General features: G+C 59.2%; 193 protein-coding genes, 2 tRNA genes and 16 pseudogenes (2 of these 211 cut by a window edge). 82 read left to right on the forward strand and 129 right to left on the reverse strand.

Translation table 11 applies throughout. The features are described from left to right. The 3 genes in view from AC3IX4_RS15825 to AC3IX4_RS15835 are tightly spaced (at most 52 nt apart) and all read right to left on the reverse strand, a layout consistent with a single transcriptional unit that may run on beyond the window. Positions 1 to 582, reverse strand: the 5' portion of a protein-coding gene (locus AC3IX4_RS15825; protein ID WP_489256384.1) for a 2-hydroxyacid dehydrogenase. The gene continues 438 nt to the left of window position 1, outside the view; only the first 582 of its 1,020 coding nucleotides appear in the window; its start codon is at positions 580 to 582; its stop codon lies off the left edge, out of view. After that, a complete protein-coding gene (locus AC3IX4_RS15830; RefSeq protein ID WP_489256385.1) occupies positions 575 to 1,345 on the reverse strand; it encodes a class II aldolase/adducin family protein in 771 nt (256 codons plus the stop codon). The genes AC3IX4_RS15825 and AC3IX4_RS15830 overlap by 8 nt, the downstream gene beginning before the upstream one ends. A gap of 52 nt (positions 1,346 to 1,397) precedes the next feature. Then, complete coding sequence (locus AC3IX4_RS15835; RefSeq protein WP_489256386.1) at positions 1,398 to 2,237, reverse strand: TauD/TfdA dioxygenase family protein; 840 nt, start codon at positions 2,235 to 2,237, stop codon at positions 1,398 to 1,400. 213 nt (positions 2,238 to 2,450) lie between these two features. On the opposite strand from AC3IX4_RS15835, the gene AC3IX4_RS15840 reads away from it, so the two are divergent. Then, on the forward strand, positions 2,451 to 3,131 hold the full coding sequence (locus AC3IX4_RS15840; protein WP_489256387.1) for a TetR/AcrR family transcriptional regulator: 681 nt from the start codon (positions 2,451 to 2,453) through the stop codon (positions 3,129 to 3,131). 622 nt (positions 3,132 to 3,753) lie between these two features. On the opposite strand, the gene AC3IX4_RS15845 is transcribed toward AC3IX4_RS15840, so the two are convergent. Next, positions 3,754 to 5,118, reverse strand: a complete 1,365-nt coding sequence (locus AC3IX4_RS15845) for a sensor histidine kinase (RefSeq protein ID WP_489256388.1) — start codon at positions 5,116 to 5,118, stop codon at positions 3,754 to 3,756. Positions 5,119 to 5,681: 563 nt separating this feature from the next. Here AC3IX4_RS15845 and AC3IX4_RS15850 point away from each other — a divergent pair. Both AC3IX4_RS15850 and AC3IX4_RS15855 read left to right on the forward strand, forming a co-directional pair. Further along, positions 5,682 to 6,956 (forward strand): tyrosine/phenylalanine carboxypeptidase domain-containing protein, encoded by a 1,275-nt coding sequence (locus tag AC3IX4_RS15850; protein ID WP_489256389.1) that lies wholly within the window; start codon positions 5,682 to 5,684, stop codon positions 6,954 to 6,956. Between the two features lie 17 nt (positions 6,957 to 6,973). Further along, the gene (locus AC3IX4_RS15855; protein WP_489261394.1) at positions 6,974 to 7,888 is read left to right on the forward strand and encodes a hypothetical protein; all 915 of its coding nucleotides are present in this window, start codon (positions 6,974 to 6,976) and stop codon (positions 7,886 to 7,888) included. Between the two features lie 120 nt (positions 7,889 to 8,008). On the opposite strand, the pseudogene AC3IX4_RS15860 reads toward AC3IX4_RS15855, so the two are convergent. Together AC3IX4_RS15860 and AC3IX4_RS15865 are read right to left on the reverse strand one after the other, a co-directional pair. Next, positions 8,009 to 8,185 (reverse strand): annotated as a pseudogene (locus tag AC3IX4_RS15860) (3-hydroxyacyl-CoA dehydrogenase family protein); the annotation flags it as partial. Then, on the reverse strand, positions 8,127 to 8,267 hold the full coding sequence (locus tag AC3IX4_RS15865) for a hypothetical protein (protein WP_489256390.1): 141 nt from the start codon (positions 8,265 to 8,267) through the stop codon (positions 8,127 to 8,129). The gene AC3IX4_RS15865 and the pseudogene AC3IX4_RS15860, both read right to left, overlap by 59 nt. A 672-nt stretch (positions 8,268 to 8,939) precedes the next feature. Between AC3IX4_RS15865 and AC3IX4_RS15870 the strand changes: the two genes are divergently transcribed. After that, positions 8,940 to 11,105, forward strand: coding sequence for an eCIS core domain-containing protein (locus tag AC3IX4_RS15870; protein WP_489256391.1), 2,166 nt, complete (start codon positions 8,940 to 8,942; stop codon positions 11,103 to 11,105). On the opposite strand, the gene AC3IX4_RS15875 is transcribed toward AC3IX4_RS15870, so the two are convergent. The 4 genes and pseudogenes from AC3IX4_RS15875 to AC3IX4_RS15890 all read right to left on the reverse strand — a co-directional run. Beyond that, complete coding sequence (locus AC3IX4_RS15875) at positions 11,054 to 12,358, reverse strand: IS4 family transposase (RefSeq protein WP_489261189.1); 1,305 nt, start codon at positions 12,356 to 12,358, stop codon at positions 11,054 to 11,056. The two genes, AC3IX4_RS15870 and AC3IX4_RS15875, sit on opposite strands and share 52 nt — an antisense overlap. Before the next feature lie 989 nt (positions 12,359 to 13,347). Continuing rightward, positions 13,348 to 14,142, reverse strand: a complete 795-nt coding sequence (locus AC3IX4_RS15880) for an IucA/IucC family C-terminal-domain containing protein (RefSeq protein WP_489256392.1) — start codon at positions 14,140 to 14,142, stop codon at positions 13,348 to 13,350. Beyond that, positions 14,139 to 14,555 (reverse strand): annotated as a pseudogene (locus AC3IX4_RS15885) (ABC transporter ATP-binding protein); the annotation flags it as partial. The pseudogene AC3IX4_RS15885 and the gene AC3IX4_RS15880, both read right to left, overlap by 4 nt. Further along, positions 14,545 to 14,754: pseudogene (locus AC3IX4_RS15890) on the reverse strand (sigma factor); the annotation flags it as partial. The pseudogenes AC3IX4_RS15885 and AC3IX4_RS15890, both read right to left, overlap by 11 nt. A gap of 548 nt (positions 14,755 to 15,302) precedes the next feature. Here AC3IX4_RS15890 and AC3IX4_RS15895 point away from each other — a divergent pair. After that, complete coding sequence (locus tag AC3IX4_RS15895) at positions 15,303 to 15,788, forward strand: adenosine-specific kinase (protein WP_489256393.1); 486 nt, start codon at positions 15,303 to 15,305, stop codon at positions 15,786 to 15,788. An 86-nt stretch (positions 15,789 to 15,874) separates the two neighbouring features. Here the strand turns inward: AC3IX4_RS15895 and merR are convergent, their stop codons facing one another. Further along, the gene (gene merR, locus AC3IX4_RS15900) at positions 15,875 to 16,273 is read right to left on the reverse strand and encodes a mercury resistance transcriptional regulator MerR (protein ID WP_489256394.1); all 399 of its coding nucleotides are present in this window, start codon (positions 16,271 to 16,273) and stop codon (positions 15,875 to 15,877) included. A gap of 76 nt (positions 16,274 to 16,349) precedes the next feature. On the opposite strand from merR, the gene AC3IX4_RS15905 reads away from it, so the two are divergent. From AC3IX4_RS15905 to AC3IX4_RS15940, 8 genes and pseudogenes are all read left to right on the forward strand, one after another. Next, positions 16,350 to 16,694 carry a mercuric transporter MerT family protein gene (locus AC3IX4_RS15905; RefSeq protein WP_489256395.1) on the forward strand — a complete coding sequence of 115 codons (345 nt, stop codon included), beginning with the start codon at positions 16,350 to 16,352 and terminating at the stop codon, positions 16,692 to 16,694. 12 nt (positions 16,695 to 16,706) lie between these two features. Then, positions 16,707 to 16,982, forward strand: coding sequence for a mercury resistance system periplasmic binding protein MerP (gene merP, locus AC3IX4_RS15910; protein WP_489256396.1), 276 nt, complete (start codon positions 16,707 to 16,709; stop codon positions 16,980 to 16,982). A 7-nt stretch (positions 16,983 to 16,989) separates the two neighbouring features. Beyond that, positions 16,990 to 17,256 (forward strand): GDCCVxC domain-containing (seleno)protein, encoded by a 267-nt coding sequence (locus AC3IX4_RS15915; RefSeq protein WP_489256397.1) that lies wholly within the window; start codon positions 16,990 to 16,992, stop codon positions 17,254 to 17,256. Positions 17,257 to 17,755: 499 nt separating this feature from the next. Further along, positions 17,756 to 18,097, forward strand: a complete 342-nt coding sequence (locus tag AC3IX4_RS15920) for a hypothetical protein (RefSeq protein ID WP_489256398.1) — start codon at positions 17,756 to 17,758, stop codon at positions 18,095 to 18,097. Between the two features lie 99 nt (positions 18,098 to 18,196). Then, positions 18,197 to 19,453 carry a TolC family protein gene (locus AC3IX4_RS15925; protein WP_489256399.1) on the forward strand — a complete coding sequence of 419 codons (1,257 nt, stop codon included), beginning with the start codon at positions 18,197 to 18,199 and terminating at the stop codon, positions 19,451 to 19,453. Next, a complete protein-coding gene (locus AC3IX4_RS15930) occupies positions 19,450 to 20,934 on the forward strand; it encodes an efflux RND transporter periplasmic adaptor subunit (RefSeq protein WP_489256400.1) in 1,485 nt (494 codons plus the stop codon). Before AC3IX4_RS15925 ends, AC3IX4_RS15930 begins: the two co-directional genes overlap by 4 nt. Further along, positions 20,931 to 24,089, forward strand: coding sequence for an efflux RND transporter permease subunit (locus AC3IX4_RS15935; RefSeq protein WP_489256401.1), 3,159 nt, complete (start codon positions 20,931 to 20,933; stop codon positions 24,087 to 24,089). The genes AC3IX4_RS15930 and AC3IX4_RS15935 overlap by 4 nt, the downstream gene beginning before the upstream one ends. Beyond that, a pseudogene (locus AC3IX4_RS15940) lies at positions 24,088 to 24,858 on the forward strand (AMP-binding protein); the annotation flags it as partial. The gene AC3IX4_RS15935 and the pseudogene AC3IX4_RS15940, both read left to right, overlap by 2 nt. A 142-nt stretch (positions 24,859 to 25,000) precedes the next feature. Here AC3IX4_RS15940 and AC3IX4_RS15945 read toward each other — a convergent pair. Then, positions 25,001 to 25,969: a PDR/VanB family oxidoreductase gene (locus AC3IX4_RS15945; protein ID WP_489256402.1), complete on the reverse strand. Its 969-nt coding sequence runs from the start codon at positions 25,967 to 25,969 to the stop codon at positions 25,001 to 25,003. 3 nt (positions 25,970 to 25,972) lie between these two features. Continuing rightward, positions 25,973 to 27,088 (reverse strand): aromatic ring-hydroxylating oxygenase subunit alpha, encoded by a 1,116-nt coding sequence (locus AC3IX4_RS15950; protein ID WP_489256403.1) that lies wholly within the window; start codon positions 27,086 to 27,088, stop codon positions 25,973 to 25,975. A gap of 198 nt (positions 27,089 to 27,286) precedes the next feature. Between AC3IX4_RS15950 and AC3IX4_RS15955 the strand changes: the two genes are divergently transcribed. After that, positions 27,287 to 28,840 (forward strand): FAD-dependent oxidoreductase, encoded by a 1,554-nt coding sequence (locus AC3IX4_RS15955; protein ID WP_489256404.1) that lies wholly within the window; start codon positions 27,287 to 27,289, stop codon positions 28,838 to 28,840. Between the two features lie 11 nt (positions 28,841 to 28,851). Here the strand turns inward: AC3IX4_RS15955 and AC3IX4_RS15960 are convergent, their stop codons facing one another. Beyond that, a complete protein-coding gene (locus AC3IX4_RS15960; RefSeq protein WP_489256405.1) occupies positions 28,852 to 29,877 on the reverse strand; it encodes an Ldh family oxidoreductase in 1,026 nt (341 codons plus the stop codon). Between the two features lie 128 nt (positions 29,878 to 30,005). On the opposite strand from AC3IX4_RS15960, the gene AC3IX4_RS15965 reads away from it, so the two are divergent. The 6 genes from AC3IX4_RS15965 (at position 30,006) to AC3IX4_RS15990 (ending at position 36,934) form a co-directional block, all read left to right on the forward strand. Next, positions 30,006 to 31,247 carry an NAD(P)/FAD-dependent oxidoreductase gene (locus AC3IX4_RS15965; protein WP_489256406.1) on the forward strand — a complete coding sequence of 414 codons (1,242 nt, stop codon included), beginning with the start codon at positions 30,006 to 30,008 and terminating at the stop codon, positions 31,245 to 31,247. Between the two features lie 14 nt (positions 31,248 to 31,261). Then, positions 31,262 to 31,747, forward strand: a complete 486-nt coding sequence (locus AC3IX4_RS15970) for a GNAT family N-acetyltransferase (RefSeq protein WP_489256407.1) — start codon at positions 31,262 to 31,264, stop codon at positions 31,745 to 31,747. A 534-nt stretch (positions 31,748 to 32,281) separates the two neighbouring features. Beyond that, on the forward strand, positions 32,282 to 32,908 hold the full coding sequence (locus AC3IX4_RS15975; RefSeq protein ID WP_489256408.1) for a response regulator: 627 nt from the start codon (positions 32,282 to 32,284) through the stop codon (positions 32,906 to 32,908). Positions 32,909 to 32,914: 6 nt separating this feature from the next. Continuing rightward, positions 32,915 to 36,175, forward strand: coding sequence for a transporter substrate-binding domain-containing protein (locus tag AC3IX4_RS15980; RefSeq protein WP_489256409.1), 3,261 nt, complete (start codon positions 32,915 to 32,917; stop codon positions 36,173 to 36,175). A gap of 45 nt (positions 36,176 to 36,220) precedes the next feature. Then, positions 36,221 to 36,562: a hypothetical protein gene (locus AC3IX4_RS15985; RefSeq protein WP_489256410.1), complete on the forward strand. Its 342-nt coding sequence runs from the start codon at positions 36,221 to 36,223 to the stop codon at positions 36,560 to 36,562. A gap of 123 nt (positions 36,563 to 36,685) precedes the next feature. Next, positions 36,686 to 36,934, forward strand: coding sequence for a hypothetical protein (locus AC3IX4_RS15990; protein WP_489256411.1), 249 nt, complete (start codon positions 36,686 to 36,688; stop codon positions 36,932 to 36,934). 20 nt (positions 36,935 to 36,954) lie between these two features. On the opposite strand, the gene AC3IX4_RS15995 is transcribed toward AC3IX4_RS15990, so the two are convergent. The 3 genes and pseudogenes from AC3IX4_RS15995 to gntR all read right to left on the reverse strand — a co-directional run bounded on the left by AC3IX4_RS15995 (position 36,955) and on the right by gntR (position 39,483). Next, positions 36,955 to 37,398: a methyl-accepting chemotaxis protein gene (locus tag AC3IX4_RS15995; RefSeq protein ID WP_489261297.1), complete on the reverse strand. Its 444-nt coding sequence runs from the start codon at positions 37,396 to 37,398 to the stop codon at positions 36,955 to 36,957. Positions 37,399 to 37,491: 93 nt separating this feature from the next. After that, positions 37,492 to 38,274 (reverse strand): annotated as a pseudogene (locus AC3IX4_RS16000) (PAS domain-containing protein); the annotation flags it as partial. Positions 38,275 to 38,463: 189 nt separating this feature from the next. Further along, complete coding sequence (gene gntR, locus AC3IX4_RS16005; protein ID WP_489256412.1) at positions 38,464 to 39,483, reverse strand: HTH-type transcriptional regulator GntR; 1,020 nt, start codon at positions 39,481 to 39,483, stop codon at positions 38,464 to 38,466. A gap of 205 nt (positions 39,484 to 39,688) precedes the next feature. On the opposite strand from gntR, the gene AC3IX4_RS16010 reads away from it, so the two are divergent. Both AC3IX4_RS16010 and AC3IX4_RS16015 read left to right on the forward strand, forming a co-directional pair. After that, positions 39,689 to 40,225, forward strand: a complete 537-nt coding sequence (locus tag AC3IX4_RS16010) for a gluconokinase (RefSeq protein WP_489256413.1) — start codon at positions 39,689 to 39,691, stop codon at positions 40,223 to 40,225. An 81-nt stretch (positions 40,226 to 40,306) separates the two neighbouring features. Next, the gene (locus AC3IX4_RS16015) at positions 40,307 to 41,659 is read left to right on the forward strand and encodes a GntP family permease (RefSeq protein WP_489256414.1); all 1,353 of its coding nucleotides are present in this window, start codon (positions 40,307 to 40,309) and stop codon (positions 41,657 to 41,659) included. Positions 41,660 to 41,761: 102 nt separating this feature from the next. Here AC3IX4_RS16015 and AC3IX4_RS16020 read toward each other — a convergent pair whose 3' ends face one another. Next, positions 41,762 to 43,276, reverse strand: a complete 1,515-nt coding sequence (locus AC3IX4_RS16020) for an MFS transporter (RefSeq protein ID WP_489256415.1) — start codon at positions 43,274 to 43,276, stop codon at positions 41,762 to 41,764. A gap of 220 nt (positions 43,277 to 43,496) precedes the next feature. Continuing rightward, complete coding sequence (ilvA, locus tag AC3IX4_RS16025) at positions 43,497 to 45,056, reverse strand: threonine ammonia-lyase, biosynthetic (protein ID WP_489256416.1); 1,560 nt, start codon at positions 45,054 to 45,056, stop codon at positions 43,497 to 43,499. Between the two features lie 293 nt (positions 45,057 to 45,349). On the opposite strand from ilvA, the gene AC3IX4_RS16030 reads away from it, so the two are divergent. Beyond that, on the forward strand, positions 45,350 to 45,823 hold the full coding sequence (locus AC3IX4_RS16030; RefSeq protein WP_489256417.1) for a hypothetical protein: 474 nt from the start codon (positions 45,350 to 45,352) through the stop codon (positions 45,821 to 45,823). 891 nt (positions 45,824 to 46,714) lie between these two features. Here AC3IX4_RS16030 and AC3IX4_RS16035 read toward each other — a convergent pair. After that, positions 46,715 to 46,822, reverse strand: a pseudogene (locus AC3IX4_RS16035) (AraC family transcriptional regulator); the annotation flags it as partial. A gap of 65 nt (positions 46,823 to 46,887) precedes the next feature. Between AC3IX4_RS16035 and mobA the strand changes: the two are divergent. Further along, on the forward strand, positions 46,888 to 47,481 hold the full coding sequence (gene mobA, locus AC3IX4_RS16040) for a molybdenum cofactor guanylyltransferase MobA (protein ID WP_489256418.1): 594 nt from the start codon (positions 46,888 to 46,890) through the stop codon (positions 47,479 to 47,481). A 119-nt stretch (positions 47,482 to 47,600) separates the two neighbouring features. Here the strand turns inward: mobA and AC3IX4_RS16045 are convergent, their stop codons facing one another. The 3 genes from AC3IX4_RS16045 to AC3IX4_RS16055 form a co-directional block, all read right to left on the reverse strand. After that, positions 47,601 to 48,809 carry a TIGR00366 family protein gene (locus AC3IX4_RS16045; RefSeq protein WP_489256419.1) on the reverse strand — a complete coding sequence of 403 codons (1,209 nt, stop codon included), beginning with the start codon at positions 48,807 to 48,809 and terminating at the stop codon, positions 47,601 to 47,603. 153 nt (positions 48,810 to 48,962) lie between these two features. Then, on the reverse strand, positions 48,963 to 49,619 hold the full coding sequence (locus AC3IX4_RS16050) for a CoA transferase subunit B (protein WP_489256420.1): 657 nt from the start codon (positions 49,617 to 49,619) through the stop codon (positions 48,963 to 48,965). A 33-nt stretch (positions 49,620 to 49,652) separates the two neighbouring features. Beyond that, the gene (locus tag AC3IX4_RS16055; protein ID WP_489256421.1) at positions 49,653 to 50,351 is read right to left on the reverse strand and encodes a CoA transferase subunit A; all 699 of its coding nucleotides are present in this window, start codon (positions 50,349 to 50,351) and stop codon (positions 49,653 to 49,655) included. A gap of 122 nt (positions 50,352 to 50,473) precedes the next feature. On the opposite strand from AC3IX4_RS16055, the gene AC3IX4_RS16060 reads away from it, so the two are divergent. The 6 genes from AC3IX4_RS16060 to ltrA all read left to right on the forward strand — a co-directional run bounded on the left by AC3IX4_RS16060 (position 50,474) and on the right by ltrA (position 61,987). Continuing rightward, complete coding sequence (locus tag AC3IX4_RS16060) at positions 50,474 to 51,370, forward strand: LysR family transcriptional regulator (protein ID WP_489256422.1); 897 nt, start codon at positions 50,474 to 50,476, stop codon at positions 51,368 to 51,370. Positions 51,371 to 51,620: 250 nt separating this feature from the next. Further along, positions 51,621 to 52,862 (forward strand): multidrug efflux RND transporter periplasmic adaptor subunit MexE, encoded by a 1,242-nt coding sequence (mexE, locus tag AC3IX4_RS16065; protein ID WP_489256423.1) that lies wholly within the window; start codon positions 51,621 to 51,623, stop codon positions 52,860 to 52,862. Between the two features lie 12 nt (positions 52,863 to 52,874). Further along, positions 52,875 to 56,054: an efflux RND transporter permease subunit gene (locus AC3IX4_RS16070; RefSeq protein ID WP_489256424.1), complete on the forward strand. Its 3,180-nt coding sequence runs from the start codon at positions 52,875 to 52,877 to the stop codon at positions 56,052 to 56,054. Next, the gene (locus tag AC3IX4_RS16075; RefSeq protein ID WP_489256425.1) at positions 56,051 to 57,472 is read left to right on the forward strand and encodes an efflux transporter outer membrane subunit; all 1,422 of its coding nucleotides are present in this window, start codon (positions 56,051 to 56,053) and stop codon (positions 57,470 to 57,472) included. Before AC3IX4_RS16070 ends, AC3IX4_RS16075 begins: the two co-directional genes overlap by 4 nt. 701 nt (positions 57,473 to 58,173) lie before the next feature. Further along, positions 58,174 to 59,726, forward strand: a protein-coding gene (locus AC3IX4_RS16080) for an IS3 family transposase (RefSeq protein ID WP_489256426.1) whose coding sequence is annotated in 2 segments (ribosomal slippage) — positions 58,174 to 58,636 and positions 58,636 to 59,726 — 1,554 coding nt in all. Because the reading frame shifts where the segments join, the coding sequence is not laid out codon by codon here. Positions 59,727 to 60,340: 614 nt separating this feature from the next. After that, the gene (gene ltrA / locus AC3IX4_RS16085; protein ID WP_489256427.1) at positions 60,341 to 61,987 is read left to right on the forward strand and encodes a group II intron reverse transcriptase/maturase; all 1,647 of its coding nucleotides are present in this window, start codon (positions 60,341 to 60,343) and stop codon (positions 61,985 to 61,987) included. Between the two features lie 672 nt (positions 61,988 to 62,659). Here the strand turns inward: ltrA and AC3IX4_RS16090 are convergent. The 5 genes from AC3IX4_RS16090 to AC3IX4_RS16110 are packed head-to-tail and all read right to left on the reverse strand — an operon-like array spanning position 62,660 to position 68,458. Continuing rightward, on the reverse strand, positions 62,660 to 63,358 hold the full coding sequence (locus AC3IX4_RS16090; protein ID WP_489256428.1) for an NAD(P)H-dependent oxidoreductase: 699 nt from the start codon (positions 63,356 to 63,358) through the stop codon (positions 62,660 to 62,662). After that, positions 63,355 to 65,019 (reverse strand): ABC transporter ATP-binding protein, encoded by a 1,665-nt coding sequence (locus AC3IX4_RS16095; RefSeq protein WP_489256429.1) that lies wholly within the window; start codon positions 65,017 to 65,019, stop codon positions 63,355 to 63,357. The genes AC3IX4_RS16090 and AC3IX4_RS16095 overlap by 4 nt, the downstream gene beginning before the upstream one ends. Positions 65,020 to 65,021: 2 nt before the next feature. Beyond that, a complete protein-coding gene (locus tag AC3IX4_RS16100; RefSeq protein ID WP_489256430.1) occupies positions 65,022 to 65,852 on the reverse strand; it encodes an ABC transporter permease in 831 nt (276 codons plus the stop codon). 3 nt (positions 65,853 to 65,855) lie between these two features. Further along, positions 65,856 to 66,815 (reverse strand): ABC transporter permease, encoded by a 960-nt coding sequence (locus tag AC3IX4_RS16105; protein WP_489256431.1) that lies wholly within the window; start codon positions 66,813 to 66,815, stop codon positions 65,856 to 65,858. Positions 66,816 to 66,862: 47 nt separating this feature from the next. Next, positions 66,863 to 68,458, reverse strand: coding sequence for an ABC transporter substrate-binding protein (locus AC3IX4_RS16110; RefSeq protein ID WP_489256432.1), 1,596 nt, complete (start codon positions 68,456 to 68,458; stop codon positions 66,863 to 66,865). A 174-nt stretch (positions 68,459 to 68,632) separates the two neighbouring features. Here AC3IX4_RS16110 and AC3IX4_RS16115 point away from each other — a divergent pair, with 174 nt between their 5' ends. Continuing rightward, positions 68,633 to 69,076: an RrF2 family transcriptional regulator gene (locus tag AC3IX4_RS16115; RefSeq protein WP_489256433.1), complete on the forward strand. Its 444-nt coding sequence runs from the start codon at positions 68,633 to 68,635 to the stop codon at positions 69,074 to 69,076. Between the two features lie 4 nt (positions 69,077 to 69,080). Here the strand turns inward: AC3IX4_RS16115 and AC3IX4_RS16120 are convergent, their stop codons facing one another. The 13 genes from AC3IX4_RS16120 to AC3IX4_RS16180 form a co-directional block, all read right to left on the reverse strand. Then, positions 69,081 to 70,499, reverse strand: a complete 1,419-nt coding sequence (locus AC3IX4_RS16120) for an aldehyde dehydrogenase family protein (protein WP_489256434.1) — start codon at positions 70,497 to 70,499, stop codon at positions 69,081 to 69,083. Beyond that, positions 70,492 to 71,682 carry a pyridoxal phosphate-dependent aminotransferase gene (locus tag AC3IX4_RS16125; protein ID WP_489256435.1) on the reverse strand — a complete coding sequence of 397 codons (1,191 nt, stop codon included), beginning with the start codon at positions 71,680 to 71,682 and terminating at the stop codon, positions 70,492 to 70,494. The genes AC3IX4_RS16120 and AC3IX4_RS16125 overlap by 8 nt, the downstream gene beginning before the upstream one ends. A 112-nt stretch (positions 71,683 to 71,794) precedes the next feature. Next, positions 71,795 to 73,024 (reverse strand): alanine racemase, encoded by a 1,230-nt coding sequence (alr, locus tag AC3IX4_RS16130; protein ID WP_489256436.1) that lies wholly within the window; start codon positions 73,022 to 73,024, stop codon positions 71,795 to 71,797. A 162-nt stretch (positions 73,025 to 73,186) separates the two neighbouring features. Then, positions 73,187 to 74,815, reverse strand: coding sequence for a 5-guanidino-2-oxopentanoate decarboxylase (locus AC3IX4_RS16135; protein WP_489256437.1), 1,629 nt, complete (start codon positions 74,813 to 74,815; stop codon positions 73,187 to 73,189). Beyond that, positions 74,815 to 76,908 (reverse strand): acetate--CoA ligase family protein, encoded by a 2,094-nt coding sequence (locus AC3IX4_RS16140; protein ID WP_489256438.1) that lies wholly within the window; start codon positions 76,906 to 76,908, stop codon positions 74,815 to 74,817. The genes AC3IX4_RS16135 and AC3IX4_RS16140 overlap by 1 nt, the downstream gene beginning before the upstream one ends. A 15-nt stretch (positions 76,909 to 76,923) precedes the next feature. Then, a complete protein-coding gene (locus tag AC3IX4_RS16145) occupies positions 76,924 to 78,084 on the reverse strand; it encodes an acyl-CoA dehydrogenase family protein (RefSeq protein WP_489256439.1) in 1,161 nt (386 codons plus the stop codon). Positions 78,085 to 78,103: 19 nt separating this feature from the next. Then, a complete protein-coding gene (locus AC3IX4_RS16150; protein ID WP_489256440.1) occupies positions 78,104 to 78,895 on the reverse strand; it encodes an enoyl-CoA hydratase/isomerase family protein in 792 nt (263 codons plus the stop codon). Positions 78,896 to 79,650: 755 nt separating this feature from the next. Continuing rightward, the gene (locus tag AC3IX4_RS16155; protein WP_489256441.1) at positions 79,651 to 81,063 is read right to left on the reverse strand and encodes an amino acid permease; all 1,413 of its coding nucleotides are present in this window, start codon (positions 81,061 to 81,063) and stop codon (positions 79,651 to 79,653) included. Between the two features lie 223 nt (positions 81,064 to 81,286). Then, positions 81,287 to 83,539, reverse strand: a complete 2,253-nt coding sequence (locus AC3IX4_RS16160; RefSeq protein ID WP_489256442.1) for an ATP-binding protein — start codon at positions 83,537 to 83,539, stop codon at positions 81,287 to 81,289. Next, on the reverse strand, positions 83,536 to 84,285 hold the full coding sequence (locus AC3IX4_RS16165) for a substrate-binding periplasmic protein (RefSeq protein ID WP_489261298.1): 750 nt from the start codon (positions 84,283 to 84,285) through the stop codon (positions 83,536 to 83,538). Before AC3IX4_RS16165 ends, AC3IX4_RS16160 begins: the two co-directional genes overlap by 4 nt. Before the next feature lie 26 nt (positions 84,286 to 84,311). Next, the gene (locus AC3IX4_RS16170; protein WP_489256443.1) at positions 84,312 to 85,034 is read right to left on the reverse strand and encodes a response regulator; all 723 of its coding nucleotides are present in this window, start codon (positions 85,032 to 85,034) and stop codon (positions 84,312 to 84,314) included. Between the two features lie 114 nt (positions 85,035 to 85,148). Then, complete coding sequence (locus AC3IX4_RS16175) at positions 85,149 to 85,796, reverse strand: TetR family transcriptional regulator C-terminal domain-containing protein (protein WP_489256444.1); 648 nt, start codon at positions 85,794 to 85,796, stop codon at positions 85,149 to 85,151. Between the two features lie 92 nt (positions 85,797 to 85,888). Then, positions 85,889 to 86,665: a class II aldolase/adducin family protein gene (locus AC3IX4_RS16180; RefSeq protein ID WP_489256445.1), complete on the reverse strand. Its 777-nt coding sequence runs from the start codon at positions 86,663 to 86,665 to the stop codon at positions 85,889 to 85,891. A 139-nt stretch (positions 86,666 to 86,804) separates the two neighbouring features. Between AC3IX4_RS16180 and AC3IX4_RS16185 the strand changes: the two genes are divergently transcribed. From AC3IX4_RS16185 to AC3IX4_RS16195, 3 genes are read left to right on the forward strand one after another with little or no spacing between them, the layout of a single operon-like run. Continuing rightward, on the forward strand, positions 86,805 to 88,763 hold the full coding sequence (locus tag AC3IX4_RS16185; protein WP_489256446.1) for an oxidoreductase: 1,959 nt from the start codon (positions 86,805 to 86,807) through the stop codon (positions 88,761 to 88,763). 43 nt (positions 88,764 to 88,806) lie between these two features. After that, on the forward strand, positions 88,807 to 89,406 hold the full coding sequence (locus AC3IX4_RS16190; RefSeq protein WP_489256447.1) for a helix-turn-helix domain-containing protein: 600 nt from the start codon (positions 88,807 to 88,809) through the stop codon (positions 89,404 to 89,406). 20 nt (positions 89,407 to 89,426) lie between these two features. Continuing rightward, positions 89,427 to 90,176, forward strand: coding sequence for an enoyl-CoA hydratase-related protein (locus tag AC3IX4_RS16195; protein WP_489256448.1), 750 nt, complete (start codon positions 89,427 to 89,429; stop codon positions 90,174 to 90,176). Positions 90,177 to 90,340: 164 nt separating this feature from the next. On the opposite strand, the gene AC3IX4_RS16200 is transcribed toward AC3IX4_RS16195, so the two are convergent. From AC3IX4_RS16200 to ligD, 4 genes are all read right to left on the reverse strand, one after another. Continuing rightward, positions 90,341 to 90,487, reverse strand: a complete 147-nt coding sequence (locus AC3IX4_RS16200) for a hypothetical protein (RefSeq protein ID WP_489256449.1) — start codon at positions 90,485 to 90,487, stop codon at positions 90,341 to 90,343. A 102-nt stretch (positions 90,488 to 90,589) separates the two neighbouring features. Then, positions 90,590 to 91,528 (reverse strand): DUF6708 domain-containing protein, encoded by a 939-nt coding sequence (locus AC3IX4_RS16205; protein WP_489256450.1) that lies wholly within the window; start codon positions 91,526 to 91,528, stop codon positions 90,590 to 90,592. Continuing rightward, entirely contained in the window at positions 91,525 to 94,350 is a 2,826-nt protein-coding gene (locus AC3IX4_RS16210) for a toxin VasX (protein WP_489256451.1), read from the reverse strand. The genes AC3IX4_RS16205 and AC3IX4_RS16210 overlap by 4 nt, the downstream gene beginning before the upstream one ends. A gap of 324 nt (positions 94,351 to 94,674) precedes the next feature. Beyond that, positions 94,675 to 97,107 carry a DNA ligase D gene (gene ligD / locus AC3IX4_RS16215; RefSeq protein WP_489256452.1) on the reverse strand — a complete coding sequence of 811 codons (2,433 nt, stop codon included), beginning with the start codon at positions 97,105 to 97,107 and terminating at the stop codon, positions 94,675 to 94,677. Between the two features lie 157 nt (positions 97,108 to 97,264). Between ligD and AC3IX4_RS16220 the strand changes: the two genes are divergently transcribed. Both AC3IX4_RS16220 and AC3IX4_RS16225 read left to right on the forward strand, forming a co-directional pair. After that, a complete protein-coding gene (locus AC3IX4_RS16220; protein WP_489261299.1) occupies positions 97,265 to 97,693 on the forward strand; it encodes a YciI family protein in 429 nt (142 codons plus the stop codon). Between the two features lie 18 nt (positions 97,694 to 97,711). Then, positions 97,712 to 98,128 carry a VOC family protein gene (locus AC3IX4_RS16225; RefSeq protein WP_489256453.1) on the forward strand — a complete coding sequence of 139 codons (417 nt, stop codon included), beginning with the start codon at positions 97,712 to 97,714 and terminating at the stop codon, positions 98,126 to 98,128. 93 nt (positions 98,129 to 98,221) lie between these two features. Here AC3IX4_RS16225 and AC3IX4_RS16230 read toward each other — a convergent pair whose 3' ends face one another. Beyond that, a complete protein-coding gene (locus AC3IX4_RS16230) occupies positions 98,222 to 99,388 on the reverse strand; it encodes an AAA family ATPase (RefSeq protein WP_489256454.1) in 1,167 nt (388 codons plus the stop codon). Between the two features lie 196 nt (positions 99,389 to 99,584). Between AC3IX4_RS16230 and AC3IX4_RS16235 the strand changes: the two genes are divergently transcribed. From AC3IX4_RS16235 to AC3IX4_RS16245, 3 genes are all read left to right on the forward strand, one after another. Next, entirely contained in the window at positions 99,585 to 100,733 is a 1,149-nt protein-coding gene (locus tag AC3IX4_RS16235; RefSeq protein WP_489256455.1) for a hypothetical protein, read from the forward strand. Between the two features lie 53 nt (positions 100,734 to 100,786). Continuing rightward, entirely contained in the window at positions 100,787 to 101,113 is a 327-nt protein-coding gene (locus AC3IX4_RS16240) for a hypothetical protein (protein WP_489256456.1), read from the forward strand. A gap of 416 nt (positions 101,114 to 101,529) precedes the next feature. Continuing rightward, on the forward strand, positions 101,530 to 101,850 hold the full coding sequence (locus tag AC3IX4_RS16245) for a DUF6124 family protein (protein WP_489256457.1): 321 nt from the start codon (positions 101,530 to 101,532) through the stop codon (positions 101,848 to 101,850). A 265-nt stretch (positions 101,851 to 102,115) separates the two neighbouring features. Here the strand turns inward: AC3IX4_RS16245 and AC3IX4_RS16250 are convergent. Beyond that, a protein-coding gene (locus AC3IX4_RS16250; protein ID WP_489256458.1) for an IS3 family transposase occupies positions 102,116 to 103,668 on the reverse strand; the annotation gives its coding sequence in 2 pieces (ribosomal slippage) (positions 102,116 to 103,206 and positions 103,206 to 103,668; 1,554 coding nt in all). Between the two features lie 22 nt (positions 103,669 to 103,690). Between AC3IX4_RS16250 and AC3IX4_RS16255 the strand changes: the two genes are divergently transcribed. From AC3IX4_RS16255 to pcsA, 3 genes are all read left to right on the forward strand, one after another. After that, positions 103,691 to 104,380 carry a glutathione S-transferase family protein gene (locus AC3IX4_RS16255; protein WP_489261300.1) on the forward strand — a complete coding sequence of 230 codons (690 nt, stop codon included), beginning with the start codon at positions 103,691 to 103,693 and terminating at the stop codon, positions 104,378 to 104,380. A 361-nt stretch (positions 104,381 to 104,741) separates the two neighbouring features. After that, a complete protein-coding gene (locus tag AC3IX4_RS16260; RefSeq protein WP_489256459.1) occupies positions 104,742 to 105,755 on the forward strand; it encodes an MsnO8 family LLM class oxidoreductase in 1,014 nt (337 codons plus the stop codon). 92 nt (positions 105,756 to 105,847) lie between these two features. Continuing rightward, positions 105,848 to 106,570, forward strand: coding sequence for a phosphatidylcholine synthase (pcsA, locus tag AC3IX4_RS16265; protein WP_489256460.1), 723 nt, complete (start codon positions 105,848 to 105,850; stop codon positions 106,568 to 106,570). A gap of 131 nt (positions 106,571 to 106,701) precedes the next feature. Here the strand turns inward: pcsA and AC3IX4_RS16270 are convergent, their stop codons facing one another. From AC3IX4_RS16270 to AC3IX4_RS16290, 5 genes are all read right to left on the reverse strand, one after another. After that, positions 106,702 to 107,802, reverse strand: coding sequence for a polyamine ABC transporter substrate-binding protein (locus AC3IX4_RS16270; RefSeq protein ID WP_489256461.1), 1,101 nt, complete (start codon positions 107,800 to 107,802; stop codon positions 106,702 to 106,704). Continuing rightward, on the reverse strand, positions 107,799 to 108,698 hold the full coding sequence (locus AC3IX4_RS16275) for an ABC transporter permease subunit (protein WP_489256462.1): 900 nt from the start codon (positions 108,696 to 108,698) through the stop codon (positions 107,799 to 107,801). Before AC3IX4_RS16275 ends, AC3IX4_RS16270 begins: the two co-directional genes overlap by 4 nt. Next, entirely contained in the window at positions 108,695 to 109,576 is an 882-nt protein-coding gene (locus AC3IX4_RS16280; protein ID WP_489261301.1) for an ABC transporter permease subunit, read from the reverse strand. Before AC3IX4_RS16280 ends, AC3IX4_RS16275 begins: the two co-directional genes overlap by 4 nt. Positions 109,577 to 109,605: 29 nt before the next feature. Next, positions 109,606 to 110,748 (reverse strand): polyamine ABC transporter ATP-binding protein, encoded by a 1,143-nt coding sequence (gene potA, locus AC3IX4_RS16285; RefSeq protein WP_489256463.1) that lies wholly within the window; start codon positions 110,746 to 110,748, stop codon positions 109,606 to 109,608. Positions 110,749 to 110,883: 135 nt separating this feature from the next. After that, a complete protein-coding gene (locus AC3IX4_RS16290; protein WP_489256464.1) occupies positions 110,884 to 111,642 on the reverse strand; it encodes a gamma-glutamyl-gamma-aminobutyrate hydrolase family protein in 759 nt (252 codons plus the stop codon). A gap of 270 nt (positions 111,643 to 111,912) precedes the next feature. On the opposite strand from AC3IX4_RS16290, the gene AC3IX4_RS16295 reads away from it, so the two are divergent. From AC3IX4_RS16295 to AC3IX4_RS16315, 5 genes are all read left to right on the forward strand, one after another. Continuing rightward, on the forward strand, positions 111,913 to 113,289 hold the full coding sequence (locus AC3IX4_RS16295) for a glutamine synthetase family protein (protein ID WP_489256465.1): 1,377 nt from the start codon (positions 111,913 to 111,915) through the stop codon (positions 113,287 to 113,289). Between the two features lie 38 nt (positions 113,290 to 113,327). Further along, positions 113,328 to 114,818 carry an aldehyde dehydrogenase gene (locus tag AC3IX4_RS16300; protein ID WP_489256466.1) on the forward strand — a complete coding sequence of 497 codons (1,491 nt, stop codon included), beginning with the start codon at positions 113,328 to 113,330 and terminating at the stop codon, positions 114,816 to 114,818. Between the two features lie 21 nt (positions 114,819 to 114,839). Further along, a complete protein-coding gene (locus tag AC3IX4_RS16305; protein ID WP_489256467.1) occupies positions 114,840 to 116,120 on the forward strand; it encodes an NAD(P)/FAD-dependent oxidoreductase in 1,281 nt (426 codons plus the stop codon). 65 nt (positions 116,121 to 116,185) lie between these two features. Beyond that, complete coding sequence (locus tag AC3IX4_RS16310; protein WP_489256468.1) at positions 116,186 to 116,734, forward strand: cupin domain-containing protein; 549 nt, start codon at positions 116,186 to 116,188, stop codon at positions 116,732 to 116,734. 290 nt (positions 116,735 to 117,024) lie between these two features. Beyond that, a complete protein-coding gene (locus AC3IX4_RS16315) occupies positions 117,025 to 117,720 on the forward strand; it encodes an N-acetyltransferase (RefSeq protein ID WP_489256469.1) in 696 nt (231 codons plus the stop codon). Between the two features lie 130 nt (positions 117,721 to 117,850). Here the strand turns inward: AC3IX4_RS16315 and hpaR are convergent, their stop codons facing one another. Then, positions 117,851 to 118,273: a homoprotocatechuate degradation operon regulator HpaR gene (hpaR, locus tag AC3IX4_RS16320; protein WP_489256470.1), complete on the reverse strand. Its 423-nt coding sequence runs from the start codon at positions 118,271 to 118,273 to the stop codon at positions 117,851 to 117,853. 183 nt (positions 118,274 to 118,456) lie between these two features. Here hpaR and AC3IX4_RS16325 point away from each other — a divergent pair. Further along, positions 118,457 to 118,693 (forward strand): annotated as a pseudogene (locus AC3IX4_RS16325) (FAD-dependent oxidoreductase); the annotation flags it as partial. A 463-nt stretch (positions 118,694 to 119,156) separates the two neighbouring features. On the opposite strand, the pseudogene AC3IX4_RS16330 reads toward AC3IX4_RS16325, so the two are convergent. Next, positions 119,157 to 119,586, reverse strand: a pseudogene (locus AC3IX4_RS16330) (APC family amino acid permease); the annotation flags it as partial. A 323-nt stretch (positions 119,587 to 119,909) separates the two neighbouring features. Here AC3IX4_RS16330 and AC3IX4_RS16335 point away from each other — a divergent pair. Beyond that, positions 119,910 to 121,640, forward strand: a complete 1,731-nt coding sequence (locus tag AC3IX4_RS16335) for a hypothetical protein (protein WP_489256471.1) — start codon at positions 119,910 to 119,912, stop codon at positions 121,638 to 121,640. 21 nt (positions 121,641 to 121,661) lie between these two features. Here the strand turns inward: AC3IX4_RS16335 and AC3IX4_RS16340 are convergent. Beyond that, positions 121,662 to 121,778: pseudogene (locus tag AC3IX4_RS16340) on the reverse strand (methyl-accepting chemotaxis protein); the annotation flags it as partial. 99 nt (positions 121,779 to 121,877) lie between these two features. On the opposite strand from AC3IX4_RS16340, the gene AC3IX4_RS16345 reads away from it, so the two are divergent. Further along, positions 121,878 to 122,321, forward strand: a complete 444-nt coding sequence (locus AC3IX4_RS16345; RefSeq protein WP_489256472.1) for a GlcG/HbpS family heme-binding protein — start codon at positions 121,878 to 121,880, stop codon at positions 122,319 to 122,321. Here AC3IX4_RS16345 and pssA read toward each other — a convergent pair whose 3' ends face one another. Further along, positions 122,322 to 123,659 carry a CDP-diacylglycerol--serine O-phosphatidyltransferase gene (gene pssA / locus AC3IX4_RS16350; RefSeq protein WP_489256473.1) on the reverse strand — a complete coding sequence of 446 codons (1,338 nt, stop codon included), beginning with the start codon at positions 123,657 to 123,659 and terminating at the stop codon, positions 122,322 to 122,324. A gap of 160 nt (positions 123,660 to 123,819) precedes the next feature. Here pssA and AC3IX4_RS16355 point away from each other — a divergent pair, with 160 nt between their 5' ends. Continuing rightward, positions 123,820 to 124,836, forward strand: a complete 1,017-nt coding sequence (locus AC3IX4_RS16355; protein WP_489256474.1) for a GlxA family transcriptional regulator — start codon at positions 123,820 to 123,822, stop codon at positions 124,834 to 124,836. A 562-nt stretch (positions 124,837 to 125,398) separates the two neighbouring features. Here AC3IX4_RS16355 and AC3IX4_RS16360 read toward each other — a convergent pair. Together AC3IX4_RS16360 and AC3IX4_RS16365 are read right to left on the reverse strand one after the other, a co-directional pair. Beyond that, a complete protein-coding gene (locus AC3IX4_RS16360) occupies positions 125,399 to 126,736 on the reverse strand; it encodes an MFS transporter (RefSeq protein ID WP_489256475.1) in 1,338 nt (445 codons plus the stop codon). Between the two features lie 209 nt (positions 126,737 to 126,945). Further along, a complete protein-coding gene (locus AC3IX4_RS16365; RefSeq protein ID WP_489256476.1) occupies positions 126,946 to 128,157 on the reverse strand; it encodes a M24 family metallopeptidase in 1,212 nt (403 codons plus the stop codon). Positions 128,158 to 128,435: 278 nt separating this feature from the next. Here AC3IX4_RS16365 and AC3IX4_RS16370 point away from each other — a divergent pair, with 278 nt between their 5' ends. After that, positions 128,436 to 130,160: an amidohydrolase gene (locus AC3IX4_RS16370; RefSeq protein ID WP_489256477.1), complete on the forward strand. Its 1,725-nt coding sequence runs from the start codon at positions 128,436 to 128,438 to the stop codon at positions 130,158 to 130,160. Positions 130,161 to 130,163: 3 nt separating this feature from the next. Here AC3IX4_RS16370 and AC3IX4_RS16375 read toward each other — a convergent pair whose 3' ends face one another. From AC3IX4_RS16375 to lhpI, 4 genes are all read right to left on the reverse strand, one after another. After that, complete coding sequence (locus tag AC3IX4_RS16375) at positions 130,164 to 130,478, reverse strand: AzlD domain-containing protein (RefSeq protein ID WP_489256478.1); 315 nt, start codon at positions 130,476 to 130,478, stop codon at positions 130,164 to 130,166. Then, positions 130,475 to 131,173, reverse strand: coding sequence for an AzlC family ABC transporter permease (locus tag AC3IX4_RS16380; protein ID WP_489256479.1), 699 nt, complete (start codon positions 131,171 to 131,173; stop codon positions 130,475 to 130,477). Before AC3IX4_RS16380 ends, AC3IX4_RS16375 begins: the two co-directional genes overlap by 4 nt. A 695-nt stretch (positions 131,174 to 131,868) precedes the next feature. Further along, positions 131,869 to 133,290: an IS1182 family transposase gene (locus AC3IX4_RS16385; protein WP_489261247.1), complete on the reverse strand. Its 1,422-nt coding sequence runs from the start codon at positions 133,288 to 133,290 to the stop codon at positions 131,869 to 131,871. Positions 133,291 to 133,402: 112 nt separating this feature from the next. After that, positions 133,403 to 135,157 (reverse strand): cis-3-hydroxy-L-proline dehydratase, encoded by a 1,755-nt coding sequence (lhpI, locus tag AC3IX4_RS16390; RefSeq protein WP_489256480.1) that lies wholly within the window; start codon positions 135,155 to 135,157, stop codon positions 133,403 to 133,405. Positions 135,158 to 135,300: 143 nt separating this feature from the next. Here lhpI and AC3IX4_RS16395 point away from each other — a divergent pair, with 143 nt between their 5' ends. After that, positions 135,301 to 136,170 (forward strand): isocitrate lyase/PEP mutase family protein, encoded by an 870-nt coding sequence (locus tag AC3IX4_RS16395; RefSeq protein WP_489256481.1) that lies wholly within the window; start codon positions 135,301 to 135,303, stop codon positions 136,168 to 136,170. A 121-nt stretch (positions 136,171 to 136,291) separates the two neighbouring features. Here AC3IX4_RS16395 and AC3IX4_RS16400 read toward each other — a convergent pair whose 3' ends face one another. From AC3IX4_RS16400 to lexA, 9 genes are all read right to left on the reverse strand, one after another. Beyond that, a complete protein-coding gene (locus AC3IX4_RS16400) occupies positions 136,292 to 136,645 on the reverse strand; it encodes a DUF1428 domain-containing protein (RefSeq protein ID WP_489261302.1) in 354 nt (117 codons plus the stop codon). A gap of 214 nt (positions 136,646 to 136,859) precedes the next feature. Continuing rightward, positions 136,860 to 137,489: a DUF2931 family protein gene (locus AC3IX4_RS16405; protein ID WP_489256482.1), complete on the reverse strand. Its 630-nt coding sequence runs from the start codon at positions 137,487 to 137,489 to the stop codon at positions 136,860 to 136,862. Beyond that, complete coding sequence (locus AC3IX4_RS16410) at positions 137,486 to 137,965, reverse strand: hypothetical protein (RefSeq protein ID WP_489256483.1); 480 nt, start codon at positions 137,963 to 137,965, stop codon at positions 137,486 to 137,488. The genes AC3IX4_RS16405 and AC3IX4_RS16410 overlap by 4 nt, the downstream gene beginning before the upstream one ends. After that, positions 137,952 to 138,581 (reverse strand): DUF2931 family protein, encoded by a 630-nt coding sequence (locus AC3IX4_RS16415; protein WP_489256484.1) that lies wholly within the window; start codon positions 138,579 to 138,581, stop codon positions 137,952 to 137,954. The genes AC3IX4_RS16410 and AC3IX4_RS16415 overlap by 14 nt, the downstream gene beginning before the upstream one ends. Next, positions 138,578 to 142,579 (reverse strand): type VI secretion system tip protein VgrG, encoded by a 4,002-nt coding sequence (vgrG, locus tag AC3IX4_RS16420; RefSeq protein ID WP_489256485.1) that lies wholly within the window; start codon positions 142,577 to 142,579, stop codon positions 138,578 to 138,580. The genes AC3IX4_RS16415 and vgrG overlap by 4 nt, the downstream gene beginning before the upstream one ends. A gap of 112 nt (positions 142,580 to 142,691) precedes the next feature. Continuing rightward, a complete protein-coding gene (locus AC3IX4_RS16425; protein WP_489256486.1) occupies positions 142,692 to 145,781 on the reverse strand; it encodes an error-prone DNA polymerase in 3,090 nt (1,029 codons plus the stop codon). Continuing rightward, positions 145,778 to 147,193 (reverse strand): Y-family DNA polymerase, encoded by a 1,416-nt coding sequence (locus tag AC3IX4_RS16430; RefSeq protein ID WP_489256487.1) that lies wholly within the window; start codon positions 147,191 to 147,193, stop codon positions 145,778 to 145,780. The genes AC3IX4_RS16425 and AC3IX4_RS16430 overlap by 4 nt, the downstream gene beginning before the upstream one ends. Before the next feature lie 7 nt (positions 147,194 to 147,200). After that, positions 147,201 to 147,818 (reverse strand): translesion DNA synthesis-associated protein ImuA, encoded by a 618-nt coding sequence (gene imuA, locus AC3IX4_RS16435; RefSeq protein WP_489256488.1) that lies wholly within the window; start codon positions 147,816 to 147,818, stop codon positions 147,201 to 147,203. Next, the gene (gene lexA, locus AC3IX4_RS16440; RefSeq protein ID WP_489256489.1) at positions 147,818 to 148,435 is read right to left on the reverse strand and encodes a transcriptional repressor LexA; all 618 of its coding nucleotides are present in this window, start codon (positions 148,433 to 148,435) and stop codon (positions 147,818 to 147,820) included. The genes imuA and lexA overlap by 1 nt, the downstream gene beginning before the upstream one ends. A 255-nt stretch (positions 148,436 to 148,690) precedes the next feature. Here lexA and csrA point away from each other — a divergent pair, with 255 nt between their 5' ends. After that, positions 148,691 to 148,888, forward strand: coding sequence for a carbon storage regulator CsrA (csrA, locus tag AC3IX4_RS16445; protein ID WP_166570056.1), 198 nt, complete (start codon positions 148,691 to 148,693; stop codon positions 148,886 to 148,888). 37 nt (positions 148,889 to 148,925) lie between these two features. Here csrA and AC3IX4_RS16450 read toward each other — a convergent pair whose 3' ends face one another. From AC3IX4_RS16450 to AC3IX4_RS16465, 4 genes and pseudogenes are all read right to left on the reverse strand, one after another. Next, positions 148,926 to 149,282, reverse strand: coding sequence for a response regulator (locus AC3IX4_RS16450; protein WP_489256490.1), 357 nt, complete (start codon positions 149,280 to 149,282; stop codon positions 148,926 to 148,928). Between the two features lie 23 nt (positions 149,283 to 149,305). Further along, complete coding sequence (locus AC3IX4_RS16455; protein ID WP_489256491.1) at positions 149,306 to 150,748, reverse strand: ATPase domain-containing protein; 1,443 nt, start codon at positions 150,746 to 150,748, stop codon at positions 149,306 to 149,308. Positions 150,749 to 150,830: 82 nt separating this feature from the next. Continuing rightward, a pseudogene (locus AC3IX4_RS16460) lies at positions 150,831 to 151,679 on the reverse strand (two-component system sensor histidine kinase NtrB); the annotation flags it as partial. A gap of 360 nt (positions 151,680 to 152,039) precedes the next feature. After that, positions 152,040 to 152,192, reverse strand: a complete 153-nt coding sequence (locus AC3IX4_RS16465) for a hypothetical protein (RefSeq protein ID WP_489256492.1) — start codon at positions 152,190 to 152,192, stop codon at positions 152,040 to 152,042. A 131-nt stretch (positions 152,193 to 152,323) separates the two neighbouring features. Here AC3IX4_RS16465 and AC3IX4_RS16470 point away from each other — a divergent pair, with 131 nt between their 5' ends. The 6 genes from AC3IX4_RS16470 (at position 152,324) to AC3IX4_RS16495 (ending at position 155,090) form a co-directional block, all read left to right on the forward strand. Next, positions 152,324 to 152,605 carry a DUF6555 family protein gene (locus tag AC3IX4_RS16470; RefSeq protein WP_489256493.1) on the forward strand — a complete coding sequence of 94 codons (282 nt, stop codon included), beginning with the start codon at positions 152,324 to 152,326 and terminating at the stop codon, positions 152,603 to 152,605. Between the two features lie 181 nt (positions 152,606 to 152,786). Next, positions 152,787 to 153,806 carry a branched-chain amino acid aminotransferase gene (locus AC3IX4_RS16475; RefSeq protein ID WP_489256494.1) on the forward strand — a complete coding sequence of 340 codons (1,020 nt, stop codon included), beginning with the start codon at positions 152,787 to 152,789 and terminating at the stop codon, positions 153,804 to 153,806. A gap of 119 nt (positions 153,807 to 153,925) precedes the next feature. Then, on the forward strand, positions 153,926 to 154,135 hold the full coding sequence (locus tag AC3IX4_RS16480; protein WP_489256495.1) for a hypothetical protein: 210 nt from the start codon (positions 153,926 to 153,928) through the stop codon (positions 154,133 to 154,135). Positions 154,136 to 154,280: 145 nt separating this feature from the next. Then, positions 154,281 to 154,505, forward strand: coding sequence for a hypothetical protein (locus tag AC3IX4_RS16485; RefSeq protein ID WP_489256496.1), 225 nt, complete (start codon positions 154,281 to 154,283; stop codon positions 154,503 to 154,505). Between the two features lie 33 nt (positions 154,506 to 154,538). Continuing rightward, a complete protein-coding gene (locus AC3IX4_RS16490; RefSeq protein WP_489256497.1) occupies positions 154,539 to 154,745 on the forward strand; it encodes a hypothetical protein in 207 nt (68 codons plus the stop codon). 60 nt (positions 154,746 to 154,805) lie between these two features. Next, positions 154,806 to 155,090 carry a hypothetical protein gene (locus AC3IX4_RS16495; protein WP_489256498.1) on the forward strand — a complete coding sequence of 95 codons (285 nt, stop codon included), beginning with the start codon at positions 154,806 to 154,808 and terminating at the stop codon, positions 155,088 to 155,090. A 296-nt stretch (positions 155,091 to 155,386) separates the two neighbouring features. Here the strand turns inward: AC3IX4_RS16495 and AC3IX4_RS16500 are convergent, their stop codons facing one another. The 5 genes from AC3IX4_RS16500 to AC3IX4_RS16520 all read right to left on the reverse strand — a co-directional run bounded on the left by AC3IX4_RS16500 (position 155,387) and on the right by AC3IX4_RS16520 (position 157,470). Continuing rightward, positions 155,387 to 155,965 (reverse strand): UPF0149 family protein, encoded by a 579-nt coding sequence (locus tag AC3IX4_RS16500; RefSeq protein ID WP_489256499.1) that lies wholly within the window; start codon positions 155,963 to 155,965, stop codon positions 155,387 to 155,389. 113 nt (positions 155,966 to 156,078) lie between these two features. Beyond that, on the reverse strand, positions 156,079 to 156,225 hold the full coding sequence (locus tag AC3IX4_RS16505) for a hypothetical protein (RefSeq protein WP_489256500.1): 147 nt from the start codon (positions 156,223 to 156,225) through the stop codon (positions 156,079 to 156,081). Between the two features lie 254 nt (positions 156,226 to 156,479). After that, on the reverse strand, positions 156,480 to 156,947 hold the full coding sequence (locus AC3IX4_RS16510) for an anti-virulence regulator CigR family protein (protein ID WP_489256501.1): 468 nt from the start codon (positions 156,945 to 156,947) through the stop codon (positions 156,480 to 156,482). Between the two features lie 129 nt (positions 156,948 to 157,076). Further along, a complete protein-coding gene (locus AC3IX4_RS16515) occupies positions 157,077 to 157,238 on the reverse strand; it encodes an IS1096 element passenger TnpR family protein (protein WP_489261303.1) in 162 nt (53 codons plus the stop codon). Beyond that, entirely contained in the window at positions 157,177 to 157,470 is a 294-nt protein-coding gene (locus AC3IX4_RS16520; RefSeq protein ID WP_489261304.1) for an IS1096 element passenger TnpR family protein, read from the reverse strand. Before AC3IX4_RS16520 ends, AC3IX4_RS16515 begins: the two co-directional genes overlap by 62 nt. A 160-nt stretch (positions 157,471 to 157,630) precedes the next feature. Here AC3IX4_RS16520 and AC3IX4_RS16525 point away from each other — a divergent pair, with 160 nt between their 5' ends. Continuing rightward, a complete protein-coding gene (locus AC3IX4_RS16525; protein WP_489256502.1) occupies positions 157,631 to 158,524 on the forward strand; it encodes a LysR family transcriptional regulator in 894 nt (297 codons plus the stop codon). Here AC3IX4_RS16525 and AC3IX4_RS16530 read toward each other — a convergent pair. The 3 genes from AC3IX4_RS16530 to AC3IX4_RS16540 are packed head-to-tail and all read right to left on the reverse strand — an operon-like array spanning position 158,512 to position 161,914. Next, positions 158,512 to 159,684 carry a (R)-mandelonitrile lyase gene (locus AC3IX4_RS16530; protein WP_489256503.1) on the reverse strand — a complete coding sequence of 391 codons (1,173 nt, stop codon included), beginning with the start codon at positions 159,682 to 159,684 and terminating at the stop codon, positions 158,512 to 158,514. The two genes, AC3IX4_RS16525 and AC3IX4_RS16530, sit on opposite strands and share 13 nt — an antisense overlap. Positions 159,685 to 159,703: 19 nt before the next feature. Further along, entirely contained in the window at positions 159,704 to 160,759 is a 1,056-nt protein-coding gene (locus tag AC3IX4_RS16535; protein ID WP_489256504.1) for an alpha/beta hydrolase, read from the reverse strand. A gap of 60 nt (positions 160,760 to 160,819) precedes the next feature. Further along, positions 160,820 to 161,914 carry an alpha/beta hydrolase gene (locus tag AC3IX4_RS16540; RefSeq protein ID WP_489256505.1) on the reverse strand — a complete coding sequence of 365 codons (1,095 nt, stop codon included), beginning with the start codon at positions 161,912 to 161,914 and terminating at the stop codon, positions 160,820 to 160,822. Positions 161,915 to 162,231: 317 nt separating this feature from the next. On the opposite strand from AC3IX4_RS16540, the pseudogene AC3IX4_RS16545 reads away from it, so the two are divergent. Together AC3IX4_RS16545 and AC3IX4_RS16550 are read left to right on the forward strand one after the other, a co-directional pair. After that, positions 162,232 to 162,453, forward strand: a pseudogene (locus AC3IX4_RS16545) (SDR family oxidoreductase); the annotation flags it as partial. Between the two features lie 235 nt (positions 162,454 to 162,688). After that, a complete protein-coding gene (locus AC3IX4_RS16550; protein WP_489256506.1) occupies positions 162,689 to 163,699 on the forward strand; it encodes an NAD(P)H-dependent flavin oxidoreductase in 1,011 nt (336 codons plus the stop codon). 48 nt (positions 163,700 to 163,747) lie between these two features. Here AC3IX4_RS16550 and AC3IX4_RS16555 read toward each other — a convergent pair whose 3' ends face one another. The 9 genes from AC3IX4_RS16555 to AC3IX4_RS16595 all read right to left on the reverse strand — a co-directional run bounded on the left by AC3IX4_RS16555 (position 163,748) and on the right by AC3IX4_RS16595 (position 175,753). After that, a complete protein-coding gene (locus tag AC3IX4_RS16555; RefSeq protein ID WP_489256507.1) occupies positions 163,748 to 164,287 on the reverse strand; it encodes a PadR family transcriptional regulator in 540 nt (179 codons plus the stop codon). Between the two features lie 260 nt (positions 164,288 to 164,547). Next, a complete protein-coding gene (locus AC3IX4_RS16560) occupies positions 164,548 to 165,690 on the reverse strand; it encodes an acyl-CoA dehydrogenase family protein (protein ID WP_489256508.1) in 1,143 nt (380 codons plus the stop codon). A 13-nt stretch (positions 165,691 to 165,703) separates the two neighbouring features. After that, positions 165,704 to 166,900 (reverse strand): acyl-CoA dehydrogenase family protein, encoded by a 1,197-nt coding sequence (locus AC3IX4_RS16565; RefSeq protein ID WP_489256509.1) that lies wholly within the window; start codon positions 166,898 to 166,900, stop codon positions 165,704 to 165,706. A 41-nt stretch (positions 166,901 to 166,941) separates the two neighbouring features. Next, positions 166,942 to 169,047 (reverse strand): 3-hydroxyacyl-CoA dehydrogenase NAD-binding domain-containing protein, encoded by a 2,106-nt coding sequence (locus tag AC3IX4_RS16570; protein ID WP_489256510.1) that lies wholly within the window; start codon positions 169,045 to 169,047, stop codon positions 166,942 to 166,944. A 71-nt stretch (positions 169,048 to 169,118) separates the two neighbouring features. After that, complete coding sequence (locus AC3IX4_RS16575; protein ID WP_489256511.1) at positions 169,119 to 170,486, reverse strand: spinster family MFS transporter; 1,368 nt, start codon at positions 170,484 to 170,486, stop codon at positions 169,119 to 169,121. 74 nt (positions 170,487 to 170,560) lie between these two features. Further along, a complete protein-coding gene (locus AC3IX4_RS16580) occupies positions 170,561 to 171,811 on the reverse strand; it encodes an OprD family porin (RefSeq protein WP_489256512.1) in 1,251 nt (416 codons plus the stop codon). A 102-nt stretch (positions 171,812 to 171,913) separates the two neighbouring features. After that, complete coding sequence (locus tag AC3IX4_RS16585; RefSeq protein ID WP_489256513.1) at positions 171,914 to 173,098, reverse strand: acetyl-CoA C-acyltransferase; 1,185 nt, start codon at positions 173,096 to 173,098, stop codon at positions 171,914 to 171,916. 51 nt (positions 173,099 to 173,149) lie between these two features. Next, positions 173,150 to 174,835, reverse strand: coding sequence for a long-chain-fatty-acid--CoA ligase (locus tag AC3IX4_RS16590; protein ID WP_489256514.1), 1,686 nt, complete (start codon positions 174,833 to 174,835; stop codon positions 173,150 to 173,152). A gap of 102 nt (positions 174,836 to 174,937) precedes the next feature. Then, complete coding sequence (locus AC3IX4_RS16595) at positions 174,938 to 175,753, reverse strand: oxepin-CoA hydrolase, alternative type (protein WP_489256515.1); 816 nt, start codon at positions 175,751 to 175,753, stop codon at positions 174,938 to 174,940. Between the two features lie 174 nt (positions 175,754 to 175,927). Between AC3IX4_RS16595 and AC3IX4_RS16600 the strand changes: the two genes are divergently transcribed. Next, on the forward strand, positions 175,928 to 176,866 hold the full coding sequence (locus AC3IX4_RS16600) for a LysR family transcriptional regulator (RefSeq protein ID WP_489256516.1): 939 nt from the start codon (positions 175,928 to 175,930) through the stop codon (positions 176,864 to 176,866). 317 nt (positions 176,867 to 177,183) lie between these two features. Here AC3IX4_RS16600 and AC3IX4_RS16605 read toward each other — a convergent pair. Then, positions 177,184 to 177,270 (reverse strand) — tRNA-Leu (locus AC3IX4_RS16605). Positions 177,271 to 177,596: 326 nt separating this feature from the next. Between AC3IX4_RS16605 and AC3IX4_RS16610 the strand changes: the two are divergent. Then, positions 177,597 to 177,698, forward strand: a pseudogene (locus tag AC3IX4_RS16610) (NAD(P)-dependent oxidoreductase); the annotation flags it as partial. A gap of 60 nt (positions 177,699 to 177,758) precedes the next feature. Here AC3IX4_RS16610 and AC3IX4_RS16615 read toward each other — a convergent pair. Continuing rightward, positions 177,759 to 177,965: a hypothetical protein gene (locus tag AC3IX4_RS16615; RefSeq protein ID WP_489256517.1), complete on the reverse strand. Its 207-nt coding sequence runs from the start codon at positions 177,963 to 177,965 to the stop codon at positions 177,759 to 177,761. A 19-nt stretch (positions 177,966 to 177,984) separates the two neighbouring features. Further along, on the reverse strand, positions 177,985 to 178,191 hold the full coding sequence (locus AC3IX4_RS16620; protein ID WP_489256518.1) for a DUF6021 family protein: 207 nt from the start codon (positions 178,189 to 178,191) through the stop codon (positions 177,985 to 177,987). Positions 178,192 to 178,463: 272 nt separating this feature from the next. Here AC3IX4_RS16620 and AC3IX4_RS16625 point away from each other — a divergent pair, with 272 nt between their 5' ends. Further along, complete coding sequence (locus AC3IX4_RS16625) at positions 178,464 to 180,083, forward strand: methyl-accepting chemotaxis protein (RefSeq protein ID WP_489256519.1); 1,620 nt, start codon at positions 178,464 to 178,466, stop codon at positions 180,081 to 180,083. A 16-nt stretch (positions 180,084 to 180,099) separates the two neighbouring features. Here AC3IX4_RS16625 and AC3IX4_RS16630 read toward each other — a convergent pair whose 3' ends face one another. After that, the gene (locus AC3IX4_RS16630; protein WP_489256520.1) at positions 180,100 to 180,888 is read right to left on the reverse strand and encodes an AraC family transcriptional regulator; all 789 of its coding nucleotides are present in this window, start codon (positions 180,886 to 180,888) and stop codon (positions 180,100 to 180,102) included. A gap of 86 nt (positions 180,889 to 180,974) precedes the next feature. Between AC3IX4_RS16630 and AC3IX4_RS16635 the strand changes: the two genes are divergently transcribed. Continuing rightward, a complete protein-coding gene (locus AC3IX4_RS16635; protein ID WP_489256521.1) occupies positions 180,975 to 181,973 on the forward strand; it encodes a bile acid:sodium symporter family protein in 999 nt (332 codons plus the stop codon). 1 nt (position 181,974) lies between these two features. Here the strand turns inward: AC3IX4_RS16635 and AC3IX4_RS16640 are convergent, their stop codons facing one another. The 4 genes from AC3IX4_RS16640 to AC3IX4_RS16655 all read right to left on the reverse strand — a co-directional run bounded on the left by AC3IX4_RS16640 (position 181,975) and on the right by AC3IX4_RS16655 (position 185,260). Continuing rightward, the gene (locus tag AC3IX4_RS16640; protein ID WP_489256522.1) at positions 181,975 to 183,861 is read right to left on the reverse strand and encodes an acyltransferase family protein; all 1,887 of its coding nucleotides are present in this window, start codon (positions 183,859 to 183,861) and stop codon (positions 181,975 to 181,977) included. A gap of 330 nt (positions 183,862 to 184,191) precedes the next feature. Then, positions 184,192 to 184,536 carry a DUF6998 domain-containing protein gene (locus tag AC3IX4_RS16645; RefSeq protein WP_489256523.1) on the reverse strand — a complete coding sequence of 115 codons (345 nt, stop codon included), beginning with the start codon at positions 184,534 to 184,536 and terminating at the stop codon, positions 184,192 to 184,194. A 134-nt stretch (positions 184,537 to 184,670) separates the two neighbouring features. Beyond that, the gene (locus tag AC3IX4_RS16650; protein ID WP_489256524.1) at positions 184,671 to 185,012 is read right to left on the reverse strand and encodes a type II toxin-antitoxin system HicB family antitoxin; all 342 of its coding nucleotides are present in this window, start codon (positions 185,010 to 185,012) and stop codon (positions 184,671 to 184,673) included. Beyond that, positions 185,012 to 185,260 (reverse strand): type II toxin-antitoxin system HicA family toxin, encoded by a 249-nt coding sequence (locus AC3IX4_RS16655; RefSeq protein WP_489256525.1) that lies wholly within the window; start codon positions 185,258 to 185,260, stop codon positions 185,012 to 185,014. Before AC3IX4_RS16655 ends, AC3IX4_RS16650 begins: the two co-directional genes overlap by 1 nt. Before the next feature lie 110 nt (positions 185,261 to 185,370). Between AC3IX4_RS16655 and AC3IX4_RS16660 the strand changes: the two are divergent. From AC3IX4_RS16660 to AC3IX4_RS16670, 3 genes and pseudogenes are all read left to right on the forward strand, one after another. Beyond that, positions 185,371 to 185,605 (forward strand): annotated as a pseudogene (locus AC3IX4_RS16660) (type II toxin-antitoxin system RelE/ParE family toxin). An 8-nt stretch (positions 185,606 to 185,613) separates the two neighbouring features. Continuing rightward, complete coding sequence (locus AC3IX4_RS16665) at positions 185,614 to 185,913, forward strand: HigA family addiction module antitoxin (RefSeq protein WP_489256526.1); 300 nt, start codon at positions 185,614 to 185,616, stop codon at positions 185,911 to 185,913. A 1,792-nt stretch (positions 185,914 to 187,705) separates the two neighbouring features. Continuing rightward, the gene (locus AC3IX4_RS16670) at positions 187,706 to 188,008 is read left to right on the forward strand and encodes a BrnA antitoxin family protein (protein ID WP_489256527.1); all 303 of its coding nucleotides are present in this window, start codon (positions 187,706 to 187,708) and stop codon (positions 188,006 to 188,008) included. 58 nt (positions 188,009 to 188,066) lie between these two features. On the opposite strand, the gene AC3IX4_RS16675 is transcribed toward AC3IX4_RS16670, so the two are convergent. Beyond that, positions 188,067 to 188,465, reverse strand: a complete 399-nt coding sequence (locus tag AC3IX4_RS16675) for a hypothetical protein (protein WP_489256528.1) — start codon at positions 188,463 to 188,465, stop codon at positions 188,067 to 188,069. 235 nt (positions 188,466 to 188,700) lie between these two features. Continuing rightward, a tRNA-Cys gene (locus tag AC3IX4_RS16680) sits at positions 188,701 to 188,774 on the reverse strand. Between the two features lie 339 nt (positions 188,775 to 189,113). Between AC3IX4_RS16680 and AC3IX4_RS16685 the strand changes: the two genes are divergently transcribed. Both AC3IX4_RS16685 and AC3IX4_RS16690 read left to right on the forward strand, forming a co-directional pair. Next, on the forward strand, positions 189,114 to 189,539 hold the full coding sequence (locus tag AC3IX4_RS16685; protein WP_489256529.1) for a hypothetical protein: 426 nt from the start codon (positions 189,114 to 189,116) through the stop codon (positions 189,537 to 189,539). Between the two features lie 251 nt (positions 189,540 to 189,790). Continuing rightward, positions 189,791 to 190,036, forward strand: coding sequence for a hypothetical protein (locus AC3IX4_RS16690; RefSeq protein ID WP_489256530.1), 246 nt, complete (start codon positions 189,791 to 189,793; stop codon positions 190,034 to 190,036). A 9-nt stretch (positions 190,037 to 190,045) separates the two neighbouring features. On the opposite strand, the pseudogene AC3IX4_RS16695 reads toward AC3IX4_RS16690, so the two are convergent. The 4 genes and pseudogenes from AC3IX4_RS16695 to csiR form a co-directional block, all read right to left on the reverse strand. Beyond that, a pseudogene (locus tag AC3IX4_RS16695) lies at positions 190,046 to 190,261 on the reverse strand (c-type cytochrome); the annotation flags it as partial. Positions 190,262 to 190,319: 58 nt separating this feature from the next. Beyond that, entirely contained in the window at positions 190,320 to 191,291 is a 972-nt protein-coding gene (locus AC3IX4_RS16700) for a c-type cytochrome (protein ID WP_489256531.1), read from the reverse strand. After that, a complete protein-coding gene (locus tag AC3IX4_RS16705; protein ID WP_489261305.1) occupies positions 191,288 to 191,953 on the reverse strand; it encodes a c-type cytochrome in 666 nt (221 codons plus the stop codon). Before AC3IX4_RS16705 ends, AC3IX4_RS16700 begins: the two co-directional genes overlap by 4 nt. A 179-nt stretch (positions 191,954 to 192,132) precedes the next feature. Beyond that, positions 192,133 to 192,816, reverse strand: coding sequence for a DNA-binding transcriptional regulator CsiR (csiR, locus tag AC3IX4_RS16710; RefSeq protein WP_489256532.1), 684 nt, complete (start codon positions 192,814 to 192,816; stop codon positions 192,133 to 192,135). A 197-nt stretch (positions 192,817 to 193,013) separates the two neighbouring features. Here csiR and glaH point away from each other — a divergent pair, with 197 nt between their 5' ends. The 3 genes from glaH (at position 193,014) to gabD (ending at position 196,805) form a co-directional block, all read left to right on the forward strand. Next, a complete protein-coding gene (glaH, locus tag AC3IX4_RS16715; protein WP_489256533.1) occupies positions 193,014 to 193,991 on the forward strand; it encodes a glutarate dioxygenase GlaH in 978 nt (325 codons plus the stop codon). Between the two features lie 95 nt (positions 193,992 to 194,086). Then, positions 194,087 to 195,343 (forward strand): L-2-hydroxyglutarate oxidase, encoded by a 1,257-nt coding sequence (gene lhgO / locus AC3IX4_RS16720; RefSeq protein WP_489261306.1) that lies wholly within the window; start codon positions 194,087 to 194,089, stop codon positions 195,341 to 195,343. A gap of 13 nt (positions 195,344 to 195,356) precedes the next feature. After that, positions 195,357 to 196,805, forward strand: coding sequence for an NADP-dependent succinate-semialdehyde dehydrogenase (gene gabD / locus AC3IX4_RS16725; RefSeq protein ID WP_489256534.1), 1,449 nt, complete (start codon positions 195,357 to 195,359; stop codon positions 196,803 to 196,805). Between the two features lie 153 nt (positions 196,806 to 196,958). On the opposite strand, the gene AC3IX4_RS16730 is transcribed toward gabD, so the two are convergent. Further along, on the reverse strand, positions 196,959 to 197,624 hold the full coding sequence (locus AC3IX4_RS16730) for a TetR/AcrR family transcriptional regulator (protein ID WP_489256535.1): 666 nt from the start codon (positions 197,622 to 197,624) through the stop codon (positions 196,959 to 196,961). Positions 197,625 to 197,965: 341 nt separating this feature from the next. Here AC3IX4_RS16730 and AC3IX4_RS16735 point away from each other — a divergent pair, with 341 nt between their 5' ends. The 4 genes from AC3IX4_RS16735 to AC3IX4_RS16750 all read left to right on the forward strand — a co-directional run bounded on the left by AC3IX4_RS16735 (position 197,966) and on the right by AC3IX4_RS16750 (position 203,151). Continuing rightward, complete coding sequence (locus AC3IX4_RS16735; RefSeq protein ID WP_489256536.1) at positions 197,966 to 199,405, forward strand: phenylacetate--CoA ligase family protein; 1,440 nt, start codon at positions 197,966 to 197,968, stop codon at positions 199,403 to 199,405. Positions 199,406 to 199,409: 4 nt separating this feature from the next. Next, positions 199,410 to 200,867, forward strand: a complete 1,458-nt coding sequence (locus AC3IX4_RS16740; protein ID WP_489256537.1) for an acyl-CoA reductase — start codon at positions 199,410 to 199,412, stop codon at positions 200,865 to 200,867. 65 nt (positions 200,868 to 200,932) lie between these two features. Beyond that, positions 200,933 to 201,994, forward strand: a complete 1,062-nt coding sequence (locus tag AC3IX4_RS16745; RefSeq protein WP_489256538.1) for an NAD(P)-dependent alcohol dehydrogenase — start codon at positions 200,933 to 200,935, stop codon at positions 201,992 to 201,994. Between the two features lie 149 nt (positions 201,995 to 202,143). Beyond that, on the forward strand, positions 202,144 to 203,151 hold the full coding sequence (locus AC3IX4_RS16750) for a zinc-dependent alcohol dehydrogenase family protein (protein ID WP_489256539.1): 1,008 nt from the start codon (positions 202,144 to 202,146) through the stop codon (positions 203,149 to 203,151). Between the two features lie 276 nt (positions 203,152 to 203,427). Here the strand turns inward: AC3IX4_RS16750 and AC3IX4_RS16755 are convergent, their stop codons facing one another. From AC3IX4_RS16755 to AC3IX4_RS16770, 4 genes are all read right to left on the reverse strand, one after another. Further along, a complete protein-coding gene (locus AC3IX4_RS16755) occupies positions 203,428 to 205,950 on the reverse strand; it encodes an efflux RND transporter permease subunit (RefSeq protein ID WP_489256540.1) in 2,523 nt (840 codons plus the stop codon). A 23-nt stretch (positions 205,951 to 205,973) separates the two neighbouring features. Continuing rightward, positions 205,974 to 207,047 (reverse strand): WD40/YVTN/BNR-like repeat-containing protein, encoded by a 1,074-nt coding sequence (locus tag AC3IX4_RS16760; RefSeq protein ID WP_489256541.1) that lies wholly within the window; start codon positions 207,045 to 207,047, stop codon positions 205,974 to 205,976. 101 nt (positions 207,048 to 207,148) lie between these two features. Then, positions 207,149 to 208,507 carry a DUF1329 domain-containing protein gene (locus AC3IX4_RS16765; RefSeq protein ID WP_489256542.1) on the reverse strand — a complete coding sequence of 453 codons (1,359 nt, stop codon included), beginning with the start codon at positions 208,505 to 208,507 and terminating at the stop codon, positions 207,149 to 207,151. 35 nt (positions 208,508 to 208,542) lie between these two features. After that, on the reverse strand, positions 208,543 to 210,405 hold the full coding sequence (locus AC3IX4_RS16770) for a DUF1302 domain-containing protein (RefSeq protein WP_489261307.1): 1,863 nt from the start codon (positions 210,403 to 210,405) through the stop codon (positions 208,543 to 208,545). A gap of 353 nt (positions 210,406 to 210,758) precedes the next feature. On the opposite strand from AC3IX4_RS16770, the gene AC3IX4_RS16775 reads away from it, so the two are divergent. Then, positions 210,759 to 211,775 (forward strand): AraC family transcriptional regulator, encoded by a 1,017-nt coding sequence (locus AC3IX4_RS16775; RefSeq protein ID WP_489256543.1) that lies wholly within the window; start codon positions 210,759 to 210,761, stop codon positions 211,773 to 211,775. Between the two features lie 172 nt (positions 211,776 to 211,947). Here the strand turns inward: AC3IX4_RS16775 and AC3IX4_RS16780 are convergent, their stop codons facing one another. The 8 genes from AC3IX4_RS16780 to AC3IX4_RS16815 all read right to left on the reverse strand — a co-directional run bounded on the left by AC3IX4_RS16780 (position 211,948) and on the right by AC3IX4_RS16815 (position 219,598). Next, entirely contained in the window at positions 211,948 to 212,580 is a 633-nt protein-coding gene (locus AC3IX4_RS16780) for a DsbA family oxidoreductase (protein WP_489256544.1), read from the reverse strand. Continuing rightward, positions 212,577 to 213,917, reverse strand: coding sequence for an MFS transporter (locus tag AC3IX4_RS16785; RefSeq protein ID WP_489256545.1), 1,341 nt, complete (start codon positions 213,915 to 213,917; stop codon positions 212,577 to 212,579). The genes AC3IX4_RS16780 and AC3IX4_RS16785 overlap by 4 nt, the downstream gene beginning before the upstream one ends. A 113-nt stretch (positions 213,918 to 214,030) precedes the next feature. Then, positions 214,031 to 215,083, reverse strand: coding sequence for a beta-keto acid cleavage family enzyme (locus AC3IX4_RS16790; protein WP_489256546.1), 1,053 nt, complete (start codon positions 215,081 to 215,083; stop codon positions 214,031 to 214,033). A gap of 75 nt (positions 215,084 to 215,158) precedes the next feature. Continuing rightward, entirely contained in the window at positions 215,159 to 216,007 is an 849-nt protein-coding gene (locus AC3IX4_RS16795; RefSeq protein ID WP_489256547.1) for a TauD/TfdA dioxygenase family protein, read from the reverse strand. A 14-nt stretch (positions 216,008 to 216,021) separates the two neighbouring features. After that, positions 216,022 to 217,002, reverse strand: a complete 981-nt coding sequence (locus tag AC3IX4_RS16800) for a quinone oxidoreductase family protein (RefSeq protein WP_489256548.1) — start codon at positions 217,000 to 217,002, stop codon at positions 216,022 to 216,024. Positions 217,003 to 217,306: 304 nt separating this feature from the next. Beyond that, complete coding sequence (gene ycaC, locus AC3IX4_RS16805) at positions 217,307 to 217,930, reverse strand: isochorismate family cysteine hydrolase YcaC (protein WP_489256549.1); 624 nt, start codon at positions 217,928 to 217,930, stop codon at positions 217,307 to 217,309. Positions 217,931 to 217,977: 47 nt separating this feature from the next. Further along, a complete protein-coding gene (locus tag AC3IX4_RS16810; RefSeq protein WP_489256550.1) occupies positions 217,978 to 218,658 on the reverse strand; it encodes an isochorismatase family protein in 681 nt (226 codons plus the stop codon). 76 nt (positions 218,659 to 218,734) lie between these two features. After that, the gene (locus tag AC3IX4_RS16815) at positions 218,735 to 219,598 is read right to left on the reverse strand and encodes a pirin family protein (protein ID WP_489256551.1); all 864 of its coding nucleotides are present in this window, start codon (positions 219,596 to 219,598) and stop codon (positions 218,735 to 218,737) included. A 136-nt stretch (positions 219,599 to 219,734) separates the two neighbouring features. On the opposite strand from AC3IX4_RS16815, the pseudogene AC3IX4_RS16820 reads away from it, so the two are divergent. Then, positions 219,735 to 219,923 (forward strand): annotated as a pseudogene (locus tag AC3IX4_RS16820) (IS3 family transposase); the annotation flags it as partial. Next, positions 219,911 to 220,071 (forward strand): annotated as a pseudogene (locus AC3IX4_RS16825) (hypothetical protein); the annotation flags it as partial. The pseudogenes AC3IX4_RS16820 and AC3IX4_RS16825, both read left to right, overlap by 13 nt. A gap of 108 nt (positions 220,072 to 220,179) precedes the next feature. Here the strand turns inward: AC3IX4_RS16825 and AC3IX4_RS16830 are convergent. From AC3IX4_RS16830 to AC3IX4_RS16875, 10 genes are all read right to left on the reverse strand, one after another. Then, on the reverse strand, positions 220,180 to 220,521 hold the full coding sequence (locus AC3IX4_RS16830; RefSeq protein ID WP_489256552.1) for a (2Fe-2S) ferredoxin domain-containing protein: 342 nt from the start codon (positions 220,519 to 220,521) through the stop codon (positions 220,180 to 220,182). A gap of 50 nt (positions 220,522 to 220,571) precedes the next feature. After that, entirely contained in the window at positions 220,572 to 221,594 is a 1,023-nt protein-coding gene (locus AC3IX4_RS16835; protein WP_489256553.1) for a C45 family autoproteolytic acyltransferase/hydrolase, read from the reverse strand. A 56-nt stretch (positions 221,595 to 221,650) separates the two neighbouring features. Continuing rightward, positions 221,651 to 222,592: an ATP-grasp domain-containing protein gene (locus AC3IX4_RS16840; RefSeq protein WP_489256554.1), complete on the reverse strand. Its 942-nt coding sequence runs from the start codon at positions 222,590 to 222,592 to the stop codon at positions 221,651 to 221,653. A gap of 14 nt (positions 222,593 to 222,606) precedes the next feature. Continuing rightward, positions 222,607 to 223,449, reverse strand: coding sequence for a PhzF family phenazine biosynthesis protein (locus tag AC3IX4_RS16845; RefSeq protein WP_489256555.1), 843 nt, complete (start codon positions 223,447 to 223,449; stop codon positions 222,607 to 222,609). A 2-nt stretch (positions 223,450 to 223,451) separates the two neighbouring features. Next, the gene (locus AC3IX4_RS16850) at positions 223,452 to 224,171 is read right to left on the reverse strand and encodes a PIG-L deacetylase family protein (protein WP_489256556.1); all 720 of its coding nucleotides are present in this window, start codon (positions 224,169 to 224,171) and stop codon (positions 223,452 to 223,454) included. A 29-nt stretch (positions 224,172 to 224,200) separates the two neighbouring features. Beyond that, entirely contained in the window at positions 224,201 to 225,490 is a 1,290-nt protein-coding gene (locus AC3IX4_RS16855) for an MFS transporter (protein ID WP_489256557.1), read from the reverse strand. A gap of 14 nt (positions 225,491 to 225,504) precedes the next feature. Further along, positions 225,505 to 226,857: a hypothetical protein gene (locus tag AC3IX4_RS16860; protein WP_489256558.1), complete on the reverse strand. Its 1,353-nt coding sequence runs from the start codon at positions 226,855 to 226,857 to the stop codon at positions 225,505 to 225,507. After that, complete coding sequence (locus AC3IX4_RS16865) at positions 226,847 to 227,761, reverse strand: aminotransferase class IV (protein ID WP_489256559.1); 915 nt, start codon at positions 227,759 to 227,761, stop codon at positions 226,847 to 226,849. The genes AC3IX4_RS16860 and AC3IX4_RS16865 overlap by 11 nt, the downstream gene beginning before the upstream one ends. A gap of 31 nt (positions 227,762 to 227,792) precedes the next feature. Beyond that, positions 227,793 to 228,542, reverse strand: coding sequence for an iron-containing redox enzyme family protein (locus AC3IX4_RS16870; protein WP_489256560.1), 750 nt, complete (start codon positions 228,540 to 228,542; stop codon positions 227,793 to 227,795). Between the two features lie 64 nt (positions 228,543 to 228,606). Further along, a protein-coding gene (locus AC3IX4_RS16875; protein WP_489256561.1) for a beta/alpha barrel domain-containing protein crosses the window boundary here: on the reverse strand, positions 228,607 to 228,794 show its end. It continues 775 nt past the right edge of the window; the window shows 188 of its 963 coding nt (coding positions 776-963); the start codon falls outside the window, past its right edge; it ends in the stop codon at positions 228,607 to 228,609.

Consider the following 228,794-nt stretch of genomic DNA (forward strand, 5'->3'; position numbering starts at 1 on the left):
CATACCGAACGCCTGGGCTCGTAAAGCCACTGCTCTGCCAATACGGCCCAAACCGACGATGCCCATTCGTCCGCCAAACACCCGCGAAGTCATCGGATGGCGGCCGGCTGTCCATTCACCTCGTCGCACAAATCGGTCGGCGGTTAGCACTTGGCGTGCGGTACACAGCAACAGCGCGATAGCGAAATCTGCAATGTCTTCAGTGGACAGTTCAGGGGTATGGGTGACCCAAACGTTGTGTTCGCGCGCGGCTTCAAGATCGATTCCGTCGTAACCGACACCCAGCACCGAGATGATTTCGAGCGCTGGCAGTCGAGCGATCAATACACGGGGCACGCTGGATTCGGCAGTTGCAACAATGCCTCGCACAGTGGGAGCCAGTTCCATGAGCCGCTTTTCGTCAAGAAGCGAATACGAGTGACAGTCGAAATGCTCGCGCAGGCGGATGATGAAACTATCGGGCATGCGGGAAAGCAGTAACAAAGTGGGTTTCATCGCGTTGTCATGTCTCGGTAAAGTACGAAGTATCAGCGGCGTGGACGTCTGCCATGCCGCCGCGACAAGTGGGAGGGGCTTACTCAAGAACGGTTGGATCGCGCCGGATTTCCTCGCGAGCCATGGCTTCCCACAGGAATGGGAACCCATTGGCATCGGTGCGCTCTCCGGTTGCGAGCGCGACACTGGCGGGCAACGGTGAGCCGCCGCCGAGTGTTTCGACATGCCAGGCCAGACGGCTGCGCCACTCCAGTGTGATAGCGCGCAAGTGTGCTTGGCGGATGCCGTTGGCCACCACCAGCACGCCGTGGTTGGCGAGCAACGCCCATTTTTGCGTACCGAGAGCGTCCACGACGGCGCGGCCTCGTTCGGTGTCTTCTACCGTGCCCTGATACTCGTCATAGAGCACCGGGTCAGTGTCAACCAAGGCGGACGTTTGGTCATAGATCGGCGGAATACGCCCAGCCGCCGACCACACTGATCCCCACTGCGGATGGTTGTGGATCACTACCCCGACATCATGCCGGGCGGTGTGTACATCTATGTGCAGGTTGATGGCCGGGGTGATGTTCCACTCACCCTCGATCACCTTGCCGTGCGTATCGAGGCGCACGATATCCGAGGCGGTCACTTCACCCCAGGTGAGTTCCCATGGGTTGGCCAGGTAAGTGCCATCGTCCTGGCGAACGGTGATGTGGCCGGCAATGTGGTCGTTATAACCCTCGCGATACAAAACCCGACACAGCAATGCCACGGTCTGGTGTGGTGTCAATTCGGGCAGCAGCGCATATCGACCTGGCTTGGGAGCGTAGCGGGCCAGCAAATCCATGTTAAGCGAGTCCTTCAACATAGTTGTTTCCTCTTGAACGACTGTCTCAAGCTGTGATTGACCAATCAATGAATTACCCATGGAAAGACCCGCGAGCGAAAACCGAGGTGCGCTGCATGCGCCGTTGGTGCGGTTGATAGTCCAGGATGGCGTTGTGGAGCACGCTACGGTTGTCCCAGAGCACCATGTCACCGACGCGCCAGCGATGGCGGAAACCGAATTGAACGTGTTGGCAATGCGCATGCAGGTAGGCAAGGATGGCATCGCCCTCGGGGATGGCCAGGCCGTCGATATGGGTGGTGTAGGTCGGGCTCAGATACAGCGCCTTGCGACCTGTCACCGGGTGCTGAATGACCAGCGGATGCAGGTGCCGTCGGTTCGCTTTGATGACCTCGACATAGCGCTCGTGCGTGACGACGTTTTGGCGCAGCGCTGCCGTCATTGGCCCGTTCATGTCGTGCCAGGCGCTGAGGCCTTCGAGGTAGTGTTTCATGCGCTCGGACAGCGCGTCGTAGGCCGTGGTCATGCTGATCCAGCAGGTGTCGCCGCCACACGGCGGCAGGATCTGGGCGTGAGTCATTGTGACAATCGGTGGGCTGGGCAGAAAGCTCTCGTCGTGGTGCCACATATCAGCTCGATCGCCCAGCTTGGAGTCGATCACGGTGATCTGTTCAAAGCCCTCGCCCAGGTTGGGATAGAAGGTGTGGACTTCTGGCTCACCGAAATACCGTGCAATCGCCAAATGTTGCTCGGGTGTTAGTCCCGGGACGTGCAATACGATGGCTTCATGTTTGAAAAGAGCCGCCTCAAGCGCCGCCAGTGTTTCTGGCAAAACTAATGAAGCCGGATCTAGATCAAGCACTTCGGCACCCAGGCTTGGGCCAAGGGGCCGGACAATGAAAGATGAAGGCATGGACAATCTCCCTGAAGGGTTGGAACATCCGATCTTATGGGGCGCATTACTACGCGTTTAGACGTTGTCTGATTGACGAAAACGATCATACTCACGTCGCGACGGCTGAGATATTCGCATTCAATAATGCGACAAAATTTGTTATTAACTAATTGATTTAATTGATAAATATTAAAGTTTTAGTACGGCGATAAATTCAGCACTCGGATTCCCATGAATAAGAAAGGTGATGAAACCACTATGGGCCCAAAGTCTTCGCCGGAGCGGCTTCCCGCGTTACGCAAGCGTCCGACCCAGTCACGCTCTCGCGCACTGGTCGATGCCGTGGAGCAGGCGTGCCTGCTGATTCTGGATGAGACAGGCGAGGAAGCGCTGACCGTCGCGCGCATCGCGGAAATATCAGGGGTCGCAGTCGGCTCGATCTACCAATATTTCCCCAACAAGGACGCGATCGTTGCCTTACTTTACGAGCGTGTTCTCGACGAGGAGTCCGAGGAACTACTGAGGGTGCGCGAAAGGCTGGTTGGTGTGCCATTAAAATCGGCACTGCACGATATTCTGGCCAACATCATTCGTGTCGAAACACGCCTGTTCAAATTGAACAAAGCCTTTCATTTGCGTTACCACTCCGCGCTGCACCTGGGAATGTGGCGCGGTCCTTACCACACGACAGGTGAATTCATCGAAGCGACCTGGCTGCCGCTCCTGCATCTGTACGAGCATGAGATCACCACGGAGCACCCCGCCTCGGCGGCTTATTTGCTCGGACAGGGGTTGCGCAGTGTAATCCGGTCGGTGTTGGAGGATATTCCGGCGCAGCTGGAGCATCCGGCCTTGCTCGACAGCCTGGTCGCCATGGCTATCGGTTGCCTGCGTCCATCCGCATTCGACTGACAGGCGGCCCATACAGCAACGAGATTTTGTCAACATTCCTCACGCCGTATTTACCCTATGTTCCGTTATCAGCAGCCTCGTTCGCTTATCTGACTCGGCTTGGCCGTCAGACAGCATCGGCTGCGGGATCGAATCAATGGAAAATAAATCCCTCAACGGTTCGCTGGGTAAATGTCTGCCGGCTACGACCGACCGCTTGGGGTCGTTCTCTGCCGGTCGCGATGGGCCGCACACGACCCAAGCTGACGGTGGCGACAGGCAGAAATCGGCCGATTCTGTTGAAAAAGTCGGTTTTTTCAGAATGCCGTAGGATGGATCGGTGAAAGCGCCTCTTCAGCACGCTTCTACGTGAAATATCAGCCTGAAAGGCTCTGCGGACATTCAGGATTTCAATCTCCGACGCGTACTTTTCTGCTTTAGAAAACACGGTCGACTTTTTCAACAGAATCGGCCAATAACGGACATCGGAGTCGATCGACAGGTGACAGTTGCTGCTCTCTCACTTTCAATCGACAAAAAAGCTGATAAGCGTCAAGGCTGCCTCAATGGCAAAAATGAAGAGAATAAGTATCAAAGTAAGGACTATCGGCTCATATAGCGCATAGGGGGCGATTCACTTGAGTTAGTTACCGCAATAAGCTAGCTCTTCTATTCCTACTCTGAAACTTAATCGTACTGATGTTCCCCGTTGTTCGTGGCTGGTCAGGCTCGCTTCTCCACCAAAGCTTTCCATGATCTGCTTCACCATGGTCAATCCTAGGCCTACACTGCCGTGCCTAGTGGTGTAGATGGATTTAAAATCCATCATTCCTAGCTGTCGCGACGCGCCACCCCCGGTGTCGCCAAAGGTTAGATGTAACCACTGATGGGCTTCATCCACACAGGCCTGGATGGTTAGTTTACCTCCTGTCGGCATCGCCTCTATGGCATTGGCAATGACGCTACTTAAGATCTGAGAAAGCACAACAGGATTGGCGATGATTTTAGGGGCGGGCTCATTTTTGAACTCGACCTGAATGCTTGATTGAGTCAGCTGCAAGCTGAAGCTGTTAAGTGTGGCTTGTACCATCGGCATCAGTTTCACCAATTCTGCCTCACTGCGGATCGGGCTTAAACACAGTAGCAATTCATTCGCCCATCGCGACATCCGATCCACCTGACTGACGATATCGTCGATGTTTTTCTTCGCAGGTTGGCCATCCATGCTGTTCGCCAATTCTGCGCTTGAGCGGATGCAGGCAAGGGGGTTGCGAAGGCAATGGGCAACCGAAGTAGACATTTCGCTTAAGCCAACGTAGGTCTTGTTGGCAACAACTTGGTCCTCTTGTGATGCCAACAGCATTGATGCTCGTCGGGCAATCCAATAAAGTCCGAAGCACAGAAGCAGGCCTCCCATGGTGAACAGCCCTATTATCCAGTGCCCTCGATTAAGGCGTTCAATCAGATCGAACGGCTCCCTGTAAATTTCAATTACTGCCAGAATGTTCCCCTGGTCGTCTACAAGGGGAATGTAGCTCTCAATGAAAAGCATTCTGGGGGCGCGCAAAAATTGCTGCTCCCTACGGCCTTCATCTACTTCATTGTATTCAGTGGATACCCGATCTTTTGAGCTAAATGCTTCTTCAAGCTCTTCGTTCAAAATTTTTTTCCCAACTAACTCCGGATTGGTTGACCAAACCACAGTTCGATGTGGGGAGTAAATGGAGATCAAGAGCGAGTCTGGGTAGCGCGAAAGGTAGTCTAGAAACTTGGTGCGCACGCGTTGCCCGTTCTGCACTCCTTCCGACAGCGTTTCATATTCAGAAGATGGGAGAGCTTTCCCGATCTGTATACCAGTCAGCCCGTGATTATGTATCTCATCTTTTGCGATGGTCTGAATGAACTGCGCTGACAACAGGGCATCACGTTCAAGACTCTCTGCTACTAGAAAGCGTGTTGACACAGAGCCCAGCCCAAAAGCTATCACGCTAATGAGAAGGAAGCTCACGATCGAAAACCACCGCAGGAGATTGAGTTGTTTTGTGGGCGCACTCGAGTCAGCCGTTCTCCGGCGCAAGCGTTTAAACAATGCAGCGGTTGCGTTCATATGGAGTGGCCCTAGGTGTGCTGCTTATCCAGTTGTAGCAGCTTCAACCGCTTAGTGACGCGCTAGATAGATGCACAGCATTCTCTATGCCAATAGATTCAACGCCTCCTAATTCCTGGCTGCAGCGCCCAATATTCATGCAGCGACGCGCTATTGGGGGCGCAGACTGTTCATGTGCCCACTGCAGCGGCAGAAATGGCCGGACGTAGGAAGCGGGTGCTAGACCCCGTTAACGGGGTAGTTTCCCTTGATAGCGGGTATAGAGATTCCACAGGTAACTTTGAAGCTGCTTTTTGGATGCGAATCCCAAGGGCTGAGTCCGCTTTTGGCCGACAGCAGCCCTGTGCGAAGGGTAGCTATGGGCTGTTCTCTGCCGATCATAACCACGAAATGCGCCGGTTAACGCACTCTCCTGCCGACGTCTAAGCTTTCACGATCAAACCTTGTCAACCAAGGACCCTTCCATGACTCTCTCCTTATCCGACCTCGACGCCACCCTACCCAGCCTGACCCGCAAAATTCGCGTACTGGATGCCTTGAGCTGGCCCGACGGCATCGAGGAAGTCTTCCTGACAAATTGGCGCACCGGACGTGCACAGTTACCCAAAGTCGAACTCCACCGCCCCGATCACACTGCCGATATCGCCGCACTTGAAGACTTTATTGGCCATTGCGATCCAGGCCATCCGGCCGGCAATTTTCTCGCCATGACCGCTCGCAGCTATGCCACCGCCGGACGCATGCTCGGTGCCATTGGTACGCCGGCCTTTACTCAATATTCGTCAGCGCTATACCGCCGCCCGGACTTCTACTACACGCACCTGAAGCTGAGCATGCTGGACGCGGCCCGTTTCTTTCTCAAGACCACCGACGCCCTGCTGGGCGGTGCCCGGATTCCGCCGACCCAGGCCGATATACCGGCCGAAGCCTTCGCCGCCTGGATTCAACCGGAGCTGGACTGTTTCTTCGGTGAGGGGCGGATCAAGGTCGTACTCGATGCAACCCTCGCCGCCAAGGCCATCGCCGGGGCGAGCCGTATTCGCCTGCGGGCCAGCGCGCTGTTTTCGGAACTGGACAAGAATCAGTTGTTGCAGCACGAGGCGTTCGTGCACGTGGCCACGGCACAAAACGGTGCACTGCAACCCAACCTCAAAAGCCTGGGCCTGGGGGCGCCGCGCACCACCCAGACTCAGGAGGGTATAGCCACCCTGGCCGAGCTGTTCACGGGCAGCATGGACATCAACCGTCTGCGGCGCCTGGCGCTGCGCGTGCTCGCGGTGCAGCAGGCGCAGGATGGCGCCGACTTCATTCAAGTATTTGAAGGCTTTTTGGCGGGCGGGCAGTCACAGGAGGAGTCCTTCCGCTCGACTCAACGGGTTTTCCGTGGCACCGACCTGCGTGGCGGTTCCGCTTTTACCAAAGACGCCGCCTACCTGACCGGAATGCTCGGCGTCCACACCCTGCTGCGCATTGCGATCCGTGATAACCGGCCGGACCTGGTGGGCCATTTGTTTGCCGGGCGCCTCAGCCTGGGTGACACCGTGCGCCTGGCCCCCCTTTTCGAATGCGGCTGGCTCAAGGCCCCCACCTACGTTCCCGCCTGGGCCTGCGACCTACGCCTGCTCGCCGCCAACCTGGCCTTCTCCGCCTTTATCGCCCACATCAATCTGGATGTGCTCGATCTGGACGTGTTCATGGGCTTTGCGGACGAGCATGAAAGCGATGCCAGTGCCCCATGATGACAACCGGAGGCAACATGCCCGAACCCCAGCCGCACGTTGCTCCGCCGATCAATTCAACAGCGCCGGTCGCACCAAGGATGGACCCTTGGGAAAAACTCAAGTCGATTTCATCAGTCATCGCCGCGATTGTCATTCCGCTCGCGGTCGCCTGGGTCGGCGATGGCTTCTCGAAGGCGCTCAAGGAACGTGAGATTCAGGGCAGGTTCGTCGAGTTGGCCGTTCAGATCCTGCGCGAGGAGCCGAGCAAGCAGGAGGCCGGGTTGCGCGACTGGGCAACGGAAGTCCTCAACAAGTACTCCGGCGTGCCGTTCTCGGCCGAGACGAAAAAGGCGTTGATCGAATTCACGCCATTGCCATCGGGCTTCGAACGTTACGAGGGAAGATTAGGTCTGGGTAACATCGAACCGGGCGACGGGGCGAAGTTTCGCGGTCGCGGTTATCTCATGATCACCGGGCGCACGAATTATCAGCGCTATGGGTCGGAGTTAGGCATCGACCTGATCGCTGATCCCGACAAGGCGGCGCAACCGACAGTGGCCGCTGCGATCCTGGTGCGCGTTGTCAAGGAGCGCGAAGGCCAATTGACGCAGGCGCTTGCACAGAATGACCTGAGTCGTGCCCGGCGGTTGGTGAGCGGGGGCACGTCACAACTGCAACAGATCAACACGCGCTATGCCGTCTATCTCGGGCTGCTCCAGAGCCCGAATCCCGATCTGCAAAAGGTGCCTGGCGTGACCGGCCCGGCGTGGGCATCCGAACACTTGCCCACGTTGATCGCCGCGCTGGATGAGCAGCAAATCGTCGATCCGAAGCTGCGCGCCTATCTGCTCGCCACGGCCGATTTCGAGACGATGCAAGGGCGGGTCATGGAGGAGAAGCCCTCGCGCTTCAGGGCGAATCCGGCATCGGGCGCAAGTGCAGAGCAGTAAGTCCAGACCCGCAACGCTTGAATCCATGCGCCAGCAACCACGTGCCTGTGGCGATTCGAAGCGCGGTGACAGCGCTCCACTCAGGTAGCGCGAGGCGTAGTACAAAATGTCGCCGCCGCCCCAATCGATGAATTCAAGCAGGCCCAGCACCGAGAAGCGCAACCCAAAGCCGACACACACCGCGGTATCGATATCTTCTGCGCAGGCCACGCCCTCTTCCACCCTCCGCGCGGCTTCGTTAATGACCAATGCCTGGACGCGCGGCACGATGTAGCCAGCCACCGGATTGCACACCACCCACCGGCACCTTGCCGATCCGCTGGAGCAGTTGCAGCAGTCGTTCGACCACCTGCGGGCAGGTGGCTTCGCTGCGGCTCACTGACCATTTCGCTCAACTCGGTGACCAGGAAAGTCGAGGTGGTCGACGCGATGATGGTCGATACCGGGACATGCTGGCCGACCTAGGCGCCTGTCGCCACCGGCAGCGTTGGGTCGACTGTCGTCAGTGACGACAGGCCGAAACCGGCCAATTTCCGTCATAGACCAAGCCAGATTCCTTGCCCGACAGCGGCCATTCGTCTTACCCCGCTTCGTCTTTGTTGAAAAACTGGCTTAGCCGACGCGATGCCTAGCGTGGCTAACTGGGCCGCCAACGTCGCCTGAGGATAACTAAGCCTGCGATGCCTGCAGCCACCAACGTTGTTGGCGGGGGCTCTGGCACCACCGCAACGGTCCGCATCCTTGCATTCTCGAGTTTGAAATCAAACAGTTCACCTGCCAGGCAATCTCCGCGGATGCAGTACCAGCCTCCCGAGAACTCCGCCACCAATCTCACCGAGTCAATTCCGCCCGAGAGAACCACCCCCAACTTGGACTGTCGGGCAACAGAAACCGTCTTATGCGACTCCGCAAACGCCGCTCCCCTCTCGCACTCTGCTTATTTCGCTTATCCTTTGGATTTTCGTGGGTCCCTCCAGGGGGCTATAATGCGCAAAGACAGATGCTGGTTAGCCATCTGTGTGGCGAATGTTGCTGACGAGGAGATGCAGCCATGTTTGCTCGTCCGATCAAGGCACCAAAGGCGAAGACGGCTTCGCAGGCTCCCCTGGCACATGCTTCTAAACCGCACCTTACCGCGGGCACCCCTGCCGATTGTCAGTCGCAAGCGGCTGACCCGGATCGGGTAGGCAGTCGAGCGAGCGTCCAAAGCCCGTCATGGGATTTCAGTAAGATCCCGCTGTTTGCGCCGGATCGGCCAAGCGGACCTGAAGCGCGACCAACGCTCCTCCAGCGAAAGCTCGCAGTCGGACAGGTCAACGATCCGCTGGAGCATCAGGCGGACCGCGTCGCCGAACAGGTGATGCGGATGCCCGAACCCGCATTGCAGCGCAACTGCGCCTGCGGCGGAGCGTGTCCCCGGTGTAAGTCCGACCAGCACAGAACCCCGCAGATGAAGCGCATGGGTGGCAGTCATTTGGAACCCGCTGCCGCGCCGCCCATCGTTCACGAGGCATTGCGCTCGTCCGGTCAGCCGCTCGACTCGGCGACGCGCGCCTACTTCGAGCCGCGCTTTGGGCACGACTTCGGCGACGTGCGCGTGCATTCGGATGCCCTCGCCGCGCAGTCGGCCGATGCCGTTCATGCCCTTGCCTACACGGTCGGACGCGATGTCGTGTTCGCGCGCAGTCGCTATGCGCCCCACACGGCCCCCGGCCAGCGATTGCTGGCGCACGAGCTCGTGCACACGGTGCAGCAGGAGGGCGCCGGAAGCCTGACGGGCTCTTTGCTGCTGCGGGCACCGCTCAAACTCAATCGCCTCTCCGTCGAACAGCTGGTGGCGCGTGCCAAAGAGATCTTCAGAAGGGCCGGCACCGCATATCTCAAGGCGACCGGGAGCCGAATGACGCTGGAACAGCTCAACGGCCAGTTCACGGTCGGCGTGCTCCAGGGCGTGAAGGACGGCAAGATCGTCACGTTGGTCGGCGGAAACGATCCGAAGTTCGAGCCCTATCTCGAACGCGCGGTAACACCGGGAGAACGAATCGTTCCTTCCGTTGAGCTCACCGCTCACAATCTACGGACGGACTTGCCAAAGAAGACAGGACACGCCCACGCCCACGCGGAGCCGCCGCTCAGCCAAACAGCGAAAGCGGGAGGACTTACGGATTCGCTGCTGGCCAGTTCCAATCTGGGATGCGTGGACTGCGTCGCCCAGATGGCAGAGCACAGTCCGGGTGTCACCCATGGCAATCCAAGTGTGCCGTCCCGCGGATCGATAACTCCGTCTGGGAGTATCGCAAGGCCGGTCACCACCACCGCGGTCGATATCAATCCGGCGAAACCCTACCGCCAGAAACCGAAGAAGGGTTGGGGGAGTGTGGGGAGATCAACCGTCACCGTCGGCGAGATCACCGCCGTGGACAAGAGCGTGGCGACGGTCGCGGGCGATGTCGCCGAGAGCGTGATCGTCGATGAAACCGCGAAACGCGGAATGCCTGCTCCGAAATCTCCGATGGAGGCTCCCCGGGGCGGGATCCCTACGTCGACGCCGGTGCTAGAACCCGAACCTGGCTTTTGGGCGGCGACCAAGGCAGGCGCCAAAGCGGGTTTAAAGGAGGCTTTCAGTGCTGGGAATATTGCCGCGACCGTGATTCCCGACGCCTTACTTCGCGTCGCAGACGTAGCTGCAGCTCGGGAGGCAATCAGGAAGATTCAGATCAAATTCACCAAAGAGGGTTTTGCGAAAGGGGTGGCGGCTGGTGTGGCAGGGTGGTCTTATATGGACGCGAACTTGAATCTTAAGAATCGTGTCACTCCATTTCGGCTGCGAGGCATGGAAGATCCAGGGGGTCTGCTAGGATACAGTCGTATTCTCCAAATTGCCGAAGCGTATGAAAACCTGGCCGTAGACTTCGGATATGAGTTCAGTTCATCAAAGACGCTAGAATGGAGGGAGAAGAAGCGAGCGGATGGTCTTGCTGAGCTCGCAAAGCGTGGATATCGTTATCCGGTTCAAGCCCCCCCCACCGTCAAGCGGGTGCACTTGGGTAATGTGATTGTCGAAGAAGAGCTCGACCCTGCCGAATCCGGTCCACCGCAGTACTTATTTGGAAACGAGTTTATCGATAAGCTCGCGTGGGTAATCCGTCCTTATACCCAGCCCTTTCAAGGTCTTTCATCTTTTTTGGCCTTGAGCACCCGGTCCGTCGATACATGAGCACGCGCAGCTTTGCCCTCGAGCCATTCCTTGGGTTTATCTACTTTGGGGCCGCGTTTGCTTTTAGCGACCTGTCGGGGCTGGATATTCCTGGCCAGCGCCAACAGACGCTCCGCCAGAGTTTCTGAGGTCGTTTGGAGTGATAGGTAATCCGAGGGCAACGCGATCTGCATCCCCTCATAACTGCTGCGCACCTGCACCGCCAGGTGGAAGATCGAAGCTTCCCAGCCCTCGGGCTGCGTCTGGCGATGGGCCTGTTCAACACTGCGCTTAAGGACCGACAAAACGTTGTAGGCCAAGATCGCCGAGGCAAAACCGAGCAAGGCCGCTCGGGGGTTGCCCAGGCTTGCGATTTCACTGTCCAGCACCGATTCCAGGCGTTGGAACATCCCTTCGATACTCCAGCGACGACGGTACAAATCAGCGATCTGCTGAGCACTGATGCTGTCGGGCAAATTGCTCCAGAATAAGAGCGTGGAGTCACCCGACTCAGTGGGCGTTCGCAAGCTCAGTTCAATTCGCCGCCAGCAGCGTCCGCCTTTCAATTCGATGGTTTGTTCACGCACCGTTCCAGCCTCGACAGACACGGGTTCTTGCCAGTCGTTTTCCTGGATCAGGCGTGGATGGTGACTCTGCTGACGAATAATGAACGAGGCGCCCGACTCCTCGCAGGCTTCCATGACGGGGAGCGTGCAATAGAGCCGATCGGCCATCCACAGCTGTCCCGCCCTCGCACTCGCCAGCAACGGCAGTACGCTGACGCGTTCACTGGCGTAGGCATCTTCGCAGGGCTGAAGGTCAACGACCTGATCCAGGTCGGGGTCATAGACCACGACCGAAAAACCAGGCCGCGCGGCGCCTCGTTCACGCCGCAAAGCCCCCAGACGTTTTTCGGTAGAAGGCAGGTGGTTGCCGTCGACGATACGCAGTTGCCAGCCGGGCAAAATGGCTGAACAGCCCAACGCTTCTATGGTCGGGGTCAACCGCTCTGCGCTGCCGGTGACCAGGGCCCGCAGCAACGCGGGTTCTGTGCGGCTGACCTTGTCATAGAGCGCTGCCAAGGTAACCGGAAGGTCCTCCATCTGACGTGCAGCGGCATGCAGTGAAGGTCGTAAACCCAATGAAACAAGGGACATCAGCTCAACGATGGTCGAAAACAAAAGCTCACGCGGGTACTGGCGTTGGCGATGGTTTTCGAACACCTGATCGACCCACTCGGCCGGGATGGCCTGCTCCAACGCCAACTTGGCCATGACGCTGGCCGGTGCTTTTTTTTCAAACCGCGCTAAGACTTCTTCCCACATCGTTTCGTCATCCTGGACCGTAGATGGGAGAGAGTTTAAACGAAGACCTTGAAAGGGCTGGTCCTTATACCGATTCGATAGTTGAAAAAGCTATCCGATAAGAAGTCGCTGACAAACCGTGAATGACGGGGATTCCGATGCCCACAGCTGCGGGACGTCGAGTCAACGCTGTCCGCAGGAGAGTTCGCGTGGCCCTCGTGCGGCCTGGGGGCTCCGTTTCCGAGGCTGCTGCCGAAGGCGGCCTGATGAGGGCAACGTGTCGCGGGAGGGCTCAAGCCTGGGTGTCGGGTTGGCCTGCGGGGGCTGGCGAAGCGCTCGAGAGAGGTGCCTGGGGCCAGTCAACTGTGGGGCACCGCGATGACAGGCGGGTGAGCGTCGCGGTGTTGGGCGAGCCAGGCAAAGTTTGGCCGACGAGCCGGTCGGAACGGCTCGGCAAACAGCGCGCATGAAAGTGTGCGCTGGGTTACCAGCCCAGGCGCTGATCGAAGACGAACTCTGGCGCGGGTGCCGGGATGTCCTCCCAGAGGGACTGAGCAGCCTATTGCCACAGTGGCAGCGTGTCGCACCGATCAACAGGTTTGGATGCCCCAATGCGGACGATCCTGACCGGCAGCATCGGGTCGTTCTCTGCCGGTCATGGTCACGAAGCAACCCAAAACGGACGGTCAATTAACCGCGCTGCATGGCACGGGCTTCGCCCGTGTTCGCGAGTGAACTCGCTCCCACCGTTACCGCGCTAGGCTAGAGGCCTGCTCAGTCCCTGTGAGAGCAGGCTTGACGGCAATGAGGCCAGCCTAGGTATCACAAGCTCCAGGACATGGATGGGTAGGGGCTCCTTGAACGGACCTCGGAGTGGAAAAATACCTATTCTCCAGTAATGCCGTACAGGGTGCGATCCAGCGTCGTCGCGCCTGTATCGTGCTAATTAACGAACTGGATCATGAGCATCTCTTCGGCCGTGCAGGCTTCGGCCGGATTAGCGGACAAGCGGAGCAATACTCCACCGGGTCACAGGCCTGATAGTAGAAGCAGCAAGTGCGGCGAAAGCGGATGCTGCCGCCCGCCTCCAACGGCGTCGACGGGCGACGGAAGTGTTTGAGCGGGTTGTAATCGAGGCCGAACAGTACTGGGTCGGCTTCATTGAGCAGCCAGTGGAAATCCGCTTCGTGACGTTGCCGAATCAGCGGGTCAGCCACTTCGCTCATGCGCTTCTCATACAACGAATAGACCCGTACCGCCGTGTTTTCCCAGAGAATGCGCCGAGAAATGCCGCTGACCCGATTGAGCGTTTGCCACAGCGGCGCAAGCAGCCCGGCAAACAGAGCGCTGACAATCGACTCGCGCCAAGCATCGCGTTCACCCGTCTCAACCCCTTGCGGCATCCGATCCGGCAACGGCATCGACGACGTCCAGAGCTCCCCATCGTGGCCGTACTCGATCACGCAATCATCCAGCGACAACAGCAGCCCCCGATCGCAAACCGACATCGCATACAGGCACGCGCCGGTCGCCAGGAAAGAAAACCGTTTGGCCAGCAACGAAGCGGTAATAGCCCGCGTCGGCGAGCCGATGACCGGCCCCAGGTTGTCGAGCAATCGCACACAGCTTTCGTCATCAAGCAATTGACGGGCGCTGATGGATGGCTGCGTATCGCACAGCATCATGGGTTTCAAGCGCAACGGCCCAGTCAGCACAGCCCAATCAGCGGCACTGAAGGCATCACTCAACTTCATTGCGCAAGCTCCCGGCCGAATGGAATACACAGCGGCGTACCAAAAAACGGATCGTCAATGATCCGGCAATTGAGGTTGAAGACCTGCTTCACCAGTTCTTCCGTGAGAATGTCCGCCGGCCGGCCCTGAGCGAACGCGGTGCGTTGATGCACGGCAACCATGTGATCGGCATAACGACAGGCCAGGTTGAGGTCGTGCAGCACCATGACAATGGTTTTGTTTTCCTGGCGATTGAGATCACGCAGCAAGTCCAGCACTTCGATCTGATGAGCCAGATCGAGAAACGTGGTGGGCTCGTCGAGCAATACGATGTCCGTGCCCTGAGCCAGTGTCATGGCGATCCACACCCGCTGACGCTGACCGCCGGACAACGCGTCCACCGGGCGCTCCGCCAGGTCCTGTACGCCCGACCGTTAGCAAATACGCGCGGGGTTCACGCATTTCCACGATTGACTGCGAACTGCCGAGCACCCGCAAAAAGGTGTTCTGACTGAGATCGGCCGCATCCCACGCATTGCCCATGCGCCGGCGCAACCAACTCTCCAGCCAGCTCCGGTGGTCACGGTACAGGGCGTGTAGGCTGTGCTCCGATGGCGTCGCTGCTTCAATCATGTCAAGGAATCTGCCCAAGCTAGAGCGCGAATGAGATTAATTCTAATTCATGTTTTTCGCAACACAAAGGCGGTTTCTAGCAGAGGGGTCTCACGCAATGTCAAAGAAAAATGATCTGGCGCGGACCTTCACTCACGACGAAGTCGGTGGTGGGCGCTTCAGTGCAGGATGATCCAGGTACGGTCAGTCATTCTGATCGGCCGCACATCTCACACGGTGGGTTGTGGGTGGCCTATCGTTGCAATCCTTTTTTTGCAAACGCTGCCCCTGTTGGTACCCGCGAATGACGGCCTGGATGCCGCTAAACCTTTACTCGGCCATCTATCCGTCCTCACTGGCGAAAAGGTAAGCGTCAGCCGTGAAGCCCGCGGACTCGGATTAGCACCCCATGACTTGATCCTGACTGACGGCAATAGCTTGGATGCAGACCTGTGTGATGGGCAGAAATCGGCCAGAAGCCGTCAGTGGACGGAGCAATAACAAATGAGTAGCTATGCTTGTTTTGTTGCCAGACTCTGGTAGCAACATCGTGAAAGGAGGCGTTTGAGATGCAACTCATCACGTTGAAAATCGAAAAGCCGGATGTGACGAACTTCATTTTGGGTCAGACGCACTTCATCAAGTCCGTCGAGGACATCCACGAAGCGCTGGTGAATGCCGTGCCAGGTATCCAGTTTGGCGTGGCCTTTTGTGAAGCCTCTGGCAAATGCCTGGTGCGATGGTCTGGCACCGATACCTCAATGATTGAACTGGCACAGAAGAATGCGAAAGCCATCGCCGCAGGCCATAGCTTCATCATTTTCCTGGGCGACGGTTTCTATCCACTGAACGTTTTGAACACCATCAAAATGGTTCCAGAGGTCTGCCGTATTTTTTGTGCAACAGCCAATCCAACCGAAGTGATTCTCGCCGAGACGCAACAAGGGCGAGCAATCCTGGGGGTAGTGGATGGCTTCTGTGCCAAGAACATTGAAGGCGATGAAGACATCCTGTGGCGCAAGAACCTGTTGCGGCAGATTGGCTACAAGCTGTGAATGGCAGAGCGAGCACGCTCGGCCCTGCGTACACTGCACGGGGGTGCTGGCCTGAAGGCCTATGCAGGGTGCCCTGCAACCAGGCATCACTCTCTGTCGAGCGCATCGATGATAGGGCATACGGCCCCGCCGCCGCTTACATCGCATTGCCGCACCAGTCCGCCCAGCACCTGCTGCATTGCCGCAAGGTCGGCCATCTTTTGTTCGATCAGCGCCAGTTTGCGCACGGCCAGTGCCCGAGTCTCGCTACAACTGCAGGCCGCATCCAGTGTCAGCAGTGCACCCACCTCATCCAGCGTGAATCCCAGCGCCTGTGCCCGTTTGATAAAGCGCAGCCGTTTGACCTGCTCCGGTAGATAACACCGATAACCGCCGAGCGGCTTTGGCGGCTCATCCAGCAAGCCGCGTCGCTGGTAATAGCGAATAGTCTCGATGTTCACGCCGGCAGCTTCCGCCAACTTGCCGATACTCATTCCTGTCGCCATCACACGCCCCTTGATTCTGTACTTGGGTACGGAGTGTAGAGTGACTCTAGGTTAGATCGACTCAATGGAGAAGACGATGGCGCAACAAATCGGCAAAGGTTCACTGGTCGCGGGCGCTTTGTCCGCTATCAGTGCGTCGGTGTGTTGCGTCGGACCACTGGTACTGTTGGCGCTCGGCGTCAGCGGCACATGGATCGGCAACCTGACGGCGATGGAAGCATACCGGCCCCTCTTCATTGGCTTGACGCTAGTGTTTCTCGGGCTGGCTTTTCGCAAGCTCTACCTGATGCCACAGGTCTGCGCAGCGGGCACGACCTGCAGTCCGCGCACTATTACACGTCAGCGGACCGTGTTCTGGATCGTTACTGGGCTACTACTTGGCCTGCTGGCCGTTCCGTGGTTTGCCCCACTGTTTTATTGAAGGAACCTCGCCATGCGCAAACTGCTGATCGCCGCACTCACCGCCGTGTCCCTATCCGTGATGGCCGCTCCAGTAGAAACCATCAGGCTCGACGTGCAGAACATGACCTGTGCGGTATGTCCGATCACGGTCAAGAGATCGCTGGAGCAGCTGCCCGGCGTGAGTACCGTCAAGGTCGATTTGGCCGAGAAGATGGCCATCGTCACCTATGACCCCGATAAAGCCGATCCCGAGGCGCTGACCAAAGCGACGACGAATGCAGGCTATCCCTCCACCGTGCACAAATGAGGCAGCCATGAGTCCCGTCATCCTCGAATCCGTGCTGACCTGCCCGCATTGCAGCTTCGCCAAGCAGGAAGCCATGCCCACGGATGCCTGTCAGTTTTTCTACGAATGTGACAATTGCAGGACTCTGCTACGCCCAAATCCCGGTGACTGCTGTGTGTTCTGCTCGTTTGGCTCGATGAAGTGCCCTCCGATCCAGGAGCAGCGCGGATGCTGTGGCATTCGGACGAATGTTCCTCCACATGTGGGGAATCCCGTTTTCGGGGGGGAGATTTAGGGTCAGCTTTCGTCTGAAGGAAGTAGCCTGGCCGTTATTACCGTTCATAACGTGCATCCTCGAAGCCGTATTTTTCACTTACTTCACCGCGCTTTTGTGGAATCCCTGCCCCGCTACTTCTTTATCTGGGAATATTATCGATTCGGGATCTAAAGGAAATTCGCAATCGCCGTGAGACCTCAGCAAAAAAAATAGCCAGACCGGCTCTCAAAGGAAAGCGCATGTGAGCGGTGAGACGCCAACAAGAAACGGCCACATTGCGGGTTGAATGGCCGGTTGCTGACTCGAGCCGACGCTTGAATGCCTTTGCGTCGATCAGTTGAATCCACAGCCAATACCGGCCAGTCACCTTCACGCTCACTGCTGCGTAAATCATATGTTAGCGATAATGCTGGCTTAATTCAGATACGGTGATATCGCCTGAATCAGGGCCGTCGGCAGGCCGTTGAGAACATGCATTCAATTGTAAGAGCCATTTTCAGCGACTAAACTCCAGCCCATGAAACGCTATCTGCGGTTTTGCATCATCTTCATGATTAGCTTGGCGCTTCCACTCAGCGGGATGGCGGGCGTTCAGGCACTGACAGAACCTTGCCCAATGAAGACGATGGGCATGGCGATGATGGACGACATGGGGATGGACTGCTGCAACGATATGAACAGCCCTTCCGAGCACGGCAAACCTTGTAAGCCGGGCGAGGAATGCAAGACGGGCGGCATGCTGCAAGTCTCGATCTTCAAGCCTCCTGTAACCGTATTCAGCCCCGTCGTACTTTCCTTCTTCAGCGATTCCCTACCCGTACACACCCCGTCCGGGGTATGGCGACCGCCTCGCGTTTGATTCCTTTCACACATTCAGACTCATTCCGCATGGGCGGGATGGACTAGCTGCGCGCATGCCTTTTGACGCGTGCAGTGGATGATCACAGGAATCGTATACATGAACTCCAAGTGCTATTGCACAGGTTGGTCCCTCGTGGCCGGTCTGGCGGCAAGCGTACTGGCATTGCCGAGCTTCGCTGCCGCATTGACACTCGATGAAGCGTTGCGGCTGGCCGAAAACAATGCACCGTCGCTGACCGCACAAGATGCCAAAATTCAGGCTGCCAGCAGTGCAGCTATTCCAGCCGGTGAGTTACCTGACCCCAAACTACTGCTGGGCGTGCAGAACTATCCCATTGGCGGTCCGGATCGCTGGAGCCTCGACCAGGACTTCATGACCATGCAAATGATCGGGGTCCGACAGGAAATGCCCAACAGCGACAAACGCAAAGCGCGCATTGAGGTCGCCTATGCCGCCGTTGATCGAGCTGCGGCAGAGCGTCGAGTCGAACGCCTGAACGTACGCCAATCCACGGCGTTGGCTTGGATCAGCAGCTACTCGGTTGAGCGAAAAGATGCGCTGTTCCAGGACTTGTACAAAGAAAACCGCCTGCTGACCGATACCGTCCGGGCACAGATTGCCGGTGGCCGCGCTCAACCCGCCGATGCAGTGACACCCAAGCAAGAAGCGGCTCAACTGGCAGAGCAGCAGGATGATCTGATTCGCCAGCGCACACAGGCCCGAGCGGCTCTCAAACGCTGGATTGGCTCCGCAGCCAATGATAAACCTGTGGGCAGCTTGCCTGAATGGCCCGTCGATACATCGAGCTACTCACATAAGCTGCAACACCACCCCGAGTTGGCAGCGTTTGCGCCGATGACCCGCGAAGCGCAAGCCAAGGTTCGTGAAGCCGTGTCGCAGAAGCAGTCGGACTGGAGCTGGGAACTGGATTACCAGCACCGTGGCCGTAAGTTTGGCGATATGCTCAGCGTGCAATTTTCCTGGGACCTACCGCTGTTTCCTGACTCTCGCCAAAATCCCAAAATCGCAGCCAAACAAGCTGAACTCAGCCAGCTTGAGGCCGAGCGCGAAGCCCTGTCACGCGAGCACACGCAGCAACTGGAGAACGAACTGGCTGACTATGAGCGCCTGAATCGTGCGGTACGCCGGAACCAGGAAAGCCTGTTGCCGCTGGCCAAGGAAAAGGTCGAACTCAGCATGGCTAGCTACCGGTCCGGAAAAGGCGATTTAAACGCCGTTGTTGCCGCCCGACGTGAACTCATCGAGGCCCGCCTCAAACAGATCGACGTGGAAGAGCAGCGAGCGCTGACCAGTGCGCGTCTGTATTTTGCTTATGGGGAGTCCAGCCAATGATCCTTAAAAAATGGAACGGGACATTGCTGGTAGGCATCGCACTGGCATTGGGTGTTGCCGGTGGTTATTGGTTCGCTCACCAACGTATGAGCGGAGTACCAAGTAACGCCCCGGAGCAGAACCTCAAGTCGCCGGACGAACGCAAAGCACTGTATTGGTACGACCCCATGTACCCGCAGCAAAAGTTCGATAAGCCAGGTAAGTCCCCTTTCATGGACATGCAACTGGTCCCCCAGTACACCAGCGGTGCCGGGGACCGTGCGACCGTCAGTATCGATCCAAGTCTGACCCAGAATCTCGGTCTGCGTTTTGCAACGGTCACCCGTGGGATCTTTGATTCGAGCCTCGATGTGACAGGTGTCTTGGAATTCAACGAACGTGATGTCGCTGTCATTCAGGCACGCACCCCTGGCTTTGTGGAGCGGGTTTATGCCCATGCTCCCGGTGATGTGCTTACAGCCAACGCGGCGTTGGCGGATATCCTGGTGCCGGAGTGGGCCGCCGCCCAGACAGAGTTTCTTGCCCTGAAGCGCAACGGTGATGCTGACCTGTTGGCTGCGGCCCGCCAGCGACTGCGGCTCACAGGGATGCCGGCAACACTGATTACTCAGGTAGAGCGTGGCGCAAAGGTTCAGCCCTACCTGACGCTCACCAGCCCTATTGGTGGTGTGCTGCAAGAATTGAATATACGTGCGGGTATGACCGTGGCGACTGGCGACACTCTGGCGCGCGTCAATGGCTTGAGTAGTGTCTGGCTAGCCGTGGCCGTTCCAGAATCGGATACCGGATCTATCACCGTGGGGCAGGCAGTCGAAGCGCGCTTGCCAGCCTTTCCAGGGGCAATGCTCAGTGGCAAGGTCAGTGCGATTTTGCCTGAAACCAATCCAGACAGTCGCACGCTTCGGGTGCGGGTGGAACTACCCAATCCGGACGGGCGCCTGAGACCAGGTTTGACGGCGCAGGTCCGCCTGAATCGTGCAACTGAGCAAAGTGTGTTGTGGGTGCCGAGCGAAGCGGTGATTCGCACTGGCCGACGTGCCCTGGTGATGCTCGCCGAAGACGCGGGCCGCTACCGCCCAGTGGAGGTGCAACTCGGGCAGGAGAGCGACGGCAAGACGGCGATTTTGAAAGGTCTGGACGAAGGCCAGAAGGTGGTTACGTCTGGTCAGTTTCTACTCGATTCGGAGGCCAGTCTTAAGGGCATCGTTGCACGCCCAGAGGAAGAGTCACCCCCCAGCGCGGTAGCTTCCAGTTTTCATGAGGCGGATGGGCAGATCGTTGAGATCAACGACAAAGAAGTCACGCTCGCCCATGGTCCTTTCAAGACGCTGGGCATGCCTGGCATGACGATGACTTTCCCACTCGCCAGCCCGGCGCTGATGCAGGGCCTCAAGGCTGGTGACAAGGTTCGGGTCGCGGTGAGCCAGACGGACGATGGCTTGCGTGTCGAGCACCTGGATAAATCGGGGGGCCAGCCATGATCGCTGCCCTGATTCGTTGGTCGGTGGCCAATCGCGTTCTCGTATTGTTGGCGACCCTGTTCGTCACCGCTTGGGGCATCTGGTCGGTGCAGAGCACACCTATCGATGCGCTGCCTGATCTCTCCGATGTGCAGGTGATCATCCGCACCCCTTATCCGGGACAAGCGCCGCAGATTGTCGAGAATCAGGTGACCTATCCGTTGGCCACCACCATGCTCTCGGTGCCAGGAGCCAAGACCGTGCGTGGTTACTCCTTCTTTGGCGATAGCTTTGTTTATGTGCTGTTTGAAGATGGCACTGACTTGTACTGGGCCCGCTCGCGGGTGTTGGAATACCTGAGCCAAATACAAAGTCGGTTGCCGGCTAGCGCCAAGCCTGCGTTGGGGCCGGATGCTACGGGAGTAGGTTGGATCTATCAGTACGCACTGGTGGATCGCAGTGGCGGACACGATTTGGCACAGCTGCGCGCACTTCAGGACTGGTTCCTCAAGTTCGAACTCAAGACCCTGCCCAATGTTGCGGAGGTGGCCACCGTGGGGGGCATGGTCAAGCAATACCAGGTGCAGCTTGATCCGCTCAAGCTGGCCAGCCTCGGCATCACTCAGGCTGAGGTAACCGAAGCTATCGGCAAGGCCAATCAGGAAACGGGTGGCGCGGTGCTGGAGATGGCAGAGACCGAGTTCATCGTGCGGGCTTCCGGCTACTTGAAGACGCTCAATGACTTTCGGGCGATCCCGCTCAAGCTGGGCTCGGGCGGTGTGCCGGTGACTCTTGGCGATGTCGCTACGATTCAGTTGGGACCGGAAATGCGGCGTGGCATCACCGAACTCGACGGCGAAGGCGAGACCGTCGGCGGCGTGGTGATTTTGCGCAGCGGCAAGAATGCTCGCGAGACCATTGAAGCGGTCAAGACCAAACTCGACGAACTGAACAGCAGTCTGCCGGCCGGGGTGGAAATCGTCACCACCTACGACCGCAGCAAGCTGATCGACCGCGCGGTGGAGAATCTCAGCCACAAGCTTCTCGAAGAGTTCATCGTTGTCGCGTTGGTCTGCGGGATCTTTCTCTGGCACTTGCGCTCATCGCTGGTGGCGATCATCTCTCTGCCGGTGGGGGTGCTGATTGCCTTCATCGTCATGCGCTACCAGGGCATCAACGCCAACATCATGTCCTTGGGTGGCATCGCCATCGCCATTGGCGCCATGGTCGATGCCGCCGTGGTGATGATCGAGAATGCCCACAAGAAGATTGAAGTGTGGCACGTGACCAATCCAGGGGAGGAACTGAAGGGTGAGCGTCATTGGCATGTAATGACCGAAGCCGCGGCTGAAGTGGGGCCAGCGCTGTTTTTCTGTCTGTTGATCATCACCCTGTCGTTCATACCGGTGTTCACCCTGGAAGCACAAGAGGGGCGACTGTTCGGCCCATTGGCTTTCACCAAAACCTACGCTATGGCCGCAGCGGCGGGATTGTCAGTGACCTTGGTTCCAGTGTTGATGGGCTACTGGATTCGTGGGCGAATCCCGAGTGAACAACAGAATCCGTTGAATCGGTGGTTGATTCGGATCTACCAACCCGCCTTGGACGCGGTGCTGCGTCGCCCCAAAGTCACTCTTCTGGTGGCGCTATTGGTGTTTGTCAGTGCGCTATGGCCAATGTCTCGCTTGGGTGGGGAGTTTCTTCCGCCACTAGACGAGGGTGATCTGCTCTATATGCCTTCGGCCCTGCCGGGGCTGTCGGCGCAGAAGGCCGCGCAACTGCTGCAACAGACTGATCGCTTGATCAAGACCGTGCCAGAGGTTGAACACGTCTTCGGTAAGGCTGGTCGCGCTGAAACTGCGACAGATCCGGCGCCACTGGAGATGTTCGAAACCACCATTCAATTCAAACCACATGAACAATGGCGCCCAGGCATGACCCAGGAAAAATTGGTGGAGGAACTGGACCGCGTGGTACGTGTGCCCGGCCTGACTAACATCTGGATACCGCCGATTCGTAACCGCATCGATATGCTGGCTACGGGTATCAAAAGTCCCATCGGCGTGAAGGTTGCAGGCACCAACCTGACGGATATTGATGCGGTCACCCAGGCGGTTGAGCGAGTGGCCAAAGGCGTACCTGGTGTCAGTTCTGCTCTGGCAGAGCGCCTGACCGGTGGCCGCTATATCGACGTGGATATCGACCGTAAGGCTGCTGCCCGCTATGGAATGAATATCGTCGATGTGCAGTCCATCGTGGCCGGTGCCATAGGTGGTGAAAATGTAGGTGAAACCATTGAAGGGCTCGCACGCTTCCCAATCAACGTACGTTATCCACGTGAGTGGCGTGACTCTCCGGGTGCCTTGGAGCAATTGCCAATCTACACCTCGTCAGGCAGCCAGATCACCCTTGGCACAGTGGCGAAGATCAAGATCACGGACGGTCCGCCGATGCTCAAGAGTGAGAACGCACGGCCTTCAGGCTGGGTGTACATCGATGTGCGAGGTAGGGACATTGCTTCGGTGGTTGCCGATCTACGTCGGGTCATCAACGAGCAGGTCAAGTTACAGCCCGGCATGAGCCTGAGTTACTCAGGGCAGTTCGAATTTCTCGAAAGGGCCAACGCACGACTCAAACTGGTGGTGCCTGCCACTCTGTTGATCATCTTCGTGTTGCTCTATCTGACTTTCGCCCGCTTCGATGAGGCCCTACTGATCATGGCCACTCTGCCATTCGCACTAACCGGCGGAGCATGGTTCCTCTATCTGTTGGGATTCAACCTGTCGGTCGCCACCGGGGTCGGCTTTATCGCGTTGGCTGGGGTTTCTGCCGAATTTGGTGTGATTATGTTGCTCTACCTGAAGAGCGCCTGGGCGGAACGTGTAGACCTCGGCGACAACACTGAACGCGGGCTGGTTGCGGCGATTCGTGAAGGCGCTGTGCAGCGCGTTCGACCCAAGGCAATGACCGTGGCCGTCATCATTGCCGGCCTGCTGCCCATTCTATTGGGCAGCGGAACCGGCAGTGAGGTGATGAGCCGCATCGCCGCACCCATGGTGGGCGGCATGGTCACGGCCCCTTTGCTTTCCCTGTTTGTCATTCCGGCAGCCTATCGCCTGATGCGTCGCCGTCACCTCCAACTTGAACCCAACCCCCCTCAAGGAAAAGTCGTATGAAGCCGACCCTGAGGACGCGGGCAAGTTGAGTCGCCTGGTGATCGGTGGCTCGGCGGTACCGAAGGCGATGGCTGAGAAGTTCCAGAATCAATATGGTGTATCCGTACTGCAGTTGTGGGGCATGACCGAGACCAGCCCGCTTGGGGTGGTGGCGACATCAACACCTAAACTGGAAGCGATGGGCACAGCCTTTACCAACGATAGAATCTGGAGCCGCCAGGGTCGCCTGCAGTTCGGGATCGAGATCAAGATCATCGATGAACAAGGCCAACCGTTACCCTCGGACGGACAAAGCTCGGGGACGCTGATGGTTCGCGGCCCCTGGACGATTGAGCGCTACTATCGCAGCGAGGTCAGCGCCCTGGACGCCGAAGGCTGGTTCAATACGGGTGACATCGCCACGCTCGATACCTTTGGTTTCCTTCGTATCACCGACCGCAGCAAGGACGTGATCAAGTCGGGGGGTGAATGGATCAGCTCGATCGATATTGAGAACGTCGCGGCGGCCTGTAGCGGCGTCAAAGTGGCCGCTGTGATCGGCGTCCATCATCCCAAATGGGATGAACGCCCCCTCTTGGTGGTTGAGCTGCATTCAGACGCCGAATTGAGCGAGACGCAGATGATTGCGCACTTGGAGCCTAACATCGTCAAGTGGTGGATGCCCGATGCGATCATCTTTGCCAGCGTTCCATTGACAGCCACTGGCAAGATCGACAAGAAACTGCTGCGCGAGCGCTATGGCAACCATCTTTGCGGCCTGACCGCTTAAACAAATTGGCGGAGGTTTGCCTGGTGAATTGCGTAACGGCCATCGCAGGCAAGCCTGGCTCCTACAGGGTCGGTAGGAGCCGGCTTTAGCCGCGATGAAGATGACGCGGTTTACCTGATGGGTTGCCCAGAGCCGTGAGGGGTTACAAATCCAGAATGAGCGAGCCGCCCCTGGCTCGCGACACGCAGATCAACAGGCTCTTTTGCGCAGCCTTTTCTTCATCACTGAAGTACTGGTCACGATGCTCGGCCTCGCCCTCAACAATGGCGGTCTCGCAGGTACCGCAGACGCCTTCCCGACACAGGCATTCGACGGTGGCGGCCTGGGCATTCTCGATCGCCTGCAGAATGCTCATGCCCTCTTCGACCCGAAGCTCACGCCCGGACCTGGCCAGTGTCACAGTGAACGCTCCACCTTCGGCCGGTGCCGCCGCGAACTGCTCCCAGTGCACCCGCTCCTGGATACCCAATTGCCGGGCGATGTCGATCACAGCATCGATCAACGGCTTGGGACCGCAGACATACACATGCGCCGCATCCGGCACATCACCCAGCAAAGCCTTCAGATCCAGCCCTGCCCCAAGACTGTCAATATAAAACCGGGTATGCGGCGCATGACAGCCTTCGCTCAGCGCCTGATGGAACGCCCCCTGCTCCGGGCTGCGGAACGCGTAATGCAGTTCATACTGCGCTGCTTGCGCCTTGAGCTCATACAGCTGCGACAGGAAAGGTGTGATGCCGATGCCACCGGCGATCAAGACATGACGCTCTGCACCAGCGTCCAGCGCAAAGAGATTATTGGGGCTGGAGATCATCAGCCGTGTCCCCACCTGCACCTGCTGATGCATGAACGCCGAGCCACCCTTGGACTTTTCCTCAAGGCGCACACCAATCTGGTAGTGGCGGGTATCGAAGGGGTCGCTCATCAACGAATAGGCATTACTGTGCTGGCGCCCGTCCGCTGCCTGCATCTGCACCAGAATATGGCTACCTCCCGTGAAGCCGGGCAGCAACTGCCCGTCTTCGCGGGCCAGGGTAAAGCGCTTGATCTGCGGTGTGACTTGATCAATCGAAATCACGGTGACCGCAAACAGTTCATATTTGTTGGCCATCACTCACCCCAGGCTACGCGCAAAAATATTGTGGAAATGGGCAATGCCATGCTCGCTCAAGCCGGTGCGTCCGCGGTCAGTCATGATCCGCCCCTGGCCTCGGTAGCCACGGGACTTCAGGCCCTTTTGCACACTTTCGACCAAGCGAAGGTCTTCAGGCCGGAACACGTCCCGGTACCACTCGATCAAAGCTTGCTGTTCAGCGGTGATGTCTTTGTTGAGGAAGTACACATCGTAGTGCTGCAAGGTGGTGTTGGCATCCACCGGGAACTCATAGATCACCGTCATGAAGTTCCCGCCCGGCGGCATGTTGAACATGCTGCACGGCCACACCCAGTAGCCAGCGTATTCGGCACCGCCGTTGGCTTCGTCGAACTTGAAAGAACGCTCGGAGGACTTGGCCTTGCCGGACTGCATCGACCAGTTCTGATGCAGCGTGTGGCCGTACTGGCTCACGTCCACCGAGTCGGAAAAGCCCGGGTGCGCAGGCGCGCAGTGGTAGCACTCCTGATAATTGTCGACGATGGATTTCCAGTTGGCCGCGGTATGGCTGACAAAACGCGCGGCCAGATGCAAGTCGTCGATCACCGGGCACGCTTTGCGCATGCTGGCTTCGAGGCCAGGCAGTTGCGCTTCGACGCTGTCAGCCTGGCTATCCATATTAATGAAGATGAAGCCTGCGTATTCCTCGACCCGCAGTTGCACCAGGCTTGAGTTTTCCTTGTCGAAATTCACCACGTTTTCACAGTTGCGAGCGTGTGCCAGCTCACCGTCCAGCTTGAAGGCCCAGGCATGGTAGGGGCAGGTAATCACGTTCTTGGCCTTACCGCTGCCGGCCAGCAATTGGTGACCACGGTGCGGGCAGACGTTGTAGAACGCCCGCAATACGCCATCGCGCCCCCTGACCACAATGATGCTTTCACCCATGATTTCGCGGGTGATGTAGGCATTGCTGTCAGCGACTTCGCTGCGATGCGCCACGCACATCCAGCTCTTGGCAAAGATGGCCTCCTTTTCTGCTTCGAACACAGCCGCTTGCGTGTAGTACGGCGCAGGAATGGTGTAGGCCTCGTCCAGGTTCTGACAGAAATCGGCTGGCAGCTTCACGGTGGTATTCACGATCGATCCTCTTTTTGGTTTTATCTGTTAACCACTGGTTAACATTAAACCATTGGTTAACAGAATCATCGCGAACTTTTCCCTCAAATGCAATTGCTTGTTGCGTGCTGACGGATGAAAAGCCGTCGGGCACCTCAGCGGAACTCAACCGAGAATCGGTGTTTTCATAGGTCATGAACATCCACCGCAGGTGCCCCCATGACACTGCAAGCCGTTGCCCGTCTGGATGAACTGAGCGATCAGCATCCAAGCCGAATCGAATTGAATGGCATCGCTTTGATACTGGTGCGACAAGGCGATCAGGTGCAGGCCTTTCAAGCCGACTGTCCGCATGCCGGGGCGCCACTGGAAGAAGGCGTGCTGTGTGAAGGTCGGCTGATCTGCCCGTGGCACAAGGCGATGTTTGATCTCAAGGATGGCCACGTCTGCGAGCCCCCCGCCTTGGCGGACCTCAAGCGCTATCCCGTACGCGTGATCGAAAATGCTGTGTGGGTCGACGATCAGCCGCTGCCCCACCCTCAACGCCCGGTGAAGGACGCTCAGCGCTGCATGGCCGTCATCGGCGCTGGAGCCGCTGGGAGTGCAGCCATAGCCACCTTGTATCAACAAGGCTTTGCCGGTCGGCTGCTGTGGATCGATCAGGAACCGCGCCCGTCCTACGACCGCACCGCGCTAAGCAAATTTGTCATCGCCGGGGAAATGCCCGACACCGAAATTCCTGCTTTGCTGGGTGACAGCCTTTACCAGCACCCGGGCCTTGAACGGATCCACGCCAAGGTAGAGCGCATCGACCCTCAGGCACACCAGATCCACCTCCACGGCGGCGAGGTAATGGCCTATGACTGCGCATTGCTGGCGACCGGTGCAGTGGCGCAACGGCCGCCTATCGAAGGTGCCGACCTGCCAGGCGCCTTTGTCTTGCGCAACCGCGACGACGCCCAACAGGTGCTGGACGCCGCTCAACCGGGCCAGCAGGCCGTGATCATCGGGGACAGCTTTATCGGCCTGGAAGCTGCTTCGGCCTTACGGGAGCGCGGCCTTGAAGTGCAGGTGGTCTCCCGGCATAGGGTGCCCTTGAGCCGTCAATTGGGCGAGCGTATCGGTGAAACGCTGCAAGCCCTGCACAAACAACAGGGTGTGATATTCCAGACGCAAACCGAACCGCACAGCCTGATCGGCAACGGTCGGGTCGAAGCGGTGCAATTGGAAAATGGCTTGCGCTTGAGCGCCGATCTGGTGCTGTTCGGCACCGGCGTGAAACCCGCTACCGAAATGCTGACAGGCCTGGACCTGGCCGATGACCAGTCTGTGAAGGTCGATGAATATCTACAGGCTGTGCCGGGGTTGTGGGCCGCGGGTGATCTGGCGAACGTGCCCATCGCAGGCCAAAGGCTGCGCATCGAGCACTGGCGGGTGGCCCAGCATCAGGGGCGCGTGGCGGCACTGAACATGCTCGGCCAGCAGCAGACATTCGATGGCGTTCCGTTCTTCTGGACCTACCACTTCGGCAAGACGCTGGAAGTGTTGGGCCACGCCCAACATTGGGACCGCATCGTCTATGAGGGCAACCCGGAAAGTTGGACGTTTATCGCGCTGCTGTGCATCGATGAGCAGGTCGAATCGGTGGTGGCCTGCGAATATCCCGCGGCCATGGCCCTGTTGGCGCAGCGGATGAAACAGCCTTTGACGCGACAGGACGCGCTAACCCTAATTCGCAACGCCACCGCCAGCGCGGCACAGGAAAATCACTAACGAAATAGAGCTTAAATGTCCGCCAGGGCGCGAAGCCGCGCCATTTCTTCAGCCTCGACCGTGACGCCTTCCCGGGCCGAGACCTCGCGCTCGCGAAAGCGTCGCTCACCCGGCAACCGTTGCAAACCGGCTTCTTGCATCTGACGGACCAACTCATGGCTGCGCTCAGCAAATCCGCCACCGGATTTTTGCGGATCGATGACGATGATCAATTGCCCCGTCCACGGCGTTTTCGCCCCCGGATGTTGCGACCAGTCGAACTCAAAGGAGAAGTTCCCACCCGTCAGTGCTGCAGCCAGCAACTCGACCATCATCGACAGCGCCGAACCCTTGTGCCCGCCGAAGGGTAGCAGCGCGCCGCCATCCAGTATGGCGTTCGGATCGCAGCTAGGCTGGCCGTTACAGTCCACGCCGATGCCTGGGGGTAGTAGCTCGCCCTTACGCGCCGCGATCTGTACGTCACCGTGAGCCATGGCGCTGGTGGCCATGTCGAAGACGATCGGGTCACTGCCCGCACACGGCGCGGCGAAGGCGATGGGGTTGGTGCCAAACAACGGTTTTTTCGCCCCATGCGGCACCACGCAGGTCATGCTGTTGACCACGCTCAGTGCCACCAACCCTTCCTCGGCAAAGGGCTCGACATCCGGCCACAAGGCGGCGAAATGATGAGAGTTATGAATGGCCAGGACGGCGATGCCCGCCTCACGCACTTTCTTGACCAACAATGCTCGCGCAGCAGCCAGCGCCGGCTGGGCAAAACCGCCGCCGGCATCGACGCGCACGAACCCTGAGGCCACATCGGTCACCACTGGCACGGCCTTGCCATTGACCCAGCCGCTGGCCAGCGTCGACACGTAGCCTGGGATACGGAACACACCATGACTGTGGGCGCCGTCACGCTGCGCACTGGCGCAGTTAAAAGCCAATACCCGGGCCACTTCAGCTGAAGTGCCATGTCGCTCGAAAATCGTCTGCAGCATTGCCTGCAGGTCATTGAAAGCAATGTGTTCGCCAACGTGATCGGTATGCGCGGACATCTGGAGCTCCATTGTTAATAGTGGGAGTGTAAACAGCAGATGGCTGATAAACCAACAGCGGATTGCAATCTGTCGCCGCTGCCGCCAGGCTGTGATCAACCCACGTTTAATCAGGAGGATTATTTTCCATGGATTGCCAAACCATCGTTCTGGGCGCTGGTATCGTCGGCGTCTGCACGGCCCTGCACTTGCAAGCACGGGGGCGCAAAGTGGTGCTGATCGACCGCAACCCGCCGGGCAGCGGCACCAGCTACGGCAACGCCGGCCTGATCGAACGATCAAGCGTGATTCCCTATGCCTTCCCTCGAGAGCTGTCGAGCTTGCTGCGCTATGGCTTGAACCAGCAGTCCGACGTGCGCTACAGCTGGCGCTACCTGCCCAAGGTCGTCCCCTGGCTATTTAAGTACTGGCAAAACTCCGCGCCCGGTCCTCTGGCCGTTGCCACCCAGGCCATGCTGCCGTTGGTGGAGCGCTGCATCGAGGAACATGATGCACTGGTCGAAGCCGCCGAACTGGGCTCGCTGATCAAGGCCCACGGCTGGATCGAGGTGTACCGCAATCACGACGCCTTCCAGAAGGCCAAGGCCGATGCCAACGCCCTGGTCAGTTACGGCTTGCGCTTCGAGATACTCGACCGCCAGCAACTGCATGAGCGCGAGCACGACCTGAGCGCCAATGCCATCGGCGGCATTCACTGGTTGGACCCCAAGACTGTCACCGACCCTGGCGCACTGGTGCGTGGCTACAATGCACTGTTCGTCAAACGCGGCGGGCTGTTCATCCACGGCGATGCGCGCAGCCTGCGCCAGCTCGACAGTGAATGGCAGGTGGATTCGCGCCAAGGCCCGATCACCGCCCCCGAGGTGGTCATCGCCCTCGGCCCGCAGTCTGGGGACTTGTTCAAGCGCCTGGGCTACGCCATTCCGATGGAGATCAAGCGCGGCTACCACCGCCACTATCGCCCGCGCGACGGTGCGGTGCTTGCGCATTCGATCTGCGATGCCCAGGCCGGTTACGTGCTGGCGCCCATGGCGCAGGGCATCCGCCTGACCACCGGCATCGAGTTTGCGGCGAGCGAAGATCCGGCCAACGAGATCCAGCTCAAGCGTTGCGAAACCCTGGCACGCTCGCTGTTTCCCTTGGGCGAACCTGTGGAGACCACGCCCTGGCTGGGTCGCCGCCCTTGTCTACCGGACATGCGCCCGGTCATCGGCCCCGCTTCGCGTCACAAAGGCCTGTGGTTTAACTTCGGCCACGCTCATCACGGCCTCACGCTGGGCCCGGTCAGTGGCCGCCTGTTGGCGGAAATGATGACCGGCGCAGCCACTTTTACCGACCCCACACCCTACAGCGCAGCGCGTTTCAACTGACCCAAGGAGCTACCATGTCCCTGACCATTCGCCCGGCCACCCGCGAAGACGTTGAACAGATCCTGGGTTTTATCACGGAGCTGGCTGTCTTTGAGAAAGCCGCCGAGCAAGTCGTCGCCAGCGTCGCCGACATCGAGCAAAGCCTGTTTGGCGAGCAGGCCAGCGCCCACGCGCTGATGTGCTACCAGGGCGATCAGCCCGTCGGGTTTGCGGTGTACTTTTTCAACTACTCCACTTGGCAAGGCCGAAACGGGCTGTACCTGGAAGACCTGTACGTGGCCACCGAGTACCGTGGCTGCGGGGCGGGCAAGGCGTTGCTGCGGTATCTGGCCCAGCTGGCCTGCGACAAAGGCTGCGGACGGTTTGAATGGAGTGTGCTGGACTGGAACCAGCCGGCCATCGACTTCTACCAATCCATCGGTGCCGAGCCGCAGGATGAATGGGTGCGCTACCGGTTGGATGGCGAGCGACTGAAGCAATTTGCACTATCTGGACTCTAAGCGAGCCCTAATACCAGGGTAGGAGCCAGCCTTGGCTGCGATGAGGACACCGCGATGTGTCAGGCACGATACCTCGCGGGGAAACCCGGATTGGCAAAAATAGCCGACCATGTCACACCCGAACTGTGGTCAGTTTCCGTAAAGCGTGTCGGATAAGTGTCGTTAGTAATCATTGTTATTTTACTCCCGCCAGTGGCCAATGGCCTTTGAGGGAGTGGCCGCATAGTCTGTGCCATTCCACAGCAAAGCAAACTCACCGTTATTTCAATGACTTGGAAAACAAGCCAGCGCAGAGTCGTGCAGTTCGCCTGATCACGAGATAAATAACGGGTTTTCTGCACTCTCGGCCCGTTGAAAGTCGTAAAGTTTCAAGTTCGACAGATATCGATGTAGGAATTTTCCTATTTATTATGTGGAGTTTTCCTTCAGCCTATACTTCGAATATCCAAAATGGAGAAATCGTCTTAAGGTGTGCGGCCTACCCCACCACCCCGGTGCCCGCATTGCTTTCAGGCACTGTCAAGGAGCCATTCGATGCACAAGGCACTCATCGTCGACGACCACCCCGTGATCCGCCTTGCCGTTCGCCTGCTGCTGGAGCGCAAGGGTTATAAAGTGGTCGGTGAAACCGGCGACGCCGCAGGGGCAATCCAACTGGCTCGCGAGACCCATCCCGATGTGGTCATTCTTGATATCGGGCTTCCGGGAGCCGATGGCCTGGAAGTCATAGAACGGCTCAAGCGCCTCGACTCTCCGACACGTGTGCTGGTGTTGACCGCTCAGGAACCGGCCCTTTACTCCAAGCGCTGCCAGCAAGCCGGCGCCGCCGCTTTTGTCCGCAAAGGCGAAGATCTTGAAGAACTGCTCGGCGCACTTCGCGCCGTGATGTCCGGCTACAGCTGTTTCCCTGACTTGATGAACTCCCCGCGCACACGCAGTCGCAAACTGCACAGTGAGGAGCATTTATTCTCGACCTTGTCCAACCGAGAGCTGGCGGTACTGGAACACTTGGCCAAAGGCTTGAGCAACAACGCCATCAGTGAAGTCATGAACCTGAGCCCGAAAACCATTAGCACTTACAAGACCCGTATCATGGAGAAACTGCAGGTCAGCTCGCTGGTTGAAATGGTCGATATGGCCAAGCGCTTGACACCGATCTGAACCTGCATGCCCAACCTTGGCGCTGCGCTACTGACGTTCTGGCTGCTGCTCGGGCTCCCGGAGGCAGCCATGGCTCAGCCTGGGCAAGCGCGCCAGCTATTGGCGCGGCCTGGAATCGGCAACGAACAGCCCATCTTGAGCGCGACGCAGCTGCAATGGCTCAAGCACAAGCAGGTATTGGTGTTTGGAACATCAGCACCGGACTATCCCCCCTTCGACATTAACGTCAGCCAGTCCGAATACGAGGGTTTGACTGCGGACTACATCGGCTTGCTCGCTGAGCGCCTGGATGTAGCCGTGCAGGTGCGGCGCTTTGACAGCCGGCGCGAAGCCATTGATGCCCTGCATGCCGGCAGCATTGATTTACTGGGCAGCTCCAACAGCTTCGAGGCGGCTGATGCGAACCTTGTGCTCAGCCAACCCTATGCCGAAGACCAATCGGTGATCGTGACGCCGGCCGGCAAGCCGCGTCTTCCTGATGACAGCCTGGCAGACGCAACCTTGGCCATGGTGGACCATTACTTACCCACCACAGACGTAGAAAAGCTCTATCCGCAGGCCCGACTCACGCTATACCCCTCCATTCAAGCCGCCTTGGCCGCCCTTGCCTTTGGCGCCGCGGACGCTTATCTGGGCGACGCCATCAGCTCTGATTACCTGGTCAGCAAAAACTATCTGGACAGCGTTCGTTTGTCCCACTTCGTTCGCCAGCCACCCAAGGCCTTCGGCTTTGCCCTCAATCGCGATACACCCGAGTTGCTAGCGCTGATCAACAGCGCCTTGCTCAGCATTGGTGAAAGCGATCGGTTGAATATTCTCAAGCGCTGGAGTGGCGGTAGCACCAGCATGCTGATGAGTAACGCCGCGTTATACCTAAGCCCGCAAGAACGCCAATGGATCGAGCAGCATCCGGTCATCCGAGTGGTGATCAACGAAAGCTTCGCCCCCTTGACCTTTTTCGACGCCGACCAGCGATTTCGCGGTATTACCGCCGATGTCCTGCAACAGATCAGCTTGCGCACCGGTTTGCGCTTCGAGATCAGTGCGGTCGATTCGGTCCAGGCCATGATCGACGCGCTGAGCCAAGGCCAGGCAGACATGATCGGTGCGATCAATCGCAGTGACAGGCGCGAGCAGGCGCTGCACTTTACCCGCCCTTATCTTGCCAACTCGTTTGTGCTGATCACCCGCCAGGATGGACCAGGCTCCATGACGCTGGAACAACTTCAGGGCAAGCGCCTGGCACTGGTGAAGGGCACATTGTTGGAAGCGCATTTGCAACAGCAATTTCCGACCATCACCCTGGTGCCGGCTCGCAACGCTCTGGATGCCATGGAAAGGGTCGCCCAAGGGCGAGCGGACGCGGCGCTGAACGCGCAGATCAGCGCCAGCTATTTCGTCAATCGTCTGTTCAAGGACCGCTTGCGGATTGTCGCCACCGTTGGCGATATACCGGCCACAACGGCCTTTGCCACCCGGCCGGATGACTCAGTCCTGCTGGCCATCCTGGACAAGTCCCTGCTGGCGATTGCACCCGATGAAATGGTCCAACTGGCCAATCGCTGGCGCACCAACGCGGTGATCAATGACAGTTCATGGCGAAACTACCGGTCGTTGATCATTCAGATTCTGTTGGGTGCTGGCGCCTTGCTCCTGGGTTTTCTGGCCTGGAACACCCACTTGCGCAAGCTCAACCAAGAGCGCGCCGTGCTGCTTGAGCAACTGCGTCAGGCCAAGGAGCGGGCGATTGACGCCAGCCGAGCCAAAACCACCTTTCTGGCGACCATGAGCCACGAAATCCGTACGCCCATGAACGCTGTCATCGGCTTGTTGGAAATGGCCTTGAAAAAAGCCGACCAGGGCCAGTTGGATCGCTTCGCGCTGCAAGTGGCTTTCGATTCGGCCAACGGCCTGTTGGCCCTGATCGGCGATATTCTCGATATCGTTCGAATCGAATCTGGCCACATGAGCCTGAACCCCGAGCCCTCCGATCTGCGTGCGCTCTTTCTGGCTGCGGGGAGAATGTTCGAGGGGAATGCCCGGCTCAAGGGGTTGCGGCTGATCGTCGAGCTGCAGCCGGACTTGCCTGAGACGGTGCTGATCGACCCTTTGCGCTTCAAGCAGATCCTGTCGAACTTGCTGAGCAATGCGTTGAAATTCACCGAGCAGGGCCAGGTGCGGCTGGTGGTGCGCGGTAAACGCCTGGACGATGCCGACAGCCTGGAACTGATGGTGCTGGTCGAAGATACCGGCATCGGTATCAGTGCTGAGGATCAGGCGCGCCTGTTCAGCCCTTTCGCCCAGGCTGATGGCCCCGCAACCCGCCAGGGTACCGGCCTGGGCCTGGTCATCAGTCGCACCTTGTGTGAAATGATGGGCGGCCGTTTGACCCTGCAAAGCACGCCTGGCCAAGGCACCCGAGTGCGCTTGCACCTGAACGTACCGCTGAGCCGTGCACCGGTTACCCAGGAGGCACCGGCAGTGCAGGCGGCGAAGGTCAGCTTGAGCGTCCTGGTGGTGGATGACTACCCGGCCAACCTGATGCTGTTGAACAAGCAATTGACCTTTCTGGGTCATCGGGTCAGCGAGGCCGCCGATGGGGTGGCGGGACTTGAGGCCTGGCGTCGTGGGCATTTCGACGTTGTCATCAGCGATTGCAACATGCCTGTGATGAACGGCTATGAGCTGAGCCAGGCCATTCGTGCTCAAGAGCAGGCCCAGGGTCGACAGGCCTGCCTGATTCTGGGCTTCACCGCCAACGCCCAGGCCGAAGAACGGGAGCGATGCCTGGCAGCTGGCATGAACGACTGCCTGTTCAAGCCGATTGGCTTGAACGAGCTCAACCTGCACCTCAATGCCCTGACACCCCTGACACCCCTGGCGCCAGCGGGGCCAGTCAATGAAGGCCTGGACCTGGACCAGGTACGTCAGTTGAGCCTGGGCGATCCTTTATTGGTCGAGCGCTTGCTCAAGGAAATTGCTCGCAGCAATCAAGAGGAATATCAGGCACTTCTGGCATTGACCCAAGCCTGCGACCTGACGGCGCTTGCCGACCTGGCCCACCGCATTCTTGGCGGCGCGCAATTGCTCAAGGCCAAGACGATCGTTGCCCGTTGCGAGGCCCTGGAACAGGCTTGCCGAGCAGGCGCCAGTCCGGCACACATCCAGGCTCTGAGTGAGAATTTACAATCAAGCCTGGCGAATCTGGCCGATCAACTCGGCCGTCACCTGAAGTCCGATCCAGACGAAAGGGATTTCGGTTCGTAACAAAATCCAATTAAGATAAATTCTTTTTTGCAAATCCAATCTTATATGACACTAATTTCCCGCCTTCCCCGTCGCCACTTGCTCCTGCCCTTGCTGCTGGCCATTGCCGTAGGCGGTATCAACGGGTTGCTCACGTTGTCGGTACAAGCGAGTCTGTTTCTGTGCGCCAATCTGGATGAGCCCTGCGCCTTCCTCTCCCATCACCAAGTGGTTCTCGCCGTGCTGAACCTTCCGGCGTCCTTGTTGGCACTCGATCAACGCTGGATGGCCGGCCACGAACATGGCTCATGGCGGCTACTCAATGCCGGCTGCTGGGGCGTCCTGACTTTCACGGCTGCCTGGCTATACCTGCGACTCAAGCGGCGCGGCAAAACGGTCGTCGGCTGAGGCCATGCCCGTCGATAACTGTGGTATACCCGATCAAATCAGTGGAACCTTCGAACCCCTTGAGGATCTCTGATTGAAACTCCCGGGCCAGGCAGATGGCCACCTAACAGCGAGGTTGATCTAATGAACACCCTTCACTGTGTGCACCGCAACTACACCATTGTCGCCAACATCGAAGAACATCCCGGCATCCCAACACCATGGGCCGGAGGCTGCCTGATTACCGACCCCGAAGGCCACACCACCAGGCGCCTGCCATTGCCGGTGAAGATGGCATTTCTATCGGACCTTGAAAACGCCCAACACGCGTCCATCGCCCATGGCAAGTGGCTGGTCGACCAACAGCTTGATCAAGGGAAAGCCCTGTTCTGAGCGCTTCCCCTTGGCAGGGCTCAATGCAGTTGTAGGGTCGCATTGATCTGACCGATCGCATCGACCACATGCCGCGAGCCCTGCTGGATTTCCAGGATCACCTCACCGGCCTCGTTCGCAAGCTCCACACCTAGGCCGGTACGGCTCAGGCTTGATTGCATACTCGCCACGGCGCTGAGTGACAGGTCGTGGTTCTGGCGCACCACCTCGACGATTTCCAGGGTGGCCTGGCTGGTACGTGCCGCCAAACTGCGTACCTCATCGGCGACCACCGCAAAGCCGCGTCCGTGCTCCCCGGCCCGCGCCGCCTCGATTGCGGCGTTGAGGGCCAATAGATTGGTCTGATCGGCAATACCGCGAATGGTCTGGACGATCTTGCCGATCACCTGGGATTGTTTGCTGACCGCATCAATGCTGCGCGCAGCTTCGTTCAACTCCTGGGAAATCTGCTCGATCACCTGCACAGTCTGCTGGACAACGTGCGAGCCCTTTTGCGCGCAAGCATCGTTCTGTACCGAGGTGGCGTGGGCAGAATCGGCAGCGGTCTGCTGGGTGATGACTTGCTGGGTGATGTCGCTTGCGAATTTCACCACCTTGCACAACCGACCCTTGGCATCAAAGATCGGGTTGTAGGACGCCTCCAGAAACACCACTTGGCCTTGTTTATTGACGCGCTCGAATCGATGCGCGTGATACTCCCCGCGATTCAATGACGCCCAGAAGGCTTTGTATTGTGCACTGTCAACTTCACTGCGATGGCAAAACAGGCTGTGATGTCGACCTACCACCTCGTTGAGCGAGTAATGCATGGTGTTGAGGAAATTTTCGTTGGCGCTGATGACATTGCCTTCAGAGGTGAACTGGACGGTCGCCATCGAGCGGCTGATGGCGTCGATCAAGGCTTTGCTCTCGTGCTCTCGATTGACTCGTTCGGTGATGTTGCTGGCAACCTTTATCACACTGACCACTTGGCGCTGGGCATCCAACACCGGCATATAACTGGCTTCGAGCCAGACATCGGCGCCTTTCTTGTCGACCCGCGAAAAGGTGCCGCTGAGCGCTTCACCACGGGCAAGAGCCTGCCAGAAGCCTTGATAATCAGGGGTTTTAACGTACTTCTCGTCACAGAACAACCGATGGTGCTTGCCGAGGATCTCATCGGCGCTATAGCCCACGGTTCGGCAAAAATGCTCATTGGTATCCAGGATGATGCCTTCAGGGGTGAACTCGATCATTGCCATGGATTGGCTGATTGCTGCCAGTTTGGCCTGGGAGGCTGCCAATGCTGCAGAAACACGGGCAATTTCAGCCCGATCGGATTTGCGGCGAGAATCAAACATGGGCTGACCACTCCTTGCGCGATTGTTATTAACGGAGCTTTAAAAACCTTGAATCAGAACCGCAAAATCCACGCACCACAAAACGGGGGCACGCCCCCCTTCTTAATGACTAATTACAAATTAATACAAGCATGATCCAGCCGCGTGGCAACTGCAAGCACATTGCCATCAGCGCGGCTTTATTTGGCCTCAGGTACTTTCGCGAACCACCAATTCAAAGCCAAGGTCGTGCGTCAGCCCGCCATCGAGCTTGCCATCCATTCGCGCCAGCAGCAGTTGCGCGGCTCGCCGGCCGATGGCTGCCCGGGGGGTGCGAATCGAGGTCAAGCGCGGCACCAAATGGGCCGATGCGGGCAAATCGTTGAAGCCGATCATTGCCACCTGCCCCGGCACCGCGATGCCCTGGCGCAAGGCTTCAAGAATGGCGCCCTGAGCCAGGTCGTCGTTGCAAAAGAAAATTCCATCGACGTCAGGATGGCGGCGCATCAGGTCGCTGAACAATTCACCACCCAAGCCAATAGACGAGGGCTCGGGCGCCAGAAACTCCAAGGCTTCATCGTATAGGCCCGCTTCGCGCAGGGTCTGACGAAAGCCTTCACCGCGCTGCATCACCCGTGGGTCCAGTTGCGCTGCCACGAACGCCAAGCGCCGACGACCGCTGTCGATCAGGTGCTGGGCCGCCACGGCGCCAGCCTGGACTTGGGAAAAGCCGACCGATGTCACACCGGGTGCCGAATTCAGTTCCATCATGTGCACACAAGGTACACCGCTGGCCGCCAGCATGCGCCGGGATCCCTCGGTACGGGCAAAGCCAGTCAGCAAAATACCGCCAGGTTGATAGGCCAAGTAGTTGCGAATCAGGTTTTCTTCGACGTCGACATCATAGTGAAAGTTGCCGATCAGCACTTCCAGGCCGCGAGGGCGCATGACTTCGTGGATGGCTTCCAGGGTATCGATAAACAGTTGGTTGGAAAGCGAAGGGATCAGCACCACGATCGACTGGCTCTTGGCCGACGCCAAGGCGCGGGCTGCCGGGTTGGCGACGTAACCGAGTTGCGATGCCGCTTCCTGGACCTTTTTGACCAGTTCCGGCGCGACCGTGGCGACACCACGCAAGGCCCGTGAGGCGGTGATGGGAGACACCCCGGAAAGCCTTGCGACTTCCGCCAGGGTGGGACGACCTGTAGTTCGAGAGCCAATGCGGGTCATGGGTATGATTATTTTCGACTTGCCAAGAATGGGGAACCGGCACTAAGGTAGCGCTGTCTCTGGCTGGGAGCAATCGTCATTTGTTTCCGGGCTTTATGAGAGCGCTTCAAACTGCTTGGACAAGACTAATAACATCAGGGTGCAGCGCCTGCGGCGGTCGATTCCATTCGACCAAGATAGCGCTGTCTTCCCGCAGGAGGTTCCGATGAATTCCCCTCTGCCCGCCTTGGTTGTAATGGGTGTCGCCGGATGTGGCAAAAGCTGCATAGGCCAAGCCATTGCTGACCACAGTGGCGGCCGCCTGATCGAAGGCGACGCGTTCCACCCTGCGGCCAATATCGCCAAAATGAGCGCCGGCATTCCTCTGGACGATGAAGATCGCGCCGGCTGGCTTGTGCGCCTGGGTCAAGAGCTGAGCGCCACCGTTGCCAACGGCGAGCGCCCGATCCTCACCTGCTCGGCACTCAAGCGCCGTTACCGCGAGACATTGCGCGACGCCGTTCCGAACCTGGGCTTTGTCTTCCTGGAGCTTTCACCTGAAGAGGCTGCGCGCCGGGTCAAGGCGCGTCCCGGTCACTTTATGCCGGTCAGCCTGATCGAAAGCCAGTTCGCTGCGCTGGAGTCCCCCGTGGGTGAATCACTGACCCTGGCACTGGATGCCACACAACCTATCCTGACCCTGGCCGAACAGGTCCATACCTGGCTGCACAGCCAAAACATCAGCAATGCTCGTTCCGCGTGACCTTAACGGTTTGCTCGGCCCACTAAAGACAGCGCTACCTTTTACCGTACCGCCACAACAACAACTCGAGGCACTGCGCCCATGTTTGGTTTAGCCACTGATACCTACCTGCTTCTTGATGCACTGGTGACCATTGTCGGCCTCGTGCTGCTGATCACCCAATTCAAAGTCCATCCTTTTGTCGCCCTGACCTTGGCGGCGGGCTTCCTTGGCCTGACCTCAGGCATGCCGGTGGTCAAAGTCATGAAATCCTTCCAGGACGGCTTCGGTGGCGTGCTTGGATTTGTCGGCATCGTATTGGCACTGGGCACCATGCTCGGCAAGCTGATGGCGGATTCCGGCGGGGCCGACCAGATCGCCCAGACACTGATACGCGCGTTCGGTAAAAAGAACGTGCACTGGGCGATGATGTTTTCGGCCTTTCTGGTCGGTATCCCGCTGTTCTTCGAAATCGGCTTTGTGCTGCTGATTCCGCTGGTGTTCATCGTTGCCCGGCGTTCCGGGGTGTCGCTGATCAAAATCGGCATTCCGCTGTTGGCCGGGCTGTCGGTGGTTCACGGCCTGGTGCCGCCACACCCGGGCCCGCTGCTGGCCATTGGCATCTTCGGTGCCGACATCGGCAAGACCATTTTCTATGGCTTGATTGTTGGCTTGCCAACGGCCGTGATCGCCGGCCCGCTCTTCGGCAATTTCATTTCCAAGTACATTCCGGGCAACCCGTCCCAGGAGTTGATGGACCAGATCGCCAAGGAGTCGGACAACCGTAATCTACCGAGCTTCAGCGTCACCCTGATCACCGTGCTGCTGCCGGTGTTCCTGATGCTGCTCAAGACCTTTGCCGATGTGGTGCTGCCACCGGAGCATATCTTCCGCCAGTGGATGGACTTGATCGGCCACCCGATCAGCGCCCTCCTCGCGGCCCTGCTATTGGCCTTCTACACCTTCGGTTCGGCGCGTGGTTTCAACCGCCAGCAGATCATGAAGATGCTTGACCAAAGCCTGGCGCCGACCGCGGCGATCGTGCTGATCGTCGGTGCGGGTGGCGGTTTCAAGCAGATGCTGGTGGATACCGGCGTGGGTAACGTGATCGGCCAAATGGCCGTGCATGCGCAGATTTCACCGATCATGCTGGCCTGGCTGGTAGCGGCGGTGATCCGCATTGCCACCGGCTCCGCGACCGTCGCCACCATCACCGGTGCCGGCATTGTTGTACCGGTGGTGGGCATGGTACCGGGCGTCAACCGCGAACTACTGGTGCTGGCTACCGGTGCCGGATCCTTGATTCTTTCCCACGTCAACGACGCCGGTTTCTGGCTGGTGAAGCAGTATTTCAACATGACCGTGGCCGAAACCTTCAAGACCTGGTCGATGATGGAAACCATCCTGTCGGTGGTGGCCATCATCTTCATCATGTTGCTGTCGCTGGTGGTCTGAGCCCAGCACCTTGTGGGGGGTAGGAGCTGAGCTCGCTCGCGATGCAGACGCCGCGGTTTGCCAGATATACCGCGCTGATGCGATCGCAGCCAAGGCTGGCTCCTACCTCCCTGCGTGGGGTTTGAAGGCGCGCCGGGCAAGGCCGATGGCGATCAGGCTCAACGCCACAGCCAACCAACTGACCTGATTGACCGCTACACCGAATGCCCCATTCGCAGCGTCAGTCAGGCCCCTGCCCAACTCACCGAGACTCGCGGCGACCACGCCCGCACCGGCCAGGGTTTCGCTTGCAAGCCATGCCTGCTCTTCGCTCAACTCGGCGGGAAGCTGCAACGCATGGCGGTAACTGGCCGCCAGCAACCCACCCAGAACAGTCGTGCCAAACACCACCCCCACCTCATAAGCCGTTTCACTGATCGCCGAAGCTGCACCCGCCTTGTGGGTTGGCGCTGCAGACAACACAAGATCCGTGGACACCGAAGCAATTGCACCGACACCAATATTCAGCAGCGCAAAAGCGATGACCAAGGTGGTGATTCCACCGCCCGCCAGCGCCACCAGCAGAAAAGCTGCACCCGTAAATCCCAGCAGCAAGGGAATCAGGCGATGAGCCGCAACCCGCTGGGCTACCGGCACGATGCTTATACCGACCACAATGGCCAGCACCTGCCCTGGCACCAACGCCAGGCTTGCGGCCAATGGCGCCATGCCGAGCACGATTTGAAGCTGTTGGGTGGCGAAAAACACAAAGCCAACCAGCAGCGCCAGGCTCAGCAGGTTGACCAGCACCGCGCCACTGAACGCGCTATTGCGCAGCAACGCGATGTCCAGCAACGGCACGTCAAGCCGCAGTTGCCGACGCACGAACAACACGCCCGCCACGGCACCGACCAACAAGGCGAACGCGCCTTGGGCATCCACCCCTGTCGCTGCCACGTGCTTGATCGCGAAAACAACCCCGGTCAGTGCCAGCATCGACAACAGGATGCTGTACAGATCGATCCGTCCCGAAGTCGCTCGCTCGGATTCCGGCAACAGCGCAGGCCCGAGCAGCAGTAACGGCACCAGCACGGGCACCGCCAGCCAGAAGATCGACGGCCAATTGAAGAACTGCAACAACACCCCGCCGATCAATGGCCCCAAGGCAGAACCAACGGTCAGGCACGTCGCCCATACCGCCACCGCCACCCGCCGCTGCTCACGGTCCTGGAAAAGCGTACCGATCAAGGCCAGCGTCGAAGGCATCAACATCGCGCCGAATACCCCCATCAATGCCCGCCCGCCGATCAACTGCCCCGGCGTGGTCGACATCGTCGTCAATACCGAACACACGGCAAAGCCCAGCGCGCCCAACAGCAGCATAAAACGATGGCCAACCCGATCACCGATACCGCCCATGGTCACCAGCAGCGCCGCCAGCACCAGGGAATAGGCATCGATCATCCACAACTGTTGGCTGGCGCTGGGCGCCAGGGCTTCGGCGATTTTAGGCAGGGCAAAGCTGAGGATGGTGTTGTCGATGGTGACCAGCAGCACTGGCAGCATGAGGACGGCAAGGGCGAGCCAGCGGCTGGTGCTGGCCCTTGCAGGATGGGAAGTCTCCTTGATCGACGGCATCGTGAACTCCTTGTTCGTAGAGGCGGTCGATTGTGCCGGTATCACGGTAGGAATAGCGTTTTATTAGGCGACTGAAATGTTGCATTTCATTAAAGGAATTGAACTCACTGCATTGGTGTAGGAGCCGGCTTTAGCCGCGATGGCCACGCCGCAGTTTGCCTGATGTACCGCGGCGTGCCCATCGCGGTGGTCCGGCATCCCGGTAAAGCCGGCTCCTACCTCAGCCCAGGAACAACCGATACGCAGGGTTCTCAGTCTCATCCCACCAGCGATACCCCATGCTCTCAAGCACTGCCGGCACCAGTTCGCGCTCATCCGCAGGCACCTGCAAGGCGGTGAACACACGCCCATCCGCGGCGCCGTGGTTGCGGTAGTGGAACATGCTGATGTTCCAGCGCTCGCCCAGGCGATCCAGGAAATTCAGCAAGGCGCCTGGGCGCTCGGGGAATTCGAAGCGCAGCACCAACTCGTCGGCTGCAGGCACCGCATGGCCACCGACGGTGTGGCGGATGTGCAGCTTGGCCAGTTCGTTCTCGGTCAGGTCCAGCACGGTGTAGCCTTGGTCGCTCAGGTTGGCCAGCAGTTGCTCACGTGGGTCGGTCAAGGGGTGAGTCTGTACGCCAACAAACAGCTGCGCATCCTTGCCCGGGTGCAGGCGATAGTTGAATTCGGTGATCTGCCGTTTGCCCAGCGCCTGGCAGAAGGCCTTGAAGCTGCCCGGCTGCTCAGGGATGGTCACGGCAACGATCGCTTCGCGCTGCTCACCCAACTCTGCGCGCTCGGCCACATGGCGCAGGCGGTCGAAATTGACGTTGGCACCAGAGTCGATGGCCACCAGGGTCTGGCCGCGGGCACCGGTCTGAGCCACGTACTTCTTGATGCCGGCGACAGCGAGCGCACCCGACGGCTCGGTGATCGAGCGGGTATCGTCGTAGATATCCTTGATCGCAGCGCACAGCTCGTCGCTGCTGACCGTGATGACGGCGTCCACATGATGGCGGCAGATATCAAAACAGTGCGCGCCGATCTGCGCGACCGCCACGCCGTCGGCAAAGGTACCGACCTGAGAAAGTACCACTCGCTCACCGGCGGCCATTGCCGCTTGCAAGCAGTTGGAGTCCTGCGGCTCGACGCCGATCACTTTGACTTCCGGGCGCAGGTATTTCACATAGGCGGCGATACCCGCGATCAGTCCACCTCCGCCGACCGGCACGAAAATGGCGTCGAGCTCACCCGGGTGCTGACGCAGGATTTCCATGGCCACAGTGCCTTGCCCGGCGATCACGTCCGGGTCGTCGTAGGGCGGTACAAAGGTGGCGCCCTGCTCCTCGGAAAGCTTGAGTGCATAGGCCAACGATTGAGGGAAACTGTCGCCGTGCAGCACCACATTGCCGCCTCGAGAACGCACGCCCGAGACTTTCAGCTCCGGCGTGGTGGTCGGCATCACGATGGTCGCCACCATATCGAGCTTGCGTGCGGCCAAAGCGACGCCCTGGGCGTGATTACCGGCAGAGGCGGTGATGACTCCACGGGCACGCTGCTGGGCATCGAGGGCGGCAAGGCGTGTGTAGGCGCCGCGGATCTTGAACGAGAAGGTCGGCTGCAGGTCTTCACGCTTGAGCAATACCTGATTGCCCAGTGCGGCAGACAAGGCGTTGGCCTTCTGCAGCGGCGTTTGCAGAGCGACATCATAGACCGGCGCGGCGAGGATCTTGCGCACGTAGCTGGACAGCGACAAGGCCGTTTGATCGGTGGGGGTGAAAGCCTGGAAGGTGGTCATGAAGCGCTCCTGGTCCTTTAAAAAATGCCCAGGAGAGAGAGAAGAAACCCGCCTCCAGGGCGGGTTCGGTGCAGCTGCCAGCTAGCCCGCCAATCGAATAATGGCGGTAATAATGCTGTGCTGTGGCAGGTGCATGTAGGTCGTCATGGGTAGGAAACTATCCCAGCGAGCCTTGGCAAGTCAAACACTTAATAGGGGCATTTTCTTCAATACCGCTCGGGCGCATCTCTTTAACGTGAGGCCTTATCTATCCGAAATGAGGTCCTTGGGTGGGCAGTAACCGGTGCAGTCGGGTGAAGAATGCGACGGCGGCAGCGCTCTTTTGCTCTACCGACAATGCCGCATCGACCAAACTCGAATACAACGAAACAACGCCCTCAAATACCTCAGCGTCATGGGTGTGGGTACAGGAGAACGGCTGGAATGCCCCGCCCTCGCTCAAGCCCAGAACCGTCGCCATTGAGATAGGTGCTGCACCCGGCGGTGATCGCGCCGATGGAAAAGCTCTGGTGGGATTGAGCGTGGCAGGCAACGCCAATCTCACAGGCCATGGCACGTTGCAACAAATGTGGGAGCCGGCTTTAGCCGGCGAATGCGCCGCGCGGGCGGCGCTCGGTCTCAAGAGCAAAGGAGAAACCAAGGCAGGCACCCCGTGGGGCTCATGCGATCTATTGACAGGCACCCTACGGGTTCCCCCTGAGGATGAAGGGAGGAAGGCCGTATCAAGGCTTCCAAGCGCTTGCCTTGAGTTTTGTGCTGCTGCGTAGATCGAGCGCCGCCCGCGCGGCGCATTCGCCGGCTCAAGCCGGCTCCCACATTTTTTGCAACGTGCCATGGCCTGTGGGGTTGGGGTTGTTAGCCTTGGTGGTTCGGCTTTAGTTGTTTGTGGGTTTGGTGGGATTGCGCGTGGCAGGCAACGCCAATCTCACAGGCCATGGCACGTTGCAAAAAATGTGGGAGCCGGCTTTAGCCGGCGAATGCGCCGCGCGGGCGGCGCTCGGTCTCAAGAGCAAAGGAGAAACCAAGGCAGGCACCTCGTGGGGCTCATGTGATCTGTTGACAGGCACCCTACGGGTTCCCCCTGAGGATGAAGGGAGGAAGGCCGTATCAAGGCTTCCAAGCGCTTGCCTTGAGTTTTGTGCTGCTGCGTAGATCGAGCGCCGCCCGCGCGGCGCATTCGCCGGCTAAAGCCGGCTCCCACATTTGTTGCAACGTGCCATGGCCTGTGGGGTTGGGGTTGTTAGCCTTGGTGGTTCGGCTTTAGTTGTTTGTGGGTTTGGTGGGATTGCGCGTGGCAGGCAACGCCAATCTCACAGGCCATGGCACGTTGCAAAAAATGTGGGAGCCGGCTTTAGCCGGCGAATGCGCCGCGCGGGCGGCGCTCGGTCTCAAGAGCAAAGGAGAAACCAAGGCAGGCACCTCGTGGGGCTCATGCGATCTGTTGACAGGCACCCTACGGGTTCACCCTGAGAATGAAGGGAGGAAGGCCGTATCAAGGCTTCCAAGCGCTTGTCTTGGGTTTTGTGCTGCTGCCGAGATCGAGCGCCGCCCGCGCGGCGCATTCGCCGGCAAAAGCCGGCTCCCACATTTGTTGCAACGTGCCATGGCCTGTGGGGTTGGGGTTGTTAGCCTTGGGGTTCGGCTTTGGATTTTTTTGGGTTTCGGTGGGAATGCCGGGAATAGCAGACCTTGCGCCCATCCTCGACGCCACGGGCTTCGATAAAGGGTACGGCTGGGTCACGCCAGAATTGCGATGGAGTCGTCATGGGGATTTAATACCCGTCTATGAAACCCTGTGCAAGCCACAATGCCACATCTAATAGTGTCAACCATGAACGCTAATTCCTCCTTGCTTGTGCCCCCCTGCTCCATCCTGCTGCTGGCTGGCGGCCGTGGCCAGCGCATGGGCGGGCGCGACAAGGGTCTGGTGCGCTGGCGCGAGCGGCCCTTGATTGCCCATGTGCATGAGGTGGTGCGCCCTCTGACGGACGACCTGATCATTTCCTGCAACCGCAATCAGGATCAGTATCGTCCGTACGCGGATCATTTAGTCGAGGATCATGAGCTCGGCTACCCCGGCCCTTTGACCGGTGTGTTGGCTGGCCTGCAACAGGCTCGTCATGGGGCAGTCCTGGTGCTGGCCTGCGACGCACCGAAGATCGACCGGCACCTGCTTGAATCGCTGTTGGCCGGTGCTGGCACACCGCCGCAACCGGTGATGGTGCGCCAGGCGGGCCAGTGGCAACCGATGTTCAGCCTGATCCCTGCAACGTTGCTACCTGCCTTGGCTCAGGCGTGGCACGACGGCGAGCGCAGCCTGTTGCGGGCCTTGCTCGCTCAAGGCTTGCAAGCGCTGGAATGCGACGTGGACGACCCACGCCTGAGTAATTTCAACAGCCCGGATTTACTGGACTCAGACTGCTGAAACACCCACATTTGCGCTTGGGATGAACGGTAGGAGCCGGCTTTAGCCGCGATGGCATCACCGCGGTTCATCGTAGATCGCGGTGATGCCATCGCGGCTAAAGCCGGCTCCTACAGGGCTCAGGGCATGACCGGGGGTAGATAGCTCAAGGTGGTGCCCAGTGCCCACAGCAGGAACAGTACCAGCGGCGTGTGTACCAAGAGTTGCACGAACGAGAAACCGATCAGATCGCGGGCCTTGAGTCCCAGCACGCCCAGCAGCGGCAGCATGTAGAACGGATTGATCAGGTTCGGCAGCGCTTCGGCGGCGTTATAGATTTGCACCGCCCAGCCCAGGTGATACTGCATGTCATTGGCCACCTGCATCACATAAGGCGCCTCGATGATCCACTTGCCCCCGCCCGAGGGAATGAAGAACCCCAGCACCGCCGAGTACACGCCCATCAACACCGCGTAGGTATCGTGGGAGGCGATCTGCACGAAAAAGGTCGAGATGTGATGGGCCAGCGTCTGCGCATCGGCGCCCTTGACCGTGGTCAGGATCGCCGCAATGGAGCCGTACAGCGGGAACTGGATCAACACGCCCGTGGTGGTGGGCACCGCGCGGGTCACTGCATCCAGAAAGCTGCGCGGGCGCCAGTGCAGTAAAGCGCCGGCCATGATGAACAGGAAGTTGTAGGTGTTGAGCCCGGAGATCGCGGTGATTGCAGGCTTGGTCGAAAACTCGTGCCACAACCAGCCCGCCGCCAGGGCAACCAGCAGCAGGGTCAGGATCGGGCTGTATTCCAGCCATTCACCTGGACGTGTGCGCTTGGGCATGGGCGGTGCACTGAAGTTTGGATCGACGCCACAGGACTGTGCATCACGGGCGCTGTTGGGTCCCGGCGCGGTGGCATAGGCCACGACCAACGAGACCACGAGCAATGCCACCAGCAGCACACCGGACTGCCAGAGGAAAATGGTCTCGGTAAAGGGAATCACACCGGTGATGGCCAGAATCGACGGCGGCAAGCTGGCAGGGTTGGCCTGCAATTGCGCCGCCGAAGACGACAGCCCCAGCGCCCATACCGCGCCCAGGCTCTCGATCAGCCGGGTGGCGGGCGGTGAGCTGGCAACCACGTAGCCGCCGATCACCACAAAGACCATTTGCATGGTGAACGGGATCAGGCTCCAGAAGCCGTCACCAAAGGCTGTGGCGGCAGCGGCCGGTGCCGCCCCCATGGCCAGGGCGGCCACAGCAACCATCACCACGGCCAAGGCTGCGAACACCCAGGAGTCAGGGAACCAGCGCTCGGCAAAGTTGGAACAAACGAGGGCGAAACGGGCCACCTGCATCTTCGATATCGGCGGCCATGGGAAGTCCTTTTTATGATTTTCCTGAAACGACAACGGCCCCAAAACGACCTACATTGCTTCTCTGATCGGTGCGTGGCCGATCAGAAAAGCAATGTAGGCCGCGATGGGGCCGAGGAACTTGCTGGGTTAGAAAGTCATTTCCACGACGTCGTCCGGCACGATCAGCTTACCGGCGGTCTTGGCCACGATTTCCTCGATGCTCACACCCGGTGCGGTTTCGCGCAGGATGAAAGCACCATTTTCGATTTCCAGGTAGGCGAGGTCAGTCAGGACCTTGCGGATGCAACCGGCACCGGTCAGCGGCAGGCTGCAGCGCGACAGCAGTTTGGACTCACCGTCCTTGGAGGCATGGGTCATGGTGACGATGATGTTATCGGCACCGGCTACCAGGTCCATTGCCCCACCCATGCCCTTGATCAGTTTGCCTGGGATCATCCAGGAGGCGATGTTGCCCTCCACGTCCACTTCGAAGGCACCCAGCACGGTCAGGTCGACATGGCCGCCACGGATCATGGCGAAGGATTCGGCGGAGTTGAAAATCGATGCGCCACGGCGGGCAGTCACGGTTTCCTTGCCGGCGTTGATCATGTCAGCGTCAATTTCCGACTCGGTCGGGTACTCGCCCATGCCCAGCAGGCCGTTTTCCGATTGCAGCATCACGTCGATGTCCTTGGGGACATAGTTGGCCACCAGGGTCGGGATGCCGATACCCAGGTTGACGTAGTAGCCATCCTTGAGTTCACGGGCAATGCGCTGTGCCATTTGTTCGCGGGTAAGTGCCATAGTCAGGGTCTCTTGTTATTCGCGGGAAGGGGTTCAGGCCTTGATCGTGCGTTTTTCGATGCGTTTCTCGAACGTGCCGACGATCACCCGGTCCACGTAGATGCCTGGGGTATGGATCTCGCTGGGCAGCAGCACGCCCGGCTCGACGATTTCCTCGACTTCAACCACGGTGATCTTGCCGGCGGTCGCAGCCAGCGGGTTGAAGTTTTGCGCAGTATTGCGATAGACCACGTTGCCGTAGTGGTCGGCCTTCCAGCCTTTGACGATGGCGAAGTCGCCGGTGATGGCTTCTTCCAGAATGTATTTGCGCCCGTTGAACTCACGCACTTCCTTGCCTTCTGCCACAGGCGTACCGTAGCCGGTGGCGGTGAAGAACGCAGGGATGCCAGCACCGCCTGCACGCATTTTCTCGGCCAGGGTACCTTGCGGGGTCAGCTCGACTTCCAGTTCACCGTCGAGCAACTGGCGCTCGAACAGGGCGTTTTCGCCCACGTAGGAGGCGATCATCTTGCGGATCTGACGGTCTTTGAGCAGCACACCCAGGCCAAAGCCATCGACGCCACAGTTGTTCGAAACCACGGTCAGGCCGCGAACGCCACGACGCTTGATTTCGTTGATGAGGTTTTCCGGGATGCCGCAAATTCCGAATCCACCGGACAATACGGTCATGTTGTCGGTGAGGCCTTCCAGGGCTTCTTCGTAGGTTGCAACTCGCTTGTCGAGTCCGGCCATGCTGATCCGCCTTTTATCGTTGTTTGGGGAACGACGCAATGTCGTTGAGCGTTGAACGCATCTTCACCCCTTCGCAGTAATTTGTTAATTTTGTTTTTTTGATGAATTAATTGGCCGATCAAATGAATGTAAAACAACTTCGTGCCTTTGTGACCGTCGCCAAGTACCTGAGCTTCGCCCAGGCCGGGGAACGGCTACATCTCTCCCAACCCGCCTTGAGCCTGACGATCAAGGCGCTGGAAGAGAATTTGGGCGGCCCGCTGTTAAGCCGCACCACCCGCAGCGTCAGCCTTACACCCGAAGGTGAAGCGCTCTTGCCGTTGGCGCGTCAACTGTTGGCCGACTGGGACAACACCGAGGAATTGCTGCGCCAGCGCTTCACCTTGCAACTGGGCAAAGTCGCCATCGCCGCCATGCCCGCCTTCGCCGGCAACCTGCTCCCGGCCGCCCTGAAAACGTTCCGCGACCGTTATCCACGGGTTAATGTGGCGGTGCATGACGTGATCAACGAGCAAGTACTGGAGCTGGTTCGCCATCGACGCGTCGAACTGGGCATCGGCTTTGAGCCCGAGAGCAGCGACCCGTTGAAGTTCATGCCCTTCCACATGGACCGTTTCGTTGCCGTGGTGCCGGTCAATTCGCCCTTGGCGACACAACAGGAAGTGACCTGGAAGCAGTTGTTGGAGGAAGACTTCATCACCCTGCAACGGCCTTCGGCGGTGCGCCTGATGCTTGAGCAACAAGTGCTGGTGGGTCAAGGCGGGCTGGCGGTAGCCTTTGAAAGCCATCAGCTGTCGACGGTGGGAAGAATGGTTGCCAATGGCCTGGGTGTGAGCGCGGTACCGGCCTTGTGCATTCGCCAGATGCAAGAGTTGGGCGCCCACTGCGTGCGACTGGTGGAGCCTACGGTTCAACGCCGTATCGGCGTGGTGTTACTGACCGATCATAAGCTGTCGGCGGCTGCCCAAGCGCTGCTGGAAGTCTTGATGACCTGCGGCGAGGATTACCCACAACTGTAGGAGCAGAGCTTGCTCGCGATGAATGCGCCGCCGTTTGCCTGGTGCACCGCGGTGTGGCCATCGCAGCCAAGGCTCGCTCCTACAGGGAACGCGCCGCGGTCCACCCGATACACCGCAGCGACGCCATCGCAACCAAGGTTGGCTCCTACAATCATTCAGACTGATATTTATCTTCGCCTCGTTCGATTCGTTGTTGAAGGTTGCAACTCGCAGAATCCGCCCATTATCAATAAATTGGCGGACTCCCCCCATGGAACAGTCACTCAAACATTTGCGCTATCCCCTCGCTGCCCTGGCGGTGCTGGTGATGAGCGCCTGTGGCCGGACGCCAGAAGCCGTCCAGGCCCCTGCCGCCCCCAAGGTCAGTGTCGCCAAGGTTCTGGAGCAATCGATCAACGAGTGGGATGAGTTCACCGGGCGCCTGGAAGCGCCAGAAACCGTCGAAGTGCGCCCACGGGTCTCCGGGCAGATCGATCAGGTGGCCTTCAGCGAAGGGGCGCTGGTCAAGAAAGGTGATTTGCTGTTCCAGATTGACCCACGCCCTTTCCAGGCCCAGGTACGCCAGCTCGAAGCCCAGTTGCAACAAGCCCGCGCCACGGCCTTGCGCAGTGAAAACGAAGCCTTGCGTGGCGAGCGCCTGCGGGCCAGCAATGCGATTTCGGCCGAGCTTGCCGAATCCCGTACGTCCGCCGCCCAGGAAGCCCGCGCCGGTGTTGCCGCCATCCAGGCCCAACTGGATCTCGCCCGCCTGAACCTGAGCTTTACCCGCGTGACGGCGCCGATCAGCGGACGCGTCAGCCGCGCCCTGATCACCGCTGGCAACATCGTCAGCGCCGATATCACGCCGCTGACCTCCGTTGTTTCGACCGATAAGGTCTACGCCTATTTCGACGCCGACGAACGCGTCTACCTCAAGTACACCGAGCTTGCCAAAACCGGCCAACGTGGCCAGACAACGCCGGTGTACCTGGGCCTGTCGAATGAGGAAGGCAACCCGCACTTGGGCCATATGAACTTCGTCGACAACCAGGTCAACCCCAAGACCGGCACCATTCGTGGCCGGGCGGTGTTCGATAACCGTGATGGCGACTTCACCCCCGGCCTCTACGCCCGCCTCAAGCTGGTCGGCAGCGGCACCTATCAGGCGGTGCTGATCAACGACGAAGCGGTCGGGACCGACCTTGGCAAGAAGTTCGTGCTGGTCATGGACGCCGATAACAAGGCGACGTACCGCGCGGTCGAGCTGGGCCCCAAGCTCGAAGGCCTGCGCATCGTGCGCAACGGCTTGCACAAGGACGATCGCATCGTGGTCAAGGGCCTGCAGCGAGTTCGCCCAGGTTCTGCGATCGACCCGCAAGACACACCGATGGCCAGCGAAGCGACCCTGGCCGCCCTCGCCCGCCAGCGCCAGGCCCTCGATGCCAGCAACGACGCCCAGCCTGTGCGCGAGGCGCTGGTCAAAGTCGCCGGCGCTACGACACCACGCGGTTAAGAGAACACGCCCATGAACTTCTCCCAGTTTTTTATTACCCGGCCGATCTTCGCCGCTGTGCTGTCGTTGCTGATCCTGATTGCCGGCAGCATTTCGCTGTTCCAGCTGCCGATCAGCGAATACCCGGAAGTCGTGCCGCCCACAGTGGTAGTGCGCGCCAACTTCCCTGGCGCCAACCCCAAGGTGATCGGTGAAACCGTGGCCGCACCGCTGGAACAGGCGATCACCGGGGTCGAGAACATGCTGTACATGTCCTCGCAGTCGACCGCCGACGGCAAGATCACCCTGACCATCACCTTCGCCCTGGGCACGGACCTGGACAACGCTCAGGTGCAGGTGCAGAACCGTGTGACGCGCACCCAGCCCAAGCTCCCCGAGGAAGTGACGCGCATCGGTATCACCGTCGACAAGGCCTCGCCCGACCTGACCATGGTGGTGCACTTGACCTCGCCGGACAACCGCTACGACATGCTCTACCTGTCCAACTACGCGATCCTCAATATCAAGGATGAACTGGCGCGCCTGGGTGGCGTCGGCGATGTGCAGCTGTTCGGCATGGGCGACTACTCGCTACGGGTCTGGCTGGACCCGAACAAGACCGCCTCGCGCAACCTGACTGCGACCGATGTGGTCACGGCCATCCGTGAGCAGAACCGCCAGGTGGCGGCCGGTCAACTGGGTGCGCCACCCGCGCCAAGTGCCACCAACTTCCAACTGTCGGTCAACACGCAAGGCCGCCTGGTCAGTGAGGAAGAGTTCGAGAACATCATCATCCGAGCCGGTGCCGATGGCGAAATCACTCGCCTGAAAGACATTGCCAGGGTCGAGCTGGGCTCCAGTCAATACGCCCTGCGTTCGCTGCTCAACAACCAGCCGGCCGTGGCGATCCCGATCTTCCAGCGCCCAGGTTCCAATGCCATCGACATCTCCAATGAAGTTCGCGCCAAGATGGCCGAGCTGAAGAAAGATTTCCCCCAAGGCATGGACTACAGCATCGTCTACGACCCGACTATCTTCGTGCGCGGCTCCATCGAGGCGGTGGTACACACCCTCTTCGAAGCGCTGGTACTGGTGGTACTGGTGGTGATCCTGTTCCTGCAAACCTGGCGTGCCTCGATCATTCCGCTGGTGGCGGTACCCGTATCGCTGATCGGGACCTTTGCAGTGATGCATCTGTTTGGCTTCTCGCTCAACGCCCTGTCGCTGTTCGGGTTGGTGCTGGCCATTGGTATCGTGGTGGACGACGCCATCGTGGTGGTGGAGAACGTCGAGCGTAATATCGGGCTGGGGCTTGCACCGGTCGAAGCCACTCAGCGCGCCATGCGTGAAGTGACCGGGCCCATCATTGCCACGGCCCTGGTGCTGTGTGCGGTGTTCGTGCCGGCAGCCTTTATTTCTGGCCTTACCGGGCAGTTCTACAAGCAGTTTGCCTTGACCATCGCGATCTCCACGGTGATCTCGGCCTTCAACTCGCTGACCCTGTCGCCGGCCTTGGCCGCCGTCTTGCTCAAGGATCATCATACGCCGAAGGATCGCTTCTCGCGGTTCCTCGACAAGCTGCTGGGCGGCTGGCTGTTCCGCCCTTTCAACCGCTTCTTCGACCGTGCCAGCCATAACTATGTGGGCACCGTGGCGCGGGTGATTCGCAGCAGTGGCATTGCCCTGGTGTTGTACGCAGGCTTCATGGTCCTGACCTGGTTCGGCTTTGCCAACACCCCCACCGGGTTCGTGCCGCCGCAAGACAAACAGTACCTGGTGGCCTTCGCCCAGTTGCCCGACGCGGCCAGCCTGGATCGTACCGAAGCAGTCATCAAGAAAATGTCCCAGATTGCCCTGGAGCAACCGGGTGTTGCCAACTCAGTGGCCTTCCCTGGCTTGTCGATCAACGGCTTCACCAACAGCCCTAATAGCGGCATCGTCTTCACCCCGCTCAAGCCGTTCGATGAGCGCAAGGACCCGAGCCAGTCGGCAGCGGCCATTGCCGCCGCGCTGAACGCCAAGTTTGCCGGTATCGAAGACGCCTACATCGCGATCTTCCCACCACCACCGGTTCAGGGGCTGGGCACCATCGGCGGCTTCCGCCTGCAAATCGAAGACCGCGGCAACCTGGGCTACGAAGCGTTGTACAAGGAAACCCAGAACATTATTGCCAAGAGCCACAACGTGCCGGAGCTGGCTGGGTTGTTTACCAGCTACCAGGTCAACGTGCCGCAAGTCGATGCGGCCATCGACCGGGAAAAAGCCAAGACCCACGGCGTGGCCATCAGCGATATCTTCGACACCCTGCAGGTGTACCTAGGTTCGTTGTATGCCAACGACTTCAACCGCTTTGGACGCACCTACCAGGTCAACGTCCAGGCTGAGCAGCAATTCCGTCTGGAGCCGGAACAGATCGGCCAGTTGAAGGTGCGCAACAACCTGGGCGAGATGATTCCCTTGGCGACCTTCATCAAGGTCAGCGACACCGCAGGTCCCGATCGGGTCATGCACTACAACGGCTTCGTCACCGCCGAGATCAACGGCGCAGCGGCGCCGGGCTACAGCTCCGGCCAAGCCGAAAAAGCCATGGAGAAACTGCTCAAGGAGGAACTGCCCAACGGCATGACCTTCGAATGGACCGAGTTGACCTACCAGCAGATCCTGTCCGGCAACACGGCGCTGTTCGTCTTCCCGCTTTGCGTACTGCTGGCCTTCCTGGTGCTGGCCGCTCAATACGAAAGCTGGAGCCTGCCACTGGCGGTGATCCTGATCGTGCCGATGACCCTGCTGTCGGCCATTACCGGGGTGATTCTGTCGGGCGGTGACAACAACATCTTCACCCAGATCGGCCTGATCGTACTGGTGGGTCTGGCGTGCAAGAACGCGATCCTGATCGTCGAGTTCGCCAAGGATAAGCAAGAGGAAGGTCTCGACCCGCTGGCCGCGGTGCTGGAAGCCTGCCGCCTGCGTCTGCGGCCGATCCTGATGACCTCGTTCGCGTTCATCATGGGGGTGGTACCGCTGGTGTTCTCGTCCGGTGCCGGTGCCGAGATGCGTCATGCCATGGGCGTGGCGGTGTTCTCGGGGATGCTCGGGGTGACCTTCTTCGGTCTGCTGCTGACACCGGTGTTCTTTGTCCTGATTCGTCGTCGGGTCGAGCGCAACGAGGCCCGCAAGGCCGCCAAGGCGCTGGCTCAGGAGGTGCATGCATGACTCTCAAACTGTTAATGCCCAGCCTGTTGGTCCTGGTCCTGGCCGCCTGCGCCGTGGGGCCGGACTACAAAGCCCCCCAAACCGCAGCGGCGCACCTGGCTGCTGCCGATGAAAAAACCGCTGCCAGCCAGTTTGACCGCAGCCGCTTCGATGCCATCTGGTGGCAGCAATTCGATGACCCGACCCTCAACCGGCTGGTCGGCAAGGCCCTGCAGGACAACCGCCAACTGCGCGTGGCGTTTGCCCGCCTGAAGGCCGCCCGGGCGATCCGCGACGATGTTGACAATGACGCTCTGCCGACGGTCACCAGCCGCGCCAGCGCCGATATCGGCAAGGGCCAGGTTCCGGGCCAGACCGAGCGCCGGGTCAATAGCGAACGCTATGACCTGGGCCTGGATATGGCCTGGGAGATCGACCTGTTCGGCCGAATCCAGCGGGCACTGGAGGCCAGCGAAGCCGAGGAGCAAGTGGCCCAGGCTGACCTGCAACAGCTTCAGGTGACGTTGATTGCCGAGCTGGTGGATGCCTACGGCCAACTGCGGGGGGCGCAGCTGCGGGAGAAGATCGCCCTGGCCAACCTCAAGAACCAGCAGGATTCGCGAGGCATTACCCAAACCTTGCGCGATGCCGGTGTCGGCAACGAACTGGACGTCGTGCGGGCCGATGCCCGTCTGGCGGCCGTCGAGGCGACCGTGCCGCAACTGCAGGCCGAACAGGTGCGCGCGCGCAATCGTATCGCCACATTGCTGGGCGAACGCCCGGACAGCTTGAGTGTCGACCTGAGCCCGGCGCAACTGCCCGCCATTGCCAAGGCCCTGCCCATCGGCGATCCGGGCGAGCTGCTGCAGCGCCGGCCCGATGTGCGCAGTGCCGAACGCAAGCTGGCCGCCGCCACGGCCAATATTGGCGTGGCCACGGCCGACCTGTTTCCGCGGGTCAGCCTGAGCGGCTTCCTTGGCTTTACCGCTGGGCGCGGCTCGCAATTGGGTTCGGCAGCAGCCAAGGCCTGGAGCCTGGGGCCGAGCATCAGTTGGGCGGCCTTTGACCTTGGCAGCGTGCGCGCCCGGATTCGTGGCGCCGACGCCGACGCCGAAGGGGCACTGGCCAGCTATGAGCAACAGGTTTTGCTGGCACTGGAAGAGTCGGAAAACGCCTTCAGCGATTACAGCAAACGCCAACAGCGCCTACTGGCCTTGCTGCGCCAAAGCGAAGCCAGCCGCGCCGCCGCGGACCTTGCCTCGATCCGCTATCGCGAAGGTACGGTCGACTACCTGGTATTGCTCGACGCCGAACGCGAACGCCTGACCGCCGAAGATGCCCAGGCCCAGGGCGAAGTGGACCTGTACCGAGGCATCGTGGCGATCTACAAGGCGCTGGGCGGGGGGTGGCAACCTAACCCGGTGGTGGCGTCCCGGTAGGCGGTGGTGGTCAACAGATCGCATGAGCCCCACGAGGTGCCTGCCTTGGTTGTTCCTTTGTTCTTGAGATCGAGCGCCGCCCGCGCGGCGCATCGCCGGCTAAAGCCGGCTCCCACATTGGTTGCAACGTGCCATGGCCTGTGAGATTGGAGTTGTCAGCCACGCGCCCCCCACCCGAAACCACAAAAATCCAAAGCCGAACCACCAAGGCTAACAACCCCAACCCCACAGGCCATGGCACGTTGCAACCAATGTGGGAGTCGGCTTTAGCCGGCGATGCGCCGCGCGGGCGGCGCTCGATTTTGGCAACAGCACAAAACCCAAGGCAAGCGCCTGGAAGCCTTGATACGGTCTCCCTCCTTCATTCTCAGGGTGATCCCGCAGAGTGCCTGTCAACAGATCGCATGAGCCCCACAAGGTGCCTGCCTTGGTTTTTCCTTTGCTCTTGAGATCGAGCGCCGCCCGCGCGGCGCATCGCCGGCTAAAGCCGGCTCCCACATTGGTTGCAACGTGCCATGGCCTGTGAGATTGGAGTTGTCAGCCACGCGCCCCCCACCCGAAACCACAAAAATCCAAAGCCGAACCACCAAGGCTAACAACCCCTACCCCACAGGCCATGGCACGTTCCCCCGGTGTCAGGATAGTTGTCGCCTCTCCGATTTTTCCTAAAAAAGCATATCGGGGGCGGAAAGAGACTGGTCGTGCCGTATTATTCACCTGAACGCAGAGCCGCATTGCTCAAGATGCTGCTTCCCCCACTGAGCCTGTCGATGGCCGAGGTTTCTCGGCGCGAAGGGGTCAGCGAAATGTCTTTGTCCAACTGGCGCAAGCAGCTCAGTTCTGAAGGAAATGCAGTGTCCGAAAACAAGCCGCTGACCGAGAACTGGTCAGCCGAAACCAAGTTTGCTGTTGTCCTTGAAGCGGCCGGCTTGTCCGAGATCGACCTGGGCGAGTATTGCCGGCGCAAAGGCCTTTACCCCGAGCAAATCACTGCTTGGCGACAAGCCTTCATTACCGGCCAGAAGTCGGATAAAGCCCTGCAAAAAGAGGATCGAGAGCAGTCGCGCAAGGATAAGAAGCGTATCCAGGAGCTTGAGCGAGAACTGCGCCGCAAAGATAAGGCGCTCGCTGAAACAGCCGCGTTGTTGGTGCTGCGAAAAAAGCTCAACGACTACTGGGGGACCGACAACGAGGACAACTGACGTCTTTGCCGCAACGGCAGTTGTTCGTTGACTGGCTGAGTGAAGCGGTCATGGCGGGAGCCAGAAAAATCCGGGCCTGCCAGGAGGTCGGTTTATCGCCGCGAACCCTGCAACGCTGGACCGAAACTGAAGTCGTTCAGGCCGATGCTCGAACGACGGTCGTTCGGCCAACGCCCTGTAACGCACTGAGCGAGGGCGAGCGACAGGTGATTGTGACGCTGTGCAACAGCCCTGAGTACGCCCATCTACCGCCGAGTCAGATCGTGCCGCGCCTGGCCGATCAAGGGCGTTATCTGGCGTCGGAGGCGACGTTTTATCGCGTCTTGCGGGCGGCGGGTCAACAGCAACACCGAGGTCGTAGCCAACGCCCCAGGCGGCATGCCGCACCGACGACGCATGCGGCCAAAGGGCCCAATCAGGTGTGGTCGTGGGACATCACCTATTTGCCGTCGCCGATACGTGGAAAGTATTACTACCTCTATTTGATCGAAGATATTTACAGCCGCAAAGCCGTGGGCTGGGAGGTTTACGACGCGGAAAGCGGCGAGAAAGCCGCTGCGCTGCTGCAACGCAGCGTGATCGGCGAGCAGTGTTTGCGCGAGCCTCTGGTGCTGCACTCGGACAACGGAGCGCCGATGAAATCGGTGACGCTGTTGAACAAGATGTATGACCTGGGCATCACGCCCTCGCGGGGACGACCGCGGGTCAGCAACGACAATCCCTACTCGGAGTCGTTGTTTAGAACGCTGAAATACTGCCCGCAATGGCCGCCGGATGGCTTTGCCAGCTTGGACGCTGCACGCGCTTGGGTGAGGGATTTCATGCGCTGGTATAACCACGAGCACCGGCATAGCCGTATCCGGTTCGTCACGCCAGCCGAGCGGCATCGAGGAATGGACCATCAGGTCCTGGCCCGACGGCATGAGTTGTATGAGCGAGCCAAGGAGAAAAAGCCGGAGCGGTGGTCAGGCCGGACGCGTAACTGGCAGCCGATCGGTACCGTGTTGTTGAACCCGGATCGAGAGCAACAGGTCGAGAAAAGAGCGGCATAGTTAGACGGTTGAAGCGACAAGTACCTTGAAGTGCGACACGAAGTCGTTTGTAGAAGTTGTTCCCGCTTCAACTGAGGGAACCACCAATGTCACTTGGTGAATCTAGGAGTCTGAATAAAGAGCGACTCTGACAATGTAACGAAGCACTGCGAGGTGCGGGGTATCAATCGCGAGAGGCGTACTCTTCTGGCAGCCATACGCCGGTGTAGTGCTAGATAGTTGGTATGGTGAACACATGTGAATCTGCGCTAAAGGTCGTTAAGTTGAACAAGCGGAAATGGCTATTGCGCTTGAACCAAAACGGTAACGGAGGTGGGAAGAGCGCTTTTCAAGTGCGCCTTCGTGACCCGCACGCCTCCCGGCTCATAGCAGGCACCTAACCCGACATACTTCTGCAAGTGGAACGTGGGAACCCCGTATCGCGCCCTGCGGGGACAGTAGGCCGCAAGGTCTGCCAATGGCGGTGCGGGAACAGGATCGAGGACAAAGCGAACGCCGCCCTGTAATGGGACGGATAGGGATTGCAACATCACCCCACGCGAAAGCGGGCAGACTTCCTCTTGGTCTCTCTTCACAAGAGAATTTTTAGAACCATCTAAACGGGAGGAGAGCAAATGAATGCTGCAACACTGGCGTGTGCACCTTCCGGCGTGGCATGGGACGGCATTAATTGGATCGATGTCCAGCGCCATGTAAGACGGCTGCAAACGCGTATTGTGAAGGCCACCCAGGCCGGCAGGCACAACAAGGCGAAAGCCTTGCAATGGCTGCTGACCCACTCGTTTTGTGGCAAGGCATTAGCCGTCAAGCGAGTGACTGAAAACAAAGGCAAGAATACCCCCGGCGTGGACAAGGTGACGTGGAAAACGCCGAGGGCAAAGACCAACGCGATTGCGTCGTTGAAGCGGCGAGGTTACTCGCCTCTTCCGCTTCGGAGAGTGATGATTCCGAAAAAAAATGGCAAGACGAGGCCGCTCGGCATACCCGTGATGAAGTGTAGGGCTATGCAAGCGTTGCACTTGCTGGCCCTGGAACCGATCGCGGAAACCACCGCCGACCTGAATTCTTATGGGTTCAGGCCGGAACGCTCAACTGCCGATGCCGGTGAACAATGCTTCACTTGTTTGGCGCAAAAGGCGAGCGCGCAGTGGGTGCTGGAGGCTGATATTCAAGGCTGTTTCGACAAAATCAGTCACGACTGGATGATCACCAATATCTCAACGGACAAGGTGGTTTTAAATAAGTGGCTCAAGGCGGGATTCGTGTATCAAAACAAACTCTTTCCCACCGACTCCGGCGCCCCGCAAGGGGGCATAATATCGCCAGTGTTGGCAAACATGACATTGGATGGCCTCGAACTGATGCTCTCGGAAAAATTCCCGAAAGCGAAGAGAACAGGCCGGAAAATGAACATGGTGCGTTACGCGGATGACTTCATTATTACTGGTAATTCGAAAGAGTGGCTGGAACAAGAGGTCAAGCCCGCAGTGGTTGAATTTCTGGCAGAGCGTGGGCTAGTCCTGTCACCTGAAAAAACCAAAGTAACGCACATCAAGGATGGGTTTGACTTCCTCGGATGGAACATCCGCAAGTACAGCGGCAAGCTGTTGATGAAGCCGTCGAAAGCGAACGTCAAAGCGCATCTTGACAAAATCCGCGAAGTCATAAAGGCCAACAGGCCGGCTAAACAGACTGACCTGATAAAACAGCTCAATCCTGTGTTACGAGGATGGGCGAATTACCACAGCCATGTAGTCGCCAAGAAAACCTTTAATCGAATCGACTCCAACGTATGGTCAATGCTATGGCGATGGGCGGTAAGAAGGCACCCGAACAAAGGAGCCCGGTGGGTTAAGGAGCACTACTTCAAGACCAGAGGCACCCGAACTTGGGTATTTGCCGCAACAGAAGAAAGAAAAGATGGAGCGAAAAGGGAGCGCATCCTGCTCGCAGAGTCGGATACGCCAATACAGCGGCACATCAAGATCAAAGCGGACGCGAACCCGCACGACCCACAGTGGGAGCAGTATTTCGAGTCCCGATGGAGCAAGAAAATGCTGTACTCGTCGAAAGGTCGCGGGAAGCTTTACCGTGTCTGGCGGAGGCAAGATGGCATGTGCTCTACCTGTCAGAAACCAATCACAAAGAACACCCCTTGGGATGTTCGCTGTATTGTAAAACGGACTGACGGCGGATCAGATGCAGCAAGCAACCTGCAAATGCACCATCTCAATTGCCGTAGAAATCAGCAACACGCCTAAAACGAAGTTGGGTAACCGGGTGTCGAAAGATGCCTTAGTAGAGGCTTGAGCCGTGTGCGTTGAAAGGCGCATGCACGGTTCTTAGGGGGCTGGACGCGGGCAACCGCGTCTGGCTACCCGACAAACGCCGCGTTGCAACAAATGTGGGAGCCGGCTTTAGCCGGCGAATGCGCCGCGCGGGCGGCGCTCGATTTACGTAACACCGCAAAACCCAAGGCAAGCGCCTGGAAGCCTTGATGCGATCCTCTTCATTCTCATGGTGCACCCGCCCGAAGGTGCCTGTCAGCAGATCGCATGAGCCCCACAAGGTGCCTGCCTTGGTTGTTCCTTTGCTCTTGAGATCGAGCGCCGCCCGCGCGGCGCATCGCCGGCTAAAGCCGGCTCCCACATTGGTTGCAACGTGCCATGGCCTGTGAGAGTGGAGTTGCATGGAGATGCCCGAGGGCTGCACTGGGCGACCTTGAATGCCATTGAGGTGGCGATGGGGTTGACTGAAGCGTTGCTGGACGGGGCCGAGGGTTTGTAGGAGCAGACCTTGGTCGCGATGGCATCACCGCGGTCTACGATGAACCGCGGTGATGCCATCGCGACCAAGGTCTGCTCCTACAAGGGGTTGCGGTGGTCGCCAGGGGATTTGTGGCGATCACCGCGGTGGTTAGGTAGACCGCTGGGTTACAGGGGATACAAGGCCTCATCAAACTGCTCAAGGCGCGGGAATTTCAGGGGCTGGTCATCTTGCAGATGCTCCAGGCGCTGGCGGTAACCCTGCAGGAATTCCTCGCGTGCCTCATTGCTGATGTACGGCACATGCCAGGCCACGAAGGGTTCGAGCACTTCCATGCCGGTGTACGCCAGGGTGCCGCGCAGCAGTGGTCGTAGCATGTCTTCCAGTGGCCCGTGAATCGCGCCTTCGCCAAACATGTGCTCGCGCCCGCCCAGGGTGACTGTCACCAAGGCCTTTTTGTTGCGCAGCCCGCCCTGATCGTAGAAGCGCTTGCCGCCATAGCACACACCCGAGACCAGCACCCGGTCGATCCAGCCCTTGAGGATTGCCGGGGTGGAGAACCAGTAGATCGGGAAATTGAGGATCAGCAGGTCTGCCCACAAGAGCTTGTCCAGTTCCTCGCGGATGTCGCTGGCCAGCGATTGGCTTTTCACGCCCAGTCGTTGTTCCAGGGCATAGACCAGATACTCCGGGTTTTCCCGGGTCGAGAAGTCTTCAGCGCTGGCCACCGGGTTCCAGTTCATGGCGTACAGGTCCGAGACCTGGACCTGATGCCCTTGGGCAGTCAGGGTCTGCACTGCCTCGTCGCGCAAGGCGGCAGTGAACGATAGCGGCTCGGGATGGGCGTGGACGATCAGTACGTTCATGGCAGTTCCTTGATAAGTTGAGGCGATGCAGTCGGGGCGATGTCGCGCTGGTCGAGCAAGCGCTGCAGCCAGTCAGGGTCCATCTGCGGTTCCGAGGAAAACAGCAGGCCCGTGTAGTCCTGGTGCGGAGGGGTGAATATGCGTTCGCGTGGGCCCTGGTCCACCACGCGGCCGCGTTGCATCACCACCACTTGGTCGGCAATGGCGCGCACTGTGGCCACGTCATGGGTGATAAACAGATAGGCCACGCCCAGCTCACGCTGGACCCGGTCCAGCAGCTTGAGGATGCCTTCTGCCACCAGTTGATCGAGCGCCGAGGTGACTTCGTCGCAAATGATCAGCTCGGGTTCGGCCGCCAGCGCCCGGGCGATACAGATCCGCTGCTTTTGCCCACCGGACAGCTCGCGCGGCTGGCGATGCATGAATTTGGCCGGGTCCAGTTCGATCATGTCCAGCAGTTCAGCGGTGCGCTGATACAGCGCCTTGCCCTTGAGACCCAGGTAAAAGCTCAAGGGCCGGCCGATGATTTCACCGATGGTCTGCCGCGGGTTCAGGGCGGTGTCGGGGATCTGGTAGATCATCTGCACGCGCTGCAGCTGCGCCTTGCTGCGCCGACGGTAGTCCGCTGGCAGCGGCTCGCCGTTGTACAGCACCTGCCCGGATGTTGGAGTCAGCAAGCCACTGATCAGGCGCGCCGTGGAGCTTTTACCGCTGCCCGACTCACCAATCACGGCCAGGGTCTGGCCACGGTACAACTCGAACGAGACGTCGTGCAGCACCGGTTGGACGCCGTAGCTGGCGCAGGCCTTGTCCAGTTTCAGCAAGGGTTGTTCTTGGGCAGGCGCAGTTTTAGCCTCGGTGTTAAAGCAGCGTACCGCCCACAAGGACTTGGTGTAGTCCTGCTGAGGGGCAGCCAACATGTTGCGGGTCTGGGCCTGTTCCACCAGCTTGCCGTGACGCAGCACCATGATCCGGTCGGCCATCTGCGCCACCACCGCCAGGTCGTGGCTGATGTACAGCGCGGCCGTGCCGAAGCGTTTGACCGCGTCACGAATCGCCACCAGCACTTCGATCTGGGTGGTCACATCAAGCGCCGTGGTCGGTTCGTCGAAGATGATCAAGTCGGGGTGGCAGGCCATGGCCATGGCCGTCATCACCCGCTGCAACTGGCCACCAGACACCTGATGCGGATAACGCTGGCCAATCTGCTCGGGGTTGGGCAGTTGCAGCAAGCGATACAGCTCGATGGCCTCGCGCTTGGCCTGCTCGCGGCTGATGCCGCCGTTCTGAACGGCTGTCTCGATATGCTGGTCGATCAACCGATGCGCCGGGTTGAAGGACGCCGCCGCGCTCTGGGCCACATAAGCGATGCGCAGGCCACGCAGCTTGCGCAACTGGTTGGCGGGCAGGTTACGCAGGTTCAGGCCGTCGAAATGCACCGAGCCCTGGGTAATCCGGCAGCCGTCGCGGGTGTAACCCATGGCCGCCAGGCCCAGGGTCGATTTGCCCGCACCGGACTCGCCGATCAGGCCCAGCACTTCGCCGCGCATCAGGGTCAGGTCGATGCCCTTGACCAGCGGGTGCCAGGCATCCTCGTAATGGCCTTCGATATGCAGGTCGCGGATCACCAGCAAGGGTGCTTCATGGTTCGAAGTGGTCATGCTCAGCACTCCTTCAGGCCGCTGGATTTGTGCAGCATCCAGTCAACGACAAAATTGACACTCACCGTGATCACCGCAACGGCCAGGGCCGGCAGCAATGGGCTGACATCGCCAAAGGTGATCAGCACGGCGTTGTCACGCACCATGCTGCCCCAGTCGGCGGTCGGCGGCTGGATACCCAGGCCCAGGAAGGACAGCGCACTGATAAACAGAAAGACGAAGCAAAAGCGCAGGCCGAATTCGGCAATCAACGGCGCGGCGGCGTTAGGCAGGATTTCGCGACGGATCAGCCACCACAGGCCCTCCCCGCGCAGCCGTGCAGCCTCGACGTAGTCCTGCACGACAATGCCCATGGCCACGGCCCGCGCCAAACGAAACACTCGGGTTGCGTCCAGTAAAGCAATCACCAAAATCAGTGAAGTGGCCGTGGTACCGACCACGCTCAGGATCAGCAAGGCAAAGATCAACTGCGGGATCGCCATCAGGATATCCACCACTCGCGACAAGCCCTGATCGACCCAACCGCCCTTCAGTGCCGCTACCAGGCCGCCCAGGCCGCCCAGCGCAAACGCCAGCAGCGTGGTCATGAACGCAATGCCCAAGGTATTGCGGGCGCCGTACACCAGGCGGCTGAACATGTCGCGCCCCAGGTTATCGGTGCCCAGCAGAAACTGCCCGCCCCAGGGCTCAAAGCCATCGCCCACCACTTGGGTTTCGCCATACGGCGCCAGCAGCGGCGCGAACACCGCCACCAGCACATAAACAACAATCATCAACACCCCGAACTGCGCACTCAGCGGTGCCCGGGCCAATTCGATCAACAAGCGCTTCATGGCCTACCCCTTCGGATGCATCAGGCGTGGATTGCTGGCGATGGAGAGCACATCGGCCAGGGTATTGAGCAGGATGTAAGTCGCGGCAAAAATCAGGCTGCAGGCCTGCACCACCGGAATGTCGCGCTTGGCCACCGAGTCGACCAGCAACTGGCCCAGGCCCGGATAGACAAACACCACCTCGACCACCACCACACCCACCACCAGGTACGCCAGGTTCAGGGCCACCACGTTGACGATCGGCGCCAGCGCGTTGGGCAGTGCGTGCTTGAAGATGATGCGGCTCTGGCTGACGCCTTTGAGCCGCGCCATTTCGATGTAGGGGCTGGCCAGCAGGTTGACCAGCGAGGCGCGGGTCATGCGCATCATCTGCGCAATCACCACCAGGCTCAGGGTCGCGACGGGCAGGATCGACACTTGCAGCACCTGGCCAAACGAGGCATCAGGCGGCAGGCTGGAAATGCTGGGCAGCCAATTCAGCTTCACCGAAAAGAACAGAATCAGCAGATAAGCCACAAAGAACTCGGGAAACGACACCGCGCTCAAGGCCGTGGTGTTGAGCAGCCGGTCGAACCAGGAGTTGCGGTACAGCGCCGCGAGCATCCCCAGTACCAGCGCCAGCGGCACTGACACCAGGGCGGCTAGCGCGGCCAGCGACAGGGTGTTGCCCAGGCGCGAGCCAATCAGATCAGCAATCGGTCGCTGGTTGGCCAGCGAGATGCCCAGGTCGCCCTGCAACAGATGCCAGAACCACATCCCGAAGCGGGTCAGCGGCGGCAGGTCCAGACCCAGTTGGGTCCGGTAGGCGGCCACGGTTTGCGCGGTCGCCGACTGCCCAAGCATGGCCTGGGCGATGTCGCCGGGCAGCATGCTGACCGCCAGAAAAATAATCACTGCCACTGCGAACAGCGACAGCACGCCCAGCGCCAGGCGCTGAAGCAACAACTTGGCAAGACTTTTCACCTAAACACTCCTTACAGGGACTCAGCGAGGGTTGGCGAGCACGGCACTCAGGCCTGCCACCAGCGCTCAATCACTCGCAAGCCATCCAGTTCGCCGTAAGGCGCGGTCTGCCCGCCATGCACCACGCGGTTGGAGCGAGCAGCCACCGAGCTTGCGAACAGCGGCACGATGGCCCCGCTGTCATCGCGGCAGATCTGCTGCATCTCGTTGTACATCTCGCGGCGCAGCGGCTCGTTGAGCTCACCCCGGGCGGCGTTGAGCAACTGGTTGAAGCGTGCGTTGTCCCAATGGGTTTCGTTCCAGCTGGCACCCTTGGCGTAGCCGATGCTGAACATGCGGTCGGCGGTCAGGCTGCTGTACCAGAACGAACTGGTGAAAGGCTGCTTGTTCCAGACGTTGGTGAAAAAGCCGTCGGCGGGCTCGCGCACCACATCAATGTCGATACCGGCCTGGCGCGCCTGCTCCTTGAACAGCACCGAGGCGTCGACCGCGCCGGTATAGGCCGCATCGGAGGCCTGCAAACGGACCTTGAGCGATTCCATGCCCGCCTTGCGCAGGTAGAAGCGCGCTTTGTCCGGGTCATACTTGCGCTGCTCCAGCGCCGTGTTGAGGAAACGGCTGGTGGGCTGGATCGGGTGATCGTTGCCGACCAGGCCGTAGCCCTTGAGCACCGAGGCCAGCAGCGCCTCACGGTCGATACCGTGCTTCATCGCCATGCGGATGTCGTTGTTGCCGAACTCCTTGCTGTCGCAGAGCATCGGGAAGGTGTAGTGCTGTGCACCCTCGGTTTCTTCGATCACAAGGTTCGGGTTGCGCTTGAGCAACCCAATGGTCTTCAAATCGACCTTGTTGATCACGTCTACGGAGCCTGTGACCAGGGCGTTGATCCGAGCAGCGCCGTCGGCAATCGCCAGCAATTCGGCGCCTTCAAAATGCGCCCGGCCAGGCTTCCAGTAGCCTGGGTTGCGCTCCAGCACCATGCGCACGCCCGGCTCGAACGACTTGATCCGGTAGCCCGCAGTGCCTACGCCCGCGCGCCAGTCGGCAACGCCATCCTTACTGGGCATGATTGCCAGGTGATAGTCAGCGACGACGTAGGCGAAATCCGCATTGCCCGAGCGCAACTCGAACACCACGGCATCGTTGCCCTGGGTCTTGACGCTGGCCACATCGCCCAGCACGGTCTTCGCCGCCGAGGTGGTGTTGTCGCCCAGGTGGTGGTTGATCGAGGCGACCACATCGTCATTGGTGAGGGTCTTGCCGTTATGAAATTGCACGCCCTGGCGGATCTTGAAGGTCCAGATGCGCGCATCGGGCGAAGCGGACCAGCTTTCGGCCAGCTCTGGGATGGCGGTGCCGTCCACGGCAATTTCAGCCAGGGTGTTGTAGACCGCCGAGAAGCCGACAAAGGTAAAGGTGTCGCTCCAGGCACCCGGGTCGTAAGAGTCGGTGCTGCTGCCCCCGGCCAGACCCAGGCGCAGGATGCCACCGGCCTTGGGCGTCGCCTCTTGGGCAAAGGCCCCGAGCGGCAAGCCCATGGACATGGCCGCACCGACCAGGCCCAGGGCGGCGCTGGTTTTCAAGAAGTCGCGACGAGTGTGATTCGTAAGCGTTTGAATGATTTTGTTGTTGTTATCGCTCATTGCCTTGCCCCTGTTGGATCGCAGAGAAAAATGGTTCGGGATTGGCGTTGCTTGTTCTAATTTCTATTTGTTACCGTAACAAATACATTAATAAATGCAACAGGCAAAATCCACAGTCATCAAATGACCTTTACACTGCCGAGCAGCCCAAGCTTTTCACCTTGAGATCGCCCCATGAGCCAATCGACTCGATTGATTACCGCGTCCTACATTTTGTCTTTCGTGGCGGCCAATGCGCCGCAGAAGCTGCGCACCGAAACCATCGCCAAATGGGTCAAGGTGCACCCCACCCGCGTGCGCAATCTGGTCTCGCAAATGGTCAAGGCCAATATTCTCAAGTCGCTGCGCGGCCCCCACGGCGGCCTCACCCTCGCCCGTCCGGCACGGGAAATCACCCTGCGCGAGGTGTATGACGCCGTTCAGGAAAGCTCGCTGATCGCGGAAAAAATCGACAACCCGTTTTCGGGAATGGAAGACCATTGCAGGGTCTTCGAAGTCTTCACTCAACTGTTCGCGATGCTTGAGGACAACATGCGCCTGGACCTTGAAAAAATCACTGCTGACCATCTGTTTGTCGCCTTCGACCGGCCCCTGGAAAAGGAGCGGGCCGAAGGTTGATGATTCAGAGCTGGATGGCCTTGGTCTCGATGAACTCGGCCAGGCCTTCCTCGCCCCACTCCCGGCCATTGCCCGACTGTTTGTAGCCACCGAAGGGCGCCTGGTAATTGAACGCGCCACCATTGACGAAGCACTGCCCGGCTCGCAGTTGCCGTGCAAGTTGCACCGCGCGTTCGGTGGTACCGGCCCACACCCCACTGGACAGGCCGAACGGCGAATCGTTGGCAAGCTCGACCGCGTGGGCTTCATCACGGTAAGGAATCAGGCACAACACCGGGCCGAAGATCTCTTCCTGGGCAATCCGCATGCGGTTATCGACGTCGGCAAACAGCGTTGGCTGGACGTAGAAGCCCTTCTCCAACCCGCTAGGCAGCGGAGCACCGCCTGCGATCAGCCGTGCGCCCTCCTCCTGGCCAATGCGGATGTAATCGAGCACCGTGCGCCGTTGACCGGCCGAACACATAGGCCCCAGAAAGCTCGCTGGATCCAGTGGGTCACCCATCACCAGGCTTTCGGCTTCAGCACGCGCCAACTCCAGCGCCTCGGCATAGCGGCTGGCCGGCAGCAGCATGCGCGTCAGCGCTGTGCAGGTCTGCCCGGAGTTGATCATCACGTCCTGCACGCCGTAGCGCACGGCAGCGGCCAGGTCGGCGTCCTCGCCAATCAGCAACGGTGACTTGCCACCCAGCTCCAGGCACACCCGCTTGACCGATGGCGCCGCCGCTTGCGCCACGCGCACGCCAGCACCGGTGGAGCCTGTAAACGAGACCATGTCCACATCCGGGTGGCGGGCCAGAGCTTCGCCAACCTTGGCCCCCGGCCCGCTGACCAAGTTGAAGACACCGGCCGGCAAGCCGATGGCTTCGAGCATCTCTGCCAGCAAGAAGGCGTGCAGCGGGGTCTCCTGGCTCGGCTTGACCACCACCGTGCAGCCCGCCGCCAACGCCGGCGCCAGCTTGCCGATCAACTGGTGCAGCGGGTAGTTCCAGGGGTTGATGAAGGCGCAGACGCCGACCGCTTCGCGCACTACCTGCGAATTGCCGACCTGACGCACCTGATCCATCAACCCGGCAATCTCGATGTAGTGGGCAAGGCCGGCAATCGGCCCTTCAACCTGGACCGCACGGCACCACTGCACCGGCATGCCCAATTCGGCGGTAATGACCGAGGCCATCTCATCGGCACGCGCCGTCAACTGCTCGACCAGATCGCGGATAAAGCCGGCGCGCACGCTCGAAGGGGTACGCGACCAACTGGCAAAGGCTTTGCGAGCCGCCGCCACGGCGCGGTCCACGTCGCGTTCATCGCCCAGCGGCACCTGGCCGATCACTTGCTCTGTGGCGGGGTTGAACACCTGGGCAAAGCCTTCACCGGACGGGCGCTGCCAGGCACCGTCGATAAACAGCGCGGTATGGTTATGCATGGTTTTTTTCCTTGATCAGCGCTTCGGCGCAGCGAGCAATACGTTGGCAGGCATCACGCAGGTGCTCCTCGGCCACGACCAGGCCCAGGCGGATATGCCCGGCGGCGCTAGGGCCAAAGGCTTCACCGGCAAGCACTGACACCCCGTAGTGGTCCAGCAGGTATTCGGAGAAAGCCTGGGCAGAAAGTCCGGTGGCGCGAATATCGACCATCACGAACATCCCGCCATCGGGCTTCAATGGCCGTGCGCCGACGCTATCGGCCAGGCAGTCGCAGACCAGGTCACGACGCTGGCGGTACGCCTCGCGCATCGTCTCAAGCTCGGGAATCGGCGTATCCAGCGCCACCACGGCGGCGTCCTGGATAAATTCCGGGGAGCCGTAGAGCATGCATAGCGCCAGGTTTTCCAGGTGGGTCGCCAACGCCGGGGGCGCCACCACCCAACCCAGTCGCCAGCCGGTCATGGCGTGGGACTTGGACAGGCTGTTCAAGGTGGCCGTGCGCTCGGCCATGCCCGGCAAGCTGGCGGGGCTGATGTGCTCACCTTCGAACAACAGCTCGCTGTAGACCTCATCGCTGATCAGCCACAGATCGTGGGCGATACACAGCTGCGCCAGGGCCTCCCAGGTCGCCTTCGGCAAGCTGGCGCCCGAGGGGTTGTGCGGGCTGTTGAGGGCCAGTGCACGAGTGCGGGGGGTGATGCGTGAGGCGACGTCTTCGGCCATGACTCGAAAGCCGTTTTCCGGGCGCACCGGCACCGGGATCACGGTAGCGCCACAGGCGCCGAACACGGCTTCATAGGTCACATACATGGGCTCTGCGACCAGCACTTCGTCGCCCGCTTCCAATACGCATTGGGCCACACTGAACAGTGCGCATTGGCCACCGGCCAGCACCACGACCTGATCGGCGTCTACCGCCTGGCCGCTGCGTTGCTGATGGCGGCGGGCGATGGCCTCACGCAGGGCCAGTTTGCCGCGCACGTCGGAGTAATGGGTGTGGCCGGCATTGAGGCTGTCGACGGCGGCCTTGACGATGGGCGCCGGGGTATCGAAATCCGGGTCGCCCACCGACAGCAACAATACATTTTCACCCGCGGCACGCTTGGCCAGGGCACGGTAGTGAATATCCCAGGCGGCGGCGCCGTCACCGGCGATTCGTTTGGTCAGGGAGGTAAAACGCATGTCGTTCTCCTTACAAATTGGGGTGTAGGAGCAGACCTTGGTCGCGATCGCATCACCGCAGTCTCTGCGATGAACCGCGGCGATGCCATCGCGGGCTAGCCCGGCTCCTACATCAGTCTTCGACCAGCACCTTGGGATTGGAATTGCCCCACACGGTGTAGAGGTCAGCCAGCAAGGCGCCGTTGATGTCTTCGATTTCCGTCTGGCTGACTTCGCTGCCGCCCTGCTTGCCGAACAGCACCACTTCATCGCCTGCACGCACGTCCGGCAGGTCGGTGACGTCGACCATCAGGGTGTTCATCGAGACCTTGCCCACCACCGGTGCGCGATGGCCATTGATGACCACGGCGCCCTTGTTGGTGAACACGCGGCGGTAACCATCGGAGTAGCCGACGGTAATGTTGGCCAGCTTCGAATCGCGGCTCAGGGTGTAGGTGCGGTCATAGCCGACGGGGTTACCTTGCGGGTAGGCATTGACCGTGGCCACACGTGACTTGAACTGCATCGCTCGCCGGTATTCGGTGTGCGAGGGCACGGTGTCGCCAAACAGCGCGCCACCGGGGCGGACCATGTCCAGGCGTGACTCAGGCACCTCAAGCGTGGCGAAGGAGTTGGCGGCATGCAGGGTGATCTTCTTGCGATCCAGGCGCGCCGTGTCCATCAGCCAGGCGGCTTGTTCGTTAAAGGTCTGCAGGCCCTTGCGCACGTCATCCTTATCCTCGACGGCGAAGTGGGTCATGATCGCGACCACCTTCAAATCGGGAACCTGAGTGATCGCCACGGCATCCTGACGGCCCTGTTCGGTGGCCATTTCAATGCCGTTTCGGCTCATGCCGCTGGAGTTCAGGCCCAGGTGTACACGCAGGGTCTGGCCATGCTTGCGAGCGATATCGGCCGCGTTGCGGGCGAACTGCAAGTTGCCGACCAGCTCTTCGATGTCGTAGGCAAGGGCGTCTTCAACTTCAGACAGCGTTGCGGTGCGAACCCGGATCAGCTGGCCCTTGAAGCCGCTTTGGCGCACCACACGGGCCTCTTCGTTGCTGGCCACGGCGATGCAGGGGACGCCCATCTTGATCATCGACGGCATCACCAGGCCGATGCCATGGCCGTAGGCATCCGCCTTGAGCACGGCGCACAGCTTGGACTTGCCAGCCAGCTCAGCCTGCAAGGTGTGGATGTTGTGTTCCAGTGCTGTCTTGTTGACTTCGACCCAGGCGTTGCTGTTGTGCGCGGTCAGCGTCGAGGTGCCGTTGTCCAGGGTCAGGGGTGGAGCGGCCTGGACCTGGGCTTGCCAGAGCACCAGACCCAGGGATAGAGCGAGAAGTGTGCGGTTGAATGGCATTTTTGGTGTGTCCTTGAATGGGGTGATCGCGATGTCCTGCCCTCGGGCTTGGTCGCAATGCCCTGCCCTTGTGTAGGAGCAGAGCTTGCTCGCGATGAAATCGACGCGGTTTGTATGAATGACCGCGGTGATGCTATCGCGAGCAAGCTCTGCTCCTACAGGTCATCGGGCGCAGTCGTGCTTGAGTTCGATCAGGGTTACGCCGGGGTGGGCGAAGCCGGCCTTGAGGGACGCTTGCAGTTCATCCAGGCTTTGCGGTTCGCTCACTGTGCAGCCGTAGGCACGGGCCAGGGCGGCGAAGTCCGGGTTGCGCGGCAGTACGCCAATCGGCTCGATATCCAGACTCAGCATGTCGTCGCGAATCTGCCCCAGGGCATCGTTGTTCCAGAGCAGCACCACCAAGGGGCTGTCCAGCTCTTCCACCGCCGTGGCCAATTCCTGAGCGGTGTAGAGAAAACCGCCATCGCCCACCAGCACCAGGCCTGGCCGTTGCGGCGCACCGAACTTGGCGCCGATACCGGCGGGCAAGCCATAGCCCAGGGTGCCGTAGCCGGTCGGGTGCAACCAGCTGCGCGGCGCACGGCTGGCGAAGGCGTAGTTGCCGGTGTAGGCCAACTGGGTCATGTCGGTGCTGATAAAGGCGTTGTCAGGCAGTTCCGCCTCGATGCGCGCCAGGATCGCCTGGTGGATGGTCTGCAACGGCCCATGGCTTTGGGCAACCGCCGCCTTCAACGTGGCGACGGCATCAATCGCAGCCTGGCTGGGGCGTGGCGCATCCGGCATCTGCGCCAGCAACGCGGCCAGGGTGGCACGGGAGTCGCCCTGCAAGGCCACGGCGCACGGATAGAAGTCGTTGAACTTGCGCGGGTCGATATCGATCCGAATCAGTTCGCCACTCAGCGGCAAGCGCTCGCGCCAGAAGTCGGTATCGGCCATTTCCGTGCCCACCGCCAACACCACATCGGCCTGTGCGATCAGGTCCCAACCGGGTTGCACGCACAGGGTGGAGCCTGCGTTAAGCGGCGCATCGGGGGCCAGCAAGCCCTTGCCGGCCACGGTGCTGAACAGCGGTGCGGCCAGTTGGGTGCTCAATGCCTGCAGTTCAGCGCCCGCCTCCACGGCGCCACCGCCAGCAATGATCATTGGCCGGCGTGCTTTGTTGAGGGCAGCCACCGCTTGCTCAAGCGCGCTGCTGGCAGGTACGCCACGGCTCGGGCGACGCACGACGTCGCTACTCCAATCGCGAGCCACGGGCGCTGCCAGCACGTCCAGGGGTACGGAAATATGCACCGGCCGAGGTCGCTCGCTGTCGAACACGGCGAAGGCACGGGCGATCAACTCGGGCAGGTCCTGGGCGCTCAGGGCCACGGCCGAGAACGCGGTGATCGGCGCCGTCATGGCGCGCTGATCCTGAGTCTCGTGCAGACAGCCCCAGCCCTTGCCCAGGCTCGCCGTGTGGTTGACGCTGGAAATCACCAACATCGGGATCGAATCGGCGTAGGCCTGGCCGATGGCCGTGGCAGCATTGGTGACCCCGGGGCCGGTGATGATGAAGCACACACCAGGCTTGCCAGTGACCCGGGCATAGCCGTCGGCCATAAAACCCGCGCCTTGCTCGTGGCGGGTCAGTACATGACGAATACCGCTACCGGGTAGCCCACGGTAAAGCTCAAGCGTATGCACGCCGGGGATACCGAACACGGTATCGACGCCGTAGTTGGCCAGCAGGCGCACCAGCGCCTGGCCTCCAGTCAAAGTCGTTTCAGCTTGCATGTTCAGTTCCTCACTCATCAGCCCAGGCGAATTAACGCATCGACTGCGACCGTGCCCTGGGCACCGATCAATAATGGGTTTACGTCCAGTTCCAGCAGCGTTGCGGCGTTTTCGCAGGCGTAGTCGGCCACCGCACGGATAGCACTGACCAGTGCCTCCAGGTCTGCCGCCTCACGACCGCGAAAGCCTTGCAGCAACGGCGCACTGCGCAAGCTCAGCAAGGCGGCGCGGATAGCGCCGTCGGTGGTCGGCAACAGCAGGCTACGGCTGTCCTTGAGGAGCTCCACCAGGATGCCGCCCGCGCCAATCACCAGCGCCAGGCCAAAACCGTTCTCGCGCTTGATACCCACGATCATTTCCGCCAGCGGTGGTGTCGCCATGCGCTCCAGCAACAGCTGGTCGAACGGCACCTGCGGCGCGTAGTCGGCGATGCTCTGGCGCATCGCATCGATGGCAGCCAACAAGGCTTCATCGTTTTTCAGGTTGAGCGCTACAGCGCCCGCCTCGGTCTTGTGCGGCAACTGGGCGCTGACCGCCTTGAGTACCAGCGGATAACCCAATTGGGCGGCAGCCGCCTGTGCTGTATCAGCCGTGCACAGCTGGCCTTGCGGCGTAGGCAGGCCGAAGGCGCGCAAGGCTTGCTTGGCTTGCCATTCATCCAGCAGTTGGCCTTCGCCTTCCAGGGCTTGCGGGCAGATCGGCGTCAAGGCCGATTCGCCCAACGCCAGCAAAGCGGTACGGCGCTGTTGGTAGCGGGCAATTCGCCCCCAGGCGGCCAGGCCATCTTCAACACCCTGTAGCGCGGCAATACCCTTCCCGTGCAGATAGTCGCGAGCCGACGCTGGCAACAGTTCCGGGAAGGCCGAGGTGACAAAGCCGGTCTTGCCGTGGCGTTCCAGGGCTGCGCAATAGAGCGACAGTAACAGGTCACATTCCTTGCGCTCCCCGGTGAACTCGGCGGGGTAATCGAGGACCAGCATCGCGGCATCGGCCGGCGTGCGCAGGGCGCTGTCGAGCATACGCTCCAGCGCGGCTTCATCCCCCCAGATAGCGGTGGTGAAGTCCAGCGGGTTGACCAGGTTGGCGTAAGTAGGCAATACCTGCGCCAGCTCGTCGCACTGGGATTGATCCAGCGATGGCAAGGTCAGTGCGTTGCGCTCGGCGTAGTCGGCAATCAACCCCGCGTCACCGCCCGAACAGGCCAGTGCCACCAGGCTCTGGCCCTTGGGCAAGTTACCGCAAGCCGCAGCCTTGAGGGTTTCGGCAAAGCTGACCGGGCCCGTGACGCGAATCACGCCCAGCCGTTCGAACAGGCTGTCGTACAAGGCGTCGGAGCCGGCCAGCGAACTGGTGTGGCTGAGCGCCAGTTCTGCGCCCAGCTGCGAAACGCCGGTCTTCAGGGCAATAATCGGGATGCCCTTCTCCAGCGCTTTATGGGCGGCGCGAGCAAAGCCCGGGACATTCTTCAGGCCTTCCAAGTGCAGGCCGATAGCTGTGACGCGCGGTTCATCGAGCAGCACGTCCATCAGTTCAGCCACACCCAGTTGCGCCTGGTTACCCACCGAGGCCATGTAGGCCACTGGCAGCGAGCGGTCACTCATGGACAGGTTGTAGGCGAAGTTGCCGCTCTGGGTCAGGATCGCCACACCCTTTTCAACGGACTTGCCGCCATGGGCCACCGGCCACAGGGCCGAGCTGTGCAGGTAGTCCAGCAGGCCGTAGCAGTTGGGGCCCAGCAGCGCCATGTCGCCGGCGGCTTCAAGCAACTGCTGTTGCAGCGCCAGGCCTTCGGCGCCGGTTTCGGCAAAGCCTGAGGCGTAGCAGATCGCGCCGCCTGCGCCTTTGGCCGCCAGTTCAGCGACACAGGTCAGGGTCAGCTCGCGGTTGGTGGCGATAAACACCGCATCCGGTGCGCAGGGCAAGGCCGCCACCGAAGGCACGCAGGGAATGCCCTCAAGGCTTTCGTGCTGCGGATTGACCAGCCACATCTGGCCCTGGTAGCCGCCTTCGGCACAGCGCTTGAGGGCCCGGGCCATGCTGCGTCCGCCCACGAACGCCAAGTGGCGTGGGGCGAGCAGACGCTTGAGGTTTTCACGCAATGTTGGCGTCATGACTGTTCTCCCGGCTTAGCGCAGCAACGGCCGCAGCAGTTCGCGGGAAATGATATGGCGCTGGATTTCCGAGGTGCCTTCCCAGATCCGCTCGATTCGGGCGTTACGCCAGATGCGTTCGATCGGCCCTTCGTCCATCAGCCCCATGCCACCAAAGATTTGCACCGCTTCATCGGCAACCCGGCCCAGGGTTTCGCTGGCGAACAACTTGGCCATGCCAGCCTCGCCGTCAGTCATGCTGCCCTGATCCATCTTCCAGGCGGTGTGCAAGGTCAACAGTTCAGCGGCGCGAATTTGCGTAGCCATGTCAGCCAGCTTGAACGACACGCCCTGATAGGTGCCGATCGGTTGGCCGAATTGCTTGCGATCCGCCGACCATTGCAGCGACAAGTCCAGTGCCCGCTGAGCCTGGCCGACGCAGTTGGCCGCGACCATCACGCGCCCGGCAGTCAGCCAGGCGTTGGCCACTTCCCAGCCCTTGCCGACTTCGCCCAGCACCTTGGAGGCTGGCACGCGGCAGTCGTCGAAAAACATCTCGTAAGTGTGATAGCCACGGTTGCTGACGCACTTGGGACCACGGCGGATGGTCATGCCGGGGGTATTGCGGTCGACCAGGAAGGAGGTCACTGCGTTGCGCTTTTTGCCGTTGTGCTCGTAGGTGTCGGTGACGGCGAAGACAATGGCGAAATCGGCATGGCCGGCATGGCTGATAAAGTGCTTGCTGCCATTGATGACAAAGTCATCGCCGTCGCGCACTGCACGGGTCTTGATGGCGTTGGCATCGGAGCCCGCGCCCGGTTCGGTCAGGGCGAAGCAGTCGGTTTTCTCACCCTGGATGCACGGCAGCAGGTAGTCCTGGATCTGTTGGCCCTTGCACGCCATGAGGATCTTCGAAGGCCGCGCGACAAACACATGCAGGGCCCAGGAGCACTTGGACAGCTCCCGTTCGATCAGGGCCTGGGAGAAGTAGTCCAGGCCGCCGCCGCCCACTTCCTCAGGCATGTTGAAAGCGTAGAAGCCAGCAGCGATGGCCTTGCCGCGAATCTGCGCGGCCAGCTCCGGGGAGACAGCATCGGCGCGATCGACTTCTTCTTCATGGGGCAGCAATTCTTTGGCGACGAAGCTTTTGACGGCTTCAACCAGCATTTCGTGTTCTTGGGTGAGCTGAAAGTTCATGGCGATTCCTTATTGTTGGTTATTGGCCAATGAAGGTAGGGGTGCGTTTTTCGATGGCAGCGCGCAGTGCTTCCGCGCCGTCCTGGCTGCGCCCGCAGAGCAAGCCTGCGGCCAGTTCTGCCTGGAGCTGCTCGGCCAGCGTGCGCTGGGCGCCCTCGCGAATCAGTTGTTTGGTCTGGGTGAAGGCGAAGGTCGGCCCGCTGGCCAGACGCGAAGCCAGTTCCAGGGCCTGGGTGGCCAACTGATCGTCGGCGCAAACCTCGCTGACCAGCCCGGTTGCCAGGGCCCGGTCGGCTCCCCACAACTCGTCGAGGAACAGCAGGCGCTTGGCTTGTTCGCTGCCGATCAACCGTGGCAGGTGCCAGCTGGCACCCGCATCGGGGGAATAAGCCATGGAGGTGTAGCCGGCCTTGAAGCGCGCTGACTGCGCGGCGATTCGAAAGTCACAGCACAGGGTCAGGTCCATGCCGGCGCCGACCGCTGTGCCGTTGATGGCGGCGATGGTGGGCTTGCCAATCTGATGCAAGCAGGCCATCAAAGCGTGGGCGGTTTCCGTCCAGCCATAGGTTTCCAACGCGCCGCGGGCCTCGGCGTCGGCCCATTCGGCGAGGTCTGCCCCGGCACAGAAACTGCGACCGCTGCCGGTCAGCACCAGCACGCGCACAGCAGGGTTGGCCGCATGGCTTTCGAGCAGCGCATGCAGGGCCTTGAGTGTCGGGATATCCAGCGCGTTGCGCTGGGCTGGGCGATTGAGCGTGATCCAGGCCACACCAGCTTCTACTTGGCTGAGCAGAGACGATTGAACAGTCATGCGAGTCCTCGGATTGTTGTGTTTGTCTTGAGGTGGGAGACGACTTGAGGGCGATACTAAACGAGTGTTCAACAAGGCGGCAATGGGGTAATTGAGGTTGTTACATCTTCGAACAACTCGTGACAAAGCGGGGTCTGTGATTGATGACAAACCCCTGATTTTCCTGATGAATTGCGGTATGGGCATCACTCTCTGTAGGAGCAGGGTTTACCGGAATGCCGGACCACCGCGATGGCCATAGGTATCTACACATCTTTTGGTGTACTGCATTTCGTAGCAGTGGACGAGTAGAACGAGGCCACGTCCGGCTGCGCAGCAGTAGTAAAACCTGGCACTTCAGTATTCAGATACACCGCGAGTACAGGCTTTGCGAGGACTACGTCCCCGGACCTGGCCTCGCTGAACTCGTCTACTGCTACGAATGTAGCCGCTGACGAGGTACGAGGCTGCGATCGGCAGCGAAGCGGCCGTAAAACCTGAGACCGTAATCCATCAGGCACACCGAAGGGCCTGAATTTACGACGGCTTCGCCGCCGATCGCAGCCTCGTACCTCGGCAGCGGCTACAAGAGCCGCGCTGCCCCAGAATTGTGTAGATACCTATGCTGCGATGGCCGCACCGCGGTGTATCAGGAAGACCGCGTCGTCTGCATCGCGGGTAAACCCGGCTCCTACACGAATGCCGGACCACCGCGATGAACGCACCACGGTTTGCCAGATGGATTGCGGTGTGGCCACCGCAATCCATCAACGGTTTCAGACCGATGGAACAGTGGCCGCCACCTCACCCCGGCGCCGACGCTGAATCACGAAGTACGCGCCATAACACAGGGCCATGAATCCACCGCCCCAATACAGCGAAGGCCGCTGCGTGGGATCAATCGCCAGGAACACGAACAGCGAGCAGCACAGCGCAATGCACGCCAGCGGTATCCAAGGGAAGAACGGCGCGGAGTACTTGAGGTCGCTGACCTTGCCACCGTCACGAATGAACTCACGACGGAAACGGTACTGGGCCAGCGCGATCACGATCCAGGTCACGGTACCGGCCATGCCGCTGACGGCCATCAGGACCATGAACAAGGTGTCGGCCGCGACGAAGCTGGTCAGCAATGACAGCAGGGCAAAGCACAGGGTGATGCTCAACGCTCGCAGCGGCACGCCACGGGAGTTGATGGTCGCCAGGCTGCGCGGCGCCATGCCGGTTTTCGACATGGACCAGAGGATACGCGTCGAGGCATAGAGGCCCGAGTTACCCACCGAGAGGATCGCGGTCAAAATCACGAAGTTCATGAGATCGGCGGCGTAGGGAATGCCGACCATGTCAAACACCTGCACAAACGGGCTTTCCATCAAGCCAGCCTGTTGCCATGGCACGATGGCCGACAGCACGATGATCGCCAGCACGTAGAAGATCAGCACACGGAACACCACGTTGCGCACGGCGCGCGGAATGCTTTTCTCCGGCTCGTCGGTTTCACCCGCCGCAACACCCATGATCTCGCAGCCCTGGAAGGCATACACCACGGTCATCATCACTGCGAACACCGCCGAGAAGCCGTTGGGGAACAGCGAATCGCCCAGCAGGTTGGACATCATCGGCGCCGGTTCACCGCTGCTCAGCGGGATGCCGCCAAAAATGACCATCACGCCGACCACGATAAAGCCCAGGATCGCGGCCACCTTGATGCCCGAGAACCAGTATTCGGCCTCGCCGAAAGCACGGGTCGCCAAGGCGTTGAGGCCAAACAGCACGCCGACGAACAACGCCGACCAGTACCAGATCGGCGTGTCGGGGAACCAGCGGGTCATCAGCATGCCGGCGGCGGTGAACTCAAGGCCCACGGTGGTGGCCCAGCTCATCCAGTACACCCAGCCGATCATAAAGCCGGTCGCCGGCCCGATATAGCGCGTGGCGTGGGCCTGGAATGAGCCGGACACCGGCATCTGCACCGACAGCTCGCCCAGGCAGACCATCACCAGGTACATCAGCAGCCCCGCCACCAGGTAGGCCAGCACTGCCCCAAACGGCCCGCCCTGGTTGATGGTGACGCCCGAGCCCATGAACAACCCGGTACCGATCACGCCCCCCAGGGACAGCATGAAGATATGCCGGCTTTTCAGTGCCCGCTTCAGGTGAATGCCATCTCGTTCTTTGGCTTCAGACATGGAACACCTCCCGCACAGCGGTGAGGTGAGCAAATGACGACGGGGTGTCGTCACGAAGGAAAGGATCAGCGTTACGGTCTGTCATTATTATTATCTCCAATAAGCCTTGAAGACCGCCCAAGGGACGGTTGCTAGCGATTATTGGAAAGCCATGTAAGCGCGCGATGTACATCAGGATCAAAGATGTAAAAAAACGTAACAACTTTGTGCAGGCCGCGCAGAATCAGGCCTGCAGCAGGGTCTGCAAGGTGTCGTCGCAGGCTTTCAGACGGGTATTGAACTCGGGTAGCAGCCGTTGCAGCCGCTCAACGTCATCATTGAGTGCTGTTTGCTCCATCGCGCGCAAGGTTTGGGCCAGGCCACTGAAGCCCAGCGAGGCGCAGCTGCCCGCCAAACGGTGCGCCAGATGCGCGGCTTCTGCGCAATCACCAGCCTGCACAGCGTCAAGCAACGCCTGCCGATGCTGGCCGAGTAATCCCTGGAGTACGCCCAATAAACCCAGCAGTTTCTGTTCGCCCAACAAGCTGCGGTGGGTTTGCAGTAGCTGCATGTCCATCTGCTCATCATCACTGAGCATTGGCGCGGTCGTCGGTTGGCCCGCCAACGCCTGATGCAAGTCCGGCAGACGAAACGGCTTGGCCAATACACCTTGCATGCCCGCGGCCAGATATTCGCTGACCGCCGCCGGCTGTACCCCAGCCGTCAAGGCAAAGATCCGCGCATGGCGATTAGGCCCGGGTTCGCTGCGCAGTTGCCGGCACAGCTCCACGCCCGAGCGCCCCGGCAAATGCACATCCAGCAGGATCAATTCAAAGGCTTCGCGTTGGCACAGCAGCAGTGCCGACTCGGCATCCGCGGCCAGGCTCACGCGATGCCCATCACGTGCCAACAAGCCGCTGACCACCTCGCGGTTCAGTGCCACGTCTTCTACCACCAACACTTTTAAGGCGGGCCCTGCCTGGGACGACTGCACGGGAGGTAACGTCTGACGCCCCGCATCGAGGTGCAATTCGAACCAGAAGCAACTGCCCTGCCCCAGCTGGCTGTCGACCCCGATCTTGCCACCCAGGCGCTCGACCAGATGCTTACAGATCGCCAGGCCCAATCCGGTGCCGCCGTAGCGCCGCGCCACGGTTTCGCTGGCCTGGGTAAATCGCTCGAAGATTTTCTCTTGCATCGCAGGTTCAATACCGATGCCATCGTCGCTGACACTGACCTGTACTCGCTGCCCGCTTTCCAGGCTGTCGAGCACGTCCAGTTCGACGCGAATCTCGCCGCGCTCGGTAAATTTGATGGCATTGGCCAGCAGGTTGCTCAGGACCTGACGCAGGAACTGCTCAGCCCCCCAAAAGTGTTCCAACAATGAGGGATCGACGCGCAAGTGCAACGCTGTACCATTTTCCCGCGCCTTGGGCTCCAGCAAGGTAATGACTTCTTCGCACAACTGGCGCAAGGAGAAATCCACCGGCTGCGGGCGGCTTTCACCCTCCTCCAACCGTGCGAAGTACAGCACCTCGTTGAGAATCGACAACAACCCCTCGCCGGCCTTGCTCAAGGCTTGCAACCGGCGTGCATCCAGCTCACTGAGCGGCGCCTCGCGCAACAGTTCGGCCATGCCCAGAATGCCGTTCAAGGGCGTGCGCAATTCGTGGCTCATGGTGGCCAGAAAGCGTGACTTGGCAAGGTTGGCAGCCTCGGCGTCGTCCTTGGCCCGTAGCAGGCTGGCCGTGCGTCGCTCGACCTGGCGCTGCAGTTCGTCGCGCTTGTCCTGCAAGGCCAGGCGGTCTTCTTCGCGGCGATGAATATCGCTGAGAATGGCTTGGCGCATATCATCCAGGGCATGGGCCACGGTGTCGATTTCATCCGCGGCGTCAGTAGGGCGCCGTGCCAGATGCAGGGGTTCTTGCCAGTCGCCGTCGGCAATGCGCCGGGCAAAATCGGCCATGACTTGCAGGTGCCGCGTCACCAGGCGGTAGAACAAGCCGGACAACACCACGGCCAGTCCGCAGAGAAACACCCCCATCCACAACAGGCTGGTCAAGCCTGAGACTATAAGGCGTCGATACACTGCGCCCAGATCGACACTGACCTCAAGCTCCCCCAGCTCTCGCACTTCGCCGCTCGGCGGCTGGTAGCGCAAGGCAAAGCGCTCGATACGCAGCGGGCCGGCAGGATCAGGCACGCCTTGCAGCAACTGAAAATCAGCGCTGTTCAAGCGCACCCGCGCCACATCGGGAAAGTCCACCAGGCCACGCAACTGAACAGTGAGCAGCTCTTGGTTGAGGTCCCAGAGGCTGCGGTCGAGGCTTGCCAGATAGCCGTCGCGGATCAATTGCAAGCGTGCATCGATGTCGCGCATTTCCCGGCGATATTCAATGTACAGCTGCACGCTGCTGGCCAGCACGGTAAAGCACAGGCTGAACAGCAGGATATACAGCAACAGGCGGCGCAACAGGCCACTGGGACGGGTAATCATCGGGCACCTGCCGGCTGTTTGAGCATGTCACGGTAGCTCGCTTCACTTTCATCCAGCCAGCGCAGGATCTGGCCGCTGTCGACCATCTGCTTGAGCTGCGCGTCGATCTCTGGCATCCGCTCGGCAAGCGGTGATTGGCGAGAAACTGCCAAACGCAGAGAGTCCACGCTCAGCGCCTTGGGCAAGGCCTGGATATCCGCCGCGCCCGGCAGATGCTCGACATACAGCTCGCCGGTGCGACGCTCATGGGTGATGAAGTCGATGCGCCCGCGAATCAGTTTGCCGAAGTTCTGCTGGCTGTCGGAGACCCATTCGATGTTGCCGTGGCGCGCCACGAAACGGTCGAAATCCGGGCCGTAGCTTTCTCCGAACAGCAGGCCGCCGCGGTATTGGGCCAAGTCCTCAAGGCGCTCGAATTGCAGCGGATGGCGACGATTGACAAACACCGCGACCTCCTCGCGCAACACCGGCACGGTCGAAAACCGAAGGTTTTTTTCGCGCGAGGGCGAGCTGTAGGCGAGCACCACATCGACTCGCCCCGAAGCCGCATCGAGCAGACAACGCTGCCAGTTACCCAGCACCACGATCTGCACCTCGTACCCAAGCTTTGCAAACACCGCCTTGACCACCGTCGGCGCCAGGCCGCGAACCTGCGTGCCGTCACTCCAGGAAATCGGCGGGTACACCGGGTAGTCGCAATAGCGCACTATGGGTGCCGCCAGGGCCTTTGCACCCAGCAGCACCATTAGTAGCGCGAGCCAGCGCACGCGGGTCAGGCCGCTGAAACGCTGGCGCTGAACAGATAGCCGGCGCCGTGAATGGTGATGATCAAGTGCGGCTCGGCCGGGTCGTCATGCAGTTTGCGGCGCAGGCGCCCCACCAGCACGTCGATGGAACGGTCGTTGGGCACCCATTCACGGTTGCGGATCTGATCCATCAATTGATCGCGGCTCAAGGTGTGGCCGCTGTTGCGTAAAAAGACGCACAGCAGCTGGAATTCGCCATGGGTCAGCAGGGTCTCGCCGCCGTCGCGGTCGATCAGTCGGCGTCGATCAGTGTCCAGTGCCCAATGGGAAAACTGCTTGAGCGACGGGCGTTGCACCGCAGCAACCGGCGCCTTGACCTGTGCATGGCGAACCCGGCGAATCAGGTTCTTGGCCCGCGACACTAGCTCACGGGGGTTCAAGGGTTTGATCACGTAGTCATCGGCGCCGCATTCAAGGCCGACGATTCGGTCGATCTCGTCGTTGCGGCCGGTGATCAGAATGATCCCGACCTCCGAACGCACCCGAAGCTCACGGGTCAGGGTCAGGCCGTCCTTGCCGGGCAGCCGTATATCGAGCATCACCAAGTCCACCGGGGAGCTGGCCAGATACACTTCGGCCTGCTCGGCCGTGCTGGCGCAGTGCACGTCGTAGCCTTCCTGTTGCAGGTAGGTCTGTAGAAGTTCACGAATCAGCGGATCGTCATCAACGATCAGTACCCGAGGAGTCATCGCTTGGAATCCTGCCAGTGCCACCGGCCGCTGGGCCGGGGGTCGTTTCTTATTAGAAGTTTTGCCTGCGGCCAGGGCCGCGCCGAGGCAGAGTAGCCATTGCTGAACGGGTGATCAACAGTTCTCGGTCGCCGCGCAGAATCGCCGATGACCGCCACTTTGCAAGCCGTCCACCCAAGCTTCGCAAATCTGGATGCCCTGGGCCGGTGAAAAAGTCCCGGGGTTCAGGCCCGACTCCAGCCACAAACCATCGAGCAAAGCGCTCAGGCTGATGGCCGCCAGTTCGGCATCGAAGGCGGGCCAGCCCTCCTCGGTGGACAGCTCCAGCAACACCTCGCGCAGCACCGCACGGTACTCGCCATAGGAGTGTTCGTGAGCCAGGCTGATCGCCTCGGCGGTTTTCACCGCGCCCCAGAAGGCCAGCCAGGCATCGAGCAGGTGTGGGTCGAGCAGTTCGGCACAGAACGAGCCGTTGAAGAACGCCGACAACCGTGAGCGGGCGCCGGGTGGCGCGGCGTCCACGGCGCCGCGCAACAGCCCCAGTACGCGGCCGGTAATCGACAGGTACGCCTCGGCGACCAGTTCATCCTTACCGCAGTAATGATGATTGATCAGCCCCACCGAAACCCCGGCCTGGGCGCTTATCTTGCGGATCGAGGCGCCCTGAAAGCCATAGAGCTTGAGGCAGGTCAGCGTCGCCTCGATCAGATTGGCCTTGCGCAACTCCGGCTCCAGCCGGGAAAAACGAGCTTCCTGGTTCATGCGTGCACCTGTGCTGTTGTCGGTCTTCTTCGACCCAGGTCATTTGCCTGGGTGTGCGTTGAACGACTGTACAGCAAGCAGGGGGCACAACGTCAATCGCGATAACCGGGCGCCACTCGATCCGCCAGCCGCAATAGCGCGGCCCAGGCCAGTTGCAGGCCATCCGGGTCGCTTAGTTCTCCCGGCGCCAAGGCACGCGCGGGGGCGTTGAATTGGCGCTCGGTGTGTTCACAGACTTCATGCGACGGCAGCACCAGCTCGCCTCCGGCCTGGGCCGCCAGTTGGATATCGCAAGCCTTCTCCAGGTAATACATGCGCAGGAACGCCTCGGCCACGCTGCTGCCCACCGACAACAGGCCGTGGTTACGCAAAATCATCACCGATTTATCGCTCAGGTCCGCCACCAGGCGACGTTGCTCGTCCAGGTTCAGGGCGATGCCTTCGTAGTCGTGGTAGGCCACGCGCCCGTAGAACTCCATGGAAATCTGGTTGACGGGCAGCAGCCCAGCCTTTTGCGCTGCGACCGCGCAGCCCGCGCGGGTGTGGGTGTGCAACACACACTGGGCATCCGCGCGCGCGGCATGGATGGCGCTGTGGATGACAAAGCCTGCCGGGTTGACGACAAATTCGGACGGTTCGACCGGGTTGCCGTGAAGGTCGATCTTGACCAGGTTGGACGCCGTGATTTCTTCGAACATCAAGCCGTAGGGGTTGATCAGGAAGTGATGTTCAGGCCCCGGCACGCGCACCGAAATATGGGTAAATATCAAATCAGTCATTCGAAAATGCGCGATCAGCCGATAACAGGCAGCCAATTGTTCACGCAGTTGACGTTCAGTGGTGGCGGCGCTGTGCGCGAGGTCGTTCATGCGGCGGGGCTCCTCGGAGGATAGGTTCGGTTGCCAGACGTTAATCCATCCAAGTAAAAAAACAAGTTGATTTTTTACTGGCGGTAAATTTCTATAGGGAAAACAAAACCGCCCGAATGGGCAAAAAAGGAGCTTGTCCATGCCGTCGCCCGCCGCCTTCACGCACCTGTTCGAACCGTTGCAGATCCGGGGCAAGCGCCTGAAAAACCGCATCATGTCCAGCGGTCACGACACCTCCATGCCGACCGACAATCTGGTCAACGAACAATTGATCGCCTATCACCGGGCTCGCGCCGAAGGTGGCGTGGGGCTGATCGTGCTTCAAGTCGCCGGCGTTCACGACAGCGCCCGCTACACCTCCCATGTGCTGATGGCCACCGATGATCGTTGCATCGAAGGCTACCGCCAGCTCGCGGACGTCTGCCATGCCCAGGGGACGGTGGTGTTCTCGCAATTGTTCCATCCGGGGCGGGAGATCATGGAGTCGGCCGACGGTTTGCTCAGCGTCGCCTATTCGGCATCGGCGGTGCCCAACGAACGCTTTCGAGTCATGCCCCGCGCCCTGGACCAGAGCATGATCGACGAAATTGTCGCCGGCTACGGCGCTGCGGCCAGGCGCCTGTATCAAGCGGGGCTGGACGGCGTAGAGATCGTTGCCAGCCATGGCTACCTGCCGGCGCAGTTCATCAACCCGCGCGTCAACTGCCGTACCGACGGTTACAACGGTGAGCTGGATCAGCGGCTGCGGTTTGTACGGGAAGTGATTGCAGCGGTACGGGCCGCCACCGGCGAAGACTTTGTCATTGGCCTGCGCATCAGCGCCGATGAGCGCGACGAACAGGGCCTGAACGAAGACGAGTCGCTGGCCGCAGCCCTTGCCCTGCAAGGGCTGCTGGATTACCTGCATATCGTGGCAGGCACTTCGGCGTCGCTGGGCGGCGCGGTGCATATTGTCCCGCCGATGGCGGTTGAAGCGGCCTATCTGGCTGGCAATGGCGGTACCTTCAAGGCGGCCCTGGATATCCCGCTGTTCGTCACCGGCCGCATCAACCAGCCCCAGGAAGCCGAGTCGATGCTTGCCCGCGGCCAGGCCGATGTCTGCGGCATGACCCGCGCCTTGATCTGCGACCCGAAAATGCCCGGCAAAACCCTGAACGGCCAAAGTGAGGACGTGCGCGCCTGTATTGCCTGTAACCAGGCCTGCATCGGGCACTTCCACAAGGGCCTGCCCATTTCCTGCATCCAGCACCCGGAAACCGGTCGGGAGTTACACTTCGGCACTCAGATACCTGCGCAAAAACGCAAGCGCGTGCTGGTGGCCGGTGGCGGCCCGGCCGGCATGAAAGCTGCCGTTGTCGCCGCCCAGCGCGGCCATGACGTGACCCTGTGTGAGGCGAGCAGCCAGTTGGGTGGCCAGGTGTTGCTGGCGCAACTGCTGCCGCGCCGCGCCGAGTTCGGAGGGGCCAGCACCAATCTGCAGCGGGAAATGGCCTTGGCCGGCGTGCGGGTACTGCGCAACACCCCCGTCGACCGGGCGATGGTGGAGCGTGAACAGCCAGACTGCGTGATTGTCGCCACCGGTGCCGCGCCTTATTGGCCCACCTTCGAGCGGGCGGGCGATCTGCAAGTGGTCGACGCTTGGCAAGTGCTGCGTGAGGAAGTGACGCTGGGGCGCTCGGTGCTGGTCTTCGACTGGCGCTGCGACTGGATCGGCCCGGGCATTGCCGAACGCCTGCTGCGCAGCGGCCATCAGGTACAGCTTGCGGTCAATGGCACCCACTGTGGCGAAAACCTGCCGCTGTACGTGCGCGACCAGATGGCCGGTGAACTGCACCGGCTGGGCCTGCCCATCACCCCTTACGCCCGCCTGTATGGCTGCGACGACAACACGGTCTACCTGCAACACACCGCCAGCGGCGAGCCGATGCTGTTCGAGGGCATCGACACGTTGGTGCTGTGCAATGGCCACCAGCCCGTGGACACCCTGGCCGAACAGCTACAAGGGCTGACCGACGTGCACCGCATCGGCGATTGCCTGGCGCCGCGCACGGCCGAAGAGGCGATTTTCGAAGGCTTGCAAGTCGCCTGGGGGCTGTGAGGTTGTTTATACTCCGACGCTTTGCTGCGGATTCGAGCTGCTTATGATTTCTCGCCATATCCCCGTGGCGCCTGCCGCCGATGCCGCGCAGACGCACTTTCTGGGCACCCGCATCCGCGGCCTGCGCAAGCGCCGCGGCATGACCTTGGCCGAGCTTGCCGACAGCTGTGAGCTCACCGCAGGCTACATCAGCCAACTGGAGCGCAACCTCGCCTACCCGTCGATCCCGGCGCTGTTCAATATCGCCCGCAGCCTGGGCGTGACCATCCAGTGGTTTTTCGCCAGCGAAACCAACAGCGACCCCGATGACAATGGCTACGTGGTGCGCAAGAACAGCCGCATGGCGATCCATTACGAAGACGGCATGGTCGACCATTTACTCACGCCGCAACCCAATCGACAGCTGGAGATACTCCATTCGAGGTTTCCCCCCGGCACGTATAGCCACGAGAATTACAGCCACGAAGGCGAGGAAGCCGGCTACCTGCTCAGCGGACGTTTTGAACTCTGGGTTGGCGAGCGGCATTTTTTGCTGGAAGAAGGTGACAGTTTCAGCTTTTCAAGCCAGGAACCACACCGTTATGGAAACCCCGGCGAGGTCGATGCGGTGGTGATCTGGGTGATCACCCCGCCGACCTTCTGACAACGTTTACAGGGCCACTCATGAACGACCTGATCCAAAAAGAACAAAGCGCTGGTCTACTCACCCTCACCCTCAACCGCCCGGACAAGCTCAATGCCTTGAGCAATGCCATGTACGACCGGCTGGCCGACTTGTTTTTCGCAGCGGCTGAAGACGATAGCGTGCAGGCCGTCCTGCTGACCGGCAGTGAACAATGCTTTACTGCGGGCAACGACCTTCAGGACTTTCTCGACAACCCACCCAAGGACATGGACAGCCCCGCCTTTCGGCTGATGAGCGCAGTGGTTGCGCTGGACAAGCCGCTGATCGCCGCTGTCTGTGGCGCGGCCATCGGCATTGGCACCACCGTGCTGCTGCATTGCGACCAGGTGTTTGTCACCCGCGCCGCCAAACTGCGCATGCCATTCGTCAACCTGGGCCTGTGCCCGGAGTTCGCCGCGAGCCTGTTGCTACCCCAGCGTATCGGCCACGCGCGGGCGGCAAAATTGTTGCTGTGGGGCGATGGCATCAATGGTGCCCAGGCGGTGGAATGGGGCCTGGCCAATGAAGCGTTCGAAACCGGCGCAGAGTGCTTTAAGGCCGCGCACGACGCCGCCAAGCGCGTGATGGCGCTGCCTCAGGAGTCGGTGCGGATCAGCAAACGGTTGATGAAAGCGTCGCAGCAGGCACTGCTGGAAGAAACGCTGCGCGAGGAGAACAAGCGGTTTGTGGAGCGGCTCAATACCCCAGAGGCAAGAGCCATCCTGAAGGGCCTATTGGCAAAATCCTAAACCCGTGTGGGGGATTGGCAATCTCTTGGCCCCCCCTAACAAATGTGGGAGCTGGCTTGCCAGCGAATAGCTTCACTGCGGTGTGTCAGACATACCGCAGTGAAGTTATTCGCTGGCAAGCCAGCTCCCACAGACTGTGACTCTGAAATTTTATATCGGGATCGCTACTCCTCTTCCTCTTCTTCCTCCTCGTCGGACCGATAGGCCATTTTCGGCAACGAAGAACCCAATCGATACTCGCCCAGGCAGCAATGACCTGTCTGCGATCCATCTTCTTCCGGTGACTTCAAGATCTCCAACTCTTCACTCATAGGCTTGCTCCTGGGTCGATGACTGACTGTTTCCATCCTAGACCATACAGTCACACATGCCGGCCATTCGTCCGGTGGCCCGTTCACCGCCGATGTATTGTTTTACTCATCGACAATTTTTCCATTGACGCGGATGACTGGTCTGCGCTTTTCAGCAAAGCCGCACAATTCGTCGATGGCCCTCGGGAAAGTGGTGTAGGGCACGTTGTACTGGATGAACTCGGCCAAGCACTCCGGGAAGACATCCCAAATCAGCCACAAGACTCGCAGCGGTACCATGATGGGGGCCCAGCACTTTCCTTTTCTGCTGGAGAGGCTGTTGAGCAATGCCTTTTTCCATTCGTGGAAGCGTCGGAAGGTGGCTTGTCGGCGGGTCATTTTGGGGCGCAGCGGTGGCGGCTCGGGTAGGCCCTGAGGGCCGTTGGCCATGAAGTGTTGCAGGTAAGACCAGAGCGATTTGGCGGACTTATCGCCATCCAATATCCCCAGATTACCGCAGGCGATGCACACTTCTGCGGGCTGTTTCAGGCTGAAGTTGACTCCGATCAGGTACAAGGGGTGGCGGGTGGTGTTGGTGTTGATGGCGGGAATATAGCCGGCCAGAACTTCCAGACGATCCCAGTCGAGGACATGCAGATGCTTTTGCCCGGGGAAGACGAAGTAGAGCTTTCGAGTACGGCGATGGATACGGATGAACGAGCCGCGACTGCGGTGGCTGCCGCTGAGAAGATAGAACAGAGCTCCGAACAATGGGCAGAGCAGCGAACACGACACTATCGTGATCATCAGATCGACTGTCAGCTTTTCACTATCGACGATGGAAGAAAGTAGTGCGATGCAAATCATTGCCACGTTCAATGCCATACCTATAAAGAAAGAGGAGGCATTTTTATTTAGGTTGGAAAAGGTTTCCAACTCGATACAGTGATCGTTTACCCGGCGTACTCCATCCGCTTGCGGCGGTTCACCGGTGGAGTAAGCCTGATGAAGCGGCGTGCCGCCGTAACGCAAGCTTTTGGGGAGGCGTTTGATAGTGCTCATGCAGGGCCCTTCACTGGTTCAAGTATCGACTCATCAATGGGGTCGCTAAACCATCCACTGGAAGTGAAGACCAAGGGTGCGGGGGCATTGGGCTGAGTCAGCGCCAAATCGGGCTGCTCACTGAAGTTGGGGTGATACAGGTACTCAAGGGAAACCTGTGCACTCTCATGCATAGTGATCTTCCAATCACGATGACTTCCCATTTCCTCATCACGGCGAAGCAGGTACTGGCGGCGATAATCAATACCTGGGTGGCCCATAGCGTGAACAATGGGGCCTTCTATCAGGGTGAGCGCTTGTTGATCGAGCGTAACCTTGAGTTTCCAGGCAAATCGCTCGCCTTCCATGGAACTGGGGAGGGTGCAGTCGATGGTAAGCAGGCCGATATCAGAGCCAACTCTGCTCTCCCAATCGGCGCTGATCCGCGGGCGGTAGAGCAGGCTGTAGAAAGCGTCCAGTTCCTCGTGATGCTCGTAGTGCTTCGCATGCTCGCCCCAGGCGCTATGCTTTAGCCAGGTTGCTACGGGGCCGTGCTTGGCGTCCTCGGCCTTCACCGTAAAGTAGATGGCGGTGCCCAATGCGATCAGCGCAACAATCGCCCAACCAGCCGGGGTCAACCCCAGTACAGCAACGACCCCTGCGCCTCCTATCAACGTTGAGGCTGTGGCGATCCCCCCGGCGGCTGTCGCCAGCGTCAAGGCAGAGCCCGCCAACGTGGCTCCCAGGTACATCCGAGCCTGCTGGTGATTGCGCTCACGAAGGGCATTAGCTGTATTGATCCCGTCAGTCAGCGCATATACACCCGCTCCAGCCGCTCCAAAAGTAGCCGCCCCATATTTAGCGGATAAAAATTTTGCAGTAGTCACGAGCGATGTATTTCCTCTTCGGGTGGCCGCAATTGCTACACCAGCAGCGCCGACTTCTATGCTCGATCCAATCAAGGTCAACGTCGCAGCTATAGCTGAAGTCACAGTGGATGTTTCAGGGGATTTCATGAGCCCATTGATAGATATCCACATCCCCAACACAGCCGCCACCCCACCCACCCCTACAAACAAATGCCCCGCTGGCCCCCGTAATTTCTCCAGAGCCCTGATCAACGGATTCCCTTCCAGCGGCACCGCGCGAGTCGGCGGTAACGCCGTACGCTGAGCCGGCGCCTTGTCCAGCACTCGGTAGTCAGTCTCCCCCACCTTCACCCACTCATAGATCTTGACCCGCACACCGACACTGTCCGCTTTCAAACTGCTGACAACACTCAAGTTCCAACGCTGCGCCAGCTCCGGCCCCAGCTTCTTGAAACCTTCGAGCTCGCGCACGTAGTGCAGGTACTTGCCCAGGCTGATCTCGTGCTCGATCAATGTGGCGTTGAAGCGCATTTCCAACACATGGCGCAGCCGACGCACCAGCACGTCCGCGCGGTGTGCATCCGGCAGGGCCTGGAACAGGGTAACCAAGGCATTGGTGGCGGGGGTGGCGGCGTGTTCCTCCAGGTAGGTGTCCAGCACGTTGAACACGCTTTTGCTGACGTCACTGGATTTCGCCAGCCGGAACAGGAGGTCGGGATTGCCCTGGGACACGGCCTGCCAGTAGGGGCTGGTGTCGACGGGCGCATCGATCAGGGCGGCCAACTGTCGGCGGCCCGGCTCGCTGTGCACCAACGCGCCGATGCACTGGAACACCGTTTCTTCGTACGCCTGGGCATTGCCCAGCACCGTCAGGTCGAAACATCTGAAGGCCAATTTCAGTGATTGATCGGTTTGTAGCAGCCGGACCCAGGCACTGACGTCCGCGACCGCCCGGTCGATGGGTGGCTCGAACACGGCGAGTCGCTGGGCATAGGTGTCCCGGAAGTGCTGCAGCTCAGACCATTTCACCAGTTCCTTCTGCTCGGCCAGCGTTGCGCTCATGTGGAGGGGGTGATTCTGCTCGAAGTAGCCTTTGATCAACTGGGCACTGGTGAGTTTATGGGCGTTGTCGGCGGCAAAGCGGGTCTTGGCCTGCACGGCCTGGGTGGCCAGGTAGTTGAGTTCGCTGGTGAGGCCAATGGGATCGTGCAGCACGACCGCCAGGGTCTCAAGGTCGGTGCGCATCATCAGCGCCCGGCGCATTTCGGCCTCGATCCTCCCAGCCTTGAGCGGGAGTGACTGCTGTTCACTCCAGGGCATGAGCGGCGCGGCGCCAGGCCTCAAGGTGTGGGGCTGGAAAGACGTCAGTCCCGGTGCGGCCAGTTCCGGCACCTGTTCGCCCAGCTGTGTGCTGAGCAGCGTGTGGGGTTGCCCGCCGCCTGCGGCCGGCTTCACTGCGGTGGCCAGGCGGCTGCGCAGCTGATGGGTGTCCTCCTCGATCTGCCAGAGGGTGGAATGGCTGAGCAGGGTTTCGCTGACCAGTAGCCAGACCGTGTCGGCCATGTGGGTTTCGGGGGCGGGGAGATACGCGGTGGCACCGAACACATCCGGGCGAGAATGGCGACCGGGCGTCGGGTCGGCCTCGTCTTCGGCGCTCCACCAGAGGGCGGCGAAGCGCGCGTCCTCGGTGACCTGATAATGCTGGGTCCACATGCGCCCGCCCTTGAAATAGAACAGGTAGACATAGCTGCCGGGGCGCAACACGCGCAGGCCATAGGGCTTGTTGCCTTGCAGCGGCGGATAGCCCGTGGTGTCGAGGTGCGGCAATGCCGTCCGGTCGAAGGGGCGGTCGGTGAGTGCATAGCGCAACGGGTAGAGCGGGATGCAGCGTTGGCACGGCAGGTTGCGAATAAACTGGCCCACCACGGGCTCACTGGGGTGTGGAGGTTGCAGGGCTTTTTTGTAGCTGATCATGGGGGGCGATTCCGGCGGCCTGAAGGTGGCATTTCCATCGATTTTGATGGATGAAGCCGACAGGGCAGGATTGATGCCGAAGTGGAAAGTTGAGATGTAAATTGATATTAAAATCCTTTAAAAACATTGATTTATGATTTTTTTAAAGGTTTATCAAAATGTGTTTTGGCGCATCAGCTGGGGGCGAAGCATGAAAAGCGCAGGATTGCCGAGACAGAATTGGCCTGCTGTTCTTAATAGCTTGGTTTTACTGGGGTTAGTCGGGCCAGATTTGGCTTGATGGCAGAAAAATCAGGTCAGAAATGGCCCTGTAGGAGCGAGGCGTCATTTCAAACCAAGACGTCGGCGCATTTCGGCAGTGATCGACTGACGCGTCTTGGCAAGCTGCACCCAGGGGTCTTCAGAAAGCTCGTCCAGACGCTCGAACAGGTTGCGAATGTTCCAGGTATTGGCGCCCTTGATCTGCGCCAGTTCTTCCCTGAACAACGGCACTGAAACCGGCAGCCCTTCACGGCTGCGCACCCCATAGGCACAGGCGGTCGTGGCGCCCTGGCTGTTGCGCAAGTAGTCGATGAAAATGCGTCCGACCCGATTTTTTGGCCCCGAGACTGCGCTGATACGCTCGGGCATCAACTGCGCCATGTGCTTGACGATGGCGTGGCTGAAGGCCTTGACCTCATCCCAATCGTGCTTGCGAGTCAGGGGCACACAAATATGGATGCCCTTGCCTCCGCTGGTTTTAAGGAAAGATTTCAGGCCCAGTTCGTCGAGCAGCGTCAGGGTCAGTTGGGTCGCCTCCTGCATGCTTTTCCAGGGCAATGCCGGGTCCGGGTCCAGGTCCAGGATAAAGCGATCCGGCCGCTCGAGATCCTTGGACGTCGCATTCCAGGTGTGCAGTTCAATGGCATTCATCTGCACCGCGCCGGCCAGCGCCTTGGCATTGTTGATGATCATTGCCGGTTGCCCGGCCTGCTCCTTGTCCAAGGTAACGATGCCCGGTATCGCTAGCTTCTCGGCGTTTTTCTGGAAGAACAGTTCACCGACAATGCCCTCCGGTGCCCGCACCAACGCCACGGGCCGATCCTTGAGGTGCGGCAGGATCCACGCTGAAACCCGGTCGTAATATTCGGCCAATTCAAGCTTGGTGGCGCCGCAGGACGGATCAATGACCCGGTCGGGATGGGTAATGCGCGAGGCAGGCTTGGGCTTGTCCTGGGTAATCTGTTTGGCCGGTTTGTCTGTACGCAACCCATGGAAGACTGCATGACGCACCGACCCCTCCTGGGTGATCTCGGCATAAGCCACTTCGGCCAGTAATTCAGGCTTGAGCCAGTGCACACCCTTGGCTTCGAAGCCGGTCGGCGGGTTGACCACCGCAGGCTGCTTGACCTCCAACGGCAGTAGCTGCTGGTAAAGGGTCTTGAGCGTCGTTTCGTTGAAACCGGTGCCCACCTTGCCGGCGTAGCGCAATTCGCCATTGTCGGTATCGTGCAGACCCAGTAGTAATGCGCCAAAAGCGCTGCGCGAACCTTTCGGATCGGTAAAGCCGACCACCACGAATTCCTGGCGCCGGTTGCACTTGAGCTTGATCCAGTCAGTGCTGCGGCGTGACACGTACAGGCTGCCCCGGCGCTTGCCGATCAGGCCTTCCATCTGCATCTGGCAGGCGCTATTGAGCAGGTCGTCGACGGGCTCGTCGAAATCTTCGGAAAAGCGCAGCCTGTCGTCCTTGTTACCCGCCAGGACCTTGCCCAATGCCTCGCGGCGCTGCTCCAACGGGGTATCGCGCAAGTCCATGCCATTGAGGTAGGGAACATCGAACAGGTAATAGAGGATGCTTTCGCTGTGGTGCTCATCGAAGGCGTTCTGCAGTGCCTGAAAATCCGGCACACCGTTGTCGTTGTTGACCACCATCTCACCGTCGAGCCAAGCCGACTTAAGCTTCAGGCCCGCCAGCGCCTTGGCCTGGTGCGGCAGTTTGGCTGTCCAGTCATGGCCATTGCGGGTAATCAGTTGGACCTTATCGCCTTCGATGCGCGCCACGATCCGGTAGCCGTCGAACTTGATCTCATAGCGCCAGTCGCCTTCGGGCGCTGAAGTCACCAGCGTCGCCAGTTGCGGTTTTAGCAGCTCAGGCATTTTTGCCTTGCGGGCATCTTTATACTGATTGGCCACGGGTTTGGCGGGCGGTTTGCTCTGGACAATGCTGCGATCGCTGATCACGCTGTCGGGCGCCTCGACCAGCACGTCGTACTCCCCTTGCGCTCGCGCCGCCTCGTCACGGTGCTTGACCAGAAACCACTGCTCCTTCTTGCCGTCCAGGTGGGTTCGAAACAGGTTCCAGATTCCGCCCAGCTTTTCGCCCTGCAACTCGAACTTGAGCTTGCCCTTTTCATAGCCTTCTTGTGGGTCGCCGATGGGCAACCACACGCCCCTGTCCCAGACAATCACATCGCCTGCGCCGTAGTGGCCTTCGGGGATATGGCCTTCAAAGTTGGCGTAGTCCAGCGGGTGATCTTCGACATGGACGGCCAGGCGCCGCACTTTAGGGTCCAGCGATGGCCCCTTGGGAACGGCCCAGCTCTTGAGGCTGCCGTCCAGCTCCAGGCGAAAGTCATAATGCAGGTGCGAGGCGTCGTGCTTTTGAATGCAGTACTGCAAGGCGTGGGCCGCCTTTTTTTTGTGCCCAGCACCAGCAGGCTCTGGCGTGGCATCGAAGTTGCGCTTGCGGTGGTATTCCTTCAGGGACTGACTCATGGCGGCGCCCTCCTTTGTTGTAGAGAGCGCCGCCGAATCGAGGAGTTCAGATCAGCTCATCGACCTTCTGACAGCGTCTGTTCAGACGACCAGCAGTATCCTCGCTCACCGCTCGACTAGACTGGATTTTCCTCAACCTTACACGGAGCAGATGACGATGCGCTGCATGGTGATAGTCAAGGCCACCCGGGAGTCAGAGGCCGGCGTGATGCCAAGCCAGGAGCTGATGACAGCGATGGGCAACTTCAACGAAGAGCTGGTCAAGGCCGGTGTCATGGAGGCTGGAGAAGGCCTGCATCCCACCTCAAAAGGCGTGCGTGTGCGATTCGATGGAGATTCTCGGGAAGTGATTGCCGGACCTTTCCGGCCGGAGAGTGAACAGATCGCCGGTTTCTGGCTGTTCAAGGTCGCCTCACTCGATGAAGCCATTGAATGGATTAAACGCTGCCCGCCGCCAATGGAATCCAGCTGTGAGATCGAGATCCGACCGTTGTTCGAAGCCGAAGATTTCGGCGAAGAATTTACCCCAGAACTGCGCGAGCAAGAACAACGCCTGCGCGAACAGGTTGCGCAAAAAAACAAATAGGTCTTAATGGAGCCGACTATGAAAATCAATCCGTACCTGATCTTCAATGGCAATTGCAAAGAAGCGTTCACCTTTTACGCACAAGCACTGCAAGGCACGCTGGAAATGATGATGACCTTCGGCGAGTCGCCAGCGTGCGACCATATGCCGGAAGAACTCCATAACCTGATCATCCATACCCGGCTGATCGTGGGCGACCAAGCGCTGATGGGCTCCGACACCACACCAGACCGGGCAACCAGCGGTTTCCAAGGGTTTTCGGTGTCGTTGAATGTGGACACCGTCGCTGAGGCCGAGCGCGTGTTCAAAGCCCTGACCGCAGGCGGCAAGATCGACATGCCGCTGGAGACCACCTTCTGGGCCGTGCGCTTCGGCATGCTGACCGACAAATTCGGCGTAGCCTGGATGGTCAACTGCGAAAAAGAGGTCGCCTAACCTATACCCTGTAGGAGCCAGCCTTGGCTGCGATGACCACACCGCGGTATATCAGGCAAACCGCGGTGCGTTCATCGCAGCCGAGGCTGGCTCCTACGCTGGCCAACGCCACGCCGGCCCATCGAACTGCCCCTGCCCCGCCACCTCCGTTTGCCCCATGTTTTTCTCCAGCACGATACTGTTGCAGTGCTCATGCCGCTCAAGCGCCGCAATCAAACGGCTGGCATGAGACACCACCCAAACCTGGCAGCGCTCGCAGGCACTGACGATCAGGCGTGCCAAAGCCGGCAGCAGGTCGGGGTGCAAACTGGTTTCCGGCTCGTTGAGCACCATCATCGAAGGCGGCCTGGGGGTCAGCAAGGCAGCCATCAACAGCAGATAGCGCAAGGTCCCGTCCGACAACTCGGCGCCGCTCAGGGGGCGCAACAAACCCTGCTGATAAAAACGCAGGCTGAACAGCCCTCCCGCGGGTGCATCGATTTCCAGGCGCGCCCCAGGGAAAGCGTCCGCCACGGCGGCCTGCAGGGCCTCGGCGTCGCCCACCTCGATAATGGTTTGCAACGCAGCTGCCAGATTGCGGCCATCGTGGTGCAGAACAGGGGTACGCGTGCCCAATTGCGGCTGGCGCGCCGGAGCCTCGCGGTCGGTACGGAAATGATCATAGAAGCGCCAGCCACGAATGCTCTCGCGCAGCACCAGCACCTCCGGGGAGGCCCGCAGGTTGCCGACCTGATCAAACAAACTGTCGAACGCCTGGGCATGCATCTGCACCACATCCCATTCGCGGCCTTGCCGGGTGCGGATCGCCGGGCCGTGGCGGTCTACCAGCAAACTGGCGGGACGATAAGAGGTGCCCGCCCAGATACATTCACGCTTGATCTCAGGGTCTAGCTTGAAGGCCGTCGGATAGGGCAACGGCTCTGGCATCCCCAGGGAAATGGCGAAACCAAAGTCCTCGCGGGCGAAGCCCAACCGCAAGCGCTTGGCTTTATTCGAGTGACCGCCCTGCACCGGCACCTCGCCGCTACGCATGCGCCGGCTGACCACTTCAGGCCCGGCCCACCAGGTGGAATCCAGCCCGCCTTCCTGAGCCAAGGCTTCTACCACCCCGCCTTGGGCCGTTTCGGCTAACAGTCGCAGGGCCTTGTACAGATTGGATTTACCGCTGCCATTGGCGCCGGTGATCAGATTGAGCGGGCCCAAGGGCACGATCAGGTTATTGATCGATCGATAGTTGGCCACGGCCAGGGTGGTGAGCATGCGGCAGGTGTCCGTATCTGGCGTCAGAAAATGCTACCTAGGATGGGTCATGCACGAAATTGCATCAACCAACATAGATACCGAGCTTTCCAAACGCGGGCGAAGCTGTAGGACATTTCTGTTTTTCATCCATACCCCTCTATCACCTACTCAGTCTTGCTAGCCTCCGCCGTTTCCGCCAAAAGGAACCGGCCCCATGACTGATCGAAAACCCCACTGGCTAGACGACAAGCGCCTGTACAGCCCCATGCCTCGCGTGTGTACGCCGGCCCGGCCGAACATGGATACCCCTGCAGTCCCCCGCCCCTTTCCCGAGCGTGGATTTTATGAGCCTGCGCCGGAGCCAGCAGTTGAAGCCGGCTTCTACGTCCTGCCCCAGAGCTTGCCCTTAAAAGACTTCTACGATGACTTGTTCGAAGAAGACCCGGATAAATGGGTGTGGATGTTTTCCAGGCTCAACCCGAACCTCGACCCCGTGGTGAAGGCCGGCACCCTGCTGGTGCTCAGCGACCCAAACAACAAGTTCTGCACCGCTCAGGAAGCGCAACTGATGCAGGCGGCCGAACAGGTCAAAAAAGCCCTGGAGCCGCTGACCCCGGAAGAAGCCGACTTCATGTACCGCTATGGCGCTGAAATCGTCACCTTCACAGGGCAAGCCTCGACTTGGTTGGGCATCACAGCGGTGGTACTGGAAAAGCACCTGACCGATTTGCGCAAGACCCTGCAAGACATCGAAAGCCTGCACCAGAACAGCTATCGCCAACACGGCCACTTGAAGTCTGCGGAGTTTTTCGCGGAACGCAAAACGCTGCTGACTCGGTTGGACGCCCATCTGCTCAACTCCAAAAGCTTGAGGGATCGCACGAGTTTTGGCGGCCACCAAAAATTGAAGTCGGCGCTCGGTATCTCCAGCCGCAGCCTTGTTCACCATTGGGATAAGGCTGGAGCACCGGGGCAAATACCGGGGTATACCCAGCATGTGGACTCGATGAGTCGTGCCATGAAGTATATGCAGAGGGGTGGCTACATCGCGATTGCCGTCGGGGGTATTTCTTCGCTGCTGGCGATTCGGGAGGTTTGCAACACTGGATCGGCAGAAGCGTGTGAGAAAATAAAATTCACTCAAGGTGGGTCGTTTATCGGTTCCACCACATTTGGTTTTATCAGTGGTTCATTATCTTCATCGGCCGCCAGCTCTGTTTGTGCATCCCTATCCATTACACCTATTGGCAGAGTTGTTTGCCTTGCGGTTGGAGTAGGTACGGGTGCATGGGCCGGAGCAACCGGTGGCGGAATGGCGGGAGAGTGGACGGGGGAAAAAATATATGAAGTAACCCTCCCGTGATAGACACTTGGAACCCTTGGGCTGCCATTTTTTTCGTGGCGACGCCTATGTGCATGGCCATCATCAGTTTTGCGTTCAGCTTGTACCTGAGCCGCTATCATCTCAATGCAATGATGGAGGCGCTGAAGAACTGCTCATATATGCAGACATGGGGTGTCAGCTGGCAGAAAAGCGGTTGGATGGGCGGTATTTATCTCATCAGTAAAATTGCAGGATTTGTGATCATGCCACGTACACTTATCCGTACTGGCGACTTGAACCCTAGTGACATTGAAAGCTTCCCAGCGCACCTTAAACGACTTTTAATTATTGATAGGCTCATTGTTTGCGTCGCTGTCGCTTGGGCCATAGCGGCCGTTATTATGATAAAGATAAGTTAAGCGCCCTTGCTCTGCACAATGCATTTGACCCTCTGAACCCATTCGCGAACAAGTCCCGGTTTGCCCGCGAATAGCCCTACACGAACATCTCCGGATTCCGTTTCGCTGCTTCTGAAACGCTGTCGCCGGCAATCAGGTAAAAGAAATATCCTACGAAACCTGTCGCCAGCCATGACCTTGTCCCCGGGAAGCTCGATCCCTAGTCTTCTTCGACCGCTGAATGTTCAGCGGTCGGGTGTGGAAACCCGGTTTGAAATATTGATAGCGACAGCTTGCTGTGCATTATGGCAACTGTACGTGGGAGGGCCTCGTGCCCTGCCGGGCTTTCAATGTTTCCCCCGGTTTTCCACCCCGCGTACAGTTGCCACCCAATCGTGTGGAAACGAACGGGTACGACCTCAGCAGGAAACATTAGGATGAAACGAACGATCCCTGATCCACCCCTCGAGTCCATAAAAACCCGCAGAACCCCCTTCGGTTCCTGCGACGCCCCACACGGCCCATTGTTCGCCGTCGTCGAAGGAATCCCCGCCGAAGACGCCCTGATCCACGCCTCCCTGCACATCAAATGCATCCTCGCCACCACCCAGCACGCCGTTGGCCATACTGACGACCAAGGCCGTGGAATGTTGTGGTCAGCCGTGCATTCAGCCGAAATGGCCATGGCGTTGATTGATGGTTTGCTCGATGGGCTGGAGGCCGAGCAAGACAAAGTCGCCCAAGCCAGACCGCTTTAAATTTACGCGCTCACTATCCGATGCTGGATGAATAGTTTCGGGTTTCAGCCAAGCCAGGCTCGGTCTTGTCCAATACGACACCTCTGTTGGCAACCCTGGCTTGCGCCTTACACGCGCCACATGAAGAGTGCTAAGACTCGGTCGCCATAGGCGTTTCCGTTCAAAATAACTACTTCAACCTCGAGGCCTACATGTACCTTCTTTATTACTCACCCGGCGCGTGCTCACGGCGTTTTTCAAGGTACTTGTCGCTTCAACCGTCTAACTATGCCGCTCTTTTCTCGACCTGTTGCTCTCGATCCGGGTTCAACAACACGGTACCGATCGGCTGCCAGTTACGCGTCCGGCCTGACCACCGCTCCGGCTTTTTCTCCTTGGCTCGCTCATACAACTCATGCCGTCGGGCCAGGACCTGATGGTCCATTCCTCGATGCCGCTCGGCTGGCGTGACGAACCGGATACGGCTATGCCGGTGCTCGTGGTTATACCAGCGCATGAAATCCCTCACCCAAGCGCGTGCAGCGTCCAAGCTGGCAAAGCCATCCGGCGGCCATTGCGGGCAGTATTTCAGCGTTCTAAACAACGACTCCGAGTAGGGATTGTCGTTGCTGACCCGCGGTCGGCCCCGCGAGGGCGTGATGCCCAGGTCATACATCTTGCTCAACAGCGTCACCGATTTCATCGGCGCTCCGTTGTCCGAGTGCAGCACCAGAGGCTCGCGCAAACACTGCTCGCCGCTCACGCTGCGTTGCAGCAGCGCAGCGGCTTTCTCGCCGCTTTCCGCGTCGTAGACCTCCCAGCCCACGGCTTTGCGGCTGTAAATATCTTCGATCAAATAGAGGTAGTAATACTTTCCACGTATCGGCGACGGTAAATAGGTGATGTCCCACGACCACACCTGATTGGGCCCTTTGGCCGCATGCGTCGTCGGTGCGGCATGCCGCCTGGGGCGTTGGCTACGACCTCGGTGTTGCTGTTGACCCGCCGCCCGCAAGACGCGATAAAACGTCGCCTCCGACGCCAGATAACGCCCTTGATCGGCCAGGCGCGGCACGATCTGACTCGGCGGTAGATGGGCGTACTCAGGGCTGTTGCACAGCGTCACAATCACCTGTCGCTCGCCCTCGCTCAGTGCGTTACAGGGCGTTGGCCGCACGACCGTCGTTCGAGCATCGGCCTGAACGACTTCAGTTTCGGTCCAGCGTTGCAGGGTTCGCGGCGATAAACCGACCTCCTGGCAGGCCCGGATTTTTCTGGCTCCCGCCATGACCGCTTCACTCAGCCAGTCAACGAACAACTGCCGTTGCGGCAAAGACGTCAGTTGTCCTCGTTGTCGGTCCCCCAGTAGTCGTTGAGCTTTTTTCGCAGCACCAACAACGCGGCTGTTTCAGCGAGCGCCTTATCTTTGCGGCGCAGTTCTCGCTCAAGCTCCTGGATACGCTTCTTATCCTTGCGCGACTGCTCTCGATCCTCTTTTTGCAGGGCTTTATCCGACTTCTGGCCGGTAATGAAGGCTTGTCGCCACGCGCTGATTTGCTCGGGGTAAAGGCCTTTGCGCCGGCAATACTCGCCCAGGTCGATCTCGGACAAGCTGGCGGTTTCAAGGACGACAGCAAACTTGGTTTCGGCTGACCAGTTCTCGGTCAACGGCTTGTTTTCGGACACTGCATTTCCTTCAGAACTGAGCTGCTTGCGCCAGTTGGACAAAGACATTTCGCTGACCCCTTCGCGCCGAGAAACCTCGGCCATCGACAGGCTCAGTGGGGGAAGCAGCATCTTGAGCAATGCGGCTCTGCGTTCAGGTGAATAATACGGCACGACCAGTCTCTTTCCGCCCCCGATATGCTTTTTTAGGAAAAATCGGAGAGGCGACAACTATCCTGACACCGGGGGCTCACTTGCAGCACATATACTTCTTGAAGAACTTGGAAAACCGTTCAAGCTGGAATTGCGCTCAGCACTGAAAAGCATCGGCACCCAAACTCCGGAATACCTGAGCATTAATCCGAAAGGCCGAGTCCCAGCCCTACTTTGCCTTGATAGACCCATCGGTGAAACAACCGGTGTTTTGACAGAGTTACCTGCCATCTTGCTTTACCTAGCGAAGCAATCGACACCTGTACGCTTTATCCCCGACACTCCAGGCGATTTAGGGCGATGCGTCGAGTGGTTGAACTGGTTGTCAGGGACAGTGCACAGCCTTTCTTATGGACAGGTCTGGCGGCCACAACGGTTTGTTGACGATGAAAGTCTGTTTCCTGTCATTGTTAAAAAAGGCCGCAGCAACGTTATGGATAACTACACGTTTATCGAGCAGCATATCGCTGCACAGAGTGATCGTTCCTTACTAAGTACTTATAGTATTGTACACCCCGTTCTTCTTGTTTTCTGGATGTGGGGGAAGTGGATTGATATAGATATGGGCACCTATTTCCCCAATTGGACTCAACTCGTTCAGTCGGTAATGGAGCGACCTGCCGTGCAACGAGCCTTGGCAACTGAGGACATTGATATAAATATATTCAAGTAAAATGAACGGATCGCCCCGTTTTTATGGCAACTGTGCGTGGGAGGACCTCTGTGTCCTACCGGGTTTTAGCGGCGATTCGTCCCGGTTTTCCACCCCGCGCACGGTTGGCCACCCATTATGTGGAAACGATCGGGGAGCAACCTCATCAAGACAAATCAAAGTCGCCCAAGCCAGACCGCTATAAATTTTCGCGCTCACTATCTGATGCTGGATGGAGCCGAACCTGTCAGGACGCCGAACCGTCGCGATCGCTTCACTGCGGTCTTACATCACGATGGTTCGGCGCCCTGATTTGCAAAAAACAAGTTAACATCTTAACTTTATTGCCAATCCTACTTTCCCCTCAGGAAGGACCCGCACCTTGTCTCTGCGCCTGACCGTCATTGATCAAACCCCCGTCCACGGTGATCGACCCGCCAGCGCCGCGCCGCTGGCCTCGGTTGAACTGGCTTCGGCCTGCGACACCTTGGGCTATCACCGCTACTGGCTGGCCGAACACCACAACAGCATTCAATTTGCAGGCCCCGCTCCAGAGATTCTGCTGACGCGAATCGCCACCACCACCCAGCACATGCGCATTGGCAGCGGCGGCGTGATGCTGAGTCACTACAGCCCCTACAAGGTCGCGGAGCTCTTTCGGCTGTTGGCCACTCTGTTTCCCGGTCGGATCGACCTGGGCATCGGCCGTGCGCCTGGTGGCAGTCAATTGAGCTCGGCCGCTCTGGCATCCCCTGCCCCATTGAGCCATCAGGACCACTTCCCGCAACAGGCCAGTGAACTGTGCGCTTTTTTGCGCGGCAGCTTCCCGGACCGCCACCCTTACGCCCAATTACATTGCCTGCCCGACGACAACGCCCTGCCCGAGCTATGGATGCTGGGCTCCGGCGGCGGCAGTGCCGGGCTGGCAGGGCAATTGGGGATGGGCTTGGCGCTTGCGCGGTTTATTGCCCCGCAGGTGTGCTCGCCGGTGATCTTTGACCATCATGCCCAAGCTTTGCAGCATGCGGGCCACAGTCCAAAACCCAAACTGTTGGCCTTGGCGGTGATCTGCGCTGAGACGGACGATCAGGCCCGGTTTATCGCAGGCACCGCCGTCTATCGCAAGATGATGGCCGGGCGTGGCCCTCGCGAGCCGTTGCTCAGCCCCGAAGAGGTTGAACTGCGTCGCCAGCGCATGAGTGCTGCCGACCGCGCTGAGTTCGATGAAACGCTCGATGCCATGGTGGTGGGGGCGCCCGCGACCTGCCGCGAGCAGATCCTGACGCTGGCACAGGCGTTCTCAACGGATGAGATCGGCATCGTGACCGTGACCCACGCCCTTTCAACGAGGATTGAAAGCTACCGTTTGCTGGCACAAGCGCTGATATCCCCTTGAACGTTGATGCCTGGGCTTCGAGATAAACAGCGCAAATGTGCCTATCCTTCAGATCAATCGCTTCAAGCACCCAAGATTGCTGGAGAACGCCTTTGATTTCGACTCTCGACACAGCCAGGCTCAAGGCCTGGGGCGCCCATGGTTTTACCGCCACCGGCGTGATCACCGCGTTCCTGGCGACCCTGGCACTGTTCGACAATCAGCCCAAGGCCTGCCTGCTGTGGCTGGGCGTGGCGCTGATTGTCGATGGCGTCGACGGCTCGTTGGCCCGCAGAGTCAATGTGAAGTCAGTGCTGCCCCACTTCGACGGCTCGGTACTGGACCTGGTCATCGATTTTCTGACTTACGTCTTCATCCCTGCCCTGTTTATCTACCGCTATATACCGTTGCCGGACTTCACCGCTTTGCTGGCGACCATCATCATCCTGGTCTCTTCGCTGTTCTGCTTTTGCAACGTCAACATGAAAAGCAAGGACAACTACTTCCAGGGCTTCCCGGCTGCCTGGAACGTGGTTGCGCTGTGTTTCTATACCTTGTCGCCCGGCCCGTGGTGGACGCTGCTGAGCATCGTCGCACTGGCCTTGCTGACCGTTACCCGGATGAAATTTTTGCATCCCTTTCGGGTGCGCAAATTCATGCCGATCAACATCACAGTGACCTTTATCTGGCTGCTGTGCAGTGCGCTGCTGGTGCTCAGCCATCCTTTCAGCAATGCGCTGGTATTGAACACTTGGCTGGCGATGTCCGCTTATTTCCTGGGCATCTGCCTGTGGCGTACGGCGCTGGAGTGGTTGGGTAGAAAAATCGACGACTGACCCCTACATGTGGGAGCAGGCTTGCCTGCGAATAGATCCACCGCGATACACCTGATACGCCGCGGTGTCTTCATTCGCGGGCAGGCCCGCTCCCACAATATTTATTTGAAGTTCAGCACGACTCTTGGTCGTCAGAGCCCCGAGCGGATCTTGGTCCAGGCGCGGTTCATGTAGCGCTGGGAGGCCATGGGCAAGTCCGCAATCGCATACAGGGTCGACAGCACCTGCTCTGGCGGATACGCGCCGGGGTCGGTACGAATCTCGTCATTGACCAGCGGTGTAGCGGCAGCGTTGGCATTGGGGTAGCCCACGCTGTTGGTGATCTCGGCCATCACCTCAGGGCGCATCAGGTAGTTCATGAACAGGTAGGCGCCGTCGACGTTGGTGGCATCCTTTGGCATGGCCACCATGTCGTAGAAGCTCCCCGCCCCTTCCTTGGGAATACTGAACGCCACGCGCCCCGGTGCACCAGCCTCTTCGGCGCGTGCCTTGGCCTGGTGGATGTCACCCGAATAGCCGACGGCCACGCAGATATTGCCGTTGGCCAGGTCCGAAATGTACTTGGACGAATGGAAGTAGGAGATCGCCGGCCGCACCTTCAGGAACAACGCTTCGGCCTCGGCGATCTGCTGCTTGTCCTGGCTATCGGTCGGGTAACCGAGGTAATGCAGGGCAATGGGCAGTACTTCGGTCGACGAATCGAGGAAGCTCACGCCACAGGCCTTGAGCTTTTCCACGTATTCCGGCTTGAAGAGCAAGTCCCAGGAGTTAATCGGTGCGTCGGCGCCCAGCACTTCACGGACTTTCTCTGGGTTGTAGCCGATACCGATGGTGCCCCACATATACGGGAAGGCATGGCGGTTATCCGGGTCGCTGACTGCCACGTTTTTCAGCAAGGCCGGATTGAGGTTTTTCCAGTTTGGCAAGCGCGACTTGTCCAGCTCCTGGTAGACCCCGGCCTTGATCTGCTTGGACAGAAAGCTGTTGGACGGCACCACGATGTCGTAGCCCGACTTGCCCGTCAGCAGCTTGGCTTCCAGGGTTTCATTACTGTCATAAACGTCGTACACGACCTGGATGCCGGTTTCAGTCTCGAAACGCTTGATCGTTTCGGGCGCGATGTAATCGGACCAGTTATAAACGTGCAGCACCTTGTCATCGGCCTGGGCGACGGCGCTGGCCGCAGCTGCAATACAGGCAGCGGCCATCAGAGTCCTGCCAAACATTCTCATGTGTACAACTCCACTTTTCTTGTTGATTCACGCGCGGGCCGCTCGCTGTGCGAGGACTGCGCAACGCTTTCTTCCAGCGCCAACTGGATCGAGCGTCTGCGGCTGTTTTCGGCCCGGCGGCTGAACCACCAGACCAAAAAGGTCACGCAGGATACCGCCAGCAGGATCAAGCTGGCGACGGCGTTGATCTCAGGCTTTACACCCAGGCGCACCGCCGAGAACACTTCCATCGGCAAGGTGGTCGAACCTGGGCCAGACACGAAGCTGGCCAACACCAGGTCATCGAGCGACAAGGCAAAGGACATCATCCCGCCCGCCGCCAACGACGGCGCAATCATCGGAATGGTGATCAGGAAAAACACCTTGAAAGGCCGCGCCCCCAAGTCCATCGCCGCCTCTTCGATCGACAGGTCCAGCTCGCGCAAACGCGCCGAGACCACCACCGCCACGTAAGCTGCGCAGAAGGTGGTGTGCGCAATCCAGATGGTGACGATGCCACGCTCCATCGGCCAACCGATCAACTGCGCCATGGCCACGAACAGCAGCAACAGCGACAGGCCGGTGATCACCTCAGGCATCACCAGCGGCGCCGTCACCAGGCCGCCAAACAGCGTGCGGCCCTTGAAGCGAGTCACCCGAGTCAGCACAAAGGCGGCCAAGGTGCCCAGTGCCACGGCGGCCACCGCCGTGTAGCAGGCGATCTCCAGCGAACGCCCTACCGAGCTCATCAACTGGGTGTTGTCCCACAGCCCCGCGTACCACTTCACCGACCAGCCACCCCACACCGTCACAAGCTTGGAGGCGTTGAACGAGTAGATCACCAGAATCAACATCGGCAGGTAGATAAACGCAAGCCCCGCCACCAGCATCGCGCTGGAAAATCCGAAACGTCTCATGCCCTGCCCTCCATCTCTTTGGCCTGACTGCGGTTGAACAGCACAATGGGCACGATCAGGATCGCCAGCATCACCACCGCCAGGGCAGACGCCACCGGCCAGTCACGGTTGTTGAAGAACTCCTGCCAGAGCACCTTGCCGATCATCAGGGTTTCCGGGCCGCCCATCAGCTCAGGGATGACGAACTCGCCCACCACCGGAATGAACACCAGCATGCAGCCGGCGATGATGCCGTTCTTGGCCAACGGCACGGTGATTTTCCAGAAGCTGTTCAAGGTGCTCGACCCTAGGTCCGAAGCCGCTTCGAGCAGGCTCGCATCGTGCTTCACCAGGTTGGCGTACAGCGGCAGGATCATAAACGGCAGGTAGGAGTACACCACGCCGATATACACCGCGATGTTGGTGTTGAGGATTTCCAGCGGCTGGCTGATCAGGCCGGTCCAGAGTAGAAAAGCGTTGAGCAGGCCGTTGTTGCTGAGGATGCCCATCCAGGCATACACGCGGATCAGGATCGCCGTCCAGGTCGGCATCATGATCAACAGCAGCAAGACGGTTTGCGCTTCCTTGCGCGCTTTGGAAATGGCGTAAGCCATGGGAAAGCCGATCAGCAGGCACATCAGCGTGCTGAAGAACGCCACTTTCAAAGAGCCCAGGTAAGCCATGACGTACAGCCCGTCATCGGCCAGCAACGCATAGTTACCGAAGTTCAGCAGCAGCTGGACATGCTGATCGACAAAGGTATAGATCTCGCTATAAGGCGGAATGGCGACCTCCGCCTGCGCAAAGCTGATCTTCATGACGATGAAGAACGGCAGCAGGAAGAACAGGCACAGCCAGATGAACGGCACGCCGATCACCAGTTGCCGGCCACTGGGCAGCAGTCGCTGGAGCAGGTTCATTGAGCTGTTCATGGGCGCAGTACCACGCCGCTGTCATCCTCCCACCAGACGTACACCCCATCATCCCAGGTCGGCCGTGCGCCACGGCGCTCGGCGTTGGCCATGAGCGACTGGACGATCTTGCCGCCCGGCAACTCGACGTAGAACACCGAATGGCCACCCAGGTAGGCGATGTCATGCACCACCCCGCGGGACCAGTTGTAGCGGCCCTCGGGTTGGGTGGTCGAGACCAGTAGTTTTTCCGGGCGAATGCCGTAAGTGATGCGCTTGTCTTCAACCGGGGTGCTGACCCCGTGGCCGACATAGATGTCGCGCTCAAGGTCCGGGCTCTGGATGATCGCAAAGCCTTCCTGGTCATCCACTACCGTGCCGTCAAACAGGTTGACGCTGCCGATGAACTCGCACACCAGCCGGCTGGTCGGTGCCTCGTAGACATCCACCGGGGTGCCGGTCTGGGCAATCCAGCCCAGGTGCATGATGGCGATGCGTTCAGCCATGGTCATGGCTTCTTCCTGATCGTGGGTCACCATCACGCAGGTCACGCCGACCCGCTCGATGATCTCCACCAGCTCCAGTTGCATCTGCGAGCGCAGCTTTTTGTCCAGCGCCCCCATCGGCTCATCGAGCAGCAGCAGTTTCGGGCGTTTGGCCAACGAACGAGCCAGCGCCACACGCTGGCGTTGGCCACCGGACAGCTGATGCGGCTTGCGCTTGGCGTACTGGCTCATGTGCACCAGCTTGAGCATTTCATCGACCCGCGCCTGGATTTCAGCGGCCGGGATCTTGTCTTGCTTGAGACCGAAAGCAATGTTCTGCGCCACGGTCATGTGCGGAAACAGCGCATAGGACTGGAACATCATGTTGATCGGCCGCTCATAGGGCGGCATATCGGTGATGTCGACGCCATCGACATAGATGCGCCCTTCGGTCGGCCGCTCGAAGCCTGCCAGCATGCGCAACAACGTGGATTTACCCGACCCCGAACCGCCCAGCAGGGCAAAGATTTCGCCCTGGTGAATGTCCAGGGAGACATCATCCACGGCGACGGTTTCGTCGAATTTCTTGGTGACGCGATCGATTTTGAGCAGCACCTTTTTCGGTTGCTGATCGCCTTCAAGAGCCTTCCTGTAAATGCTGGAGGCGTTAGCCATGTGAAACTCCCAACAGGTGTTTGCGGCAAGGCCATCAGGGCCTGCCTTGATTTATTGTTTTCACCTGACCGCGCTGCAAGGCGGCGTGGCCTGCGGTATTCACTGGGCTGAATACCTTGACGTTACAAACTCAAATCAGCCCTGGCGCAGCTGCGCACGCGCCTTGCAGGCCGCGCCAAAGGCTTTGAAGATTTGCAGGTAAACCGGGTTGTCCAACACTTGCCATTCCGGGTGCCACTGCACACCGAGTGCAAAGGCGCGGCTGCCGGTCACCGACACCGCCTCGATCAGGCCATCGGGTGCCAACGCCTCGGCACGCAGGCCCGGCGCCAATTGATCAATCCCCTGGGAATGGATGGAGTTGACCTTGAAGGTCGGCGGCAATTGCAGTCGCGAGAACTCGCCGCCAGGCTGCACGTTGACGTCGTGAGCCGGAGCGTACTGCACCTCAAGCGGCTGGTCGGCGGGTTCACGGTGATCGAGAAAGCCCGGCAACGCGTGGACTTTCTGATGCAGGCTGCCGCCCAACGCCACGTTCATTTCCTGAAAGCCGCGGCAGATGCCCAACACCGGCACCCCGGCATCGATCGCAGCGCGAATCAGCGGCAGCGTCAGCGCATCACGCGCCGAATCATGGGCGGTACCAGGCTCGCTGGCCGGGCCTTGATAGTGGAACGGTTCGACGTTGGACGGCGAGCCGGTCAACAGCAACCCATCCAGACGCGCCAGCAACGCTGCGATATCGGTCAATTCCGCCAGCGCCGGTAACACCACCGGCACCGCCTCGGCGGCTGTACTGACGGCGCGCAGGTACTTGTCACCACTGACGTGGTAGGCGTGCAAACCGATGGTCTTGACGCACGCCGTAACTCCAACCCATGGCTGAGTGGCCATGTTCACCCCCTGAAAGAATGGACAGCTTCGAGCGAGTTGGAGCTTATCTTCGTTGATTTTAATTAACAACCACCCCGTCAAAAATTCAGAACAACGGCAGGGCCAAATTGGGCTATTAAAGTGCCTAATGCGCCAACTAACGCCTTAAATGCCATTATCACTCACTTTTTGTGGACTTAATCCGCCTGTTGACTTCCTCAGGTGTTTCGGATTGACTGAAATAGTGAAAGGGCGGTGAACAATATTTTAAACAATAATAGGTGTTGCAAAATGGCGGTCCCCACGCAAACCGTTCAACTGAACGAAGCGAACGTCTTTCTTAAAAAACATCCCGAAACCCTCTACGTGGATCTGCTCATTGCCGACATGAACGGCGTGGTTCGCGGCAAGCGCATCGAGCGGGCCAGCCTGCACAAGGTCTACGAGAAAGGCATCAACCTGCCCGCCTCGCTCTTTGCCCTGGACATCAATGGCTCGACGGTGGAAAGCACAGGCCTGGGCCTGGACATCGGCGACGCCGACCGCATCTGCTACCCCATTGCCGACACCTTGTGCAACGAGCCCTGGCAGAAGCGCCCCACCGCGCAACTGCTGATGACCATGCACGAAATGGAAGGTGAGCCGTTCTTTGCCGACCCTCGCGAAGTGCTGCGCCAGGTCGTGAAAAAATTCGACGACCTGGGCCTGACCATCTGCGCGGCGTTCGAGCTTGAGTTCTATCTGATCGACCAGGAAAACGTGAACGGCCGGCCGCAATCGCCGCGTTCGCCGATTTCCGGCAAACGCCCGCAGTCGACCCAGGTGTACCTGATCGATGACCTGGACGAGTACGTCGATTGCCTGCAAGACATTCTTGAAGGCGCCAAGGAGCAAGGCATCCCGGCTGATGCCATCGTCAAGGAAAGCGCCCCGGCGCAGTTCGAAGTCAACCTGCATCACGTCGCCGACCCGCTCAAGGCCTGCGATTACGCCGTACTGCTCAAGCGCCTGATCAAGAACATCGCCTACGACCATGAAATGGACACCACCTTCATGGCCAAACCGTATCGCGGCCAGGCGGGCAACGGCCTGCATGTGCATATTTCGTTGTTGGACAAGCACGGCAAGAACATCTTCGCCAGCGAGGATCCCGAGCAGAACGCCGCGCTGCGCCACGCGATCGGCGGTGTGCTGGAGACCCTGCCTGCATCGATGGCGTTCTTGTGCCCCAACGTCAACTCGTACCGTCGCTTCGGCGCACAGTTCTACGTGCCGAACTCTCCGTGCTGGGGGATCGATAACCGTACCGTAGCCCTGCGTGTACCGACAGGTTCCGCCGATGCGGTGCGCATCGAGCATCGCGTGGCTGGCGCCGACGCCAACCCGTACCTGCTGCTGGCCTCCGTCCTGGCCGGCATCCACCACGGCCTGACCACCCAGATCGAACCCGGCGCGCCGGTGGAAGGCAACTCCTACGAGCAGAACGAGCAGAGCCTGCCCAACAACCTGCGCGATGCCCTGCGCGAGCTGGATGACAGCGAGGTCATGGCCCGCTACATCGACCCGCGCTACATCGACATCTTCGTGGCGTGCAAAGAAAGCGAACTGGCAGAGTTCGAGCACTCCATCTCAGACCTTGAGTACAACTGGTACTTGCACACCGTCTGATCGAACTTGAAGCCTTACCCACGTTGCCGAGAACCATCATGAGCAAAAACCAGCACGACTGGGAGCAGTACTTCCAGACGTTGAATATCGAGGGCCGGGCGTTTATCGACGGCCACTACTGCCCGGCAGCGTCGGGCGAGACCTTCGAGTGCACAAGCCCTGTGGACGGGCGCCGGCTGGCGTCTGTGGCAAGCACCGACCTTGAAGACGCCGAGCGCGCCGTGGCCGTTGCCCGGCGCACCTTCGCGTCGGGTGTCTGGTCGCAACAAGCACCGGCCGAGCGCAAGCGCACGCTGATTCGCTTTGCCGACCTGATCCTTGAGCACCAGGATGAACTGGCCCTGCTCGAAACCCTGGACATGGGCAAGCCGATCAGCGATTCGCTGTCCATCGACGTGCCCGCCACTGCCAACGCGATCCGCTGGAGCGCCGAGGCCATCGACAAGATCTACGACGAAGTCGCTCCCACGCCGATCGACCAGCTGGGTTTGGTCACCCGAGAACCGGTCGGCGTGGTGGCGGCCATTGTTCCGTGGAACTTCCCACTGATCATGGCCGCCTGGAAATTTGCCCCAGCACTGGCGGCGGGCAACTCGTTCATTCTCAAGCCGTCCGAAAAGTCGCCACTGACTGCGATTCGTATCGCCCAGCTGGCGCTTGAGGCTGGCATTCCGGCCGGTGTGTTCAACGTCTTGCCGGGCTTTGGCCACACCGTCGGCAAGGCCTTGGCGCTGCACAACGATATCGACACCCTGGCGTTCACCGGCTCCACCGCCGTGGCCAAGCAACTGATGGTCTATGCCGGCCAGAGCAACATGAAGCGCGTCTGGCTGGAAGCAGGCGGCAAGAGCCCACACATCGTGTTCGCCGATGCACCAGACTTGGAAGTTGCCGCCCAGGCAGCCGCCAGCGCCATCGCCTTCAACCAGGGTGAAGTCTGCACGGCAGGTTCGCGGTTATTGGTGGAGCGTTCGATCAAGGAGCGTTTCATTCCCATGGTGGTCGAGGCCCTCAAGGCCTGGAAGCCTGGCCATGCGCTGGACCCGGCCACCCGTGTGGGCGCCGTGGTAGACAGCCGCCAACTGGAGAACGTGCTCAAGTACGTCGGCATCGGCCAGGCCGAAGGCGGCCAACTGTTGATCGGCGGCCAACGCACCCTGGAAGAAACCGGCGGCCTTTATATGGAACCTGCGCTGTTCGATGGCGTGGACAACGCCATGACCATCGCCCGCGAGGAAATCTTCGGCCCCGTGCTGTCGGTGATCGCCTTCGACACCGTCGATCAAGCCGTGGAGATCGCCAACGACACGCCTTTCGGCCTGGCTGCAGGCCTGTGGACTCGGGACCTGAGCAAGGCCCATAACGTCGCCCGGCGCTTGCGCGCCGGCAGCGTGTGGGTCAACCAATATGACAGCGGCGACATGACCGCCCCATTCGGGGGTTTCAAGCAATCGGGTAATGGCCGCGACAAGTCCCTGCATGCGTTCGACAAGTACACCGAACTCAAGGCCACCTGGATCAAGCTGTAACTGCCTGCGGAAATAACAATAATGCAAACTTATGTGAACAGTTTTTACGCCGCGTCGAAGAACCCGATGGCTGAATTTCCGACCCTGGAAAGCGCTGTCGACTGTGACGTGTGCATCATCGGTGCCGGCTACACCGGCCTGTCTTCGGCGCTGTTTCTGAGCGAAGCCGGCTTCAAGGTGGTGGTGCTGGAGGCGGCCAAGGTCGGCTTCGGCGCCAGCGGGCGCAATGGCGGGCAGTTGGTCAACTCCTACAGCCGCGACGTCGACGTCATCGAGCAACGCTACGGTGCCCAATCGGCCGAGGCCTTGGGCAGCATGATTTTCGAAGGCGCCACTATCATCCGCCAGCGCATCAAGGAATACGACATCCAGTGCGACTATCGCCCGGGGGGCATCTTTGCGGCGTTGAACAACAAGCAGCTCAAAGGCCTGGCTGACCAGAAGAAGACCTGGGAGCGCTACGGCAACCGGCAACTGGAAATGCTCTCGGCCGATCAGATCGGCCAGGAAGTCGCCTCCAAACGCTACATCGGTGGCTTGCTGGACCGCAGTGGTGGGCATATGCACCCGTTGAACCTGGCCCTGGGTGAAGCGGCGGCGGTGCTCAAGCGGGGTGGGCGTATTTTTGAGCAGTCGGCGGCGATCAACATTCAGTACGGCGAGCCGCACGTGATCCGCACGGCCAAGGGCCAGGTCAGCGCCAAGTACCTGCTGCTCGCAGGCAATGCCTACCTGAGCGACGAACTGGACCCACGGGTAACCCGCAAGAGCATGCCCTGCGGCTCACAGATCGTGGTCAGCGAACCCTTGCCGGCAAAAGTCGCCAAGAGCCTGATCCCCAACCAGTACTGCGTCGAAGACTGCAACTACCTGCTGGATTACTTTCGCATCACCGCCGACAACCGTCTGCTGTACGGCGGCGGCGTGGTCTATGGCGCGCGCGAGCCCAAGGACATCGAACAACTGATTGTGCCGAAGATCCTCAAGACCTTCCCGCAACTGTCCGGCATCAAGATCGATTACCGCTGGACCGGCAACTTCCTGCTGACCATGTCGCGCATGCCGCAATTTGGCCGGGTGGAGAAAAACGCCTACTTCATGCAGGGCTACAGCGGCCACGGCGTGACCTGCTCACACCTGGCCGGCAAGCTGATCTCTGAAATGATCCGCGGTGATGCCGAGCGCTTCGATGCCTTCGCCAGCCTGCCGCACATGCCAATGCTAGGCGGCCGCACCTTCCAGGTGCCGCTCACGGCGATGGGGGCGGCCTATTACGCGCTGCGTGATCGCTTCGGCGTTTGATCTGTGGCTTGCGGTTCTGTTTATGTTTTAATGGCCCGCCCAAAAATCTTTGACATCAGGCGGCTATGGACACAGGGACACGACTCAGACTGGTGCGTGAGCGCTGCCAGATTTCCCAGCGGGAGCTGGCCCGGCGCAGCGGCCTTACCAACTCGACCATTTCCCTGATCGAACAGAACCGCGTCAGCCCTTCGGTGAGCTCGCTAAAGAAGCTGCTGGAGGGCATTCCCATGTCGCTGGCCGAGTTCTTCTCCTTTGATGAACCGTCCCGGCAGGAGCCCTATATTTTTCGCAATGGCGACCAGCCAGACCTCGGTCGCCACGGCCTGCGCCTGTTGCTGGTGGGTGCCAGCGTGCCGGGCCGGCAGATGCGCATGCTGCGCGAGCTGTACGCGCCCGGCGCAGGCTCCGGCGAAGACCCGATCGTGCATGCCGAGGGCGAGGAATGTGGCCTGGTGACGCGTGGCACGGTCGAGCTGACCATCGACGGCAAGGTGAGCGTTCTCAACACCGGTGACGGCTATTACTTCCCCACCACCCTGCCCCACAGCTTCAAGAATATTGGCCAGGACGAGGCCGAGATCGTCAGCGCCAACACGCCCGCGAATTTCTGACGCCAATAGGTCGCCATCACAATCAAGAGTGCGCTGTCAAGCGCACTTTGCATAACCGCTCATCGTTTTGAGCAATGACTCTAGTCCCCGCAAAAGCCCGAAATACCGCTCTATACCGTCATTCCTGACTTCTCTCAGGAGCACCTGCAAACATCTTGAAATAAACTCATAGACGGCCCTTTGATACGGCTGCTCCGTCGCTGCTCTATACCACTCTCCAGAAGCTGGAAGCGACCTGCATTTTCCTCTTCGACCCCTCGTTATTTCGCCACGGCCACTCAGGAGGCTCCATGGGCGCATATCGCAAGCTCAGCGAACGGATAAAACAAAAAGGCCTGCGTCGTACCGTCAAAACCTTGTGGGAACGCTATGTGTTCTTTCATTGGGAACTGTTGTGGATGGAGCGTGACCTGGTGTCCCCCGTGGGACCCCACAGCTTGCGGCCCTACCCCACGGCGCGGCTGCTCACCATCACCGAAAGCAATGCCTCAGCCTTTGCCAGGTACTTTGGCGACCGGGTGCACACCATGCAGGAACTGGCGCGTGAAGGGCACACCGGGCACATGTACCTGGACGCAAATAACGATGCCATCGCCTTTATCTGGGGCAGCCCCCGTGATTACCATGACCGTCACTATTACGGCTATACCTTTGCGGTAAAGCCCGGCGAGTTCTTTGAGTTTGGCGGCGAAATGACACGACCGTATTTTGGCACCAGCCTGTCAGTGGATGCTCAGCTCAACCTCTGGCACGCCATGCAGGCCCAGGGCTGCAACAAAGTGGTGGATGTGGTGGAAACCCATAATGTGCCGGCGCTTAAGTTGCATATCCGCATGGGTTATCAAGAGCAAGGCCGTGCCGTACATGTTTACGGACTGTTCGGGCGCTTCAAGCTGTTCCGCCAAGCCCGCTACAACGGCTCGCGACTGGAGCCGCTGTGCAAACCGAGTCGACCCACCGCCACCGCGACCGCCCCCTCCACGTAGGAGCCGGCTTCAGCCGCGATGGACACACCACGGTGCATCAGGCAAACCGCGGTGCGTTCATCGCGACCAAGGGCTAGCCACTACACCGTCGCTCCTACAGCGATGAAGGCACCGCGGTGCGCCAGGCACGTTAGCGTTTGACCTTCTTCAAGTCATCCAGCAACTCCAGCAAACGCTGCAGCTTGTCTTCGCCCAACTTCAACTGCAGCCGCTGGTAATTGGCCTCCATGCTCTGGCTCATCGAGGCAAACATCGCCTCTCCTTTCTCGTCCAGGGTCACCCAGACCCGTCGCTGGTCTTGGTCGTCCTTACGTCGGCGAATCAATCCGGCCGCCTCCATTCGCACCAGCACTCCCGTCATGCTCGGCTTGAGGATGCAGGCCAGTTCTGCCAAGCGATAGATCTCCATATCCCCATGTTGATTGAGCAGGCGAATGATCCGCCACTGCTGTTCGGTCAGGCCGTGCTGGTTCAAGGAAGGACGAAAGAAACTCATGGCCGCTTCACGGGCCTGCAGCATCGTAAGGGTCAGGGACTGGCGAGGTTTGAGCATAATGGGTCGATCACAATTTAATTAATTAACATTTTAATAAGTTTTTGACACTTTACCAAATATCCAACCAAAACACGGGCACTGGCACTCGTGTGCAAAAAATCCGGCAGACAGGGTCAAGACACTCGCCCCTGTTCAGCGCGTTAATAGACCCTATCTCCACCGACTCTTTCAGGCTGCTCCATGATCAATATCGAAACGCCCACCTACTACACGGCCACCAAGAAATACAACCTGAGCTTCCCGACCCTGGAGCAGGATGTAGAAGCTGACGTCGTCGTGATCGGCGGGGGCTTCTCCGGTATCAACACTGCGCTGGAACTGGCTGAGAAAGGCATCACCAATATCGTCGTGCTCCAAGCGCGCTACCTGGGCTTTGGTGGCACCGGCCGCAACGGTGGGCAGATCATGGCGGATGTAGCAAGGCTTGCCTGCGATGAACGCACCGCGCAATGCCGGACCACCGCGGTGCGTTCATCGCAGGCAAGCCTTGCTCCTACACGCGATAGCATCATCACGGTTTGGCGTTTAGCGAGTAGGCAAAAATGTGCCACAGCGCCTTCAATCGCCGTGCATAACTCTCAGGCCCGGCGTACACCAATTCCACATGCAGGCTGTCAATGATGCCAAGGTAGGCGTCGCTGTACAGCGCCAACTGCGCCTCGTCCACTTCCAACAACGTGCCACGCAATGCCTCGCGAAACAGCTCGGCCATTCGCGCCAGATAAGCCTCGAAATCCCGGCAGATCGTCACCCGCAGTTCCGCAGGCGGAAAGAAGGCCGTGCGCAACAAAAACCGCAAGTGCCAGGAGCTTTCGTAGCGTTCGCTCAATCGGTCGCAATGCAATTGGCCCGGCGTGCCACCCAAGCGTCCAGCCTCGGCGAAACCCACGCCCAGCATCCAGGAACCGCCTGCCGATTCGGCCAGGGTATTGAGGTGTTCGAAGTTCACCAGGGCCATCACACCCGACAAAATCGTTTCAGCGGTACCGACGAACACATGCACGATCAGGTACGCCGACAAGGTGCCGGTAATCGCGAAGAATCGGCCCATGCCGCAGTTGATGTAGTCGTAGACGGAGCCGGTGGTCGGCAGGATCGAAGCCGCCTCGGCAAAGGCGCTGGCCTGGGCCAACATCATGATCACCGATCAGCATGGCAATGGCGAACGCACTGCCGCCGATACCAAACCCCGTGGTGGCCGTCAGAATCACCGGGCTCGCCATGATCAGGCCAATGGTACTGGCCAGTGCCGTAGGAAAGCCGACCGTCCCGCGGTTCAAATGCGCGGTGAGCTTGGCATTGATCGACATCGTGTTGGACCTCGAAAGCAGATGATTATGATTATTAGCTCGTCGACCCGTCCTTGACCGCGGGAAGCTTACGTAACCACTTTGCACCGCTCTTGGTCCAGCGTCTTGCCCGTGCCTGCCGAGGGACTTGTTGCTGGCTGCCAGGGTTGTCGGCATGGCGCGCACATTCAACTCACCCGGCACCGCGCTTCAGATCGGCCATTTACCCTGTCAACCTCCTAAAAGAGCGAGTTGGCGCAGCACCCTTGCGAACGTAGAACTCAAAGCCCCCCCGCCTGAAGGCTGGGGGTAAACACCGAGACGTTCACAAGGAGTTCATGAACATGCACAAACACTCAAGTACCGACCTGCTCCACTGGATGAAGGCCGAATCACGGCTGATGAACTGGGGCGCCAACCTCACGCTGGATCGTGATGCGCTGAACCCGCTGTTGACCCAAGCCTACATCGCCAGATTTGCATTGGGCCAAGCCCTGCCTGCGCTATCAGGCACAGCCCAAATCACCGGCGATATGCAAATACGATTTGAACAATGCAGGCTCGGTGCCCCGCAACTGTCATTCGAACAGCTCAAGGCAAACGATGCAGTGGTCCGGGTCAAGATGAAGGTTATCGGCGGCCGACAGACCTCCTACAAGCGAGAGGCCAATGAGTGGCAGGCTCGTAGGGTGATTGATTTCAATGCCTGCACCGGCCCTACCCTCAGTTTTGATCTGCGCCTGAATCATCAGGGTTCAGGCCTTGAGCGCGACGGCAGTGTCTACATTGACCTGAGCAAAGGTGAGAACTTCCGGCTGGAGATTGCCGATAGCCGCTTCGCCCAGGCCATTGCCGGCAGTCTGTTCCAGCGCCTGCTACGCGAGCAGCCGAGCGAGCAACTGAACTTCGAGCTGGCCTGGGTCACTACCGATAACCCTCTGCTGACACCAGCAACTTTTGCACTGCGCAGTCAGGCCAAGCATCCAGAATCCGATCACCCAGACGGCTGCCTGAACATTCTGTTTGCCATGCGCGGCGAACCTGACGGCAATTATCCCTCAGCCTCCGGTGGCCACCACTATTTGATCGCCGAGGATCTCCAGTCGAATGCCCCGTACACACTGATGATCGACTCCGCCCGCGTTCCTGTCGAACTCAGCCCCGGGCCAGGTAGCGAGCCAGACATCAATAAGGTATTCAGGCTCAACGGCGGTTATCGACTGGATTCGGCCCTGATCTCTCGTCCGTTGGATGTTGCCAGCTTCGGCACTGTGCAACTTGGCGTCGAGCGTTTCAGCGTGATGCCTCTGCAGTCCACCCTCAATGCTGGCAGTTGCCAACAATTCACGGCCCAGCCCAAACAGCGCAAGCTGCAGTGGAGCCTTGAACCGGTCGATGATCACGACACTCCATTGGGCCGCATCAATCAGTCAGGCCTCTACCAGGCACCAGAAGCCGAGCAGTTGCGTAGACGCGATGCTCGGGTACGAGTCAAGGCAATGCTCGCCGACGGCACCCTCAGCGCTACCGCCTTGCTCACTGTGCAATCAGAACCCATTCGAATCGCCCAAACGATTCGGCATTGCATGCTGGGCGAAGAAGTAGAGCTTCAATGCGACACCCTGTCAGAGGCTCAGCCCCTGTGGTCCATCAAGGACCCGGTGGCCGGAGAAAGTGGGGAGTTGCAAGCGGGCAGCTCAGCGGACAGGTGCCTCTACTCCCCTCGTTCGCAGGGGCTGGACTCTGACAGCGCATTGTTTATCGAAACCATTCAGGCGCAAGCAGCAACGGATGCCGCTACCACACATGTGCTGGTAGAGCGCTATTCGCCACCCCTACAGGTCTCAGTCATTGAAACGGCGCAGAACCACCTGCGCTTGCAGGCATCCTATCGAGGGGCGGCTGTCACTTCGAGCTGGACCATCGCCTGCGACGGCCCCGGCCAGATCAGCGAGGACGGTGTCTACGTACCCGATTCACAGGCTAGCGACACATTCGTACTGATTTTGGCGCAGCGTCAGGTGAACGGTGAACTACAGCAAGGCTACAGGATTGTGCCGTTGCCCTTGACCTGAAACCATTCCCCAGCGGCCGCATCAATTGCGGCCGCTGGCCACCTGTTCACTGAGCATGGCCTGGATTTTTTGAGTTACCTGGCGGGTACTCTCGGCCAGCTTCTTGACCTCATCGGCCACTACCGAGAAACCCCGCCCCCGGCGCTTGACGCACCGCGATTCGCAAGTATCGCAAACAGTTGCCTCTGCGCCGGATGTTCATCATCCTGCATCCTCTTCTTTTTCAAGGACGTCCCCATGAACGGTTTACTGCGCCAACAACCGCAAATCACCCTGCTGCTCGCCACGCACGCCAGCCAAGCTGCGCAACAGCTCGCCCAAAGCCTGGGCGTGAATCTGAGCATCAGCGTGGTCGATGCCGGCGGCCAGCTCATTCACCTGAGCCACATGGACGGTGCGGCGAACCAGAGCCGTGAAATAGCCTTGAAAAAGGCTCGCACCGCAGCAGGCTTCAAGGTCTCGACCAGCGTCTGGGACGAGCGCTTGAGCAAATCCTCGCCCGGTGTGCAACATGGCTTGGCGCTGCAAGCCGACGTGGCACTGTTCGGTGGCGGCGAACCTTTTATCTGGGAGGATGCGGTGATTGGCGCCATTGGTGTTTCCGGCGCCAGCGAGCAGGTTGACAGCGACTGCGCTGCCGCCGCCCGTGATCGCGTAGCGGCATTGCTGGCAGCCAGTTGATCAGAGCATGCGGTAGAGCAAGCGCTCGATTCGGGTAAAGCGCACACGCTGCAGAAAACGCCGCACCCGCGTGGGGTATTCACTGAAGGCTTGCAGCTGTTCAAAGTGCTCGACGCGGCTGACGTGCTGCTTGATCTGCTCAAGCTCCTGGTTACGCTCGGCTGCCCACTGGGCCTTGGGGTCGTCGATCAGCAGGGCATTTTCAAGGTCCAGGCGGAAGCCGCGCGGGTTCAGGTTGTTGCCTGTCAGCAAGGTGTAGCGCTGATCAACCCAGATCCCTTTTGAATGAAACGAATGCCCTGGGTCGTTCCAGACAAACAGGTTCAGGCATCCCTCGGCGATTGCCCGCTGATGTTTCTGGGCGAAATGGCGCAGGTTTTTCTCATACAGGTACGGCAGTACCGAACTGATGCTGAACGGCTCCTCCGGAGGCGTGTAAAAGTCGTTGGCGATCTTGTCGCCCACAATGATGTCGACCGTCACGCCGCGGGCCAGCGCATGATTGATTTCATCGATCAGCACCTTGGGCGGATTGAAATACGGCGTACACAAGGTCAGGTGCTCGCGACTGGCAGCAATCAATTGGCAGAGGGTGCGGTTGAGCGGGTTGTGCTTGCCAACGCCGAGCAGCGGGATGACACGCATGCCTTCAGCGCTCTCGCTACCCTTGAAGGTTTCATAGGCCATGCGCTTGAGGCTGGCACGCAGTTGCCGGATATCGGTGCGCAGGCTACGGGAGGTGGGCGGTGAAGGCAGGTCCAGCCGGTTGGCGGCCTTCGAGTCCAGTACATGCTGTACCAGGCCTTGGAACGCATCGGCCAGCGGCTTGCTGTCAATCAGGTGATAGCGATCCAGGCGGTACTTATCGAACTTGTGCAGGTAGACGTTGTTGAGGCTGGCACCGGTGTAAACCACACAATCATCGATCACGCTGCCCTTCAGGTGCAGCACGCCAAACAACTCGCGGGTTTGTACGGGAACGCCATAGATCGGGATATCCAGCCCTTGGCGCTGGCGCTCGGCACAATACCAGGCGCAATTGCCCGGTTGCTTGCCTGCGCCAATGAGGCCACGCTGGGCACGGAACCAGTCGACCACGACAACGATCTCCAGCGCTGGGCGCGCAGCCTTGGCGCGGCACAGCGCATCAAGGATTTCCTGGCCGGCTTCGTCCTGCTGCAAATACAACGCAACCAGCATGATTCGCTGTTCTGCCGATGCGATCATCGCCAGCAGGCGCTGGCGATAGTGCTCTGCCGTCGGCACGATGGTGATGTCCGCTGGCGAAATCTCAAACCCGCGAAGTGTTTGCAGCGTGGCGCTTGACGTGAACCTCATAAGCCTCTCAGCAGTTATCTCTCTAGACCTTGCCATCATTACCACATTCTGTGGGGCACCGGCTGTCGGGATGGACAGCAGCCTGGCTTGCGGGTGTAAGATTCTGCCTGCTCGAATGTGAAAACTTTAATAAAAACAGTTTGCTGCGCAGGAACAAAGGATGGCCAAGACCTACCAGAAGACGCCTGTCACCCGGCGTTCCCCCGAACTGCAACGGCCGGTGAAAACCATCGGTTTTCTGGTGATGCCCAACTTCACCACCATCGGCTTCGCCTCGGCCATCGAAACCCTGCGCATCGCCAATATGGCCGCCCAGCAGACGTTGTACAAAACCCTGGTGATCGCCGCCGACCTGCAACCGGTGATTGCCAGCAATGGCATGCGCATCCTCCCGGACCACAGCATCGAAGATGCGCCGAAACTCGATACCTTGTTTGTGGTCGGTGCCAACCCGATCGTGTCCGGCCCCGGCCATCGCCCTTTGCTCAACTGGCTGCGCAAGCTGGCCGGGCAGCATGTCCCCCTGGGCGGGATCTGCACCGGCAGCCATCTGCTGGCACGCGCCGACCTGCTCAAGGGTTATCGCTGCACCATTCACTGGGAAGACATCGAGGCGCTCAAGGAGCGCTTTCCCGGCATCATCATTTCCAACCAGATTTTCGAACTGGATCGCGACCGCTACACCTGCTCCGGTGGCGTGGCCTCGATGGACATGACCTTGCAACTGGTGGCTCGCGAGCCCGGTGGTACCGCGATAGCAGCTCGCGCCGCCGAGTTGCTGCTGTGTGACCGAGTGCGCGGGGAGCGCGACCAGCAGCGCGTGCCGCTGCGCACCATCCTGGGCACCTCACAACCCAAGCTCAGCCAGGTGGTGGCAATCATGGAAGCCAATCTGGAAGAGCCGGTCAGCCTGGACGAGCTGGCGACGCTCAACGAAATCTCGATCCGCCAGCTTGAGCGGCTGTTCCACAAATACCTGCAACGCACGCCGAGCCAGTATTACCTTGAACTGCGCCTGGCCCGCGCACGGCAGTTGTTGCTCAGAAGCGAATCGCAAGTGCGCGATATCGCCCTGGCGTGCGGTTTTACCTCACCCGCGCATTTCTCCAAGTGCTACAGCCGCTTCTTTGGCATATCGCCGATGGGTGAACGCAAGCAGGGCTCGCTGAACCTGTAACGCGGCTTTCCTGAATGACCGGGCGCCCATCGCCTGTAGGAGCCAGGCTTGCCTGCGATGAGTGCGCCACGGTTTGTCTGTTGGATCGGCGGTGTGGCCATCGCCGGTAGGAGCCAGGCTTGCCTGCGATGAGCATAGGTATCTACACAACTCTGGGGCAGCGCGGCTCTTGTAGCCGCTGCCGAGGTACGAGGCTGCGATCGGCGGCGAAGCCGTCGTAAATTCAGGTCCTTCGGTGTGCCTGATGGATTATGGTCTCAGGTTTTACGGCCGCTTCGCTGCCGATCGCAGCCTCGTACCTCGTCAGCGGCTACATTCGTAGCAGTACGCCAAAAGATGTGTAGATACCTATGCTGCGATGAGTGCGCTGCGGTTTGTCTGCTGGATCGGTGGTGTGGCCATCGCAAGCAAGCTTGGCTCCTACAGCCAGCGGTACCGTACCCATCGCCTGTAGGAGCCAGGCTTGCCTGCGATGAGTGCGCTGCGGTTTGTCTGCTGGATCGGCGGTGTGGCCATCGCAAGCAAGCTTGGCTCCTACAGCCAGCGGTACCGTGGTTATGTTTTAGTCCTGCAGGGCCTTATGCGCCGTCTCCCGACTGGCCAACATCGCGATCAGTGCCACCAGCGCGGCGGCCAGCAGGTACCAGGCCGGTGCCATCTTGTTGCCGGTGACCTGGATCAACCAGGTCGCAATAAACGGTGCCGTCCCGCCAAACAGCGCATTGGCGATGTTGAAGCTAAAGGCAAAGCCGCTGAAACGCACCCGCGTCGGAAAAATCTCTGCCAGAAAGCTCGGTAAAGTGCCGTCGTTCATCGCCAGCATCGCGCCGAAGGCGATCTGGATCATCAGGATGATCACCAGCGGTTGATGATCAAGCAGGCCAAACAGCGGGAAGGTCAACAACAGGAACATCACTGAGGCCATCAACAGCATGGTCTTGCGCCCCAGGTAGTCCGACAGCTTGCCCATCAGGAAGATCAGGCCGATGTAGGTCGCCAGCGACACCGTAGAGGCGATGAACGAATCGTTCTCGCTCATGCCCATTTCCGTCGACAGGTACGTCGGCATGTAGCTGAGCAGCAGGTAAAACGCCACCGCGTTCAGGCACGTGGCGCCAATACCGATGAACACACTACGGCGGTGTACCGTCAGCAGTTCTCGAATCGGCGCAGGCGTGGCGCATTCCTTGTTTTCCAGGCGCTGTTCCATTTCCAGGAACTTGGGGGTGTCCTGCAGGCTCATGCGGATATAGCGCCCGACCAGCCCAAACGGCGCAGCCAACAAAAACGGCAGCCGCCAGCCCCAACTGTTGAGGTCTTCAACCGTCAGTACCGCATGCAAGCCCGCCACGAAAGCGGCGCCAAACAGCAAACCCGCCGCGGTACTGGCCGGCACGATACTGGTGTACAACCCCCGCTTGCCCTGGGGTGCGTATTCAGCCAGAAACGCTGAGGCGCCTGCATACTCACCCGAGGCCGAGAACCCCTGGACCAGGCGAATCAATAGCAGTAATGCTGGCGCCCATAGGCCGATATGGCCATAGGTGGGCAAGATGCCGATACAGAAGGTGGAGATCGACATAATCAAAATCGACCAGGACAGCGCGTTGCGGCGCCCGTATTTATCGCCAAAGTGGCCCCATACCAGCCCTCCTAGCGGGCGGACGATAAATGACAGGGCAAACACTGCAAAGGTCGCCAGCAGGCCGGTGGCCTTGTCGGTCTGGGGAAAGAAGGTGGCGGCGATCACCGTCGCCAGGTAGCCGTAGGCGGCGTAGTCGAACCATTCGACAAAGTTGCCCATGAAGCTGGCCCGCGCGGCTTTGCGCAAGGCCTGGCGTTCGGCGGTCTGTTCCTGGACGGTAAAGTCTGCGGTCATGGTGGCATTAGAGTGCTGCATCAGACACCTCCACGCAATGAGCGAGCGGTATCGAGACGCACCATCAGGTGTGCCGAATATGGAGAACGGATGGACATGACAATTACCCTCTATTGTTGTACTTGGCAGGGTTGAAGGGTCAATCAGGCGATGCGCTCTTGAGGGGCATTCGCCAACGTTCTTGCGCCAGACAAAAAACGCCGCACAGGGGGACTGTGCGGCGCGACACGTTATTGCTTGATGATGTTTTTCTCCGGTCCGTAAGGGAATTTCGTGATGTTTTCGGCGCCGCGCTCATTGACGATCAAAATATCGTGCTCGCGATAGCCACCGGCACCCGGCAGGCCCTCAGGCAGCATGATCATCGGCTCGATCGACACCACCATGCCAGGCTCCAGAACCGTGTCGATGTCTTCGCGCAGTTCAAGCCCGGCCTCACGGCCGTAGTAGTGGCTGAGCGTACCGAACGAGTGGCCGTAACCGAAGGTGCGGTATTGCAGCAGGTCGTGCTTGAGGAAAATTTCGTTCAGCTCGCGGGCGATATCGCTGCAACGCATGCCTGGCTTGACCAGTTTCAGGCCGGCTTCATGCACTTCAACGTTCACGTTCCAGAGGCGCAGATGCTCGTCCGAGCAGTGATCCAGGAACAGTGTGCGCTCAAGGGCGGTGTAGTAGCCAGCGATCATCGGGAAGCAGTTCAGGCTCAGGATGTCGCCCTTGTTCACCTTGCGGCTGGTCACCGGGTTGTGTGCGCCATCAGTGTTGATACCGGACTGGAACCAGGTCCAGGTGTCCATCAGTTCGCTGTCCGGGAAGGTCTTGGCAATTTCCCGCACCATGGCCTGGGTGGCATGCAGCGCCACTTCATACTCCGGCACCTGGTCACGCAGGGCCTCCACCACCGCTGCGCCACCGATATCGGCAATGCGTGCGCCATGGCGAATGATCACTTGCTCTTCGGCCGACTTGATCATGCGCATACGCATGCACGGTGCGGCAATGTCCACCAGCTGTGCTTGTGGGTAGCAGGCGGCGAGCTTCTGGTGGTTCTGCAGGTTCAGATGGTCGAACTCGATCCCGATACGGCCAGCCTTGGGCAATGCTTGCTGGATGGCCACGAAGTAGTTATCGCGTTGCCAGTCGGTGTAGACAATGTTGTCCGTGCCGACGGTGCGGCGCCATGGCTGGCCACCGTCGATATTGGCGCTGATCGACACCACCGAATCCTGGGTGACGACCAATGCGTAAGGGCGGCCGAACGAGCAGTAGATAAAGTCACTGTAATAGTTGACGTTATGGTAGGAGGTGAACACTGCAGCATCGATATTCTGCTCGGCCATATAGGCCCGCAGCTTGCCCTGACGGTCCAAGTATTCCTGCTGGGAAAAAGTCGCCTCGACTTTCTGGCCATTGCGAATCTTCAGGGTTTTCGGCATTTGCATGATCTGTGTTCCTTGGAATAGTTCACGATTCGGGTCGCCGCTTTAGGCCGGCCGCCTGAATTGCATTCCAACAGATCAGCTGGGGTAACTTTTGTACGGACGCGACCTGCAATTGGTCGCATCCGATACCGAGTGAACCAGGCTGTGCATGGCACCCGGCTGTCGTCGTCTGAATGGACGTTGACGCAACCGCGGCCCGGCTGCGTAAATCAGTCGCAAACACTATAAAGACTCGATGTCTCAACTCGAGCTGATGATCGCTATTAGGGAATGTCCGTATGCGTCAAATGACATCGCTCTGCCTGCTCACTGCCCTGTTTTCGGCAGGCCCTCTGCATGCCAAAGACGGCGCCACCGTTGCCGATAGCCTGTATTACGGTGGCGATATCCTGACCATGGAGGGTATGGTCCCGCACTATGCACAAGCACTGGCCGTCAAGGACGGCAAGATCATCTACGTCGGTGATCTTAAAGGCGCAGAGGCTCTGAAGGGCAAAACCACCCAGCCCATTGACCTCAAGGGCCACACGCTGCTGCCAGGTTTTGTCGATGCCCACGGGCATGCCTGGATGACGGGTTTCCAGAAGCTGACCGCCAACCTGTTGCCGCCGCCCGATGGCCCTGGCCAGGATGTTCCGGCACTGGTCGCGCAGCTCAAGCAATGGCAAGCCAAAAACGCCGACTTTATCGCCAAGACCGGCTGGATCATCGGCTTTGGCTATGACGATTCGCAGCTGAAGGAAAAGCGTCACCCCACCGCCGCCGACCTGGATTTGGTCTCTACCGAAGTCCCGGTGGTGATCATGCATCAGTCCGGCCACCTGGGCGTGATGAACCACAAGGGCCTGGAACTGGCCGGCATCACGGCCCAGTCGCCAGACCCTGCCGGGGGCTCGATTCGCCGGGCAGCCGATGGCAAGACACCCGATGGCGTGCTCGAGGAAAATGCGTTCTTTATCTCGCTCGGCAAACCCATGGGCCATCTGGACGCCAAGACGAATGAAGCTATCGCGCTGGCCGGTGCCGAGTATTACAGCGAGTTCGGCTACACCACCGCCCAAGAAGGTCGCTCGAGCAAGAATGTGGTCCAGACCTTCCAGAAGCTTGCCAAGGAAGGACGGCTGAAGATCGACGTTGCCGCCTACCCAGACTTGCAGACCGAACGCGCCTTCATGCTGGAAAACGGTACCCAGCCCACCTACAGCAACCACTTCCGGGTGGCTGGCGTGAAGCTAAGCCTGGATGGCTCGCCCCAGGGCAAGACTGCTTGGCTCAGCCAACCCTACTACCATCCGCCACACGGCCAACCTGCCGATTACCGCGGTTATCCGGCCTTCGCCGATAACGAAAAACTGCAGGCCCTGATCAATCTGGCGTTCGAGCACAAATGGCAACTGATGGCACACACCAACGGGGATGCCGCCGCACAACAGCTGATCGATGATGTCGACAAAGCCGCCCAGGCCTACGGCAACGACGACCGCCGCACGGTGATGATCCACGCCCAGACGGTGCGTGACGATCAACTCGACCGCATGAAAACCCTGGGTATCGTGCCGTCGTTTTTCTCGATGCACACCTACTACTGGGGTGACTGGCACCGTGACGAAACCTTGGGCAAGGAGCGCGCCTATCACATTTCGCCCACGGGTTCGGCGCTCAAGAAACAGATGTGGTTTACCGAGCACCATGACGCCCCCGTGGCACTGCCCAGCAGCCTGATGGTGCTGCACACCACCGTCAACCGCACCAGCCGCAGTGGCGAAGTGATCGGCCCGGATCAGCGGGTCAGCCCTTACATCGCCCTCAAGGCGATCACCGACTGGTCCGCGCGCCAGTACTTTGAAGAAGACAGCAAGGGCACGCTGAGCAAAGGCAAGCTGGCAGACTTGGTGATCCTGGATCGCAACCCGGTCAAGGTCGAGCCCGGTACCCTCAAGGACTTGCGTGTGCTGCAAACCATCAAGGAAGGGACCCCGGTCTATACCGCCGCCCCCCTTTGAGCGTTACAACCAAGCGCGCAAGACAAAGAAAAACGCCATGCTCAGCACCATGCTGAGCAAGGTGTTGCGCGTCCACAGCACCAGGCCGATGGCAACCAGTGAGCTGAGCAGGTACGGGTTGTCCCAGGCCAGGTTGAGCTGATGCTCAGGCATGAACACAATCGGCCCACAGATCGCGGTCAACATGCCCGGCACGGCAAAGCCCAGGAACTGCCGGACATTGCTGCTCAGCCGCACCGGCAAGCGTGGCTCAAGAAACACGTAGCGGTTGAGGAACACCAACAGGCCCATGCCGAAAATCACTGCCCAGACCATCATGCCCGCCCCCTATAGAACTTGTTGCAGATAAACCCTGCACTCATGCCCGCCAGCCCCGACAACACCAACGCCGGCCCCAGCTGCCAATAACTGAACAACACCGAGCAGAACAGCGAAGTGGCCACGCACACCACGGTCGGCACGTTGTTCACCAGCGGTGTGATCAAGGCGATAAAGGTCGCGGCAATGGAGAAATCCAAGCCCAGTTTATCCAGCCCCGGAATACTGCTGCCCAACACAATGCCGGCCAGGGTGAACAGGTTCCAGGCCACATAGAACGTCAGCCCGACCCCCAGGGCGTACCAGCGATTGAACTGCTGCTTATCCTGCTGGCTGGTCAGGGCAAACAATTCATCGGTGAGCAAAAAGCCCAGCCCTACCCGCCAGCGCCCCGGCAAGGAGGAGATGGCCGGGCGCAGGCTCATGCCATACAGCAGGTGCTGGGAAGTCAGCAGCAACGTGGTCAGCAGAATGGAAAAAATCCCGGCACCGCCCTTGAGCATGCCGATGGCGACCAGTTGCGCCGCTCCGGCAAAGACAATGCTCGACAACCCCTGCCCCTGCAGAGGAGTCAGGTTGGCTTCAATGGCCATGGAGCCGGCCAGCAGCCCCCAGGGCGCCGTTGCCAGCGACAACGGCACAATCGCAATGGCACCGCGCAAGAAAGCGGCGCGCGGTAAATGATGGTCAGACATAACGCTCAACTGCATCAGGAAAAGAGGCGTTACTTTGCCAGTTGTTACGATCGATGGCTTGAACGATTTTGCGCACTTGCGCACCTTGTAGGAGCCAGCCTTGCCGGAGTGCCGGACCACTGCGATGGCGTCACCACGGTTTGTCTGACGAATTGCGGTGTGGCCATCGCAGCATAGGTATCTACACAATTCTGGGGCAGCGCGGCTCTTGTAGCCGCTGCCGAGGTACGAGGCTGCGATCGGCGGCGAAGCCGTCGTAAATTCAGGCCCTTCGGTGTGCCTGATGGATTACGGTCTCAGGTTTTACGGCCGCTTCGCTGCCGATCGCAGCCTCGTACCTCGTCAGCGGCTACATTCGTAGCAGTAGACGAGTTCAGCGAGGCCAGGTCCGGGGACGTAGTCCTCGCAAAGCCTGTACTCGCGGTGTATCTGAATACTGAAGTGCCAGGTTTTACGACTGCTGCGCAGCCGGACGTGGCCTCGTTCTACTCGTCCACTGCTACGAAATGCAGTACACCAAAAGATGTGTAGATACCTATGCCGCGATGAACGCACCGCGGTGCATCAGGCACACCGCGGTGCGTTCATCGCAGCCAAGCAGACCGTGTGAAAACCCGCGGCCATCGATTCAAGCAAGCGCCCCGACCTGTTCGGGGTGTTTGCTTGAATCGAAAATATGGACGAAAAAAGACCTTTCAGTCCATTAGCGCCATCATTTGGCGTACCCCGAGCACGTTAATTGCTCTTTTAAGGTTGTAAGCGGTTATCGCAAGCGCCATTTCCGCTCGCGCACCCTCAAGTTGTCGCAACAAGAAACGGCCATTACCAAATAGCCATTGTTTGAGGTTGCCAAAAGGGTGTTCAACAATCGATCTTCGGCTGACCATCATCTCGGGATGCGCCTGCATTCGCTGCGCCATTCGCTCAAAAGCATCTTCGTGAGCATGGCGCGAGAGGTATCGACGCCTAGCGTCGGTGCATTGCCCTTTTAACGCGCACGATGTGCAATCGCTGACGGCCTTATAGACCCGGCCATCGTTGTGCAACTGTTTAAATATCAGCAATTGACCCGCAGGACACGTGTAGTGGTCTTGCTCTTGGTCGTAAGTAAAAGCGCTTCGCTCAAAAAAATCCTGACCCTTTTTGCTGGAGTTTTTTGAGCGGCTGGGCGGGACATAAGCGGTGATGCTCGCGTCTTCACACGCCTGGAATTGCTTGCCATTGGAGTAACCACCATCGGCAGTCACCGTTAGCTCAGGCTGTTGCAACAGCTCTTTGGCTTCCTTGGCCATCGGCTCTAATTGGCGCCTGTCCTCGCCATCCTGAGTCACTTCATGGTGCAAGATCAGGCAGTGCTCGGCGTCCACCGCCGTTTGCACGTTGTAAGCAACCTGCGAGCCCTTGGCAGTGCGCATCATGCGGGCATCACTTTCGTGGGTGTTGAACTGTTCTAGCCCCTTGGACTTCAGCAACGCTTGGCGAGCCCGGTTGTTTGATTGCTTGTCTTCAAGTCGAGCCAGCGCTGTTTTGATAGCGCTGGGGTCAATTGTTTCGCTGTCTTCAGACTTATCGGCCTCATCCAGCTGTGCCAGATACTCGCCAATGCGCTTGTCCAGCTTTTCTTCCTGCAGTTTGAGTTGCTTGAGGCTTAAATGACGCCGTGCAGAGGCTACCGCCTGGAATTTACTGCCATCAATGGCCACCAAATTACCCGCAATCAAGCCGGCCTTGCGGCAAAACTGGACAAAGGCTCGACACGTTTTAACGAAGGCTGCTTTGTTGTCGCGGCGAAAATCGGCAATGGTCTTGAAGTCAGGCTTGAGTCGATTGATCAGCCACATAACTTCGACGTTACGCTGGCACTCGGCTTCAAGCCGGCGTGAGGATCTAATCCGGTAGAAATAACCGTAGAAGTACAGTTTGAGCTGATCAGCAGGATCGTAGGAAGGGCGACCTGTGCTCTTGGGAATCGCTTTACCGAAGCCCAGTTGCACTAGATCCAGCCTGGCGACATAGGCGTCAATCACGCGCACGAGATGATCTTCAGGTATCAGATCTTCCAGGGAAGTCGGAAAGAGACTGGTCTGGTGCCGCGCTTCGCCTTGAATGTACGCCACTGAAAAATGCCCCGTGTTTTCAATACGAGGCATTTTCTTGAATCGCTGCGAAAATTGCTAGGTTTTCACACAGTCTGCAAGGCTGGCTCCTACATCGATGGCGTCATCGCGGTCACACGGCCAACCACTCTGGCAACCCGCCTTGCCATCGGCCAGTACAGGCGGCGTCTACGCAGTTTTCCAGGCTGGCGAAATGCACCTGGCGCCCGGTCAGCCCTGGGGCGTAATGGGCGTATTTGCCGGAATTGGTCATCAGTGTGCGGGTATGCGGCGGGATGATCGGCTCACCCACCATACACCAGCAGGTGTCGGTCACCAGTTGCGCACCGAAGGCGCTCAAGGTGGCGACGTACCCCGCAGCGGCAGCACGCTCCAGTATTTCGCGCCCCAGGGTCACCACCAGCGCGGTGTCTGGATGCTTGTGCCGGCCTGCGCACAATTGCGCGAGGCGTGCGCATTCGCTTAACGAAAAATGCGGATTGCCAAGCGATACCAGTTGCACCGCCACGTCAGTTGCACTGTCCAGTTCCCGCCAGGAGCGGGCCAAGTCTTCAGCGCGAACCACACACTGCCGACGCGGCGCCGTGCCACCGAGCGCCTGTCCGGCCGTCTCGGCTTCGGGGGTCACCCCAACGATATGGAACATGGGGGCCGCCGAAGTGGTCGCAAACGCAGCGCCAAATGCTTTCAAATCATCGAGGCTGGGCTGCGCCTGCTCCAACCCGCAGATCACGGGAATCTCGGTCGCAGCCAGCAGCCCCACGTGATAGCCCAGCAACGGATAAAACGCGTCATCGGCACCTTTGGGCTTACACACATCGATTCGCAGCGTGGCTTTGCGACCTTCATCGCAGTGGCTGCCCACCAGCGGCGCCCGGCCGGTCAATGCAATGCAGATATCCAGGTAGTCGGGGTATTTGAGCGTGCGTGCGCCGAGCACGCTGTTGGCGTACACCACCGCATTGGACTCCGCCCAGACAATTTGCTCACCCCGTTGCGGCGCGGTATCCAGCAGGTAGGGCGCGCAGGTAAAGCTCATCTGTGCGCCCATGTGCAGGTAAGCGTCGCCCAGGGCGCTGGCCGGTTCCCCCAAGGCGGGGTCGATGCCCTGCTCGCGCCAGCGGCGCTGGTCGACCGAAATCGCATTCAGGGTCGTCGGCACGCGAACTTGAGCCCCCCAGGCCACCCATTGCTGGGCAAAACGCAAACTGGCGGGGCCGGTATAGATGCAGCCATCGATGTGCGCCTGGGTAACATCCACCAGCTCAACCGCGCCTTGCAACTCGGCCATGCGCACCAGCAGCCGCATCGCCATCTGGGCCGCCTTGCCCTGTCGCCCGTCCAGCAGTTCGCGGTCGAATGGGCTCAGGTTTAATTTTTGATGGCGGGATTTCGTGCTCACTGACGGTGTCGAGGGTGCGACCGACTGCCCCAGTACCACCTGCTCACCCTGCATTCGAACGATGTCAGTGCCTTTCAAACGGGCAAACCCTTCGGCTCCCAGGCAGATCACCGGCAAGGATTGACCAAAGACCACCTCGGCCACCAATACGCCCAACGTCAGGATTTCATCGACTTCGGCCAGCAGCAGCCCCGCGGGGGCATGGCCATTAAGGATCAGCTCCAGCATCACGCTGCTGCCCGTGCAGGAGCCGCGTCCACTCGGGATGGCCAGTATTCGACCGGCCAGCGAGGTGCCGCTGAGCGGGTGATGGCGGTCGATCACCTCACCACTGGAGGCGTCCACTCCGCCCCAGAAACTCAAGCCGACCTCGGCGTACACCAGCTCACCCCACGCACTGCCCTGAACCAGGCTGCGCCCAGTCAAAACAAGAGATTTAGCGCCTGAACCTGTCGCTTTGGTCATCTTTCCTCTCAGCATCCGTTAAACTTCATCGTCCATTCATTTGGTGGTTATGGCCATTTTGCCGTATCGTTTCAGCACCCAAATGAACTATTAGATTCGTCGATTCGATCGAGCATGTCGAATCAACTTCCACCGGAGTCACTATGCCAAGGGCCTCTCACACCGACTTGCGTCGCAATTTCCGCACGCTGCTCGCTTCCACCACCTGCTATCACACCGCCTCTGTATTCGATCCGATGTCGGCTCGAATTGCCGCAGACCTGGGCTTCGAGGTCGGCATCCTCGGCGGCTCGGTCGCCTCCTTGCAGGTGCTGGCTGCACCTGACTTTGCCTTGATCACCCTGAGCGAGTTTACCGAACAGGCCACCCGCATCGGGCGTGTGGCCCAACTGCCGTTTATTGCCGACGCCGACCATGGCTATGGCAACGCATTGAACGTGATGCGCACCGTGATCGAGCTGGAACGTGCCGGCGTCGCCGCGCTCACCATCGAAGATACCCTGCTGCCCGCCCAGTTTGGCCGCAAGTCGACCGACCTGATCACCGTTGCCGAAGGCGTCGGCAAGATCCGCGCCGCGCTGGAAGCCCGCGTTGACCCGGAGCTGGCCATTATCGCCCGGACCAATGCCGCCCTGATCCCGGTGCAAGAAACCATCAGCCGCACCCAGCAATACCAGCAAGCCGGTGCCGATGGCATCTGCATCGTCGGTGTGCGCGACTTCGAGCACCTGGAACAGATTGCCGAACACCTGACCGTCCCCTTGATGCTGGTGACCTACGCCAACCCCCTGCTGCGCGACGACAAACGCCTGGCTGAGTTGGGTGTGCGCATCGTCGTTGATGGCCATGGCGCCTACTTCGCCGCGATCAAGGCCACCTACGACTGCCTGCGCGAGCAACGCCAGATCGTCAGCAACAGCGCAGACCTGAGCGCCACCGAACTGACCCACACCTATACCCAGCCTGAGGACTATATCGTCTGGGCTGAAGAGTTCATGGACGTCAAGGAGTAGCCGCGGAACGGCGACGGCCGCACCTCGGGCCCCTGTAGGAGCCGTGCTTGCACGCGATGAACGAAGGCGCGCAATACCGGAACTGCACGGTGCTCGACGGCCCAACCGACGCCTATCGCTATCAAGCCTGGACTATCATCTCAAACCCACCAAAGATCATCCGCTGCCCATCAAACGGCATCGGCATGACGTCAGGCTGCAGCCGCGGATCAGCCATGACCTTGGCCATGCCCTCATCCCGAACCTTGCGCGACGGCCAGATGATCCAGGAAAACACGACGGTCTCATCTTCCTTGCGTTTGACCGCCATGGAGAACGACGTCACTTTGCCTTCCGGCACATCGTCCCCCCAGCACTCAGCCACGCTCAACGCCCCGTATTCCTTGAAAACCGGGGCCGCGGCGGCGGCATGGCGCCTGAATTCTTCACGCTTGGCGGTGGGTACGGCTATCACAAAACCATCGACATAAGACATGGTATTTCTCCTGATTTGAGCCGGGAATCGACTCGACTTGTTTATCAGTCGATTCATTAGAGGCCAGATCGACTGATCTGCTTTAGGGAAGGCAAGGTTGCCGACTAATGGTTTACTAGGCGGGCGATCTCCCTTCGACACCGCATCGATCGGCGTCACCTTGACTTCGAGACTGACGTCACCGGCCAGGCCTTTGCGCTTTGCTGGAATCCACTTACCAAGTGTCATAAGGAATTCCGTGCTCGTCGATGTAGGCCTGCGCCTCTGGATTGGGTGCGCGGTAATAGATTCCTCGACCACTCTTATTGGGCCCCAGCGGTTCGATCTCGGCCTGAAAGCGACCGACTTCCCGGTAGCCTAGGCAGGCACCTCCAACCCACACCTTGACGATACCGCCAGGGGCCAGCCCCAGGTTGATTGTGTCCTCATAGAGCGTCATTTCCTTTTGCGCGGGCTTGCAGAACAAACGATGGGGCTTGACCATCTCGTCGCGCACCCACTGCGGGATCCTGATGCCAATCTTGTAGGTCTGCGGTTCCACCAGTGATTGCCAACGCACGAACAACTGCAACGGCAAATCAACATTGTTCACCGTTTTCGTCGCACCTCCGCCTTTGTGCCAACCTTCGGGCTTGCGGGTATAACCCGCGACCCCGCCAAATACATGGAAAAACGCCAGTCCGCGCTGATCGAGCACATCGACACTCTCGACCCAGACCTCCATGTGCCGTGGTGCGGCCAAGCCGACGTACCAACTGGGGTACGGCAGCTTCGGCGGCTTGATCCCGCTGGCGCAGGCCGTCAGGCTAAACAGCAAGCCGAGCAGCACTGTCAGGCGCCTCATTGCGGATACCCCTTCTGCGGCTGGTTGGGGTAGACATTGCGCTTGGCGTCGTGAGTCGGCTTGTTGACCATCAGGCCTTTGCTCGGCGTCCAGTGGGCGGAGCGGTGGATATAACGGCCCAGCAACAGGAGTTCCTGGTCCGGGTCCAGCCTGACCTCTTGGCCCGCCAGCACCTGCTCCAGAATCCGCTCGGCAATGGGTTGCAGCTCTTCCGGCATGCTAAAGCGATCGTCTTCGGCGCTGATGGCCTCGAACGGCACGCCATGCCGCACTGCCAGCTCACGCATCACCCGCAAGGCAATCAACCCCAACTCGCCGCGCACCGGCCGGTCGAGAATGGTCTCCAACCAGAACACCTCGTTAATGGGCGGGCGATCCCCCTTCGACACCAGCATGATCGGCGTCACCTTGACTTCAATAGCGCCATCACCGATCAGGCATTTGCGCTTTGCTGGAATACGCTTACCAAGTGTCATAAGGAATTCCATGCTCGTCGATGTAGGCTTTGTTCTCGGGCTCGATGGGTACATATCGACCATTGCTCCGGCCCTTGTAGGGGCCCAGCGGCTCAATCTCGGCCTGGAAACGGCCGACTTCCCGGTAGCCTAGGCATGCACCTCCAACCCATACTTTGACGATTCCGCCTGGGGCCAGCCCCAGGTTGATTGTGTCCTCATAGAGCGTCATTTCCTTTTGCGCGGGTTTGCAAAACAAACGATGGGGTTTGACCATCTCGTCACGCACCCACTGCGGGATCCTGATGCCAATCTTGTAGGTCTGCGGCTCTGCCAGAGATTGCCAGCGCACAAACAGCTGCAGCGGCAGATCGACGTTGTTGACCGTTTTCGTCGCCCCTACGCCGTTGTGCCAACCTTCGACTTTGCCGGTATAGCTGGCCACGCCACCGAACACATGGAAAAACGCCAGCCCCCGCTGGTCGAGCACATCGATGCTCTCGACCCAGACTTCCATGTGCCGTGGCGCCGCCAGACCGACGTACCAGCTGGGGTAGGGCAGCTTGGGCGGTGTGATCCCGCTGGCGCAGGCCGTCAGACTGAACAACAGGGCAAATAAAACGGTCAGGCGCATCATTGCGGATACCCCTCCTGCGGTTGGTTGGGGTAGACGTTGCGCTTTGCGTCTTTAGTGGGTTTGTTGATCCATAGACCTTTACTCGGCGTCCAGTGGGCGGAACGGTGGATATAGCGGCCCAGCAGCAGGAGTTCCTGCTCCGGGTCCAGGCTGACCTCTTGGCCCGCCAGTACCTGCTCCAGAATCCGAGCAGCGATGGGTTGTAGATCCTCCGGCAGCGCCCAATCCGGGCGTTCGTCCAGGCTTTTGAACGGCACACCATGCAGCACTGCCAGTTCATGCATCACCCGCAACCCAATCAAACCCAACTCGCCACGCACCGGCCGGTCGAGAATAAGTTCCAGCCAAAACGCCTCTTGAGTGGGCTGGCGATCCCCCTGTGGCGCCGCCACGATCGGCGTCATCTTGACTTCGATACTGCCGTCACCGGCCAGACCGCTGGCGCGTAGCCGCTTGGCCTGGCCGTTGGCTTGCTGCCACTCAGACACTCTTTCCAGCGGCGTGTTGACGGGCAGGGTCAAGCGACGCGGCATGCTCAGCCAAAGTCGCTCACGGCTGCGCGGCCGGTAGCCGCCACCGATGTCGGAATGCACGCCGGGCAAGCAAATCTCCCGATGGCCCTTCCGCACGCTGTTGAGGGCAAAGTTGTGGCGATGCTCGTCGCGAGCTTGCAACTGGATAATCTGGCGCGCACAGCCGGGCGGCAGGTATAGGTTGACCCCGGGGTTGATGTCATCGGCCACGGAGAGATTGCCCTGCAAGAGCCCCGCAATGGCCGCGACCGTGTCGAACAAACCGATCAGGTTGAGGCTGACATCCACCGCGGGGTCAAAGGTGGTCAATAGGGTAAAGCGGCCAGGCTGCAACAGCTCGGCAAACACCCCGCGCCCTGGCTTGAGCAATTCGTTGACGCAATGGCGAGCCGCGGCGGCGCCGCGACTGAAGCCGAAAATATCAAACTCGACCTTGCGAATGTAGACGCCAGGATTAGCTAGTACGAAATCGAGTAGCGTCTTTTCGAGAACAGCCGACGCCTGCTTGACCCGCAGCACCACCCCGGTCTCGCCCTGGCCCCAACCCTGACCATAAATGGAGTCCGGGCCGCCGGTATGCGTCCCGATTCCCTCCAGGTACACCTTCACATACCCCAATTGCTCATCACTTGTTATTGGCGTCGCCGTGCTGTCGGGATACAACTCATGCAGATGCACCACATTACTCGGCGCATTCCCATAGCTGTTATCCGGCCCGCTCATGAACCCATCGCCATCAAACTCGCCAAAGCCATGGGCCTCGCACAGTTCGACGATGGCCTCCAGTTCGCTCTCTTCGAACAACGCCAGGTCCTCGCGCCGGCACTGGGCGGTCAGGGCGGCATTGGCCTCGTTGTTGCCGGTGCCGTCAAAGAACAGCCCCAGGCGCAGGACAATGCCCACCGGCAGTTCTTCTTCCTCTTCCTCCTCCTCGTAGTCGTAGACCAGCGACAGCGCTTCCGATTTGACGGTCCTGACCCGTTCGGTCCAGCCCTGGCTGTCGGTGATGCCCTTCCAGACCTGACCCGACTCGGAGGTGATCCGGTAGCGCACGCCGGGCATCACGGTTTCGCCATCGCTTTCGAAGATGTGGTACTGCTGGGTGAATTCCCGCGGCGGGTCGATGGCGATGGGTAGTGTCGGCAGTTCGACCGGATCCGGGGCCTTGACCCTGAAGTAATCGAAGTGCGGCGCCTTGATGTTGTAGTCGCCCAGGGTGCCCGCCTCGATCTTGCATTGGTCGAGGGTGAAGTAGCTGCCTCCGCCGTTGAGGGTGATCTTTTTCTTCGCGGTGATGAAGATTTCGTCTTCGGTGCTGGTGATGTGCAGGCCTTTGCGCGCCAACAGTTCCAGGGTGTCGTTCTGGGCCTGGACGCTGACCGGGCCCTGGTTGGCGACCAGTTTGATCCCCAGCTTGCGGACGAACAGGTTCAGGCCCTGGCCAACGCCCATGAACAGGCGCTTGGCGATGCTGAAGTCGGCCTGGCCACCGGCGTTGAGCATCAGGTTGTCTTCGGCGGCCAGTTGCAGGTGTTCGCCGCTGCTCAAGGCAATACCTTGAGGCGCGCTGAGCAGCAGCACCGAGGCCTTGAGTTGTTCCAGTTCCTGGCGCAGCAATTTGACCTGCGCAGCCACGTCGGCGGGCTCGACGCCGGCAGCCTGGGCATCGACCGAGAGTTCTTGCAGTTGTTCGCAGGCCTGTTGCAGGCGACTGATCGGCGCGCTCATCTCCAGCTGTTGGCCCTGGGCCTTGGGCTGGGCTTCGGCACTGATCAACAGACCACCACCTGCTCGTATCGCCCCATGACTGTCGCTGCGCAGCTCAAACCCCACCCCGCGCGGCTTGCGCTCGCCATCCACCAGATGCCCCAAGTTCAGCTGGCTCTTGCCCCCCTGCTCGGTGCTGAGCTTGATGTGCTCCTGCCCCCGCGTATCGTCCAAACGCAGTTTGTTGTTGGCCGGAGTGCGCAATACATTGCGTTTGTAGTTGTACAAGGCCACGTGGTCGGGGTTGTTGCTGTCGTGCAAGGCATGGGCGATGTAGGGCCGGTCGGGGTCGCCTTGTTCAAAGCCCACCGCCACTTCGGTGCCCGCCAGCAATGGCAGGTGCAGGCCGTAGGTGTCGCCGGCGTAGGGCCGGGCCAGCCGCAGCCAGCAGCTGGCGCGGCCGGCGGGCCATTCGTCGCGGTCGAAGAGAAACTGCACCCGGTAGCGGCCATGGCTGTCGATATCGGCGTAGGGGTCGGTTTTTTGCGGGTTGGTGACCCGCGCGGGCACGGTGCCGGCGATGCTCGGCTTGGGCAGCAATGGCGGCCGGTAACAGAGGTTGTTGGCGGGGAAGTACGGGATGGCCTCGAAGTGGCTGATAAAGCTGCGGTCGCGGGCGGCGCAGGGTTTCAGGTGGGTGATGACTACGCGTTCGGCGAAGGCCTGCGGCACATTATTGCCGGTCAGTTTGAGCACTTGGCCCGGCGCCAGGCTCGGGCTGTTGCTGACTCCCTTGAGCACGGTCTGGCTGTTGAGGTAGCGCTGGTGACGCAGCCGCGCGTAGAAATAGCCGCTTTCGCATTGCACCTTGTGGTCAAAGTCGTAGCGGTCGCCCAGTTCGGTGTAGGGCTCGGCGTAGTGGTAGGCCTCGCCGTAGGTGGTCTTGGCGCCGCGGGTCTGGTCGATTTCACCGTCCAGGAAGGCCTTGGCGTTGCGCGGGTCGTAGCTGCGGATGTTGATGTGTTTTTCCACCACCCGGTGCTCGGCCTGCAGCTGCCAGGCGGCGACCTTGGCGTGGCTGTCCAGGCCGGTCGGCGGGCCGTGGGGCAGCTCGATGCCGTACTGGTAGTGGGCCTGGCTGTCGTGGAACTCGACCACCTCGATGCCCAGCCGGTCGTCGCTGGTGAAGCGATACCAGAGGCCGACCTCGGCCAATAGTCGATCAATAAAGGCCAGGTCGCTTTCGCCGTATTGCATGACCTGGGCACGCCGGGGGTACTCGCGCTCGATATTGAAGTAGAAGTCCTGGCCGCGAAAACCGTGGCGGCTGCGCAGGATGTGCTCGACGATCTGCGGCACCGACTTGTCCTGGTAGATGCGGTACTGCTGGCCCCGCTCGAGCCGGGCCAGGCGCGGCTGCAGGGTCACTTCGTAGCGGGCTTCGTCCTTGGAGGCGGACAGGCGTTTGAAGGCGGTGATCACCCCGTGAAAGGTCCGCAGCGGTCCCACTACTGGGGACTTGGGCAGATAGCGGCTGGGTTTAACAGGTCGCTCGTGCAGGGTGAAGGTGGCGCGCTTGTTGAGGATTTGCTCCAGCGGCAGGTCCTGCACGGTGCAGGTGAATTCGATGTGGTAGCTGAAGGGCTGGCTGAGGCGTTCTTCGCCGTGGAAGGCGAGTACGTCGAAGGTGGCGTCCTGGCGGTAGATCTTGAGGGTATGGCGGCTGTGGTTGAAGAACAGGCGTGGGGGGTTCGCCATTTCGACGCTCCTTTTCGAAGGGAGCTGACAGTAGAAAGGTGAACGGCATCGCAATTGAAGAGGACGGTTCTGAAAGATCAAAGGATCCTTCCGAAAGATTTCGGGAAATTTCCTAAAGCTTTCTAAAGGCATTAGACCCTTGCACAGCAGGTCGGAGCCCCTCGAGCAGCGGCGTCAGGTCGTGCAGGCGGCGAGCGATCAGGTGTCGCACGCTGCCCTCACACTCAAGCTTGCCGAACACCTGCAACAGCCGGGACCCGACCAGCACCCGGCGCTGGCGCTCGGCAAGATCGCGCCAGACCACTACATTGACCATGCCGTGTTCGTCTTCAAGGGTGACAAAGGTCACGCCGCTGGCGCTTTGTGGACGTTGGCGTCCGGTGACAAGCCCGGCAACGCTGACGGTGTCGCCATGCACCGCCTCCTCCATCGCCTTCGAACTGCGACAGCCCAGCCCATTCAACTGCCGGCGCAGTAACGCTAATGGATGCGGCCCCAGGGTGGTGCCCAGGGTCGCGTAATCGGCGCACAGGTCTTCGGCAACGCTGGGTAACGGCAATGGCACAGGGGCTTCCTGTGGCGCCGGGATACCCGCGAACAGAGGCAGTTGAGCCTGCACCGCCGCCACCTCCCAACGCGCCTGATAGCGGTGCCCTACCCAGCCCTTCAAGGCCCCCGCATCGGCGAGCAATTCACGTGCCCGGCGGTCCAGGCCGGCACGCAGGCTCAAGTCGGCCACATCGGTAAAGGCACGCGACACCCGAGCCTGCTCGATACGCCGGCCATCGTCTTCACGAAAACCGCGAATCTGCCGCAGCCCCAGGCGAATGGCGAACTGCTCATCCTGCGGCTCCAGGCTGCAATCCCAGTCGCTGTAGCGCACATCCACGGGGCGAATCTCGATCTGGTGGCGCCTGGCGTCTTGCAGGATCTGATCCGGCGTGTAAAACCCCATCGGCCAGCTATTGATCAGGGCACAGGCATAGGCCGCGGGCTCATGGCACTTAAGCCAGCAACTGGCGTAGGTCAGCAGGGCAAAACTGGCGGCATGGGACTCGGGAAAGCCATAACTGCCAAAGCCCTTGATCTGCTCGAAGATACGCGCGGCAAAGTCGGCGCTATAGCCTCGGGCAAGCATCCCTTCGGTCAGGCGCCTCTGGTGGGGCTCAAGGCCTCCGTGACGCTTCCAGGCCGCCATGCAGCGGCGCAATTGATCGGCCTCGCCGGGTGAATAACCAGCGGCGACAATGGCCAGTTCCATCACCTGTTCCTGGAACAACGGTACACCCAAGGTGCGTTCGAAGACTTTCTTCAGCTCAGGCGAGGGGTACACCACCTCCTCTTCATGGTTACGCCGACGCAGGTAAGGATGAACCATGTCGCCCTGAATCGGCCCCGGGCGCACGATGGCGACCTCGATCACCAGATCATAGAAGTTCTTCGGCTTGAGCCTTGGCAACATGGCCATTTGCGCCCGCGACTCGATCTGGAACACGCCGATGGTGTCGGCCCGGCCGATCATGCGGTAGGTCTCGGGGTCCTCCGGGGGGAGGGTCGCAATGCTCAGGTCGCGCCCCCGGTAGCGGCGCAACAAGTCAAAGCTGCGGCGCAAGGCACTGAGCATGCCCAAGGCCAGGATATCCACCTTGAGCAGACCGAGCGCATCCAGGTCATCCTTGTCCCACTGAATGACAGTGCGGTCCTGCATCGCAGCGTTTTCCACCGGTACCAGGGTGTCCAGGGGCTGCTCGGAAATCACGAAGCCACCCGGATGCTGGGACAGATGACGCGGAAAACCGATCAGTTCGCCCGTCAACGCCAATACCCGACGCAGGATCGGGCTGTCCGGGTCGAAGCCGTTTTCACGCAGGTATTGCGCCGTGGGCACACGGTCGCTCCAGCTCCCGCAACAATCGGCCAAGGCGTTGATCTGCTCCACCGGCAAGCCCAGCACCCGGGCGATATCGCGGACCGCGCCAGCAGCATGGTAAGTGCTGGCCACGGCGGTGAGTGCTGCGCGATGACGACCGTAGCGGGTGAAAATGTACTGCAGCACCTCTTCGCGGCGTTCGTGTTCGAAGTCGACGTCGATGTCGGGCGGCTCATTGCGCTCGCGGGAAATAAACCGCTCAAAGAGCATGTTCATGCGCGCCGGATCGATCTCGGTAATCCCCAGGGCGAAACACACCGCCGAGTTGGCCGCCGAGCCGCGCCCCTGACACAGGATGGCGCGCTCACGCGCAAAGCGCACGATGTCGTGGACGGTCAGGAAATAACTTTCATAGCCAAGCTCGACGATCAGGCCCAGCTCACGCTCGATCATCTGGCGCGGCGCATCCTCGATGCCTTCTGGCCAGCGCCAACGAATACCCTGTTCGGTCAGTTCCCGTAGCCAGGATGCCGCGCTGTGCCCGGCCGGGACTAGCTCGCGAGGGTATTGGTAGCGCAACTGCCCCAGGTCAAAACGACAACGCCGGGCAATCTGCAACGAAGCTTCGAGCAGCTCGGGAGGATAGAGCTGCGCCAATTGCGCTATTGGCCGGAGGTGGCGTTCACCATTGGGGAACAAACGGTGACCGGCCTCAGCCACGGTGGTGTGATGCCTGATCGCAGTCATGCTGTCTTGCAGAGCACGGCGGCCGCGAGCATGCATATGTACATCACCGCAGGCCACCGCAGGAATGGCCAGCGTGTGCGCCAATTGCAGCAAGCGCTTGAGCCGCTGGCGGTCATCCGGCCCGCAATGCAACTGCACCGCCAGCCAGAGGCGCTGGGGGAACACTTCGCGCAACCATAAGCCCTGCTCCGGTTTGTGCTCATCGTCGGGCACCCAGAGCGCCAACAGGCCCTCCAGCGCGCCCTCGAAATCTTCACGACGCAGGCAGTACTGGCCCTTTTTGGCACGGCGCCTGCCCAAGGTGATGAGCCGACAGAGGGCCTGGTAGCCGGCCAGATTCTCAGCCAGCAAGACCACTTTCGGCCCGGCCTCCAGGCGTATTTCACTGCCGACAATCAGGGGCAACCCCACCTCTTTGGCTGCTTGCCAGGCCCTGACGATACCCGCCAGGGTACATTCGTCGGTGATCGCCAGGGCTTCGTAGCCGTGCAGGCGCGCGCGCTCGAACAACTCACGGGCACTGGAGGCTCCGCGCTGGAAACTGAAATTGGAAAGGCAGTGCAGTTCCGCATAGCCCTGGCTCATGCGAACCAGCCTTGCAGGATCAACGGCCCCTCCTCGCCCACGGTTCTATAAGCCCAGCCGTGCTGGCCCTGGGCCGTTTCGATCAGATAGTAATCGCGGCGCACGTCGGCGCCATCCCACCAGCCGGACTCGATACGTTCAGGCCCGGCCACTATCCGTGATATCGGCATATCCAGCGCGCAGGGCTCGGCCAGCAACCAGCCCGGGCGCGGCACACCCGGCAGCACACAGGATGCTGTATTCAATTGACCGGCCTGCCAGGCGCACTCAGGACGATGGTCCGCGCGCACCTGCAGGCTGCGCACTGCTTCATCGCCCAAGCGAGCCCGCAAGCGCTCGCGCAATTGCTCCCAGGGTTGAGTCTGCTGGGGCCTGGCCTCGAACAACTCGCCGCGCAGCGGTACAAAGGCGGGTAATTGATCGGCCACCAGCCGAACATTGCGCACCGGCTCTGGAATGCGCACCTGTTCCAATCGCCCTCGTGCCAACTCGAAGAGCATACCGGCATCCCGCTCGGTGGCCAGCAAGCCGACCGCGACACAGGTGTCCTGCGCCTGGGCATGTTCCAGGTGCAAGGTGAAGCGTTGTACCCCGCCGTCACGCCCGGCCAGAAACGCCGACAAGTCGGCGGTCAGGCGACGCAAGGGGAATAACAGGGCTTGATGGGATTCAACGTCGAAATTCAATTCAAGGCGGACATCGAAGCAGTCTGGCGGCGTATAGCAGGCCAGCGCCATGGGCCTTAGCCCCAGCAACCTGTCCAGATGCAACTGCACCTGGGCCGAGAAGCGCCGGGCCAGGCTGTCTCGGGGCAAGGCCAACACCTCGTGTACACGGCGCAGGCCCATGCTCGCCAGTGCAACAGCAGCGTTGGGTGGCAGGCCGATACGGTCCAATGGCATCTGCTCAAGGGCCTGGCGTGTCTGCTCGGCAGTGGTCAGGGCCAAACCATCGTGGACGTTGGCCAGCATGCGCGCCGCCAGGGGGTTACTGGCCAGCACGATACGATGGCTGAAACCGAGCGCCGTCAACTCCTGGCGCAAGCGTGCCTCGAGTACTGGCCATGGCCCGAACAACCCTAGGCTCGACCCGACCTCCAGCAGCAATGCACGAGGGTAATGCAAGCTGACTTGCGAGCTGAATCCATAGGCCCAGGCGGCGAGCAGTTGTTGCAGTTGTTCGACGGCGGCCGGATCTTCAGCCACGCAGGCAAAATCGCCGGCCAATGCCTGCGCCGTTGTCAGGGCCTGGCCACGGCGCAGGCCCAAGGCCCGGGCCGCCGGGTTGACGGCCTGCAGCACCCGGCGCTGGGGCGGCCCACTGAGCAATACCCGCGGTGCATGCGGGTCGGGACACTGGCGCAAGACGCCTTCGAGTGCCAATTGCGGCAGTAGGATACAGGCCCACAACATGATGGCATCAGCCTCGCCCGTTGAACGGAATTGGCATCGCCGGGGCCAGGCCTCCCCGGCATTTGAGTACTCGGCACTGCGCCGGGGCGGTGTCGATGGCCAGGCGCAAGGCGGCGGGCGAAGGGGTCAACGCGGCCTGCTGCGGGCGACAAGCGAAAGCCAGGGTCTGACCGGTTTCTGCCGCTACCTGCAGACGCCGCAATGCCCGGTCATCGGCCTTGGGCAACCAGCACAAGACCGCCCCGCAACTGCCTGAGCGCAGGCACTGCTCCGCCGCCCAGAGCGCATCGCGCTCGCCGGCCTCTATGACCGACAACCAACGCAGATCGACCCCCGCCGCCTGCCAGGCCGGCGGGTAAGGAATATGCGGTGGTGCGATCAGCACCACTCGCTCACTGCCGGCGGTCAGTCGTGCCAGGCTTGGCCACAGCAGCTGCAATTCACCACAGCCATCGGCGGGCAACAGCAATTCGGTCAGGGCAGCCGCAGGCCAACCACCGCTGGGCAAGGCGGCGTCCAGGGTGGCATGCCCGGTCGGTTGCACGCCCGCGGGTCGAGCGACTGCACGGCCCTTCCAGACCCGCCGCTCGTCCAGCAGTCTATCGAGACTGACTTGGGCGCCCATCAGTCGCGCCTCACCAGGCCGCAGTACACGCCCTCGATCACGAAATCACGGTCTGGCCCGACTTCAATGGGTGAATACGCGGGGTTACGGGGCAGCAGTCGGTAGCCACCCTTGATGCGTTCAAAGCGCTTGATCGTCACCTCGCCGTCCAGGCGCGCAACGATGATTTGCCCTTCTCGTGCCTCGGGCTGGCGCAGGATGCCGACCAGGTCGCCATCGAAAATACCGTCTTCGATCATCGAGTCGCCGCGCACCCGCAACAGGTAGTCAGGGCTGCGATTGAACAAGTGCGGGTCCAGCAAAAAGCGCTCATGTACACGCGCATCCGGGCCGATCGGCGCACCGGCAGCCACTTGGCCCAGCACGGGGATATCCAGCGGCTCGGGACGATGCAGCGAGCGCACCAGGCGAATCCCCCTGGCCTGGTTCGGCGTCACCTCGATAAAGCCGGCTTCGGTCAGGGCTTGAATATGTTTGCGCGCCACACTGCGCGAGGCATAACCGAAGGCCTGGGCAATTTCAGCCAGGCTCGGTGGTTGGCCCTGTTGCGCGATACGGTCGCGGATAAAGGTCAGGATGGCACTGCGGCGGGGAGATAAAGTCGTCATAGAGCACATTTGTACTCTTTTTCGAGAATTATGGCTAGCACCGCTTAATCAGGGGGAGCCATGCTTTCTAAAAGAGCGTCAAGCGTGCCACACTTGAAAAATGTCAGGACTTGTTTGCGCTATTTCCATCGGCAGGAATTAAAAGTTTCAGGATGCGTCTTTAATGATGAGTAAGACGGATGCATTCCGAACCCTAAGGACCTGCCAGGTTGATATCCGCAAGGAGCGACTGTCCAGGTTTGTCAAGTACTCAAGGAGTAATTCATGCTGATACTCACCCGAAAGGTTGGAGAAAGCATTGTCATCAACGATGACATCAAGATCACCATTCTGGGGGTCAAAGGGATGCAGGTGAGAATCGGCATCGACGCGCCAAAGGACGTTCAGGTCCATCGCGAGGAAATCTACAAGCGTATCCAGGCAGGCAGCCCGCCACCGGAAAAAGATCACAGCCAGCAATAATGCCAGACGGTCATGGCCTGCCCGCGGTAGGCCAGAATCACTGTGTCGGTTCGACGAACTTGCGCACTGTGTCGATAATCTCATCGGTCTTGAAAGGCTTGTCGAACACGGCGGCAAACAGGCTGTTATCACGGCACTCACTGGCCTGGGCACCGCTCATGAGTATGATCGGCACTTCGTTGCCGCTCTCCCTGAGCTCCTTGGCAAACTCCAGGCCATTCATCACCGGCATCATGAAGTCAGTGATCACCAGCTTCGGTTGTACCTCTTCGAACAGCTCCAGCCCCTTGCGCCCATTGGTTGCCTTGACCACTTCATAGCCCTCGTCCTCCAGGGCCATGCCGAGAATCTCCGCGATCAGATACTCATCGTCGATTATCAGAATGGTGCTCATCTCAGACGGCCCGGTGAAACGCGTCAAGGCTTGGCGCTAGGAGCAGCAGTGCCGGACAAAACGGCGGTCGCATGCTTGAATGCCTTCTTCAGATCGATTCCGTGACCATTGATGACGACCTCCACTAACGCTGGATCATAGAGGCTGTCCCTTACTTTAAGGATGGACAGCAGCCGTTTAAGTTCAGATTCATAATCGACAAAACGCATTAACAGCAGGTTGTCGACGATACTCGACAGATCGGGCGCCGGCGCATTGATCTCCGAGCCAAAAATGTCGCGCATCTCCCACGTGGCAAATACCGTGACGCCACGGGCACGCAGCTCGCCAGTCAAGGCACTGAAAAATTCATTGAGCCGGGTCGAATTGGTCGAGATACGTGCCAGGGCCCCAAGGCTGTCGATCATCACGCGCTTGATACCGTGCTCATCTACCAGATTGAGCAGACGCATCCCTAAACCGTCCAGCAAGCCTTCAGTGGTGGGCTGCCAGGCAATGTGCAGCGCCCCGCTTTTGTGCAGGCTTTCAAAATCATAACCCAGGGCCTTGGCCTTGATCTGCAGACGGATGGGAGACTCATAAAAGCCAAAGTGCAGGCCTGGCTCAGCCACTGTCGAGGCCGACAAAAAGCTGATACCCAGGGACGTCTTGCCAATCCCGGACGGCCCCATCACCAACGATACCGAGGAGCGCGCCAGCCCACCCCCCAACAACAAGTCCAGCGAGGGAATGCCACTGCTGATACGGCTCATGTCCGAATTGTCGGGCCGCGAAGGATGGCTGAACAGGCTTTCAAGCCGCGGATACACCACCAGCCCGTGGTCGGTGATTTCACATTCGTGCAATCCCGACAACGCGCCGCTGCCGCGGGTCTTGCGCAACTGAATGCGGCGTACCGAGCGGTTGCCGAGCAACTCTTCACCCAATTCGATCACACCATCGACCATGGTGTGTTCAGGGCTGCCATCTTCTAGCCGGGAGCTGGTGAGAAACAGTACCGTGCAACCTGCAAATGCGGCATGCCCCTGCAATGCAGAAATGAATTTCTTGGTGTCCAGTGGCGATTCGGCCTTGGAGCGGGCATTGAGCAGACCGTCGACGATCAGCACGCTGGCCTGGTGTCGGCTAATTTCCCCACGCAGCAACTTGACCACCTCATCCAGGCCTTCTTGTTCGAGGGTATCGAAGGCGCTGACGAACTGAATGTCATCGCCCACGCGAGAGGCATCGAAAAAGCTCAGCGTGGAGAGAAACTGGAACAATCGCTCATGAGACTCGGCCAGCATGGTCGCGACCAGTACTCGCCCGCCGTCCTTGATATGATTGAACGCCAACTGGTTGGCCAGAATGGTTTTGCCCGATCCCGGGCGGCCCTGAATAATATAGGAAGCACCGACCACCAGCCCTCCCTTGAGCAACGAGTCGAGCCCTTCGATCCCGCTTCGGACACGCTTTAGCTGTTCCAAGTTGGCCTGCCTTGATGATGATTTGATGTAGTGGACATTGAATCAACTCCAGTGCCATCACGCCGGATAATCGCCGCCACTCCAGGCCGAAAATGCGTGGCAATGCCTTGGGACCAATACCACGACCGTTATCGGTGATCTCGATGAGTACGTAGGCACCCTGCAAGCCTTCGAACTCACCCGACAGTTCGCGATTGTGTGCACTCAGAATGATTTCACCGTCAGCGTCGATCGCATCCCGAGCGTTGAAGATCAAATTGAGCAAGACCATTTCCAACTGCGCAGGATCTACCTCAACGTCGTCAAGCCGTGGCGCCAATCGGACATCCAAGCTGATAGGGTTCGGTAATGCGTGTCTGAGTAGAGCCTGGGTGGACTCGAACAGTTCCACGATATTGACCCGACGGACCAATAATTCTTTGCGCCGGGCGAACGTCAACAATTGCTGGGTCAACTGACTGCCCCGCTCACCTGCACTGACAATGTGCTCCAGCAGCTTGAGCGTGCGTGCCGGGTCCTTGCTGTTCATCGCCAAACGGGCAGAACCGAGGATGATAGTCAGGACATTATTGAAGTCATGGGCCATGCCACCGGTCAGTTGCCCAAGCGCCTCGAGTTTTTGCGCCTGGAACAGTTGAGCGAGGTATTCATCGAGCTGAATCTCGGCTTCATGTCGATCGGTAATATCACGGGTGATCTTGGCAAGACCAATGGTCCTGCCCTCAGGGTCACGGATCACGTCCAGCACGGCCAACGCCCAGAAGCGTGAGCCGTCCTTGCGCTGACGCCAGCCTTCATCATGCGCCCTGCCGGTTTGCAGCGCCGTCTCCAGCAAATGCGCAGGCCTGCCCTGCTCTTTGTCTTCAGGTGTGAAGAACACTGAAAAGTGCTGACCGATAATTTCTTCAGCACGGTAGCCTTTGATGCGCATAGGTATCTACACATCTTTTGGTGTACTGCATTTCGTAGCAGTGGACGAGTAGAACGAGGCCACGTCCGGCTGCGCAGCAGTCGTAAAACCTGGCACTTCAGTATTCAGATACACCGCGAGTACAGGCTTTGCGAGGACTACGTCCCCGGACCTGGCCTCGCTGAACTCGTCTACTGCTACGAATGTAGCCGCTGACGAGGTACGAGGCTGCGATCGGCAGCGAAGCGGCCGTAAAACCTGAGACCGTAATCCATCAGGCACACCGAAGGGCCTGAATTTACGACGGCTTCGCCGCCGATCGCAGCCTCGTACCTCGGCAGCGGCTACAAGAGCCGCGCTGCCCCAGAATTGTGTAGATACCTATGCTTTGATGCGTTCAGCGCCAGCGTTCCAGGAAATCACTTCGCCCTTGAGATTAAGCATATAGATGGCGTAGTCCACAACCGTCTGAACCAGCCGCTCATAACGGCTTTCATGCAGCGAATCAAGTGAGGGCCGGCTGGGTTGATCCATTGTGATTCCATCTGGCGCGTGTTGACAAAAGCTAGCATAAGCCTAATTTCATACCCTCCTTCAGACAATCCAACTGAATTTTTTTACGCCCAACGACTCATTTGAAAACAACCGGGAGGGAAGAATGATTCATGATTAACGCAAAACTCTACGTGATTGACTATCGACTGCACGGTGCACCCAAGTCTTTTATCATCCGCGCCGAAAAAATGGACAGCACCGAGGCCTGGCATTGGGCCGCCTGCGATGCCGGTATTGGCAGGATAGGCCGCTATGGCCGGGAAAAAGTCAAAAAGACCACAAGGCCCTGGGCAGAAAAATTTGGCGTGGACGATGTGCGCTGGCGCTTGAGTGGCACCGACGAGTTTGCCGCCCTGGATTTGAGCAATCACGACCATCCTGAGCCGCCTTGAAGGGATGCGCGCCTTCGATCGTGCAGCACAAATTCAAGTGAAAATCACAGATACAGGCCTTTGTACTGCATTCCAACGATAAAAGGGGTGCAAATAGGGCAAGGCTTGAAGGTATGATCATGGTTTCTTGCGCGAACAAGACGTCTGGAGCGCCAGGCGATGTCAATTGATCGAGGGTGTCATGGGTAACGAAAGCATTAATTGGGACACGTTGGGATTCGACTACATCAAGACCGACAAACGCTACCTTGCACACTGGCGCAATGGTGAGTGGGAAAAAGGTGCGCTCACCGAAGACAATCAGCTTCACATCAGCGAAGGCTCGACCGCCCTGCACTATGGCCAGCAATGTTTCGAAGGCCTGAAGGCCTACCGCTGCAAGGACGGCTCCATCAACCTGTTCCGCCCGGACCAAAATGCCTTGCGCATGCAGCGCAGCTGCGATCGCCTGCTGATGCCGGGTGTATCCACCGAGCAGTTCATCGAAGCCTGTAAGGAAGTGGTCAAGGCCAACGAGCGATTCATCCCGCCCTACGGTACTGGCGGCGCCCTCTACCTGCGTCCATTCGTCATCGGCGTAGGCGACAACATTGGCGTGCGTACAGCCCCTGAGTTCATTTTCTCGGTGTTCTGCATTCCGGTGGGTGCCTACTTCAAGGGCGGCATGAAACCGCACAATTTCCTGATTTCCGACTTCGACCGCGCCGCCCCTCAAGGCACCGGTGCCGCCAAGGTCGGCGGCAACTACGCTGCCAGCCTGAAGCCAGGCAAGGAAGCCAAGGAAAAGGGCTTTGCCGACTGCATCTACCTTGACCCGATGACGCACACCAAAATCGAGGAAGTCGGCTCGGCCAACTTCTTCGCCATTACCGGCGACAAGAAGTTCGTCACGCCAAAATCTCCTTCTGTGCTGCCAGGTATCACCCGCCTGTCGCTGATCGAACTCGCCCAATCGCGCCTGGGCCTGGAAGTGGTCGAAGGTGACGTGTACATCGACCAGCTGGGCGACTTCAAGGAAGCCGGTGCCTGCGGCACTGCCGCGGTTATCACCCCGATCGGCGGTATCGAGTACCAAGGCAAACTGAACGTTTTTTATAGCAAGACAGAAGTAGGTCCGGTCACTCAGCGTCTTTACGATGAACTCACCGGTATTCAGAAAGGTGATGTTGAAGCGCCTGCAGGCTGGATCGTCAAGATCTGACCTACCCAAGCCAGATGCCATCCCCTGGCATCTGGCTGATTGACCGGCGATCAGTTGTTGTCCCGGCCAATCGGGGTTGCGCTTACAGTGATGGAGTCGTCCATCACTGGAGCGCGCTCATGAGCTGGGATGATCCTCACGACTCGGTCCTTGACCCACAGGATGAATGGGTCGACGAAGGCCTGCTTGAAGCAAGCGTCTTGGGCGTCAGGCTGTGCGAACAATTGCTGCATGAAGGCCCAAGCTCGCAGTGCACCTGCAAGCCCGTGCTGAGCGATGAAAGTACCTGGCCTGACACAACGCCTCCAGCCGAGAAAGACGGCATCTGAACCTAAGCGACTGAGGTCCACGGACCTTCTGCCTGATACCGTTTATCGCAAACCCCTCAAAGAAGGCCGCCGCCGCTCTCGAGCATTGCGCGAGCACATTTCAAGGCGGCTGCTACACTTTGTTCGCTAAACGGAGGAATTCCAAATGGCCGATAAAGAGCTCACCAACCTGCTTTCATTAATCAATCACCGCCAGGATCGGCTGGCTTCTGCTTGCAAGGAAATTGCCGACTGGATTGACCGCCAGGGTGACGTACCCGTGGCCGGCAAGATCCGCGACAGCCTCAAGGCGGTCGAGGCTGACGAAGTCTTGGTGAAGAAGACCCTCACGTCCCTGAACGTCGAGCGGCCTCTACCCCGCTTTCGATAACGCGCCAGGCAGCTCCTACCGGAGGAGAATGTCATGCCGACCAACGACCTCATTCCCTCCCTGCTGTTCAAGCTCAACGAAAACCAGCTGGCCATTGCGGCAGCTGTCGAGGAGCTGTCGCTGTGGGCAGAGCAGCACGGCTCGGCGGAAGTTGCGCAAAACGTTCGCGAGGCCTTGGCAAAAATCGACGACAACCTGGAGCACATCACTCGCGGTATCGCCGAACTCATGAATGATTGATGAACGCGCCGGACCAGTGGTTGTCTCAAAGAGTGTATGAAGCATTCAGGAGAACCACTGATGGTCATTCACTACAAGACTGCCGGACACTTGGCTTGCGGGCACCACGGTAGCAACCTCCCCTCCACCACCGAACTTGCACGGGTTAAATGCCGTAGCTGCAAGAACACCGATGTATTCAAGGAAGCGCGACGCAACCAACGCAACGCTGCACGCAGGGCCGCACGCAAGGCCAAGACCGCCCATGCGGCCACTGACTGGCGAGGCGACTGGATCAAACGCCTGGCTGCCATGCCGGGCACTCATCGTCTGCCGCGCGGGTTTGCTGGCCAACCCCACGTCTGAAGCGCGTGCAAATTGATACTTGGATAGTTGCGAACAGCAATGACGCGCCAGAAAAAGGCGTCATCGCCGCTATTCTTCGCTCACAAGGGAGAAATAGTCGCCAAAGCACCCAGCAGAATGGTCAGGGTCAAGGCCCCTCCCAGAAACAACGCAAGCTTCGCCATTAGGCCTCCTCAGTCACACATCGACAGTGCAATAAGTGCTGCGCCCACCCTGATACTCAGGGGAAGTCACAGCGCTATTGTCGAGCGGTCGCTGATCTGGAAACAGAGGCAGATAACGATAAAAAATACGGATCAGTGGACAGTGCCCAGTACCGGCTGGCGTTGCGCGAGCCAGTAATCATGCAAGGCGCGGGCTGCAGGCTCGATCGCCGCGACCGTTTGGAGGTGTTGCCCCACATCCAGATCAGCGGGAAGTTCGAAATTGTCCTGGTCTGCACATTCAGCAATGGTCTCAAGCCTTGCCGCAGGCATTTCTGAAAGCGTAGGCCACTCGCCCTCAGCAACACCGCGCAGATAACCAAAACACCACTCTTCAGCCAACGTCAGGATTTGGCCCTGATATTCGGTTTGCTCGAAGCGCGGGCTGAATGCCTGGGCATTGAGGGCCAGTTGGCCAGCGAGGGTGTTCAGGTGGCGAACGCTCAAATCAATGAACTGTTTACACTCATCCGGGCTTTCCCACTCGGGCGTTTGCCCACCCCAGATCCCTGGAAACCAGACTGCAATGTCCACCTGCTCGGGCCCGGAAACCAGCGCTGTGAAGTAGCCGTCCAGCTCCGAGGGATTAAGCACGGAGTGGTCGCTGCCGTATTTGAGCAGAACGTCTTCGATAAATTCGAAGTCTTGGGCGTCGAGGGGTTGGGCTTGCATGAAAAATTCCTTGCGCGGCTCGCACGTCTCTCTTGAGACATGCCTGAAAAAACGGGGAGGATGGCGCCTGCGAAGAAATTAATCCAGTGCCGGTAATCGGCCCGAACAACTGCTCACTTTTTGTCCTGCGAGTTCCGCCGCCGGCTGATGGACTCCTCGCGGCTTCTACGACGGGCAACGGCCATGCCCAGAGCCAATACCAGGGCGGAGCTGATCAGCATGATGCCAAAAACGATATATGCCCAATAGATGTGGCTCATGCGGCGGCTCCGGGGACGTTGGCACGCCCTCAAGGGTCAAGATGTCCTGGATTCACACCACTCCTTCGGCATATTTACATAGTAGAGTCTAATTCTCACTCGGACACGGCACTTGCGGGCTAATTACAACTTCATGTCATGCAGATATGACGAAGCCCCGGTAGATTGCTCTAGCGAGGCTGAGGGTGGCTGTTTATTCAGCGATTATGTCCGAAGATCGAGAGTTCCAGGCTTGAAGAATACAAGCCATGTGCCTAGTCCAAAGCGCCATTAAGTACTTCGTAAATGATGCCTGTGGCTATTGCCACCAGAATCAGATCCGTCCCGGCTTGTTGCCATTCATACCCCTCATAACGCGGTAGATGACCTAGCAACCGCCCATCGAGTTTCTTCGCAATGCCGGGTGGAAGGGGCTTCCCCCGGGCCAAATTCTTCTGGACTCCAGGAGGAAGTGCAAGCCCTGGGCTCCAATAGCTGTGGTAGCTATTCAAGACGTTCAAGACACTCCCCCGATCAATACTGGGGCCATGCCCCCAGTCGTTCTGGTTTGAGTCTTTTCCCTTCCCGCCGCTGCCTTGGTGGCCATGACCTTGAACATCGTGCGGATTACCTTTCCCGCTACCTTGCCCTTTTCCATTTCCTGGATCGGCCAAGGCCCCGGCTGAGCCTACGACCAAGGCGAAGCTGGTAAGCACTGAAATCAATGTTTTCGATCTGAACATATCCGTACTCTCAGAAAGAGGAATGCCCCTCCAATGTAGACGACATTGAGCACTGAAGTTCACTCATCCAATGCCATATCCAGCCACGGAGGGGCGTGTTTGTAGTAACCGTCCGCCCCCTCTTACTTATCAGACCTTGACCTGCTTCAACCATTGATTAACGCGATCACAATCAAACGCCGTCGGATCAAAACTGTCATTCCCGTGCCACTCTGACATCGCCTCGTGCTCAGGGTGATTGGGATCCAATAATGCCGCCAAGAAGTCTTCGTATCCCGGTGCGCCACCCACATCTTCTGGCGGGCGAGCATTGGCGCCTTCGATGCAGTACGGCACTTGAGGGAAAACAATGGCAGGCAAGGTTTTTTTCAACTTTGATGCGGTGCTCCCAGTTATCGCCGAAGTCATAGACATAGCGAAACGTCTTCTTTGCGTACAAGACCTTGATCAGCGTCTTGCGCTGCTCCGAGACCGCCGCCGGGCCCCAACCTGGCTCAGGTACGCCATAACTTTCCCCATCAATTTCAAACTCATGCTGGTGGGTATTTTTCTACCTCTATATGTACCCTCAGCATGCGAGCTGCCTCGGTATTGAGCGTTGCTGCTACCGGTTTCCACTGAAAAATCACCATGGAAAGTTCGAGATGGCATAATCGCAAGCTGTTTATAACAGGGGCGCATAAATGACCGTCGAAAGTTACGACCAACTCGCGATCTTCTCAGCCGTGGCCAAAGAGCGGAGTTTCACCCGCGCCGCCGCCAAGCTCGGCATGTCTCAACCGGCCTTGAGCCGGGCCATGCGCCAACTGGAGGAGCGACTGGGGGTCAGGTTGCTGGCTCGTACCACTCGAAGCGTCTCCCCCACCGAAGCCGGCGAGCATTTGCTGCAGGTGATCGCTCCCAGGTTCGAAGAAATCGACAGTGAACTGGCTCTGCTCAGCGAGTTTCGCGACAAGCCGGCGGGTAAATTGCGCATCACGGCAGGTGAACACTCGGCAATCACCCTTCTGCAGCCGGTGCTCGCGAAACTGCTGCCCGACAATCCCGATCTCAATATCGAAATCATCGTCGACTACGGCTTTACCGATATCGTTGCGCAGGGTTTTGATGCCGGTGTACGGTTGGGCCAGCAGGTGGCTAAAGACATGATCGCCATGCGCATCGGCCCCGACATGCGCATGGCGGTTGTTGGCTCAGCGGCGTATTTCGCCCGATATCCGAAGCCGGTCATCCCGAGTGATCTCACGGCGCACAACTGCATCACCCTACGTATGCCGACTTACGGCGGCCTCTACCTCTGGGAGTTCGAGAAAGACGGGCAAGAACTGAAAGTGCGGGTCGAAGGCCAATTGGTGTTCAACAACATCGCCATGCGCCTGGAAGCCGCTCTTCAGGGATTGGGATTGGCCTATATGCCGGAGGACCTGGTGCAGGAGCAGGTGGCGCAGGGTCGGTTGATTCGCGTGCTTGAGGATTGGTGCGAACCGTTCTCTGGTTACCACCTCTATTATCCGAGCCGGCGCCAGAGTTCACCGGCCTTCAGTTTACTGCGCGAAACCCTGCGCTATTTGGGTTGATTGGCCTGCACTGTGTCCAACGCTTCGCCGGCACGCTTGGCCGCAGCAGCATCGCCTTGGACGGCCAGCAGTTGGATGAGTTGACGCAACTGTGCAGCGGTCAGGCCAACCCGCAGACTGGCCGCCATGTGCGAGCGCAGTTGCGCCTCGACACCAGGGGTAACGGCCAATGCGGCGACGGTGGCCAACTCACGACTTTGCCAGTCCAGGTTGTCTCGCTCGAAGATGTCGCCGAACAGGTGCGTCTGCAAGTACTGATTGATTACCGGCGCGAAGTCGAACAACGGGCCCTTGACGGGTGCGCCAGCAATGCGCGTCTGGTTGGCCTTGCCCGCCGCGAGCAATTCATCGCCGGTGGGAATAACACGTAGGGGCTCGCGCCCCGGATCGTCCCGAACGCCGCGTTGCGTGCGTGCCTCGACCACTTTCATCAGCTCGCCAAGTGCGTTGAGACTGCGTGGAAAACCACTGTAGGCGTAGAGCTGCACAAGAGTCTCCTTCACCTCGCTGACGGTCAGCCCCGCCTCCAGTCCTTGATTCAACGCAGCATTGAGCCCGGACATGTTGCTTGTGGCCATGGCGGCTGCAATCAACGGGATGGCCTGCTGTTTGGCGGACAGCGTTTGCGATACAGGTGGTGCCGCGGGCATGGCGGCTGGCATCGTCGTGCTCTGGGCGCTGTATTGCTCGTCGGTCACTTTCTCCAGCCACTCCACGCTCTTGCCATCCACCGAGCCCGTCACGGCCAGGTGCGTCATGGCGCTCGCCGGTGCGGCGCCATGCCAGTGCTTGACGCCCGGTGGGCAGACGATCACATCACCCGGGAGGATTTCCTGCACTGGCTTGCCCCATTCCTGAACCAGGCCCACGCCGGAAGTCACCACCAACCGCTGTCCTGCGGGGTGGGTATGCCAGGCTGAGCGAGCACCGGGTTCGAAGCTGACGTAAGCGCCGGAGGCATTGATCGGGCCCGTAGCGGGAAACAACGGATCGACGCGTACCCGCCCGGTAAAATAGTCCGCAGGCCCCTCAACCGCAGCCTGAGTACCCGCGCGGCTGATCTGTTGTTCGGCCCGACGAGAGTCACTGGCATTGTCTGCACCCGCGGCGTCGGCAAAGGGGGCGGCGCACACCGCGATGCCTATCAAGGTGTTTTTCATAAGGATGTATCCCTTCAAGTCAGAGCGTTCTGGCGTAAAACGCGGTCAACTGGTCCATGGCGACATCCACATACGCAGGCACCCAATAGGTGTCGATGTGGGTCGCGCCATCGATAGTGAACAGTTTTTTGTCCTGGGTGCCGGTGGCCTTGGCAAAGGCTTGTTGCGACATGTACAGGCTGTCGGCCTTGCTGCCCGCGATCATCAGTAACGGCTTGTCGATCAACTCGATCTGATCCGTGGCATCGAAGCTCATCAGGTCCATCAGGCTGCTCTGGGTGTAACGGAAGGTCGAGTTGGGGTGGGCGTGGGTCTTGCCGTAGTACTCGAAACCCTGGCGATACAGATCAAACGGCAGCTTGGCGATCTGTTCATCGGACAGCTTGGCGTCACCGACATAACGAACCTCGCCACCCGCCACTTCCTGCGCACGGGCCGCCGACGCCTGTTGCAAACGCTCTTGAATCGTCGACAGCTGCGAATCCTGGTAGCCATTACGGCGAACCAGCCCGGAGTTGAACATGCTCAATGTCGCAATGGACTGGAAGCGTTTGTCGGTTTGCGCCGCCGCCAATGAATAACCGCCACCGCCGCAGATCCCCAGCAGCCCCAGGCGCTTGCTATCGACGCCGGGATAGCTGGTGATGAAGTCCGCCATGCCATGGATGTCTTCGATGCGATGCGCCGGTTTGTCCACATTGCGCGGCTTACCGCCACTGGCCCCTTGATACGCCGCATCCGCCGTGATCGTGATGTAGCCCTGATCCGCCAGCCGCTGGGCATACAGGCCCGCGACCTGCTCCTTCACCCCGCCATTGGGGTGCGCCACGACAACAACCGGGTATTTTTTCGCCGCGTCATAGTTTGCCGGGGTGTACACGTTGGCGGAAATGTTCAGGCCACCCCGTTTGTAGGTGACCGGATGGATGTTGACCTTGCCCTGTTCGTTTTTCGTCAGCGCGCCACCGTAGGTCAAGGTGAAGGGATTTTGCTTGTAGTCTGCGGCCTCGGCTTCGACGCCCCCCATCCCGATCATCGCGGCCATCAACGTGGCCTTTAACGTGGTTCGCATCATAAAAATACTCCTGACATTTCAAGTGTGTGAGCGGCGTGGCTGACTACGCCACGCACCGGGTCAATCCAGATTTTTTTCTGCGAGAAACTTCGAAACCAGATCTGCGATCTCGACATTGTTCATGTCCGAAAACGGGAAATGGCTATTGCCCTTGATGCCGATCTCCGGCAAGTGAACGAGCCTGACGTCACCACCGCGACGGTTCACCGCATCGCGCCACAGGCGCGCCATTTCAAGGCGTGCGCGCCAACTGTCCTGGGCGGGTAACCGAACCGGTTGGTCAGGGATGTTGTCGCCGTAGAAAATGACGATGGGGATTTGGGTCAGAGCGTTGAACTGTTCCGCCGATACGGCTTGGCCCGAGAGCGTGTCGAACGCGCTGGGAATCGGAGCGGGCACCTCCCCCTCTGGAAACACGAAGCTGCTACCCGGCTCGAACGCCACGATAGCTCGCACATTTGAGCTTTTGATCGCCGTCAGCCAACCCGGGCCGCCGCCCTGAGAATGGGTGAACAAGATGGCCGGTCCGGTCTTTTCCAACAGAGCGGAGACGCCGTTGGATACGACGTCAATATCGTAAGGCCCGGTGTTGGGCGTCATCGAACGGAAGAATTGCTCCTGCGCCGCCTGCCCACGCGGAAACTGACTGCCCTCGAAGCTATCGGGCCACAAGCCAATGCGGAACTGGTTGAACCACAGCTGCTCGTCGGGCAAAGGTTTGATCGTCGCTTCAACCAGACTGCGTCCCGCATCACCACGGCGAGGCTGATCGATCAGATACGTGGAGAATCCTCGTCGCAGGAATATGTTCTGGAACCCTTCACGTCCGTCCGCCGTCGTCTCCCAGGATTTCGCGGACTGCCCCGCGCCATGCAGCATGAGTATCGGAAGCGGGCGAGCGTCGACGGGCACTTGATAAAACGCGTACACGTGGTCGCCGTGGTAGGACTGGCCATCGGGCATCATCGGTTTGTAGGGATCAAAGACTCCCGGCTGAGTGATCAGTCCACCGCCGGCCACCAGACTTCCCTGATCCCTGATCACCAGAGGCGGGCGATCAGAGCCATTGACGACCTCGGCGGCGCACAACGCGAAACAAAGCGTGCCAGCCTTTGCAACGGCGTACACGCATCGGTGGATGGAGCACTGAGTCATGACTTGCTCTCGATTTGATATCGCAGAGAAGCAAAGTACCTTTCAAGCATTGATAGATAAACAGCGCCAATTACATAGCACTAATACCAAAATCACATAGATTCGATGAGTACAGCGCAAAGTCGCCACCGCGCGTATCGGACGTCTGACTGCTGATGTCGGTCGATGTAATCCGTCTTCAAGCTGACGCGGATTTTTCGCAAGGACACCGGTTTCTCACCCAGCGACTATCGGCGTCAACGCTAGCCCCCTGCCCCCCGGCAATTGAGATTGACTCGCCCAATCCCGGACGGCCTGGGCGAACAAGCGCAGGGCAATCGCGAGTGAACACCATCAGCCCAGGCATCATCTTCACCCCGCTCGCGTGAGACGAATTGAGCGGCCCACGTGGCGAAGGTTACCGGCGCATGATCGACCTCTGTGCGGCCGGATGCGGCGGCACACCCGATGAAGTGGGCGCCCTCGGCGCGCTGCTCATGGGTCCGGAAGGCACCTTCATCACCGGCAGCGATTTCCTGATGGATGGCGGCGTCACGGCGCCGCTCGATGATGAAGCGCGGCACGTGAGGTTCACATCGAACGACAACGCAATCCCGGCCTCACGCTTTATATGCAACTGGTTGCACATAAAAAATCGACCTGCTACCTTTCATGCAACTGGTTGCATAAGGGGTGTCGCCGCTTACCACCCCTTCGCGCCTTTGAAGACAGAGCTCACGGCGAGGCAAATTCAGCCTAACCTCTGCGATTTACATCCTACTTCTTGGAGCCTTCATGTCTCTCCCTACTATTCTGAATGGCCGTCTATCGCTTCCAGTGGTCTGTTCACCACTGTTTATTATTTCCAATCCAGACCTTGTGATTGCTCAGTGCAAGGCGGGTGTAGTGGGTTCATTTCCGGCCTTGAATGCCCGGCCTGCCCATGTTCTGGGTGAGTGGCTGGAGCGAATCACCACCGAACTCGCGCAATACGATGCTCTGCACCCTGATCGGCCTTCCGCCCCGTTTGCCGTCAATCAAATAGTGCACAAATCCAACAACCGACTCGAACATGACCTGGCGTTATGCGCGAAGTACAAAGTCCCCATCATCATTACTTCATTAGGCGCTCGCGAAGATGTAAATGACGCCGTGCATGCCTACGGCGGCATTGTGCTGCACGACGTCATCACCAATGCCTACGCGAAAAAAGCCATTGAAAAAGGCGCTGACGGTCTGATCGCCGTAGCGGCGGGTGCGGGTGGGCATGCGGGGAAGATTTCGCCGTTTGCACTCATCCACGAGATTCGTGAATGGTTTGATGGCCCTCTCCTGCTTTCAGGCGCTATCTCCAACGGCAACGCTATCCTCGCCGCTCAAGCGGCAGGCGCTGACCTGGCTTATATCGGCTCCGCCTTCATTGCCACTGAAGAAGCCAATGCACAAGCCGCCTATAAACAGATGATTGTCGATAGCTCAGCCGTCGACATTGTTTACTCCAACCTCTTTACTGGCGTACATGGCAACTACCTGAGACAAAGCATCGCCAACAGTGGCCTAGACCCGGACGAGTTACCCGAGTCAGACCCATCGAAGATGAATTTCGGTTCTGGTGAAACGGCGAAAGCCAAGGCCTGGAAGGATATCTGGGGAGCAGGCCAAGGCATTGGCGCGATCAAGGAGGTGGTGCGTGCTGCAGATCTGATCGATCGTCTCAAGGAACAGTATCAGGCATCACGCAAGCGGCTGGGGCTCACACCCGCTGTTGCCACAACAAGAGCAAAAGCCACTGAGGCTTGCCTCTAAGCGCATCCCCCGAATGCCCCATGCTGCGCTTCAAGCAAAGCATGGGCACTACTGCGGCAGGGGTTGTACCAGCGGTAGCACTTCGTTGGCCCATTCCAGCCAGCTCTGTTCCGTCAGGATCCCGCGCCGCAGGACCACATGCTGTAAACGCTGTGCGGTCGACATCTGATCGGCTGAAAAGTCGCGTTGCTCGATTTTCAGATACAGGTCCAGACGCGCCTTGTGCTGCTCTATCAGGCGCTGCAATTCTGTGTGCAGCCCCAGCGGGCCCATCACTGCTTCAGCGCGAAGTTTGATCAGCAAGGTCTGGGTACTGTCAGACGCCCCACCCGGCTCAGCGGCCCAACGAACCAGCTCGTCACGCCCTTCGGGAAGTACTCGATAGAGTTTTTTTCGGCGTCTGTCCGCCTCTTCATCGTCCTGCACGATGACCCATCCAGCCTTGGCCATACGACCCAGTTCTCGATAAATCTGCTGATGGGTGGCTTGCCAGAAATAGCCCATGGAATGGTCGAATCGATGAGCCAATTCGTAGCCCGTCGAAGGCTTTTCCAAGAGTGAGGTAAGGAGTGCGTGTTGAATTGACATGGGCCAGATTCTATCAGCGCCCCCATCATTAATCACCTCCAGAAAAACGGGCCTTTCGGCCCGTTCAGGCTGCGAACAAACCAACAACGGGTTGCTTCAATCTGTAGCCGCTGCCGCTAGGCTGCGATCGACCGCAGAGCGGGCGCAGGATCTTGATATCCCCGTTGGCGTCCCTGGCGGGCCGCATCGCAGCCTTCGGCAGCGGCTACAGGGTTTGTCATTAGCCTGAGCGGGCCTTTCGGCCCGTTGTGAACATCTATTCAGGCGACATTGAGCAATGTCGAATACGCCTTCAAGTGATGGTCGTCATCCCCAAACTGATGACTGAGCAGGACCAGACGTTTAGCGTGGTGTGCCAGTGCATATTCCCAGGTCATGCCAATTCCGCCGTGCAGCTGGATGGCCTGCTCTGCAATACTGCGCGCAGCGCGGGTGACAATGAACTTGGCCGCCGCCAGGGTACGGCTGCGCTCGACACTGTCCACCTGATCGGCGCAACAAGCGGCCAGGATGGCCATGCTGGTGGCCTGCTCAAGCTCAGTACGCATATCGACCATGCGATGTTGCAACACCTGAAACTGGCCGATCGGCGCACCGAACTGCTGGCGAGTCTTCAGGTAATCCAGTGTCAGGCGACACGCCTCCTCCATGCTGCCCAACGCTTCGGCGCACTGCGCGGCAATCGCCCTGCCTTGCTGATAACGTAGCGCCGCGAGGACCTTGCCCGGCTCACCCAGCACGTGGTCGTTGGACACCCGCACCTTGTCCAGGTACAGGTCACAGCCTTTGTGGCCATCAACGGTCTGGTAGCTGCGACGCTCGACGCCATCGGCCTGCGGGTCGATCAGGAACAGGCCAATGCCATGCTCATCACGGCTCTCACCGCTGACCCTGGCGCTGACCAGAATCAAGTCGGCCTGATGGCCGCCGATCACCACAGCCTTTCTACCGGTCAGCGTCCAGCCTTGCGCATCGCTTTCGGCACGCGTCTGGACATCGTTCAAATGGTAGTGACTCTGCGGCTCCTCAAAGGCTACGGTGAGCAGCAACTCAGTACTGGCTACCCGAGGCAGCCAATCTCGCTGTTGAGCCGGGTTACCGAGTTGAGTGATCAACCCACCCGCATAGATCACCGATTGCACATAGGGTTCCAGGCACAAGCCCCGACCCAGCTCGGTCATCAGCAGCAGGGTCTCGACACCGCTGCCACCGAAGCCGCCCAGCGCTTCAGGGAACGGCACGGCTGTCAGCCCCAGGTCGCCGAGCTGTTGCCAGAAGGCGCGACTGAAACCTTCCTCACTGCGTGCATATTGCTCGCGAGCCTCGAAACTGTAAGCGTCGCGCACCAGACGTGCGGCGGTCTCTTGCAGCATCTGCTGCTCTTCGGTCATTTTGAAATTCATGATCAGTGCCCCCTTACAGTTCGAGAATCATCTTCGAGACGATATTTTTCTGAATTTCGTTGGAGCCACCGAAGATCGATAGCTTGCGCAGGTTGAAATACTGGTTGGCCAGCGTGGCGCTGTAGTCGGCATGCAATGGTTCACTTGGACCGTCCAGGCTCAATTCATCTTCCAGGAACGGCAACGCATAGGGGCCGATCACCTTGCGCAGCAGGTGGCTGATGGCCTGGCGAATTTCGGTGCCCTTGATCTTGAGGATCGAACTTTCAGCTCCGGGCACGCCGCCGTCTTTGGCCGCCGCGAGGGTGCGCAGTGTGCTCATCTCGGTGGCCATGAGCTGCATTTCTACTTCAGCGACCTGCGCCCGAAACAACGGATCGTCGAGCATGGGCTTACCCTCGCTCAGCTGCAGGCGAGCAATGCGTTTGAGGTGGGCCAGCGCCGCCTTGGATCCGCCGATTCCGGCAAGCCCCGTGCGCTCGTAGGTGAGCAGGTACTTGGCGCAGGTCCAGCCGTGATTTTCCTCGCCCACCAGGTTCTCGACCGGCACCTGCACATTGTCGAAGAACACCTCGTTGACTTCATGCTCGCCATCGAGGGTGATGATGGGCCGTACACTGATGCCAGGGCTGTTCATATCGATCAGCAGGAAGGAAATGCCGCGCTGTTTCTGCGCCTGCGGATCGGTGCGCACCAGGCAGAAAATCATGTTGGCGTGCTGACCCAGGGTGGTCCAGGTTTTCTGGCCATTGACGATGTAATGATCACCGTCGCGAGTCGCGCGAGTTTTCAGCGAGGCCAGGTCGGAACCGGCACCGGGCTCGGAATAACCCTGGCACCACCAGTCCTCGCCGTTGAGGATGCGCGGCAAGTAGTGGGCCTGCTGCTGCGCGGTGCCGAACTTGATCAGCACGGGTGCAACCATGCTGACCCCGAATGGAACGCTGCGCGGTGCCCCGACAATTGCACACTCTTCTTCATAGATATGCTTTTGCACTGAGCTCCAGCCCGTACCGCCCAAAGCCACTGGCCAGTGTGTTGCATACCAGCCCTGCTCGTTCTGGATAGCCTGCCAGCGCAGGTGGTCGGCCTTGGACAGGTGTTTGCCAAGTCGCACCTTGTCAGCAAGATCTTGGGGCAGTTTGTTCTTCAGGAAGGCCTTTACTTCGTCGCGAAAGGCCAACTCTTCAGCGCTAAAATGAATGTCCATGCTATTCCTCCAATCGATGAAGCAACCCGTGAAGCGGGCTGTTATGAATCCAGGTTCCAGTCGGCAAAGCGACGACCTTCGGCGGCCAGTTTTTCCAGCAACGGTGCGGGCTTCCACCACGCGCCGAAACGCTGGTGGAACGCCTGGACACGCGTCAGTACTTTGTCCAGACCCAAGCTGTCGGCATAGAACATCGGGCCGCCACGCCAGGCTGGAAAGCCATACCCATTGAGGTAGATCACATCGATATCGCCGCTTCGCTGGGCGATGCCCTCTTCGAGAATTTTCGCGCCCTCGTTGATCAAGGCGAAAATGCAACGTTCGACGATGTACTCGTCACTGAGCACACGGCGCTCAATGCCTTGCTCGCGGGACGCGGCTTCCAGCAGCGGCAGAACCTGCGGGTTGGACTCGGGTTGGCGCGAACCCGGCGCATAGCGATAGAAACCTTTGCCGGCTTTCTGCCCCAGCAGGCCCGCCTCACAGAGCTTGTCGAGCACCAGCGGCAGTGGAAAATCGGCAGGCAAAGTCTCGCGCTGGCGCTGGCGAATGCTCCAGCCAATGTCCAGGCCCGATAGGTCGCGCATGGCGTTCGGCCCCATGGCCATACCGAAATGGCGCAGGGCTGCATCCACCTGTTCTGGCGTCCCCCCCTCCTCCAGCAGGAACTCGGCCTCGCGGCCATACTGGAAGATCATCCGGTTACCGACGAACCCATCGCAGACGCCCACCACGACCGCGACTTTCTTCAGTGCCTTGCTCAAGCCCATCGCCGTTGCCAGCACCTCAGCGCTGGTGTGCCGACCGCGCACGACTTCCAGCAGGCGCATGACATTGGCCGGGCTGAAGAAGTGCAGGCCGACAACATCCTGTGGACGTGAGGTGAACGCCGCGATGGCGTCCAGATCCAGCGAGGAAGTGTTGCTGGCAAGGATGGCCCCTGGTTTGCAAACCTGATCCAGGCGTTCGAAGACCTGGCGCTTGACCTCCAGGCTCTCGAACACCGCCTCGATGACCAGATCCTCCTGGGCCAGATCGCTGTAATCCAGCACGCCCTGCAGTAGTTCCAGGCGCTGTTCCATCGCATCCGGACTCAGGCTGCCGCGCTTGACACTGGCTGCATAGATATCGCGAGCTCGCTGCAAGGCGCGCTCCAGCGCTTCGCCGCTGACTTCCAACAGTTTCACGGCAATGCCCGCATTGGCAAAGCACAGCGCAATGCCAACACCCATGGTGCCGCCACCGATTACCCCGACCTTCTCGATTAAACGCAGAGGTGTTTGCGCTGGCACATCAGCGATATGCGCACATTGGCGCTCGGTAAAAAAGGCATGCACCAACCCCGCGCGTTGCTCAGACGCCAGGCACTCTTGGAACAATGCCTGCTCATGCTGCAGGCCTTCGGCAAGTGGTAGACGCGTCGCCGCTTCCACCGCGGCAATACAGCGAGAGGGAGAAAAAGCATTTGGCAATCGTTGCTCCACCTCGGCACGTTTGGCCAAGATCAGAGCCGCATTATCCGCAGCACCCAGCGCGGCCGTCTGTTCGCCGGTACGCCGCACGCCAAGAGACTCGGCTAGCATCCGCTGCCCGAAGGTGATCCCCGCCGCACGCGGGTCGCCTTCGAACAACTCATCGACGATGTGGTGCTCCAAGGCTTGAGCGGCAGCAACAGGGGCACCGGAGACAATCATCTCCAATGCCTTGGCCACGCCTGCCAGGCGAGGCAGACGCTGGGTACCACCGGCGCCGGGCAGCAGCCCAAGCTTGACCTCCGGCAATCCGACCTTGGCGTCTTGGCGAGCAATCCGGTAGTGGCACCCCAGAGCGACCTCCAACCCCCCGCCCAACGCGGTACCATGAATCACCGCGACACAAGGCTTGTCACTTTGCTCAAAGGCATTGACGACTTGAGACAGGCTCGGTGCCTGGGGCGGTTTGCCAAACTCCTTGATATCGGCACCCGCAATGAAGGTCCGGCCACTGCACAGCAGCACCAGCGCCCGGACCTGAGCATCGCCCTGTGCTTCATGCAACGCATGGAGCAGACCTTCACGCACCGATTGACCCAGCGCATTGACGGGAGGGTTGTTCACAGTAATGAGAGCAATGTCACCTTGACGCTCATAGATCACGCTGGAGTTCATTCTAACCTCAAGATTTTTTTGTTTATTGGCAAAAGGTGCAGTGCAAAACAGCGGTATCGACACTGTCAGTATCAGGCGCCCGACGCTTGTGTTTGGGCTTGGGTATCCGGCAACCCAACGCTTTGCTCCTTGGGAGTCCAGCGCTTGAGGTTTTCCAGGCTCTGGCGGTACGACCGCAGGCCACTCATTAGAATCACCACAGCCAGGACCAGTGAGATGGCCGTTATCACCGCCAATGAGTAACGCAGGCCAGAGTCGCTGCCAAACACATAGTCAGTTCCCAGGGCCACCGCAGTCGGTCCAATACCCAGGCCGATCAATGTCATTGCGAATTGATAAAAGGAAGAGGCCTGCCCCCGCATCGAATTGGGCATGATTTCCTGGATGGCAAGCGGGCCGACACCAAATGGCATGCTCACGGTGAAGACATGCAATCCAATCAACACCAATGCCAGGTTTTTGTCCTCTACCAGATAACCCAGGTTTGATGGCAGGGTCAGTAAGGCCGACAGAATCGCGACACGTAACGGTGCATCTTTATAGCCACGCTTGATTAACCAGTCGGAAAGTCGCCCCCCCACCAGCAGCCCGAGAGACCCACAGATCGCCATAATGCTGCCGTAAGTGATCCCTATCTCGGGCACAGTCATGTCAAATGAACGAATGAAAAAGGTGGGAATCCAGGCACTGCTGCCATAGGCAGAGAACCCCAGACAAGCAAAACCAATGTTGTGGCACAGCATGGTGCGGCGATTCTTGCGCATATAATCGACGAATTCGGAAAACGGCAATTTCAGTCCGGCACCGACGCCCTGGCGCACGGGCTCGCGCAACGTCAGCACGAGCAAGGAAAAGACCACGCCAAACGCACCCAGAATCAGAAAAACCATTTGCCAGGGGCGTATCGTGCCAATCAACGGCAACACCATATCCCCTTGGCTGGTAGCGAAATGCACTGTCACCCCGCCCAACAGAAGGGCCAGTCCCGAGCCTAGGTAAATAGCCGTTGAATACACACTGAAGGCCGTTCCCCGATGCTCCGGCGCAAAGCTGTCGGCAATCATCGAGTAGGCGGATGGGCTCAGGGAAGCCTCGCCAGCGGCCACGCCGATGCGGCAGAAGAGAAATTGCCAGTAGCCTTTGACTATCCCGCAAGCTGCCGTCATGCCACTCCAGACCAGGATGCCGCACACCAGCAAGTTGCGCCGACTCTTGTTATCGGCAATCCGGCCCAACGGGATACCGCACAGGGTATAAAAGATCGCGAAGGACAAGCCCATCAGCAAGCTCATCTGCGTGTCACTGATGTCCAGGTCCTGACGAATCGGTCCGACCAGCAGGTTGAGAATCTGCCGGTCCACAAACGATAAAACGAATGCAAGCATCAGCACAAAGATGGTGAACCAGGCGCGTGAACGTGAGGGATACAGGTTTTTCATAGTCGCTCCGATCTCATTATTTTTATAATGCCGGGTAGACTTGGCAGCACCGATATCGGGCGCCATAGCCTCGATTACAGTTGCAGTGTGTAGCTGATAATCAAGCGGTGCTCGTCGAAGTCGCTGCCAAAATGGCGAGTGCGCACGGTGGAGTTCATCCACCTGACGCCGACATTCTTTAAGGGTCCTCCTTGGAACACATAGGCAATATTGGTATCTCGCTCCCATTGCGCGCCGTTTTGCTTATGCTCTCCCAAGTCGATTCCGTTGCCACGAAGATAACGGGTCATCAAGGTCAAGCCGGGGATGCCGAGCGCAACAAAATCGAAGTCATAGCGGGCCTGCCAGGACTGCTCATCCTTGCTGGCGAAATCATTGTTTTGAACGAAATTGACCAGAAAGGCATCGGACCCGCCGATATAGGCGTAGCCGGTATCACCGCTCATTTTTTGATAGCCAAAGCCCAACGCTTGGGCGCCAAGGCTGTAGGTGAACATCGCATCAAAAGCATGATTGTCGATGTTACTGCCGCCTTCGCTGCTGGAGCGGGCATAACGCAGGTCGCTCTTGAGCGCCTGGCCACCCCCGAGCAGCAGCACGTGCAGCAGATTGAAGGCGTGCTGACGATAGAAACCATCCAGTTCGCCATAGTAGTACTGGGTGCTTAAATGACTGCCCCACTTGTAGCTGGCGCCGACGAAGTTAAATGCATCACTGCTGGCACCTTGGCGCACCCGAATGTTCTTCACCCCCGTGGCTGACGGAGTCATGTCCGATCTATTGGTTGAGTCGCGCTGGGTCACCTGCTGGAGTTGGCCGGCGTCAAAGTTGATGCCGCTGAACGCCAGGGAGTTCAGGTGCACACCCTGGAAAGTCTGCGGCAACAGACGTGCATCGTTGGCCTGCACCACAGGCAACCTGGGCTGCAAAGTGCCGAGTTTAAGCAGGCTCTTGGCGGCACGCACCTTGGCAGTCAGGTACAGCCGACTGTCTTCGTTCACGGCACGTCCACCTGCACCGCTTTGTCGCGGGAGTAACCCAGAGCCGGCGCGGTCGGGGCTGGAGTCAAGCTTCAAGCCAAGCAGGCCAAGGGCATCAACCCCAAAACCTACGGTGCCCTCGGTGAAGCCTGACCCGTAGCGAAACAGAAAACCCTGGGCCCATTCCTCTTGCTTGGACTGGGAGGCGGAAGCTTGATGGAAGTCGCGGTTGAAATAGAAATTACGCAGCTCAAGGCTGGCCTTACTGTCCTGGAAACTATCCGCTGCAATGGGTTCAGACAGACCTATCACTCCACTGGCTAACAGCAGGCGAGAGGTAATCATGTGGGTATTAATCTCCATGATGCGGCCCTTGTTGTTGCGCTTATTTTTATTGTTGTTATGAAACACCCACACCGCTTTCCGTCGGGTGTGGATGTGGACTTGTCAAACCACCTCGAACAGCCCGGCGGCGCCTTGCCCGCCACCGATGCACATGGTCACAACGACATACTTCGCACCCCGTCGCTTGCCCTCGATCAGCGCATGCCCAGTCAAGCGTGAGCCGGTAACGCCGTACGGGTGACCGATAGAGATGGAGCCACCATTGACGTTCATTTTCTCCAGTGGAATACCCAGGCGCTCACGGCAATAGATCACTTGCGAGGCGAAGGCCTCGTTGAGTTCCCAAAGGTCGATATCGTCGATCTTCAGACCGTTGCGCTGGAGTAGACGGGGAATGGCGTAGACCGGGCCGATGCCCATTTCGTCGGGCTCGCAACCGGCGACGGCAAAACCACGGAAGATGCCCAGAGGCTCAATGTTATGGCGTTCGGCATAGAGGCTGTCCATGATCAGGCAGACCGAAGCGCCGTCGGACAGTTGGCTGGCATTGCCCGCGGTAATAAATTGATCGACACCGCGCACCGGCTCAAGCAGGGACAGGCCCTCGAGGGTGGTGGACGGACGGTTGCACTCATCACGGCTCAAGGTCACGGTTTGCCTTGTGACCTCGCCGCTGTGCTTGTCCACGACCTGCATCTGGGTTGTGATCGGGACGATTTCATCATCGAACAGGCCGCCTGCTTGAGCTGCGGCGGTGCGCTGCTGGCTGAGCAAGGCATATTCGTCCTGGGCTTCACGGCTGATGCCATAGCGCCGGGCAACGATATCGGCCGTTTCGATCATCGACAAATAGAGTTCAGGCTTATGCTCCATCAACCAGGGATTGGGGCCTCGATACAGGTTAATTTTGTCGTTTTGCAGCAGGCTGATGGACTCCACCCCACCGGCAATCATTGCCGGGACCTTTTCCGAAACAATACGCTGCGCCGCGAGGGCAATGGCCTGCAGGCCCGAGCTGCAAAAGCGGTTGATCGACAGGCCACCAATAGAGGTTGGCAGCCCCGCGCGAATGGCTGACAAGCGGGCCATGTTCTTGCCTTGGGCACCTTCATGGAAGGTTGCGCCAAGAATCACATCTTCAATCAACTGCGGGTCGATATCGACGCGTTGTATGGCATGTCGAATCACATGCCCGGCCATATCGACGCTGTGGGTATCGTTCAAGGCCCCACGGTAGGACTTTCCCAGTGCGGTGCGTGCGGTTGAGATGATAACGGCGTCGGACATCAATCAAGTTCCTGTTCTAGTGAGCAGAGGTGGGGCTGTCTGTTGAGGGCTTTATTGCGTCGCAGTTGGGCTGTGCACTGCGCACCGGCTCCACTCTTCGTCCTGTAGCTGTCGCCAGAGCAGTTTCCCGGTAGCCGACTGGGCCAACTGCTGGCGGAACTCGATGGATGAAGGCACTTTGTAGGCAGCCATGTTGGCCTTGCACCAGTCGATAATGGCTGCTGCACTCGTGCCTTGTTGATTCGGTTGCAGGGTCACCAGAGCCTTCACCGTTTCCCCCCTGCGTGGGTCGGGAGTGGAGATGACGCAGCACTGGCTAATCGCAGGGTGACGGTACATCAGGCTCTCGACCTCGGATGGCCAGACCTTGTAGCCGGAGGCGTTGATCATTCGTTTGATCCGGTCGACCATGAAGAAATAACCGTCTTCGTCGTAGTAGCCCAAATCACCGGTGCGCAGAAAACGCTTACCGTCCAACTCGATGAAAGCTTTTTCGGTTTCCTCGGGACGTTTCCAGTAGCCTTTGAACAATTGCGGGCCATGGCAGACGATTTCCCCGACCTGATCAGGCTGCAGTTCCTCGCAGGTGTTGCTGTCGATCACCCGCGAATCCACATCAAGCGCCGGAATGCCCAGGCATTGCGGTTTGCTGCGTTCTTTTGGATTGATGTGGGTGGCAGCCATGGTTTCTGACAGCCCATACGCTTCGATATAGTCCAGCCCGAACAGTTGCTTGAGTTTCTCCTTGACCGGGCCCGGCATGGCCGCACCACCGCCGCCGATATTCTTCAGGCTGGACAAGTCGAAGTGTTCAAGATTGCTCTGAGTCAGGAAATCCACCGCCATGGTGGCGATATTGGTCCAGCCACTGACGCGGTAGCGCTGCATCAACTCGGCCGCGACCTCGCGGTTCCAGCGAGTCATGATCACCAGGCAAGCACCCGAAAATATCGGCCCGTTCATTGACGATTGCATGCCTGCAACGTGGAACAGCGGCAAGGTACTGAGTAAGACGTCTTCACAGTTGATCGGCGTCCAGGCCTGTCGCTGAACCGTCGTCGCCATCACGGAACGATGGGTATGCAGACAACCCTTGGGCCCACCGGTGGTGCCGGAGCTATAGGGCATGACGCAGTGGTCGTCTGGACCACTCATGTGTGGGGTGGGAGGCTGTCCGCAATCGAGCGCGGCCTGCCAGCCAACCACGCCGGGTAGGCGTGCTGTCTCAACCTCGGTTTGCAGCTCTGGGGGCAAGGGCAGGTCGGTGCGGGTGCGCAAGTACTCGGAGTAAGCGGTCGTGATCACCTGCTTGAGCTGAAAGCGGCCAATCATGGGCGTGATATGAGGCGCCAAATCCTGGGCACAGACCAGCATGTGCGCTTCGGTGTCGGCCAGGTAGTGTTCGAGTTCGGCAGCACGGCTCATGGGGTTGATCGGTACCACCATGGCATCGGCACGCAGCACGGCGTAGTAGGTGATGACGAATTGAGGGGAGTTCTGCATATAGAGCAGAACTCGGTCTCCACGCTTCACCCCCTGGAACTGGAAATACCCTGCCAGACGTTCTACTTCATCGAGCAATTGGGCATAGCTGATGAGGGTGTCGTAGTAGATGATCGCGGTTTTGCCGGGGTAGCGCCGGGCGGACGTTTCCAGGTTGCAGAAAAGACTGGTGGCCGGAAGCGTCAGGTGATGGGGTAAGTCCTTGGGCCAGTAAGGCAGGTGACGATTGAACATTCCAGAACCCTTATTGTGCTTTGATGTTGGGTTAATCAATGTACGCAGTGGTGGCTTTGCACTATCTCTTCGCAAACATGCACTGCCGCCGCTTGAGGGTCGTCACGAGCAAGGGGTTTTATCCGTGCTATGGCGCAGTGCCGAGAAATTTGCCGAACGCTTTTCAAAGAAACTGCCAATGCCTTCGGCCGCCTCGTCGTCGCCCTGCGACAGCGCCATGTACTGGGCTTCAAGTTCAAGTTGCTCTTCAAGCGTTGCCCCGCTGGCGTGACGGCACAGGTGTTTGATACGAGCCATGGCCCGTTGTGGGCCGCTCGCAATGCTCGCGGCGAGAGAGATGGCAGCACCTAGCGCATCCCCGCCGTCGACCAGGCGATTCACGGCGCCTAGCGCATGCAAGCGCTCGCCGCTGATACGTTCGCCTGTCAGGCACAGTTCAGTCAGCACCTGCCGGGAGACAAACTCAGAGAGGAAGGCCGTTGCACCGCCATCAGGCGTGAGGCCGACTTTGACATACGCGACCGAGAACGAAGCGTCGCGGGCGGCGACCAGCATGTCGCAAGCCAGCGCAATCGCCAGGCCTGCGCCGGCTGCTGCGCCTTCGACGGCGGCGATGATCGGCTTGCTGCAATTCTGGATTGCGCGGATCAGGTCATGCAGACCTTCGACGCTCTCTCGACGAACGTCCAATGCCATCGTTCGCCGCTGGGCGAGTCGATGCAAGTCACCACCGGCGCAGAACGCACCACCCTCACCGGTCAAAACGATCGCGCCAATTGCAGGATCGGCTTGAGCCTGGGCCAAGGCTGCGTGCAGCGCGGCATAAAATTCTGGGCGCAGAGCGTTACGCATAGCTGGATTGTTGTTTGAAAGCACGAGTACCGCGCCTTCCCGGCGTACAAGCATCGCTTCATTCATCACTTCAACTCCTGATAAACAGCGCGCCATTGCGGGTCAACCCTTACAAAGCGCTTCGCATGATCAGATAGCCAGAGGGCTGTCTAGGTGCGACGGATTATCTGGAGGTAAAGCTTTATTGACAATTACCCATACGATTGACAGTCTGTTCAAAATAATTTGACAGTGGCTGACATGGACCTGAAGTTACTCACCTTGTTGGTGGAAATCATCGATGCTGGCAACCTCAGTGAAGCCGCGCGCAGGCTCAAGGTCAGTCGGGCCAATGTCAGCTATCACTTGAGTCGGCTGGAGCAGTCGATTGGACTGCAATTGGTGCGGCGCACCACACGACGCATAGAACCGACCGAGATCGGTTTACGCCTTTACGAACATGGTCGAAGCATTCAGAACGAGTTGTTGGCCGCCCAGGAGTCGATTTCTTCACTGGGTCAAAGTCTGCAAGGCAGGGTGCGATTGAGTGTGCCCAGCGGCTACGGCCAACTGGTAATGTCGGATTGGCTGATTGAGTTCAAGCGCCTCTACCCAGGCATCGTGCTGGACGTCATGTTCGAGAACCGTGTCGAAGACCTGATGCGCGATGAAGTGGATATCGCGATCAGAGTGACGTCGGAGCCACCGCAGAATCTTGTCGCACGTGATTTGGGGGCGGTACGCTACATCGCTTGCGCAACGCCGGACTATGCCCAGGCACACGGCCTACCTCTGCAGCTTGACGATCTGCGTGCCATACCGCTGATCACCGCTGTCGTCACCGGACGGCAACTGCGCTTTTCGGCCTATTTGGACGAGGAGCGACACGAGGTGCTCCTTGAGCCAACCCTGATTTCCAAGAATTTCACCTTCCTGCGCCAGGCTATATTGGCAGGCTTGGGTGTGGGCTTGGTGCCTGACTATATGGTGCAAGAGGACCTGCGCTGCGGCAGGCTGATCACTGCCCTGGACCAGTGGCGGATGAGCATCTTCGGCAAGAGCAACATGTACATGCTCTACATGCCTAACCACCATCACACGCGAGCCGTATCGACGTTTATCGATTTTATACTCGCCAAGACAAGATCGGCTGTAGCGCGCTCTGCGCCTAAGATTCACAGCGGTGCTTCGTCAACCTAGGCGGGTCCAGGCGTTTTTTGATGTCGACCATATTGCTGGCACCGCCTCCAGATCATCTTCGGTGCAGTAGCAGACTGGCTTGGGCATGATCTCCCGACTGGCGTGTCCAGGCCTCGACCCTGCGCAACAGCCCTGAGGGCGATATCCCGATCAGTGACGTGGGCATACGACAGTCGTTATGACCGAGCAGTACATCAGGGAGCGCAAGGGCAAAAAAGTGACACCCACAAGATGAATTGCGGACCAAAGCCAGAATTGCGGACCAGAAAACAACAAAGGCCTACCCGCCTGAAAGCGTGTAAGCCTTTGATTTTAAATGGTGCCCGAAGCCGGAATCGAACCGGCACGCCCTTACGAGCGGGGGATTTTAAGTCCCATGCGTCTACCAGTTTCGCCATTCGGGCGGTAGCGCTATACAGCGGCCGGGCGCATTCTGCGATGAATTTGGCGATGCCCCTAATAACGATTAGGCAGATCGACCTCGCGCCTGACAAGTGATCGAATATATACAGTCAGCTGTCACGAATCAAGCCAAAAATCTTGTTTTATGCGCTGCAATCGCTTCGAGCCTTGTCAGTAAAGTCGTTGTAAATCAATCATGTGCACCTCAAGTCTCGATGCGCCCCGCGCAATACCAAGCCAGCCTGCCTATCCACTTGAACTCCGATGAAGGCACTCCGGTCCTCCTTCCAACAGCGCTTTGATTTGCGTAGCCGTTGGGAGAACAGCGATGACCGACTACCCCAAACCACCCTTCCCCGCTCAAACTCAGCCAATTCCTGGCACCCAAGGCAAAATGGAGCCCTATCCCGATTGCGGTGAGCAGAGCTACAAAAGGCTCTGAACGCAAACCGGTGCGACAAGGCGCACCGGTTTGCGTTCAAGCGTGTCGCTAATCATTGGGAAGTGGCATGTCCTTATCATCGGGTATGCCGTCGCCAGTCGCCGGATCTCGTTGGCCTTTGGAAGGTTCTCGGGTCACAACGTCAGGCCTCGCCAGCGGGTCTGACTTAAGGGTTTTGTCCAGTTTTCGTGCAGCCTCTTCTGCTTGCTTGCCAGGTTTGGCACGCTGGTCTTCAAAACTCGAATCGGTCGACATAGGCACCTTCCTTCAGGGCTCAATGTTTCAGATCAGCCAAGGGGTCGTAAATGATTCGGGCGGGCTTTTTATCACGCTCGACAGAGGGGTCACGAGGCGCTTTAGCCGGGCCGATCGGGTCTACTTGTGGATCGCTGACATCCGGAGAGTCAGGATCGAAGCCCAAGTCCTTGTCGCCAGAGGTGTGTTCCGAGGAATGTGGACCAGTGGGTGTTTTGGCGCTCATTTCCGCCTCCTGGACGCTCACTGTTGAGCGCCTCCAATTCATCAGAAACTTGCACCGCGCATTCGTGCGGTGCATCGGACCAATGGCCTTGCTGCTCGAGGATGACCAATCGTCGCCTTTATGGTCATAACCGCTCAAGATCAATGCTTTACGGCCGAAGATATGAGCTGTCTCCGTCTCGTGGCCTTCGCCCTGAACGGCACAGGGAAGTGGTGAATACTGAAATATCTGCGCTCTACGCTGCAGGCCTTTTTCTTTGTCGAGTGGTGTTTATGTCGAAATCCCTGAGATTTCAAATTCTGGCATTGCTGGGCGGTAGCCTGGCGCTGGTACTGGTCATTGCCTTGTTCTGTTTTCATTTGTTATCCAACAACGTCCAGGCCTATCGCGGTTTAGTAGAAGGCCCGCTGCACGCCTCACAACTGATCGACCAGGCCAACCTGCAATTCAAGGTACAAGTACAAGAATGGAAAAACGTCCTGCTGCGCGGTAAAAACCTCGCGGATCGAGACAAGTACTGGGGCCAGTTCGAAGGCCAGGAACAACAGGTGCAGGACACGCTTGGCCAGTTGAGCGCGCTGGCCGGGATCGAGTCGCAGATAAAAGACAAGATCGAGCGCCTGCGCACCCAGCACCATGACTTGGGCATTGCCTATCGCAAGGGCCGGGATGCCTTCATTGCATCCGATGCGGACCCCGTGGCGGGTGATCGTGCCGTCCAGGGCATGGATCGCGCGACCAGCGAGCAGATGAATGCATTAGTCAGCGGGCTACGCCAGCAAAGTGAAACCCAGTCAGCACTCATCAACCAGAACGCCCATCGCACCATTTTGCTAGGTGCACTGGTGATTCTGGGCTCGGCATTCCTCGTAGGCGCCCTGGCGCTGTGGAGGGTCAATCGCCACATCATTTCGCCCATCCGCTTGCTGATCGACTATGTCGCACAGATGAGCGATGGGCGCTTTCAGGCCCGTGTAAATGTCGACCGCCAGGACGAACTGGGGCGGCTGGCGGCTGCCGCCAACACCTTGCGCGATTTTCTGTCTGAAACCTTCAACCGACTGAAGATCAGCACCACTCATCTGGACACTGCAGGCAGTGAGCTGAAGGCCATTGCCGCGCTGATGGCCCACGGCACTCGCGAGCAATTTGACCGAACTGACCAGGTCGCCACCGCGATGACCGAAATGTCAGCCACCGCTCAAGAAGTGGCACGCCACGCCGTGCAGGCGGCAGAGGCTGCCAATGAGGCCGACCAGAGCGCGCAGGAAGGCGCCAAGGTCATGAATGCCACTATCCACTCCATTACCCAGATGCGCGATGAAATCACTCATACCGCCGAGGTGATACGCCGCCTGGAAAGCGACAGTGGCCGCATCGGCAAGGTGTTGGAAGTGATCCGCGGAATCGCCGAGCAAACCAACTTGCTGGCGCTTAATGCCGCCATAGAGGCAGCTCGGGCCGGTGAAGCAGGCCGCGGGTTTGCTGTGGTAGCCGATGAAGTGCGCACGCTGGCACAACGCACCGCGGCTTCGACGGCCGAAATCAATCAAATCATCAATACGGTACAGACCGGTGCGATCGATGCTGCCAACGCCATTGAAACGGGTCAGTCGCGCAGCCAGCAAAGCGTTGAACACGTCACCCTGGCAGGTCACTCGCTCGCGCGTATTACCGAAGCGGTTGAAGCGATTCGTGACATGAACCGACAAATCGCCACCGCTGCCGAAGAGCAGACGTCAGTGGCCGAAGACATCTCTCGCAACTTGACCGAGATCACTACGATTGCCACGACCAACGAAGGCAATGTGCGGCGCACGCAAGTGGCGAGCGAAGACCTGCACCAACTGTCCGTGGGGTTGAGTGGCGTGATTTCCCACCTGAGCGCATAGCCGCGCAACTGACTGGCTAGCGAAAAAACTCCCCCGGTGTAGCGCCAAATTGCTGACCAAACGCTGCAATGAACGCTGATGTCGAGTCATAGCCGCAGGCCAGCGCTACATCGGTGACCCGCTCGCCCTGCTCCAACGGGGTGAGCGCCCCCAACAAGCGCAAGCGCTGGCGCCAGGCGCGGAACGTCAGGCCCGTCTCACGCTGGAACAAGCGCGTGAGGGTCTTCTCGGTCACCCCGAACTTTTCACTCCAGTGGCCCAAAGTCGTCTGCTGTTCGGGGTGCAACTGAAGGCTGCGGAAAATCTGTCGCAGTCGGGCATCCTGAGGCAGTGGCAGCATCAAGTCGATCTGCGGCGCCGCCGCCAGCTGGTCCAGTATCACCTGGGCCAGCCGCCCGTCCGAGCCCTCCAGGTCATACTCCACCGGCAGCTTGCTGAACGCCCGGATCAGCTCGCGCAACAGGTCACTGACGCCCAGCACCTGGCAACGCTCTGGCGCCCAAGTGGTGACACTGCAATCAAGGTACAGGCTGCGCATCTCCGTACGCGCCGAGCTGAATACCCGATGAGGCATGCCTGCCGGAATCCACACAGCGCGCTCCGGCGGCGCGACAAAACGACTGAAGCTGGTCTGGACTTCAAGCACGCCTTGTATCGCATAGGACAGTTGGACCCACGGATGGCTATGGCGCCGGGTCAACGCTCGATTGGGCAGCGATTCGGTGCGACCGTATACGGGTCTTGGCAGGCTGGGCAGTCCGGGAATACTGCGCCGGACTGCTTTGTCATGTCCTTTTGGCGACATCTGTGGGCTCTTCGGCGTTAGTCGGTAATCTGCAAGCACGTTAGAGTCCCTTCTACACACTTGGCAACCCCCGGATGACCATGCCTATGAGCCGCCCTCGCTTCTTGCCCGACAACTTCACCCTGACCTTGGTCGGCGTGGTGATTCTGGCCAGCTTCCTGCCCGTCAGTGGTCAAGTGGCGGTCGGCTTCGGCTGGCTGACCAACATCGCCATTGCTTTGCTGTTTTTCCTGCACGGCGCCAAACTGTCGCGCGAATCGATCATCGCTGGCGCCGGCCACTGGCGCCTGCATCTGCTGGTGTTTGGGCTCACCTTCGTCTTGTTCCCCCTGCTGGGCCTGGCGCTCAAGCCCGTGCTGTCGCCGCTGATTGGCGATGACCTGTACATGGGCATGCTCTACCTGTGCGCCCTGCCCGCCACGGTGCAATCGGCGATTGCTTTTACCTCATTGGCGCGAGGGAATATTCCGGCGGCTATTTGCAGTGCAGCGGCGTCCAGCCTGTTCGGCATTTTCCTCACCCCGTTGTTGGTCACCCTGTTACTCAACGTTCACGGCGATGGCGGGTCGACCCTGGATGCAATCGTAAAAATCAGCGTGCAATTGTTGCTGCCCTTTATCGCCGGCCAGATCGCCCGGCGCTGGATTGGCGCATGGGTTGCGCACAACAAGAACGGGTTGAAGTTCGTCGATCAAGGGTCAATTCTGTTGGTGGTCTATGGTGCATTCAGCGAAGCGGTGACCGAAGGCATCTGGCATCAGATTCCGCTTATGGATCTGGCCGGCCTTGTGCTGGCCTGCTGTGTGCTACTGGCCTTGGCGCTTCTGGCATCGACCCTGCTGGCCAAGGCTTTTGGTTTTAACCGGGAAGACCGCATCACCATTTTGTTCTGCGGCTCCAAGAAAAGCCTGGCGACCGGTGTGCCGATGGCGCAAGTGTTGTTTGCCGGCAGCACCATTGGCATTTTGATCCTGCCGCTGATGCTGTTCCACCAGATCCAGTTGATGGTCTGTGCAGTCCTGGCCCAACGGTTCGCCAACCGCAAGGAATCAGTCAACGAACTGATGAGCCAGGTAGATCCTTAGATCAAGGATGGTGCGCCGCAGAGGTCAATCCTGCGGCAGCTTTCCCGGAGAGGCTGATTTTATCCATGAACGCTTTGAAGAACGGCACGGCAATCTCCCCGTATCGTGCCGATCCGATCTCATTCAAGTGATGGGTGTCCTGATAAATCAAAGTATTATTTTGCATGGGCGCTTGAGCAAAAAAATCTTGATTTGATAAGTTCAAAAAGAATGCGTTTTTATGCCGAGCAACCAATGCCTCGACTTTTGCATTGGCCTCAATCCACTCCGCCCCTATCGCAGCCGACGCATGAAACCCCATTGAATTGGCACGGTGAATGCGTTGTGGATTCGACAACAGCATGGGTACTTGAGCCAACACCATAACTTCTTGATTTCTTGCTGCGGCCTGGCTGATGAAGCGATCAAGCTGCTCCATGAATTTCGCGCTGGGCGCTTGGTACTGCCACATGCCAGCAATAATGATCCCATCGGCGCCCGGTGTATCCCTGACGCCCTGTTCTATTTGATCAAGACAATCTTGACGAGCCCCCTCAATGATACGCTCTGCATCAAAGCCAGGAATGGTCACGCAACTGCTGGAGGTAATAACTTCTATTTTTGCGTGGATAGCATTTCCTACCACGTCAGCAAAATAATTGAGCTGTGCCGCATGACTATCACCCAATAGCAACAACGTACGATCAGAAGCTTTATCACCCCGAATACAATCCCCTACCCGCTTCCCATGGCATATTTCATCACCCTTGGCATACCGCGTAAGTTCAATCGAAAGGGGCTCCACCAAGCGGGGATTCACTTGGATTGCAATCACAATAGACACCATTGCAATAGCCACCAACCCCACCATGCGAACCCCGACCTGCTTTAGGGAAGCGTTCGCTCTAAAGGGAATTTCGATGCATCGGTAGGACAAATAACTGAGTCCCAGCGTCAGCACCGCAAATACGAACGTTGAAACCCCATCAAGCGCATAGGCTCCAGTGACATAACGTATCGCTGCCAAAACGGGCCAATGCCACAGGTACAAGGAATAGGAAAGCGCCCCCAGCCAGACCAACGGGGGAAACGACAACGCACGATTTAATCCACTGCGCGGGCTGACGAGCAGGCAGGCCACCCCCAGGCAAGGTACCAACGCCAAAATACCTGGAAAACCATGGGTCTCTGCCACCAAGAAAAAACTCGAGAACACCAGTACCGCCCCAAGGCTTGCGACAATATTGGATGAACGCTTTGATAGTCGTCGATCGTGGCACAGTACAAATGCCAAACTGCCTATCAGAAACTCTGGAGCTCTTGCCATTAGCGAAAAATAAACAGCCTGCCGCTGGTTTTGCTGGAGCCAGTACTCCGCCAACAGAAATAGAGACACCATCAACAATAGCAGCGCTGGATTTAACCATCGTTTAGGAAGTGCAAGCAAAAGCAATGGCAAAATCAGGTAAAACTGCATTTCAACGGCGAGCGACCACGTATGCAGTAATGGCAACTCATAAGCCGCCGGCGCAAAATAATCATTTTGCGTCGCAAAAAATCCATTACTGTTAAACAGCAGCGCCGCCCTCAAACTTTTGTCAAACGTATCAAAGTCTTTGGGTATAAGAAAAACAGACATCGCGACAGCGACGACCATCAACATAACTGCATAGGCAGGCACGATGCGCTGTACTCGCCCTCGATAAAATCCCGAAAGAGAAAATGTTCTATCCTCTTTTTTACGAAGGATGATTTGAGTAATCAGATACCCTGATATGACAAAAAAAATGTCAACGCCCGTGAAGCCACCCGGCAGCCAATGCCGGTTGAAGTGATATACAATGACCCCCAGTACGGCAACAGCGCGGAGACCCTGAATGTCATTTCTCAATGAAGTGCCGCTACTCATTAGTTTCTCGTCTTATTTTTCTAGACCCGGCTGGCGGATAGCATTTTTCAGAATCCGCAATCTTATCGCAATGGGCTGTGCTGTCGAGGCAATATCGCTGGGGCACCCAGGCAACCCCAGGGCTGGCCCATGGCTGCATTTTTTTAGGCGGCCATCGCTTCCTCAGCGATCAGGCCTGATGCTCAATCCACCCCCTTAAGCAACACGCTCTTATCGATGCGGGATTCTTTGCGCGTCGGGAACATCTTTGTTAATTCTCTTCAACATGCTCATCAGGCTGCCGTGCAGTCCTGTTCTTGTAGGCTTTCGATTCACCAATTGATCGCAAATCTATTGGCCGGGGCCGTTGTAGATCTCTTCGAATGACCCATCCAGCCGAAGCCTGATGCCTAAATAATAGTCAGGGACATGGTGCACGGGAAAGGTGAGGTGATCGCTGAATGTGGTTTTGATTTGAACCATACGGCCATCATCAGCAACCGCGTCATGATGCTTCGTCAGCCCCTCGTTCAGAGTGATTTGATAATTCAGACTTGCAACGACCTCCCCGATATCGCCCACCAACCTACCGTCTGGAGTAAAAGGCTTCCCTGGATACGCGGCTTGAAGCTTCGAGACGGCATCGAATAACTGCTCAAGCGCATCGGCTATCTGCTTTTGAAGCTCTTGCTTCATTTCTATCGCTTCTGTTCGCTGGGTAACTGGGGGGGGATTTCAAATTCCTGCACGCTCGTCGATGGGGCGATACTCTCGCAACTAATCGCCTTATGCGAAAGTAACAGATGGGGCTGACCGGGGCTGTGCAGTGGTCATGCGTGATGCTGCAGGTACTCGCTCAGGGCCCTGCGGGTAAGATCATTCAAAGAGATGTTTTGTGTAGTGGCGCTAATGCTGGCTGCCAGATGCAGATCATGCCCTACCCTCACATTGAACGACCCCTTGCAGGGAACCTCTGCTTGCTGGCCGCGCGATTCGCAATCCTTCAGATAGTCGTCCACTGCCTCTTGAAAGGCCTGCGTCAGCTCGGCAACCGTCTCGCCCTCATAGCTAACAAGCGCACGAATGAACTGAAGCTTGCCAAACAGGCAATTATCCTCGGGGCTGGCCTCAATCGAGCCGTAGTGGCCTCGATGCTGCAACAGGGTACTCATCAGATCACTCCTCCTGCCTTCAGGTGGTCAATCACTTGTCGTTTGACATATGTCTTTAGCTCATTGCCGGGGTGCGGCTTGTGCAGGCTGATCATCGCTTGCGGATTTCCGTTGTCGAACTTCACTCGGCTGCCGTCGCCTTCGATTTGGCGATATTCAAACCCTGCCAGAAGCGTGACCAGCTCCGACCAGGTGAATGCGGCCTGCTTGTTCAACAGCTTGGCGAGTAGCTTTTCATGCTTTGACATCAAGCCTCCTGGAGTGCAACTGATTTTAGTTGCAGCACAGGTATCAGTCAATTCGCCTCATCGAGTCCATGCGCAACGTGAGCATCCGCCAGCGCTCTACATACTCACTCATGAGATTAGTTTCGAGTTTTAGGGACACCGAGGCATTATTCGACTCAGAGAATACAAGGCGCTGGAACGACATCAAGTCAATCGCTGAGCACTAGCTGGTTGCACTGAACGCTTGCGCTTCTTCGTGGGAACCGTGCCGGGCAGCACAGCATTCGGATCAACGATCACTGGCGCGTATGCTTCGTGTGGACTGATGAAGGCCCTGAAAACGTTGAAATTATTGACTATCACTGAGGTGCATCATGTTCAAGAATGGCATGCGACCCATACACCCTGGCGAAGTCCTTCGTGAAGACTTCCAGAACGAAATGGGATTTAGCGCTGCGGCCCTAGCTCGCGCACTGGGCGTGGCTACCCCTACCGTCAACAATATTTTGCTTGAGCGCGGCGGAGTGTCTGCTGACATGGCGCTTCGTCTGGCCGTCTGCCTGAATACTACCCCTGAATTCTGGCTCAACCTGCAAACAGCCTACGAACTGCGTAAAGCTGAACAGGAGCACGGGGAAGAAATCGCTAAGGCAGTGCAGCGATTAGTTGCCTGAAGCGATCCGCCACAGCCCGGCGCCACCGGGCGCGCCAGATGACGCAGCGAAAGATCGTCGGCAAAGTGACGGTCGAGGTCGTCACTACCACGCTCGAGCAGCGTTCCTGAATCGCTAGCGTAGACTGGGTGCTTGGTCGACGGCACCATCACTCATTTTCATCTAATCGAAACCTGCCCAAAACAAGACATCCCAGCAGCTTGCTGGTCTCGACCTCAATATGCCTCCCGCCACAGTGCTCACAATTGAAGACCTGACTATCAGTGTCCTCGTCAAAACATAGCTCTACGGTCGTTTCTTGTTTGCATTGCTGGCAGATGAGCTTTCTCGTCATGGCTGTAACCCCTGAGAAGTTGACCGCCTGAGCTTAGTCAATTTTTCCTGTGAGCACCGAGACATGTCCTCGTGCCCACAGAAACTCGATCCAGCAACACCGATAAAATGGCCTTGGCGCCAATCCATCGCCGCTACGACGTGCGCGTCGCCATGCTCCTGGCATTCCACCGACAGGGCTTGGGGCATTTTTGGCGCCCTGCAGGAGCGTAGATCGCTATCAGGCATCCGTAGCTCTCGGCTGATTACGAATGCATCTGGGTTGCGCATGAGTGGAGAAATACCGCGCAATCGTTGGAGGAGGCGGATTCACATCCGCCACCCTCTCATACCACCTTACGTACGGTGCCGGCGAGCGACCTCGACCTGACGCGTGACGAACTGCTCTCTCATCTGCCTGAAAAAAGATCGGGCGTGTTTATTGGTTATGGTTGCGGAACAGAATGTCGACTCAGCGCCTCAAGTTCAGCTACGCCAATATGGGTGAGCGGAACCGTGCGGGTTGGCGTACCGGCTACAGGATCCGGCGAGCCCGAAGGCTCCCACGCACGGCCCGCCCATAACGGGTGAACCATGCTGCGGACACAAAAAAACCGCTCTTAGCGGCTTGTGCATCCACTCCTGTACCTCACAGGACGCCAATCCTGTATCGCTGAATGAGCAACGACGAGCGGAAGGTATTCTGCGAAGCGCGGCCTGTCAACACTCTTATCCGGCCGTTGACCCCAACCGAATGGCGGTTCCTCGGTGGCTACGGCTTTCACATCCCCCACATCAGCACCAGCAGCCAAGCCGGAGAACTGTCTAATTGACTTCTTCTGACCATGCCAGGCCAGCAGTCCTATTCACAACATCCAACAGCGACGTGATCCGAAACATCACCTCGTTAAACTCGGCAGAGTTCACCAGCCGTTGAAAGGGCCAGCCTAGACCGATGGTGCTGGTGCCACTCACTGGATCACGATAGGAGACTCCCGGTACCGGGTTAGCGAGGACGATGGATTGCGCGTCAGCCGCAAAAACACCGGTGATAGGGGGCGATCAACGTTTGCCATGCAGGTTTCTCCAGTCGAAAAAAAACCGCCATCGGCGGTCGTGAGTTTGATTTTTACTCCACCTATAAGTGGGAATCCTGGTCCTCCTCTTGAAAGCTCAGGACTTGAGCCTTAAGTGGATGCAGCAAGGTAGCCGGGGCGTCAATACCCTTGCCTGATTATTTTTTTGTACGCACGATAAAAGCCATGATCATCTATGACGAAACCAAGCGCCAATCCAACCTCGTGAAGCATGGGCTGGATTTGGCAGATGCCGACTTGGTGTATGACGCGCCGAATAAAATTACGCTCTGCTCGCTTCGTCAGGACGAAGATCGTGGTTCTCGTACTGGTGTACGTAGAGCGCGGCCAGGATATTCGAGCTATTTCACTGCGTCGCGCATCGAAACAGGAGAGGAAACGCTATGCAAGCCTCCAACAAGACTGACTGGGATCGCGTTAAGCACGAAGCCGCTACCGATAAACCGGTGGAGCATGATGCTGACGATCGTTACGATCCGAATGATCCAAGTGCCGTAGATGCTTTTTTCGACCAGGCGACAGTGCGCCGTCGCGGTGAGCGTGGCCCACAGAAAACTCCCGTCAAGGAGCGCGTGTCGCTACGCCTGTCGCCGGAGGTGGTGGACTACTTCAGGGCGAGCGGAAGTGGCTGGCAAACACGGCTTGATCAGGCGCTCAAAGAGTATGTGAGTGAGCATCCGCGCTGAATGAATCGTAAGTTAAAAATAAATAGCCCTGCGTCTGCGGGGCTATTGAACACGCTGGTCAGCTCCTGGAGTAGATGTAGATAGCGCGGAATTTTGTCCCGCACCAGCAAAACGCCTTCCAGCGGGCTAATGCACTGCAGGCCGCAGTCAATGCCAAAAGCCTGGCGCACAAACCACAGCACTTCCGGAATGAGCCGTGTTTGGTGGCGTTTTTGGCGATTTTGCCGTAGATGCGCAGGCGGAACTCATCATCGTCAGCTCGGCGCTTGTCGAACGAGGGAACGCCCGCCAGCCAGACCGGCGCGTTATCGGGCGAGCCAAGGACATCGTCCGCGCGCAGCCATTGGGCTTCACTACGGCTCACCACCTCGCGGCCCTGGCCGACGATCCGCCCCAGCACATCCAGTTGCTTGCCGACCGCCCGGCGCAGATCCCGCCCCAACAGCGTGTCGAGCATGGTGTTGTAGAGCGCTTGGATCGTCGATCTGCATTTGCAGCACGCTGGCCCGCACCGTGGAGCGCTTGAGACTGTAGAGCTGATGGTCGCAGGCCTGGGCAGTCAGGTCGGCGCGATCGCGAAACCCTCAAAATGAGAGAGTTTTGGGACTCACCCCTAAAAGTTTTGGGACTTTGCCATTTTCGGACAGACAAGAAAAAACCCCGTAGACGTTAATCTACGGGGTTTCTAATAGTGGAGGCCGAGGTCGGAATCGAACCGGCGTAGGCGGATTTGCAATCCGCAGCATAACCATTTTGCTACTCGGCCTCAAAAATCTGAACCGTTAAAAACGCTTCAAGATTCATTGCAACTGGATCAGGAGCGAGATCTTATCTCAACTCTATCTCCTTGAAAAGATTGAAGTTTTTACCCTTCTGCCCTTTCGATGGACGCAATTATGTACTCATTCGAAGATGCTTGCAACCCCTTGATTTTAAAAAAATCATCGCAGGCCTTCAGGAGCAGTTGCGCGGGTGCAGCAGACCGCAAATACCAGGCAAGGTCAACCCGCATCTTGCTTGGTAGTCGGAAAAGCCCACACAGCGGTGGGCCTGCTGGTATTGTGCAGCGCTTTGAATACGCCGAATGATTGCGGGGGAGTTGACGTTGAGTTCTGAAGAAAAAATGACCGGGGATCTGTTTGAGGTCGATAAGCGCCTGGGGCTCAAGCCCGTCGTGGACTTCAACACCTACCTGCGCAGCGCCTTCGGTGACGGCAAATGCACCTGCATCCGTTGTGTCGCGAGCGAGGGTGATGAGAGCGGCTATGAATACCGCCACACTTTCGATTTCGGTGGCCAGGTCACCCACCGCCGCTTTGCCCTGACAGCTGCCAGCGACGTGCTGCTGGTTCTGAAAAAATCCTGGCTGTCCTATACCAAGGCTGAGATGGGGGTCAGCGGACCGCTAGACCTTAGCGCGGTGAAGGAATTCGTTGAGCCTGCGCTGCACCAGCGGTTGTTGCCATTGTTTATCGCCAGTGGCCTGGTCAAGGATGTGGAGGGGACGCTGCATCTACAGGTAGTAGCCTGAACAATCGAGGGCACACCGCGGTGCATCAGGCAAACCGCGGTGCTTTCATCGCGGCTAAAGCCGGCTCCTACCCCAGGGCATGCCGGCGTCACCCTGACGCACTGTTGCAGAGAATGGGAAATACCTTATCAATTAGCAAGCTAGCTATCTATTTTTCGATTGTTAGACTCCCTTCGCCAGCGCATACCCATGCCAGCGCCTATCATTGCCAAACATCGCATTGATACAAACACTTTAAGGAAATCCTGGCCATGACGATGATTGAATCCAGCGACCTATCCCTTTGTGTCGACCGCCTGAAAGACGCTCGGGCGCAATGGCAGAACATCGCCACCGAGCTTGCAAGGTTGGGTGATACGCCGCTGGACGACCAAGCGCTGCAGTACGCCTACCAACTGGAACTGGCCGAGCAAAGCTATTGGCGCGCTTGCGAGCACATCGCGCAGATCGCCGAAGGCTTGGTGGAAAGCGCCAATTCGCCCTGCTCAGTGGCGTGATGCCTGGGGCTACTGCTGCAAGATGAACTTCGCCATGGTCTGCAAATCGTCAGGGCTTAACTGAGCGAAGGGCGGCATCGGGATGTTGCCCCATTTACCGGTTCCGCTCTGCTCAATGCTGGCCGTCACCTTGGCCAGCGCCTGCGAGTCATTGGCATATTTGGCCGCCACCTCGTGATAGGCCGAGCCGACGACTTTACGATCAACCGCATGGCAGTGATGACAGTGCGAGCGCATAGGGGGAAAAGAAGCGGGCCAACGCTGGCCCGCTCGATACAGACAGTTACTTGATACCTTGCCCCAGCAGCACACCATTGACGGATTCACCGTACAAGTTCACGCCATCGCCTTCGTGGTATTTCTTGCGGGTCTTTTCAACGGAGCCTTCCACCAGGCGGGGATCCTGTGGTCTTTCATGACTGTTGATGTAGGCGGCTACATGCCAGGCCTCGTCATCGGTAAGCGAACCGCCCTTGCCTAGCGGCATGTTTTGCTTGATAAAACCTGCGGCCGTATTGATGCGATGCATGCCCGCGCCCCAGTTATACGAGTCTTTGCCCCAAAGCGGTGGAAACACGAATTTGCCAGCGGACTTCTGGCCCTGCCCTTCCCCACCATGGCAAATGGCGCATTGTGCGGCATAAATCTGTTTGCCTTTGACCAGGTCGTAGCCTTTTTCAGGCGCAGCAATCACGGGGTAAAGACGCCCTGGCAGGTCCTGCCCCACAGGCGCCTGGCTCGCCAACCAATAGGCATAGGTGCCGAGCGCTTTCATCACATGACTGTCGCTGGGCGGCGCCTTGCCGTTCATGCTGAACTCAAAGCAACCCTGCATACGCTCGGTGAAGGTATTGACCTTGTTGTTTTTCTTGCGATAGGCCGGATACATGCCATACGCACCCCACAGTGGCGCCGAGCCCGCTTTTCGACCTTCATCCAGGTGACAGTTGCTGCAGTTGAGGCCGTTACCCACAAAGCCTGCGGCATTCTGTTGGGTATTGACGAAAATATCTCGCCCCTCGAGCACCAACTCACCAAAGGCGTTGTCTGGCAGTTGCGACTCATTGGGTGGCGTAAATGAAGTGCTGGATGGCTTGGCCGGCGCCGCAGAATCGTTGGCAGCCCCGTCCGCTTTCGGCTGTGCCTGTGCAGTCGCCACCATCGATGGCATGTCACGCTCTTCGTACCATGTCTTGGCCGCCAACAACGGTACTGCGACCACCACAGTAATCAGCATTTTTGTTGGGAAGTTCATTGGATTACCTCCCCGCTCTGGGTGTCGAAATAGGCGGATAGGTCTTTGATTTCGGTGTCACTCAACGAGCGGGCGATATGGCTCATCAACTCGTTGGGGTCGTTTTTGCGCGTACCATTACGCCACGCATTCAGCTGTGCGGCGATGTACACGCCAGACTGTCCGACCAAGGGAGGAAAGCTCTCCCCGACGCCTTTGTTGCCCGTGCTATGGCAGGCGACACAGGCCGGAATATCACGACTCCAATCACCCTTTTTCACCAGCTTTTCAGCGGTGCTGCCAGCATTTCCCGCCTTGGCAGGCTGAGCGCTGGAAGCAGCAATAGGCAAACCATTCAAATAGGTGGCAACAGCCTTGGCCTCGGCATCGTCGAGTGCCATTGCAATGGGTTGCATCACGGCGTTAGCGCGTTTTCCAGAGCGGAAGTCCTCAAGCTGCTTGACCAGATACCCCGCTGGCAGGCCCGCCAGACGCGGAAACCCGGCGCTGCCGGTGCCCATGCCATTGGCGGCATGACACGTGGCGCAAGCCATGGCTGCGGGCGAACTCCCTCCTTGGGTGTAGATTTTCTGACCCAGGGGTTCGGCATGGGCGGCTAACGCCACCAGGAAAACAGACGCGCTCACGGCTGTGACGACGCCGAATCTCTTTACAAGATTCATCATTTTTTCAGGCTCCTCGGGCTAATTCACAGCGTCAATCGACTGCTTTGAGTGCCCTGCCGAACGTTCACGGGGTAGCATTTACGAAAGCGCTGTAATATTTTTTAGGAATATACTTATACCATAAAAATATATTGTCAATTTGTTTCTCGCTCCCTCGCCCCCCCCACTGTTCAGGCTCACCCGTTGCGCTTCATGACCTCGACAATAATGGGTACGGGGGTCATCAGGTGGCTGCGCATCATGGCCGTGGCTTGAGCAGTATCGCGCGCGAGGATCGCGTCGACCAACGCGGCATGCTCCTTGCGCTTGAGCTCCAGCGCCTCTTCAGAGAACACCGTTTGAGTCAGCCACAGATGACGGTAGCGCTCAGCCTGATCGAACAGGTAAGTACGTGCCTGGAGTAGATGTTTGGAACCACAGCCCGCCGCAATGGCGCTGTGGAAAGCCTTGTGCCGCTCATCCCAGACATCGAGGACTTTCTCGCGAGTGGTCACGTCCATGACCTTGGACAAGGTATGGGACTGGGCCAGGATCTGAGCTTCCCAGCTGTCATCGCCTCGTTCGATGGCCAGGCCCACGATCATCGCTTCCAGATTGGCGCGAGCGTCGTAGATGTCCTGCATTTCTTGTAGCGACATGGGCGCTACCCGGTAGCCTTTCTGGCTGATCACCACGACCAGATGCTCGGCCACCAGTTGCGAAAGCGCTTCGCGCAGTGGGCCGACACCCAGATCATAGCGCTCCTTGAGCCCACTCATGAGGAGCTTTTCACCGGGCTTGAAAACACCACGGATGATGTCCCGCTTGAGTCGCTCATACCCACTGATTGCAGCGTTAGGCCTGGTGGTGAGGCTGTTCAAGATGCAGCTCCTAGCTCGCCAAAGTCCCAATCATACCCAAACATCTATCAGTCGAAAAACTTTCGATGAAAATTTGTTTTGTCGTTCAAATATAAAAATGTAGACATTTTCTAGTGATGGCGATACTTTCACCTCACGCCCTGATCCAACCCTCCGGCTTCACGGCGCTAATCACCACCTTATGCCCAGGAAATGCCATGAACGCCTTTACTCAGATTCAGGACCTTGTGATGCCGCTGCCAGTGGAGTGCAAGGGTTTCACCCTTTCCCCTTCCCGCCAGTCGCCGCGTTTGCTTGAACTGAAATTCGCCAAGGAGACCGTCGATGCCTTCGTCAAGGCCGTCGCCGAATGGCCAGTACAGGCGCTGGAATACAAATCGTTCCTGCGCTTTCGGGTCGGTCAGATCCTTGACGAACTGTGTGACGGCACTCTGCGCCCAGTACTGATCAACACGATCCTGGACCGTGCAACCGGCGGCATGCTGGTCACGCCCGAAGGGTTGGATGATGTGACCCAGGCCGACGAAATGGTCAAACTCTCATCAGCCGTTGCGCACCTGATCGGTCGCTCCAACTTCGATGCCATGAGCGGTCAGTTCTACGCACGCTTCGTAGTGGTCAACACCGACAACTCCGACAGCTACCTGCGCCAACCCCATCGGGTCATGGAGTTGCACAACGACGGCACCTTCGTCCAGGAGCGTACCGACTACGTGATGATGATGAAGATCGACGAGCAGAACATGGAAGGTGGCAATTCCCTGCTGCTGCACCTGGACGACTGGGAAGATCTGAACCACTTCTACACTCACCCATTGGCTCGCCGTGAAATGCGTTTCACCGCACCGCCGAGCAAGAACGTGCGTGAAGATGTATTCCATGCGGTATTCGACAACGACGCCGTAGGCCGCCCGACCATGCGCTACATCGATCAATTCGTGCAGCCCAAGGATTTCGAGGAAGGCATCTGGCTGAACGCCCTGAGCGAATCCCTGGAAAGCTGCCCAAACACACTGTCGGTCCCGGTGCCGGTGGGCAGTTTCGTGCTGGTCAACAACATGTTCTGGCTGCACGGCCGTGATCGCTTCACGGCTCACCAGGGCTTGCGTCGTGAGCTGATGCGTCAGCGCGGCTACATCAGCTACGAGAAAACCCTATACCAGCGCGGCCAATAAGGCCTACCCAGCGCTGAACCGACGATGGCCACCATGCGTGGCCTTCGTCGTGTTTCCCACAAGCATTTCATTCAGGTAGGTGCAAGCTAATGGCTGTGTACGACTTCATTATCATCGGTGGCGGCATCGTGGGCATGTCCACGGCCATGCAACTGACCCAGGTTTACCCAGACGCCTCCATCCTGCTGCTGGAAAAAGAGTCTGGCCCGGCCCGGCACCAGACTGGCCACAACAGTGGTGTCATTCATGCCGGTGTCTACTACACCCCGGGCAGCTTGAAGGCACGCTTCTGCCTGGAAGGCAACAAAGCCACCAAGGCGTTCTGCGACAAACACAGCATCCCGTACGACGAATGCGGCAAGCTGCTGGTGGCCACCAACGAGCTGGAGATGCAGCGCATGAGCGCGCTGTGGGAGCGCACCGCAGCCAACGGTATCAAGCGTGACTGGCTGTCGGCCGCCGAACTGCGCGAGCGCGAGCCAAACATCGTCGGCCTGGGCGGTATCTTCGTACCTTCAAGCGGCATCGTGAACTACGCCCAGGTCACCGCTGCCATGGGCCGCGAGTTCGAAGCCGCCGGTGGCCAGATCCGCTACAACAGCGAAGTGGTCGCCATCGATGAGCGCCCCGATGAAGTGGTCGTGCGCACTGGCGAACAGGAGCACCACGGGCGCTTCTTGATCACCTGCTCTGGCCTGATGGCCGACCGCGTGGTACGCATGCTCGGGGTCAAGCCCAACTTCATCATCTGCCCGTTCCGCGGCGAGTACTACCTGCTGCCCAAGCAGCACAACCAGATCGTCAACCACCTGATCTACCCGATCCCGGATCCATCGATGCCGTTCCTTGGCGTGCACCTGACCCGCATGATCGACGGCACCGTCACCGTCGGCCCTAACGCGGTGCTGGCCATGAAGCGCGAAGGCTATCGCAAGACCGATATCTCGCTGGCCGATACCTTCGAAACCCTGACCACGCCAGGCATTCTCAAGGTGCTGATGAAGAACTTGCGCCCCGGCCTGATCGAGATGAGAAACTCGCTGTTCAAGGGTGGTTACCTCAAGCAGGTACAGAAGTATTGCCCAAGCATCGTCAAAAGCGACCTCACCCCGTACCCGGCCGGGGTCCGTGCCCAGGCCGTGTCGCTGGACGGCAAGCTGATCGATGACTTCCTGTTCGTCAACACCGCGCGCAGCATCAGTGTATGCAATGCACCATCGCCCGCTGCAACCTCCGCGATCCCGATTGGTGCACACATTGTCGACAAAGTCCGTGAGCAGCTGGCAAACTCGGGCGCTCATTTCGTCAAACCCCGGCCTGCCCCAACGGCGGCTAGTGTCGTAAACCGGTAAAGAGGAATTTCGCGTGCAATTCAATGATCCGCAATTGTTCCGCCAACAAGCCTACATCGACGGTGTATGGGTAGATGCCGACAACGGCCAGACCCTCAAGGTCAACAACCCAGCCACCGGTGAGATCATCGGCAGCGTGCCAAAGATGGGCGCCGCCGAGACCCGCCGCGCCATCGAAGCCGCCGACAAGGCACTGCCGGCCTGGCGCGCACTGACCGCCAAGGACCGCGCTGGCAGACTGCGCAAGTGGTTTGACCTGATGATGGCCAACCAGGAAGACCTGGCTCGCCTGATGACCCTGGAACAAGGTAAGCCACTGACCGAGTCCCGTGGCGAAATCGCTTACGCCGCCTCCTTCCTGGAATGGTTCGGTGAAGAAGCCAAGCGTGTTTATGGCGACATGATCCCAGGCCATCAGGTCGACAAGCGCCTGATGGTGCTCAAGCAACCAATTGGCGTCACGGCAGCCATTACGCCGTGGAACTTCCCTTCGGCGATGATCACTCGCAAGGCCGGCCCGGCTCTGGCCGCCGGTTGCACCATGGTCCTCAAGCCCGCTTCGCAGACCCCTTACTCAGCCCTGGCCCTGGCAGAACTGGCCGAGCGCGCCGGTATTCCTAAAGGTGTGTTCAGCGTCGTCACCGGCAGCGCCGGCGAAGTGGGTGCCGAACTGACTGGCAACCCGATCGTACGCAAGCTGACCTTCACCGGCTCCACTGAGATTGGCCGTCAGTTGATGGTCGAATGCGCCAAGGACATCAAGAAGGTCTCCCTGGAGCTGGGCGGCAACGCTCCGTTCATCGTGTTCGATGACGCTGACCTGGACGCGGCCGTCGAAGGCGCGCTGGTCTCCAAATACCGTAACAACGGCCAGACCTGCGTCTGTGCCAACCGCCTGTATATCCAGGACGGTATCTACGATGCCTTCGTGGAAAAACTCACCGCTGCCGTGGCCAAGCTGAACATCGGCAACGGCATGGAAAATGGCATCACCACAGGCCCGTTGATCGACGCCAAAGCCATGGCCAAGGTCCAGGAACACATTGACGACGCCGTGAGCAAAGGGGCTCGCGTGGTTGCCGGTGGCAAACCGCATGCGTTGGGCGGGACTTTCTTCGAGCCGACCGTCTTGGTCGATGTACCGCTGAGCGCGGCTGTCGCCAAGGAAGAAACCTTCGGCCCACTGGCGCCGCTGTTCCGCTTCAAGGACGAGGCCGAAGTGATCGCCATGGCCAACGACACCGAGTTCGGCCTGGCCTCCTACTTCTATGCCCGCGACCTGAGCCGTGTGTTCCGTGTGGGTGAGGCGTTGGAGTACGGCATCGTCGGCGTCAACACCGGCATCATCTCCAACGAAGTGGCGCCATTCGGCGGCATCAAGGCTTCGGGCCTGGGCCGTGAAGGCTCCAAGTACGGCATCGAGGATTACCTGGAAATCAAGTACCTCTGCCTGAGCATCTGACCCACCTCTACGCTGCGGTCTATCAGATAGACCGCGGCGCCTCCTGTGGGAGCAGAGCTTGCTCGCGATGAACACGCCGCGGTCTGTCTGATAGACCGCGGCGCGTTCATCGCGGCTAAAGCCGGCTCCTACAACGATTGCGATAACCGGTCATCACAGCGGATCGGTCAACATTGCGTGAAGCATGCGTGCCAGCAACTTGGGCGTGTCCTCGTCAGTGAGGTAGCACGGTCTTTCCAATAGCATGGCCCGTGGCAGTACCGACCACGTCTGGTACACCAAAAACTCTGCCTTCTCCAGATCCTTGACCCGAATCTCGTCGGCAAATCGTGTCATCAAAGCCGAAGCCGCTGTGGTGCTGCAGAGCTGCTTGGCCTTGACCACATCCAGGCGCACCAACTCGTCATAATGGGTGGAGCGCACGCTGAACGCAGGATCGAACAGCGTCTTCTTGTAATGGCTGGCCAATACAACCTTCAACGTCAGCAATATCCCATCCAGCAACGTAGCCCCAGGCGCCATCGTCATGATGTCGGTGTACAGCTCGGTACGCGCCTCAGCCCGATAATCATCAAAAATCGCCGCAATCAACGCCTCCATCGTTGGGAAGTATTCATAGATCGAGCTGATCGCCACTCCTGAGTCTTCAGCCAGGCGCATGGCGTTCAAGGCTTCCCGCCCTTCACTTTCGAGAATTTGCCGGCCGGTTTGCTTCACGGCCGTGACCAGCGCGATCGAGCGTGCCTGGCGTGGCTCCTTACGAGGCTGGGCAGGAATTTCCACCTGCACGCCTTGTTTGTCATTGTTGGGTTTAATCACGGTGTCCTCTCCAGAGTGCTGCCCAATGCGACGGTGACAGACCCGCCGCGCAGCCACCTGAAGTATGACCGAGCCAGCCTGCTTAGTCAGCGAGTCTTGTGTGCTCTATACCTGCCGTTTCGCGATACCCCTCGCCCACCTGAAGCCGACCTCTCACCAGGAATACGGAACATGCTGTGCCAGCGAAGCGAAATTTAAGTTTTTCTTGTTATTTTTCAACAATTTAGACAAACAAATAGTCACCCCGCAATCCGGAACAAAATCCAAGGCCGCAGACCCATACTGGATTCACACCCAACTCCGGCCCCGCCGGTTTTCACGAGTGAACAGCGAGCCATAAAATGCCCACTGCACAACTGTCGATAGAACAAAAAACCCAGCAGCTGCTGAACAACCCGGCAGAATTGGTCAACTACTCCCAGCAGGCCTGGAACAATATGCCCCGCGCCGAAATCGACGCGCTGCAGATTAACGGCCTGAAGCAACGCTTCGAAGAACTTCGCAACCGGATTCCAGTCCTGCAGAAACTCGCCGACGCCCAAGGCGTGGACACCATCGAGCAACTGGACGACGTGGTACCCCTGCTGTTCGAACACACCGTTTACAAGTCCTACCCGCCATCACTGCTGGAAAAGCGTAGCTTCAGCCAGATCAACAAGTGGCTGGGCAAACTGGTAGTACCCGAGGTTGCCGAAGCCATCGCAGCGGTCAACGTCAGCCATTGCCAGGGCCTGGACGAGTGGTTCGAAACCATGGACGAAGGCGTGCCGCAACTGCGCATCAGCCACACTTCGGGCACTTCGGGCACCCTGTCGTTCCTGCCCCAAGGCGTACATGAGTGGGAAAAATTCGCTCAACTGCGCAAGATCAGTGTGTGGAACATGGAAGGCCCGGATACTCCAGAGCCTAACCTGCACACGATTTACCCGTACTACCGCAAAGGCTACCTGAGCCATGTGCGTGTCCACGCCGCCATGATTCCAGCCCTGCTGCCGGACGAGTCGCATTTCCACGCGGCCTACCCGACCACCCTGAGCACCGACGTGCTGCACCTGGGCGCCAAGCTGCGCGCGGCGCAGTCCAAGGGTACCCTCGATCGCCTGGTGATCAGCCCGGAACTGCTGGAGAAGAAGAAAGCGTTCGACCAGTTGCAGGCCGAAATGCCTCAGCACCTGGCAACCTTCTTCGATCATATGTCCACCGAACTCGCGGGCCAGCGCGTTTACATCGGCGCGACCTGGAACCTGCTGCACAGCATGGCCAAGGCCGGCCTTGAGCGCGGCTTGGAAGGTGTCTTCCACCCTGACTCTTACGTGCACACCGCTGGCGGTGGCAAGGGTGTGGTGCAACCTGAAGGCTGGCGTGAAGACGTACTGCGCTTCACCGGTGCCAAGGTTCTAAACGAATCCTACGCCATGTCGGAAATCGTTGGCGGCGCCCATACCAAATGTGAAGCGGGCCACTTCCACTTTGCCCCTACCGTCATCCCTTACCTGCTCGACCCGGAAACCAGCAAGCCGCTGCCACGCACTGGCCGCGTAACCGGTCGCGCAGCGTTCTTCGACCTCGGCGCAGAGATTCGTTGGGGCGGCTTTATCACCGGCGATGAAATCACCGTCGAATGGGACAAGCCATGCTCCTGCGGCCGGCCGAGCGCCTACGTAGTCGGGCCGATCCAGCGCTACAGCGAACTCAATGGTGGTGACGACAAGATCACCTGTGCAGCAACAGAAGACTCCCATCGTCAGGCGATGGATTTCCTGAACACATTAGAGGGCTAACCCCGTGAGCAAACCTATTGCGCCGATGATCATCCGCGGCAAAGTTATTACCGATAACCTGATCGACGTAGGTGGCCGTGGCGGCGACCTGGTTTTCCAGACCCCGGATGCGCACAAGTACCTCGACCAACTGCCGCTGGGTAACCCGGCGAAGCTGGCCGACCTGTACACGCTGAAGTTCAAGGACATCCTGGACTACTGCGAAGAGCTGGGTGAGCGCCTGGAGTTCGACAAAAACATCTACCTGCAAGAAGCCTGCGAGCTGTCCTACCTGACTGCACCGGTCACCCCGACCATGGTCAAGGGCAGCTACATGGGTCTGCGCCACATGCTCACCCGTGAATCGGTCACCGAACAGGTGGAGAACTCGGTAGGCGTCAAATACCTGGAAGGCTGGGTCAACCATCGCCTGCTCGACGGCACAGACCTTGAAGTACGCTGCTTCGGCGCACGCACACTGCATATCGTTGCGGGTAACGCGACTGGCCTGTCCCTGCTGACCATCCTGCGCAACATGGTGCTGCGCAGCGATGCGATCATCAAGGCGCCGTCCAACGACCCGTTCACCGCGCTGGCCATTGCCCGCACCATGGTCGAGATGGCACCGGACCACCCGCTGACCAAACACCTCAGCGTCGCTTACTGGAAAGGCGGTGACCAGGCCTTCGAAGAACGCCTGTACCAGCCACAGAACCTCGAGAAGATCGTGGCTTGGGGCGGCTTCAACTCGATGAAGCACGTCACCCGCTACATCCAGCCAGGCCTGGAACTGATCTCCCTGGACCCTAAGCGCAGCGCCAGTATCCTGGGCAAGGGCACCTTTGAAAGCGAAGAGACCATGCGCGAAGCCGCCGTGCGTCTGGCCAGCGATATCGGCGCGCTGAACCAGAAAGCCTGCGTATGTGCCCGAGTGGTCTACGTGCAGAGCGGCACTGATGAGGCTGGCCTTGCGAACCTGAACAAGTTCGGCGGTTATGTCTACGACGCCATGCAGACCCTGCCTAACACCCTCAGCACCCAGCCTAAGCGCTATGACCAGGGCCTGAAGGCCGAAGTCGACGCACTGCGCCTGGACGATGAGTGGTACAAGGTGATTGGTGGCCAGGACGGCGAAGGCGCGGTTATCTGCTCGCAAATTCCTGAGTCGGTATCCTTTGCCACCAAGCTCGACGACCGCACCGCCAACCTGGTGCCGGTAGATGAGCTGCACGAGATGATGGATGCGGTGGATGCCTACACCCAGACCGTCGGCGTCTACCCGGAAAGCGTCAAGGACGAAATCAAGGACATCCTGCCGCTGTACGGTGCTCAGCGCATCGTTTCGCTGGGCTACGCGGCAGGTCTGAAATGGGCCGGCCCGCAGGACTCGATCGAGCCACTGCGTCGCATGGGCAAGTGGATCGTCAACCAGATCGCCTCGCCTGAAAAGGTACCGGCGCCTTGGTTGCGCCCTTCGATCTAACCCCCCTGTAGCCTGTACCCCGACGCTTGTCGGGGTACTTGTTTGATCATTCTCAGGATTCGCCCATGACCACCACTTGCCTAGGATTTGCCGCACACGAAGCCCACGGGCCCCTTACGCCATTCCGATTCGATCGCCGCGCCTTGCGCCCCGATGACGTCGCCATCGATATCGCCTATTGCGGCGTCTGCCACTCCGATGCCCACCAGGTCCACAACGACTGGAACAACACGGTTTATCCTTGCGTACCCGGCCACGAAATCGTCGGTCACGTCACTGCCGTTGGCAGCGATGTCAGCCGCTACAAGGTCGGCGACCGGGTCGCTGTAGGCTGCCAGGTCGACAGCTGCCTGCAGTGTGCTCCTTGCACCGAACACCAGGAACAACTCTGTGTCCACGGGCCGACGACCACCTACAACGGCAAGGATCGCCAGACCGGCGAGATCACCTACGGTGGTTATTCCCAACATATCGTGGTCCGCGAGCAGTTCGTTCTGCGCATGCCCGAAAGTCTCGACCCACGCTTTGCCGCCCCCTTGCTGTGCGCCGGCATCACCGTGTGGACGCCTATGCGCCGTTACGGTGTAGGCAAGGGCTCGAAAATCGCGGTCGTCGGCCTTGGCGGGCTCGGCCACATGGCCGTGAAGCTGGCCGTTGCCCTGGGTGCTGACGTCACCGTAATCACCACCTCACCCGGCAAGGCTGACGACGCCCGCGCCCTGGGTGCCAATCATGTGCTGCTGTCCAACGATGCGGCGGCGATGGCGGCGGCAGCCAATACGTTCGAATTCATCATCGACACCATCCCTAGCCGCCACAACGTCAACCCTTACCTGATGCTGCTGGGCCGCGAAGGCGTCATGGTCCTGGTTGGCGCCATCGAACCACTGGAGCCCATCCATGGTGGCTTGTTGATCCGCAATAACCGCACCCTGGCCGGTTCGCTCATCGGTGGTATCCAGGGTATCCAGGAGCTGCTGGACTTCTGCGCTGAACACCAGGTGCTGCCAAGCTGCGAAATGATCGGCATCCAGGACATCAACACCGCGTTCGACCGCCTGCAACGCAACGACGTCAAGTACCGCTTCGTGATCGACATGAACACAATGCGCGACGTAAACCTGTAATATCTCCCCACGCTGCGGCGCGCATCGCCGCAGCGTCCTCCACCCTTTGCCTTTAATGTAGGAGCCGAGCTCGCTCGCGATGAGGCCCTCAAAGCCCACCATCGCCTACCAGCTACAGCCCGTGCTCCCCCTACCGCACGGACTGACCCATGAAAGCCATTCAGCTCCAACATCCCGCTGGCCTGGACCAACTTCACCTCGTCGACCTACCCGCCCCCGGCGCGCCCAAGGCCGGCGAGATCCAGGTGCGCATCCATGCAAGCTCCCTCAACTACCACGACCTGGGTGTCGTCATCGGCCACATCCGAACCCCGCAGGGTCGCATCCCCATGGCCGACGGTGCCGGCGTTGTCACCGCGGTGGGCGACGGTGTAACGGAGTTCGCCGTGGGCGACTGCGTGGTGTCGTGCTTCTTCCCTCACTGGCAATCAGGCCGCAACGTACCAACGACCTTCCAGACCGTCCCCGGCGATGGTGTGGACGGCTTTGCCCTTGAACAGGTCAACATGCCCGCCCATGCGTTTACCCTGGCGCCCAAGGGCTACACCCATCAGGAGGCTGCCACGCTGACCACCGCAGGCTTGACCGCGTGGCGTGCGCTGGTGGTGGACGGGCGCCTGCAAGCTGGCGACACCGTGCTGGTGCTGGGCACTGGCGGCGTCTCCATTTTTGCCCTGCAAATGGCCAAGGCCATGGGCGCTCGAGTGATTGCCACAACCTCATCCGAGGCCAAGCAAGAACGCCTGCTGGCATTGGGAGCCGATCAAGTCATCAACTATAAAGAGACACCTGAATGGGGCGACGCGGTGCTGGCTGCCACGGGTGGGCGCGGTGTTGACATCGTGGTCGAAGTGGGTGGGCCGGGCACCCTGCCCCAATCCATCCGCGCCTGTGCTGGCGGGGGCCACATTGCGTTGATCGGTGTGTTGACGGGCGCGTCCGGCGTCGTGCCTACGGTCGAGATGATGCGCAAGCAACAGACCCTGCGTGGCCTGATCGTCGGCAGCCGCGAACAGCAGCAGGACATGGTGCGTGCGTTGGAGAATTTCAGCTGGCGCCCGGTAATCGACAGCAGCTACCCGCTGGAACAGATTGCCGAAGCCTTTGCCCATCAACAGAGCGCCAAGCACTTCGGCAAGATCTGCCTGCATTACTGAATGGGTACCCGGCCCGCAAGGCGTCGTACCTGACGCCCTGCGGTGGCTCCGCAACGCGTAGGAGCTGGGCTTGCCCGCGATGGACGCACCGCGGTCTTTCAGGCAGACCGCAGCGCATTCATCGCGGCTGAAGCCGGCTCCTACACCACAGCCGTGTCATACCTGACACACCGCGGTGGCGCCATCGCACTTTGTAGGAGCCAGCCTTGGCTGCGATGAGCGCACTACGGTGCATCAGGCAAATCGCGGCGCGTTCATCGCGGCTAAAGCCGGCTCCTACAGGGTCAGGGCAGAACGCCTGACTACTTGCTGGGCCTCTTTGACGACGACTGGCGGTTCTTCTGCCAGCACGGCCTTGCGGCTCAACTCAGCCCCGCGCAGCAGGAAGTACGACAGGGCCGGAATCAGGATCAGCGCCCCGAGCATGTTCCACAGGAACATGAAGGTCAGCAGGATACCCATGTCGGCCTGGAACTTGATCGGCGACCACACCCAACACACCACGCCCGCGGCCAACGTGATGCCCACCAGACCCACCACTCGGCCGGTGAAGGTCACCGCACGGCGATAGGACTCTGCCAGCGATAGACCCTGGCGCTGGTGATGCAATTGCACGCTCAGTAGGTACAGCGCATAGTCCACGCCGATCCCCACGCCCAAGGCGATCACCGGCAGGGTCGCCACCTTGACGCCAATGCCCATGGCCACCATCAATGCCTCGCAGAGAATCGAGGTCAGCACCAGTGGCAGCAGTGCCACCAGCGTCGCCCGCCAGCTGCGGAAGGTGATCAGGCAGAACAGCGTCACCGCGGCATAAACGTACAGCAGCATGGTCCGGTTGGCTTCGCGCACCACGATGTTGGTTGCCGCTTCAATGCCCGCGGTGCCGGCGGCCAGCAGGAACTGGCGATCCGGGGTGCTGTTTTCCTTGGCGAACTGCTCGGCAATGGCCACCACCTCGTCCAGGGTCTGGGCCTTGTGGTCCTTGAGGAAGGCAATCACCGGCATCATCGAGCAGTCGGTGTTGAACAACTCTGGCGAGTTGACCGAAGCCTGTTGCGCCGCGTAGTTCAGTACGTCCTGGTTGCGCTGGATGCTGTTGAGCTTGGGGTTGCCCTCGTAGGTGCCGGCGGTGATCTGGCGCACGGCGTTGACCAACGAACTGGTGGCCTGCACGCCCGGCGACTGCTGCAGCGCCCAGGCCAACCGGTCCGCGAGGATCAGCGTCTGGTAGCTCAGGCAGCCTTCCGGCGCGGTCTTGACCATCACCGCGAACAGGTCGCTGGACAGCGCGTAGTGGCTGGTGATGTAGGCGTTGTCGAGGTTGTAGCGCGAGTCGGCGCGCAGCTCCGGTGCGCCGCTGTCCAGGTCACCGATCTTCAGTTGCAGGCTGACCACGAAGCCGGCCACCCCCATCAGCGTCGCCACTAGCACCGCGCCAGTGGCCCACTTGCGGGTGGTGAAGCGGTCGAGCAGGTCCCAGAGCTTGCCAAAACCCTTGTGGTTGTCGGCGCGAGTCTCGATTTTCAGCGCGCGCTCGGCAGCCTTGCGCCCGACACCGATATAGGACAGCGCCACCGGCATCAGCAGCAGGGAGGTGAAGATCAGCACCGCCACGCCAATACTGGCGGTGATGGCCAGGTCCTGGATCACCGGGATGTCGATCAGCATCAGCACGGCAAAGCCCACGGCATCGGCCAGCAGCGCCGTGACGCCGGCGATGAACAGGCGGCGGAAGGTGTAGCGCGCCGCGATCAGCTTGTGGGTGCCCCGGGCGATGTCTTGCATGATGCCGTTCATTTTCTGCGCGGCATGGGACACGCCGATGGCAAAAATCAGGAACGGCACCAACACCGAGTACGGGTCGATGGCATAGCCCAGCCAGGCGACGATGCCCAGTTGCCAGACCACGGCAATCAGCGAGCAGCCCACCACCAACAGGGTGCTACGCACGCAGCGGGTGTAGAGGTAGATGATGACCAGAGAGGTGACCACCGCCAGGCCGAAGAACATCATGACCTGAATCAAGCCGTCGATCAGGTCGCCCATCAGCTTGGCAAAACCGATCACGCGGATCTTGTACGGGCCCTTGCCCTCCTCACCCGACTTGCGCGCGGCGCTGTCGCCAGCAAACTCGATCTTGTCGCGCAACTGCGTCTCAAGCATCTGCGAGAACTGCTGGTAGTTGATGCTCTGGCCGGTGGCCGAAGCCTTGTCCAGCAGCGGCACGATCAGCATGGTGGACTTGAAGTCGCTGGCCACCAGGCTGCCGACGATACCGGCGCGGCTGATGTTCTGGCGCAGCTGCTCGATATCCTCCGGTTTGCCCTGGTAGGTGCCAGGCATCACCGGGCCACCCTGGAAACCTTCTTCGGTGACTTCGGTCCAGCGTACCCCCGGGCTCCACAACGACTTCATCCAGGCGCGATCGACACCTTCGGTGAGGAACAATTGGTCGTTGACCTGCTTGAGCACCTCCAGGTACTGCGGGTCGAAAATATCGCCTTCGGTGTTTTCCACCACGACCCGCACCGAGTTGCCCAGGCCGCGCAGGGACTTGCGGTTTTCCAGGAAGTTCTGGATGTAGGGCTGGCTCTGCGGAATCATCTTCTCGAAGCTGGGCCGCAGTTCCAGGCGCGTGACGGCCATGTAGCCCAACACCAGGGTGACCAGCGTCATCAGCAGCATGAACAGCGGACGGTAGTTGAACACCAGCCGCTCCAGGCGATTGCCGGAGCATCGGTCGAAGTCACGCAAGTCGCGGATCACCGGCATAGTGTCTTGCTTGATATTGCCCATGTCTGGGTACTCGCTCTGAATGATTATTCGACGGCCAATGCATGGGCGCCACGACTGCCAACCACCACCAGCGAGCCGTTGGCCGCCAGGACGGCGTCGACTACCGAGGCTTGGTCAGCCTGGGGCAATCCTTGCAACTTCGTGCTGTCCGGCACACTGGTCAGGGTGTGACCTGCCTGGGAGAACAAGCGATAGCGGCCGTGGCCATCGACGATGCCCGCCGTGATATTGACCTGCATCCCGGTTTGCATCGGGCTCCAACTGGCACCGCCATCGGTGCTGCGCAATACGTTGCCGCGCAGCCCATAGGCCAGCACTTCACCCGGCTTGCCGACCACGCCGAAGTAGCTGCCGTGATAAGGGGTTTGCAGAGCGGTAAAGCGTTGCAGGCGGTCGTCCCACTTGAGCAACAGGCCTTGCTCGCCCGCGATGTACAGGGCGTCACCGGTCGAGGCGATGGCGTTGAGGTGAAAACCTTGCGGGTTGTCGGTGCGGTCCTGGAACGGTGTCCAGCTCTGGCCGCCGTCCTCGGTGCGCAGGATCAGGTTGAATACCCCGACCACATAACCGACCTTGTCGTTGGCGAACCATACGTCCAACAGCGGCTTGTCAGCACCCTGTTCCACCAGACGCTGGCCTTCCTCGACCAGCAGCGGCCATTGCTCATTATTAGGCTCAGCCTGCACCAACGCGGTGTAATGCTTGACCAGCAAATCGCCGATCTGGCGGCCGTCCAGTTGCTTGTTCCAGGTCAACCCGGCGTCGTCGCTGTACAGCACGACGCCGTCATTGCCCACCGCCCAGCCTTGGCTGGGCGACGAAAAAAAGACCGCATTGAGGTCGCTGCTGACCGGCACACCGGCCTGCGACCATTGTTTGCCGTCGTCATCGGAATAAAGAATATGACCACGCTGGCCCACAGCAACCAGGCGATCACCGGCACGCACGATGCCGATCAAGGGGCTACGCACCGCCAGCGCACTAGGGGCTGCGGGAAGCTCCAGCACATCTACAAAAGCACCGGCCCACGCGCCAGCTGACAGCTGCGCCAGCATCAGAAACGCCAGCGTCTGCACGAATTTATTCAAGGAACCCATACCCCACCTTCCAGGAAAGCGACGCTGCAGGAGCAGGCGTCGGAGTCAGTAACCCAAGAGGAGCGGCACTCCGGCCGCCCCTCTTCCAGTCACTGCGCTACTCAGCGAATACCTGACCCCGCCAGCGCATCCGGCACCCACTGTGCCTTGGACAGAGGCGCACCGTACTTAATGCCACCGTAAGGGCCGGTGATGCCGTTGATGTTGTAGGAGCCGCCGACCAGGTCATAGATCATGAAGGCCGAGGTATCGGGGATTTTTTGGTCGTAGCTCTGGCTCAGGAAGGCGAAGGAGCCACGGTAGAGTTTGCCGTTCGAGTCGTACTGATCGGACGCCAAGGCAACCCAGCTGTCTTCATCCAGGTACATGCGACGCTTGTGGTAGATGTGACGTGCGCCGGGCTTGACGGTGCCCTCCACGACCCACACACGGTGTTTTTCCCAGCGCACATAATCCGAAGCCAAGTGGTTGGCGGTCGTGAGCGCCTTGGGGTCGGTGGCGTAGGTCAGCTTGTAGGTGTTGTAGGGAATGATCATTTCCTGCTTGCCGACCAGCTTCCAGTCGAAGCGATCCAGCGCGCCGTTGAAGACAAACACGTCATCGTAGGTGCCGGCACCGCCTGTACCTGGGTTTGGCGTGTCATAGGCCAGGTCCGGTGCCAGTTTCACTCGACGCTGGCCAGGCAGGTACTGCCAGCTGCGACGTGGTTGCTCCAGTGGGTTGGCGGTGTCCTTGAGCATGATCGCCTCGCCCGCACGGCGCGCAGGGGCGGTGTAATACAGCTTCATCTGGAAGAACACGTCGGTGCTGGTGAACGCCTTGGACATGTCGTCGTAGAACGGATAACTGGCGAACGACATAGCGGTGGTGGAGAGGGTCGGCACGCCCGCCGAATCGACGTTCCAGGAGTCGTATTTAACCGCGCGATTGGTCCCCAGGTAGCGCAGCAGGTGGTTCCACATGGCCTCGGCGCCCGAGGTCGGGATCGGGAACGGCACGCCAGGCAACACATTCTCGATGGCCACGCCACCGTTAAGCGACTTGGCGCCGGTGGCATTTTTCACGCTATTGTCCATCACTGCCTGTGGCACGGCCACGGTGCGGTGAGTGGGATAAACGTTGACATGGTAGGTGGGATAGCGCTTGGCAAGCTCCACAGTCGTCGCCGTCAACATACCCTCGTATTGGTCAACGTTCTTGCCATCGATCACCAGGACAGGCTTTTCGTCGGCAAAGGGGTCAGGGCGCATCCCGTCACCGGCCTTGAAACTGGCGGGCGCAGTGGTCAGGCCACCCTTGTAGGCAGGAATGGAGCCGTCGGCATTGGCCCCTTTCTCGGCGCCCGTCAGGGTCAAGCTATCACCCAGCTTGGCCGCTTCTTGAGCCGTTACAGCCGCTTGGGCATGACCTGCAATCACAGCTGCGAGGGAAGCTGCCAACACGGTATTGATGAATCTCATCTGAATTCTCTCCACTTTGTTGTTGTAATCGAGCATCAGAACGTGGTTTTGAACGAAGCCGTGACCATTCCGCGGTCCTTGAGCAGACCTGCAAGGCCTGCCTGGGAAGTGATCTGGCCTGGGATGCAGCGGTATTGCCCGCTGCTGCCGGGAGTATTGTTGTCAAACCCGGTTTCACAGGTGTTGAAGCCGCCGAAGGAATCGACGTATTTCAGGTCGAACTTGTACTTTTGATAGACATCCGCGGCGATACCCACCGAGTAGCTGCCGGCATCTTCACTGCCGCCCAGCTGGATGGCTGAGTTACCTTTCAGGCCCACGTTGTAGGACATCGGCATGGACATATCGACGCCTGGGAATACCTGGAACCAGGTCGGGGTGAAGTTGGCCGCCAGGGTGTAGGCGTTGGTGTCGACCTTGTCGATACCGCGGTAGCTGGAATCACCCTTGAAGGTCTGCTCGCCCTTGTCGACGCTGACCAGGTGGGACATCGCGCCTTCCACCGCCAGCGATGAGATATCCCACAACGGCGTGCGGCCGAAGGTCACCAAACCATTGAGGACCACGTGGAAGGTCTTGCCGCGGGCCGTTCCGGTATCACCGTTGTCCGGCAATTCGCCGATCAGGTTGGCGCCACTGATCAAGCCTTGGTCCGCCTGCGACCTCAGTGTCGAGTTGACCGTGGTGAAGTTGCTCAGCAGCGGCATATTTTCGCGGTAGTTCACGTCCAGGCCGACGCTGACCGGGCCCACACTCTTGGACAGGCTGATGCCATAAATGTCGATGTCATCGGCGTAGACCGCCATGTACTCAGTGCCAACCAGCCCTGCCAGCCCTGGGTTATGCAGGTTAGGCGCGTTGATCAGCACAATCGGCTGGGTGTCGGAAGTCTTGCGGTAGTAGAAACCCAGGGTGCCGTCCAGCCATTCCGGGCTCCACTTGGCCATCAGGCCGAAATCGCCGGTGTTACGCGGCTTGATGTCATGCCCACGCGGTGCACCGTAAAAGGCACCGGCGCCGCCCAGTGCGGTGGGTACTGGCACATAGAATATGTTCGCGCCCTCGCCCAGCATGTCGTAGCCGCCCATGTAGGTCTGCCCCTCGGGCATCCGGGAGTTACGGAACTCCAGGAAGTACTGAGCGCCCAGGACCAGTTCGGAGTTGACCGTGTACGACATGGAGAGCTGGTTGCGCGGCAGGAACAGCTCCTTGGTTTCGGTACCGGGTACGTTGTACAGCTTGGCCAGGTCCAGGGCCGACTGGCCGTAGTTGATACCGTTGGCGGCGTTGAACAGGGTCTCGCCCCAGAACATGTTGTGCCGGCCGAGCTTGGCACTGAACATCGACTCCTCGCCCACTTCGGTGCTGTAGAACACGAAGGCGTCGAGCAGCTCTCCCGAAGGGCCGTTGTAGTAACGGTCGGTGTAGCGGCTCAGGCCGTGGCGCTGCGCGACGCGGCCGTTGAGCGAATCGCCCTGCTGAATCGTGCCGGTCGAATTGGCCGCCACCAGGTTGCCGGCGTTGCCCTCCTGCCCAGGGAACGGGTTGGAGTTGGAACCTACGTTCTCATAGGCATTGTCATACCAGCTGGCGGCACTGACCCGAAAACCCATCTTGCGTTGGTAGATCACGTCGAACTCGGTCAGCAGATCGACCCGTTGGGTCACGGCACTGCCGACACTGAAGTTTTTATCGCCGTCGTTGAAGTTGGACGTGTTGGCAATCTTCGAATTCTCACCTTCCACACGTTGGCCGTAACTGGCCTTGAAGGTGTTATCGAAGCGCACGGCCCAGTCCTCGTTGCCAGTATCGAATTCGAAAGCCTGGGCAGCGGGAATCGAGGCAAGCAGAATAGCGTTGGCCAGCAGGCTGCGACGCAGTGGGCTACGTCCTGTCATGGATAGCATTACGTTGTCTCCGTTTTTTGTTGTTTTTTTATTTGGTACTAACAACGACTCACACCCGGTCCTTGGCGATGATGCGAGTGACTTTCAGGCTGGTTCTTCCAGATAGTTGCGCCTGTCGATCAAGCATTACGGGGTCGCCAACTATTCGATCCCCGCCAGATGCACAGTAGAATTCGCCTAGGCGCCGCGCTTTACATTTCACGTCAGTTGCTTTTCTTTTGATGACAACCCCTTGGATTCGACCCATTGAATGACCGCTGGGTGCTTTTCATTTCTCGGCCAAACTTCTATAACTGGCGGACGCCGCAAGATCTCATGTGTGACCAATGGAATAAATAGACGCCATGACTGTGCAAGCCCGATCCGCCGTACTGATCAATTTCCGGGAAGTGGCTCGCCATCTGCGGCTAAACCCGAACACCCTGTTGACCGAAGCGGGCTTGAGCCCTTCGCACCTGAGCGACCCTACTCAACGCATCCCGGCGGGCGCTGGCATCCTCTTGCTGGAGCGAGCAGCACAACTGAGTGGGTGTGAAAACTTCGGCCTGCGCATGGCCGAGCTGCGCCAGCTGTCGGATTTCGGTGAAGTGAGCCTGTTGCTCAGCCACCAGAAAAACCTGCGTGACGCGCTGAAAGTGATCGTGCAGTACCGCCACCTGCTCAACGACTCGCTGGCGGTCTACATCGAGGAAACAGACAAGATCGTCATCATTCGTGAGGAGTTGGTGACAGAGGTCATGCAGAATCGCCAATCCATTGAATTGGCGATTGCGGTAATGCACCGATTCTGCTCAGCATTGCTGGGCGCCCACTGGCAACCGACCAGTGTCTGCTTCACCCATGAGTCGCCGAAAGACTTGTCCGTGCATCGAAGAATCTTTGGTTGCAAGGTGGAGTTTGGCTGCGAGTTCAATGGCATCGTCTGCCCCGCCGCCAACCTGGACACCGCCAACCCCCTGGCCAACGAAGCCATGGCCCGGCATGCGCGGCGCTACCTGGATTCAATGCATGACAAGAACGATCACTCGATAACGCTCGATGTGCGCAAGTCCATTTACCTGCTGCTGCCGATGGGCCGCGCCACCATTGAACAGATCGCCCAGAGCCAGGGCATGAACGTGCGCACCCTGCAACGTCGCCTGGAAGAGGACGGGGTCAGTTTCAGTGAGCTGATCAGTAGCGTGCGCAAAGACCTGGTGATTCGCTATATGGAAAACCCGGGATATTCGCTGGGACGAATCACCGACATGCTCGGCTACACCATGCCCAGCTCATTCACCCGCTGGTTCATTGCCCAGTTCGGCATGCCGCCCGCCGTCTGGCGACACGAACACAATATCCACGCGCGCAAGGATCACTGAACCGGCGTTCCGGCGATCCGACTTGCCGGAACACGGTGCATCAGGTAAACGCGCGGCGCGACCATCGCAGTGGTCCGGCACTCCGGCAAGCCTGGCTCCTACACGGGTTGGTAGGAGCCGGGTTTACCCGCGATAGTCGCGCCGCGGTATATCGGGAAAGCCGCGTGGGCGATTACAGGGCCTGGATCATGGCCTGCAGCAACATCTCCGCCGGCTGTGCACCGGTCACCGCCTGGCGGCGGTTGAAGATGAAATAGGGCACGCCCTTGGCGCCCATGCCGCCGTCGTCATAGGGGTGGTGAGGCCCCTCCAGACAGTCTGCAAAGGCCTCGCGCGAGTAACCGCAGGACTCGGCAATCGCCAGCAAGGTGGCACGGTCGCCCAAGTTTTCACCCAGGTTGAAATAACCGGCCAGTAGCCGCTCCAGCAAGCTGTCATGCTGCGCTGCGCTGCCCAACTCAAAGGCATGCTCCAACAGACGATGGGCATCGGCTGTGTTGGGCATGGTCTTGATGCTACTGAAGTCAATGCTTAAATCCACGGTCGCCGCAGCCTGTCGCACCTGTCCCTGGCGCGCACGCACTGCCTCGTCACTGCCCAGGCGCTGACGATAGAACTCGACAAAGGGCACGCCTTGCACCGGCAAATGCGGCAACAATTGCACCCCATGCCAAGCCACCTGCACCTCAACCTCCGGGCGACTCGCTTGCAATTGCACAAGCGCGCGCTCCAACTGGCGCCTGCCAATCAGGCACCAAGGGCAGATAAAATCGAAGAACGCATCAATGCGCAAAACCTGGGTCACGAAGATGCCTCCATCTTGGCATTAGTCGACGTTGCTTCCTTTTTCTCGACTTTCTCGTCTTGTGGACGAGCAATGTCCTTCAGATAACTGCTACGGATGCAGAAAAACACCACCGCTGACGCGATGCTCATGATCGGGATCAATTGGAAAGCGCCGTGCAGTCCAATGATGTCGGACACCTTGCCAGTGAAGAAAGGCCCCGGCGCCAGGCCGACCAGGTTGTTGACCAGGGTCAGGGTAGCGAACGCCGTACCGTGCACCTTGTAGTGGGTCAGGTTGGCGATCATGGCAACGGTCGTGCCGTTGATACCCGTTGCAACCAGCATGGCCATGCCGATCAGCGTCAACTGGATCGGACCGACCGGCATCACCAGGCCCAACGAGAACAACACGCAACACAGCAGGCAAAACACAATGGAGATTTCGACCTTGCGCACAGGCGACTGACGGCACAGTCGATCGCTGAGCATACCGCACATGATCGCGCCCCCACCGCAGCACAACACCATGACACCCGCAAGCACACCGGCCTTGCCTTCGCCCAGCCCGTAGTAGCGGTTGAAATAGCTTGGCATCCACACAATCATGCTACCGACGACAAACGTCTGCAGCCCGCTGGCAAGATAGGCGAGTTTGACCGAGCGTGTATTGTAGATCGTATGCAGCGGATGCTTGACCGCCGCTTGAACCTTGCTGGCGGCTGCAGCCAGGCGCTGCGGGGCAATACGAGATTCACGGACGAAGATCGGATAAATCGCCGCCAGCACCAGGCCAAACAGCGCCATGCTCGCAAACGACCAACGCCAGCCCAGCTTGACGGCGATCGCACCACCCAGGGAAATACCCAGCACCGAACCAAACATGGCGCCAGCCATGAAGGAACTGGCCAGGGTTGCACGCATATGCTTGGGGAATACCGACAGCACCACGGCAATACCGACGCTACCGTAAGCCGCCTCGCCGACACCTACCATGAAGCGAGCAAACAGCATTTGCTGGTAGTTTTCTGCCAAGGCGCAGCCCAGGGTTGCCAGGCTCCACAACAACGCCATCAACGTCAGGCTTTTGACTCGACCAAATCGGTCGGCCAGCAGCGACAGGGGGAACGTCAGAAGCCCGACCATCAAGGCGACGATACCGCTGAGCAAACCTAACTGCCCGTCGGTCAGAGCCCACTCGCTCTTGAGAATCGGGAACACGGCATTAAGTACCTGCCGTGACATGTAATCGGAAATCAACAAGCCAAAGGTCAACGCAAACACAATCCACGCATACTTGCGCGCAATACCGGTCGAAGTATCCTCTCCATCATCCACTGCACTGTGGTGATAGGCCATGCTGCCTCCTCGGTGTTTTACACCCGTTTTGTTCTTGTTTTTTTTGGTCTTGCTCAACACGTGCTAGGTTGGCGGAGGCAGGATACCAGCGGTTTCCTGCCCCGCAACCTAAATCAGCCGCGCTGTGGAACGCCCTTCTGACCGGCGGCGCGGTTTGGCGCCATGCCGTTGGCCAGCAGGGTTTCTTCAACGGTTTCGTACTGCACGCCGATCCGGTAGATGTCGCGTGCTTCTTTACCGGTGGCGATCTCGCGGCCCAGCTCGTGAGCGATGCGCACGGTTTGCTGGATCTGCTGCACGGACGAGATGCGCTTGCCGTGCTGGTCGATCAGGGTGTCTTCGGTACCCAGGCGTGGGTGCAAGCCCATGGCCATGGCGATGGTGTTCAGCGGCAGCACGTTCTTGAGCAGCGATTCAGCGGTCAAGGTGCAACGATCCGGCACGCGGTTGATGAAGTTCATCATGTTCATCGGGTTCGGGCCGTCGAAGCCACCGGCGATGCCGATCCAGGTCAGGTTCATCGGGCCCTTGTAGATACCGCGGCGCACCAGGCGCTCAAGGGTTTCGAGGGCATGGATACCGGTCAGCTGGAAGTGCGGCTGGATATTGCTGGCCTGCAGGCGCTTGAGGTGCTCGGCGACCCAGGCTGGGCCGGCCGGTACGGTCATTTCGCTGTAGGCAGCCTGGAAAACAGGGTCGGCCAGGGTGGTGCCTTCGACGAACTCAGGGTAGAGAATCTCCATGATGTTCATCTGGATGGTGTTGATGGCAATCGTCACCTGGTCCGGCTTGGGCGTCAGGTCCGCCAGCATGTGGCGGGTGTCGTCGGACAGCCACAGGGCTTCCGCGCCTTCGCCTTCAGGGGCAAAGGAAATCGAGCCACCGACCTGGATGATCATGTCTGGCACCGCTTCACGCACACCGGCAATCAGCTCGTTGAACTTGGACAGGCGCTTGGAGCCCTTGCCGTCCAGTTCACGTACGTGCAAGTGCAGCACGGTGGCGCCTGCTTCATAGCAGTCGACCGCTTTTTGCACGTGCTCGTCCATGGTCACCGGAATGTCTTCCGGGAAGTCTTCCGGCATCCACTGAGGCGCGTAAGGCGCGACGGTGATGACGACCTTGTCCATGTTTTCCGGGTGCAGCGAATCGTCGAAAAATTGCATTTTCGTCTCCTTTGTTATTGTTGCCCGTCCGACAGGCTTTGCGCACGGGCGCTTGCGGGGTGCAAGCGAAGTTGCTTAGTAGGTGTTGTCGCCAATCACCCCGGCGCGCTCCATCTTGCGATGGCAAGGGGGGTAATCCATCACGGCGTAGTGCTGAGTACAGCGGTTGTCCCAGATGGCAATGCTGTTGGGCTTCCAGCTCCAGCGCACCTGGTATTCAGGAATGCTGGCCTGGTTGATCAGGTAGTGCAGCAGCTCGGAGCCGCCCTGGGTGTAGTCCTGGCCGTAACGCACCCGATCCGCGGTGTGGTAGTTGGTGAAATGGGTGGCGAAGCTGCAAACGAACAGTATCTTCTCACCGGTTTCCGGGTGGATGCGCACCACCGGGTGCTCGGCATCCGGGTACTGGGCCTTGAGCGCCAGGCGCTTCTCGATCGGCATGGCCGCACCGAAGGTCGCCTCGATGCTGTGGCGAGCCCGCAGGCCTTCGATCTTGACCTTGACGTCCTCAGGCAAGCGCTCGTAGGCCAGCACCATGTTGGCCCACATCGTATCGCCGCCCACCGGCGGGCACTCGACACAACGCAGCACGGCCCCCATCGGCGGCGCGTCGCGCCAGGTGGCGTCGGAGTGCCAGGAATTCTCGTAGCGATCGATCGGGCTGTCCGGGTTCTTGTAGATCTGCACCAAGCCTGGATGATCGGGGTGGCTGCCGGCCACGGGGTGGTCCTGCAGATCACCAAACAGCTGGGCAAAGGCCACATGCTCGGCGCGACTGATGTCCTGGTCGCGCAAGAACAGCACGCGGTGCTTGAGCAGTTGCGCGCGGATCTCGGCGAACAGGCCGGCGTCATGGATGGCATCGGCCAGGTTAACGCCGGTCAGCTCTGCGCCAATGCTGCAGGTAAGTTGTTCGACTTGCATGGCGGCAAGCCTCCTTAGATAACGAAGATCGACGAGCCAGTGGTCTTGCGCGATTCCAGGTCACGGTGGGCCTGAACGGCGTCCTGCAAGCTGTAGTGCTGGTTGATCTCGATCTTGATCCGGCCGCTGCCGACGTGGTCGAACAGCTCACCGGCCAGGTCTGCTTTCTCGGCAGGGTCGGCGATGTAGTCGGCCAGGGCTGGACGGGTCATGAACAGCGAGCCTTTGGCCGCCAGTTGTGCCGGGCTGAACGGCGGGATCGGGCCGGATGCAGTACCGACGCAGACCAGCAGGCCACGACGCTTGAGCGAGTCCAGCGAGCCTTCGAAGGTGGCTTGGCCGACACTGTCGAACACCACGTTGACGCCGACGCCGTCGGTCAATTCGCGCACACGCTTGGCCACATCTTCATGGCTGTAATTGATCACATGTTCGCAACCATGAGCCCGAGCGATTTCGCCCTTGGCATCGCTGGACACAGTGCCGATCACCTTGACACCCAGCAGCTTGGCCCACTGCGAAACGATCAGGCCAACGCCCCCGGCGGCGGCGTGCAGCAGCACGGTGTCACCGGCCTTGAAGTCGTAGATGCGGCGCATCAGGTACGCCGAAGTCAGGCCGCGCATGGTCATGGCGGCGGCGGTCTCGAACGAGATGCTTTCTGGCAGTTTGATCAGCGGCGCGGCCGGGATCAGGCGCTCGGTGCTGTAGGCGCCCAGGGTATTGAGAAAACCGGTGTAGGTGACCCGATCACCGACGGACACATTAGTGACGCCCTCGCCCACCGCCTCGACGACACCGGCGGCTTCCACGCCCATGCCATTAGGCATCGGGACCGGGTACAGGCCGGTGCGGAAATAAGTATCGGCATAGTTCAGGCCGACCGCGACATGACGCAGACGAACTTCACCCGGACCAGGCTCGCCAACTTCTACTTCTTCAAAGCGAAGGACTTCGGGACCACCGGGCTCATAGAAACGTACGACTTGGGCCATTCTTCTTATTCTCCAATCAGCGTTCTGGATACGTTACGGCGATATGCGCTGAGTGGAATGTATGCCGCAGGCCAAAGGTACGCTTCGCATCAGACGACAATGGCTTTTCATTTCATGACAAGGGGCGTCCTTGCGGACCTACCCGCTACCGCGCCGCGCCCATCGCGATGGTCCGGCATTCCGGTAAACCTGGCTCCTACCCTTGTAGGAGCCAGCCTTGGCTGCGATGGCCTCACCGTGGTGCATCAGACAAACCGCAGTGATGCCATCGCGGCTAAAGCCGGCTCTACTAGTCGGACGTCAGCTAGTCGGATGTCAGCTTGGTGTAGCTGGTAATCAGGTTTCGATAGTCGGGAATGTGATTGGAGAACAGCGTTCCCAGCCCTTCGATATCGTTGCGCCAATCACGGTGCAGCTCGCAGGCAAGGCCAAACCAGGTCATCAATTGCGCCCCAGCGGACGACATGCGGTTCCACGCCGAATCACGGGTCAAGGCATTGAAAGTGCCGGATGCGTCGGTCACCACAAACACCTCAAAACCGGCTTCGATCGCAGACAGCGCCGGGAACGCCACGCAGACCTCGGTCACCACGCCTGCGATGATCAATTGCTTCTTGCCGGTGGCCTTGATCGCCTTGACGAAATCTTCGTTGTCCCAGGCGTTGATCTGCCCTGGCCGTGCAATATAAGGGGCGTCCGGGAACAGCGCCTTGAGCTCGGGCACCAACGGGCCGTTAGGGCCGGTTTCAAAGCTGGTGGTGAGAATGGTCGGCAACTTGAAGTACTTGGCGAGATCCGCCAGCGCCAGCACATTGTTCTTGAACTTGTCCGGGTCGATATCGCGCACCAGCGACAACAGGCCGGTTTGATGGTCGACCAACAACACGGCCGCTTGATCTTTATCGAGACGTTTATAGGCAGTGGACATTTTCATTCTCCAGGATTGGGAAGGACCCGCCTTGGTATTGGGTTCAGCTATTTGCGCTGGGAGTCCAATACTTCATGGTTGCTCACGACAGATTGAGCCTTCATGTAGCTTTCGATCAGCAACTGATAGGTCGGGAAAATCTTGGTGTACACCTCAGCCCATTGCTGTGCATCGGCGCGGTTCCAGGATTTTTGCAGTTCAGACGCCACAGCGCCGGTATCCATCGGCACCACGCCTGCCTGCACCACTCGAGCGAGGGTGATTTCCTGGGCCATCTTGGTGTAGGTGCCGCTGGCATCCACCACAGCGAAGACCTGATAACCGTCATACACAGCGCTAATGGCCGGGAAGGCCATGCACACGCTGGTGATGGTGCCGGCGATGATCAGTTGCTTCTTGCCCGTGGCCTTCACGGCGGCCACAAATTCGGGGTTGTCCCAGGCATTGATCTCGCCCTTACGTGCCACGTATTGGGCGTGCGGCGCATTTTCATGAATTTCCGGGATCAAGGGGCCATTTGGGCCTTGTGGCACGGAAGCGGTGGTGATGACCGGAATCTTCGCCAGCGTCGCCATCGTTGCCAGCGCTGCAGCGCGCAGGCGCAGTTCAGGCATCGGCATATCACCGATCGTTTGAAACAGACCGCTTTGATGATCGATCAGCAACATGACGGCGTTGTTTGGGTCGATAACAGGTCTCTGGTTGTTGAAGTTTGCAGGGGTACTCATGACGTGCTCCTTTTTAGAGAAGACGGCTGAGCTGCCAACGGTCTCGGAGCGTTGGCAACGGGTGCTTCGTCAATGATCAGGGGCTGATTTGCCCAAAATGACCACTGTTGAAGTCGGTGATGGCCTGGGCTATCTCTGCCTGGGTGTTCATGACAAACGGCCCATGGCCAACGATGGGTTCGTCAATGGGCTCTGCACAGAGCAGAACCAGCTTTGAATCGCTACTGGCTTGCAGAACCAGTTCGGTGCCTTCTCGCGCAAGCAGTGCTACTTGTGCATCTTGCAGAGCGGTACCATTCACCTCAGCCGCCCCACTGAGGAGGATGACTGCACAGGTATGGCCTGCCTTTACTTGCAAGGACAGGCGCTTGCCTGCCTTCAGGCGTATGTCCCAGACATCCATGGGCGTGAAAGTCAGTGCGGGGCCTTTGTGTCCGGCGTACTCACCGGCAATCAGGCGCACGTCACCTGCATCGTCAGGCAGGCTGACCTGCGGGATATCGCGATCCAGAATCGTCTGGTATCGAGGTGCAGACATTTTGTCTTTTGCCGGTAGATTCACCCACAGCTGCACCATCTCCAGGGTTCCACCGGTTTGGCTGAACTCGGCTGAGTGGTACTCCTCATGCAGTATGCCGGCCGCGGCGGTCATCCACTGCACATCGCCGGGGCCGATTTTGCCACCAGCGCCGGTGGAGTCCCGATGTTCGAGCTCGCCTTTATAGACAATGGTGACCGTCTCAAAACCCCGGTGAGGATGCTGTCCAACGCCACGCCGGTATTGGGAAGGCGGGAAGTCCGCAGGCCCTGCGTAATCGAGTAATAAGAACGGACTGATCTGACCACCCAGCGTGTCATAACTGAACAGCGAGCGGACCGGAAACCCATCCCCCACCCAGTGCCGGCCGGGGCTGGCGTAGACACCCAGAACCTTTTTCATCGTGCATACCCGCCAATGAACGTGGTGGATAAACCTTAGTAGCGGTTCTTGGGATTGGGTAGTTATCGACGACCGCGCCGGCCAAACGGCGGATAACGCCGTCAAGAGCGACGGCGATGATCAGCGGCTTTTCTGACTGCGTGCAGCGGGTCAACAACAGCATCGTGGTCGTAGCCAGCGCCCCAGGCGCCACGCCACGCCGACGACTCACGCGGCCAAAGGACCGAATCAGGTGTGGTCGCGGGACATCACATATTGTCCGTCGCCGGTACAAGGCCAGTACTACTACCCGTACCTGATCGAGGATATTTACAGCCGCAAGTCCTCGAAGAGTCGGTGACCAGCGACACTACCGCCAACAAGGACGCTTCCACCAGGGCTACCGCAGCCGCTTCCTGTGCACTCCGTGGGCCGTGGTCTACCGCCCCGCGCTGGAACATACAAAACCCCGAGTCCTCGGCAGCCAGACCGCCAAAGCCGTACGGCGTAGCCCAGGCTTCGGTCCATGGCAGGATTTGTCCATGAAAGTGCAAGGTCCTGCTCTGCATGACCTGAACCATCATTTCAGTACCGCCTGGGGCTTAAAGCAGCCGTAGACGCTCGACGATGTCGCCGTTTTTCAGATGCGAATCAACGATTTCCTCAATATCTCCGGGTTCGACGTAGCGGTACCAGATGCCCTCGGGATAAATCACCGCCACAGGCCCTTCTGAACAACGGCTCAGGCAACCGGCCTGGTTGACCCGCACCTTTCCCTGACCGTTCAGCCCACGGCTGGCGACGAACGCCTTGCACTGCTCATAGCCGCTCTTGCCCTGGCGTTGCGCACAGCAATCGCGGTTGTTGTCACGCTGGTTCACGCAGAAAAATATATGCCGCCGGTAGTACGAGGGTGTGCCTTGCGTCGTGTTTTCATCAGTCATTGATCAGTCCTGCTCCATTCAGCATCAAGTTGAAATAAAGGGCTATGGGCTTACAAGGAGAAGCGCTCGAACGGGGCTGAGCATGGCTTGCCGAAACAGATCTGCAGGTCACCTTTGGCCGGGCTCATGACAAGTGCCGAGACTGTTTTCCCCTGTTTGAATTCGCGCCCGTGAGCGCAGATGGAAGCCGGACTATTGGTGTGGTCGGCTAACAAGGTCCTGGCCCGAGCGATATCCAATCGCGGACAGTGGGACAAGGCACTGTCGAGCACTTGGGTCCGCAGATAGGTGGTGGACTGCGACGACACCAGCTCCTCGCCGATAAAGTCCGGGTGGAGAAAGTGGTTGCAGTGGGTCAGCAGCGAGCCTTCGAACACCCGATGCCCCAATACCGTCATCTCCACGATAACCAAGCGCTCCCCTTGCACCAGCGTCAAGCTGCGCGAGGAGGCACGGGGTATCCGTGCTATTTCTTCAAGACAAGCCTCAATCGAGGTTTTGCCCAGCAGTTGGCGCACTAACAGGTAAGGCGGCACGCCCACTCGCCATCCGCCACTGATCACCATATTGATGCCTACCGCCAGACCGTGACTGTTGATGCCTGCATACCCCAGTAAGCCGGCATAGGCCCACATCAAGATGTCCCCTGCGTGCTCAGTCGCCCCTCGATAACGCAGGGCGCAGAGGTAGTCGCGCAGATCACCGGACAAATCGATCGTCTGCGCGATCGTGCCCCCCTCTTCGGGATCAACGAACGCCAAGGTGGTGCAATCTTCGCCCCAGCCTGTCAGCTCTCGGCGGATTTGCAGCAGCATGGCTTGCTCTGGGGTGATACCAGCGCCTCTGGCCAGCCCCAGCACCTCTTGGCCGAGGTCGGGAAGATGGTCGTGCAGCACCGCCAGAAACCGGCGACTGATGTCCGCCGCCGCCTCAGGCGCCAATGGTAGGCGCCTGAGGCGGTTGACCTGCGCCAGGCCATCGTCGAGGAAGGATCGGATAAGGTCCCGGGCAGCGAAACCATAGGCTTCGCCACGCCGTCCGGGGTCGGTTTCGCAGATTTCATAGACAGCCATTGCTCGTTACCTTTTGCACAAGGCATTGCACCCGAGGGGGGAGTCGAAACGGGATATCAGGCCGACAGAGCCACCGTACTCACCGATGTGACAGCGGCATTGAGGCGCGCCTCGATCATGTCGCCAAAAACTACCGTTGCCTTGTCACACAGCGGCGTCAGCAGCGCGGAGAACTCCCCGGCCTTGGGGGCAACGGTCTGGAAACCGGGCACGGAGTTCACTTCCAGAATCTTCAGTCCCTCAGTGGTTTCAATCAGATCGACCCCCGCCATCGCGGCATTGAAGGCGCGGGCAGCGCGTTCGGCCAGTTGATAGGCCTCATCAGGCAATGGCTCGGACATGACGATCTTTGCGCCCACTGCGATATTGCTCAGGAACGCACCCGGCTGGGCATACCGGTAGAAGCCAAAGACCGGCTTGAAGTCCGCACACTGCACTCGAATATCCCGCCCGGGCTTGTCGACAAACTGCTGAAAATACAAGGGCGCCTGTGAGTCAGTTGCACTGGCCAGCACTTCAAGCACCTCGGCTTCGCTGTAGAGCGGTCGCACCCCTTCGCCTTTGGAGCCGCTATCGGGCTTGAACACCAAGGGTAAGCCCAGTGCTTCGACGATGCAGCGCACCGGGGTATCGCGCCCACAAATAAGCGCCGAGACATGGGGCAAGTTGTGCCTGACCAGCAAGGCCGAGTTCATGGCCTTCGATTGCATCGCTTCCAGGGTCGGCCCATCGTTTATCACGGTATACCCCTGTTGTTTGAACATTTTGAGCAGAAAATTGCCGTAGTGGCCCTCCAGCCCCGACGTCCAACCCACCACCAGTGCGGGCTTGAGCAGTGCGCCCTCGTACCAAAGCTGCAGTTCCTGGCCTTCGGCCTTCACTTGTATCTGGGCGGGGCGTAACACCAGGACCTCCAGCTCACGGCGCAGGAGTTCTTCATGCAGGCAACGCACATCGCGCGTCCATTCACGACACAGGATCAACACGGGATTATTCATCGATTAAGGTCCTTTTAATCATTGCTAGTAGGAAGAACGTGCCCCGACACCCGCCATCGACGGGCCTCGGTGTTCAGGATCAGATGGGACTGGTTGCAGCCGCTGCCCCCTTGGAAAATACCCACCCGGTCGCTCTGCCAGCGGGAACGATGGCGCCGGGCGATGGTTGGGGCAATGTTGCCAGTGGCGACATCCTCGGCCTCGCCATATGCCTGGGGGAAGTGACGGGCCAATACCGCCTGCGCATCCTCCAGGGAGTAGAGGTAGAACCCCGTCACCTGCAACTGATCGCAGAGCAGGTCCCTTCGGCAGGGGTTGATTTCGACGCGCTCCAGCAATCCAGCGTCGCGCACTTGCACCAATAACTTGAGGCGACTCTGCCCACCAATAGCGAGGGTGAAGTCGTCGGTTGCCTCGCCCTCCCAACCCAGTGCCGAGCGCACCTGGGCCAACAGCGCAGCGGTGGTGGGCAGCGCGGTGTACTGGCCCTCCTCCTCGTAATAACCACACAAGCCATCGGCCTCGGCAAAACCCTCGACGCTGGCGGTGCGGCAGAGTAACGTGCGCGCACCCACCAGGCCGTCGTGACGGGCCATCCAGTCTAGAGCGGCTAGGGTACCGTGCCCGCAGAAGCTGATTTCCTGGCCGGCGGCAAAGAAGTACACGGCCATGGCGTCATCGCCAGGTGCACGTAACACCAGCGTAACCTCACAGCCCAGGGCCCGAGACGCTACGCAGCAATGGCGCATCAAGCCGGGATCCTCCTCTCCGACGGCCACCACCACATGGGAGCGATTCCCGCCCTGGCGGGTATTGACGAAAGCCTGGACGGACTCATTGGCTAGAATGCGGTACATGATCACTCGCTAAACAGTTCTGTCACGCTGGGGAACGCCCGCGAATAGGCTTCTGCGTACTGGATCGGCCGCGTCGACCGCCGGCCCGCCTGGGCGCCGCGCTGCAAAGCAACGCGCTCGTAATAGTCCCAGACGCCTTTTTGCGAGGCAATGGCTTCAAATGTACGCCGCTTGATCGACCATACCGAGGTGATATCGAGAAACAGGTCCGCCTTGAAGTCGCTCTGTTCCGGTTGATGAGGCTCGAAATAGTAGACGTTGGGTGGCGTGATGGTGTCAGCGCCGTAACCGGGCGCCGTCGCCAGGACCCGGGCCTGCCTGACGCAGGCACTGACGTTGACATGATCTGAATTGCCCGGGTCGACCGGTGGATGGGTCAGTACAATGGCGGGGCGAAAGCTGCGCATCCGTTGTGCTAGAGCCTGGGTGTCCTTTGTTTCGAGGACCAGCGGGTAATCGGCCAAGCCGAGCATGTGCAGTTGCACGCCAAGGATATCGGCGGCACGGTGAGCCTCCTCCAGGCGGATGGCGGCCACGGTATCGAGCGTGGCACCGGGCTGTTTCCACAACGCCCCGGCTTCACCTTTGGAACCGAGGGAAGCACACACGACCTCGACGTTCCAACCGACGGCCAAGTGCACGGCGATTGCCCCGGCCGAGCGCCAGACGAAATCTCCGGGATGAGCCACGACCACCAGCAGGTTTTTGTTTTCTACATTCATGACCTTTCACCTGTTCACGATAATTTCAGTTATTGGGGTTTTAATGCCGTCGCGGCAAAAACCTCTCGCGACATCCCGCTCTCTCGTATGCGCAGCCTGCGCTCGACCGTGATCAGCAGCACGATGACGCCCAGCCCCATTGCCGCCACCAACACGGCCATCGCCCAAGAGGGGACAAAGGGTGCGAGGGCCACGCTGGCGGCACCGAGGATCAGTGCCAAGCGAAAATCGAAGGCGCGCACAGCGGCATAACGGCTGCGGGCCTGCGGCGGAGCAATACGAGCGATCAAGGCCATCTTGGCCGGCGCATAGAGGAGTTCGCCCAGGGTGTAGAGCGCCATGGCGGCGACCAACGTCCAGGCATCGTTGCTGACCATCAACACCATAAACCCTGCGGTAGCGACGACAGGACCGACCACATAGAGCAGCAACGGTGAAATGTCCTTGGTCAGCTTCTGTGCCAGATGAGTAAGGCACACGGCAATGGCGTTGGTTTCCAACCGCAGGATGCCGAACATCACCACGCCGGTTATCACGGGCTGCCAATCACCTAGGCTCCACAGCGTCTGCGTACCGAACTCACGACTCAAACGGACTGCCACGTAGTAAGCCAACTGCACCGCGATGCCGAAGTTCAGGGTCGTGGCGGCGACATAGGTCAGCATCAGTTGGTCTTGCAGGATCGCCCGATACTCACTGAGCATTTCGACAAATCGAACGGGGCGTCGAGTGCCCAACTGCGCGGTCTCTTCCAAGCGAAAGGCGACGACCCAGGCGCCGGCGGTCGCCAGCAACGCAGCCATTGCAACGACAGCAGAAAAGTTGAACTCGTACAGCAGCACCCCGGCTACCGTACCTACACCACGCGCCATGTTGGTAATCCAATAGAGGTAGGAATATACCCGGCGTAAATCCCCCGGGGGCACCGCATCGAGCACCAGGGCCTCGCTGACTGGCACGCCGATACCGTTGCAAACCAGCACCCAGGCGTACAGGAACAGCATTACGTAACCCAGCACCGGAGTCTGTCCGCGATCCAGCAGCAACAGCCCGACCAGCATGAGTAGGACACCAGCCTTGATCAGTTCCGTGGGCAACAACGCCCTCCGACGCCCGCGAGCGTCGGCAAAGTGCGCTCCCACCAAGCTGGCCCCACCGGCCAACACCATCACCCCGACCAGCGCCGCCCCCACCGTGAGCTCGCCCAGGCGCTGAGACAGGTAGATGATGAAAAACGGCGCGACTGCTCCCTCGATGAACTTCTCTACAAAATGCAGGAACAATCTGATCTTGACGCTTTTAGCCAGCGGACTGGTCATTGCTTTCCCCAGATTCATAAGGCTGACGTCAATACCGAAATCTTTTGCCCGCCCTTGAACAGGTTCACGCGGTGCTTGGTGCTGGCCTTGGCCCCGTAGCCCACCACCTCGCCGTCGAAGACAAACGTATCCAGGCTCAGGTTGCATTGGCGCACATGGTTCCAATGGTGATCGTTGAACACCGGTAATTGCAGGGGAGCAATGTACTCTTGAAGAATGAACCCCTTGCTCAAGGCTTCCTCGACCTTTTGCGCCCACTGCGCAGCCGTGCACTCGAGGCCTACGGTGACGCCCTCGCCACGGATGTCATAAGGCTCCTTGATGACAAAATCGTGTCGCTGTTCAAGCGCCAATGTGCCGATATTCAGGTCGCACCCTTGCCACTGCACGGTCTTGCCGGGCTCGAACTTGCTCGCCCAAGGCAGCATCTGGTGAATGACCTGGTGTTCCTCCTCACTGAACAGGTGGGCAAACTGACGCTCCTGAAGCAATGACAAACAGCGCTTGTTCTCCGTGACCAGGCGAGCACCGAAATGATTAAGGTGACAGACATCGGCCTGGGCAAAAATCTGCTGCCACTTTTGCGCCTGCTCGGGGAAGCGCTTGAGGTAATCCTGCCAATAGACTGTGTTGATCTTGTTCCAAATCACGTCGATTCGCCGACCCGCCGCACTGACGTGAGCACCATCAAAGTCGATCTGCCGAGGGTCGAAGACCCGGGTAGGCAAGCCGGCTTCGCTAAAGGCCAGGGCCATTTCACGGCTCTCGGCATTGGACTTGTCCTGCTCTTGCAAGATAACCATTTCGGCCCCGGCACCGCGTGAGGCAAAGGACGCGAACAGCGCCTGGGTCTGGCTGGGCTGATCAAATTGTCGGGACGCGATTCTTTCCTCCAGCGCACCGCTGCCCAAGGCCTTCCAGACACTGCGCACTAGGGCATTCAATCGAGGCGTAAAGAGGATTCCGGCGGGTGAGTCGGTGTTGTGCTCCAGCAGTTTCAACGCGCCGCTGCACCGATCGACATAACCGTCAAGCCGACAGATTGTGATGTAGCGCTCTTGCTTCAAGGGCGTGCAGATAAACGCCCGGTCCATCTCCGAATGCTCGAGATATGCAGACATTGCCGGCTGCTGCGCACACAGGCCAATGGTCTTCTCCAGCACCTGAAGGTACTTCACGATGTTTCTTTGATGCTGCTGATCCCATTCGCGTTTTACCACCAGTGGCGTCAGTGCCAGGGGATAGTCGATATTGCGAAACACCGGCGACCGCGCCTCCATCTGCGCGGCCTGGGCGCACTTGTCCTGCCGCTGCCAGTCGAGCTCTTCGCCCAGTTGGGAAAAATAGAGTTGCCAGTCAAATATCATAAGGAGCTCCCTGGTAAGTGGTTTCGCCGCGCACCAATGTGTAATAGTCCTTGGACAACTGTGCCGTCACCGGTCGGTGGGCAAAATCGCCAATACGGTGTTGCTCAAGTGACTCGATGGCCGCTATCTCAAGGCCCGTACCACACAAGAACGCTTCGCTGGCATTGACCAGGTCTTCGGCTCGCAGGTGACGCTGCTGCACATCGAGTCCCAAACCCTTGGCCAGTTGAGCGATGACATGGGCCGTGACGCTGGGCAATACCCCATCGGACTCAAACGGCGTGTACAGGCGATCGCCCTTGACTACAAACAACGCCGCCGTCGGCGCTTCGGTCAGGAAGCCTGACTGATTCAATAGCAGCGGCACGTCAAAACCCGAGGCCTTGGCCAGCGTGCTGGCGATAAACGTATTGGCATACGCCGCGACACATTTGGCGCTTGAGGGAAACGCGTCGTGGGATAACTTGCGAATGGACGACACGGTCGTACGCATACCCGTTGCGCTGTTGAACCACTTTTTGCGCCCCATGGCCCCGATATTCACGGTCATGCCGCACACCGGCGCGACGTGCAGGTCACCGGCATTAACGGCGTGGACACTGGGCCGCACATAAACGTCCTCGGTCAGGACATTGCGCGCCAGCAACTGCTGGATGATGTCCGGGATCTGGCTCACCCCGGGATCGGGCAGACACATCAACTTCAGCGATCTCTGCAAGCGCAGCAAGTGCGCGTCCAGCATGAACGGCAGGACACGTCCATCCTGCTGCTTGTAGCCACGCACACCTTCAAACACGGACAAGCCATACCGCATCGCCAAGGCGTTGACATTGACCGTGGCTTGATCGGCGCGAACATACTCGCCCAAGTGAAAGACCGTCGGTGTTGCGGGAACCTGACTCATAGTTGGGTGATTTCCTTATCTTGGGCCCGCTTTATTGGCAAAAACGAAAAGGTTTGTCTTCGGGGCGACTGAAGTTTCGGTAGATCGCATCAAAGTGTGCATGACGACGCTCAATTGCACGGGCCAGGAAAAACTTGGCGCGCTCTTGCATTTCGCGGGTATTGCAATAACGAACTAGCAGTTCCTCGGCGACTTTGGCGTGTTCATCTTCCAGTTCACTGACATGTTCATCACCGGCCTGGGCACTGGCATGATGAACAAAGTACTCACACCCGTACTCCGGAAGCTCATACTTCTCCTGCATCACCGAGAGCATGCTCTCTTTGCGGCTTGAAATAATCGGCGGCTGCCCTTCCATTAACAACAGAACCGAAGCGACACCATAGGTGAAGTGCTCACTGCCATTACACACAGAAACATTATGCTCAATAACGGCCTGGGTCTCTGGCAATAAAGGCGTTTCGATAAATTCTTGCGACTGCACGCCTACCGACTTGCCAAAGGCGGCAAAAGAATTCAGGTGACGCTGTGACTTTGTTAGGCCTCCCGTTTCTTCCTCATAGATATTTTCCACTAAGGACGCGCGCAACTCATAGTCCTCTACCCGGGAGGCAATCCCCATGATATTACGGGTCCAGAAGTTCTTTATCGGGTAGCGATGAATAACAAAGTTACGTAGCAAATGCTGGGAAGCGTCACCAGCCATTATCACCTGATAAAGTTGACTGGTCATTTTCTTGCGGGCACCGATCATAGCGTGCAGCTCTTCAATAAATTTCATTTTTTATTACCTTTTAATCAAATAATTTACGACTGGATTTGCAATGCAAAATCTGTCTCGCCGTTTATTTAAACGGTGCGGACGAGAACATCGTAGCCAACCGAGGGCTGGGACAAGCTGTAATTATTTTTACCCATTCATCAATGTCTTCATGGTACGCCGAGGCATTCCCATTGAGAGTGGATATCGCGTCAACATTAAAGTCCTGCAAACCATAAATGATGCTTTGGAGCCGATCTCTCATCCGAGGAG

This window comes from Pseudomonas sp. KH_021, from assembly GCF_057838865.1.

What these genes read in the sequence shown, in the direction of transcription:
- AC3IX4_RS16570 (WP_489256510.1), bottom strand. Translation starts at nt 169,047, where the DNA reads ATGAACTCCAGCGTGATCTATGAGCGTCAAGGTGACATTGCTCTCATT.
- AC3IX4_RS16140 (WP_489256438.1), bottom strand. Translation starts at nt 76,908, where the DNA reads ATGACGCCAACATTGCGTGAAAACCTCAAGCGTCTGCTCGCCCCACGC.
- AC3IX4_RS15955 (WP_489256404.1), top strand. Translation starts at nt 27,287, where the DNA reads ATGACACTGCAAGCCGTTGCCCGTCTGGATGAACTGAGCGATCAGCAT.
- AC3IX4_RS16475 (WP_489256494.1), top strand. Translation starts at nt 152,787, where the DNA reads ATGGGTAACGAAAGCATTAATTGGGACACGTTGGGATTCGACTACATC.
- AC3IX4_RS16620 (WP_489256518.1), bottom strand. Translation starts at nt 178,191, where the DNA reads ATGAGCGCCAAAACACCCACTGGTCCACATTCCTCGGAACACACCTCT.
- AC3IX4_RS16845 (WP_489256555.1), bottom strand. Translation starts at nt 223,449, where the DNA reads ATGTACCGCATTCTAGCCAATGAGTCCGTCCAGGCTTTCGTCAATACC.
- AC3IX4_RS16770 (WP_489261307.1), bottom strand. Translation starts at nt 210,405, where the DNA reads ATGACAGGACGTAGCCCACTGCGTCGCAGCCTGCTGGCCAACGCTATT.
- AC3IX4_RS16855 (WP_489256557.1), bottom strand. Translation starts at nt 225,490, where the DNA reads ATGACCAGTCCGCTGGCTAAAAGCGTCAAGATCAGATTGTTCCTGCAT.
- AC3IX4_RS16505 (WP_489256500.1), bottom strand. Translation starts at nt 156,225, where the DNA reads ATGAGCCACATCTATTGGGCATATATCGTTTTTGGCATCATGCTGATC.
- ltrA (WP_489256427.1), top strand. Translation starts at nt 60,341, where the DNA reads ATGAATGCTGCAACACTGGCGTGTGCACCTTCCGGCGTGGCATGGGAC.
- potA (WP_489256463.1), bottom strand. Translation starts at nt 110,748, where the DNA reads ATGGCTAACGCCTCCAGCATTTACAGGAAGGCTCTTGAAGGCGATCAG.
- AC3IX4_RS16120 (WP_489256434.1), bottom strand. Translation starts at nt 70,499, where the DNA reads ATGCATAACCATACCGCGCTGTTTATCGACGGTGCCTGGCAGCGCCCG.
- AC3IX4_RS16510 (WP_489256501.1), bottom strand. Translation starts at nt 156,947, where the DNA reads ATGTTCAGATCGAAAACATTGATTTCAGTGCTTACCAGCTTCGCCTTG.
- lexA (WP_489256489.1), bottom strand. Translation starts at nt 148,435, where the DNA reads ATGTGCTCTATGACGACTTTATCTCCCCGCCGCAGTGCCATCCTGACC.
- AC3IX4_RS15875 (WP_489261189.1), bottom strand. Translation starts at nt 12,358, where the DNA reads ATGGCCAAGTTGGCGTTGGAGCAGGCCATCCCGGCCGAGTGGGTCGAT.
- AC3IX4_RS16375 (WP_489256478.1), bottom strand. Translation starts at nt 130,478, where the DNA reads ATGATGGTCTGGGCAGTGATTTTCGGCATGGGCCTGTTGGTGTTCCTC.
- AC3IX4_RS15855 (WP_489261394.1), top strand. Translation starts at nt 6,974, where the DNA reads ATGCCCGAACCCCAGCCGCACGTTGCTCCGCCGATCAATTCAACAGCG.
- ligD (WP_489256452.1), bottom strand. Translation starts at nt 97,107, where the DNA reads ATGAGTCAGTCCCTGAAGGAATACCACCGCAAGCGCAACTTCGATGCC.
- AC3IX4_RS16810 (WP_489256550.1), bottom strand. Translation starts at nt 218,658, where the DNA reads ATGAGTACCCCTGCAAACTTCAACAACCAGAGACCTGTTATCGACCCA.
- AC3IX4_RS16270 (WP_489256461.1), bottom strand. Translation starts at nt 107,802, where the DNA reads ATGAGAATGTTTGGCAGGACTCTGATGGCCGCTGCCTGTATTGCAGCT.
- AC3IX4_RS16240 (WP_489256456.1), top strand. Translation starts at nt 100,787, where the DNA reads ATGGCCATCATCAGTTTTGCGTTCAGCTTGTACCTGAGCCGCTATCAT.
- AC3IX4_RS16095 (WP_489256429.1), bottom strand. Translation starts at nt 65,019, where the DNA reads ATGACCACTTCGAACCATGAAGCACCCTTGCTGGTGATCCGCGACCTG.
- AC3IX4_RS16310 (WP_489256468.1), top strand. Translation starts at nt 116,186, where the DNA reads ATGGACACAGGGACACGACTCAGACTGGTGCGTGAGCGCTGCCAGATT.
- AC3IX4_RS16650 (WP_489256524.1), bottom strand. Translation starts at nt 185,012, where the DNA reads ATGAGTACCCTGTTGCAGCATCGAGGCCACTACGGCTCGATTGAGGCC.
- AC3IX4_RS16170 (WP_489256443.1), bottom strand. Translation starts at nt 85,034, where the DNA reads ATGACTCCTCGGGTACTGATCGTTGATGACGATCCGCTGATTCGTGAA.
- AC3IX4_RS16525 (WP_489256502.1), top strand. Translation starts at nt 157,631, where the DNA reads ATGACCGTCGAAAGTTACGACCAACTCGCGATCTTCTCAGCCGTGGCC.
- hpaR (WP_489256470.1), bottom strand. Translation starts at nt 118,273, where the DNA reads ATGCTCAAACCTCGCCAGTCCCTGACCCTTACGATGCTGCAGGCCCGT.
- AC3IX4_RS16815 (WP_489256551.1), bottom strand. Translation starts at nt 219,598, where the DNA reads ATGAAAAAGGTTCTGGGTGTCTACGCCAGCCCCGGCCGGCACTGGGTG.
- AC3IX4_RS16275 (WP_489256462.1), bottom strand. Translation starts at nt 108,698, where the DNA reads ATGAGACGTTTCGGATTTTCCAGCGCGATGCTGGTGGCGGGGCTTGCG.
- AC3IX4_RS16210 (WP_489256451.1), bottom strand. Translation starts at nt 94,350, where the DNA reads ATGATCAGCTACAAAAAAGCCCTGCAACCTCCACACCCCAGTGAGCCC.
- alr (WP_489256436.1), bottom strand. Translation starts at nt 73,024, where the DNA reads ATGCCATTCAACCGCACACTTCTCGCTCTATCCCTGGGTCTGGTGCTC.
- AC3IX4_RS15945 (WP_489256402.1), bottom strand. Translation starts at nt 25,969, where the DNA reads ATGGCCAACAAATATGAACTGTTTGCGGTCACCGTGATTTCGATTGAT.
- AC3IX4_RS16705 (WP_489261305.1), bottom strand. Translation starts at nt 191,953, where the DNA reads ATGAATCTTGTAAAGAGATTCGGCGTCGTCACAGCCGTGAGCGCGTCT.
- AC3IX4_RS16775 (WP_489256543.1), top strand. Translation starts at nt 210,759, where the DNA reads ATGACTGTGCAAGCCCGATCCGCCGTACTGATCAATTTCCGGGAAGTG.
- AC3IX4_RS16625 (WP_489256519.1), top strand. Translation starts at nt 178,464, where the DNA reads ATGTCGAAATCCCTGAGATTTCAAATTCTGGCATTGCTGGGCGGTAGC.
- AC3IX4_RS16175 (WP_489256444.1), bottom strand. Translation starts at nt 85,796, where the DNA reads ATGAACCAGGAAGCTCGTTTTTCCCGGCTGGAGCCGGAGTTGCGCAAG.
- AC3IX4_RS16225 (WP_489256453.1), top strand. Translation starts at nt 97,712, where the DNA reads ATGAAAATCAATCCGTACCTGATCTTCAATGGCAATTGCAAAGAAGCG.
- AC3IX4_RS16115 (WP_489256433.1), top strand. Translation starts at nt 68,633, where the DNA reads ATGAGCCAATCGACTCGATTGATTACCGCGTCCTACATTTTGTCTTTC.
- AC3IX4_RS16200 (WP_489256449.1), bottom strand. Translation starts at nt 90,487, where the DNA reads ATGAGTGAAGAGTTGGAGATCTTGAAGTCACCGGAAGAAGATGGATCG.
- AC3IX4_RS16735 (WP_489256536.1), top strand. Translation starts at nt 197,966, where the DNA reads ATGCCCACTGCACAACTGTCGATAGAACAAAAAACCCAGCAGCTGCTG.
- AC3IX4_RS16465 (WP_489256492.1), bottom strand. Translation starts at nt 152,192, where the DNA reads ATGGATCAACCCAGCCGGCCCTCACTTGATTCGCTGCATGAAAGCCGT.
- AC3IX4_RS16295 (WP_489256465.1), top strand. Translation starts at nt 111,913, where the DNA reads ATGGCGGTCCCCACGCAAACCGTTCAACTGAACGAAGCGAACGTCTTT.
- AC3IX4_RS16305 (WP_489256467.1), top strand. Translation starts at nt 114,840, where the DNA reads ATGCAAACTTATGTGAACAGTTTTTACGCCGCGTCGAAGAACCCGATG.
- AC3IX4_RS16615 (WP_489256517.1), bottom strand. Translation starts at nt 177,965, where the DNA reads ATGTCGACCGATTCGAGTTTTGAAGACCAGCGTGCCAAACCTGGCAAG.
- AC3IX4_RS16290 (WP_489256464.1), bottom strand. Translation starts at nt 111,642, where the DNA reads ATGGCCACTCAGCCATGGGTTGGAGTTACGGCGTGCGTCAAGACCATC.
- AC3IX4_RS16550 (WP_489256506.1), top strand. Translation starts at nt 162,689, where the DNA reads ATGTCTCTCCCTACTATTCTGAATGGCCGTCTATCGCTTCCAGTGGTC.
- AC3IX4_RS16155 (WP_489256441.1), bottom strand. Translation starts at nt 81,063, where the DNA reads ATGTCTGAAGCCAAAGAACGAGATGGCATTCACCTGAAGCGGGCACTG.
- AC3IX4_RS16180 (WP_489256445.1), bottom strand. Translation starts at nt 86,665, where the DNA reads ATGAACGACCTCGCGCACAGCGCCGCCACCACTGAACGTCAACTGCGT.
- AC3IX4_RS15980 (WP_489256409.1), top strand. Translation starts at nt 32,915, where the DNA reads ATGCCCAACCTTGGCGCTGCGCTACTGACGTTCTGGCTGCTGCTCGGG.
- AC3IX4_RS15925 (WP_489256399.1), top strand. Translation starts at nt 18,197, where the DNA reads ATGAACTCCAAGTGCTATTGCACAGGTTGGTCCCTCGTGGCCGGTCTG.
- AC3IX4_RS16190 (WP_489256447.1), top strand. Translation starts at nt 88,807, where the DNA reads ATGATTTCTCGCCATATCCCCGTGGCGCCTGCCGCCGATGCCGCGCAG.
- AC3IX4_RS16540 (WP_489256505.1), bottom strand. Translation starts at nt 161,914, where the DNA reads ATGACTCAGTGCTCCATCCACCGATGCGTGTACGCCGTTGCAAAGGCT.
- AC3IX4_RS16535 (WP_489256504.1), bottom strand. Translation starts at nt 160,759, where the DNA reads ATGATGCGAACCACGTTAAAGGCCACGTTGATGGCCGCGATGATCGGG.
- AC3IX4_RS16835 (WP_489256553.1), bottom strand. Translation starts at nt 221,594, where the DNA reads ATGGCTGTCTATGAAATCTGCGAAACCGACCCCGGACGGCGTGGCGAA.
- AC3IX4_RS16150 (WP_489256440.1), bottom strand. Translation starts at nt 78,895, where the DNA reads ATGACTGTTCAATCGTCTCTGCTCAGCCAAGTAGAAGCTGGTGTGGCC.
- AC3IX4_RS15975 (WP_489256408.1), top strand. Translation starts at nt 32,282, where the DNA reads ATGCACAAGGCACTCATCGTCGACGACCACCCCGTGATCCGCCTTGCC.
- AC3IX4_RS16675 (WP_489256528.1), bottom strand. Translation starts at nt 188,465, where the DNA reads ATGCTCGACACGCTGTTGGGGCGGGATCTGCGCCGGGCGGTCGGCAAG.
- AC3IX4_RS16110 (WP_489256432.1), bottom strand. Translation starts at nt 68,458, where the DNA reads ATGAGCGATAACAACAACAAAATCATTCAAACGCTTACGAATCACACT.
- AC3IX4_RS16785 (WP_489256545.1), bottom strand. Translation starts at nt 213,917, where the DNA reads ATGGCCTATCACCACAGTGCAGTGGATGATGGAGAGGATACTTCGACC.
- AC3IX4_RS16745 (WP_489256538.1), top strand. Translation starts at nt 200,933, where the DNA reads ATGACCACCACTTGCCTAGGATTTGCCGCACACGAAGCCCACGGGCCC.
- AC3IX4_RS16555 (WP_489256507.1), bottom strand. Translation starts at nt 164,287, where the DNA reads ATGTCAATTCAACACGCACTCCTTACCTCACTCTTGGAAAAGCCTTCG.
- AC3IX4_RS16670 (WP_489256527.1), top strand. Translation starts at nt 187,706, where the DNA reads ATGCAAGCCTCCAACAAGACTGACTGGGATCGCGTTAAGCACGAAGCC.
- AC3IX4_RS16760 (WP_489256541.1), bottom strand. Translation starts at nt 207,047, where the DNA reads ATGGGTTCCTTGAATAAATTCGTGCAGACGCTGGCGTTTCTGATGCTG.
- pssA (WP_489256473.1), bottom strand. Translation starts at nt 123,659, where the DNA reads ATGAGGTTCACGTCAAGCGCCACGCTGCAAACACTTCGCGGGTTTGAG.
- AC3IX4_RS16050 (WP_489256420.1), bottom strand. Translation starts at nt 49,619, where the DNA reads ATGGCACTTACCCGCGAACAAATGGCACAGCGCATTGCCCGTGAACTC.
- vgrG (WP_489256485.1), bottom strand. Translation starts at nt 142,579, where the DNA reads ATGGCGAACCCCCCACGCCTGTTCTTCAACCACAGCCGCCATACCCTC.
- AC3IX4_RS16485 (WP_489256496.1), top strand. Translation starts at nt 154,281, where the DNA reads ATGGCCGATAAAGAGCTCACCAACCTGCTTTCATTAATCAATCACCGC.
- AC3IX4_RS16355 (WP_489256474.1), top strand. Translation starts at nt 123,820, where the DNA reads ATGGCCAAGACCTACCAGAAGACGCCTGTCACCCGGCGTTCCCCCGAA.
- AC3IX4_RS15830 (WP_489256385.1), bottom strand. Translation starts at nt 1,345, where the DNA reads ATGTTGAAGGACTCGCTTAACATGGATTTGCTGGCCCGCTACGCTCCC.
- AC3IX4_RS16640 (WP_489256522.1), bottom strand. Translation starts at nt 183,861, where the DNA reads ATGAGTAGCGGCACTTCATTGAGAAATGACATTCAGGGTCTCCGCGCT.
- mobA (WP_489256418.1), top strand. Translation starts at nt 46,888, where the DNA reads ATGAACGCTAATTCCTCCTTGCTTGTGCCCCCCTGCTCCATCCTGCTG.
- AC3IX4_RS15965 (WP_489256406.1), top strand. Translation starts at nt 30,006, where the DNA reads ATGGATTGCCAAACCATCGTTCTGGGCGCTGGTATCGTCGGCGTCTGC.
- AC3IX4_RS15850 (WP_489256389.1), top strand. Translation starts at nt 5,682, where the DNA reads ATGACTCTCTCCTTATCCGACCTCGACGCCACCCTACCCAGCCTGACC.
- AC3IX4_RS16235 (WP_489256455.1), top strand. Translation starts at nt 99,585, where the DNA reads ATGACTGATCGAAAACCCCACTGGCTAGACGACAAGCGCCTGTACAGC.
- AC3IX4_RS16630 (WP_489256520.1), bottom strand. Translation starts at nt 180,888, where the DNA reads ATGTCGCCAAAAGGACATGACAAAGCAGTCCGGCGCAGTATTCCCGGA.
- AC3IX4_RS16655 (WP_489256525.1), bottom strand. Translation starts at nt 185,260, where the DNA reads ATGTCAAAGCATGAAAAGCTACTCGCCAAGCTGTTGAACAAGCAGGCC.
- AC3IX4_RS16495 (WP_489256498.1), top strand. Translation starts at nt 154,806, where the DNA reads ATGGTCATTCACTACAAGACTGCCGGACACTTGGCTTGCGGGCACCAC.
- AC3IX4_RS16380 (WP_489256479.1), bottom strand. Translation starts at nt 131,173, where the DNA reads ATGTCTGACCATCATTTACCGCGCGCCGCTTTCTTGCGCGGTGCCATT.
- AC3IX4_RS16800 (WP_489256548.1), bottom strand. Translation starts at nt 217,002, where the DNA reads ATGGCCCAAGTCGTACGTTTCTATGAGCCCGGTGGTCCCGAAGTCCTT.
- lhpI (WP_489256480.1), bottom strand. Translation starts at nt 135,157, where the DNA reads ATGACCAAAGCGACAGGTTCAGGCGCTAAATCTCTTGTTTTGACTGGG.
- AC3IX4_RS16365 (WP_489256476.1), bottom strand. Translation starts at nt 128,157, where the DNA reads ATGCAAATGCCGAAAACCCTGAAGATTCGCAATGGCCAGAAAGTCGAG.
- AC3IX4_RS16530 (WP_489256503.1), bottom strand. Translation starts at nt 159,684, where the DNA reads ATGAAAAACACCTTGATAGGCATCGCGGTGTGCGCCGCCCCCTTTGCC.
- AC3IX4_RS15915 (WP_489256397.1), top strand. Translation starts at nt 16,990, where the DNA reads ATGAGTCCCGTCATCCTCGAATCCGTGCTGACCTGCCCGCATTGCAGC.
- AC3IX4_RS15930 (WP_489256400.1), top strand. Translation starts at nt 19,450, where the DNA reads ATGATCCTTAAAAAATGGAACGGGACATTGCTGGTAGGCATCGCACTG.
- AC3IX4_RS16490 (WP_489256497.1), top strand. Translation starts at nt 154,539, where the DNA reads ATGCCGACCAACGACCTCATTCCCTCCCTGCTGTTCAAGCTCAACGAA.
- glaH (WP_489256533.1), top strand. Translation starts at nt 193,014, where the DNA reads ATGAACGCCTTTACTCAGATTCAGGACCTTGTGATGCCGCTGCCAGTG.
- AC3IX4_RS16565 (WP_489256509.1), bottom strand. Translation starts at nt 166,900, where the DNA reads ATGGACATTCATTTTAGCGCTGAAGAGTTGGCCTTTCGCGACGAAGTA.
- AC3IX4_RS16750 (WP_489256539.1), top strand. Translation starts at nt 202,144, where the DNA reads ATGAAAGCCATTCAGCTCCAACATCCCGCTGGCCTGGACCAACTTCAC.
- ilvA (WP_489256416.1), bottom strand. Translation starts at nt 45,056, where the DNA reads ATGACCACCTTCCAGGCTTTCACCCCCACCGATCAAACGGCCTTGTCG.
- gntR (WP_489256412.1), bottom strand. Translation starts at nt 39,483, where the DNA reads ATGACCCGCATTGGCTCTCGAACTACAGGTCGTCCCACCCTGGCGGAA.
- AC3IX4_RS16405 (WP_489256482.1), bottom strand. Translation starts at nt 137,489, where the DNA reads ATGAGGCGCCTGACAGTGCTGCTCGGCTTGCTGTTTAGCCTGACGGCC.
- AC3IX4_RS15870 (WP_489256391.1), top strand. Translation starts at nt 8,940, where the DNA reads ATGTTTGCTCGTCCGATCAAGGCACCAAAGGCGAAGACGGCTTCGCAG.
- AC3IX4_RS16860 (WP_489256558.1), bottom strand. Translation starts at nt 226,857, where the DNA reads ATGATATTTGACTGGCAACTCTATTTTTCCCAACTGGGCGAAGAGCTC.
- AC3IX4_RS16580 (WP_489256512.1), bottom strand. Translation starts at nt 171,811, where the DNA reads ATGATTACCTCTCGCCTGCTGTTAGCCAGTGGAGTGATAGGTCTGTCT.
- AC3IX4_RS16165 (WP_489261298.1), bottom strand. Translation starts at nt 84,285, where the DNA reads ATGGTGCTGCTGGGTGCAAAGGCCCTGGCGGCACCCATAGTGCGCTAT.
- AC3IX4_RS16585 (WP_489256513.1), bottom strand. Translation starts at nt 173,098, where the DNA reads ATGTCCGACGCCGTTATCATCTCAACCGCACGCACCGCACTGGGAAAG.
- AC3IX4_RS16135 (WP_489256437.1), bottom strand. Translation starts at nt 74,815, where the DNA reads ATGAGTGAGGAACTGAACATGCAAGCTGAAACGACTTTGACTGGAGGC.
- merP (WP_489256396.1), top strand. Translation starts at nt 16,707, where the DNA reads ATGCGCAAACTGCTGATCGCCGCACTCACCGCCGTGTCCCTATCCGTG.
- mexE (WP_489256423.1), top strand. Translation starts at nt 51,621, where the DNA reads ATGGAACAGTCACTCAAACATTTGCGCTATCCCCTCGCTGCCCTGGCG.
- AC3IX4_RS16765 (WP_489256542.1), bottom strand. Translation starts at nt 208,507, where the DNA reads ATGAGATTCATCAATACCGTGTTGGCAGCTTCCCTCGCAGCTGTGATT.
- AC3IX4_RS16185 (WP_489256446.1), top strand. Translation starts at nt 86,805, where the DNA reads ATGCCGTCGCCCGCCGCCTTCACGCACCTGTTCGAACCGTTGCAGATC.
- AC3IX4_RS16690 (WP_489256530.1), top strand. Translation starts at nt 189,791, where the DNA reads ATGACGATGATTGAATCCAGCGACCTATCCCTTTGTGTCGACCGCCTG.
- AC3IX4_RS16075 (WP_489256425.1), top strand. Translation starts at nt 56,051, where the DNA reads ATGACTCTCAAACTGTTAATGCCCAGCCTGTTGGTCCTGGTCCTGGCC.
- AC3IX4_RS16865 (WP_489256559.1), bottom strand. Translation starts at nt 227,761, where the DNA reads ATGAGTCAGGTTCCCGCAACACCGACGGTCTTTCACTTGGGCGAGTAT.
- AC3IX4_RS16500 (WP_489256499.1), bottom strand. Translation starts at nt 155,965, where the DNA reads ATGCAAGCCCAACCCCTCGACGCCCAAGACTTCGAATTTATCGAAGAC.
- AC3IX4_RS16600 (WP_489256516.1), top strand. Translation starts at nt 175,928, where the DNA reads ATGGACCTGAAGTTACTCACCTTGTTGGTGGAAATCATCGATGCTGGC.
- merR (WP_489256394.1), bottom strand. Translation starts at nt 16,273, where the DNA reads ATGGCGACAGGAATGAGTATCGGCAAGTTGGCGGAAGCTGCCGGCGTG.
- AC3IX4_RS16840 (WP_489256554.1), bottom strand. Translation starts at nt 222,592, where the DNA reads ATGAATAATCCCGTGTTGATCCTGTGTCGTGAATGGACGCGCGATGTG.
- AC3IX4_RS15970 (WP_489256407.1), top strand. Translation starts at nt 31,262, where the DNA reads ATGTCCCTGACCATTCGCCCGGCCACCCGCGAAGACGTTGAACAGATC.
- imuA (WP_489256488.1), bottom strand. Translation starts at nt 147,818, where the DNA reads ATGGGCGCCCAAGTCAGTCTCGATAGACTGCTGGACGAGCGGCGGGTC.
- AC3IX4_RS16480 (WP_489256495.1), top strand. Translation starts at nt 153,926, where the DNA reads ATGAGCTGGGATGATCCTCACGACTCGGTCCTTGACCCACAGGATGAA.
- AC3IX4_RS16470 (WP_489256493.1), top strand. Translation starts at nt 152,324, where the DNA reads ATGATTAACGCAAAACTCTACGTGATTGACTATCGACTGCACGGTGCA.
- AC3IX4_RS16560 (WP_489256508.1), bottom strand. Translation starts at nt 165,690, where the DNA reads ATGAATTTCAAAATGACCGAAGAGCAGCAGATGCTGCAAGAGACCGCC.
- AC3IX4_RS16595 (WP_489256515.1), bottom strand. Translation starts at nt 175,753, where the DNA reads ATGAATGAAGCGATGCTTGTACGCCGGGAAGGCGCGGTACTCGTGCTT.
- AC3IX4_RS16070 (WP_489256424.1), top strand. Translation starts at nt 52,875, where the DNA reads ATGAACTTCTCCCAGTTTTTTATTACCCGGCCGATCTTCGCCGCTGTG.
- AC3IX4_RS16230 (WP_489256454.1), bottom strand. Translation starts at nt 99,388, where the DNA reads ATGCTCACCACCCTGGCCGTGGCCAACTATCGATCGATCAATAACCTG.
- AC3IX4_RS16020 (WP_489256415.1), bottom strand. Translation starts at nt 43,276, where the DNA reads ATGCCGTCGATCAAGGAGACTTCCCATCCTGCAAGGGCCAGCACCAGC.
- AC3IX4_RS16060 (WP_489256422.1), top strand. Translation starts at nt 50,474, where the DNA reads ATGAATGTAAAACAACTTCGTGCCTTTGTGACCGTCGCCAAGTACCTG.
- AC3IX4_RS16370 (WP_489256477.1), top strand. Translation starts at nt 128,436, where the DNA reads ATGCGTCAAATGACATCGCTCTGCCTGCTCACTGCCCTGTTTTCGGCA.
- AC3IX4_RS16245 (WP_489256457.1), top strand. Translation starts at nt 101,530, where the DNA reads ATGAAACGAACGATCCCTGATCCACCCCTCGAGTCCATAAAAACCCGC.
- AC3IX4_RS16160 (WP_489256442.1), bottom strand. Translation starts at nt 83,539, where the DNA reads ATGATTACCCGTCCCAGTGGCCTGTTGCGCCGCCTGTTGCTGTATATC.
- AC3IX4_RS16790 (WP_489256546.1), bottom strand. Translation starts at nt 215,083, where the DNA reads ATGCAATTTTTCGACGATTCGCTGCACCCGGAAAACATGGACAAGGTC.
- AC3IX4_RS16635 (WP_489256521.1), top strand. Translation starts at nt 180,975, where the DNA reads ATGAGCCGCCCTCGCTTCTTGCCCGACAACTTCACCCTGACCTTGGTC.
- AC3IX4_RS16830 (WP_489256552.1), bottom strand. Translation starts at nt 220,521, where the DNA reads ATGACTGATGAAAACACGACGCAAGGCACACCCTCGTACTACCGGCGG.
- AC3IX4_RS16590 (WP_489256514.1), bottom strand. Translation starts at nt 174,835, where the DNA reads ATGTTCAATCGTCACCTGCCTTACTGGCCCAAGGACTTACCCCATCAC.
- AC3IX4_RS16010 (WP_489256413.1), top strand. Translation starts at nt 39,689, where the DNA reads ATGAATTCCCCTCTGCCCGCCTTGGTTGTAATGGGTGTCGCCGGATGT.
- AC3IX4_RS16410 (WP_489256483.1), bottom strand. Translation starts at nt 137,965, where the DNA reads ATGACACTTGGTAAGCGTATTCCAGCAAAGCGCAAATGCCTGATCGGT.
- AC3IX4_RS16665 (WP_489256526.1), top strand. Translation starts at nt 185,614, where the DNA reads ATGTTCAAGAATGGCATGCGACCCATACACCCTGGCGAAGTCCTTCGT.
- AC3IX4_RS15880 (WP_489256392.1), bottom strand. Translation starts at nt 14,142, where the DNA reads ATGAAGTTGAGTGATGCCTTCAGTGCCGCTGATTGGGCTGTGCTGACT.
- AC3IX4_RS16335 (WP_489256471.1), top strand. Translation starts at nt 119,910, where the DNA reads ATGCACAAACACTCAAGTACCGACCTGCTCCACTGGATGAAGGCCGAA.
- AC3IX4_RS16220 (WP_489261299.1), top strand. Translation starts at nt 97,265, where the DNA reads ATGCGCTGCATGGTGATAGTCAAGGCCACCCGGGAGTCAGAGGCCGGC.
- AC3IX4_RS15835 (WP_489256386.1), bottom strand. Translation starts at nt 2,237, where the DNA reads ATGCCTTCATCTTTCATTGTCCGGCCCCTTGGCCCAAGCCTGGGTGCC.
- AC3IX4_RS16090 (WP_489256428.1), bottom strand. Translation starts at nt 63,358, where the DNA reads ATGAACGTACTGATCGTCCACGCCCATCCCGAGCCGCTATCGTTCACT.
- AC3IX4_RS16575 (WP_489256511.1), bottom strand. Translation starts at nt 170,486, where the DNA reads ATGAAAAACCTGTATCCCTCACGTTCACGCGCCTGGTTCACCATCTTT.
- AC3IX4_RS16055 (WP_489256421.1), bottom strand. Translation starts at nt 50,351, where the DNA reads ATGGCCGGACTCGACAAGCGAGTTGCAACCTACGAAGAAGCCCTGGAA.
- AC3IX4_RS15920 (WP_489256398.1), top strand. Translation starts at nt 17,756, where the DNA reads ATGAAACGCTATCTGCGGTTTTGCATCATCTTCATGATTAGCTTGGCG.
- AC3IX4_RS16145 (WP_489256439.1), bottom strand. Translation starts at nt 78,084, where the DNA reads ATGAACTTTCAGCTCACCCAAGAACACGAAATGCTGGTTGAAGCCGTC.
- AC3IX4_RS15905 (WP_489256395.1), top strand. Translation starts at nt 16,350, where the DNA reads ATGGCGCAACAAATCGGCAAAGGTTCACTGGTCGCGGGCGCTTTGTCC.
- AC3IX4_RS16300 (WP_489256466.1), top strand. Translation starts at nt 113,328, where the DNA reads ATGAGCAAAAACCAGCACGACTGGGAGCAGTACTTCCAGACGTTGAAT.
- AC3IX4_RS15895 (WP_489256393.1), top strand. Translation starts at nt 15,303, where the DNA reads ATGCAACTCATCACGTTGAAAATCGAAAAGCCGGATGTGACGAACTTC.
- AC3IX4_RS16205 (WP_489256450.1), bottom strand. Translation starts at nt 91,528, where the DNA reads ATGAGCACTATCAAACGCCTCCCCAAAAGCTTGCGTTACGGCGGCACG.
- AC3IX4_RS16430 (WP_489256487.1), bottom strand. Translation starts at nt 147,193, where the DNA reads ATGTTGTGGGCCTGTATCCTACTGCCGCAATTGGCACTCGAAGGCGTC.
- AC3IX4_RS16195 (WP_489256448.1), top strand. Translation starts at nt 89,427, where the DNA reads ATGAACGACCTGATCCAAAAAGAACAAAGCGCTGGTCTACTCACCCTC.
- AC3IX4_RS16315 (WP_489256469.1), top strand. Translation starts at nt 117,025, where the DNA reads ATGGGCGCATATCGCAAGCTCAGCGAACGGATAAAACAAAAAGGCCTG.
- ycaC (WP_489256549.1), bottom strand. Translation starts at nt 217,930, where the DNA reads ATGTCCACTGCCTATAAACGTCTCGATAAAGATCAAGCGGCCGTGTTG.
- AC3IX4_RS16850 (WP_489256556.1), bottom strand. Translation starts at nt 224,171, where the DNA reads ATGAATGTAGAAAACAAAAACCTGCTGGTGGTCGTGGCTCATCCCGGA.
- AC3IX4_RS15960 (WP_489256405.1), bottom strand. Translation starts at nt 29,877, where the DNA reads ATGTCCGCGCATACCGATCACGTTGGCGAACACATTGCTTTCAATGAC.
- AC3IX4_RS16345 (WP_489256472.1), top strand. Translation starts at nt 121,878, where the DNA reads ATGAACGGTTTACTGCGCCAACAACCGCAAATCACCCTGCTGCTCGCC.
- AC3IX4_RS16755 (WP_489256540.1), bottom strand. Translation starts at nt 205,950, where the DNA reads ATGGGCAATATCAAGCAAGACACTATGCCGGTGATCCGCGACTTGCGT.
- AC3IX4_RS16700 (WP_489256531.1), bottom strand. Translation starts at nt 191,291, where the DNA reads ATGAACTTCCCAACAAAAATGCTGATTACTGTGGTGGTCGCAGTACCG.
- AC3IX4_RS16125 (WP_489256435.1), bottom strand. Translation starts at nt 71,682, where the DNA reads ATGCGTTTTACCTCCCTGACCAAACGAATCGCCGGTGACGGCGCCGCC.
- csrA (WP_166570056.1), top strand. Translation starts at nt 148,691, where the DNA reads ATGCTGATACTCACCCGAAAGGTTGGAGAAAGCATTGTCATCAACGAT.
- AC3IX4_RS15935 (WP_489256401.1), top strand. Translation starts at nt 20,931, where the DNA reads ATGATCGCTGCCCTGATTCGTTGGTCGGTGGCCAATCGCGTTCTCGTA.
- AC3IX4_RS16425 (WP_489256486.1), bottom strand. Translation starts at nt 145,781, where the DNA reads ATGAGCCAGGGCTATGCGGAACTGCACTGCCTTTCCAATTTCAGTTTC.
- AC3IX4_RS16395 (WP_489256481.1), top strand. Translation starts at nt 135,301, where the DNA reads ATGCCAAGGGCCTCTCACACCGACTTGCGTCGCAATTTCCGCACGCTG.
- AC3IX4_RS16795 (WP_489256547.1), bottom strand. Translation starts at nt 216,007, where the DNA reads ATGCAAGTCGAACAACTTACCTGCAGCATTGGCGCAGAGCTGACCGGC.
- AC3IX4_RS16415 (WP_489256484.1), bottom strand. Translation starts at nt 138,581, where the DNA reads ATGATGCGCCTGACCGTTTTATTTGCCCTGTTGTTCAGTCTGACGGCC.
- AC3IX4_RS16015 (WP_489256414.1), top strand. Translation starts at nt 40,307, where the DNA reads ATGTTTGGTTTAGCCACTGATACCTACCTGCTTCTTGATGCACTGGTG.
- AC3IX4_RS16100 (WP_489256430.1), bottom strand. Translation starts at nt 65,852, where the DNA reads ATGAAGCGCTTGTTGATCGAATTGGCCCGGGCACCGCTGAGTGCGCAG.
- AC3IX4_RS16450 (WP_489256490.1), bottom strand. Translation starts at nt 149,282, where the DNA reads ATGAGCACCATTCTGATAATCGACGATGAGTATCTGATCGCGGAGATT.
- AC3IX4_RS16400 (WP_489261302.1), bottom strand. Translation starts at nt 136,645, where the DNA reads ATGTCTTATGTCGATGGTTTTGTGATAGCCGTACCCACCGCCAAGCGT.
- AC3IX4_RS15985 (WP_489256410.1), top strand. Translation starts at nt 36,221, where the DNA reads ATGACACTAATTTCCCGCCTTCCCCGTCGCCACTTGCTCCTGCCCTTG.
- AC3IX4_RS16645 (WP_489256523.1), bottom strand. Translation starts at nt 184,536, where the DNA reads ATGAAGCAAGAGCTTCAAAAGCAGATAGCCGATGCGCTTGAGCAGTTA.
- AC3IX4_RS15990 (WP_489256411.1), top strand. Translation starts at nt 36,686, where the DNA reads ATGAACACCCTTCACTGTGTGCACCGCAACTACACCATTGTCGCCAAC.
- AC3IX4_RS16870 (WP_489256560.1), bottom strand. Translation starts at nt 228,542, where the DNA reads ATGAAATTTATTGAAGAGCTGCACGCTATGATCGGTGCCCGCAAGAAA.
- AC3IX4_RS15840 (WP_489256387.1), top strand. Translation starts at nt 2,451, where the DNA reads ATGAATAAGAAAGGTGATGAAACCACTATGGGCCCAAAGTCTTCGCCG.
- AC3IX4_RS16360 (WP_489256475.1), bottom strand. Translation starts at nt 126,736, where the DNA reads ATGCAGCACTCTAATGCCACCATGACCGCAGACTTTACCGTCCAGGAA.